At 63.4% G+C, this 230,686-nt stretch carries 201 protein-coding genes, 2 tRNA genes, 2 pseudogenes and 2 riboswitches (1 of these 207 cut by a window edge); of the genes and pseudogenes, 78 read left to right on the forward strand and 127 right to left on the reverse strand.

Annotated elements, in window-relative coordinates; translation table 11 throughout:
• Positions 1 to 349 (forward strand): hypothetical protein (locus tag PHO31112_RS27400; protein WP_217427023.1); only part of this gene is annotated, 349 nt, incomplete at its 5' end.
• A gap of 92 nt (positions 350 to 441) precedes the next feature.
• Positions 442 to 2,085, forward strand: a complete 1,644-nt coding sequence (locus PHO31112_RS11595) for a phospholipase D-like domain-containing protein (RefSeq protein WP_150620664.1) — start codon at positions 442 to 444, stop codon at positions 2,083 to 2,085.
• A gap of 33 nt (positions 2,086 to 2,118) precedes the next feature.
• On the opposite strand, the gene PHO31112_RS11600 is transcribed toward PHO31112_RS11595, so the two are convergent.
• The 3 genes from PHO31112_RS11600 to PHO31112_RS11610 all read right to left on the reverse strand — a co-directional run bounded on the left by PHO31112_RS11600 (position 2,119) and on the right by PHO31112_RS11610 (position 6,307).
• Entirely contained in the window at positions 2,119 to 4,653 is a 2,535-nt protein-coding gene (locus PHO31112_RS11600; RefSeq protein WP_150620665.1) for a TonB-dependent siderophore receptor, read from the reverse strand.
• 113 nt (positions 4,654 to 4,766) lie between these two features.
• Positions 4,767 to 5,786: a FecR domain-containing protein gene (locus tag PHO31112_RS11605; RefSeq protein ID WP_150620666.1), complete on the reverse strand. Its 1,020-nt coding sequence runs from the start codon at positions 5,784 to 5,786 to the stop codon at positions 4,767 to 4,769.
• Positions 5,783 to 6,307: a sigma-70 family RNA polymerase sigma factor gene (locus PHO31112_RS11610; RefSeq protein WP_150620667.1), complete on the reverse strand. Its 525-nt coding sequence runs from the start codon at positions 6,305 to 6,307 to the stop codon at positions 5,783 to 5,785. Before PHO31112_RS11610 ends, PHO31112_RS11605 begins: the two co-directional genes overlap by 4 nt.
• 271 nt (positions 6,308 to 6,578) lie before the next feature.
• Between PHO31112_RS11610 and paaA the strand changes: the two genes are divergently transcribed.
• The 8 genes from paaA to PHO31112_RS11650 all read left to right on the forward strand — a co-directional run bounded on the left by paaA (position 6,579) and on the right by PHO31112_RS11650 (position 13,126).
• The gene (gene paaA, locus PHO31112_RS11615) at positions 6,579 to 7,586 is read left to right on the forward strand and encodes a 1,2-phenylacetyl-CoA epoxidase subunit PaaA (protein WP_150584087.1); all 1,008 of its coding nucleotides are present in this window, start codon (positions 6,579 to 6,581) and stop codon (positions 7,584 to 7,586) included.
• Positions 7,587 to 7,627: 41 nt separating this feature from the next.
• Positions 7,628 to 7,924 (forward strand): 1,2-phenylacetyl-CoA epoxidase subunit PaaB, encoded by a 297-nt coding sequence (gene paaB, locus PHO31112_RS11620; RefSeq protein ID WP_039393802.1) that lies wholly within the window; start codon positions 7,628 to 7,630, stop codon positions 7,922 to 7,924.
• 59 nt (positions 7,925 to 7,983) lie between these two features.
• Positions 7,984 to 8,787 carry a 1,2-phenylacetyl-CoA epoxidase subunit PaaC gene (gene paaC, locus PHO31112_RS11625; RefSeq protein ID WP_150620668.1) on the forward strand — a complete coding sequence of 268 codons (804 nt, stop codon included), beginning with the start codon at positions 7,984 to 7,986 and terminating at the stop codon, positions 8,785 to 8,787.
• A 44-nt stretch (positions 8,788 to 8,831) separates the two neighbouring features.
• Positions 8,832 to 9,407, forward strand: a complete 576-nt coding sequence (gene paaD / locus PHO31112_RS11630) for a 1,2-phenylacetyl-CoA epoxidase subunit PaaD (protein WP_174995684.1) — start codon at positions 8,832 to 8,834, stop codon at positions 9,405 to 9,407.
• A gap of 85 nt (positions 9,408 to 9,492) precedes the next feature.
• Positions 9,493 to 10,581 carry a 1,2-phenylacetyl-CoA epoxidase subunit PaaE gene (paaE, locus tag PHO31112_RS11635; RefSeq protein WP_010806887.1) on the forward strand — a complete coding sequence of 363 codons (1,089 nt, stop codon included), beginning with the start codon at positions 9,493 to 9,495 and terminating at the stop codon, positions 10,579 to 10,581.
• Positions 10,582 to 10,783: 202 nt separating this feature from the next.
• On the forward strand, positions 10,784 to 11,572 hold the full coding sequence (locus tag PHO31112_RS11640) for a DUF1835 domain-containing protein (RefSeq protein WP_150620670.1): 789 nt from the start codon (positions 10,784 to 10,786) through the stop codon (positions 11,570 to 11,572).
• 9 nt (positions 11,573 to 11,581) lie between these two features.
• Positions 11,582 to 12,238, forward strand: coding sequence for a TetR/AcrR family transcriptional regulator (locus PHO31112_RS11645; RefSeq protein WP_150620671.1), 657 nt, complete (start codon positions 11,582 to 11,584; stop codon positions 12,236 to 12,238).
• A 300-nt stretch (positions 12,239 to 12,538) separates the two neighbouring features.
• Entirely contained in the window at positions 12,539 to 13,126 is a 588-nt protein-coding gene (locus PHO31112_RS11650; protein ID WP_425495186.1) for a GNAT family N-acetyltransferase, read from the forward strand.
• Positions 13,127 to 13,210: 84 nt separating this feature from the next.
• Here the strand turns inward: PHO31112_RS11650 and PHO31112_RS11655 are convergent, their stop codons facing one another.
• A complete protein-coding gene (locus tag PHO31112_RS11655) occupies positions 13,211 to 13,699 on the reverse strand; it encodes an Lrp/AsnC family transcriptional regulator (RefSeq protein ID WP_010806891.1) in 489 nt (162 codons plus the stop codon).
• 214 nt (positions 13,700 to 13,913) lie between these two features.
• Positions 13,914 to 14,123, reverse strand: a complete 210-nt coding sequence (locus tag PHO31112_RS11660; RefSeq protein WP_150620673.1) for a hypothetical protein — start codon at positions 14,121 to 14,123, stop codon at positions 13,914 to 13,916.
• A 597-nt stretch (positions 14,124 to 14,720) separates the two neighbouring features.
• Here PHO31112_RS11660 and PHO31112_RS11665 point away from each other — a divergent pair.
• On the forward strand, positions 14,721 to 18,287 hold the full coding sequence (locus PHO31112_RS11665) for an indolepyruvate ferredoxin oxidoreductase family protein (protein WP_150620674.1): 3,567 nt from the start codon (positions 14,721 to 14,723) through the stop codon (positions 18,285 to 18,287).
• A 142-nt stretch (positions 18,288 to 18,429) separates the two neighbouring features.
• Here the strand turns inward: PHO31112_RS11665 and PHO31112_RS11670 are convergent, their stop codons facing one another.
• Both PHO31112_RS11670 and PHO31112_RS11675 read right to left on the reverse strand, forming a co-directional pair.
• Complete coding sequence (locus tag PHO31112_RS11670; protein WP_150620675.1) at positions 18,430 to 20,709, reverse strand: NADP-dependent malic enzyme; 2,280 nt, start codon at positions 20,707 to 20,709, stop codon at positions 18,430 to 18,432.
• Between the two features lie 322 nt (positions 20,710 to 21,031).
• The gene (locus PHO31112_RS11675) at positions 21,032 to 22,270 is read right to left on the reverse strand and encodes an MFS transporter (protein WP_150620676.1); all 1,239 of its coding nucleotides are present in this window, start codon (positions 22,268 to 22,270) and stop codon (positions 21,032 to 21,034) included.
• A 358-nt stretch (positions 22,271 to 22,628) separates the two neighbouring features.
• Between PHO31112_RS11675 and PHO31112_RS11680 the strand changes: the two genes are divergently transcribed.
• Together PHO31112_RS11680 and crcB are read left to right on the forward strand one after the other, a co-directional pair.
• Positions 22,629 to 23,318, forward strand: a complete 690-nt coding sequence (locus tag PHO31112_RS11680; protein ID WP_010806896.1) for an orotate phosphoribosyltransferase — start codon at positions 22,629 to 22,631, stop codon at positions 23,316 to 23,318.
• A gap of 102 nt (positions 23,319 to 23,420) precedes the next feature.
• Positions 23,421 to 23,819 (forward strand): fluoride efflux transporter CrcB, encoded by a 399-nt coding sequence (crcB, locus tag PHO31112_RS11685; protein ID WP_150620677.1) that lies wholly within the window; start codon positions 23,421 to 23,423, stop codon positions 23,817 to 23,819.
• A 33-nt stretch (positions 23,820 to 23,852) separates the two neighbouring features.
• Here crcB and PHO31112_RS11690 read toward each other — a convergent pair whose 3' ends face one another.
• On the reverse strand, positions 23,853 to 24,689 hold the full coding sequence (locus PHO31112_RS11690) for a helix-turn-helix transcriptional regulator (protein WP_246178064.1): 837 nt from the start codon (positions 24,687 to 24,689) through the stop codon (positions 23,853 to 23,855).
• A gap of 254 nt (positions 24,690 to 24,943) precedes the next feature.
• On the opposite strand from PHO31112_RS11690, the gene PHO31112_RS11695 reads away from it, so the two are divergent.
• Complete coding sequence (locus tag PHO31112_RS11695; RefSeq protein WP_343042736.1) at positions 24,944 to 25,648, forward strand: class I SAM-dependent methyltransferase; 705 nt, start codon at positions 24,944 to 24,946, stop codon at positions 25,646 to 25,648.
• An 82-nt stretch (positions 25,649 to 25,730) separates the two neighbouring features.
• Here the strand turns inward: PHO31112_RS11695 and PHO31112_RS11700 are convergent, their stop codons facing one another.
• From PHO31112_RS11700 to PHO31112_RS11735, 8 genes are all read right to left on the reverse strand, one after another.
• Positions 25,731 to 27,215 carry an NAD(P)/FAD-dependent oxidoreductase gene (locus PHO31112_RS11700; RefSeq protein WP_150620678.1) on the reverse strand — a complete coding sequence of 495 codons (1,485 nt, stop codon included), beginning with the start codon at positions 27,213 to 27,215 and terminating at the stop codon, positions 25,731 to 25,733.
• 11 nt (positions 27,216 to 27,226) lie between these two features.
• The gene (locus PHO31112_RS11705; RefSeq protein WP_246178069.1) at positions 27,227 to 28,033 is read right to left on the reverse strand and encodes a fatty acid desaturase family protein; all 807 of its coding nucleotides are present in this window, start codon (positions 28,031 to 28,033) and stop codon (positions 27,227 to 27,229) included.
• A 40-nt stretch (positions 28,034 to 28,073) separates the two neighbouring features.
• Positions 28,074 to 28,643, reverse strand: coding sequence for an AfsA-related hotdog domain-containing protein (locus PHO31112_RS11710; RefSeq protein WP_150620680.1), 570 nt, complete (start codon positions 28,641 to 28,643; stop codon positions 28,074 to 28,076).
• Between the two features lie 90 nt (positions 28,644 to 28,733).
• Positions 28,734 to 30,119, reverse strand: coding sequence for a protoporphyrinogen/coproporphyrinogen oxidase (locus PHO31112_RS11715; RefSeq protein ID WP_150620681.1), 1,386 nt, complete (start codon positions 30,117 to 30,119; stop codon positions 28,734 to 28,736).
• 377 nt (positions 30,120 to 30,496) lie between these two features.
• Positions 30,497 to 31,258 carry a peptidylprolyl isomerase gene (locus tag PHO31112_RS11720; protein WP_246178072.1) on the reverse strand — a complete coding sequence of 254 codons (762 nt, stop codon included), beginning with the start codon at positions 31,256 to 31,258 and terminating at the stop codon, positions 30,497 to 30,499.
• Between the two features lie 79 nt (positions 31,259 to 31,337).
• The gene (locus tag PHO31112_RS11725) at positions 31,338 to 31,898 is read right to left on the reverse strand and encodes a DapH/DapD/GlmU-related protein (RefSeq protein ID WP_010807585.1); all 561 of its coding nucleotides are present in this window, start codon (positions 31,896 to 31,898) and stop codon (positions 31,338 to 31,340) included.
• A 279-nt stretch (positions 31,899 to 32,177) separates the two neighbouring features.
• Positions 32,178 to 33,131, reverse strand: a complete 954-nt coding sequence (gene panS / locus PHO31112_RS11730; RefSeq protein ID WP_150620866.1) for a ketopantoate/pantoate/pantothenate transporter PanS — start codon at positions 33,129 to 33,131, stop codon at positions 32,178 to 32,180.
• A 287-nt stretch (positions 33,132 to 33,418) separates the two neighbouring features.
• Positions 33,419 to 35,068 (reverse strand): DEAD/DEAH box helicase, encoded by a 1,650-nt coding sequence (locus PHO31112_RS11735; protein WP_150620683.1) that lies wholly within the window; start codon positions 35,066 to 35,068, stop codon positions 33,419 to 33,421.
• A 361-nt stretch (positions 35,069 to 35,429) separates the two neighbouring features.
• Here PHO31112_RS11735 and PHO31112_RS11740 point away from each other — a divergent pair, with 361 nt between their 5' ends.
• Positions 35,430 to 36,341 (forward strand): LysR family transcriptional regulator, encoded by a 912-nt coding sequence (locus tag PHO31112_RS11740; RefSeq protein WP_150620684.1) that lies wholly within the window; start codon positions 35,430 to 35,432, stop codon positions 36,339 to 36,341.
• Between the two features lie 42 nt (positions 36,342 to 36,383).
• Here the strand turns inward: PHO31112_RS11740 and PHO31112_RS11745 are convergent, their stop codons facing one another.
• The 3 genes from PHO31112_RS11745 to mprF all read right to left on the reverse strand — a co-directional run bounded on the left by PHO31112_RS11745 (position 36,384) and on the right by mprF (position 42,296).
• Positions 36,384 to 37,691 carry a solute carrier family 23 protein gene (locus tag PHO31112_RS11745; RefSeq protein WP_150620685.1) on the reverse strand — a complete coding sequence of 436 codons (1,308 nt, stop codon included), beginning with the start codon at positions 37,689 to 37,691 and terminating at the stop codon, positions 36,384 to 36,386.
• 163 nt (positions 37,692 to 37,854) lie between these two features.
• Complete coding sequence (locus PHO31112_RS11750) at positions 37,855 to 39,480, reverse strand: virulence factor family protein (RefSeq protein WP_217427024.1); 1,626 nt, start codon at positions 39,478 to 39,480, stop codon at positions 37,855 to 37,857.
• A gap of 131 nt (positions 39,481 to 39,611) precedes the next feature.
• Positions 39,612 to 42,296: a bifunctional lysylphosphatidylglycerol flippase/synthetase MprF gene (mprF, locus tag PHO31112_RS11755; RefSeq protein WP_150620868.1), complete on the reverse strand. Its 2,685-nt coding sequence runs from the start codon at positions 42,294 to 42,296 to the stop codon at positions 39,612 to 39,614.
• 539 nt (positions 42,297 to 42,835) lie between these two features.
• On the opposite strand from mprF, the gene PHO31112_RS11760 reads away from it, so the two are divergent.
• Positions 42,836 to 44,110 carry a serine hydrolase domain-containing protein gene (locus PHO31112_RS11760; RefSeq protein ID WP_174995685.1) on the forward strand — a complete coding sequence of 425 codons (1,275 nt, stop codon included), beginning with the start codon at positions 42,836 to 42,838 and terminating at the stop codon, positions 44,108 to 44,110.
• Here PHO31112_RS11760 and PHO31112_RS11765 read toward each other — a convergent pair.
• The gene (locus PHO31112_RS11765) at positions 44,082 to 44,411 is read right to left on the reverse strand and encodes a GIY-YIG nuclease family protein (RefSeq protein WP_150620687.1); all 330 of its coding nucleotides are present in this window, start codon (positions 44,409 to 44,411) and stop codon (positions 44,082 to 44,084) included. The genes PHO31112_RS11760 and PHO31112_RS11765 overlap by 29 nt on opposite strands.
• Positions 44,408 to 45,145 (reverse strand): AraC family transcriptional regulator, encoded by a 738-nt coding sequence (locus PHO31112_RS11770; protein ID WP_246178078.1) that lies wholly within the window; start codon positions 45,143 to 45,145, stop codon positions 44,408 to 44,410. The genes PHO31112_RS11765 and PHO31112_RS11770 overlap by 4 nt, the downstream gene beginning before the upstream one ends.
• Before the next feature lie 224 nt (positions 45,146 to 45,369).
• On the opposite strand from PHO31112_RS11770, the gene PHO31112_RS11775 reads away from it, so the two are divergent.
• On the forward strand, positions 45,370 to 46,833 hold the full coding sequence (locus tag PHO31112_RS11775) for an SLC13 family permease (RefSeq protein ID WP_150620689.1): 1,464 nt from the start codon (positions 45,370 to 45,372) through the stop codon (positions 46,831 to 46,833).
• Positions 46,834 to 46,972: 139 nt separating this feature from the next.
• Here PHO31112_RS11775 and PHO31112_RS11780 read toward each other — a convergent pair whose 3' ends face one another.
• The 10 genes from PHO31112_RS11780 to PHO31112_RS11825 form a co-directional block, all read right to left on the reverse strand.
• On the reverse strand, positions 46,973 to 47,401 hold the full coding sequence (locus PHO31112_RS11780) for a hypothetical protein (RefSeq protein WP_150620690.1): 429 nt from the start codon (positions 47,399 to 47,401) through the stop codon (positions 46,973 to 46,975).
• Positions 47,402 to 47,405: 4 nt separating this feature from the next.
• A complete protein-coding gene (locus tag PHO31112_RS11785; RefSeq protein WP_150620691.1) occupies positions 47,406 to 48,080 on the reverse strand; it encodes a hypothetical protein in 675 nt (224 codons plus the stop codon).
• Between the two features lie 59 nt (positions 48,081 to 48,139).
• A complete protein-coding gene (sctE, locus tag PHO31112_RS11790) occupies positions 48,140 to 49,648 on the reverse strand; it encodes a type III secretion system translocon subunit SseC family protein (protein WP_150620692.1) in 1,509 nt (502 codons plus the stop codon).
• Complete coding sequence (locus PHO31112_RS11795) at positions 49,645 to 50,160, reverse strand: tetratricopeptide repeat protein (RefSeq protein ID WP_150620693.1); 516 nt, start codon at positions 50,158 to 50,160, stop codon at positions 49,645 to 49,647. Before PHO31112_RS11795 ends, sctE begins: the two co-directional genes overlap by 4 nt.
• Positions 50,157 to 50,771, reverse strand: coding sequence for a hypothetical protein (locus PHO31112_RS11800; RefSeq protein ID WP_150620694.1), 615 nt, complete (start codon positions 50,769 to 50,771; stop codon positions 50,157 to 50,159). The genes PHO31112_RS11795 and PHO31112_RS11800 overlap by 4 nt, the downstream gene beginning before the upstream one ends.
• Positions 50,772 to 50,848: 77 nt before the next feature.
• Positions 50,849 to 51,373 (reverse strand): hypothetical protein, encoded by a 525-nt coding sequence (locus PHO31112_RS11805; protein ID WP_150620695.1) that lies wholly within the window; start codon positions 51,371 to 51,373, stop codon positions 50,849 to 50,851.
• A 13-nt stretch (positions 51,374 to 51,386) separates the two neighbouring features.
• Complete coding sequence (locus PHO31112_RS11810) at positions 51,387 to 51,791, reverse strand: hypothetical protein (protein WP_150620696.1); 405 nt, start codon at positions 51,789 to 51,791, stop codon at positions 51,387 to 51,389.
• 157 nt (positions 51,792 to 51,948) lie between these two features.
• The gene (locus PHO31112_RS11815) at positions 51,949 to 55,629 is read right to left on the reverse strand and encodes a hydantoinase B/oxoprolinase family protein (RefSeq protein ID WP_150620697.1); all 3,681 of its coding nucleotides are present in this window, start codon (positions 55,627 to 55,629) and stop codon (positions 51,949 to 51,951) included.
• Positions 55,630 to 55,872: 243 nt separating this feature from the next.
• On the reverse strand, positions 55,873 to 57,195 hold the full coding sequence (locus PHO31112_RS11820; protein ID WP_150620698.1) for an MFS transporter: 1,323 nt from the start codon (positions 57,193 to 57,195) through the stop codon (positions 55,873 to 55,875).
• Between the two features lie 326 nt (positions 57,196 to 57,521).
• Positions 57,522 to 58,295, reverse strand: coding sequence for a putative hydro-lyase (locus PHO31112_RS11825; protein WP_150620869.1), 774 nt, complete (start codon positions 58,293 to 58,295; stop codon positions 57,522 to 57,524).
• 264 nt (positions 58,296 to 58,559) lie between these two features.
• On the opposite strand from PHO31112_RS11825, the gene PHO31112_RS11830 reads away from it, so the two are divergent.
• Positions 58,560 to 59,492, forward strand: a complete 933-nt coding sequence (locus PHO31112_RS11830) for a LysR family transcriptional regulator (protein WP_010807606.1) — start codon at positions 58,560 to 58,562, stop codon at positions 59,490 to 59,492.
• A 9-nt stretch (positions 59,493 to 59,501) separates the two neighbouring features.
• On the opposite strand, the gene PHO31112_RS11835 is transcribed toward PHO31112_RS11830, so the two are convergent.
• From PHO31112_RS11835 to PHO31112_RS27125, 7 genes and pseudogenes are all read right to left on the reverse strand, one after another.
• The gene (locus tag PHO31112_RS11835; RefSeq protein WP_150620699.1) at positions 59,502 to 59,858 is read right to left on the reverse strand and encodes a cytochrome C oxidase subunit IV family protein; all 357 of its coding nucleotides are present in this window, start codon (positions 59,856 to 59,858) and stop codon (positions 59,502 to 59,504) included.
• 8 nt (positions 59,859 to 59,866) lie between these two features.
• A complete protein-coding gene (locus tag PHO31112_RS11840) occupies positions 59,867 to 60,559 on the reverse strand; it encodes a heme-copper oxidase subunit III family protein (RefSeq protein WP_174995686.1) in 693 nt (230 codons plus the stop codon).
• 35 nt (positions 60,560 to 60,594) lie between these two features.
• Positions 60,595 to 61,239, reverse strand: a complete 645-nt coding sequence (locus PHO31112_RS11845) for a cytochrome c oxidase subunit 3 (protein ID WP_150620701.1) — start codon at positions 61,237 to 61,239, stop codon at positions 60,595 to 60,597.
• Positions 61,236 to 63,110, reverse strand: coding sequence for a cytochrome c oxidase subunit I (gene ctaD / locus PHO31112_RS11850; RefSeq protein WP_246178081.1), 1,875 nt, complete (start codon positions 63,108 to 63,110; stop codon positions 61,236 to 61,238). Before ctaD ends, PHO31112_RS11845 begins: the two co-directional genes overlap by 4 nt.
• Before the next feature lie 407 nt (positions 63,111 to 63,517).
• Positions 63,518 to 64,642 (reverse strand): annotated as a pseudogene (locus PHO31112_RS11855) (cytochrome c oxidase subunit II); the annotation flags it as partial.
• Positions 64,643 to 64,885: 243 nt separating this feature from the next.
• Entirely contained in the window at positions 64,886 to 65,905 is a 1,020-nt protein-coding gene (locus tag PHO31112_RS11860; RefSeq protein ID WP_150620703.1) for an MraY family glycosyltransferase, read from the reverse strand.
• Positions 65,902 to 66,069, reverse strand: a complete 168-nt coding sequence (locus PHO31112_RS27125) for a hypothetical protein (RefSeq protein ID WP_174995687.1) — start codon at positions 66,067 to 66,069, stop codon at positions 65,902 to 65,904. Before PHO31112_RS27125 ends, PHO31112_RS11860 begins: the two co-directional genes overlap by 4 nt.
• A 390-nt stretch (positions 66,070 to 66,459) precedes the next feature.
• Here PHO31112_RS27125 and PHO31112_RS11865 point away from each other — a divergent pair, with 390 nt between their 5' ends.
• From PHO31112_RS11865 to PHO31112_RS11885, 5 genes are all read left to right on the forward strand, one after another.
• Positions 66,460 to 67,344, forward strand: coding sequence for a class I SAM-dependent methyltransferase (locus PHO31112_RS11865; RefSeq protein ID WP_150620704.1), 885 nt, complete (start codon positions 66,460 to 66,462; stop codon positions 67,342 to 67,344).
• Positions 67,345 to 67,426: 82 nt separating this feature from the next.
• Positions 67,427 to 67,789: a hypothetical protein gene (locus tag PHO31112_RS11870; RefSeq protein ID WP_150620705.1), complete on the forward strand. Its 363-nt coding sequence runs from the start codon at positions 67,427 to 67,429 to the stop codon at positions 67,787 to 67,789.
• Entirely contained in the window at positions 67,780 to 68,493 is a 714-nt protein-coding gene (locus PHO31112_RS11875; RefSeq protein ID WP_217427025.1) for a glycosyltransferase family 2 protein, read from the forward strand. Before PHO31112_RS11870 ends, PHO31112_RS11875 begins: the two co-directional genes overlap by 10 nt.
• Positions 68,490 to 68,831 (forward strand): DUF2304 domain-containing protein, encoded by a 342-nt coding sequence (locus PHO31112_RS11880; protein ID WP_150620706.1) that lies wholly within the window; start codon positions 68,490 to 68,492, stop codon positions 68,829 to 68,831. Before PHO31112_RS11875 ends, PHO31112_RS11880 begins: the two co-directional genes overlap by 4 nt.
• Positions 68,828 to 70,342: a hypothetical protein gene (locus PHO31112_RS11885; RefSeq protein ID WP_150620707.1), complete on the forward strand. Its 1,515-nt coding sequence runs from the start codon at positions 68,828 to 68,830 to the stop codon at positions 70,340 to 70,342. The genes PHO31112_RS11880 and PHO31112_RS11885 overlap by 4 nt, the downstream gene beginning before the upstream one ends.
• On the opposite strand, the gene PHO31112_RS11890 is transcribed toward PHO31112_RS11885, so the two are convergent.
• The 4 genes from PHO31112_RS11890 to PHO31112_RS11905 form a co-directional block, all read right to left on the reverse strand.
• Positions 70,331 to 71,569 (reverse strand): glycosyltransferase family 2 protein, encoded by a 1,239-nt coding sequence (locus tag PHO31112_RS11890; RefSeq protein ID WP_150620708.1) that lies wholly within the window; start codon positions 71,567 to 71,569, stop codon positions 70,331 to 70,333. The two genes, PHO31112_RS11885 and PHO31112_RS11890, sit on opposite strands and share 12 nt — an antisense overlap.
• Before the next feature lie 3 nt (positions 71,570 to 71,572).
• Complete coding sequence (locus PHO31112_RS11895; protein WP_150620709.1) at positions 71,573 to 72,784, reverse strand: hypothetical protein; 1,212 nt, start codon at positions 72,782 to 72,784, stop codon at positions 71,573 to 71,575.
• A gap of 86 nt (positions 72,785 to 72,870) precedes the next feature.
• Positions 72,871 to 73,719, reverse strand: a complete 849-nt coding sequence (locus tag PHO31112_RS11900; RefSeq protein ID WP_174995688.1) for a class I SAM-dependent methyltransferase — start codon at positions 73,717 to 73,719, stop codon at positions 72,871 to 72,873.
• Between the two features lie 123 nt (positions 73,720 to 73,842).
• Positions 73,843 to 75,282: a flippase gene (locus PHO31112_RS11905; RefSeq protein ID WP_150620711.1), complete on the reverse strand. Its 1,440-nt coding sequence runs from the start codon at positions 75,280 to 75,282 to the stop codon at positions 73,843 to 73,845.
• A 253-nt stretch (positions 75,283 to 75,535) separates the two neighbouring features.
• On the opposite strand from PHO31112_RS11905, the gene PHO31112_RS11910 reads away from it, so the two are divergent.
• From PHO31112_RS11910 to wecB, 5 genes are read left to right on the forward strand one after another with little or no spacing between them, the layout of a single operon-like run.
• The gene (locus PHO31112_RS11910) at positions 75,536 to 76,912 is read left to right on the forward strand and encodes a glycosyltransferase family 4 protein (RefSeq protein ID WP_150620712.1); all 1,377 of its coding nucleotides are present in this window, start codon (positions 75,536 to 75,538) and stop codon (positions 76,910 to 76,912) included.
• A 21-nt stretch (positions 76,913 to 76,933) separates the two neighbouring features.
• Complete coding sequence (locus PHO31112_RS11915; RefSeq protein WP_150620713.1) at positions 76,934 to 78,175, forward strand: glycosyltransferase family 4 protein; 1,242 nt, start codon at positions 76,934 to 76,936, stop codon at positions 78,173 to 78,175.
• A 34-nt stretch (positions 78,176 to 78,209) separates the two neighbouring features.
• Positions 78,210 to 79,064, forward strand: a complete 855-nt coding sequence (locus PHO31112_RS11920; protein WP_150620714.1) for a dTDP-4-dehydrorhamnose reductase family protein — start codon at positions 78,210 to 78,212, stop codon at positions 79,062 to 79,064.
• Positions 79,065 to 79,078: 14 nt separating this feature from the next.
• Positions 79,079 to 80,089 (forward strand): polysaccharide biosynthesis protein, encoded by a 1,011-nt coding sequence (locus PHO31112_RS11925; protein ID WP_150620715.1) that lies wholly within the window; start codon positions 79,079 to 79,081, stop codon positions 80,087 to 80,089.
• Positions 80,082 to 81,218 (forward strand): non-hydrolyzing UDP-N-acetylglucosamine 2-epimerase, encoded by a 1,137-nt coding sequence (gene wecB / locus PHO31112_RS11930; RefSeq protein WP_150620716.1) that lies wholly within the window; start codon positions 80,082 to 80,084, stop codon positions 81,216 to 81,218. Before PHO31112_RS11925 ends, wecB begins: the two co-directional genes overlap by 8 nt.
• 28 nt (positions 81,219 to 81,246) lie before the next feature.
• Here the strand turns inward: wecB and PHO31112_RS11935 are convergent, their stop codons facing one another.
• From PHO31112_RS11935 to PHO31112_RS12025, 20 genes are all read right to left on the reverse strand, one after another.
• Positions 81,247 to 82,176 carry a GumC domain-containing protein gene (locus PHO31112_RS11935; RefSeq protein WP_150620717.1) on the reverse strand — a complete coding sequence of 310 codons (930 nt, stop codon included), beginning with the start codon at positions 82,174 to 82,176 and terminating at the stop codon, positions 81,247 to 81,249.
• A 58-nt stretch (positions 82,177 to 82,234) separates the two neighbouring features.
• Positions 82,235 to 83,044, reverse strand: coding sequence for a 2OG-Fe(II) oxygenase (locus PHO31112_RS11940; protein ID WP_150620718.1), 810 nt, complete (start codon positions 83,042 to 83,044; stop codon positions 82,235 to 82,237).
• Between the two features lie 151 nt (positions 83,045 to 83,195).
• Positions 83,196 to 83,271 (reverse strand) — tRNA-Ala (locus tag PHO31112_RS11945).
• 81 nt (positions 83,272 to 83,352) lie between these two features.
• Complete coding sequence (soxB, locus tag PHO31112_RS11950; protein ID WP_150620719.1) at positions 83,353 to 85,062, reverse strand: thiosulfohydrolase SoxB; 1,710 nt, start codon at positions 85,060 to 85,062, stop codon at positions 83,353 to 83,355.
• A 64-nt stretch (positions 85,063 to 85,126) separates the two neighbouring features.
• On the reverse strand, positions 85,127 to 85,657 hold the full coding sequence (locus tag PHO31112_RS11955; protein WP_425495181.1) for a TlpA family protein disulfide reductase: 531 nt from the start codon (positions 85,655 to 85,657) through the stop codon (positions 85,127 to 85,129).
• Between the two features lie 76 nt (positions 85,658 to 85,733).
• Positions 85,734 to 86,384 (reverse strand): sulfur oxidation c-type cytochrome SoxX, encoded by a 651-nt coding sequence (soxX, locus tag PHO31112_RS11960; protein ID WP_150620720.1) that lies wholly within the window; start codon positions 86,382 to 86,384, stop codon positions 85,734 to 85,736.
• Between the two features lie 19 nt (positions 86,385 to 86,403).
• Positions 86,404 to 87,198: a sulfur oxidation c-type cytochrome SoxA gene (gene soxA, locus PHO31112_RS11965; RefSeq protein WP_370855817.1), complete on the reverse strand. Its 795-nt coding sequence runs from the start codon at positions 87,196 to 87,198 to the stop codon at positions 86,404 to 86,406.
• Between the two features lie 164 nt (positions 87,199 to 87,362).
• Entirely contained in the window at positions 87,363 to 87,674 is a 312-nt protein-coding gene (gene soxZ, locus PHO31112_RS11970; RefSeq protein WP_150620721.1) for a thiosulfate oxidation carrier complex protein SoxZ, read from the reverse strand.
• A gap of 34 nt (positions 87,675 to 87,708) precedes the next feature.
• Positions 87,709 to 88,176: a thiosulfate oxidation carrier protein SoxY gene (soxY, locus tag PHO31112_RS11975; RefSeq protein WP_010807640.1), complete on the reverse strand. Its 468-nt coding sequence runs from the start codon at positions 88,174 to 88,176 to the stop codon at positions 87,709 to 87,711.
• Between the two features lie 136 nt (positions 88,177 to 88,312).
• Positions 88,313 to 88,642 carry a c-type cytochrome gene (locus PHO31112_RS11980; RefSeq protein ID WP_150584154.1) on the reverse strand — a complete coding sequence of 110 codons (330 nt, stop codon included), beginning with the start codon at positions 88,640 to 88,642 and terminating at the stop codon, positions 88,313 to 88,315.
• Between the two features lie 83 nt (positions 88,643 to 88,725).
• On the reverse strand, positions 88,726 to 89,955 hold the full coding sequence (locus PHO31112_RS11985; protein WP_246178085.1) for a c-type cytochrome: 1,230 nt from the start codon (positions 89,953 to 89,955) through the stop codon (positions 88,726 to 88,728).
• Positions 89,939 to 91,324 (reverse strand): sulfite dehydrogenase, encoded by a 1,386-nt coding sequence (soxC, locus tag PHO31112_RS11990; protein WP_246178087.1) that lies wholly within the window; start codon positions 91,322 to 91,324, stop codon positions 89,939 to 89,941. Before soxC ends, PHO31112_RS11985 begins: the two co-directional genes overlap by 17 nt.
• Before the next feature lie 158 nt (positions 91,325 to 91,482).
• Positions 91,483 to 91,830, reverse strand: coding sequence for an ArsR/SmtB family transcription factor (locus tag PHO31112_RS11995; RefSeq protein ID WP_010807644.1), 348 nt, complete (start codon positions 91,828 to 91,830; stop codon positions 91,483 to 91,485).
• Between the two features lie 400 nt (positions 91,831 to 92,230).
• Positions 92,231 to 93,409, reverse strand: a complete 1,179-nt coding sequence (locus tag PHO31112_RS12000; RefSeq protein WP_246178089.1) for a ShlB/FhaC/HecB family hemolysin secretion/activation protein — start codon at positions 93,407 to 93,409, stop codon at positions 92,231 to 92,233.
• 30 nt (positions 93,410 to 93,439) lie between these two features.
• Positions 93,440 to 94,000 (reverse strand): POTRA domain-containing protein, encoded by a 561-nt coding sequence (locus PHO31112_RS27565; RefSeq protein ID WP_246178091.1) that lies wholly within the window; start codon positions 93,998 to 94,000, stop codon positions 93,440 to 93,442.
• A 197-nt stretch (positions 94,001 to 94,197) separates the two neighbouring features.
• A complete protein-coding gene (locus PHO31112_RS12005) occupies positions 94,198 to 95,493 on the reverse strand; it encodes an NAD(P)/FAD-dependent oxidoreductase (protein ID WP_150620723.1) in 1,296 nt (431 codons plus the stop codon).
• Between the two features lie 10 nt (positions 95,494 to 95,503).
• Positions 95,504 to 95,914: a c-type cytochrome gene (locus PHO31112_RS12010; RefSeq protein ID WP_150620724.1), complete on the reverse strand. Its 411-nt coding sequence runs from the start codon at positions 95,912 to 95,914 to the stop codon at positions 95,504 to 95,506.
• 120 nt (positions 95,915 to 96,034) lie between these two features.
• Positions 96,035 to 96,808 (reverse strand): BON domain-containing protein, encoded by a 774-nt coding sequence (locus tag PHO31112_RS12015; RefSeq protein ID WP_150620725.1) that lies wholly within the window; start codon positions 96,806 to 96,808, stop codon positions 96,035 to 96,037.
• 117 nt (positions 96,809 to 96,925) lie between these two features.
• Positions 96,926 to 97,513 carry a phosphoheptose isomerase gene (locus PHO31112_RS12020; RefSeq protein WP_150620726.1) on the reverse strand — a complete coding sequence of 196 codons (588 nt, stop codon included), beginning with the start codon at positions 97,511 to 97,513 and terminating at the stop codon, positions 96,926 to 96,928.
• 145 nt (positions 97,514 to 97,658) lie between these two features.
• Positions 97,659 to 98,156 (reverse strand): YraN family protein, encoded by a 498-nt coding sequence (locus tag PHO31112_RS12025; RefSeq protein WP_425495182.1) that lies wholly within the window; start codon positions 98,154 to 98,156, stop codon positions 97,659 to 97,661.
• Here PHO31112_RS12025 and rsmI point away from each other — a divergent pair.
• The gene (rsmI, locus tag PHO31112_RS12030; RefSeq protein ID WP_150620728.1) at positions 98,108 to 98,992 is read left to right on the forward strand and encodes a 16S rRNA (cytidine(1402)-2'-O)-methyltransferase; all 885 of its coding nucleotides are present in this window, start codon (positions 98,108 to 98,110) and stop codon (positions 98,990 to 98,992) included. The genes PHO31112_RS12025 and rsmI overlap by 49 nt on opposite strands.
• A 132-nt stretch (positions 98,993 to 99,124) precedes the next feature.
• On the opposite strand, the gene PHO31112_RS12035 is transcribed toward rsmI, so the two are convergent.
• From PHO31112_RS12035 to PHO31112_RS12050, 4 genes are all read right to left on the reverse strand, one after another.
• Positions 99,125 to 99,919, reverse strand: a complete 795-nt coding sequence (locus PHO31112_RS12035; protein ID WP_150620729.1) for an ABC transporter ATP-binding protein — start codon at positions 99,917 to 99,919, stop codon at positions 99,125 to 99,127.
• A 2-nt stretch (positions 99,920 to 99,921) separates the two neighbouring features.
• Complete coding sequence (locus PHO31112_RS12040) at positions 99,922 to 100,830, reverse strand: ABC transporter permease (protein ID WP_150620730.1); 909 nt, start codon at positions 100,828 to 100,830, stop codon at positions 99,922 to 99,924.
• Between the two features lie 229 nt (positions 100,831 to 101,059).
• Entirely contained in the window at positions 101,060 to 102,046 is a 987-nt protein-coding gene (locus tag PHO31112_RS12045) for an ABC transporter substrate-binding protein (RefSeq protein WP_150620731.1), read from the reverse strand.
• A gap of 432 nt (positions 102,047 to 102,478) precedes the next feature.
• Positions 102,479 to 103,081, reverse strand: coding sequence for a septal ring lytic transglycosylase RlpA family protein (locus PHO31112_RS12050; RefSeq protein WP_150620732.1), 603 nt, complete (start codon positions 103,079 to 103,081; stop codon positions 102,479 to 102,481).
• 260 nt (positions 103,082 to 103,341) lie between these two features.
• Between PHO31112_RS12050 and PHO31112_RS12055 the strand changes: the two genes are divergently transcribed.
• Both PHO31112_RS12055 and PHO31112_RS12060 read left to right on the forward strand, forming a co-directional pair.
• Positions 103,342 to 103,998 (forward strand): MBL fold metallo-hydrolase, encoded by a 657-nt coding sequence (locus PHO31112_RS12055; RefSeq protein WP_150620733.1) that lies wholly within the window; start codon positions 103,342 to 103,344, stop codon positions 103,996 to 103,998.
• A complete protein-coding gene (locus tag PHO31112_RS12060; protein ID WP_150620734.1) occupies positions 103,995 to 104,753 on the forward strand; it encodes a 3'-5' exonuclease family protein in 759 nt (252 codons plus the stop codon). The genes PHO31112_RS12055 and PHO31112_RS12060 overlap by 4 nt, the downstream gene beginning before the upstream one ends.
• 57 nt (positions 104,754 to 104,810) lie before the next feature.
• On the opposite strand, the gene arsC is transcribed toward PHO31112_RS12060, so the two are convergent.
• Positions 104,811 to 105,167 (reverse strand): arsenate reductase (glutaredoxin), encoded by a 357-nt coding sequence (gene arsC / locus PHO31112_RS12065; RefSeq protein ID WP_150620735.1) that lies wholly within the window; start codon positions 105,165 to 105,167, stop codon positions 104,811 to 104,813.
• Between the two features lie 337 nt (positions 105,168 to 105,504).
• Between arsC and PHO31112_RS12070 the strand changes: the two genes are divergently transcribed.
• The 5 genes from PHO31112_RS12070 (at position 105,505) to PHO31112_RS12090 (ending at position 110,427) form a co-directional block, all read left to right on the forward strand.
• Entirely contained in the window at positions 105,505 to 106,740 is a 1,236-nt protein-coding gene (locus PHO31112_RS12070; protein ID WP_150620736.1) for a dienelactone hydrolase family protein, read from the forward strand.
• A gap of 104 nt (positions 106,741 to 106,844) precedes the next feature.
• Positions 106,845 to 107,351 carry an energy transducer TonB family protein gene (locus PHO31112_RS12075; protein WP_174995689.1) on the forward strand — a complete coding sequence of 169 codons (507 nt, stop codon included), beginning with the start codon at positions 106,845 to 106,847 and terminating at the stop codon, positions 107,349 to 107,351.
• A gap of 57 nt (positions 107,352 to 107,408) precedes the next feature.
• Entirely contained in the window at positions 107,409 to 108,197 is a 789-nt protein-coding gene (gene otnI, locus PHO31112_RS12080; RefSeq protein WP_150620738.1) for a 2-oxo-tetronate isomerase, read from the forward strand.
• Between the two features lie 734 nt (positions 108,198 to 108,931).
• The gene (locus PHO31112_RS12085; protein ID WP_150620739.1) at positions 108,932 to 109,390 is read left to right on the forward strand and encodes a CoA-binding protein; all 459 of its coding nucleotides are present in this window, start codon (positions 108,932 to 108,934) and stop codon (positions 109,388 to 109,390) included.
• A gap of 98 nt (positions 109,391 to 109,488) precedes the next feature.
• Positions 109,489 to 110,427: an alpha/beta hydrolase gene (locus tag PHO31112_RS12090; RefSeq protein ID WP_150620740.1), complete on the forward strand. Its 939-nt coding sequence runs from the start codon at positions 109,489 to 109,491 to the stop codon at positions 110,425 to 110,427.
• 11 nt (positions 110,428 to 110,438) lie between these two features.
• On the opposite strand, the gene PHO31112_RS12095 is transcribed toward PHO31112_RS12090, so the two are convergent.
• On the reverse strand, positions 110,439 to 111,230 hold the full coding sequence (locus tag PHO31112_RS12095; RefSeq protein ID WP_150620873.1) for a transporter substrate-binding domain-containing protein: 792 nt from the start codon (positions 111,228 to 111,230) through the stop codon (positions 110,439 to 110,441).
• 251 nt (positions 111,231 to 111,481) lie between these two features.
• Between PHO31112_RS12095 and hemE the strand changes: the two genes are divergently transcribed.
• The 7 genes from hemE to PHO31112_RS12130 all read left to right on the forward strand — a co-directional run bounded on the left by hemE (position 111,482) and on the right by PHO31112_RS12130 (position 124,496).
• Positions 111,482 to 112,552: a uroporphyrinogen decarboxylase gene (gene hemE, locus PHO31112_RS12100; RefSeq protein ID WP_281355093.1), complete on the forward strand. Its 1,071-nt coding sequence runs from the start codon at positions 111,482 to 111,484 to the stop codon at positions 112,550 to 112,552.
• Positions 112,553 to 112,947: 395 nt separating this feature from the next.
• A complete protein-coding gene (locus PHO31112_RS12105) occupies positions 112,948 to 115,428 on the forward strand; it encodes a primosomal protein N' (RefSeq protein ID WP_150620742.1) in 2,481 nt (826 codons plus the stop codon).
• A 129-nt stretch (positions 115,429 to 115,557) separates the two neighbouring features.
• Positions 115,558 to 116,871 carry a SorA family sulfite dehydrogenase catalytic subunit gene (gene sorA / locus PHO31112_RS12110; protein WP_246178095.1) on the forward strand — a complete coding sequence of 438 codons (1,314 nt, stop codon included), beginning with the start codon at positions 115,558 to 115,560 and terminating at the stop codon, positions 116,869 to 116,871.
• A 14-nt stretch (positions 116,872 to 116,885) separates the two neighbouring features.
• Positions 116,886 to 117,227, forward strand: a complete 342-nt coding sequence (sorB, locus tag PHO31112_RS12115) for a SorB family sulfite dehydrogenase c-type cytochrome subunit (RefSeq protein ID WP_246178098.1) — start codon at positions 116,886 to 116,888, stop codon at positions 117,225 to 117,227.
• Positions 117,228 to 117,366: 139 nt separating this feature from the next.
• Entirely contained in the window at positions 117,367 to 121,290 is a 3,924-nt protein-coding gene (gene putA / locus PHO31112_RS12120; RefSeq protein ID WP_150620743.1) for a trifunctional transcriptional regulator/proline dehydrogenase/L-glutamate gamma-semialdehyde dehydrogenase, read from the forward strand.
• Positions 121,291 to 121,749: 459 nt separating this feature from the next.
• Positions 121,750 to 123,144: a sodium:solute symporter family transporter gene (locus PHO31112_RS12125; RefSeq protein ID WP_150620744.1), complete on the forward strand. Its 1,395-nt coding sequence runs from the start codon at positions 121,750 to 121,752 to the stop codon at positions 123,142 to 123,144.
• 209 nt (positions 123,145 to 123,353) lie between these two features.
• The gene (locus tag PHO31112_RS12130) at positions 123,354 to 124,496 is read left to right on the forward strand and encodes a branched-chain amino acid ABC transporter substrate-binding protein (protein WP_150620745.1); all 1,143 of its coding nucleotides are present in this window, start codon (positions 123,354 to 123,356) and stop codon (positions 124,494 to 124,496) included.
• Positions 124,497 to 124,692: 196 nt separating this feature from the next.
• Here the strand turns inward: PHO31112_RS12130 and PHO31112_RS12135 are convergent, their stop codons facing one another.
• The 8 genes from PHO31112_RS12135 to PHO31112_RS12170 all read right to left on the reverse strand — a co-directional run bounded on the left by PHO31112_RS12135 (position 124,693) and on the right by PHO31112_RS12170 (position 138,923).
• Positions 124,693 to 126,315 carry a bactofilin family protein gene (locus PHO31112_RS12135; protein WP_150620746.1) on the reverse strand — a complete coding sequence of 541 codons (1,623 nt, stop codon included), beginning with the start codon at positions 126,313 to 126,315 and terminating at the stop codon, positions 124,693 to 124,695.
• A gap of 253 nt (positions 126,316 to 126,568) precedes the next feature.
• Positions 126,569 to 128,008 (reverse strand): alanine/glycine:cation symporter family protein, encoded by a 1,440-nt coding sequence (locus PHO31112_RS12140; protein ID WP_150620747.1) that lies wholly within the window; start codon positions 128,006 to 128,008, stop codon positions 126,569 to 126,571.
• Between the two features lie 266 nt (positions 128,009 to 128,274).
• The gene (locus PHO31112_RS12145; RefSeq protein ID WP_150620748.1) at positions 128,275 to 130,215 is read right to left on the reverse strand and encodes a hypothetical protein; all 1,941 of its coding nucleotides are present in this window, start codon (positions 130,213 to 130,215) and stop codon (positions 128,275 to 128,277) included.
• A 1,048-nt stretch (positions 130,216 to 131,263) separates the two neighbouring features.
• On the reverse strand, positions 131,264 to 132,667 hold the full coding sequence (locus PHO31112_RS12150) for an L-serine ammonia-lyase (RefSeq protein ID WP_150620749.1): 1,404 nt from the start codon (positions 132,665 to 132,667) through the stop codon (positions 131,264 to 131,266).
• A gap of 139 nt (positions 132,668 to 132,806) precedes the next feature.
• Positions 132,807 to 135,743, reverse strand: coding sequence for an aminomethyl-transferring glycine dehydrogenase (gene gcvP / locus PHO31112_RS12155; RefSeq protein ID WP_150620750.1), 2,937 nt, complete (start codon positions 135,741 to 135,743; stop codon positions 132,807 to 132,809).
• A gap of 111 nt (positions 135,744 to 135,854) precedes the next feature.
• On the reverse strand, positions 135,855 to 136,238 hold the full coding sequence (gcvH, locus tag PHO31112_RS12160) for a glycine cleavage system protein GcvH (protein WP_150620751.1): 384 nt from the start codon (positions 136,236 to 136,238) through the stop codon (positions 135,855 to 135,857).
• Between the two features lie 69 nt (positions 136,239 to 136,307).
• Positions 136,308 to 137,414: a glycine cleavage system aminomethyltransferase GcvT gene (gene gcvT / locus PHO31112_RS12165; protein ID WP_150620752.1), complete on the reverse strand. Its 1,107-nt coding sequence runs from the start codon at positions 137,412 to 137,414 to the stop codon at positions 136,308 to 136,310.
• Positions 137,415 to 137,557: 143 nt separating this feature from the next.
• A riboswitch (glycine riboswitch) is annotated at positions 137,558 to 137,694 on the reverse strand.
• Positions 137,695 to 137,702: 8 nt separating this feature from the next.
• A riboswitch (glycine riboswitch) is annotated at positions 137,703 to 137,799 on the reverse strand.
• A gap of 149 nt (positions 137,800 to 137,948) precedes the next feature.
• A complete protein-coding gene (locus PHO31112_RS12170; RefSeq protein ID WP_150620753.1) occupies positions 137,949 to 138,923 on the reverse strand; it encodes a zinc ribbon domain-containing protein in 975 nt (324 codons plus the stop codon).
• Between the two features lie 271 nt (positions 138,924 to 139,194).
• Here PHO31112_RS12170 and PHO31112_RS12175 point away from each other — a divergent pair, with 271 nt between their 5' ends.
• Together PHO31112_RS12175 and PHO31112_RS12180 are read left to right on the forward strand one after the other, a co-directional pair.
• Complete coding sequence (locus PHO31112_RS12175; RefSeq protein ID WP_150620754.1) at positions 139,195 to 141,300, forward strand: UvrD-helicase domain-containing protein; 2,106 nt, start codon at positions 139,195 to 139,197, stop codon at positions 141,298 to 141,300.
• Positions 141,301 to 141,790: 490 nt separating this feature from the next.
• Positions 141,791 to 142,567, forward strand: coding sequence for a metallophosphoesterase (locus tag PHO31112_RS12180; RefSeq protein ID WP_150620755.1), 777 nt, complete (start codon positions 141,791 to 141,793; stop codon positions 142,565 to 142,567).
• A 112-nt stretch (positions 142,568 to 142,679) separates the two neighbouring features.
• Here PHO31112_RS12180 and PHO31112_RS12185 read toward each other — a convergent pair whose 3' ends face one another.
• A complete protein-coding gene (locus PHO31112_RS12185; RefSeq protein ID WP_150620756.1) occupies positions 142,680 to 143,576 on the reverse strand; it encodes a c-type cytochrome in 897 nt (298 codons plus the stop codon).
• Between the two features lie 379 nt (positions 143,577 to 143,955).
• Here PHO31112_RS12185 and PHO31112_RS12190 point away from each other — a divergent pair.
• Both PHO31112_RS12190 and PHO31112_RS12195 read left to right on the forward strand, forming a co-directional pair.
• Positions 143,956 to 144,031, forward strand: a tRNA-Arg gene (locus PHO31112_RS12190).
• A gap of 1,138 nt (positions 144,032 to 145,169) precedes the next feature.
• The gene (locus tag PHO31112_RS12195; protein WP_246178101.1) at positions 145,170 to 148,733 is read left to right on the forward strand and encodes an autotransporter outer membrane beta-barrel domain-containing protein; all 3,564 of its coding nucleotides are present in this window, start codon (positions 145,170 to 145,172) and stop codon (positions 148,731 to 148,733) included.
• Positions 148,734 to 148,776: 43 nt separating this feature from the next.
• Here the strand turns inward: PHO31112_RS12195 and PHO31112_RS12200 are convergent, their stop codons facing one another.
• Both PHO31112_RS12200 and PHO31112_RS12205 read right to left on the reverse strand, forming a co-directional pair.
• Positions 148,777 to 149,310 (reverse strand): hypothetical protein, encoded by a 534-nt coding sequence (locus PHO31112_RS12200; RefSeq protein ID WP_150620757.1) that lies wholly within the window; start codon positions 149,308 to 149,310, stop codon positions 148,777 to 148,779.
• Positions 149,310 to 150,008, reverse strand: a complete 699-nt coding sequence (locus PHO31112_RS12205; RefSeq protein ID WP_150620758.1) for a flagellar basal body L-ring protein FlgH — start codon at positions 150,006 to 150,008, stop codon at positions 149,310 to 149,312. The genes PHO31112_RS12200 and PHO31112_RS12205 overlap by 1 nt, the downstream gene beginning before the upstream one ends.
• Positions 150,009 to 150,253: 245 nt before the next feature.
• On the opposite strand from PHO31112_RS12205, the gene PHO31112_RS12210 reads away from it, so the two are divergent.
• From PHO31112_RS12210 to PHO31112_RS12225, 4 genes are all read left to right on the forward strand, one after another.
• Positions 150,254 to 151,411, forward strand: coding sequence for an ATP-binding protein (locus PHO31112_RS12210; protein WP_150620759.1), 1,158 nt, complete (start codon positions 150,254 to 150,256; stop codon positions 151,409 to 151,411).
• A 70-nt stretch (positions 151,412 to 151,481) separates the two neighbouring features.
• A complete protein-coding gene (locus PHO31112_RS12215; RefSeq protein WP_150620760.1) occupies positions 151,482 to 152,273 on the forward strand; it encodes a response regulator in 792 nt (263 codons plus the stop codon).
• A gap of 41 nt (positions 152,274 to 152,314) precedes the next feature.
• Entirely contained in the window at positions 152,315 to 152,788 is a 474-nt protein-coding gene (locus PHO31112_RS12220) for a hypothetical protein (RefSeq protein WP_150620761.1), read from the forward strand.
• 320 nt (positions 152,789 to 153,108) lie between these two features.
• Positions 153,109 to 153,711 carry a BPSL1445 family SYLF domain-containing lipoprotein gene (locus tag PHO31112_RS12225; protein ID WP_150620762.1) on the forward strand — a complete coding sequence of 201 codons (603 nt, stop codon included), beginning with the start codon at positions 153,109 to 153,111 and terminating at the stop codon, positions 153,709 to 153,711.
• Positions 153,712 to 153,890: 179 nt separating this feature from the next.
• On the opposite strand, the gene PHO31112_RS12230 is transcribed toward PHO31112_RS12225, so the two are convergent.
• The 3 genes from PHO31112_RS12230 to PHO31112_RS12240 all read right to left on the reverse strand — a co-directional run bounded on the left by PHO31112_RS12230 (position 153,891) and on the right by PHO31112_RS12240 (position 156,920).
• A complete protein-coding gene (locus tag PHO31112_RS12230; RefSeq protein WP_174995690.1) occupies positions 153,891 to 154,760 on the reverse strand; it encodes an ABC transporter permease in 870 nt (289 codons plus the stop codon).
• 91 nt (positions 154,761 to 154,851) lie between these two features.
• Complete coding sequence (locus PHO31112_RS12235) at positions 154,852 to 155,685, reverse strand: ABC transporter ATP-binding protein (protein ID WP_150620763.1); 834 nt, start codon at positions 155,683 to 155,685, stop codon at positions 154,852 to 154,854.
• A 194-nt stretch (positions 155,686 to 155,879) separates the two neighbouring features.
• Positions 155,880 to 156,920 (reverse strand): ABC transporter substrate-binding protein, encoded by a 1,041-nt coding sequence (locus tag PHO31112_RS12240; protein WP_425495183.1) that lies wholly within the window; start codon positions 156,918 to 156,920, stop codon positions 155,880 to 155,882.
• A 261-nt stretch (positions 156,921 to 157,181) separates the two neighbouring features.
• Between PHO31112_RS12240 and PHO31112_RS12245 the strand changes: the two genes are divergently transcribed.
• The 11 genes from PHO31112_RS12245 (at position 157,182) to PHO31112_RS12295 (ending at position 169,357) form a co-directional block, all read left to right on the forward strand.
• Positions 157,182 to 157,853 (forward strand): response regulator transcription factor, encoded by a 672-nt coding sequence (locus PHO31112_RS12245; protein ID WP_039366513.1) that lies wholly within the window; start codon positions 157,182 to 157,184, stop codon positions 157,851 to 157,853.
• A complete protein-coding gene (locus PHO31112_RS12250) occupies positions 157,846 to 159,240 on the forward strand; it encodes a sensor histidine kinase (protein ID WP_246178103.1) in 1,395 nt (464 codons plus the stop codon). Before PHO31112_RS12245 ends, PHO31112_RS12250 begins: the two co-directional genes overlap by 8 nt.
• A gap of 371 nt (positions 159,241 to 159,611) precedes the next feature.
• Complete coding sequence (locus tag PHO31112_RS12255) at positions 159,612 to 160,499, forward strand: sensor histidine kinase (RefSeq protein WP_150620764.1); 888 nt, start codon at positions 159,612 to 159,614, stop codon at positions 160,497 to 160,499.
• Positions 160,496 to 161,155 (forward strand): response regulator, encoded by a 660-nt coding sequence (locus PHO31112_RS12260; RefSeq protein WP_010807699.1) that lies wholly within the window; start codon positions 160,496 to 160,498, stop codon positions 161,153 to 161,155. The genes PHO31112_RS12255 and PHO31112_RS12260 overlap by 4 nt, the downstream gene beginning before the upstream one ends.
• Before the next feature lie 473 nt (positions 161,156 to 161,628).
• Positions 161,629 to 163,041, forward strand: coding sequence for a flagellin N-terminal helical domain-containing protein (locus PHO31112_RS12265; RefSeq protein ID WP_150620765.1), 1,413 nt, complete (start codon positions 161,629 to 161,631; stop codon positions 163,039 to 163,041).
• Between the two features lie 159 nt (positions 163,042 to 163,200).
• The gene (gene fliD / locus PHO31112_RS12270) at positions 163,201 to 165,306 is read left to right on the forward strand and encodes a flagellar filament capping protein FliD (protein ID WP_150620766.1); all 2,106 of its coding nucleotides are present in this window, start codon (positions 163,201 to 163,203) and stop codon (positions 165,304 to 165,306) included.
• A gap of 22 nt (positions 165,307 to 165,328) precedes the next feature.
• Positions 165,329 to 165,763 (forward strand): flagellar export chaperone FliS, encoded by a 435-nt coding sequence (fliS, locus tag PHO31112_RS12275; protein WP_010807702.1) that lies wholly within the window; start codon positions 165,329 to 165,331, stop codon positions 165,761 to 165,763.
• Positions 165,756 to 166,094, forward strand: a complete 339-nt coding sequence (locus PHO31112_RS12280) for a flagellar protein FliT (RefSeq protein WP_150620767.1) — start codon at positions 165,756 to 165,758, stop codon at positions 166,092 to 166,094. Before fliS ends, PHO31112_RS12280 begins: the two co-directional genes overlap by 8 nt.
• Before the next feature lie 24 nt (positions 166,095 to 166,118).
• The gene (fliK, locus tag PHO31112_RS12285; protein ID WP_150620768.1) at positions 166,119 to 167,540 is read left to right on the forward strand and encodes a flagellar hook-length control protein FliK; all 1,422 of its coding nucleotides are present in this window, start codon (positions 166,119 to 166,121) and stop codon (positions 167,538 to 167,540) included.
• Positions 167,537 to 167,902: an EscU/YscU/HrcU family type III secretion system export apparatus switch protein gene (locus tag PHO31112_RS12290; RefSeq protein ID WP_150620769.1), complete on the forward strand. Its 366-nt coding sequence runs from the start codon at positions 167,537 to 167,539 to the stop codon at positions 167,900 to 167,902. The genes fliK and PHO31112_RS12290 overlap by 4 nt, the downstream gene beginning before the upstream one ends.
• 309 nt (positions 167,903 to 168,211) lie before the next feature.
• On the forward strand, positions 168,212 to 169,357 hold the full coding sequence (locus tag PHO31112_RS12295) for an ATP-binding protein (protein WP_246178105.1): 1,146 nt from the start codon (positions 168,212 to 168,214) through the stop codon (positions 169,355 to 169,357).
• A gap of 149 nt (positions 169,358 to 169,506) precedes the next feature.
• Here PHO31112_RS12295 and fliE read toward each other — a convergent pair whose 3' ends face one another.
• Positions 169,507 to 169,842, reverse strand: coding sequence for a flagellar hook-basal body complex protein FliE (gene fliE / locus PHO31112_RS12300; protein WP_039366487.1), 336 nt, complete (start codon positions 169,840 to 169,842; stop codon positions 169,507 to 169,509).
• A gap of 337 nt (positions 169,843 to 170,179) precedes the next feature.
• Here fliE and fliF point away from each other — a divergent pair, with 337 nt between their 5' ends.
• The 13 genes from fliF to fliR all read left to right on the forward strand — a co-directional run bounded on the left by fliF (position 170,180) and on the right by fliR (position 181,827).
• Entirely contained in the window at positions 170,180 to 171,868 is a 1,689-nt protein-coding gene (gene fliF, locus PHO31112_RS12305) for a flagellar basal-body MS-ring/collar protein FliF (RefSeq protein WP_150620771.1), read from the forward strand.
• Entirely contained in the window at positions 171,855 to 172,853 is a 999-nt protein-coding gene (gene fliG / locus PHO31112_RS12310; protein ID WP_039366481.1) for a flagellar motor switch protein FliG, read from the forward strand. Before fliF ends, fliG begins: the two co-directional genes overlap by 14 nt.
• A gap of 19 nt (positions 172,854 to 172,872) precedes the next feature.
• The gene (gene fliH, locus PHO31112_RS12315) at positions 172,873 to 173,532 is read left to right on the forward strand and encodes a flagellar assembly protein FliH (protein ID WP_150620772.1); all 660 of its coding nucleotides are present in this window, start codon (positions 172,873 to 172,875) and stop codon (positions 173,530 to 173,532) included.
• The gene (fliI, locus tag PHO31112_RS12320) at positions 173,526 to 175,256 is read left to right on the forward strand and encodes a flagellar protein export ATPase FliI (protein ID WP_246178107.1); all 1,731 of its coding nucleotides are present in this window, start codon (positions 173,526 to 173,528) and stop codon (positions 175,254 to 175,256) included. Before fliH ends, fliI begins: the two co-directional genes overlap by 7 nt.
• Positions 175,257 to 175,268: 12 nt before the next feature.
• A complete protein-coding gene (gene fliJ, locus PHO31112_RS12325) occupies positions 175,269 to 175,721 on the forward strand; it encodes a flagellar export protein FliJ (RefSeq protein WP_150620773.1) in 453 nt (150 codons plus the stop codon).
• Positions 175,722 to 175,738: 17 nt separating this feature from the next.
• Positions 175,739 to 177,199, forward strand: coding sequence for a flagellar hook-length control protein FliK (locus tag PHO31112_RS12330; RefSeq protein WP_150620774.1), 1,461 nt, complete (start codon positions 175,739 to 175,741; stop codon positions 177,197 to 177,199).
• Between the two features lie 201 nt (positions 177,200 to 177,400).
• The gene (gene fliL / locus PHO31112_RS12335) at positions 177,401 to 177,883 is read left to right on the forward strand and encodes a flagellar basal body-associated protein FliL (RefSeq protein WP_150560214.1); all 483 of its coding nucleotides are present in this window, start codon (positions 177,401 to 177,403) and stop codon (positions 177,881 to 177,883) included.
• A gap of 7 nt (positions 177,884 to 177,890) precedes the next feature.
• Positions 177,891 to 178,889: a flagellar motor switch protein FliM gene (gene fliM, locus PHO31112_RS12340; protein ID WP_150620775.1), complete on the forward strand. Its 999-nt coding sequence runs from the start codon at positions 177,891 to 177,893 to the stop codon at positions 178,887 to 178,889.
• Complete coding sequence (gene fliN, locus PHO31112_RS12345) at positions 178,889 to 179,329, forward strand: flagellar motor switch protein FliN (protein ID WP_150620776.1); 441 nt, start codon at positions 178,889 to 178,891, stop codon at positions 179,327 to 179,329. The genes fliM and fliN overlap by 1 nt, the downstream gene beginning before the upstream one ends.
• Positions 179,326 to 179,931, forward strand: a complete 606-nt coding sequence (fliO, locus tag PHO31112_RS12350; protein WP_246178110.1) for a flagellar biosynthetic protein FliO — start codon at positions 179,326 to 179,328, stop codon at positions 179,929 to 179,931. The genes fliN and fliO overlap by 4 nt, the downstream gene beginning before the upstream one ends.
• Before the next feature lie 74 nt (positions 179,932 to 180,005).
• Complete coding sequence (gene fliP / locus PHO31112_RS12355; protein WP_150620881.1) at positions 180,006 to 180,737, forward strand: flagellar type III secretion system pore protein FliP; 732 nt, start codon at positions 180,006 to 180,008, stop codon at positions 180,735 to 180,737.
• A 16-nt stretch (positions 180,738 to 180,753) separates the two neighbouring features.
• Complete coding sequence (gene fliQ / locus PHO31112_RS12360; RefSeq protein ID WP_010807718.1) at positions 180,754 to 181,023, forward strand: flagellar biosynthesis protein FliQ; 270 nt, start codon at positions 180,754 to 180,756, stop codon at positions 181,021 to 181,023.
• A 12-nt stretch (positions 181,024 to 181,035) separates the two neighbouring features.
• Positions 181,036 to 181,827 carry a flagellar biosynthetic protein FliR gene (fliR, locus tag PHO31112_RS12365; RefSeq protein ID WP_150620777.1) on the forward strand — a complete coding sequence of 264 codons (792 nt, stop codon included), beginning with the start codon at positions 181,036 to 181,038 and terminating at the stop codon, positions 181,825 to 181,827.
• 116 nt (positions 181,828 to 181,943) lie between these two features.
• Here the strand turns inward: fliR and flgL are convergent, their stop codons facing one another.
• The 11 genes from flgL to flgB form a co-directional block, all read right to left on the reverse strand.
• A complete protein-coding gene (flgL, locus tag PHO31112_RS12370; RefSeq protein ID WP_150620778.1) occupies positions 181,944 to 183,182 on the reverse strand; it encodes a flagellar hook-associated protein FlgL in 1,239 nt (412 codons plus the stop codon).
• 13 nt (positions 183,183 to 183,195) lie between these two features.
• Complete coding sequence (flgK, locus tag PHO31112_RS12375; RefSeq protein WP_150620779.1) at positions 183,196 to 185,184, reverse strand: flagellar hook-associated protein FlgK; 1,989 nt, start codon at positions 185,182 to 185,184, stop codon at positions 183,196 to 183,198.
• A 173-nt stretch (positions 185,185 to 185,357) separates the two neighbouring features.
• Positions 185,358 to 186,245 (reverse strand): flagellar assembly peptidoglycan hydrolase FlgJ, encoded by an 888-nt coding sequence (gene flgJ, locus PHO31112_RS12380; protein WP_150620780.1) that lies wholly within the window; start codon positions 186,243 to 186,245, stop codon positions 185,358 to 185,360.
• A gap of 1 nt (position 186,246) precedes the next feature.
• Complete coding sequence (locus PHO31112_RS12385; protein WP_150620781.1) at positions 186,247 to 187,425, reverse strand: flagellar basal body P-ring protein FlgI; 1,179 nt, start codon at positions 187,423 to 187,425, stop codon at positions 186,247 to 186,249.
• Positions 187,425 to 188,147: a flagellar basal body L-ring protein FlgH gene (locus PHO31112_RS12390; protein WP_246178114.1), complete on the reverse strand. Its 723-nt coding sequence runs from the start codon at positions 188,145 to 188,147 to the stop codon at positions 187,425 to 187,427. Before PHO31112_RS12390 ends, PHO31112_RS12385 begins: the two co-directional genes overlap by 1 nt.
• A gap of 42 nt (positions 188,148 to 188,189) precedes the next feature.
• Positions 188,190 to 188,972 carry a flagellar basal-body rod protein FlgG gene (gene flgG, locus PHO31112_RS12395; RefSeq protein ID WP_010807725.1) on the reverse strand — a complete coding sequence of 261 codons (783 nt, stop codon included), beginning with the start codon at positions 188,970 to 188,972 and terminating at the stop codon, positions 188,190 to 188,192.
• 66 nt (positions 188,973 to 189,038) lie between these two features.
• A complete protein-coding gene (locus tag PHO31112_RS12400) occupies positions 189,039 to 189,782 on the reverse strand; it encodes a flagellar basal body rod protein FlgF (protein ID WP_150620783.1) in 744 nt (247 codons plus the stop codon).
• Positions 189,783 to 189,822: 40 nt separating this feature from the next.
• Entirely contained in the window at positions 189,823 to 191,079 is a 1,257-nt protein-coding gene (flgE, locus tag PHO31112_RS12405; protein ID WP_150620784.1) for a flagellar hook protein FlgE, read from the reverse strand.
• 79 nt (positions 191,080 to 191,158) lie between these two features.
• Positions 191,159 to 191,890, reverse strand: a complete 732-nt coding sequence (gene flgD / locus PHO31112_RS12410) for a flagellar hook assembly protein FlgD (RefSeq protein ID WP_150620785.1) — start codon at positions 191,888 to 191,890, stop codon at positions 191,159 to 191,161.
• A 23-nt stretch (positions 191,891 to 191,913) separates the two neighbouring features.
• A complete protein-coding gene (gene flgC / locus PHO31112_RS12415; RefSeq protein WP_010807729.1) occupies positions 191,914 to 192,318 on the reverse strand; it encodes a flagellar basal body rod protein FlgC in 405 nt (134 codons plus the stop codon).
• A gap of 5 nt (positions 192,319 to 192,323) precedes the next feature.
• Positions 192,324 to 192,764, reverse strand: a complete 441-nt coding sequence (gene flgB / locus PHO31112_RS12420; protein ID WP_150584322.1) for a flagellar basal body rod protein FlgB — start codon at positions 192,762 to 192,764, stop codon at positions 192,324 to 192,326.
• Between the two features lie 413 nt (positions 192,765 to 193,177).
• Between flgB and flgA the strand changes: the two genes are divergently transcribed.
• From flgA to PHO31112_RS27570, 3 genes are all read left to right on the forward strand, one after another.
• A complete protein-coding gene (gene flgA / locus PHO31112_RS12425) occupies positions 193,178 to 194,191 on the forward strand; it encodes a flagellar basal body P-ring formation chaperone FlgA (RefSeq protein ID WP_174995691.1) in 1,014 nt (337 codons plus the stop codon).
• Positions 194,192 to 194,317: 126 nt separating this feature from the next.
• A complete protein-coding gene (flgM, locus tag PHO31112_RS12430) occupies positions 194,318 to 194,653 on the forward strand; it encodes a flagellar biosynthesis anti-sigma factor FlgM (protein WP_150620787.1) in 336 nt (111 codons plus the stop codon).
• Positions 194,650 to 195,108 (forward strand): flagella synthesis protein FlgN, encoded by a 459-nt coding sequence (locus PHO31112_RS27570; protein WP_150620788.1) that lies wholly within the window; start codon positions 194,650 to 194,652, stop codon positions 195,106 to 195,108. Before flgM ends, PHO31112_RS27570 begins: the two co-directional genes overlap by 4 nt.
• A 19-nt stretch (positions 195,109 to 195,127) precedes the next feature.
• On the opposite strand, the pseudogene PHO31112_RS28170 reads toward PHO31112_RS27570, so the two are convergent.
• The 33 genes and pseudogenes from PHO31112_RS28170 to PHO31112_RS12605 all read right to left on the reverse strand — a co-directional run.
• Positions 195,128 to 195,368 (reverse strand): annotated as a pseudogene (locus PHO31112_RS28170) (toxin-antitoxin system HicB family antitoxin); the annotation flags it as partial.
• Between the two features lie 134 nt (positions 195,369 to 195,502).
• Positions 195,503 to 196,231, reverse strand: coding sequence for an RNA polymerase sigma factor FliA (locus PHO31112_RS12450; RefSeq protein ID WP_150620789.1), 729 nt, complete (start codon positions 196,229 to 196,231; stop codon positions 195,503 to 195,505).
• Positions 196,232 to 196,268: 37 nt separating this feature from the next.
• Positions 196,269 to 197,111, reverse strand: a complete 843-nt coding sequence (locus PHO31112_RS12455) for a MinD/ParA family ATP-binding protein (RefSeq protein ID WP_150620790.1) — start codon at positions 197,109 to 197,111, stop codon at positions 196,269 to 196,271.
• Positions 197,112 to 197,115: 4 nt separating this feature from the next.
• Entirely contained in the window at positions 197,116 to 198,378 is a 1,263-nt protein-coding gene (flhF, locus tag PHO31112_RS12460) for a flagellar biosynthesis GTPase FlhF (RefSeq protein WP_150620791.1), read from the reverse strand.
• Complete coding sequence (gene flhA / locus PHO31112_RS12465; protein WP_150620792.1) at positions 198,375 to 200,480, reverse strand: flagellar biosynthesis protein FlhA; 2,106 nt, start codon at positions 200,478 to 200,480, stop codon at positions 198,375 to 198,377. The genes flhF and flhA overlap by 4 nt, the downstream gene beginning before the upstream one ends.
• Positions 200,481 to 200,483: 3 nt before the next feature.
• Entirely contained in the window at positions 200,484 to 201,635 is a 1,152-nt protein-coding gene (gene flhB, locus PHO31112_RS12470; RefSeq protein WP_150620793.1) for a flagellar biosynthesis protein FlhB, read from the reverse strand.
• A gap of 186 nt (positions 201,636 to 201,821) precedes the next feature.
• Complete coding sequence (gene cheZ / locus PHO31112_RS12475) at positions 201,822 to 202,445, reverse strand: protein phosphatase CheZ (RefSeq protein ID WP_281355094.1); 624 nt, start codon at positions 202,443 to 202,445, stop codon at positions 201,822 to 201,824.
• Positions 202,446 to 202,498: 53 nt separating this feature from the next.
• The gene (gene cheY / locus PHO31112_RS12480; protein WP_036664138.1) at positions 202,499 to 202,897 is read right to left on the reverse strand and encodes a chemotaxis response regulator CheY; all 399 of its coding nucleotides are present in this window, start codon (positions 202,895 to 202,897) and stop codon (positions 202,499 to 202,501) included.
• Between the two features lie 134 nt (positions 202,898 to 203,031).
• Positions 203,032 to 204,111 (reverse strand): protein-glutamate methylesterase/protein-glutamine glutaminase, encoded by a 1,080-nt coding sequence (locus PHO31112_RS12485; protein ID WP_150620795.1) that lies wholly within the window; start codon positions 204,109 to 204,111, stop codon positions 203,032 to 203,034.
• Positions 204,108 to 204,782, reverse strand: coding sequence for a chemoreceptor glutamine deamidase CheD (gene cheD / locus PHO31112_RS12490; RefSeq protein WP_150620796.1), 675 nt, complete (start codon positions 204,780 to 204,782; stop codon positions 204,108 to 204,110). The genes PHO31112_RS12485 and cheD overlap by 4 nt, the downstream gene beginning before the upstream one ends.
• Position 204,783: 1 nt before the next feature.
• Positions 204,784 to 205,734, reverse strand: coding sequence for a CheR family methyltransferase (locus PHO31112_RS12495; protein ID WP_150620797.1), 951 nt, complete (start codon positions 205,732 to 205,734; stop codon positions 204,784 to 204,786).
• A 60-nt stretch (positions 205,735 to 205,794) separates the two neighbouring features.
• Positions 205,795 to 207,420 (reverse strand): methyl-accepting chemotaxis protein, encoded by a 1,626-nt coding sequence (locus tag PHO31112_RS12500; RefSeq protein ID WP_150620798.1) that lies wholly within the window; start codon positions 207,418 to 207,420, stop codon positions 205,795 to 205,797.
• A 172-nt stretch (positions 207,421 to 207,592) separates the two neighbouring features.
• On the reverse strand, positions 207,593 to 209,365 hold the full coding sequence (locus PHO31112_RS12505) for a methyl-accepting chemotaxis protein (RefSeq protein ID WP_150620799.1): 1,773 nt from the start codon (positions 209,363 to 209,365) through the stop codon (positions 207,593 to 207,595).
• 62 nt (positions 209,366 to 209,427) lie between these two features.
• Positions 209,428 to 211,797, reverse strand: coding sequence for a methyl-accepting chemotaxis protein (locus tag PHO31112_RS27910; RefSeq protein WP_150620800.1), 2,370 nt, complete (start codon positions 211,795 to 211,797; stop codon positions 209,428 to 209,430).
• A 123-nt stretch (positions 211,798 to 211,920) separates the two neighbouring features.
• On the reverse strand, positions 211,921 to 212,436 hold the full coding sequence (locus PHO31112_RS12515; protein ID WP_150620801.1) for a chemotaxis protein CheW: 516 nt from the start codon (positions 212,434 to 212,436) through the stop codon (positions 211,921 to 211,923).
• A 17-nt stretch (positions 212,437 to 212,453) separates the two neighbouring features.
• Positions 212,454 to 214,646 (reverse strand): chemotaxis protein CheA, encoded by a 2,193-nt coding sequence (gene cheA / locus PHO31112_RS12520; RefSeq protein WP_150620802.1) that lies wholly within the window; start codon positions 214,644 to 214,646, stop codon positions 212,454 to 212,456.
• A gap of 42 nt (positions 214,647 to 214,688) precedes the next feature.
• Complete coding sequence (locus tag PHO31112_RS12525; RefSeq protein ID WP_150620803.1) at positions 214,689 to 215,072, reverse strand: response regulator; 384 nt, start codon at positions 215,070 to 215,072, stop codon at positions 214,689 to 214,691.
• A 17-nt stretch (positions 215,073 to 215,089) separates the two neighbouring features.
• Positions 215,090 to 216,076 (reverse strand): flagellar motor protein MotB, encoded by a 987-nt coding sequence (motB, locus tag PHO31112_RS12530; RefSeq protein WP_150620804.1) that lies wholly within the window; start codon positions 216,074 to 216,076, stop codon positions 215,090 to 215,092.
• Positions 216,077 to 216,088: 12 nt separating this feature from the next.
• Positions 216,089 to 216,949, reverse strand: a complete 861-nt coding sequence (motA, locus tag PHO31112_RS12535; RefSeq protein WP_010807751.1) for a flagellar motor stator protein MotA — start codon at positions 216,947 to 216,949, stop codon at positions 216,089 to 216,091.
• 116 nt (positions 216,950 to 217,065) lie between these two features.
• Positions 217,066 to 217,662, reverse strand: a complete 597-nt coding sequence (gene flhC, locus PHO31112_RS12540; protein ID WP_150620805.1) for a flagellar transcriptional regulator FlhC — start codon at positions 217,660 to 217,662, stop codon at positions 217,066 to 217,068.
• 75 nt (positions 217,663 to 217,737) lie between these two features.
• Positions 217,738 to 218,055, reverse strand: a complete 318-nt coding sequence (flhD, locus tag PHO31112_RS12545) for a flagellar transcriptional regulator FlhD (protein WP_150620806.1) — start codon at positions 218,053 to 218,055, stop codon at positions 217,738 to 217,740.
• 540 nt (positions 218,056 to 218,595) lie between these two features.
• Positions 218,596 to 219,804 carry a Bcr/CflA family multidrug efflux MFS transporter gene (locus PHO31112_RS12550; protein ID WP_150620807.1) on the reverse strand — a complete coding sequence of 403 codons (1,209 nt, stop codon included), beginning with the start codon at positions 219,802 to 219,804 and terminating at the stop codon, positions 218,596 to 218,598.
• Between the two features lie 109 nt (positions 219,805 to 219,913).
• Complete coding sequence (locus tag PHO31112_RS12555) at positions 219,914 to 221,632, reverse strand: AMP-binding protein (RefSeq protein ID WP_150620808.1); 1,719 nt, start codon at positions 221,630 to 221,632, stop codon at positions 219,914 to 219,916.
• A gap of 381 nt (positions 221,633 to 222,013) precedes the next feature.
• On the reverse strand, positions 222,014 to 222,430 hold the full coding sequence (locus PHO31112_RS12560; protein WP_150620809.1) for a F0F1 ATP synthase subunit epsilon: 417 nt from the start codon (positions 222,428 to 222,430) through the stop codon (positions 222,014 to 222,016).
• Between the two features lie 147 nt (positions 222,431 to 222,577).
• On the reverse strand, positions 222,578 to 223,969 hold the full coding sequence (gene atpD, locus PHO31112_RS12565) for a F0F1 ATP synthase subunit beta (protein ID WP_010807757.1): 1,392 nt from the start codon (positions 223,967 to 223,969) through the stop codon (positions 222,578 to 222,580).
• Between the two features lie 61 nt (positions 223,970 to 224,030).
• Positions 224,031 to 224,918: a F0F1 ATP synthase subunit gamma gene (gene atpG, locus PHO31112_RS12570; RefSeq protein ID WP_010807758.1), complete on the reverse strand. Its 888-nt coding sequence runs from the start codon at positions 224,916 to 224,918 to the stop codon at positions 224,031 to 224,033.
• Between the two features lie 88 nt (positions 224,919 to 225,006).
• Entirely contained in the window at positions 225,007 to 226,548 is a 1,542-nt protein-coding gene (atpA, locus tag PHO31112_RS12575; RefSeq protein ID WP_150620810.1) for a F0F1 ATP synthase subunit alpha, read from the reverse strand.
• A gap of 50 nt (positions 226,549 to 226,598) precedes the next feature.
• A complete protein-coding gene (locus tag PHO31112_RS12580) occupies positions 226,599 to 227,129 on the reverse strand; it encodes a F0F1 ATP synthase subunit delta (RefSeq protein WP_010807760.1) in 531 nt (176 codons plus the stop codon).
• Between the two features lie 2 nt (positions 227,130 to 227,131).
• Positions 227,132 to 227,602, reverse strand: coding sequence for a F0F1 ATP synthase subunit B (locus tag PHO31112_RS12585; protein ID WP_042113619.1), 471 nt, complete (start codon positions 227,600 to 227,602; stop codon positions 227,132 to 227,134).
• Between the two features lie 125 nt (positions 227,603 to 227,727).
• Complete coding sequence (atpE, locus tag PHO31112_RS12590; RefSeq protein WP_010807762.1) at positions 227,728 to 227,994, reverse strand: F0F1 ATP synthase subunit C; 267 nt, start codon at positions 227,992 to 227,994, stop codon at positions 227,728 to 227,730.
• An 85-nt stretch (positions 227,995 to 228,079) separates the two neighbouring features.
• Positions 228,080 to 228,928 carry a F0F1 ATP synthase subunit A gene (atpB, locus tag PHO31112_RS12595; RefSeq protein ID WP_150620811.1) on the reverse strand — a complete coding sequence of 283 codons (849 nt, stop codon included), beginning with the start codon at positions 228,926 to 228,928 and terminating at the stop codon, positions 228,080 to 228,082.
• Positions 228,929 to 228,998: 70 nt separating this feature from the next.
• Positions 228,999 to 229,502, reverse strand: coding sequence for an ATP synthase subunit I (locus tag PHO31112_RS12600; protein WP_150620882.1), 504 nt, complete (start codon positions 229,500 to 229,502; stop codon positions 228,999 to 229,001).
• Positions 229,503 to 229,746: 244 nt separating this feature from the next.
• Positions 229,747 to 230,686: the 3' portion of an SLC13 family permease gene (locus PHO31112_RS12605; protein WP_150620883.1), read on the reverse strand. The gene runs 176 nt beyond the window's last position; 940 of the gene's 1,116 nt are visible here — the last part of the coding sequence; the start codon falls outside the window, past its right edge; it ends in the stop codon at positions 229,747 to 229,749.

The following is a 230,686-nucleotide window of genomic DNA, read 5'->3' on the forward strand; positions in this document are numbered from 1 at the left end:
CTGCATCAGCAGCAGAGAAGTGAGATTATGTCGCAGCTTCTCGTCGTCGTCAACAGTTTTTTTCGCTTTCTTCGCTCATCGCCCTAGCAACTCGCAAGCCCCAAAACCCCTGACCACCAGGCTTTCCAGCCCGTCGCCCCATACCGCTTCGCCGCTTTCGCGGCGTCGCCATCGTTGCGAGAGACGAGATATTAGTGAAAACCCCGAACCCTGGCAAGCCCTTTGTGAAAATAATTTGAAAAAGGCAAAAAAAGGCCCGCGTCGTGAGCGGGCCAAGATCCATGGGACAGGACACATGGAGGAGACGGGTTCACTGTATCCGGGCATCCCCGAGCGACGCAACCAATGAAATCGCATATGCTTCTTGAAAGCTCGCCTATATGGAAAGGCGGCGTCAGCGTCCATGTCGCCCCCTTCTTTACTATATATAGAGCGTTCGAAATGTCCCTTTCGCGCGTCTTCCGGTCTCCTCGCCGTTACCTCTTGTGGCGGCGCCGGCTCACGTTTCTGCCGCTCGCGCTCTTCGTCGTTGCCTGTAGTTCGGTACGCCCGCCCCCGGTGCCGTCCCAGTGGGCATCTCACACGTCGGCCGCCACCCCCGGTGCGCTCGCCAGCGCTCTGGCCCCCAGCGCCCTCGCCCACCCCGGACAGTCGGGCTTCCAACTACTGGCGACCGGTTCCGACGCCTTCACCGCCCGTCTCGCACTCGTTCAATCCGCCCAGCATAGTCTTGACGTGCAGTACTACAGCGCGGAAGAAGACGTCACCGGACGCCTGCTGCTCCAGTCACTGCTCGACGCCGCAGCCCGGGGCGTGCGCGTTCGTATGCTGGTCGACGATATGAACCGCCGCCATCTCGACCCTACCCTCGCTGTGCTCGACCAGCACCCCAACATCGAGATCCGAGTCTTCAATCCGTTCGGCACGCTCAAAACCACGCTTTTCGAGCGCGCAGGCAACCTGCTCACCCAATTCGACCAGCTCAACCGCCGCATGCACAACAAAGCCTTGATCGCCGATAACCAGTTGGCCATCGTAGGGGGGCGCAATCTCGGAGACGAATATTTCGACGCGGATCCGGATATCTCCTTTCGTGATTTCGATCTGCTATGCGCCGGACCGGTCGTCGACGCGATTTCCCGTAGTTTCGACCACTTCTGGACGAGTCCGCAGTCCTATCCGCTGAAGCAGCTGCAGTCGAAGATCGACAAACAGACGCTGGACGACACGCGCGAGGCATTGGCCCGCCACTGGCGCGACGCCGACGGCATGCCCGTCGGGCACAAGGCGCTTCACCAGCCATCGCTCGCGGACGGCCTACGAAGCGGCGAACGCCCCCTGTTCTGGGCACCCGCAGAGCTTGCCGCCGACAGTCCCGATAAGCTGGACATCCCGGCGGCAGAGAGCAAAAGCGCGCCGGGCGCCAAATTGCGGCAATTGGCGGCAAACGCGCAGCACGAAGTTCTGATCATCTCTCCGTACTTCATTCCATTGGACGGCGGCGTCCGGTTCCTCTCCGCGCTCGCGCAGCGAGGCGTCAAGGTACGCGTGCTGACGAACTCCCTCGCGGCAACAGACGTCGTCCCGGTTCACGCCGGTTACGCACGCTATCGCCCCGCCCTGCTCAAAGCGGGCATCGAACTGTACGAATTCAAGCCGATCCATTCGAACATCGGGGAGTCCACGTCACGGCGCATCACGTTAGGCGGTTCATCGCGTGCGAGTCTGCACGGTAAGGCGTACGTAATCGATCGTCGCGACGTCATCCTCGGCTCGTTCAATCTGGACCCTCGCTCGGTCCGTCAGAATACGGAGCTGGCGATGGTGATCCACAGCCCCGAATTTGCCGAACGCATGGCAGGCATCTTCGACCAGGCGACGTCGGCCCGCGTCAGCTTCCGGGTCGAACTGGTCCCCCCTGGCACGACACCGCCCACCCCCACGCCCCCCACCATACCCGCGTTGCGCTGGGTCGGCGAGGAAAACGGGCAGCCGCGTACGTTCGACGTCGAGCCCTACGCGTCTTTCTGGCGCAACTCGGTGGCAGGCGCTTTCACGTTGCTGCCGAGCGACGATCTGTTCTGAGCTGGCCGCCGCCCCGCTAACAACAAGCGTCGATCAGAACTCGAACGTTGCCGAGAGCGTGGCCGAACGCGCATCGCCAATGGCGACGAAATACTGACTCGCGCTCGACGGGTAATACGTCTTGTTGAAGACGTTCTTGACGTTGAACTGATAGTGCACCGGGTGACGGCCGATCTTCGTGTCGTAGGTGGCGAACACGTCGGCAACGAAATACGCCGGCAGCGTGAAGCTATTGGCCGAGTCGCCCGGACGCGAGCCAATGTATCGGCCAACCGCGCCCAGACGCAAATTGCCGCTACCGTCGCCCAGCACCGGGCCCCAGTCATACACCCCGGCCAGCGATGCCGTATGGCGCGCCACATTCGCCAGCGTGTTCCCAGTGTAGAGCGGGTCGTCCGTGGTCTTCGCGTCGATGAACGCGTAGCTCGCGATCACATTCCAGTGCTGTCCGATTCGGCCCGAGACATCCAGCTCGACACCGCGCGAGCGCGCCGCCCCCGACGTCCGCCAGTCGATCGCCTTGGTGACGTCGTTGAACTGCGACACGAGCACGTTGCGCTTGTCGATGTTGAAGATGGCCAACGACCCGCTCAACCCGCTCGGCATGTCGAGCTTCGCCCCGACTTCGTACGATTTGGCGTGTTCCGGCGCGACGTTCGAGTCGATCACGACGCCGGACGACAGCGGCGCGATGGTCGACGTCGGCTTGAGCGACTCCGAATAGCTGCCGTACAGCGACAGATAATCCGTCGCCTTATAGATGACGCCCGCGCGCGGCAACCACTTCGAGTCGCTAAGGTTCGTATTGACCTGGAACGGGCGCCCCTTTCCCGCCAACTGGCTGTACGTCAGCAAACGCAGCCCGCCCACGACGATCCAGCGGTCGGTCACGTGGATAGCGTCCTGAAAGAAGAGCGACGCATCGTGCAGCGTATCGGTCTGATCGCTGTCGCTCGCCGACACCGTCGTCGGGATCACTTCACAGCCGTAGACAGGACTCAGATAGCGGAACGTACACTTCGCCGCCTGACGAATCAGATCGCGACGATAAATGCGCCGGTACTCCCAATCGCCACCGAATTGCAGATCGTGCCGCATGCCCGCCAGATGCACTTTGCCGTCGAGATAGGCAATGCCATAACTGTCGGTGCTGTCCGAGCCGAGCGTGCCATCGTTGCTTCGCGAGATGGTCCCCGTCTTCGTGTTGATACCGTTCACGCGCAGTTGGCCGGCGTCATACGTCTCGGTGTTGTAGCTGTAGCCGAAGTGCGCCTTCCAGTCGGCATTGAACTGATGATCCACCGTGATCTGGGCCAGATGCGACTGCCCTGTCATCTCGTTATGCACGTCGTCCAGACGCTCGCGTGCAGAGACGGCGAGCGGCTTGTTCGTGGTCGGATCGATGACCGTGCCGCGATCGAACGGCGTGAGGAAATTGCGGTACTCGTACGAGAGCACCACTTGCGTGTCGCGTCCGTAGTAAGCGAGCGTCGGCGCGACCAGCGTCTCGCGCTGCGAGCCGAAGTTGCGCCAGTACTGTTGGTTGTTCTGGTCGACGACCAGCCGATACGCAAGACCGCTGTCGCCGATCGGCCCCGTCGTGTCGAGCGTTTCTTGCGCGCCGTTCTTGCCGTGCCCGTAGCTCGTGCCAGCCACGCTCACCGCCGTATAGGACTTGAGCAGAGGACGCTTGCTCACCACGTTGATCACGCCGCCCGGGTCCATGATTCCGTACAGCAGCGACGTCGGCCCCTTGAGCACTTCGACGGAATCAGCGTTTGCGTTGAGACCGCGCCCCTGCACGAGCGGCATGCCGTTGTGCATGATCGAACCGTCGCGGTTACCGCCGAAGCCGCGTTTGAGCAACGTGTCCTGCGTGCCCGCGAGGGTATTGCCCTGCACGATGCCGCTCACGTTGATCAACGCGTCGTCGAGCGTGCGGGCACGCTGATCGGCCAGCACCTGATGCGGCACCACATTGATGACCTGAGGAATGTCCAGTAGCGGGGCGTCGGAGCGCGAGACGTTGGCATCTGCCGGCAGACGGTACGCATCGGACCAGGCTTGTGCCTGAACCCGCGTGGTCGGCAATGTCACATCGCCCGTGCCGCCCCCGGTAGCGAGCGCAGCGGCGACCGGCGCACCCTGCGGCACCAGCGTGTAACCAGCCCCCTGCGGCGATGCGCTCAGTCCCGTGCCGGCCAGCAATTGACCGAAGGCACCCGGCACATCGAAACGGCCTTGCACACCGGGACTCCGACGCCCTTCCGTGAGGGCAGGTGCGTACGTCAGGAGAATGCCGGCTTCGCGGCCGAAACGTGTCAGCACTGTGTCGAGCGAACCCGCCGGAATGTCATAGGCGCGCGTGGCAGCACCGAAAGCACCGGCGGCGACTTTGGCGGATGCATTCGGCTGGCCTGCCGCCTGCGCGTGCGCCACATTGGCGTAGAACGTCGAAGCAAACGTCACCGCCACGGCGACGCTGACACTGTGGCGATGCAATCCGGAGGAAACGCGCGCATCGGAATGACGAGCGGCGCGCGGGAAATCGGGTGAAGCGACGGCCATGATGGGAGATCTCGTTCTGGCAATGGAGAGAAGGTTTCACTTCCCTTGTCACGCGAGACCGAAGAAACAGCTCACTGACCGGATAAAAATTTTCGGGGGATGCAGACAACGTGTCAGCCGCGCGGACCGATCGTCACCCAGTAGCGAGTGACCGACGCCACCGACACGGGCAACGCGTGCGGCAGCATGGCGAGAATCGCATCCGTATCGACCAGCGGATACGTGCCGGACACCCGCAAGGCTGCAACCGCCGGGTCGCAACGGACATATCCACGTCGATAGCGCGACAACTCGGCGAGGAACGCATCGAGACGCATATCGACTGCGACGACCATGCCGTCAGCCCACGCGCCATCGCCATCGGCGAGCGACGTCACGGACGCCACATCCTGCGACGTGAACCGCGCCTGCTCCCCGGCATGGACGATCCGCGCGCTGCCGGCATCGTGGTCAGACGCCTTGGGGGCCACGCGCACCGCGCCTTCGAACACTTGCACCCATCCGGCGTCAGTCCCCTGCCCGCCCTGACGCACCGCGAAGCGCGTGCCCATTGGTTGCAGCGTCGCCTGCGCGGTCACCACAAGCAGCGGTCTGGGTGGCGCGTGCCCGGCGTCCTTGCCGGTCGTGATCATCACTTCGCCGTTGATGAGCGAGATGCGTCGCGTATCCCCGTCCATCGACAACCGCACGGCGCTGCGCGTATTCAGGACGAGCGTCGTGCCGTCTGCCAGCCGCAGCGTGCGGCACTCGCCCACACCCGTGTGCACATCCGCTCGCAGCCGCTGGACGGCCAGCGGGTCGGTGGCCACCCAGGCCCCGGTGCCCGCGAACAACGCCCCGGCGATGCCCTTCACTGCCATTCGACGCCCGCGCGAGCGCGGCGCCCGAAGCGCTGCCTGTGCGACGGCTGCGCCGAGCGTGCCAGACACATGGCGCATGCGCTGGTCCGCCTTTTCGATATGCCGCCAGGCGCGTTCGTGGTCGGGATGCGCCTCGCGCCAGCGTACGCACGCGGCGCGCAACGTCTCGGTGGCGTCGCCGCTACCCAGCATCACCCACCATTCGACGGCTTGCTGCGCAATACCTGCGTCGACCCCACCGATCGAGGAAACGGATGCGGAAGTGCGCGTCATGCGGCGCCCATCGAGAAGAAGCATTGCGTGCCGGCGCGCACGAGATGGCGCTTGACCGTCGCGAGCGAAATGCCGAGTTCGGCGGCGATCTCCAGATGCGTCAGACCGTCGAGTTGCGCCAACAGGAAGGCGCGTTTGACGAGGGCGGGCAGCCCGTCGAGGCAGCGGTCGATTTCGAGCAGCGTCTCGAGCAAGACGGCGCGCTCTTCGGGTGACGGCGCGAGGACCTCCGGCTGTTGCGCCAGAGCGTCGAGATAGGCGCGCTCGATTTGTTCGCGACGCCAGTGGTTGTAAAGCACGCGTTGCGCAACGGTTGTCAGGAAAGCGCGCGGCGAGGCCAGCACGCGCGGCGGATCGCGCTCGAGCAGACGCACGAACGTGTCGTGCGCGAGATCGGCCGCACGGTGCGAGCAGCCGGTCTTGCGATGCAGCCAGCCGTGCAGCCAGCCATGATGGTCGGTATAGAGTCCCTGCAGCGTGGTGTCGCGCGGCAGCGTAGGCGGCGTATTGTCGGCGGGCATACGCCCCTCCTGTCCCCTGACCAGGTGCGGCCGAAAGGCTCAGACACCTAATTTGCAAATGAGAATCGTTCGCAGTATAGCAAACAAGTTCCCCGGGACGGAACGCCGCGCACGCCGTCATCGCTACGCGTGGCGCGTATACGACAACGGTATGCCCCCCTGCCACCGCCCTCGCAATCGCCTGCGCCGTATCATGGAAAACATTTATTGACCGACCGTCCGGTCGGTTTATAATGCGTCCATATCCCACATGCCGCGGAGGCCTTCCTCTATGTATACGCAAGCCATCGATCTGGCCGGCAACAGCCCCAAGGGCGTGCGCGCCCTGAGCGAGGCGGAGCAGCAGCAACAAGCCCGCTTCGACGCGCGCGTCGCTGCCGATCAGAAGATCGAGCCGCAGGACTACATGCCCGCCGAGTACCGCAAGACACTCGTGCGCCAAATCTCGCAGCACGCGCACTCTGAAGTCATCGGCATGCTGCCGGAAGGCAACTGGATCTCGCGCGCGCCCAGCCTCAAGCGCAAGGCGATTCTGCTCGCCAAGGTGCAGGACGAAGCCGGCCACGGCCTCTACCTGTATTCCGCAGCCGAAACGCTCGGCACGTCGCGCGACCAGATGATCGACGCCCTGCACGCCGGCCGCGCCAAGTACTCCAGTATCTTCAATTACCCAACGCTCACGTGGGCCGATGTCGGCGTGATCGGCTGGCTCGTCGATGGCGCCGCCATCATGAACCAGGTGCCGCTGTGCCGCTGTTCGTACGGCCCGTACGCGCGCGCCATGATTCGCGTGTGTAAGGAAGAGTCGTTCCACCAGCGTCAGGGCTTCGACGCCCTGCTCTCGATGATGAGCGGCACGCAAGCCCAACGTGACATGGTGCAAGAAGCCGTAAACCGCTGGTGGTGGCCGGTGCTCATGATGTTCGGTCCGAGCGACAAGGAGTCGATCCACAGCACCCAAACCATGCAGTGGGGCATCAAACGCATCTCGAACGACGATCTGCGCCAGAAGTTTGTCGACGCCGCCGTCGAACAGGCCAAGGTGCTCGGCGTGACCTTCCCCGATCCGGATCTGAAGTGGAACGAGAGCCGCCGCGCCCACGACTACGGCGAGATCGACTGGAGCGAATTCTGGCGCGTGGTGGGCGGTGAAGGCCCGTGCAACAAGGAACGTCTCGGCACCCGTGTGGCTGCCCACGAGAAAGGCGCCTGGGTGCGCGACGCCGCCCTGGCGCACGCCGCCAAGCAGCGCCAGCGCGCCGAAAAGCAGGCCGCCTGAGCCGCATCCGGCCAGCCCCTCACAAGACATCAGGAACGATCATGACGCAAGCAAGCAACAAGGAATGGCCCCTCTGGGAAGTGTTCGTACGCAGCAAGATGGGCCTTGAGCACAAGCACAGCGGCAGTCTGCACGCCGCCGACGCCGAGATGGCGCTGCGCATGGCGCGCGACGTCTACACGCGCCGTCAGGAAGGCGTGAGCATCTGGGTCGTGCCGTCGGTCGCCATCACGGCGTCGGCCCCGGAAGACAAGGCCGAGCTGTTCGATCCGGCCGCCGACAAGATCTACCGCCATCCGACCTTCTACCAGCTGCCGGAAGAAGTGAACCACATGTAAGCGGCGGCGCGCCCATGCAACTCCATGCCCACGGCGCGCCCCATGCGAGACCCCAGAACATGAAACCGACGCAGGAACATCTGTCCTATCTGCTGCGCCTCGCCGACAACGCGCTGATCCTCGGTCAGCGCAACGCGGAATGGTGTGGTCACGGCCCCGTGCTGGAAGAAGACATCGCGCTCACCAACCTGAGCCTCGATCTCATCGGTCAGGCGCGCATGCTCTATCAGCATGCCGCCAAGGTCGAAACCGATCTCACCGGCATCACCAAGCAGGAAGACGACTACGCCTTCTGGCGCGACGAATTCGCGTTCCGTAACTGGACGCTCGTCGAGCTGCCCCACTATGGCCCGACCGCCGGCACAACTGCCGCCGAGCGCGACTACGCCGTGACTATCGTGCGCAACTTCCTCTACTCGGCCCTGATGGTCGAAGTGTGGCAAGCCCTCGCACAGTCGGCCGACACCGAGCTTGCCGCCATCGCAGCCAAGTCGATCAAGGAAGCGCATTACCACCTGCATCACGCGCGCGACTGGCTCGTGCGCTTCGGCGACGGTACCGAGGAATCGCACCGCCGCGCGCAGGCCGCGCTCGATTATCTGGTGCCGTACATGAACGAGATCTTCAAGCACGACACGCTCGAAGACACCGTGGCCGCCGCTGGTACGGGCGTCACGATGGTCAGCCTGAAGGACGCGTGGCAATCCACGATGAACGACGCGCTCGCCGAAGCCACGCTCACCGCACCGGTCGGCGGCGCGTTCGAAAGCACCGGCAAGTTGGGTCGTCACTCCGAGCACATGAGCTATCTGCTCGGCGAGATGCAGGGGCTGGCACGCCAGCATCCCGGCGCGACCTGGTAAGCCTCGCGATGCGCTCGTTTGCCGCTCTGGACACCGATCCGACCATGAATCTTCCGCTCACACCGCCTGTCGCACCCGACGTGCTCACGCCGGCCTCGGCGGCGTCGCTGCCACTCGCATGGCAAACGCTCGAAGCGGTGCCCGATCCGGAGATTCCGGTCGTGTCGATCCGGGAACTCGGCATTCTGCGCGATGTGCGCGTCGTCGCGAACGACAGCGGCGACACGGCGTTCGAGATCGTGATTACACCGACGTACTCGGGCTGTCCGGCGATGCAGCAGATCGCCGAAGACATTGCCGCAGCCATGACGCGCGCGGGCCTCGGCCCGTGGCACGTCAAGACGGTGCTCGCACCCGCATGGACGACGGACTGGATCAGCCCCGAAGCCCGCGAGAAGCTGCGCAGCTACGGCATTGCCCCGCCCACGGGCGCGCATGCCGTAGCCGCCGATGCCCCACGCAAGATCACGTTCTACGGCCGGCCGAAGGACGGCGTGCCGTGCCCGCATTGCGGCTCGGCCGACACCGAGGTCGTATCGGCCTTCGGCTCGACCGCTTGCAAAGCGCATTACCGTTGTCGCACGTGCCGCGAGCCGTTCGACTACTTCAAGCCCTATTGATTGACCCGACTGATCCCGCTTCGCGCATAGCGATGCCGACACTCCGCCCGTCGGCACCCGCAGCCGGGCGGCAAGGAAGCCCACGATGACGACCCCGCAATTCCACTCGCTGACCATCCGCGAAATCCGGCCCGAAACCGCCGACGCCATCTCCATCGCCTTCACGGTGCCAGACGCGTTGCGCGACGCCTATCGTTTCACGCAAGGCCAGTTCCTCACGCTCAAGACCGAGATCGACGGCGAAGAAGCCCGTCGTTCCTACTCGATCTGCGTCGGGGTGCCCGAGTACGAAGCCACGGGTGAACTGCGCGTGGGCATCAAGCGCGTGCCGGGCGGCAAGTTCTCGAACTTCGCAAACGACCAGTTGAAACCGGGGCAGCAGATCGACGTCATGACGCCGGATGGCCGCTTCTTCACGCGCTTGGCGGCAAACAACGCGAAACACTACGTCGGTTTCGCCGGCGGCTCGGGCATCACGCCGATGCTCGCGCTCATCAAGACCACGCTGGCCGCCGAGCCCGACAGCCAGTTCACGCTGGTCTACGGCAACCGTTCGGTGCCCGCGATCATGTTCGCCGAAGCGCTCGAAGACCTGAAGAACACGTATCTGGGCCGTCTGCGCCTGTATCACGTGCTCTCGGACGAAGCGCAAGAAGTCGAGCTGTTCAACGGCTTGCTCGATCAGGACAAGTGCACCGCCTTCATCGAGACACTCATTCCGGCGTCGAGCATCGATGAAGCCTTCATCTGCGGCCCGGGCCCGATGATGGACGCCGCCGAAGCTGCGCTCGCCGCCGCCGGCGTCGCCAAGGAAAAGATTCACGTCGAGCGGTTCGGCGTGCCCTCGCCGCAAGCCGCAGCGAAGCCGGTCGTCATCACGGAAGATACGCCGATGGCGGAACTGGTCGTGGTGATGGACGGCAAGGAACGTCGCCTGCGCCAGCCGTATGAAGGTCAGAGCATTCTGGATACGGGGCTGGCCGCCGGTCTGTCGCTGCCCTACGCCTGCAAGGGCGGTGTGTGCTGCACGTGCCGCGCGAAAGTGCTCGAGGGCGAAGTGGCGATGGACAAGAACTACACGCTGGAAGACTACGAAGTCGAGCAGGGTTTCGTACTGACGTGTCAGGCACGTCCGCTCACGGAGCGCGTCGTGGTGAGCTACGACGAGCGTTGAGCCGGCGTCCAGCCTGCGCTGAACCGGCGCGCCGGAGCCGCCGCATCGACGGCTACGGCATGTCGAATGCGTGTTTGCCACGCCGTGCGAACGTCACGTCAACACGGCCGGAACATGCGTGAAATCCCGCCAATGCGCCGACGATTTCGGACATTACGGGGGCGTCAACCCGAGGGTGCGGGAATACCGTAAACTACCGGGCATGAATACCATCCATGTCGTTTGTGGCGATATCGCCGCGCAGCAGTTGCGTGCGGCGATGGCGCTAGCGCATCGCGCCGACCCCGTGCTTGTCCTGCGTGACGATCTGGCCATTGGCCCGTTGCGGGAGGTCGACGAGAATGAGCGGCAGCGGGCCGCCTTCTGGCAACGCGTGCTGCCGTCTGCCGGCCGCGATTACGCCAGCGAGCTGCGTGAAGAGCTGGCATCGCTGCAACGTCTGGTGGAAGGCGACAACGCCGTGGTTTGCTGGCATGGCGACAGCGCGTCGGATCAACTCACGCTGCGACGCGCGGCATTCATGCTGCGCAACACGCCCGCCCGTCTGAACGAGGTCGTGCTGCGCGGCAGCGACTTGGCAACGCCCGGCACACCGCCCGCCGCAGAACGGCGTACCAGCGTCGGCATGTACGCGCCGGAAGTGCTGGCCGAACGCTTCGCGCGCATCGCCCCGATTTCGCTGTTGCGTATTGGCCGTCTGTCGCTGGAATGGCGGGCGCTCAAACAGGTGAACACGCAGGTGCGCCGCTGGATGCACAACACCTTCGAAGGCGCGACATTTGCCGAGATCGACGACCAGATTCTGGCCCGGGCACCCGTTGCCTGGACGCCGATGGCCACGTTCATCGGCGAGATGATGCCCCGCGTCGAAGGTTTTTTTGCGACCGACAGTTTTCTATTGTGGCGCTGCCGCGAACTCGGTGCAGCAGGCCGGCTCGCGTTGCGCGGCGACACCACGGCGCCCGCCGCGTGCGATCTACGACTGGAGTAACCCCCGTTTATGGCACGTACCAAAGCGCCCGATCATGAATCGCAGCGCGAACAGATTCTCGACGTCGCCGCCGAGGCCTTCGCCCACGCGAGCTATCCGAGCACGTCGATGTCCGAGCTGGCCGCCGCATGCGGCACATCCAAGGCCCGGCTGTATCACTACTACGCGAGCAAAGACGCCATTCTGTTCGATCTGCTCGAGCGCTATACCAAGCGCCTGATGTTGATCGTCACCGAGGTCGAGGCACTTGGACAACGCCGCGGGCTGTCCGAGCGCGACACGTTCCACGAACTGATCCGCGCGTTTCTCGACGAATACGAGACGTCGCAGACGCGCCATATCGCGCTGCTCAACGACGTCAAGTTCCTCAACGACGAGCAACGGGAGATCGTGCTCAACCGTCAGCGGGACGTGGTGGCCGCGTTTGCCCGTCAACTCTCGCGCGCGTTCCCCGACCGGGTCGCCAAGCACAATCAGACGGCGCTCACGATGATGCTGTTCGGCATGATCAACTGGACCTTCACATGGCTCAAACCCGGTGGCCGCATGCGGTACCGCGATTTCGCCAACGAAGTCATCGCGGTGCTTGAACACGGACTCGTCGCGCCGCTGCCGGGCGGTCTCGAAGCCGCCATCCCGGCCGCAGCTACGCCCTCACGCACCTAAAGAAGCGAGTAATCACTAACAAAAAAGGGCGATAAATCGCCCTTTTTTGTTGCCTCGCAACAACCTCTCATCGAGGACGACATCGAGAAAAGACGCCATTCTTCAGTGACTTAGGTGTTTCCCTCCACGGCAGGCATTTATTTCATAGGGTTTTTACCTACTCGATCAGGTATAATTCTTTTGCGTCGCACAATTCAGTACACGCACTAAAGAATACCCAAGGATTACGCCATGACTGCCCCGAACCCCACGCCCGAAGTCGCCCGCGCGACGATTGCCGCCAACGAGCGGTCGAGCGTGATGATTCGTGAGCTGACGTCCGGCGACATCCACCGACTCCAGCGCCACTTTCTGGCGCTCGGCGAAGAAGATCGCCTGCTGCGCTTCGGTCAGGCCGTCACCGACGATGTGATTACTCGCTACGTCGCCAGCCTCGATTTCTCGCGTGACAGCGTATTTGGTGTCTACGACGATAATCTCGCGCTTGTGGCTGTTGCCCACGTCGCCCAACTGCCGGAAGGCAAGAACGGCCGCGTCGCAGAGTTTGGCGTCTCGGTGCTCGAATCGGCCCGTGGCCGTGGCATCGGCTCATGTCTGTTCGAGCGCGCCGCCATCCATTGCCGTAACAAGCGCGTCGACACGCTGTATATGCACTGCCTCTCGCGCAACGCCCGCATGATGCGCATTGCGAAGAAGGCCGGCATGGAGATCAACTTCGCTTACGGCGAAGCCGACGGCTATTTGAGCCTGCCGCCGGCCGACACGCAGTCGATGCTCTCGGAAATGATGCAGGATCAGGTCGCCGCCTTCGATTACGCGGTCAAGCGTCAGCTTCGCAACGCCCGCCGCCTGTTCGGTGCACTCCTGCCGAACGAGCGTGCTGCCTGACCGACACGTCAGCCGTCCCGCAAAAAAAACCCGGTCGATTGGCCGGGTTTTTTTGTCTTCGTCACAATGACGACATTTACCGAGCTACGGCAGCGGCAGCGCCGTCGTCTCCTTGAGCTGATCGAGCACGAAGCTCGTTTTGACGTCGACGACGCTCGGGTGCACGATCAGTTGCGTCTGCATGAATTGTGAGAAGTGCGCCATGTCGCGCACATGCACGCGCAACAAATAGTCCATGTCGCCGGCCATCGCGTAGCAGCCGACGACTTCCGTCCAGGTCTCGACCACGCGGCGGAAGTGCTCGATGACCGAGCCGCCCTCCCCGTCACCGGGATGCCGCTTGTCGAGCCGTACGTTGACGTAGGCGAGCAGGCCGAGGCCGAGTCGCGTTGGCTCGAGCAGCGCAACGTAGCCGCGAATGACACCGGCCTCCTCCAGACGCCGGATGCGCCGCAAGCAGGGACTTGGGGACAGCCTGACCTGCTCGGCAATTTCGAGATTGGACAGCCGGCCGTTGCTTTGCAACAGGGCGAGGATCCGGCGATCGATCTTGTCCAGTTCCAGTTTCGACATTTTTCTCCCCATTATTGGTATATATGCGCAATATTATTGCGCAGTAATTTTATTTTCAGGAAGACGTCGCCCCGGCAAGACGATTACGGAACATTACAGTCCCGTTCTGAAGCATCACAGACAAAGAAAAAGGCGCCAACCTGATCAGGCGGCGCCCCGGTGGGTCGAAGCGTGTCGCCGATGCGGCAACGCACTCAGCATGGATCGGGCCGCATTAGCGGCGCTGGAATTCTCGCGGATCGATCGTGCGCTGGTCGAGCGGGCCTTCGTAACGCTGCGGCTGTTGCGTGGTTCGCTGCTGCGTAGTGGGGGTAGGTTCGGCCGTTTTGTCGCGCGCCATTTCATCAGCGCGAGCAACGCTCACTTCCAGGGTCAGAAACGAAGCGGAAACCAACAGGAATTTCGCAATGTTTCGTTGATTCACAGTGACTCCTTCTTGCGTATCGCTATATTGCTAGGCGCACTGACTGTGCGCTAAGAACGTACCCAACGTGTCGGGTAAAGCGTTAGTGGGCATTCTGCCCGGTCTGTTCCCGCTGCCCCCGAACCGTTACACGTTGTTACCCCCATGTCAGAAGACACCGACAAACGCACGGTTGCCGACATAATCGCGACACAATGCCGCCATTTTGAGGCGAAATCCGAAAGCGGTCATGCGTCTCGATGTCGCACCCGCAGGCGATACAAGGGGGCAAAGACAGAAACGACAGACGAGGGTTTACGCCATCCATCTGACGTTTACGTAAACGTCATAATCCTCGTTATACTGCCCCCGATCGGTCATCTATGAAACGTCACCCTACCCGTCAGGCACCGCCCTGACACCGGTGCTAACATAAGTTCGACTGGCATCAGTATCACGATAAAAGGCCCCGCTCGACGGGTGATCTCACGCAAGTGAACACCTGGGTAAAGCGATATTCAGAGGCCGGCATTCACCGCTGCCGTCCTGCTTCACGAGAGCGGGAGGGGCAGGAAGTTTTGGCGATCCCAAAATCAGTGAGAGTGAGGAGCACACCCCATGAACGCCCCCGTCAACCCGAGTTTGCTGGCCGCGCTAGAATCGGTCACGCTCGACGACAAGTACACGCTCGAGCGCGGTCGCGCTTACATGAGCGGCATCCAGGCTTTGGTCCGGCTACCGATGTTGCAGCAGGCGCGCGATGCCGCCGCCGGGCTCAACACCGCAGGTTACATTTCGGGCTATCGCGGTTCACCGCTCGGTGGTCTGGATCTGTCGCTATGGAAAGCGAAACAGCACCTCGCGAGCCATAACATCGTCTTCCAGCCCGGCCTGAACGAAGACCTTGCCGCCACTGCCGTGTGGGGCTCCCAGCAGGTCAATCTGTACCCTGCCAAGTTCGACGGCGTGTTCGCCATGTGGTACGGCAAAGGCCCCGGCGTCGACCGCTCCATGGACGTGCTCAAGCACGGCAACTCGGCGGGCACGTCGAAGCATGGCGGCGTGCTGGTGCTCGCAGGCGACGACCACGCCGCCAAATCCTCCACCCTCGCGCATCAATCCGAACACGACTTCAAGGCGGCCGGCATTCCTGTGTTGTATCCGTCGAACGTTCAGGAGTATCTCGACTACGGTCTGCATGGCTGGGCAATGAGCCGCTACTCCGGCCTGTGGGTCGCGATGAAATGCGTGACGGACGTGGTCGAGTCGTCAGCCTCGGTGATGATCGATCCGCACAACGTCGACATCCATCTGCCGAACGACTTCATCATGCCGCCCGACGGCCTGAACATCCGCTGGCCCGACCCGCCGCTGGTGCAGGAAGCGCGTCTGCTCGACTACAAGTGGTATGCGGGGCTTGCCTACGTGCGCGCCAACAAGCTCGACCGCGTGATGATCGATTCGCCCCACGCGCGCTTCGGCATCATGACCGGCGGCAAGGCGTACCTCGACGTGTGTCAGGCGCTCGCCGACCTGGGGCTGGACGAAGCCACGTGCCAGCGCATCGGCATTCGGCTGTACAAAGTGGGTTGCGTGTGGCCGCTCGAAGCGCAGGGTGCGCGCGCGTTCGCGCAAGGCCTGCAAGAGATTCTAGTCGTCGAGGAAAAGCGTCAGATCCTCGAATACGCGATCAAGGAAGAGCTATACAACTGGCGCGACGACGTGCGTCCGCGCGTGTACGGCAAGTTCGACGAAAAGGACGGCGCCGGTGGCGAATGGTCCGTGCCGATGGCCAATTGGCTGCTGCCCGCGCACTACGAACTCTCGCCCGCGCTGATCGCCAAGGCGATTGCCACGCGTCTTGAGAAGTTCGAGCTGCCGAGCGACGTGCGCGAGCGCATCGCTACACGTCTGCGCGTGATCGAGGCAAAGGAGCAAGCGCTCGCCAAGCCGCGCGTCGCAGTCGAACGCAAGCCGTGGTTCTGCTCGGGCTGCCCGCACAATACGTCGACCAATGTGCCAGAAGGGTCGCGCGCCATCGCCGGCATCGGGTGTCACTACATGACCGTGTGGATGGATCGCCGCACCGACACCTTCTCGCAAATGGGCGGCGAAGGTGTGCCCTGGATCGGGCAGGCGCCGTTCTCGTGCGACGAACACATTTTCGCCAACCTCGGCGACGGTACGTACTTCCACTCGGGGCTGCTCGCCATTCGCGCGGCGATCTCGTCGAAGGTCAACATCACCTACAAGATTCTGTACAACGATGCGGTCGCCATGACCGGCGGCCAACCCGTCGACGGCACACTCTCCGTGCCGCAGATCGTGGCGCAGGTCGATGCCGAAGGCGCAGCGAAGATCGTCATCGTGACCGACGAACCCGAAAAGTACGACGGCGTGAAGCTCGTTGGCGACGCCCCCGTCTATCACCGCGACGAACTGGATCGCGTGCAACGCGAGCTGCGGCTGGTCAAGGGCACGTCGATCCTGATCTACGACCAGACTTGCGCCACCGAGAAACGCCGCCGCCGCAAACGCGGTGCGTACCCCGATCCGGCAAAGCGTGTGGTCATCAACGAAGCCGTTTGCGAAGGTTGCGGCGATTGCTCCGTGAAGTCGAACTGCCTGTCGGTGGAGCCGCTGGAAACGGAATTCGGCACGAAGCGTCAGATCAACCAGTCGACCTGCAACAAGGACTATTCGTGCCTGAACGGCTTCTGCCCGAGCTTCGTGACGGTCGAAGGCGGTCAACTGCGCAAGCCCAAGACAGCACAGGTCGACAGCAGCGGTCTGCCACCGCTGCCTGAACCGGCGGTGCCGGCGATCTCGCGTCCGTACGGCATTCTCGTGACGGGCGTGGGCGGCACCGGCGTGGTGACCATCGGCGGCCTGCTCGGCATGGCGGCGCATCTGGAAAACAAGGGCGTCACAACGCTCGATGTGACCGGCCTCGCGCAGAAGGGCGGCGCGGTGACGAGCCACGTGCAGATCGCGCTGCAACCGGAAGACATTCACGCCACACGTATCGCCATGGGCGACGCCCGCGTGGTGATCGGGTGCGACGCCATCACGACGGCGAGCGACGATACGCTCTCGCGCGTGCAGCACGGCGTGACGAACATCGTGGTCAACAGTGCACACACACCGACGGCCGAGTTCATCCGCAATCCGAACTGGCAGTTCCCCGGCGCGAGCACGGAGAACGATATCCGCGCGGCGGCCGGTGACAGCGTCGACTTCGTCGATGCGAATCACCTCTCGCTGCGTCTGCTCGGCGACACCATCTACACAAACCCGTTCGTGCTCGGGTACGCATGGCAAAAGGGATGGGTGCCGCTCTCGCACGCCGCCCTCATGCGCGCTATCGAACTGAACGGTGTGGCGATCGAGAAGAACAAGCAAGCGTTCGAGTGGGGCCGTCGCGCCGCGCACGATCTAGCGTCCGTGCGTCGGCTGGCGCAGCAGAACGAGGCGCCGGAGTCGTCTGCCGCTGGCGGCAAGCTGATCACGCTGCATACGCCGCGCGCGCTGGATATGCTGATCCAACGCCGTTACGACCAGTTGGTGGCGTATCAGGATCGCGCTTATGCAGAACGCTTCAAGCAGACCGTCGACCGTGTGCGCGCCGCCGAAACGCCGCTCACGCAAGAGGGCATGCAAATGCCGCTGACCGAAGCCGTCGCCCGGGCGCTTTACAAACTCATGGCCTACAAGGATGAGTATGAAGTGGCGCGACTGTACACCGACCCGGCATTCATGAAGAAGATCAACGAGCAGTTCGAAGGTGACTTCACGCTGCGCTTCCACCTGGCGCCGCCGTCGCTGGCCAAGCACGACGACAAGGGCCATCTCGTCAAGAAGGCCTATGGCGCGTGGATGATGAAGGCGTTCGGCGTGCTGGCGAAGTTCAAGGGACTGCGCGGCGGGGCGTTCGACATCTTCGGCCGCACGCAGGAGCGTCGCACGGAACGGGCGCTGATCGGCGAGTACGAAACGCTGGTGAGCGAACTGGTGTCGCGCCTGAACGAGAACAACCTGCCGTTGGCCGTGCAACTGGCGGAGCTGCCGCAGGAGATTCGCGGCTACGGGCACATCAAGGAGCAGAACCTCGCCGCCACGCGTATCAAGTGGACGAAGCTGCTGGCGCAGTTCCGCGATGGCAGTTCGCATCGCGCGGCCGCTTGATTCGCTGCTTGATTCGCTAAGCCGCCAGTCCAACAAAAATCCCGCCAGCGCGTGAGCGTCTGGCGGGATTTTTTATGCGCTTTCGCGCAGTCGGCGCACAGGAACGCCGGAGATCACCCCGGCGGCATGTCCGCCCCGATCATCAACGGCTGACGTTGGCCGCAGCCACGGCCGTCATGTTGATGATACGGCGCACGGTGGCGGCCGGTGTCAGGATGTGAACCGGCTTGGCGCAACCGAGCAGGAACGGGCCGACCGTCACGCCTTCGCCGCCCGTCATCTTGAGCAGGTTATACGTGATGTTCGCCGCTTCCACGTTCGGCATGACGAGCAGGTTCGCTTCGCCCGACAGACGCGACGCCGGATACGCGGCGCGACGCACCGTCTCCGACAGCGCCGCGTCGCCGTGCATTTCGCCATCGACTTCCAGCGCCGGCGCACGCGCGGCGAGCAGTTCGCAGGCGCGAGCCATGCGTTGCGCCGATGCCGACTTCACGCTGCCAAAGTTCGAGTTCGAGAGCAGCGCCACCTTCGGGGCGATGCCGAAGCGCTCGATTTCCTTCGCGGCGAGTACGGTCATCTCGGCGAGTTGCTCCGAGCTCGGCGTCTCGTTGACGTACGTGTCGCTGATGAACAGGTTGCGCTTTTCGAGCATCAACAGGTTCATGGCGGCGTAGTTCTCGACACCGGCCGCGCGGCCAATCACCTGATCGACCACATCCAGATGGCGGTGGTACGTATCGATCATGCCGCAGATCATGCCGTCGGCTTCGCCCAGACGCACGAGAATCGCACCGATCAGCGTGTTGTCCTTGCGCATGGCCGCCTTGGCGACTTCCGGCGTCACACCGTGACGCGCGCCGAGGTTGTGGTACTCCTGCCAGCAGCGTTGATAACGCGTGTCGTCTTCCGGATTCACGATCTCGAAATCGACGCCCGGCTTGAGCTTCGAGCCGATTTTCTGCAAACGCATTTCCACCACGGCCGGACGGCCGATGATGATCGGCTTGGCGATGCCTTCGGCCAGCACGAACTGGGCAGCGCGCAGCACGCGCTCGTCTTCGCCTTCGGCAAACACAATGCGGGCGGCGTCGTTGCCGAAGCGGGCACGGGCGGCGGCAAACACCGGGCGCATGATGAAGCCGGTGCGATACACGGTCGTGCCGAGTTGTTCGCGATAGGCATCCATGTCTGCGATCGGGCGCGTGGCCACGCCCGAGTCCATCGCGGCTTGCGCCACGGCGGGTGCGATCTTGATGATCAGACGCGGATCGAACGGCTTCGGAATGATGTATTCCGGACCGAATTCGAGCGACTGGCCCTCATAGGCGCGCGCGACTTCTTCACTTTGCTCTTCTTCCTGCGCCAGTTCGGCGATGGCACGCACAGTGGCGAGCTTCATTTCTTCCGTAATGGTGGTCGCACCGACGTCGAGCGCGCCGCGAAAGATGAACGGGAAGCACAGCACGTTGTTGACCTGGTTCGGGTAATCCGAACGGCCGGTCGCGACGATGCAGTCCGGACGCGCAGCCTTCGCGATTTCCGGGCGGATTTCCGGCTCCGGGTTGGCGAGCGCGAGAATCAGCGGCTTCGGGCCCATGGTCTTGACCATGTCGCCCGTGAGCACGCCGGCGGTCGAGCAACCGAGGAACACGTCGGCGCCGTTCGAAGCATCGGCGAGCGTGCGCGCTTCGGTGGCGACGGCGTAACGCGCCTTGCTCTCGTCGAGCTTGTCGCGGCCGGTGTGAATCACGCCCTTCGAGTCGAGAACCAGAATGTTCTCTTTCTTCAGGCCGAGGTTCACCAGCAGATCCAGGCAGGCGATGGCGGCAGCGCCGGCACCCGAGCAGACCAGCTTCACCCTGGCGATATCCTTGCCCACGACCTTCAGGCCGTTGAGGATAGCGGCCGAGGCAATGATGGCGGTGCCGTGCTGATCGTCGTGGAAAACAGGGATCTTCATGCGCTCGCGCAGCTTCTTCTCGATGTAGAAGCACTCGGGCGCCTTGATGTCTTCGAGGTTGATGCCGCCGAGCGTTGGCTCGAGCATGGCAATGGCCTCAACGAGCTTGTCCGGATCGTGTTCGGCGAGTTCGATGTCGAACACGTCGATGCCGGCGAACTTCTTGAACAGGCAGCCCTTGCCTTCCATCACCGGCTTGGCGGCGAGCGGACCGATGTTGCCCAGGCCGAGCACGGCGGTACCGTTGGTAATCACACCGACGAGGTTGCCGCGCGACGTGTAACGGTTGGCCGCGAGCGGATCTTCAGCAATGGCCTCGCAAGCGTAGGCCACACCGGGGGAGTAGGCCAGCGACAGGTCGATCTGGTTCGACAGCGGCTTGGTCGGCGTCACCGAGATTTTGCCCGGACGCGGATTCTCGTGGTAAGCCAGGGCGCTTTGTTTCAGTTCTTCATCCATATCTCGATACCTAATGACAGGGCGACGGCCAGGCCCCGTGCCGCATGCGGGCAGCGTCCGGGCTCAACCGTCTTTTCACGGATCACGGCGGGGAAGAGACAACCGGAGGGACTCGACGATTGTGTCGTCGACGGTTTTCTTCTCTACGCGGCAGCGCGATGACCGCCGCTTTCCCGATCCGGCATGCCGCGCTGGTGCGCGCCCGGATCGTGGGACTTACGGTGCGCCGGACGCACCGCAGGACGCAAAGTGTACACCTTGCGCCGAAAGCGTGATGCCGCACGCGGCGCCTGCCGCGGGGGTGATTGACGATTGTCGCGCCTTACTTCAGCGCCTCGCCGCGACGCTCCGGAATCAGGAAAAGCGTGGCGAGAATGTCGAGCACGTAAATACTGGCAAGCAAGACGAGCGCCATCTTGAACGAATAGGCGGCCGCCAGCGCCCCGACCGTGAGCGGTCCGAAACCGCCGACGGCGCGGCCGATGTTGAACAGCACGTTTTGCGCCGTTGCACGCGCGGCCGTCGGATACAGCTCCGAAATCAGCGCGCCGTAGCCACCGATCATGCCGTTCACGAACAGCCCCATCACCGCACCGCCGATCAGCAACGCGAACTGCGACTGTAACTGCGCGTAGACGAACACCATCACGACGGCACCGATCTGATAGCCGATGAACGTCGGGCGGCGGCCGAAGCGATCGGCCAACCGGCCGAACAGCCAGATGCCGAACGCCATGCCAAGCACCGTCACCGCCGTCCACATCGCGGATTTGGTAAGCGAGTAACCGAACGTCTTCGACAGGTACGACGGCATCCAGATCATCAGGCCGTAGTAACCGAAGTTCTGCACCGAGCACAGGATCGCCACGCCGAGGCTCGCGCGCGTGGTGGCGCAATCCTTGACCAGCAATTTAAGCGGCGCGTGCTCGCGCGGCTGCTTTTGTTGCGCGAGGAACATCTCGGGCTCGCCGAGCGTGCGACGCATGACGAACGACACGACGGCGGGCAGCAGCCCCACCGCGAACATGCCCCGCCAGCCGATGACCGGCAGCAGCAACGGCGTGAGCAACGCGGCGGCGAGCACCCCGGCCTGCCATCCCAGCCCCACGAACGACGAAGCGCGTGCACGACGCTCCGGCGCGCAGGCTTCCGCCGCGAGCGCCATGCCGATGCCGAATTCGCCTCCCAAACCGATACCGGCGATCGTCCGGTACGCCAGCAGATCCCAATACCCCTGAGCCAGCGAGCACAGGCCGGTGAACACGGCGAAGAGCAGAATTGTCCACGACAGCACGCGAACGCGGCCATAACGATCGGAGAGCATGCCGAAGACAATGCCGCCCACGACCGCACCCACGAGGGTCCATGTGACGAGCGCCCCCGACTGCGCGCTCGACAGCGCGAGGTCGGCGGCAATGGCCGGCAGGATGAAGCCGAGAATCAGCAGATCGAAGCCGTCCATGGCATAGCCGATGGCCGAGGCCCAGAGGGCACGGTTCGCGTAGGCGTTGTCTTGCGGCACGGCAGGAGCCGCAAGCGAGGGCGAGGAATCGTTTGGCATGAGCACGTCCGACGGGTCTGAATTTTCGGCGTGAGTGTATGCCTGTCATAAAGGCTCGGCAACTGTCTCTTTTTTTGGACTCATCTGTCGAAGACAATTTTTCATATGCGCCGTGCGGGCACACTACGCGTATTCCTCGGGTTGAAAATATACGCTCAGTGCATAATTGACCTCGCATCTGCTGAAACTTGTGGCATAATTCGCGTTTAAGCGCCGGTCGGTCGTCGCAAGACGTGCAGACCCGCCGCCTTAGACGGCGTTCTGCCTCAGTGCCCTACGCGCTGCGGCGCCCCGCCGACTTACCCATGACTCCTGGCTGCACGCTCCACGGCGGGCAGCTACGCTAAGGAACCGCATCATGATTGGCATCGACCGCCAGGCGATTTCCGACATCACCGCCAAGATCCTGCTCGAAGTGGGCGCGGTGCATTTCAACGCCGAGAAGCCGTACATCTTCACCTCGGGCTGGGCCAGCCCGGTCTACACCGACTGCCGCAAGCTGATCTCGTACCCGCGTGTGCGCCGTACACTGATGGACTTCGCCGAGGCCGTCATCATTCAGGACGTCGGCTGTGAGCAATTCGACACGGTGGCCGGCGGCGAGACCGCAGGCATTCCGTTCGCGGCCTGGATCGCCGACAAGCTGATGCTGCCGATGCAATACGTACGCAAGAAACCGAAGGGTTTCGGCCGTAATGCGCAGATCGAAGGCGATCTGCCGGAAGGCTCGCGCGTGCTGCTCGTGGAAGATCTGACGACCGACGGCCGCAGCAAGATCAACTTCTGCAAGGCGCTGCGCGAAGCCGGTGCGAGCGTAAATCACGTGTTCGTGATCTTCCACTACGACATCTTCCCGGAGAGCCGTCAGGTGCTCAAGGACATCGACGTCCAACTGCACTCGCTCGCGACGTGGTGGGATGTGCTGCGCGTTGCCAAGCAGCAGAACCACTTCGACACGAAGACGCTCGACGAAGTCGAGAAATTCCTGCACGCACCGGCCGAATGGTCGGGCGCGCACGGCGGCGCCACGTCGTTCCCGAAGGACTAAGTCCTGTGGCAATGCCCGTAGTCTTCGCTTGAGAGGCGAGAGCGGCCAGTCCGAAAGGGCTGGCCGCTTTTTTTCTGCATTCGCTTTGCAGAGGAGTCACCCATGTTTGCTTCGGTCTTCGCCATCAGCATCGGGGCTGCCCTCGGCGCGCTGTTGCGCTGGGCACTCAGCGTGCAGTTCAATGCGATCTTGCCGACACTCCCGCTCGGCACCCTTGCGGCCAATCTCGGCGGCGGCTATCTGATCGGGATCGCCGTCGCGCTTTTCAGTCACTTTCCATCGATTCCGATCGAGTGGCGTCTGTTGATCGTCACCGGCTTTCTCGGCGGCCTCACCACGTTCTCCACCTTCTCGGCCGAAGTCACCACATTGCTGCGTGAGGGGCAGATGGGCTGGGCATCGCTCATCGTGATCGTTCACGTCGGGGGCTCGCTCATCATGACGTTGCTCGGCATGGCCAGCGCCACACTGCTCGTGCAGTGGCTGCGCCCCGCCGTCTGACCGGCTTGGCGACATTGCCGTCGCGCCGTCGTGCTACGGCAGCAACATCACGAGCTTGACGTCGTCGTGCCCCGATAAACGGAACGTGACCTGCGCAAAATCGATGTCGCCGCGCACAGGGTGATGGAAGCCACGTCGGCCGCCTTCGCGCTCCACGACATCCTGCTGCGACCAGAGCGCGGCGAACACGCTGCTCTCGCGTTGCAGGGCGTCTGTGAGCGCGCGCACGGGAGTGTCGTCGAGATATGCGCTGCATTCGGCGCGAAACTCCGCCACGACACGTCGCGTCCGGCTCTCCCACGCCTGAATCAACGTCAGTGCGCCCGCGTCGAGGAAGATGTAGCGCAGCAGATTTTTCGCGCCGGGCCCATCGAGCCAGCCCCGGAAGATGTCTGCGGCGGCATCGTTCCAGGCGAGGACATCCCAGCACCGGTCGAGCGCATAGGCAGGCGCCGCCACGGCGGCAACTGCCGCCTGCACCTGCGCCGCAGCGTGATGCGGTAACGGCGCCGCGCCGCGCTCTGGATCGCGTTTGCCCGCCAGATCGAAGAGATACGCCCGTTCGGCACGCGAAAGCCGCAGCGCGCTGGCCACTGCGGCCAGTGCGCCTGCCGAAATCGACACCTCCCGCGCCTGTTCGATCCACGTGTACCAGGTCGACGACAATCCGCACAACTGCGCCACTTCTTCACGTCGCAGCCCTGGTGTGCGGCGTCGCCCAAGCAACGGCAGTCCGACCGCCGCCGGGGTCAACCGCTCGCGATGCGCGCGCAGAAAATCTCCCAGCGCCCGGCGCTGGCGCGCATCGTCGGCATGCGAGGACGACGCTGCTGGCAGGGTGCCGGATGTGGAAATGGGGGTAGTTTTCATACCAGGATAAATAGGTAACTTGTACCGGTATCGATGAGCCATTATCGTGAGACCCATCGATGTCGCGCAAGCCCCTGAGCCCAACATCGCCGAATCCGACACCCCTACCCCACAGACGAAGGAGACTCGCCGTGAACGAAAGCCATCCCCCCACCGACTCCGCTGCGGCGCACGACGCCCGCCGCGCGCACGACACGCATAACGCGCATAACGCCGTCGTCACCGGCCAGTTCGGTTCGCAGGCGTCCGCCTATCTGACGAGCGCCAATCACGCGCAGGGGGCCGATCTGGAGCAGCTCGCTGCGATCGTGCGCGCGCATCCGGGGGCGCAGGTGCTTGATCTGGGCTGCGGCGCAGGTCATGTGAGCTTCTTCACTGCGCCGCATGCCGCGCGTGTGGTGGCCTACGATCTGTCGGCCGATATGCTCGGCGTGGTCGCAGGCGAGGCTGCGAAGCGCGGGTTGACGAACGTCGACACCCAACTCGGCGCAGCCGAATCGCTGCCGTTCGGCAACGCCAGCTTCGATCTCGTCTTCAGCCGTTACAGTGCGCATCACTGGGCCGACGTGGGCGCGGCGCTGCGCGAGATGCGTCGCGTGCTCAAGCCGGGCGGACGTGTGGTGATCTGCGACGTTGCCTCGACCGGCCAGCCGTTGTTCGACACTTATCTGCAAGCGGTGGAGGTGCTGCGCGACACGTCGCACGTGCGCAGCTACGCGGCGAGCGAATGGATGACGATGGCAGCAAGTGCGGGATTCTCGGTGGCATCGCTCACGCCGCGCACGCTCGAACTCGACTTCAAGACCTGGACGACGCGCATGCGCACGCCCGCACCGATGCAAGTGGCGATTCGCGCGTTGCAGGCGGCGATGGCCGACGACGTACGCCGTCACTTCAGAATTCAGGACGACGGATCGTTCACGCTCGACACGCTCACGCTCGAACTGGTTGTCGGCTGAGAACTCCGGGGCCTCGGGACGTGGCACATGGAAAGCCCGGCGTGAGTGCGACACCCACGCCGGACACCCCAACCGTCACGCGTCACTTCGGCCCCGCCTTTTTGACGCCGATCACATCGGATTTTCCCGGTGACGCCGCACGCCTCGGGGCGAGAGCGGGCGCGATCTGCCGAGAGACGAATTTCAATGCGACCTGAGCCGCGACCGATGGCGCAAAAAGTGCGCCCGGTGGCTCCACCATGTGCATGACGTGCAGAAACCGGCGGTAAATCGCCGCGTCGTCCACAGCCAGTCCGAGCAGTAACTCCACGTAGCGTTGCATGAGCCGCGCGCGCCAATGCGCCGCCCCTCTCTGCCCGGTCTGACGCAAATCGACACCGGTCGAGAAAGTCCAGGCATGCCGTGCGACACGCGCCAGCACGCGTTGCAACGTCAGACTCCCCGGCGCAGCACCAGCGCTGCGAAGTACGTACAGATGCGCATCGAGCGCCACCGCACTCAGCGCGGCCACTGTCATGCCCTGCCCATACACCGGGTTAAAACAGCAGGCGGCATCGCCCAGTACCGCGAAGCCTCTGGGCCAGCGCGCCATCTCGTCGAAGTGCCGCACCCGGTTCTCCGTCTGGCGAAATCGGCGAATCGCCGATATCGGTTCGGCAGCAGCGATGGCGTCGTGAAGCGTCGGCACTCGCAGACTGCGCGCGAAAGCAACGAAGCTGTCTTCGTCACCGGGCGGATAGTTGCCGCCGACCCCCGTCAAGGTAACGATCCACCGGTTTCCCTCTATGGGGAAAATCGTGCCGCTGCGCGGACAGTCAGGCGGACGGCCGTGCACCACCAACGCCTGCCAATCTCGCCATGGAGAGTGCTTCGGCACCGCGTACAGGCGGCTCGCATATCCGACGCGGGCATCGACAACGGTCTCTCGCGGCATGTCGAAGCCAGCCGCGCGCAGCCACGACGGCGTGCGCGAATTGCGACCGCCGGCGTCGACGACGAAAGCGGCAGGCAGTGTCGTGACACCGCCGGAACAACCCACCAATACGCCGGGACGTTGTCGAATCGTGACGCCGCAAACGCGCGTCTGCCCAGGGTCGAGACTCAGGCCGGTGACTTCGCACCCTGGCAGCACACTGACCCGCCGCTCGGCCAGCACGCGTTGACGCACCGCGAACTCAAGCAGGTCGCGGCTCGTCGACCAGGTAACGAAACCCTCGCCCGCCGCAGGCATCCAACCCGCCGCCGAGAACCAGCGTACCGACCGATACCAGTCGAGCGGCACGGCGCCTGCGTCCAGCAACGTTTGGCCAAGCTCGGGAAACAGGGCCTCCAGCGTGCGCCGCCCTCGCATGAGCAATTGATGCACAAACTGACCTTGCGGCACGCCGGCCCTCGGCCCCGGTACGCCGGGCAATTCGTCGCGTTCGACGAGCCACACCTCCTCGAAGTGCCCGGTCAACACGCGTGCCGCAAGCAGCCCGGCCATCCCTCCACCAATAACAATCGCGCGCGTTGCGGCGGACGTTGTGCCGCTGGGCATCGCCCCTACCGACGTGGTTGAAGTCATGGCGCGCCTCGTTATCGGAACCAGCGATTCAATCCGCTCTGCGACGCCGGCACATCGATCTGATGCTCGATTTGCCGATGAAACGCGGGAAGCCGGCTCCAATGCAGCCCCGGACGCACGTGATGCGCGAGGTGATAGCCGTTGTTGAAGAACGCGAGATTGAGCCAGGTGTTGGCCTTCGTGTGCGACGCCTTGAACGGATCTCGCGAGTAGAGATCGATATGATCGTCGTACGTCATGTGAATGAAGTTCAGCCATACCAGCACAATCGGTGCAACGAAGAAAATGAACCCGTTGCGCGGGTTGTAAAGGAGCAACCCGATCAGCACAACGTAGCTGGCTGCCACTTGCCAGAGGCAGCGTTGACGCAGACGCTTGCAAGTGCGCCCGATGCGCAGCACGTGGTAGTTGTACGTGAAGAAATAGTGCGCGATGTAGGCGAGCCGCGACATCCGCCGGCCGCCGGCATCTATCCAGCGGGACGGGTCGCGTTCCGGTTCGGTGTAATGCAGGTGATGGCCCCGGCTGTGATGCAGCCGGAACTTCGCGGCATACATACCGGTTTGCAACCACATCACCAGTTCGAGCATCCGATTGCGCCATCCGCTCGAAAACATGCCCACATGCGATTGGTTATGCACCGCAGTGGATATCGCGATCTGGGGCAGCAACAGCAGTGCCGCCCACGCAATCGCCGTTCTCAGTTCATGCGCGAATAGGTAACCTGTTACCTGCGCCGCCGCCGTTCCCGCCACCAGTGCAAGCGGAGCGAGATCTTCCTGATAAGGCAACCCTAGCCAACGGGCGAGATGTCTCATGATGCCTCCTTGCGCCGCTCGACGTCGATCGGCGAGCGCGTCAATGGACTTCGCCGGCAGCGACATTACGGCGCAGCCGGGCGAGCAGCGCCGGTGGTGAAAAGCTCCAGCGCGCATTCATCGTGCCGACCGGACGGTCGAATTGCAGCCACTGACTTTCGCAAGTCAGGGCAGACAGGTGATCGTGCCGGTAGGTCTTGGCGACGATGACGAATCGCGCCAACACGGGAGCACGCAACTCGGCAAAGTGTTCGAATACGACGTCCAGCGAATTCAGAACAAAGGCCAGATCGTGTGAAACCTCATAGAAGCGGTGTGAGATTGCCGTCCCGACCTGTCGGTTCGCTTCGATCAGCATCAGCCCAGGTACGTGGTCGAGGGGATGTTCGAAGAAGAAGGGATGATTCGGGTCGATATGAAGCGTCGCGATAAAGCAGTCGTACCCGTCGGGCGTGGCGTCGGCGCGCATGATCGACGCCACGAATACATTGGCCGGATCGGACTTGTGGACCAGTGTGTGATCCAGTGTCCTGGGCATCGCGAGGGCTTCGGTGCCGTTGCCGTCGGGCAGGCCGGCAACACGGCTCGTCAAGGGGGGCTGAAGGTTCATGGCGACTCCGTTCAAGGGCTTTCGGGGGGGGGGGGTAAAAGCCCGTCGTCGCGAACCGCGACGCGCGGGCGGGGGGGAGTGGACGTAAAGTTACGTCGATGCGTAGCCGCTGTACCCAACACCGGGCAATCGGCTTCTGCGGTGTTCGAGAAGCGATTGGACAATGCGAGACGCCGCCTCCTGCGCTGAAAACACGCAAGCCTCAATCGACGCGCCGCGCAAATAATCGCCCGCGAATGAGAGGCCGTCGATGGTGTGCCGACGGTCCTCCAGCAATGCCCGCAACCGATAGTGGTGCGGTGCGTAGGCGCACAAGCCCGGATCGAACAAATGGGCGACGACATCCCGCCGGTCTGAGCGCTCCACCGGAATGTATTGGCGCAGGGTCGCCTCGGCGAGATCGAGCATCGCTTCGGCTCGCGAACCATCGACACCATCGGCGTGTCTGGCACGTTCGATCAGCTCGCGCGCCTTACGGCCGCTGAACGTATAGCGCACCATGTCCAACCGATCGACGCCATAGGCGCCAGCGTTGCTCAACACCTGGTCCGGACCAAATGACAGGCCCCGCACCTGGGCTGAGAATATCGGCCGGCGATACGCCGCCACCAGAACCAGCACCGGGAAGTAGCGAATCTCATCGAATGCTGCCGCGAGTCCCGCATCGTGCTCGCGAAGCAGATCGGCGCTGACGCCTGCAGGCGTCGCGAGCACCACGTGGTCGTATTCCAGGTCACGAGTGCGACCGTCGGCGTGACGCACCGACAAACCGAAGACCCGGCCGTTGCGAACCGCGATACGCTCGACGCGAGCATCGCAGCGGACCTGCACCGAAGCGATTGCCGCGTCGACGAAGGCACCCATGCCGTCCTTGAGCTGGTCGTAGGTATCGAGCCACATCCCCAAGTGGGTGCCGAAGTTGCCGAGGTGGATCTCGTCGGGCTCTGCGCCGTTCATTCGTACCGACATTGCCCGCACGACGGCGCGGCAGAATGGCGGACTCAAATGCGAACTGAGCGGCGAATCGTCGTAGCGTCTGGCCAGCCTTGCGAATGACGGGCCATCAAGAAACCGGTTGCGCGCGTCGAGCCACACCCGCAGGCAAAGTCCGCCGAGACGCAAAGCGTCTGCCGGCGGGCAGCCCCGCATGTACGCCAAGGTACTACTCAGGCGGCGCGTGCTGTCCAGCGTGACAATCCGGCCATTCCGGATACGTGACGTGTTGATGCCGAAAGGCTCGAACGCAAATGGACCGAGTTCGTGGGCAAGTGTGCGAAAACGCTCGTAGCGCCGACCGATGTTCTTGCCGCCCAGATCGATCCGGCAACCGCCGAGCGTGGCGGAACAGATCCGACCGCCCACCGTCGCTTGGCGCTCGATCAACTCAGCAGGAATGCCGGCCTTGCGCAGATAGTGCACCGTCGCAATGCCGGATATGCCGCCGCCAACGACGGCGCATGTCGCAGTGGATGTCATCGTAGAGCCCCCGCATGTTCATGGGACATGCTTCAAGTGTCGTGACAATGACACTCAAATATCACGACATCCTAAGCATAGATGAATGAAACCATCCGCTGTAATCTCATAGCGCGTTTACTCATAGTGAACTATCAAAGTCACTTGATACGCATCATATCCTTGGCATTCCGTTGGAATTTCCGAGACCGTCCGACGACTCAATTTCGGTTCGCACGCTCGCCTTCGCGCACAAACAGAAAGGGCCGGGTTCTGTGCAATACAGAACCCGGCCCTTGACGGAAAGACTTTGCAGACGAACGTTACGCGCTCAGTCCTTCACCTCATAAGTCGTGTTTCGACGCGTGTCACTCATGCATGGCATGCGAGCATCGTTGCTACTGCACGCGTGGCGTCCCTTCGTTATCGTTGGCACCGCTGATGTCTGCGGCCCCGGCAAGCAACGCCACATAGTGGCGCAATGCGCGCGCGCGAGCTTGTTCGTACAACAGCGCGGCAATACGCTCGGCCACGTGCTCAAACGGCGGCATGCGCCCTTTCACACGTCGCTCGATACGTACGACGTGGAAGCCGTAGCGGGTGTTCACGAGTCGCGGCAATACGCCTAGGCGATCACCGCAGAACAGCACCAGCTCAAACTCCGGTGCACCGCTGCCGCGGGCAAGCATGCCCAGCCTGCCGCCTGTGCGCCCTGACGGACAATCCGACATCGATTGCGCCACCGACTCGAACGAGGCCGGCTCGGCAAGCACGGTGTCCAGTGCCGATTGCGCCCGTGTTAACGTGGTGGACAGCGGCACGCCCGCCGACAGCGCAAACAGAATGTGACTCGCCTGCACTTTGTCGCCAACGCGAAACTGTCCTGCATGTTCGTGGAAATAGGCCCGGCATTCGGCTTCGGTCGGACGACGTACCTGCACATCGCGGGTGAAAAGCGCGTCGACGATCGCGTCGTCGCTCGTGTTCGCGTCATCGGTATCGGTCAGCAGCCGCAAGTCGCGCGCGCGCTGGCGCAACAACTCACGGCTGACGAGCGCGCGCTGGGCAGCCGCTTCCGGATCGGCCGCGTCTCGATGCAGATCGATCTCATCGGCGACGCGGCGTGCGTCGATGACAATCCCATTGACACTCAAGGACATGACGGACTCCCACGAAAACATTCATTGCCCCCGTTCACGCGCACGCATCGGTGCCTTTCGGCCCGCCAATCGCCTGCCGTCAGAACTCGTTCTGAATACGACGGTAGGCGCGTGCGAGCTGCACGTTCGTGCGGCTCACCGACTCGGAAAACTCACGCGCGTCGACGGTGACTTTCGGAATGGTCGCGAGATCGGTCTCGCGGCTGATGTGTGTGGTCGAGGGAATGTAGAAATTCTCGGGAATGTCGCGCCCGTCGACCACGCTGTTGTGCCGCACCACCACGCCGTCGTGCACAACGCAGTTGAACAGCACCGAATTGAAACCGATGAAGACGTTGCTGCCGATAACACAGGGCCCGTGCACGATGGAGCGATGGGCAATCGATGTGTTCTCGCCGATGGAAACGCGTGCGCCGTCTTTCGAATGGATCACGACCCCGTCCTGGATATTGGAGTTGGCGCCGATCACGATCGGCTCCATCCCGCCGTTCTCATCGACTTCATCGGCGCGCAACACCGCGTAAGGTCCAATGAAGACGTTCTCCCCGACGATGATCTGGCCGCACAGAATGGCCGTGGGATCGACGAACGAGGTCTCGTGCACCACGGGGTAATCCCCGCGCGGGTTCTTTCGCAACATGGTTCAATGACTCCGGACCGCTCGCTCGTACGCCGGGTTGCGGCAGAGCATCGCGCGTCTTGCACGACACATCGCTGCCTGAGCTGACCACGTCGGAATACGCCCAGTGGGCGAGCGGGGGAAAGGGAACACGGACGGGCGCCGTGATGCGGACTCTCTCACCACCGCGAACGGTATATCGAAGTTGTAGGCGATGAGAGACAGAAAGGCAAATACGCGCGATGACGGTGCGCGCACCCGTTGCGCGCCGCACACACCTGCGTGCGGCGCATGAGAAGCTCAGTGTTGCGCGCGCGTTGCCGGTGCCGGCGAATCGTTCGCGGTGCCGGTGGGACGGCCTCGCCAGTAGCCCGCGAGCAGCGACCCCGAGAGGTTGTGCCACACAGAGAACAGTGCGCCCGGCAGTGCGGCCAGCGGCGTGAAGTAGAGCTTGCCAAGCGTGGCGGCCAGCCCCGAGTTCTGCATGCCGACTTCGATGGCGAGCGTGCGGCAGATCGATTCGTCGAAACCCAGCAAACGTCCGCCCCAGTAACCGCCGAGCAGACCCAGTCCGTTGTGCAATATCACGCCGACCATCACCAACGGCCCGACCGTGGCGATGTTGCCCTGATTCGCACCGACCACCGCGCCGATGATGAGCACGATGGCGACCATCGAGACGAGCGGCAGGTAGCCTTCGACAGCGTGTACCGCACGACCGAGATAGCGGTTGATGAGCAGCCCCGCGCCGATCGGCAGCGCCACGATCTGGAGAATCGACAGCAGCATGCCTTCGACGTCGACCGCGATCGAAGCATCGACATACAGGCGCGTGAGCAACGGCGTGGCGAACACACCGACGAGCGTGGACATGGCGCTGATCGTGACCGACAACGCCACGTCGCCGCGCGCCAGATAGATCATGACATTCGACGCCGTACCGCTCGCCACACTGCCTACGAGCACCATACCGGCCGTCAGATCCGGCGGCATGTGCAACACGCGCGCAATGATCCAGGCCGCCAGCGGCATGACGAGATAGTGCAGCACCACGCCGGCGACAATCGGCGCGGGACGCGTGAACACACGCTTGAAATCGTCGAAGGTGAGCGTCACGCCCATCGCGAACATCACCACGGTCAGGAGCGCCGTGACGTGCGGCGTAATACCGGAGAAGCTGCCGGGCGAATAAAAGGCGAAAACGGACAGCAGCAGGGCCCACAACGGGAACAGCCGGGTGACACGGGCAATCATGAAATCCTCGAAGAACAGGTAGGCGGCGCGTGCGCTGGCGAGCCGGTGCAGCCGAGTTACGCCCGGCATCATCGCCTCTGCCACACCCGAGCCGCCGGGCGCAAAAGGTTAATATTTTACTTATTTTGCGCAACCCGCCCTTCCGGAACCCTCCGGATGACGCTGACCGGTGCGAATCGCGGGCCGCGCCGCGACCTCGAACGACGGCGAGTCGAATGCCAGACGCACAACTCAAGTTCATCGGAATGTTGAGTTGCGCGCGCACCGTCGATACCTCTTGCGAACGCTCAGTCTCGCTTGGGTTTGCCCATCAGCAGCGCGCCCCCGGCGCCGTCACGGCGCGCCGGGCGCGGACCTCGCTGCTGGGCGAAGTCACCGCGCTCGCCACCGCCGCCCTGTACACGCGGAGCGTTCGGTGCGTTGCGGCCCTCCTGACCTTGACGCGGCGTAGCGGAATTCTGTGCGGCACGCGCCGGTGCGCGTTGGGCATCGCCCTGGCGCTTGGGCGCCTGTTGGCGTTGCTGGGCACCGCCGGTGTTGCCTGCATTCATACCGGTACCGGCCTTGCCACCGCCATTCCCGCCATTCCCCCCCTGACGGCCGCCGCGCTCGCCTTCGCGACGCGGCTTCGGCTCACCACTGTTCCGTGCACCCCGGCCCCCGTCGCGCGGCTCACGGGCTTCACGCGGTGCGCGTGCCGGTTGGCGCGCGTCGTCGTCGTCGCTGCGTCCGCCACGACCGCCTGCGCCACGGCCCTGTTGCGTTTTGCGAATCGGTTGCGCCACGGCATGCGGGTCCGGCTCGAAGCCCGGAATCACTTCGCGGTCGATGGTGCGCTTGATGAGACGCTCGATCTGCGTGAGCAGTTGATGCTCGTCCACGCACACGAGCGACACGGCCTCGCCGTTCGCGCCTGCACGGCCCGTGCGGCCGATACGGTGCACGTAGTCTTCCGCCACTTCCGGCAGATCGAAGTTGACCACGTGCGGCAGTTGGTCGATGTCGATACCGCGCGCGGCGATATCGGTCGCAACCAGCACTTGCAGCGTGCCGCTCTTGAATTCGGCGAGCGCACGCGTACGCGCCCCCTGACTCTTGTTACCGTGGATGGCGAGCGCGGGAATGCCGCCCTTCGTCAACTGTTCGGCCAGACGGTTCGCACCGTGCTTGGTGCGGGTGAACACGAGCACCTGAAACCAGTTGTGCTCGCGCACGAGGTGCTCCAGCAGTTCGCGCTTGCGATCACGATCGACCGGGTGAATCTTCTGTGCGACGGTCTCGGCCGTGGTGTTGCGACGTGCCACTTCGATGAGCGCGGGCGACTTGAGCAGGCCATCTGCCAGTTGCTTGATTTCGTCGGAGAACGTGGCCGAGAACAGCAGGTTCTGGCGTTGCGCAGGCAACACGGCCAGCACCCGGCGAATATCGCGGATGAAGCCCATGTCGAGCATACGGTCGGCTTCGTCCAGCACGAGAATCTCGACGCCGGACAGGTCGACCGTCTTCTGCTGCATGTGATCGAGCAGACGGCCCGGCGTGGCGACGAGGATATCCACGCCACGCGCCAATTGCTTGACCTGCGGCACCATCGACACACCACCGAACACGGTCATGGATGTCAGGCGCAGGTACTTGCCGTATTGCGTGACGCTTTCCTCGACCTGTGCAGCCAGTTCGCGCGTGGGGGTCAGCACGAGGGCGCGCACGGATCGCTTGCCATTCGCCTGCGCGGGACGCGCACGCGAAGCGAGCATTTGCAGAATCGGCAGCGTGAAGCCTGCCGTCTTGCCGGTCCCGGTCTGGGCACCGGCGAGGAGGTCGCCGCCTTGCAGGACGGCCGGAATCGCTTGCAGTTGAATCGGAGTCGGGTGCGTATAGCCAAGGTCGGCAACCGCACGCAGGATGTCGGCCGATAGGCCGAGCGTTTCAAAAGACATATAAAGACCAATGCGCGGACTCCACGATGTGTGTCCCCGCGCGTATCGATGTTGTTTATTTTTGGTGGAATGCCCGCGTAGGGCGTGCGACGGGCATCGCGCTCATAGGGGCGATGCGCCGGATGACGCCAGCAAGACGACCCGCCGGCGATGAAATCAAGCGGCTTGGCGGGCGAGGCCGTCGCGGGTACGGCCGTGTCTTGAAAGCGCGTAGTTTACCATGTGCCCTTTCCCAAGTCAGTCGACATCGGTATTTGGGCTTCCGCAAGGCCCAATATTCGGATATTCCACCATATGTGCGAACGCCCCGGCCGAGCCGCTACACTGACGCCATTGCCCCGACGCCCTTGCCGCCTGCCCCGTGCGATTCGACCTGACCGATTTGCGTCTTTGCCTGCTGGTTGCCGACGCCGGCAGCATCACCGGCGGCGCCGAACGCGCCCATCTGACGCTGGCCTCTGCCAGCGCGCGCATACGCGGTCTCGAAGAGGCGCTGGGCGTTGCGCTGTTCATGCGGCACCGCCAGGGGGTCATTCCCACGCCTGCGGGACGTGCGCTGCTCGCTCACGCGCAACGCGTACTCGCCCAGATCGAGCAAATGCGCGGCGAATTGGGCGAATACGCGGCTGGGCTCAAAGGCAACGTACGCGTCGCCGCCAACACCGTTGCGATGTCCGAGTTCCTGCCCGATCTACTTGGTGCGTTCCTCGCCGAGCATCCGAACGTCGAAATATCACTGCGTGAGCAGACGAGTCCGGCCGTCGTGCAAGCGGTGCTCGAAGGGGCGGCCGACATTGGCATCGTTTCCGACTGGATCGAACTGACGGGACTAGAGACGGTGCCGTTCCGGCAAGACCGGCTGGTCGTCGTCACGCCGCCGGGTCATGGGCTGGCCGCACAGCAAGACGTGGCATTCATCGACGTACTGGACAGCGAGTTCGTGGGCCTGCCTGAACGGAGCGCGCTGGCCGAGCATCTGGACGGCCACGCGAAACGTGCGGGACGGCCCCTACGCTACCGCCTGCGCCTGCGCGACTTCGACAGCCTGTGCCGAGCCGTGGCCGCCGGTGCGGCGCTGGGTATCGTGCCACTGGGCGCCGCCCGGCGCTCGGCGGCAGCGCTGGGCATCGGCATCGTGCCGCTCTCGGACCCATGGGCGCTGCGCATGCTGGTGCTGTGCGTGCGAGAGCGCGACGCCCTGCCCGTCTATGCCCGCCAACTGCTCGATCGGCTGGCGGCGCCCGTCGCCACAAACGAAAACGGCACGACATAAACGTCGTGCCGTCGTGCCGCCGTGGCGCGAAAACGAAACGTATTACATCGCCGCCGGCGTCGATGCGCTGCGTCCGCGCAGCAGTGCGTACAGGATGATTGCGCCGAACGTGGCGCAACCGATGCCGCCCAGCGAGAAGTTACCGAACTTCAGCGTGAAGTCGCCCGCACCGAGCACCAGCGTGACGGCCGCGACGATCAGGTTGCGGTTATCCGAGAAGTCGACCTTGTTCTGCACCCAGATGCGCGCACCGGCCACCGTAATCAGACCGAACACCACGATCGACACGCCGCCCAGCACCGGGCCGGGAATTGTCTGGATGACCGCACCGAACTTCGGCGAGAAGCCCAGCACCAGTGCAATCACCGCCGCCACGGCGAAGACCACCGTCGAATAGATCTTCGTGACGGCCATCACGCCGATGTTCTCTGCATACGTGGTCACGCCCGTGCCGCCGACGCTGCCCGACACAATGGTCGCCAGCCCGTCGCCGAGGAACGCGCGGCCCATGTAGCGATCGAGATTCTGCCCCGTCATGGCGCTCACCGCCTTGACGTGACCGAGGTTCTCCGCCACCAGAATGATGGCGATGGGAGCGAGCAGCACCATGGCTTCCGGCTTGAACACTGGCACTGCGAAGTGCGGCAGGCCGAACCATGCGGCGTTTGCCACGATGGAGAAGTCGATGGGCTTACCGAAGCCCATGCCGTTGGCCAGTACGGCGTAGAGCACATAGGCGAGCAACAGGCCCACGAGAATCAACAGACGCTGCACCATACCGCGCGCGAACACCGCGACCAGCCCCACGCACAGCACCGTCGCGAGCGCCATCCATGTATCGAAGCTGGTAGCCGAGACGCCCTTCACGGCCACCGGCGCGAGGTTCAGGCCGATGACGGCCACCACGGCCCCCGTCACCACCGGCGGCATGAGCGCTTCGATCCAGCGGGTGCCGATGGCCATCACGATCAGGCCGATGACGGCGTAGAGCACGCCGCACGCAACGATGCCGCCGAGCGCCACCGGGATATTCAGGTTCGGACCACTACCGGCATAGCTCGTCACCGAGATGACGAGACCGATGAAGGCGAAGCTCGAACCGAGATAGCTGGGCACACGCCCGCCCACGAGCACGAAGAACAGCAACGTGCCGATGCCCGACATGAAGATCGCGAGATTCGGGTCGAAGCCCATGAGCAGCGGCGCAAGCACGGTCGAGCCGAACATGGCGACCACGTGTTGCACCCCCATCGCGATGGTCTGCGGCCAGGGCAGACGCTCATCCGGGGCGATCACGCGGCCGGTGCCCGTGTCCTGTTGCCGCCACTTCGGGAAATAACCCTCAGCCATGTCGATCTTCTCCTGTGTGCCGCGCCTCCTCGTGCGACATGTGTGGAACGAGCGGCGCGTGGGTCGATGGGAAAACTGGCGGCAGTGTACGGAGCGCCCGCACGGAAGGCAAGGCGAGAAAAAGCACACCGCCGATACGTTGGCCCGGCACGACAGCCCGCCGTCAGCGCTTGCCGACCCCCTGGAGAATGACGTCGGCCAACCCGGTGTAGTTGCCGTCGAAATGGTGACCGCCCGGCATCTTCACGACCTGAACGCGCCTGGGATCGAGCCCCGGGCAGTTGCTGTCGTTTTCGTCGGCGCCATAGACGCACATGGCTATCCCGTCGGGCAGCCGCTCCACTTCCGGACGAATCGGCAAACCGTTCTGGCTCGACATCACCCAGTTGGTCATGCGGAATTCGAAATCCGCTTTCTGGCCGAGTCCCATCAGCACGAGCAACCCGACACGCTCGCGGGCCACGGGGGGCAAACGATTGACCATGAACGGCAGCACGTCGGCGCCTTGTGAGTAGCCGATGAGGATCACGCGCTTCTTGTTCCAGCGCGTTTGATAGAAGCGCATGAGGCGATCGATGTCGAGCGCGCCGGACGCTGGCGTGCGCGCCGACCAGAAGTAGCGCAGCGAGTCGACGCCGACCACGGGAATGCCGTGCGCGGAGAGCGCGCCGGCGACGTCGCGGTCGAGCCCGGCCCAGCCGCCGTCGCCCGAGAGCAGGATGGCGAAGGTGTCGGCCACATTCGCCGCAGGCTTGCCCGTGGCAGGCACCTCGATGACCGGCAAGTCGGCCACCGCCGCGGGCGGACGCGCCGTGCCGGCCACGTGGTGCGCGTTCAGACGCCGGAATGCGTTCTTGTACTGCGTCACCCAATCGGCCAGCACAGGGATGGACGGGACGCCCGTGGCGGATGGCGTGCCGGAGGTATCGACGGCCCCCAGACTGCCCGCGAGCCCGCCGACGAGCCAGGTTGCGTTCGGCGTGCGCGCGGCGAATTCCTGCGCCACCCGATCCGAGCAGCGCGGTGCACGCGTAGCGGGGCCGCCCGTCTGACCGCCCATCGTCATCCACGGAGCGCTCATGACGGGCGCGGGCAGCAATCGCATCGGCGCGCCGCCTGCCGTGTGCATGATGCCGCGTCCGAAATGCACGCCTTCGCCCTGGCACAGCGGCCGGGACATCGGCAGCACCGGACAGAAGTCGACGGACAACGCGCCCGAAAAGGTGTCGCTTCCCGCCTGCGCGAGCATCGCATAGGCAAACGTACCGCCTACGCCATCGCCAACGAGAATCGGCGGGGTATAGCCGGGCAGCTTCACCGCCGCCTCGACCCATCGGCCAAAGTTGTCGAGATCGCCCGCCGCGTAGACGCAGGCAATGTCGTCTTTGGTGTAGTTGGCCATCAACCGCGCGGTGTCGATGCCTGCCACGAGCGCCCCGGTGTCTGCGAGCGCGCGGGCCATGCGTTCGGCACGCGGCGTCCAGCCGTCGTCGTCGGAGAAGAACAGCACCGTCGCGTTCGGCTCGCCTTGCGGACGGAAGATAGGCACAGACTCGAAGCGGCCATGCGTCATGATCTCCGGCACAGCGTTGCCCGCCCCGGCGGTAGCGCCAGCCGCCTGAGGCAACACCTGCGCAGGCACGCTCGACGCAGCGGCCGGAGGCTGTGCAACCGGCCCCGCCTTGGGGACGGGTTTGAGCCCGTTGGGGCGCGTTGCCCCCGCCACCGCCGCAGCAGCCGTCGATGCCATCGGTGTCGACACCTGGGCCAGTACGGCGACGGACGTCATCGTCATCGCGCATGCAGCGACACTGACACCGATGCGGCACACCCAGCGCGGGCCGTGAGTGCCGTGCGCGCGATTACGCGATCTCGCATGCCTTTCGTCCGCCTTACCGCGCGTCACCATCGCGTGCCCCGTCATTTGGTAATCATCCCTTTCCAGCCACCGCCCACGAGCGCCGCCACGTCGGCCAGCGTGAACATCGGCGCGATACCGCCCGGCGTCATCAGATAACGCGCTTCCCATTGCGGATCGAATTTGTCCTTGAAGCTGCGCAGCCCGCGAAAGTTGTAGAAGCGCGCGCCGTGCGCGAACATCATGCGGCCGAAGCGATGCCAGCGAGGCGCGAGCTGGTGCGTCTGCATGCCCGACATGGGCGCCATGCCCAGACCGAAACGCTGATAGCCCTGCGCTTTGAAATGCAGCATCAACTTCGCGAACAGGAAGTCCATCGTGCCCGGCGGGGCGTCGGGAACTTGTCGCATCAGGTCGATGCTCGCCTCGATGCGCTGTACGTCGGGGCACATGAGCGTGGCGAACGCCACAAGCCGCTCGTTGCGACGCACGAGCGCCACCGGCTGACGTGCGACGTAGGCATCGTCGAACGCGCCGAGCGAGAAGCCCTTCTCGCGCGTGTGCTGCCGCGCGAGCCATGCATTCGACACCCGCCGCATTTCCGCGATATGCGGTGCGACGGCCTCGGGCGGCACGATCTCCAGCGTCAGCCCGTCGCGCTCGCCGCGCGTCACCCCATGGCGCAGATTCGCGCGACGCGAGCCTTGCAGACTGAACTCCGGCAGCGAAACAAACGCCTCCTCACCGAGCTTGAAAGCGCGCAGTCCGGCATCGATATACAGCGGCAGCGCCTGCGGACGCGTCTTGTAGAACGCCGCGCGCCCACCATGCGCGTCGGCCAGTTCGATGAAGCGCCAGATCAGTTCGGGCCACTCCTTCTGATCGCCGACCGGGTCCGAGAGCGATATCCACGAGCGGCGATGCTTCGCATACATGATGAACGCGTTGCCCGATGGCGAGAACAGAAAGCTCTTGTCGCCCATGAGCGCGAGACAGGCGTCGGCGGCCGCTTGCTTGCGGATGACGGTCCGCGCGCGCGCCAGTTCTTCTTCGCTCGCCGGCACGACCACGCCGGGGGACTGACGCAGCAGTTGCCACAGCGACAGCCCCAGACCGATCACGGCCACCACCATCAACGCACGCATGGAGCGCGGCGCATCGCCGTCGAACGTGAACTGCCACCAGAGCTGATTCGCGTAGTCCACGCGGCGGTACGCCATGAACATCAACCATGTACATGCGCCCAGCACCGACAGCACCGCAATGATCCAGCCCGGCTCGAACGTCTGCGTGAAGAGCGACGAGCGCCGGTCGAACTGCTTACGCGAAACGAGCAACAGCGTGGCGAGCACGGCCAGTACGAAGCACTCCGACAGCGCGATGCCCTTCGGAATAGCCAGCACCGCCGCGACGATCGTCAGTCCGAGCGAGCCCCACCATGCCGCATCGAGCCGGTGCAGCAGACCACGCGCGAGGAACAGCATCGCCAGCCCGGCCACGCTGCCGAGCAAGTGCGACAGCTCCACAAGGAACAGTGGCACATGAGCGCGCAGGAAGTCCTCCGCATCGCGGGTGGCCGGCGTCACGCCCGAGATCAGCAGCATCACCCCGGCAACGAGCGTGAGCGCCGCCAGCAGGCCGGGGAAGAGCCGCACGGCCGCTCGCCCGATCGGCGCCGCCGGACCTTGACGCAGTTCGAACCCGGCGAGCAGGCACGCCGCGAGCATCAACGGCAACAGGTAGTAGATGCCGCGATAGAGCACCAGCGCCCCGGCCACCTGACTGACGGGGGCATGGCCGTGCGTCGCGAGAAGAATCACGGCCTCGAACACACCTACGCCGCCCGGCACATGACTGAGCACACCGAGTGCCATGGCAATCGCATAGAAGACGACGAAGGTCGGCAGATCCACCACACCCGCAGGCAGCAGGCACCACAATGCGGCAGCGGCCATGCCCAGATCGGCTGCGGAGATCAGCAACTGGCGCAATGCGAGGTCAATGGGTGGCAGCGGCACAGGCCAACGGCCGAACAGAGACACCGTGCGCCGCCGGGCGCACAGGATGAGAAAGGCGACCGCCCCGGCCAGCAGCAGCACGGCGAATGCCTGCAGCATCCACGCTGGAATCGGCACCAGCGCCGAGACGCGCGATGCGCCCCACAACATGCCAAGCGAGCCGAACACCGTCATGCCGAGTCCGAACGCCGCGGCGTTGAACGCCACGGCGTGCGCGACCTTCGATGCATCGATGCCGGCGGCCGCGTACATCCGCATCCGAACGGTGCCGCCCGTGAGCACCCCTAGGCCGACGGAGTTGCCCAACGCGTAGGCGATGAACGAGGTAAGTACGACGGTCGAACGCCTGACCGTCGCCCCGGCGAAGCGAAGCCCGGAAATGTCGTAACCGGTCAGGGCCGCATAGCTCGCCAGGGTTGCCAGCATGGCAAGCACCAGACGCGTGAGGGGCGTGCTGTGAATCGCGGCGACGATATCGTCGTAATGCACGTGGCGCAGCATGTGATGCAGCGCGTCGAAGACGAAGAGCCCGAGCAGCGCAATACCAGCGACGATCAGCCAGGGCCGTGCGGCGCTCCACGGAAAACGCCGAAGCCAGCGCAACGGGGCAGGCAGTGCGAGCCACGCGGCCTCGGCGGGTGGCAGCGGTGGAATGGGGGGCGGCCCGGGCGGGCTGCCACTCGCCCCGCCGGCGGCAGGTGTCGCAGCATGGGGTCCGCCGGTGGCCATCGGCAGCGCCACGGGGGAAGGAGCATCGGCGGGCCGGCTCGGGCGCGCACGGGAGGGTTCAGTCATCTATCGGTCGAGCCTTCGGGCCAGCACGACGCCATCTTCGGGACGCCGCCCCTACGGCCTATGGGCGAGTCGGAGCCTGTTTGTGCGATAGCTTACACCCCGATGCGTGACAGGTCTTGTCCGTGACGGCTGACAAAACGGCCGTCGTGCCCGCAGAGGCCCGTGTGGCGGGATATCCCGCCCGATCTCTTGCGATATGAGGGAATTGCGGCGGTGTGATACCGGTGACATCCAGCGCGCCGTGCCCCGCCTCAGCGGGCTGCCCCACACGATTACGCATAGCCATGAGCAATCGGCTGCGATATGTGCAACTTAATGTAAAATACCGGGTTTTTAATAGGTACTTGAACGAAGTTTTTCCTAAACTTCGATTTCGAGGATCGCCGCAATGCGGCACGTGCGCACACCGAACCATTCTGACTCCGAAGAGAGTCGCTTCGCGGTTCGAGGCATCGTGCGCGGGGGGAGTTGTCATGAACGTCGAACGGCATAGCCGTCCGGCAGGGGCACGTCTGAACACGCCGTTGGCATTGCGATGCAGTGCGCATGCCGTCGTGTGCGCCATGGACCGATGCGGTGCGTCTGTGCGCCGTGCCGCCCTGGGTGTCCTGCTGGGCGCTGCCACGCTGACGATGGCGAGCCATGCGCTCGCACAATCCGCTTCGCAGGCGAGCGCTGCGAGTGCCGGCAATGCGGTCGTCGCGCTGCCATCGTCCGGCATGGCCGCACCGATCAAACCGGTCGTCCCGATCGGTCAATCGACCCTCGCACAGGGTATCGCGCAACTCAAGGAGCGCTACAACCTGTCGCACGTGTGGTTACGCACCGAGTCGGATGCCGGGGGAGTGCTCGAAGCGGCGGCGTCGGGCGACGAGGTTCAGCAGTTGCTGCCCGTCGCCAGTCTGTCGAAATCGGTGACGGCCATCGGCATTGCCCTGCTCGTGCAACAGGGCAAGCTCTCGCTCGACGCCAAGCTCGGCGATCTGCTCGACGCTTATTCCAAACAACACGGCAAGCCCCTCGATCCGTCGCTGCGCGAGTTGACCGTGAGACGTTTGCTCGCGCATCGCGCCGGTCTGGCCACGAACGGTTTCAACGATCCCGTCAATGGCTTGTTCAGCGGGCTCGCGATCCGGCGCGTCGGCGGCAGCGCCGACTTTTTCAACTATCTCGACGCGGGCGAAGCCGGGCACTCCAGCGGCAAGTCGGATTTCGTCTACTCCAACGTCTCGTACCTGCTGCTCGGAATGGTGATCGAAGCCGTCTCCGGTGAGCAATACAAGGACTTCTGCGAAAAGAACATCTTCGCACCGCTTGGCGTGACAGAGGCCACGCTACCCGATAGCTGGCGTCTGCTGGCGCCGTTCGCCGGATGGCAGATGTCGACGGGTGCACTGCTCAAGGTGTGGCGGGTGTTCGATATTCGCCATCCGAGCCTGCTCACCGAGAAGACGTTGCGCGCACTGCTGCTCGACAAGCAGTCGGGGCCGGTGAATGCCGATCGCGACGTGTATTACACGCTCGGTGTGTTCATGCTGACGGGCGCCGGCGAGCGCAGTTACCGCATCAGTCACGACGGCATTGCCGACTTCTTCCGCACGCAGTCGACCTATTACACCGTGGTGGAGAAGACCGTACCGGGCGATAGCTGGGCGCTGGTCGTGTCGCCCATTCCCTCGCGCGGTCAGTTCGGCGCGCTCCAGCGCGACGTGCGCCGGATCATTCGTCAGGCGCGGCGGGTGCCTTGATGTCGGCGGCGACGTCGACACCACCGAAATCGCACACCAACTCGCCGGCGATCAGCGCGCGCTTTTGCGACGCCGTCAATTGCTTGATGCGATACTCGGCCCGTGAGGCCGCCGAACGGTCGGCAAACGGGAGCGAGAGGAGTACGCGCGAGGGTGCATAGGCACGCGTGAAGCGCGCCCCCTTGCCCGCGACGTGCGCCGCGTAGCGCGCGTCCACGTCGACGGTGATGCCGGTGTAGATGCGTCCGCCTGCGCACTCCAGCAGGTAGAGGAACCAGGGTTTTGGGGGGGCGGCGGTCATGACCTTACCCGTTCTTCACGCGTGAATTCGCGCGGCGACACCCCGAGCGCACGACGGAACATCGCAGAGAATGCTGCCGGATTGGCGTAGCCCAGGCGCATGGCGACGGTGGCCACCGGCACACCGCGCGCGATCCAGTCGACAGCCCGCGCCAACCGCACCTGCTGACGCCACGCGCCGAAACTCGTCCCCAGCTCAGTACTGAACAAGCGCGCGAGCGTGCGCTCCGATGCGCCCACCTCCTGCGCCCAATGCGAGAGCGAACGGTCGTCGTCGGGCCGCTCCATGAGCGCCTCGCACAACTGCCGCAAACGCCGGTCGTCCGGCAGGCGCAGATCGAGAGACGCCGATGGCGCCACGCGAAGCTCCTCCAGCAACAAGCTCATGACGAGCCCGTGACGACGATCGTCCACGGGGATGCCGCCTGCCAGCGCCGCGGCCAGATCGCGCAGCAAGGGGGAGGCGTCAAGTACCAGGCATCGGTCGGGCGGGAGTGGCGAGGCCCCTGGCCATAGGTACACCGCGTAGAACTGCGCTTCGCCAAGCACGGCAACTTCGTGCGGCATGCCGGCCGGCACCCATGCGGCACGAAACACCGGCGCGATCAGGCACGTCTCCCCTGCCGTGATACGCAAGCCGCCGCGCCGCAAGCAGATTAGCTGGCCCCACTCGTGGCTGTGCGGTTCGATCAGGGCGGCAGGCGGCGGAGAGCGGAGATGCGCGACAACCGGCATCTCGCGGCTCGGCGCCGTGCGTGGCGTCGGGGAGTAATTGGGGCGCGTAGCAGGCGCCGGCACGGGGCGTGGCATGTTCGCGATGGTATTTGTCTTGATCGGAGTGACGCTCAGAGAGTCGCTAGCATACGATATGCCCGTCGCGACGCAAGCCATCTTGCGTCGATATCCGGCATCCGGCATCGTAACGCCCCCTCTGGCCCATCATCAAAACGACAAGCGCCATGACTGACTCTGCTTCGCCCGAGACACAGCACCCGCCACCCGCCTCCGACATCCTGCGCCGCGAGCGATTGCATGCCCGCGTGCGCGCCCTTGGCGGTTACGCCGCCTATGTGTTGCTCGCACTCGCGCTATGGGCGGCCAGCCATGGGAGCACCACGCTTGGCCTGTCCCCCACGGCAGCGCAGGCGGCCGTGCTCGTCCTCTTCACTATCGGTGCGTGGGCGTTCGGCATGTTCCCCGAACCGATCACGACACTGACGTTCTTCCTGCTCGCCGTGCTACTGCATGTGGCGAAGCCCGAGGCGATCTTCGCGGGCTTTCATTCGGCGGCATGGTGGCTTGTCTTCGGCGGCGCCGTCACCGGCATCGCCGTGCGCACGACGGGACTCGGTTCGCGTCTCGCGGCGACGGTCTTCGCGCTGAAGCGTCCGACGTATCCGCGTTATGTCGCATCGGTGATGGTCGCGTGCGTGGGGTTGGCCTTCGTCATGCCGTCGACGACCGGCCGGATTCTGCTGCTCATCCCCATCGTGCTCGCGCTCGCCGAGCGCATCGGTCTTACCGAAGGACGGCGCGGACGCACCGGCCTCGTGATGACCGTCGCCGCCGCGAGCTATATGCCGCCCACGACGATCTTGCCCGCGAACATTCCGAACAGCGTGCTCATGGGCGCGGCGGACTCGTTCTATGGCGTGAAGCTGCACTACGCGCCGTATCTGCTGCTGCACTTCCCGGTACTCGGTGCGCTCAAAGCCGCGGTGCTGGTGTGGGTGATCTGCCGCCTGTTCCCGGACGACGGCCCGCTGACTAACGCGTCGACCAATGCAACGCCGCCGCTCTCGCGCGATGCGCGACGCCTGTCGGTACTGCTCGCGCTCGCCCTTGCCGGTTTCGCCACCGACGCGTGGCATGGCATCTCTCCCGCGTGGATCTCCGTGGCCGCCGCCATCCTCTGTCTGCTGCCCGCCATTCACATCGTCACGCCGAAGACCTTCACCGAACAGATGCACATCACGCCGCTCGTCTACGTCGCCGGCTTTCTCGGCGTTGGCGCCGTGGTGGCAGATACGGGACTGGGAGAAAAGGTCGCGCAGCTCTGTCTGGATGCCGTCGGCATGACCCCAGGCACGCCCGCGATCAATGCCGCGTGGCTGATTGCCATCGGTGCGGCCATCGGGCTTGTGGCGACGCTGCCCGGGCTGCCCGCCGTGCTCACGCCACTGGCAGGGCACCTTTCCGCCGCCAGTGGCCTGCCGCTCTATACCGTACTGATGCTGCAAGTTCCCGTGTTCTCTACCGTGCTGCTGCCCTATCAAAGCCCGCCGATGATGATTGCGATGCATCTGGGCGGTGTCGGTATGCGCGATGGCACGCGGCTTACCCTCGTCATGACGATCATTACCCTCGTCTTCCTCTTCCCGCTCAACTATCTCTGGTGGCGTCTGCTCGGCATGCTGCCCTGAATTTCCCTGCCAGGCCATGCGTCGGCCGGTGCGATGCGCGCCACATCGGTGCCTGCCGTGCAGGCGACGACGTTGGCCATCGCTTCGGACGCGCTCGCCGCCTGAGCCGGGCGGTCGCGCCGCGAGCGCAGCGGATGCCCTATCCCCGACTGGTTTCGCGGCAGAAGACCAGCCAACGGTCTCCGTCCTCCTCCCGCCAGAACGCCCCCTCGCGCTCGAGAATTGCACCGAGGCGCAGACGTACGGTGCGAAGGCGGGTGTCACTCACACCGGGCAGGATCATGCCGCGCACGTAGCCGACATGCGGCACCGTGCGCAGCAGCGTGCGGATCAGTTGGCAAAAGCGCCTCACGGCATGCTCCCCCGCTTTCGACTCCGGACTCAGCCGGAAATCGGTGATCGTGAGCACGATGCCCGAGGCCACTTTGTCGAGACGATGGCAAAGGGACAGCTCGCCGTTCTCGACGCGCTGTCCCACTGCGACGCGCGTGCGCTCGCAGACTTCAACGCGCGCCGAAAAACGGTGAGTCCTGAAAAATGCCGCAACGGCGCGCTCGCAGACTGTCATTGGCTTACCGGATGGTTTCGTACATCTTCGTGATCTGCTGCCCGATCATGCCGTACATCGAGCGCGACACGTCGCGGATATCGGCACTCGACGAATCGATTCGCTGACGCAACCGATCGTTGGTGCGACGCGTCTCGTCGGTGAGCGACATTTCGAATTCGCCGAGCACGTCGTTGTCGCGACCGGCGAGCGATTCGTCGTTCGACACGACATCGAACGGCGACTTCACAAACTGGCTGAAACCCTTCGTCGTCTCGCCGACTGCGGTGCCGACCGTTCTCAGCTTGCCGAGTTCACCGCCGAAACCCGCCGCCCCGGAGCCGACACCGCCTACCAGCGAGAACGTCCCCGAAACGATTCCCCCAACGGCCGAATGCAGGCCTGCGGAATAGTGCGACTGGTTGGCCTTATACTTCTCCGAGCGTGCCGTCAAACCGCGCTCGAAAACCATCGCATCATGACGCGTGCGATACGATTGATCGGTGTTGCGCTCGGCAATTCGCATGGCGAGAAACAGTGCGATGAGCGCTTGCGCGGACTGAAGCCCATCGACCTTCTCTCGGATACGCGGCAACACTTGCGAATCTTCACCACCAGGCGCGGCACGTTGCTGGGCCTCGAGGGTTGCGATGTCCGTCTGACGATGGGCCGAAGACGTCGAATTCAAAGCAGTACTCATATCGTCACTCCGTACGTAGAAGGCACGACGGATGCCGTGCCTGATGAATCAGCGCTCGCTCATGCTCTCGCGAGCGAGGCCGCGATTCGGATGCGCATCTCGCCGGTCTTCTGCACCTGCTCGCCCGTCGATACCGCAATGTCGTTCTGCTGTCCCACGAGCGTTTCCATGGACTTCGCGGTGCGCTTCTTGTCATCGCCGTTTATTTGCATGAGCATTTGCAACCACATCATGTCGACGGCAAGGTCGCGAGCTTCCAGTTGCAGTTTCGCGCGCTGTACGCCGACGATTCCCTGCCCGAGGTTATTGGCCCCGGAGAACACGCCGCGCACGGCGCTCGAGAGCGACCACGAGCCACGCGCCAGCGCGAAGTAACCTTGCAAGTTCATACTCGACGTGAACGATTGGGTCAGCGTCTTGGCGCTCACGGCCTTGCCGCGCGCGACCTGCTTCGCGGCGTTCTTCACGACCTTGTCGAAAGCGCGCGAGGCCATCTGTTCGACCATCTGCTGCGTGAACTGCTCGGCCATGCGATTGAAACCCGCTTTCGCCAGCCTGCGCGCGCCTTGTGTACCGTTTTGCAGCAACGACCGGCCGACGCGCTTGCCAACCTCGTTGCCGACCACGAATCCGACCTCCGAGACCACGCGCGTCTTGATCGCGCCGATAGCGGCTTTGTCGCCCGACTTGACCGCCTGCTCCAACGCTTCGCTCGCGCCGGCCTTGAACACGCGACTCGCCGCCTTGGTCGTCGCACGCTTGGCGAGGAACCCGCCAATCGACGTGCCGAAGCCGATGACCATGCCAAGCATCTGGAACGCCAATTGCGCATGCCCCCACTTGGCGGCTTCCTTCTCGTGGTAATCCGCGTTCTTCGGGTCGACCAGCGCCATCGTCTTGTGGAACGCTGCGCCGAGCCCGGCGATCCCCGCCCCCACATCGGCCACGCCGCCGGCAATCATCAGCGGGTTCATCGTGAGGACGCCCGTCACCACCTTGACCGCGCCAACGACAACGTCGACCGCCGCGATGAGCCAGTCGAACACCACGCCGAAGATGCCGCCCTTGCGCGCCTTGTTCGCATCTTCCGTCTTCGCGTCCATCTGCTCGCGATACTTCTTGATGTCCTCCTGACGCAGCTTCTCCTGCCGCACCCCCAGTAACTCCAGCGCGCGCTGCGTGGACTTCGCGGTGTCGCCCAATGCGTCCATCGCGAGCATCGAAGCCATCATGGCGAGCGTGGACGGATCGACATTCTCGAGGGCGGAGAGGTTCGCTTCGCCCTGCGGGTTGGACGAACGCAGGGCGTTTGCCGCGAGTCCGCTGCCTGCCGCGAAAAGATGGCCGAGCAGGCGGGCAAAGGCCCCATCGGCCTCACGCCAATCGGCGCCGGTCGACGGGTCCGGCGCGAAATCCTCGGTGCGAAGCCAGTCGCTGCGCTCACGCCGTTTGCGCGTGGCGTCGCCCGATTCGATCGCTTCGTCTGCCGAGTTGGCTGCGGACGCGTCGGTGACGCGGCTGTTCCAGGCCGGCACGTAGCCGGCCTGCGGGGATTGAATGACTGTCATATGGTTTGAGGTTCCGAAGAGACATTCAGCGCGTCGCGTCGTGCACGGGCCGAGCGCGCCAGTGCCTCGTGCTCAGGCAGTTGACCGCACACGCGCAGCGTGGCGTCGTAGGACTTGCATGCGAATTCCCGGTTGCCCGTATGCTCGTAGCTCATCCCGGCGAGATACGGCGGACGCGGGTCGGATACGCGGATGACGCCCGCCTTCGCGAAACACGGCAGCGCCTGCTCGTGCTGCCCGAGCCGCTGGTAGCAGAGCCCGAGCCCGTACCAATCGTCGAACGACCATTGGTCAAGCGTGGCGAGCACGAAGTACACGCGTTGCGCAGCCGCGATCTGTCCTTGTGCGAAACGCTGACCGGCGTGCGCACGAACGCGCGCCAGATCGTCCTCGTCAAGATCGGCCAGCATGCGCAGTGCGCCGCCGCTCTCAAAGAACTGCGAGAGGACGGCTTGCGCTTCGTCCGCATCGAGCTCCGGCGGCGTGGCTTCCGGGGACGTTGGTGTGCTCACGTGCGCATCGACCCGTTGATCTGGTTGAGTTGCGAGCCTTGCGAGCTGTAGATGGTGTTCACCAGCGTCGACGCGCCGTTGTATTCCTGGAGTTTCTTGTTGATCTTGATCTGGTCGACCGTGCGGCTGTCGGACGCCTGCTCGGTGAAACCCTCGGCAGCGGCTTTGAGCGAGCGCAGGTTGGCGGCCGAGTATTCGCCCGTGTAGGTCGTGTAGTCGCTCTCCCCGACCCGCTTTTCGCGCGACTCCCACTCCTTCATCGTCTTCTTCGTACCGTCGGCGTACACGGTGATCTCGATGTTGTACTTGTCGAAGAATCCGCGAATGCCGTCACCGACCGCCACTTTCTTCGACGTGTCCGAGCCGACGTCGTTGATCAGCGATTCGATCAGATTCGACACCTCGCGCGCCTCTTGCCCTTCCTTCTGGCGCCGCTGCATCTCCTGAATCATGTTTTGCGCTTCGCCGTTGTTCATCTCCATCATCAACATCGCGTATTGGGCGAGCGTTCCGTGAAAATCGAGCGAAATCTTGCGCCCTCCGACGTTGACGTCGCGCGTCAGACCTGACGACGGGTAAGCGAAGCTGGAGATGGGCTGGATAGTCATCATGAGGTTGGATCCTGAAGTAAGTGAAATCGAGACGGGAAGGCGACCTGAAAGCAGTACCCGGTGGCGCACGCCACCCCCTATAGGCTGTTCACGATCTTCTTCGTGACTTCGCCAAGTCGGGCGATCACCGCGTTGTAGAGCGTGAGGGTGTTGTCGTAGCTGGTAACAAAACGCTTGAGCTGGATTTGCTCGCTCGTACTCGATGCACCGTCGGTCAACGCCAGCGACTGGAGCTGCGACGCGAGGGCTTGCAGACTTGCGGCGTCGAACGGCGCGTCGGCGGCTTGTGGCGATACGAGTGCGTGCTCGACGGCGAAGTCGCGCAGCGTTTTCGGCAGCACTTCCGGCTTCGCGCCATCCGCAGCGCGCTTTGCCATCTCGCTGGCCAACGTGCCAAACCCGCTGGCGTCGCGGGCGACGTTCACGCGCGTCTGCGCAGACGCGAGCCACGTATCGGCCATCGACTGCAACGTGCTCAATCGATCATGGGCGAGGCCCATCGTCGAGAGCAGCGGGTTCTGGGAAGCGGCAGGGCTCGCACCGATGGCGGAGGCGCCGTAGGGGTGGGTGGGCGACGACGCGCCGGAGATTCGATCGATCATGCGCAACCTCGTCTCAGGCGCACACGCGACGTACGGCGGCTGGCGCACGTTTCGCGGGAGAGGTTGAGGTGTCGTCGAGTGGCACGGGCGCGTCGGCTCGCATCCGCTCGATGGTGTGCGCAAGCGCGGCGGTCATGCGGCGGATTTCGCGCTCGTCGCGTTGAAAGGCTTCGCTCTCGACAAGCGTCTCAAGACGCTTGAGCTTCTCGCGGGCGTCGGATGTGCCCGTCGCTTCGAGACGGGCGACTTCGTCGAGCACCGATTGATACTCCTGCATCTGGCGGTGCAACTTGCGCCCGGCCAACTGCATTTCGGCACACGCGCGCTCGTACTGAACGAGAAGCGGGTCTACGGCACCGGTTTCCGGATCGATGGATGCAGCAGACGTGGGGGTCGGGTGTTGCAACGAGTCAGACATAAGAGCGCCTCCGTATGTTGCGGTCAGTCGTTCAAGACATAACGCATCGTACGAAGACGCTCGATGTCCGCCTTTGCAAAGGCAGCATTCCCTTCCGGTATCACGCCTCGCTTCAGCGAATTCCCATCGCGCGGCGGATTCCCTCGTGGCGGATCACTCAGGCCACGCCGAAGCCACCTCCCCCCGGCGTTTCGACGACGAAGATATCACCCGGCTGCATCTGCGTACGTCCGATGTGTGCCAGGGCTTCGCGTGAGCCGTCCACCCGTTCGACATAGTTCGCCCCCAGCGCGCCAACGGCGCCGCCCTGTGCACCGAAAGGTGCGTGAACGCGATTGTTGGAGAGGATCGACGCCGTCATCGGCGTGAGGAAACGAATACGCCGCACCGCACCGTTACCGCCATGCCAACGCCCCGCACCGCCCGATCCGGTGCGAATACGATGGCTTTCCAGCCGTACCGGATAGCGCCACTCCAGCACTTCCGGGTCGGTCAGACGCGAATTCGTCATGTGTGTCTGCACGGCGTCGGCCCCGTGGAAACCGTCGCCCGCGCCGCTGCCGCCCGCGATGGTCTCGTAGTACTGATACGTCTCGTTGCCGAACGTGAAGTTGTTCATCGTGCCCTGACTCGACGCCACGCGGCCCAGCGCACCGTAAAGTGCGTTGGTGATGGCGGACGACGTCTCCACATTGCCCGACACCACCGCCGCCGGGTAGACGGGGTTGAGCATCGAACCCTGCGGCACGATCACCGTCAGCGGTTTCAGGCAGCCCGCATTGAGCGGAATGTCGTCGTCAACCAGCGTGCGGAAGACGTACAGCACGGCGGCCATGCACACGGCGCGTGGCGCGTTGAAGTTGTTGGGCAACTGCGCCGACGTTCCCGTGAAATCGACGGTTGCGGTGTGAGTCGCGTGGTCGACGCGAATGGCGACCTCGATCACCGCGCCGTTATCCAGCGCGTAGCGGTAATGCCCGTCGGCCAGCGCGCCGATCACACGTCGCACGGCGGCTTCGGCGTTGTCCTGCACATGCCCCATGTAGGCGAGCACGACGTCGCGCCCGAATTCGCTCACCATGCGGCGCAGTTCGTCCACGCCCTTCTGGTTCGCCGCCACCTGCGCCCGCAGATCGGCCATGTTCTGGTCGATATTGCGCGCCGGATAGCGAGCGCCGGCCAGCAGTTCGCGCGTCTCCCGATCACGCAGGTCGCCCGCCGCAACCAGTTGCCAGTTGTCGATGAGCACGCCCTCTTCTTCGACGTGTGTCGAGTCGGGCGGCATCGAGCCGGGTGTAATGCCGCCGATATCCGCATGATGGCCGCGCGAGCCGACATAGAAGAGGGGCTCGGCCGCATCCTCCTGGTTGCTGCCCTCGCCCGTCACGAACACCGGTGTAATCACCGTGACGTCAGGCAGGTGCGTGCCACCGTGATACGGATCGTTGAGCATGAATACATCGCCCTCGCGCATCGCACCGCGATTACGCTCGATCACGGTCTTGATGCTCTCGCCCATCGACCCCAGATGCACCGGCATGTGCGGCGCATTGGCGATGAGGTTGCCGTCGCGGTCGAACAGCGCGCAGGAGAAGTCCAGACGCTCTTTGATGTTCACCGAATACGCCGTGTTCTGCAGACGCAACCCCATCTGCTCGGCAATCGACATGAAGAGATTGTTGAAGATCTCGAGGCGCACGGGATCGGCTTGCGTTGCGCCTTCGCCGGCCGCGCGTTGCGTCTCGCGCGGCACCACGCGAGTGAGCACGAGATTGCCCTGAGCGCTCATCCGGGCTTGCCAGCCTGGCTCAACCACGGTCGTACCGCTCTTCTCGGCGACGATGGCAGGCCCGCCGATGGTGTCGCCGGCGAGCAGCGTGTCGCGGGCGAACAGCGCCGCTTCGTGCCACGCTCCGCCTGCATACAGCTTCACATGATCGACGACCTGCGGCGCGCCCGACGTGCGCGTTTCGAGCGGGGCGATGTCGACCGGTGCGTCCGAGTGGCCGATGGCTTCGACCGAAGCCACTTCGACAATCAGCGCCGCGCCGTCCATCAGGAACGAGTAACGCTGGCGATAGGCGGCTTCAAAAGCGGCGCGCATCTGTGCGACGTCGCCAAACGGCACGGCAATCGCCGAATCGGTACCGGCGTAGCGCACGTGCACCCGACGCACCGTCTCGATGCGCGACGGCGGCACGCCTTGCGACAACAACGCGCCCGCCGCCTCATCCGCCAACGCACCGAATGCGTCGTCAAGCGCGGCCAGTCCTTCCTCCGACAGCGGCGCTTCGATCATGCGTTCACGCATCGCCGTCTGATCCGCGAGCCCCATGCCATACGCCGAGAGCACCCCGGCGAGCGGATGCGCGAAGACCTTGGTCATGCCGAGGGCATCGGCCACGCCACAGGCGTGTTGACCGCCCGCGCCGCCGAACGTTGTCAGCACATAGCGGCTCACATCGTGGCCGCGCTGCACCGAGATTTTCTTGATGGCGTTGGCCATGCTCCCGATCGCAATCTCGAGGAAGCCTTCGGCAAGCGCTTCGGGCGTCTGACGCCGGCCCGTTGCCCGTTCGATGTCATTTGCCAGTGCCGTGAACTTCGCGACGACCACATCGCGATCCAGTGGCTCGTTGGCGTTCGGACCGAACACCTTCGGGAAGTGCGCCGGCTGAATCTTGCCGAGCATGACGTTGCAGTCGGTGACCGTGAGCGGCCCGCCGCGACGATACGCCGCCGGCCCCGGATTCGCGCCCGCAGAATCCGGCCCCACGCGCAAACGCGTGCCGTCGAACGACAACACCGACCCGCCGCCTGCCGCCACTGTGTGAATGCTCATCATCGGCGCGCGCATGCGCACACCCGCGACTTGCGTCTCGAACACGCGCTCGAATTCACCGTTGTAATGCGACACGTCGGTCGATGTGCCGCCCATGTCGAAACCGATTACGCGCTCGAAGCCTGCCGCGCTCGACGCCCGCACCATACCGACGATACCGCCCGCCGGTCCCGACAAGATGGCGTCCTTGCCCTGGAAATTATCGGCGCGCGTAAGGCCGCCGCTGCTCTGCATGAATTGCAGATTGACGCCCGGCATCTCCTGCGCGACCTGCTCGACATAGCGACGCAGAATTGGCGACAGATAGGCGTCGACGACAGTCGTGTCGCCGCGCGAGACGAGTTTCATGAGCGGCGAGACTTCGTGCGAAACGGAGACCTGCGTGAAGCCCAGCGCGCGCGCCATCGTCGCCAGCGCCTTTTCGTGCGCCGGATAGCGATACCCGTGCATCAGCACGATGGCGAGCGCGCGAACGCCCCTCGCATAGACGGCCTCAAGGGCACTACGCGCCGCATCGAGGTCCAGTTCGCGCACGACTTCCCCGTGCGCACCGACGCGCTCGTCGACTTCCACGACGTGTTCATACAGCGCTTCCGGCAATGCGATGTCCAGATCGAACAGGCGCGGCCGATTCTGATACGCGATACGCAGTGCGTCGCGAAAGCCTTGCGTCGTCACCAGCGCGAGCGGCTCGCCTTTGCGTTCGAGCAGTGCGTTGGTCGCGACGGTCGTTCCCATCTTCACCATGTCGACCTGTGCGGGCGTAATCGGCTCGCCGGGCGCCAGATCCAGCAGGTGACGAATGCCCGCGACGGCGGCGTCGCGATACTGCTCCGGGTTTTCGGAGAGCAGCTTGTGCGTGACGAGCGTGCCGTCCGGGCGGCGCGCCACGATGTCGGTGAAGGTACCGCCACGGTCAATCCAGAACTGCCAGCGCGAAGGTGTCTGATGCGCAGGTGCACGATTTTGGTCGGAGGACGTGAGAGCGTTCGTCATGGAGTTACTCGCAAAGCAATGGTCAAACGAGAATCGAAGGGGGTGACGGTGCAGAGATACCGTCGTCATTCATGTTGGCGCAGGGCGCACGTTTCCCGGTACGGGCTCGCCCGACGTCGTCGGACGGGGCCGCGTACTCGCGGTTTTCGATACCGGGGAGCGTTAGTGAAGCGTCTGATGAAACGTCATCGGGCGCGGCAGCGACGGCTGCCGCGGTAGTTCATCGGCACACACCTCGCGGTGTCATGGCGCGCGCGTCTCGAGCGATTCGAGTTCGCGGCCGCGCGTCTCGGGCAGGGTGAGCGCCGCGAGGATGAGCACGCCGTAGGCGAACGCTGCAAAGATGCCGATCGTCGCACCCAGGCCGTATTGCTTCGAGAGCATGCCGATCAGGAACGGGAAGAGCGCGCCGACGGCACGGCCGACGTTGTAGCAGAAGCCCTGTCCGGACCCGCGCACCCGCGTCGGGAACAGTTCGGTCAGGAAGGCGCCCATGCCGCTGAAGATGCCCGACGCGAAGAAGCCAAGCGGGAAACCGAGCCAGAACATTGCGCTGTCGGTCAGGGGCAGCGACGTGTACGAGAACGCGATCACCATCGACCCCACGGCGAACAGGATGAAGTTCGGCTTGCGGCCCAGCCGGTCGGTCAAATACGAACTGACCAGGTAGCCGACCCACGAGCCGAAGATGATCATCGCGAGATAGCCGCCGGTACCCATCACCGTAAGATGGCGTTCCGTCTTCAGGTACGTCGGCAGCCACGTCGTAATGGCGTAATAACCACCTTGCGCCCCCGTGGTCAGCAGCGCGGCGCGAATCGTCGTCGAGAGCAGTGCCGGGCTGAAAATGGCCGCCAGGCCCGGTGCGTCTTCCGACTTCTGTTTGGCCTTCTCGTTGCGGTACACCTCGGGCTCTTGCACATAGCGACGGATGAAGAGCACGAGCAGCGCCGGCAGCAGGCCGATCAGGAACAAGGCGCGCCAGGCCATCTCGGCGGGCAGCAGTGAGAACAGCGTCGAATAGAGAATTGCCGTCAGACCCCAACCGATGGCCCAGCCCGATTGCACGAGACCAACGGCCTTGCCGCGATCACGCGCGCGGATGACTTCGCCGATGAGCACGGCGCCTGCCGTCCATTCGCCGCCGAAGCCGAAGCCCATGAGCGCACGCGCGGCGAGCAGTTGATGGTAGTTCTGCGCAAGGCCGCAAAGCCCGGTGAAGACGGCGAACCACAGGACGGTGAGTTGCAGCGTGCGAACCCGGCCGATGCGATCCGACAGAATACCGGCCACCCAGCCGCCCAGCGCCGAAGCGAGCAGCGTAAGCGTGCCGATAAAGCCGGCGTCCGCGAGGCTGATACCCCACGTGGCGACCAGTGTCGGGATGACGAAGCTCAGCATCTGGGTGTCCATGCCGTCGAGCATGTAACCAACCTTGCAGCTCCAGAAGGCGCGTTTTTCGCGCGGCGTGGTGTCACCGTACCAACCGAACAGGCTGCCGCTAGCCTCGGGAGAGGCAGACTGGGCCGGCGCGGCGGGCGGCGCGAGAGGGGTTTTGCTTTCCATGAGAAATATGGCTCCGGTGATGTCCTGACTTGCGTGTGATGTCGACAAACCCGCACATGCGATGTGCGTTTGGGATCGGCGGCGAACCAACCCTCGCTGGCCGCCTCCCGTCTTGGCGCGATACGGGGAATACGGGGAGAGACTTCCACTCCCTATCGCGGTGATTGCCTGCTGTGCCCTTTTGCTTCGGCCTGGGTTGTGGCCTCGTGCGACTACTTGATTCCAATGTGCGGCGACGCTTTGGTGCGGGGAAGGCGCGCGATGCGCCCTCGCCTGTCGAGTGCCTCCCGACCCGTCGCCTCGGTGATCGGACTCGTCTTACCTGGTTAGAACACGGCGAGCGACGCGTTCGGGATATCCGTGACGAGCATGTAGCCGGGCTGGTGTGCGATGGCGAGCGGGAGCTTGGCTTCCATGAGCGCCGTCTGGGGCGTAACACCGCAGGCCCAATACACCGGCAACTCCCCGTCGCGAATGGTGACCGCATCGCCGAACTCGGGCTTGGCCAGATCTTCGATGCCCAGCGCCGACGGGTCGCCGATATGGATCGGCGCCCCATGCACACCGGGGAAACGGCTCGTGATCTGCACGGCGCGAATGGCGTCGGCCCCCTTCATCGGGCGCATCGACACGACCAGTTCGCCGCCGAATTTTCCAGCGCGCTGATTCGCGATCTTGGTGCGGTACATCGGCACATTGCAGCCCTCTTCCACATGACGCAGCGGGATACCCGCCTTGGCCAGCATGTCTTCGAACGAGAACGAACAACCGATGGCGAAAACGACGAAATCGCTTTGCCAGTACTCGGCGAGGTTATCCACCTGCTTGGTGAGCTTGCCCTCACGGTAGATGTTGTAGCCCGGTACGTCGGCGCGAATATCCACCTCTCGGCCCAGCGCCGGTACATGCCACTGCCCCGGCTCGCCCACGCCCAGCAACGGGCAGGCCTTCGGATTGCTCTGGCAAAAGCGCAGAAAGTCGTGCGCATACGCCATCGGCAGAATAGCCAGATTGGCCTGCGCGAAGTCGCCGCAGTAACCGGCGGTCGGCCCGCGGAATTGCGCGCTGCGAACGGCCTGACGGAATTCAAAGGGCGCGATCGTGTCGCGTTGCGAGAGGAAATCGTTCGGCATGGCTCGGTGGTTCATGGCAGCGCTGGCGTCGGAGAAGAAATGCCGTTGCGGCATCGGATGGGGAAAGCATAGAAAGAAAAAAAAGTTGTCGCTAACGAGTTTTTATACGCGCCACCGTATAGAATTTCTTAACAACTTCACGGGTTTTCCCGAAGTTCGTTGCATTTCTTTTCATCGCACCGTTGGGCGTTTTGGGCACGCTCCCGTCTTGATCCCGACACGCCGAGTGATATGAACACACGCTTTCTCGAAACCTTCGTCACGCTGGCCAAGCTGCGCAACTTTCGCGCGACGGCTGCGGCGCTGCACGCAACGCCCGCAGCGATCTCGCAACGGCTCAAAGTGCTGGAAGAGGAGTTGAAGACCGCACTCGTCGACCGCGACAGCCGTGAGTTCCGGCTCACCCCGAACGGCGAATACCTGCTGGGTTACGCGAAGGCGGTCGTGGAGGCGGCACGGCGTCTGCAAACGGCCGCGTCGGGCGAAAGCACGATGCGCGGACGGTTGCGTCTCGGCGTGATCGAGACCGTTGTCCATAGCTGGCTGCCGCACTATCTGCGGCGATTGGCGGCCGACTACCCCACATTGGAAGTCGAGTTGACGGTCGACGTCTCGGTGCAGTTGCAGCGACGCCTGATTGCCGACGAACTCGACCTCATCATTCGCGTGGAGGGCAGCGACGACAGCAGCGTGGTGTGCGACGCACTTGCCAATTACCCGGTGCACTGGATCGCGCGCACGGGTATGTTTCCGAACTCACGCAGCAGCCTGGCAAAGCAGGTGCTGCAACATCCGATCCTCACTTACGGGCGCGGCACGGCGCCGCATCGGGCGCTCGAGGACATTGTGGAGAAGCTGGCGGGCGTACACGGCGTGCCGCTCTCGGAGACACGCATCACCGGTTCGCCGTCGATTGCCGTGATCGTGCAGTTGGTACGCGACGGGTTCGGGGTCGCGGCGATTCCGCGTCTGTTCGTCGACGATCTGATTGCGAGCGGGGAAGTCGCGGAGCTGCCGTTGCAGCCGGCGCCGCCGTCCATCGTGGTGTCGATGTCGCGGCGCGCCGACGCGCCGCTCTTCGTTCATGGTGCCGCGACCGCAGCGCGCACCGCTTGCGCCGAGTACTGCCGCAAGAGCGACCGCCGGCTGGTGGAATTGCTGTAACGGGGCAGCTCAGCGGAAGTGCGCGAGGCGCGTGAAGAACGTGTAGTCCGCCTCGGCAGCCATCAGCCCCATCAACACCAGCAGTGCAAGCGGCGGAATCAGGATTGCGTAGACGAGCGCGAGACGCTCCCAGCGCATATGCATGAACACCGCCACGATGAGCGCTGCCTTGGCCACCATCAGCGCGAGTATCAGCCCCCAGCGCAGATAGCCTTGCAGGTTGGCATAGTCGACCAGATACGACAGTGTCGAGAGCACGAACAGCAGCCCCCATACCTTGAGGTAGACGCCGACCGAATGCTGTTGCCCCTTCGCTTGTTCACCGGTCACGGCCGTGTGCGCAACCGGTGTTGTAGTGGATTCCATCGCGCCTCCTACCAGAGATAAAACAGCGCAAAGATGAACACCCAGACGAGATCGACGAAGTGCCAGTAAAGGCCCGCGATCTCGACGAGTTGATAGTTATCGCGCCGTTCGAGCGTACCGTTGAGCACCTTGCGCATCACCGTGAGCAGATAGATGACGCCTGCGCTCACGTGCAGCCCGTGAAAGCCGGTAATCATGAAGAAGCATGCCCCGAACTGCGCCGCCCCCATCGAATTGCCCCAGGGCCGGATGCCTTCGTGAACGATCAGGTTGGTCCACTCGAATGCCTGCATGCCGACGAAGGCGATGCCGAGATACGCCGTGGCGAGAATGCATGCCGCCGTCTTGTCGCGGTCGCGGCGGTACGCGAAGTTCACCGCCATCGCCATGCTGCCGCTGCTGCTGATGAGCACGAACGTCATGATGGCGATGAGCAGCAACGGCACCGGATGCCCGTTCACGTTGAGCGCGAAGATCTCCGCCGGATTCGGCCACGCGGCGGTTGTCGATATGCGCACCGTCATGTAGCCGATGAGGAAACTGCTGAACACGAACGTGTCCGAGAGCAGGAAGATCCACATCATCGCCTTGCCCCACGGCACGTGGAAGGCGGCCCGGTCTCCCGACCAGTCGGTGACGACGCCGCGCCAGCCCTCAGGCGGCTGCGCAGCGCGGGGAACGGCAGACGGTGACGTATTCACGATGCAACTCCTCGTGCCGGGGCAAACGCATCACATCACGGACTCAACCCGCCGGTGCCGCACAAGCGCTGCGCGATCTCCGGTGTGAGGTTGACGATCGCGGCGAACAGCACGACCCATAGTACGAACAAGAAATGCCAATACTGCGCCGTCAGCGACAGGCGGCGGGCGCGCGTAGCGGGCGTGGCTGACGTGAGGCGGCGCGGTATCAGACATGCCCACGCCACCAGCCCGCCGATCAGGTGCAATGCGTGCAGCCCCGTCAGCAGGAAAAAGAAGCTGTTCGCAGGATTGCCGGACACCCCGTAGCGGTGCGCCACCAGATCGCGCCAGACCCACAGTTGGCCCGCAACGAACGCGAGCGCCAGCGCGCCAGCGAGGCCCCAGTCGCGCCGTGAGCGCCGCCATTCGCCGTGCCGGGCCTGCGAGGCCGACGACTGCATCACGATGCACGCGGCAGCCAGCAAGCCCGTGGTGACCCACAACGCATTGACGGGTGGCAGCGCACGCCAGTCCCCGAGACTCATGCGCATCACGTAAGCAACGAGCATCAACGCGAACAGCATGCCGATCACGCCCATGAGCCACCAGAGCGCGACCTGCGACGCGGCGCGGCGTCGCGGCGGTGCGACGGGCACACCTCCCGATGGCATCGGCGGCCAGGACGGCGCGGGTCTCATGATGTGGCTCCCTTGGGCGATTCGGGTGAACCGGGCGAACCGGGCGAACCGGGCGAATCCGGTGGCGACGGCGAGGGGATGTTGCGGCGATGCAGCGCCGCCGAATCGCCGTGCACGAGCGTGGCCGGCCGGCGAGAGTCAGGCGCAAGGTTCTGCGGCACGAAGTCGTCGATGTCGCCCGGCACGCTGTATTCGTAGGGCCAGCGATAGGCCACCGGCAGCACCGGCCCCCAGTTGCCGTGGACTGGAGGCACGTCGGGTGTCTGCCATTCGAGCGAAGCAGCGCGCCACGGATTCGCCCCCGCCGGTTTGCCGTGCCGCAGACTCCAGGCCAGATTGAACAGGAACAGGAACTGACCGGTGGCAACGATGAATGCCGCCACGGAAATGTAGGCGTTCATCACGTGCGCCGACTCGGGAATGAAGCTGTAGTTTTGAAACTCGTAGTAGCGGCGCGGCATGCCGAGCACGCCAAGGTAGTGCATCGGAAAGAAGATCGCGTAGGTGCCGAGAAACGTGATCCAGAAATGCCATTGGCCGAGACGATCGTTCAGTCGTTTGCCGGTGACGAGCGGATACCAATGATAGATGCCGCCGAAGATCACCAGCAGCGGCGAGACGCCCATCACCATGTGAAAGTGCGCGACAACGAAGTAGGTATTCGACAGCGGCATGTCCACGCTGACGTTGCCGAGGAAGAGTCCGGTGAGTCCGCCGATCACGAAGGTGCTGATGAAGCCGATGGCGAACAGCATCGGCACCGTGAGATGAATGTCGCCGCGCCACAGCGTGAGCACCCAGTTGTAGACCTTGATGGCCGTCGGGATCGCGATGATGAGCGTGGTCGTGGCGAAGAAGAACCCGAAATAGGGATTCATGCCGCTGATGAACATGTGGTGCGCCCAGACGACGACCGAGAGCACGCCGATGGCGAGAATCGCCCAGACCATCATCCGGTAGCCGAAGATGTTCTTGCGCGCGTGCACACTGATGAGATCCGAGACGATACCGAACGCGGGTAGCGCGACGATGTACACCTCCGGGTGGCCGAAGAACCAGAACAGATGCTGGAACAGCAGCGGACTGCCGCCGCGATAATCGAGCGGCTGTCCCATCGACACGAGTGCGGGCATGAAGAAGCTCGTATGCAGGGTCTTGTCGAGCAGCATCATCACGGCGGAAACAAACAGCGCGGGGAACGCCAGAAGTGCCAGCACCGTCGCCATCACGATGCCCCAGACCGTGAGCGGCATGCGCAGCAACGTCATGCCCTCCGTGCGTGCTTGCAGCACCGTCGTAACGTAATTCAGGCCCCCCATCGTCGCTGCCACGATGAAGATCGCCAGCGAGACAAGCATCAGCACGATGCCCCATTCGGTCCCCGGCGTGCCCGGCAGGATCGCTTGCGGGGGATAGAGCGTCCAGCCCGCGCCTGTCGGGCCGCCCGGCACGAAGAAGCTCACCATGAGCACGATGACCGCCAGCAGGTAGACCCAGTAACTGAGCATGTTCAGGAACGGGAAAACCATGTCGCGCGCCCCGACCATCAGCGGGATCAGGTAATTGCCGAAGCCGCCGAGGAACAGTGCCGTGAGCAGATAGATCACCATGATCATGCCGTGCATGGTGACGTACTGATAGTAGTGATTGGCGTCGATGAAGGAGAACTTGCCGGGGAAGCCCAGTTGCATGCGCATGAGGTTCGAGAGCACGAGGCCCACGAGGCCGACCGCGATGGCCGTGCACGCGTATTGCACCGCGATCACCTTGTGGTCCTGACTCCAGACATACTTCGTCCAGAAATCGTAGGAACCGCCGGGGTGCGCACCGGCATGGGCGGCGCTGTCGGAACTGTCGGGATCTCCGGTCATGAGATGTCTCCCTGTGTTGTTGTGGGTGCGGTGGCTTCTCTCGTTCTGCGCGTGTCGTCTCTGAATGCTGTCTCGTGAGTTTGTCTCGGGATGCGTCTTACGTCTTGTCGACTACGGGGCCGGCCGAATCATCGGCACACTCGGCGGTGCCTGGCCGGGCGCCGGGCTGCCGGACTGCCGGACTGCCGGGGCGGGATGGCCAGCGGCGGTGCGGTGGTGCCCGGGTCGTTCAGCAGCGGCAGGCCGGCCGTGCCCCCTCCCCCTTGCCGACGTGCGGGTTGCGACGGCGGCTGCGTGGCGGGATTCGGCGATGCGGAAGGGGTAAGCGGCGCGAACTGTGCCGGCGGACGCGGAGTCTGCAACGAGTTCTGCGCCAGTTGCATGACGGGCGCAGGGGTCGGTGGTGCGGGCTGCGCGGAGGTCGACGCCGTTGCACTCAGTGTTTTGATGTAAGCGATGAGCGCCTTTAGCTCGTCGTCGGTCAGATCGAGCTTCGGCATGATCGGTGCGAAGCCTTTGGGCACGCGCGCGGTCGGATTGCGGATGAAAGCGGCAAGGTAAGCGTCGTCGACGTGCGCCGAACTCCCGTCCTGGAAGGTTTCCGTCTTGCCGAACAGCCCATGCCATGTGGGCCCGACACCGGGCGAGCCGTCGACAGTATGGCAACTGACGCATCCCTTGGCTTGCGCGAGCAACTTCCCCTTGGCGGCGAGCGGGTCCGACGTCACTGCCCCGGCATGCTGTGCTTGCAGTACAGCAAATGTGGGCAGCTTGGCCACCCAGGCGTCGTAGGCAGGCTTATCGTCGACGACGACCACGCCGCGCATGTTCGCATGACCGACGCCGCAGAGCTGGGCGCAAAGGATGTCGAAGCGTCCGGTGCGCGTGGGGGTGAGCCACATTTGCGTGACCATGCCCGGCACCATGTTCATGCGGGTGCGAAACGGCGGGACGTAGAAATCGTGGAGTACGTCTTTGGCGCGCAGCAGCAATTTCACCGGCTCGCCGACGAGCAGATGCAGTTCGGGAGCGTCGACGATTCGGTTGTCCTGATTCGCGGGGTCTTTGGGGTTGAGACCCAGCGGGTTGTCGGCAGTGACATAGCGGGGATCGGAACTACCGAGACGGCCGTCTGGGCCGGGCAGGCGGAAACGCCATTGCCACTGCTGCCCGACGACCTCGACGACACGGGCGTTGGCAGGCGGATCGATGAGCTTGGCATAGACGAACAGCCCCGGCGCGAGCATCGCGGCAATGCCAACGGTGGTGATACCGATCAGCCAGCCTTCGAGACGGCGGTTATGGGGCTCATAAGCGGCCCGATGGCCGTCGCGATGCCGATAGCGGAAGATCGCCCAGGCGACGAAAAGATTGACGACAACGAAGGCTACGCCGGTGATGACCAGCGTAATGGTGAGGGTGTCGTCCATCTGGCGCCAGTTCGACGCCAGCGGGGTCAGCCACCACGGGCTCCAGAAGTGAAAGGCGAGCGCGGCGGCGACGATGACGATCAGGAGGTATGCGATCGCCATGGCGCGCGAATTCCAAAGTGCACGCCCGCCCGGCACTTGCCGTACGAATCGTTTTGCACGATGCCTCCCTCAAAGGGTTCCGTCCCGCACCGTCAATCGTACGTCGTGATCCGGGTCGTCCCATACGGATGCCGTCGCATCTGGCGATGGCCGCCGACTATCCTCTTCAGACTAGACGCTAGGCGCGCCAAGTCAAGCCAGCACGTCGCTGCGGCGCCGTTCGTGGCAATTCATGCGTTTCGGCTACGACGCGTCGCTCCGTCCGGCCCCGATACGAATCGCGGCATAGATCAGAGGGCCGTACGCCATCAGGATGAAGATCCATGCGACATGCGACAGTCTTTGGCATCCGTAGGCCAACGGCCCGATCCAGAGCAGATTCAGCGCCACCAGCCCTTTCGTCACGACCGAGTGTTTGCCGAATCGGCGCGAGAGCCGTTGATAGGCGTGACTGCGATGAGCTTGCAACCAACGTTCGCCGCGCTTCATGCGCCGCAACAATGTGAGCGTCGCGTCGACCACGAAGACAGATGAGAGCACCAGCCACGAGGCATAGGTCATCCACCCTTGCATGATCGTATCGAGTGCGACGCCGAAGATCACGAACGCCAGGTAGGTGCTCCCCACATCGCCCATGAAGATGCGCGCGGGCGGCCAATTCACGAAGAGGAAGCCGAGGGTGGCGGACGCCAGGGCCAAGGCCAGGAGCCATATCGGTACGTCGACGGATGACGGCGAATGCACTGCGCTAAGCACCACGGCCGCCATCAGCATGAACAACGCTTGCACTCCGGCGTAGCCGTCGAGGCCATCCATGAAGTTGAAGAGATTAAGCCACCAGACACCTGCAAGCACCGTCAAGGCGTAAAGCACATAGCCCTCGATAGTGATATCGCCTCCCAGCGGCAACGGCCTTAGCGGTGCGCAGGCGGCGACCAGCGCGATAAACACCGGGACCTGAATCGAAAACCGGAGGCGAGACGAGAACTGCCAGATGTCATCAAGCAGTCCGACAAGCGCTATCAGCACCGAGAGGTTGATGAGACTCCACCAGAAAATACCTTGTCCGGCACCGAGGTAGAGACCGATGGCGGTGCCCGCAACGACCATGCCAATGCCGCCGCCCTGAGGTGTCGGCTGGACATGCGACGACCGGTGATTCGGGATCTGAATCAGCCCCAGCCTAGCGGCATGGCAGCGTATGACGGCGGTGCTGCACCATGAAACCAGCAAGGCGAAGACAAACAAGCCTGCTGCATTCATTTGCCCGCCCTCGAATCCGTCCTGTTGCCGGTCAGCGTGCCGAGTACGCACAGGCAGCTCACCGGCACGGGCCGCAGATTGAGGCGGCGCCCGAGCGCGCAGGCGGTCGACGACACGAGCTTTAGCGTGGAACCCAGCGGTAGGCGCACGATCACGACTTCCATGGCGGTTTGCGCAGCGATCCGGCAAACGCCGGCGTGTGCCGCTGGGTGGGCAAGGTGCAGGTCCCTTCCATGTTCGTTTCCCGACACGCTGCGAGAGGATCCCGGGCTGCGTCATTCATCATGTTTACCATTGCATCAGCACCCGTTTTGCTGCCAATCCTGATGACTTCTGCACTGCACAGAAAATCGTGGCAGGCAGGTAAGGTCAAGGTCGATGGGAATGCGCACCGCCGGACGAGACGCCCGGGCATACGGCCGGGCGCGCCCGATGGGCAAGCTGAGATGGTATCATCTCGGTTCAAGAGCTTTCGCCGGAGACTTACGTTCGGCAGCCATCTACACTCGCGCATCGGGACGCCATACTCGCCGAAGCGGTAAGACACTAAACTCATGTCAAAAACCTCGACGCCCGATACGATCGAGATGCGCGCTTGCATCGCTTGCGGAAGCACGGCCCCGAAACAACACCTGTACGAAAAAGAAGGGCTGCCCATCTATCGTTGCGGCATCTGTGGCCTAGGCTCCACCGACGTTTCGAATTTCGATCCAAAAGCGTATTACGACGAGAACTATTTTAACGGAAATCTGCATGACGGCTACGCCGATTATCAGGCGTCCGAGTCGGTATTGCGCCACGATTTCAGCAAGATCGTTTCGGTATTGAAAGGCTATAACCCGCATGGCGGCACATTGCTCGAATTGGGTTGCGCCTACGGTTTCTTCTTAAACGTTGCGCGTGAACATTTCGATGTTTACGGCATTGAAATCTGCGAAGACGCCGTCCACGCCTGCAACGCGCGCGGACTCGCCAACGTCAAGCACGGCAGCGCACAACCGCAGGAACTGCAAGCCATGCCGCGCCCGGATACCGCGGTCCTGCTCGATGTGATCGAACACCTCGAAACGCCGCAAACGGTAATCGAGACAGTCGCACGACAATTGAAACCGGGGGGCACTGTGCTGTTGACGACCGGTGATTTCGCTTCCTGGCCGGCGCGCCTGTTCGGCAAAAACTGGCGCTTGATGACGCCGCCGCAGCATTTGTGGTTCTTTACACCCAAGTCGCTCGCCGCACTGGGTGCACGCTACGGCCTCGAGATCGTTACCATCGAGCACCCAGCCCGGCGAATTCCACTGTCGTTGATTCTGTTCCAGTTGTGTCGGCTCTTTCGCCTGCCCACGAAGCCGGTGAAATTCCTGAGCTCGATCGGCATTCCGCTCAATAGCTTCGACGGGCTGCGGGTGGTCTTTCGCAAAACTGCCGCTGCGGCGTAGCAAGCTTCGCCCGGACGAGCGCCGGGGTGACGATCGACCGCGACCCGCCACAGGCGGACAAGGATCATCAACGCAAGGCCAAATGAGACTTTCTCACATCATCATTCTGTTGACGTATGCCTGCGCGATGGGCGTCGGACAACTGTTGTTCAAGTACGTCGCACTTCATGGCGTGGACCCGGCGTTGCCGGCGGCACAGCGCTGGATCGGACTGGCCGCCAACCCCACGTTCGTGTTTTCCGTCGTGTTTTACGGAACCCTCACGCTGGCCTGGATCTGGATCCTCGGATTCATTCCTCTCTCCAAGGGATACCCGTTTACTGTCATGAGCCTCGCGGTTGCCGGCATCGGCAGCCACGCACTCTTCGACGAACCCTTGTCGCCACGCTTTTTCATAGCCATTGGCTTCATCGCCGCCGGACTGCTCGTACTATCATGGGAATGACCCTCTCGGCGGCCGCCCCTGTGCCCGACCGGGCAGACATCTGGATCGTGATCGCTGCCTTCAACGAAGGCACGATGATCGCTAGCGTCGTACAGTCCGTGAAGCAACGCGGGTACCCCGTGGTGGTGGTCAATGACGGCTCGCGCGATAACACTGGCGATGTCGCCCTCTCCGCCGGCGCCCACGTCGTCAGCCATCCGATCAATCTCGGCCAGGGCGCCGCGCTGCAGACCGGTATCAAGTACGCGGTGCGACAAGGCGCACAGATCGTCGTCACGTTCGATGCCGACGGGCAGCATGCCGCCGACGAAATCGAGCATATGGCCGACGCGCTGCTCAAGCATAACGTGGATATCGCGCTAGGCAGTCGCTTCATCGGACAAGCGGTCGGGATTCCGAAGTTGCGCGTGCTCACGCTCAAGGCGGCGGCCATGTTCACTTGGATCACCACCGGTGTGCGGCTGACGGACGCGCACAACGGTTTCCGGGCCATGACCCGCGACGCGGCAACCCATCTGAAGATCTACCAGAACCGCATGGCGCACGCCTCGGAAATCGTGTCGTACATCGCGAAGCACAAACTGCGCGTCACGGAAGTGCCGGTCACGATCACCTACACCGATTATTCGTTACGCAAAGGTCAGAAACTCTCGAACTCCGTGCGCATTCTCATCGACCTCTTTCTCGGAAGGATCTCGCGATGATCGCCCAATACCTTCTGACCGCCATGGTGGCCGTCATCAGCCTGCACTACGTGGCATTGCGTGGCGCTCAGCGCCACCGCATCCTTGCGTTGATAGCGGCTGCCATCGCCATCTTCCTGATCTGGGATGCAACCGCCACGACGACCATTGCGCACATGATCGGCATCGGACGTGGCCTGGATCTCGTCATCCCGTTCTTCTGCCTGTTGCTGCTGTTCCTGATCGTCGCGATGTATCGAAAGATCATCGGCCTTCAGGACGATCTGACAGCACTGTGCCGCGAGCTCGCCATCAACGACGCCAGAACTCCAACACCGAGCGAAGTCGATCCGAAATGAGCGTATCGGCAAATCTGTGGCAGTCACCCCGTGCGGGACAACCTCACCGATTCGATGCTCCCGCAACGCCGATCCGTCTTCGCGACATTCTGCTGTTCGGTCTTCCGCTGAGCGTCTCCACCCTCATCGCGCTGTTGGCATTCTGGCCCGCCCAAGTCAACTTCGATGCTGCATACCAATGGATGGAAGCGGTGCGCGGCACGGTCTACACACCGGGTCTGGTCATTCCCGTCACGCTGCTCATGCGCCTGACGAGCATGATCTGGCCGTCGCCCGCCACGCTGATTCTTTTGCAGACAGCTGCCATGTGGGTCACTGTGGGTTATGTGCTCGCCGAGATACAGGCCTTGGGCGTGAAGCGCTTGTGGGTCATCGCGTGTGCCGTTCTCATTGCAATCCTGCCTCAGAATCCGCTGATGCTGACCACGCTCGGCAAGGACAGCCTCTACGCCCTGGCCTGCCTGATGCTGTGCGCCGTGCAGTTGCGTCTTGTCCGGCGCGGCGTGGCAGATCTCTACGACATACGCACGGCCGTATGCTTTGTCGTCGCAGCGACGCTGCCCGCCATCATCAGAACCAACGGCCTCGCCTCGTCGTTCGCGGTGGTAATCGTGACCGCCGTATGGCTTGCCATGGCGAGGGGATGGCGTCGCGCCGCCGGCCTCGTTGTGGCGACGGTGCTGTTGATCGGATCAGTGGTCTGGGGGGTGTCACGCGTGCCGCAGATTGACGATGGTGCCGGCGGCAGCGTGGTCCTGGTTTTTTCCAACCACCTCATTGCCGCGGCGATCCATGACGGCACGCCTTTGACCCCTGAAGAGCGCCAGTTGGCAGAGCGCGTGATGCCGATCGCGGATTGGCGCGACAGCTACGACTGCCGGATGATGGACAAGAACCGCGGGGCCATCTTCGCGGCCTACCAAGGGCGTCCGGAGGCATTGAAAGCCATGCTCGGGACGCAAACGCGGGCCCTGGAGTCCCTGGCGCTCACCCTGATCTTGCGCAATCCGAAGGCCGCACTTGAACGTCAGTTGTGCATCTCGCGTCCGATATGGCACATGGGACCGACACCCGCGCAGAATCTCTGGGATACGACGGCGCCCGCGGGCATGGTGGGACTGGACGCCATCATCGTCGAGCCGTATGCGAGTCAGTTGCGACTCTCGCCGATACTGCCCGGCCTGAGCAAGACGCTGGAGACGCTGACGTACCTGACAACGATCCCGAAGCAGGCGTCGGGCGCGCAGTGGCTCTGGTGGAACACCGCCGCTCCCATGTGGCTGGCAGTGCTTGTCGTGTTATGGCGGTGGCGCCGGCATGGTGATCGACGCGCGGCCTACATCTATCTGCCCTTTGCGATCCACTCGGCGGTCATGTTCGTGCTGATTCCCTACCCGGCGTTCCGTTACCAATACCCGGTGTGGGCCATTCTGCCGTTCATGCTGCTGTTTCTGGCGATGCCGGTGCACAGCGCGCGGCGGCATCGCCCCGCTGACGTCTCAGTGGGCTGACGCCGCGCTCGTACGAATGACTACCTGCGCGGCGGCGGCCATTTTCGACCAGTTCTCACCTCGACGGCGCATCTGATCGGCCAGCACCGGCGGCGTGTCTTCGATGGTCGCCAGGTTGCCCACATAGAACCGGCCACCCGCCGCCGTCGGCCGCAACAACCGTTGGGCGACGTGCAGCACGCGCTTGCGCTTGATACGTCCGATATCGGCATCGATCTCGCTTTGCAGCGACGCCTTCGTCACGCCAAGAATCGACGCCGCCTCCGTGAGGGCTTGTTCGATCTCTGTCGCATACTCGCCGTGAAGTACCTTGCAAATGGCGATGAGATGCGCGAAGTTGAAGTCACGCACGCGGCTCGCATCGATCTTCGCGATGGTCTCGAGCGAGGCGTGCGCCCACACGGTTTCCACCGAAAAGAACTTCGGTACGCCAGCACTCCAGCCCTTGGCCTCGAACCCCTTCGTTTGCGCCTCGTCCGAGAGCTTGCCCTTGTGCTGATTGACAGCGCTGCGCCCGGTGTTGCTGCCGCCGGACGCGCCGGGAATCGTCAACGGATACGCCAGCTTGACGAATCGCTTCGTACTCAGCGCGAGACCGATCGCTCCCGATACGTCCGGGCTGGAGCCGTGGAAATAGTTACCGGAAACGGCCTTGATCGAGTCGAGCACACGCTTGGCGACAATGCCGTGATATATTTTCGGCAAACCATCCGTCCCCTGTGCCGCGCCGCGCAGGGCATTGCGCAGGGCATCGGACGAATCGAGGCAAGTGACGCTTCCGAATTTCCGGGCGATGTACAGGCGCGAGGCGTGGCCCATACCGAAGTGCCGCGACCGAAAATCCGGCCACGCGTAGTTTGCCACCACATCCGGTGCGATGACGTCGATATCGTTGCCGAGCGCCCACTGCGCGGCGTCGAGCGCTTCGGCAGCAATCGTGTCGTCGTCGCCGATAAGACAGATGTACTGCCCCGTCGCCGCGCCAACGGCCGCGTTGTGGTTGCCCGTCATATCCAGGCGTTCCGTCGGACGGATGTAGCGCAGACGCGGTGAATTTGCCAACGACGGATTGGCCTCTAGCTCAGCGGCAAGGCGAGCGTCGGTGCTGGTATCCGTCACCACGACTTCCAATCTGGAATCGTCGATGGCTAGCAATGAACGAATCGCATGTATCGCGTATTGCGCTCGATTATGCGTCGGGATAACAACAGAAAGCAGCGGTTGCATGACTCAGGTTCCAGCAAGTTGTTGAGGCTTCGCAGCGGTGCGCGCGACCTTCAGCGCTGACCACAAACCGATGGCCAGATACAGATTCATCGGGAAAGCCTCAAAGACGATCGTGGTCATGGAAAAGCACGCGAACACGATCAGTGCGGGTGTGGCGCGAATCCAATCCACTTGCGTCATTCGGAATCGGACAAACAGGGCGATCAATAATGCGCCGAACGTCCAGAAAGCACCGAGGTTGCCTATCCATGATGTCACGAGCGAGTCGGGCGCCACCTGCTCTGCAGGGTTCGCGCTCACCAGATTCGCCGCGTTGGTATAAACGCCGAAATTCGAAATTCCGAAAGCCGCCCCGGAAATCGTGTCCCAAAGCGTTTTCAGGCGGCTGCCGCCTGAGATTGCCACGAAGTCGGCACGCTGTGTCAGGACATTCAGGCTCGGCATCATGAGCAGAACACCCACCACCATCACCAGACCGAAGAGCTTGATGCGACGCCCGCAAAAGACATACAGCGCCATCAATGCCGCAGTCACAATACCGGTTCCCGACTGCGCCAACAGGCTGATCAATCCGCCGAGGATGACAAAATAGCAGCACTTCGCACGCGAATTGCTGTTGAAGATCGTCAGGAGCGCAGCGCTCGCGCACCCGAAGAACGATGCCGAATTCGGTACGATGAAAATGCCGGGGGTTCGCGCGGGCACGCCCGGCAGAATCTCTCCGAAGACTGCCGGCATGGTGAAGAGTTGCACCACCTGCACGGCCAGACACACGTACAGGCCTCGCAGGAGCCATTTCTCGGCGACCTCCTTGTCCAGTGCGTTGACCCAGTCCCGCATCAACAGGAACAAAAGGAACGGCGTAATCCATCGAAGTCCGATGGTCGCAATCAACGGACCATTCACAAGCACCGAAATCGCCCATTGCGCGAATACCAGGATGATGAAACCGAGCGCATAGTCCATCAAAGGCGTCCGGCCGAAGCTCCAGGCCGTCCACGCGATCGACGCCAGCAACATCATATAGATGATGTCCTTGCCGATCTTGTACACGATCGGCCCGGTATAGGTGTAAAGCGCGATACTGCCCTGCGTCATCAGGGCGGCGAGGTCATGGTAGTTCTGCAACAGCGTAGCCAATAGCACGAACGGGAAGAACCATCGTCCGCCTCGCAACGTCGCCAACGCAGATCCACCACCAAGTGACGTGATCATCTTCTATCCTCGGGAGAGCCTACATTCAACACTTGCGCTTTGCGACGTCGTCCAACGGCCCAAAACGACGCGCCGCTCAATATCACCTATTTCGTGGCGACTTTCTCGACTACCAGGCACAGTTCTTCCCCGCTGTACCGTGTGAACCACTTGTTCACCGTCGACAGCAGAAATACGGGGTACGACAGTGCATGCCTCACCAGCTTCCCAAGTCGCCCGGCGCGCCAGCAACGCGTATGGAACGACTCGTGGTACATGCCGAGGAACATCGCGTTCGATGTCGACACATAAGCCGCACGCAGTCCGGCGGTATCGGCCGCCTCGACCAGGCCGATCAGAGACTTCATGGAAAAAAGATGCAGATGTCGCGGTGTTTCCCAGCCACGCCAGTTTGCACCGAACAGACGACACAGCGTTGACTGAGTATTCGGGGTTCGCAGTACCAGCTTACCGCCGACCTTCAGGTACGCCGAGATTCGCTGAATGTCGCCGATGGGATCGATCAGGTGCTCGATGACGTGATTCAGAAAAATGAAATCGTAGGGGCCGCTGCGGCTTACCTCGTCCTCGCTGGAGAGGACGTTCAATCCGCGGGTACGGGCATTCTGACATGCCTCGGGATCGAAATCGTAACCCGTCACCTGTCCCACGCCCAACGACGTCAGTTTCGACATGAACGCTCCGCCGCCGCAACCGTAGTCGAGCACGCTGAGTGTTCCCAGACGCGCGCCGCCAAACAATGCCGCCAACGCGCGACGCCCGCTTGACTCTCCGGCCGAAGACAGCAGGGGAATCCTCGGCACCGAATCGTTCGTGGTGTGAGTCGAATACTTCTGATAAAACGTCGAGACCTCCGCCAGCGTGGGAAGCGGTTTGACGAAAATCAGACCACAGCCCCCATTGCTGCATTGCCGGTACGTCAACGCACGCTTCACGCCGTACTCATAGTCAGGACGTCCATTCAGCACAGTATGCGAAGTGGGAGTGCCGCACAACGGACAATCAACGTTACTCGTCGCAACAGTCATCTTTCGAATTCACGTAAGGCGTGACAAGTGTCAACGCGTCAGGGTTCTATTTTTCATCAATGTGCGCATTGCAATCACGCCCCACCAAATCAACAGTGCCAGTAGAACGATGCCTCTGGTGATCAAGGAAAGGTGACTGACGCTGAGCAGATAGATCGCAAGCGTTGCTGCCCCGGCAAGCGCCGCCGAACGCAGCGCAACGCTCATCAAACGGCCATCGCAGAGTACGGCGGCGGTCCACAGGAACAGCGCATCCAGCGCGATGCGTGCCACCCACGCGACGGCAGCACCCTGAATGCCGAAATAACGCAGGCCGATCCAGAGGGAACCGAAAAACAACGGCAGCTCTATGGTGTGAATCATCGCCACCACACGCGCCTTGTCGGTGGCTTGCAGCCAGGTCAACGGCGCGGAAGAAACGGAGTTTATCAGCATCCCACACGCAAACAGGATAAGAACTCCGGCCGCGTGCGCCGAAAAATCCGCGCTGATCCAGCGGCTCAGAATCAAGTCCGAGAACATGCCAATGGCCGCGCACGCTGGCGCGATCATCAGGAACAACACAAACGCCGACTGTCCGAACAAGCCTGCCTTGTCGATCGCACCGTCTCGCGTGGATTTTGCAAATGTCGGAAACATCACAGACATAAGCGCGGCAGGAAGGATAGACAGCTTCATGATCAATTCCTGAGGCGTCGCGTAGTAGGCGACAGCACCGGCCGACACCAGCGCACCGACCGCGAACCTGTCTAGGTACCCCATGAGCGGCCCGACGACGTTGCTCACCGTCATCCAGCCGCCCGATGTGATCAGCGGTTTGATCAGATGACGAGAGAACGTAAGCGAACCCGCGTTGTCCGGCAGCACACACCATGCGTAGTACGCATGCACCACACACGCTACGATGCGTCCGATGACCAGCACCCAGGCCACCCAATCGAGTCGCGGCCCGAAATGCAGGACGACAGCCAACGGACCCAGAAATGTGAACAGCCCCATGGGCAAGCGGATGAGATTGACGATACCAAATGCCTGACGTGCTTCAAGGACGCCGCGAAAGCCGGAGGTCAACACGATAAAGGGCATGGCGACGGCCATGGCACAGACCGCGAAAAAAACTTCGTCGCGAGACTGTTGATGCTCCACCAACCCGATGCCCCAGGGCGCTGCCGCGATCAACACGAGGCCGGCAAGAATGCCAAGCCCGGCCATCAGCCAGGTAGCCGTCCCAACCAGCGGTTTAACCCGGCTGTGGTCATCGTGCGCCAGCTCGATGGCAAGCTGCTGGGTTAGCGCGCGGCCGAGTCCGAGATCGAAGAGGCCGAAATAGCTGACGACTGCCCAAATCAAGGTGAGCAAACCGAATCGTTCGGTGCCGAGATGGGAGATAAGCGGGGGAATGGAGACAACCGCAACGATCAGCGGGGCACCGAGCCCAAACAGATTGTAGAGAGTATTTCTAATCAGCACGAAAGCTCATCCCAATACCTCGACCCACCTTAGCGCACTGGTGCATCAATGCACAGGGGCGACTCACGGAAGCTGGCGGAAAAAAGGGGCCATTTTACACCACGCCCTTGGCATACACGCCAAAAGTTGGAAGGCGTACCAGCCCGCGAAAAGGCGACCGCATTTGCGCCAGATCCATACTGCGGCAATATAGCGCGGCTCCCCGAGAACACCCCCGGCGCCATCTGATTCAAACTGATCGAGGCATCGAGTGATGTATACTTTTAAAATTGGATTCTTGCCGAATTCTAAAGGTGACGGGCTTTGCAACCGCATGGCGCGGCCGGCCGAGAAATATAATCACTCGATGACGTTGGGTGGCGATCGGGATTCGATTCCGACTATTCGGAACTCGCCCCGACGTTCGTTCATACTCGATCGCCTTGGTAAACCACGAGCAGCAAATACTCCGCAAGATGCGCCGAATTCGCGAATGAAGGCTCTTATTTTCAGCGACTTTTTTTGCCCGAGCCGACAGGCTGGCGGGTCCGCGACTGCGCTCGATTACATCGTTCGCCGGCTGGATTCCAGCATGGCCATCGAAGTCATCACACGCTCAACCGAACCCGACGGGACAACGCTCGACGTACATGCCGATAGCTGGCAACCGTATGGCAATGCGTTGATTCGCTATTGCAGCCGCACCTCCGCACTGCTTCGGTTGCTTCCGGATGCCATTCGCAGCAAATCACCCGACCTGCTGTTCTTCAACAGCCTCTTCTCGCCCTCATACACCATTCTTCCGCTGATCATCGCCCGCATACTGGGCTATCGCGGCGGCATCGTCCTGGCCCCGCGCGGCGAACTCTTCGAGAGCGCCCTTGCTCTCGGCGCGCTGAAAAAACGCCTTGCGATTCGTCTCATGCGCGTGTTGCACCTGCATCGCGGCGTGATCTGGCAGGTGACGAGCGAATTCGAGGAGAACGAAGTCAAACGTAATTTTCCGAGCGCGCGCGTCACGCGATGCAACGAACTTCTGCCGCCCGGTGTGGAAGTCGCGCGTCGCCCGATCGCAAAAGAAGCCGGAAGTCTGCGACTTGTGTTCGTTTCAAGACTGGCAAGAAACAAGAACCTCCTCTACGCCATTCAATTGCTTGAGCGCGTCAAAGACAAGAACGTGACGCTGGATATCTATGGCCCGATCGACGATCCCACTTATTGGGAGGAGTGTCAGGTCGCCATTGCAAAGCTGGACGATCCGGGCCGGGTCCGCTACAAGGGCATCGCAGAGCGCGGCCAGGTCGTCGACATCTTCGCCGGATACCACGCGTTTCTCTTCCCGACGCTCGGCGAAAACTACGGATACGTCATTCTCGAGGCGCTTTTGGCATGCCGCCCTGTGTTCCTCGGCACGGAGACACCCTGGCGCAACTTGGACGAAGCGGGCGCCGGTGCGGTGATCGACCTCGGGCAACCCGACGTTTTCGCGAAAAAGATCGAGTCGCTTCGGGACATGACTCAGGAAGCGTTCGACGAGACCTGCTCGAAGGTCGAGATCTATACGAAAGCCTACCTGCTCGCCGACGAAAGCCTGACGCAACGCCAGATCGCCGTGTTTTCACAGGCCGCCTCGGCCTCACCCGAAGCCTGACCGCGGCACGAGATTCTCACCATGCACGTTCTCGTTGTATCGCATTACTTTCACCCGGAAGGTTTTCCGATCAACCACATCAGTGAATTGCTCGCCGGGCAAGTCGAATCGGTGACCGTGCTTACGGGGCAACCGAACTACCCCGAAGGCCGGGTGTTCAAGGGGTATCGCGCCTGGGGGTTCGGGCGGGAGCGGACGCCGCAAGGCGTCGAGGTTCTGAGACTGCCCGTGGTCCCGCGAGGCTCCGGCCGCGCTCTCCGGCTAGCGGCGAACTACCTCTCGTTCATGGCATCGCTGGCGGTCTTCGGTCCGTTCCGTCTTTGGGGACGGCCGATCGACGTTGTTTTTGTTTATGCGCCTTCGCCGCTGCTTAAGGCGCTGCCGGCCATTCTGCTCAAACGCATAAAGAAAGCCCCGATGGTCGTATGGGTGCAGGATCTCTGGCCCGAAAGCCTGTCGGCAACGGGGTTCGTCAAGCGCCCCTTCCTGCTGCGCATGGTGGAGCACGCGGTTCGATACATCTACCGGCACTCGGACGTGATTCTCGTACAATCGGATGAATTCGTCGGAAGTGTGGCCGGTTATGCGCCGCCCGGCAAGGACATCCGAGTCCATTACAACTCGGTCCCTCCGCAGATGATTCCGGCAGATGCCTCGACCGAGCCGCCTCCTACGGACGCCTTGGCGCCGGGGCGGTTCAACGTTGTCTTCGCCGGCAACCTTGGCAAGGCACAGGCGCTCGATACCATTCTGGATGCGGCGGCCCTGCTCAGATCGCGGGACGACATCCGATTTGTACTGGTCGGCTCCGGTTCGGAGTCAGCCCACGTCACGGCCCGAATCGCCAGCGAAAAACTGGACAATGTTGTGATGGCAGGACGCTTCGCCCCCGAGCAGATGTCAGGGGTGTTTTCCCATGCGTCGGCGTTGCTGGCCACGCTCCGACGCGATCCGATCATGGGTCTGACCATCCCGAGCAAACTTCCGGTCTACCTTGCGACGGGTAAGCCGGTAATCGCAGCGATGGACGGCGCGGGTGCCCGGGTTGTCACTGAAGCGCAGGCTGGACTCGCGTGCCCTGCGGAAGATCCGCAGGCGCTGGCGCAGGCAGTGAGCACGCTGGCGGATTCGAGTGTTGCGCAACGGCAGATGATGGGAGAGAGGGGAAAGAGGTATTATGCCGACCGCTTCGAGGCAAATCGATTGGTGCGCGACCTCGTGAAGCACCTGCGTTCGGCAATTGCCGGCGAAAAGCAGGCATAAAGTTGATAGAAACGCGTATTTCTTGGGAGTAACAATGAAAATTCTCGTTCTGGGCGCATCCGGGATGCTCGGGAATGCGGTCTTTCGCACGCTGTCTGCAACGAGCGGCCTCTCGGTCGTCGGCACCTTACGCAGCGACAATGCTCGCCGTCATTTTGCCCCCGAACTTCAAGCAGGTCTGGTCAGCGGTGTGGACGTAGAACGTGAGGATGGCCTGATTCGCGTCTTTACCGAAGCGCAGCCCGACGTCGTCGTCAATTGTGTCGGACTCATCAAGCAGCTGGGTAACGCCAAGGATCCGATCGCCGCGATCCCCATCAACGCCATGCTGCCGCACCGCCTCTCCCTGTTGTGCGATCTGGTCAAGGCGCGACTCATTCACGTCAGTACCGACTGTGTTTTCACCGGCGACAAGGGGCTGTATCTCGAATCGGACACCCCCGATGCCACCGACGTCTACGGCCGCACCAAGTTGCTCGGCGAAGTCGATGCTCCGCACGCCGTGACCCTGCGCACGTCGATCATCGGCCATGAGCTCAACAGCCACTTTGCGCTGGTCGACTGGTTCCTCGCACAAACAGGATCCGTCAGGGGATTCCGTCGCGCCGTATTTTCCGGCCTGCCGACCGTCGAACTCGCCGAAGTCATTCGCGATCATGTACTGCCGAACCTGAGCCTGACCGGGCTCTATCATGTCTCCGTCGACCCGATCAACAAGTATGATCTGCTGACATTGATCGCCGACGTCTACGGTAAAGACATCTCGATCACACCCAGCGATGACCTGGTCATCGATCGCTCGCTTAACAGCGACCGGTTCCGTGCCGCCACCGGCTTTAGTCCCAAGCCGTGGCGCACTCTCATTGAAAAAATGCATCTGTTCGGATAATCCTGAGATCCCCTATGTTCAACGATAAAGTATTGATGATCACGGGCGGTACCGGCTCGTTCGGTAACGCGGTTCTGAAGCGTTTTCTCAGCACGGATGTCGCCGAAATCCGCATCTTCAGTCGGGATGAGAAGAAACAGGAAGACATGCGCATCGCCTTGAGCCATCCGAAGCTCAAGTTCTACATCGGCGATGTTCGCGAATACTCGAGCGTGCACGACGCTATGAAGGGTGTCGACTACGTCTTCCACGCCGCCGCGCTCAAGCAAGTGCCGTCGTGCGAATTCTATCCGATGGAAGCCGTTCGCACCAACGTCCTCGGCGCCGAGAATGTCTTGAATGCGGCATCGGCGAACAAGGTATCGCGCGTCGTCATGCTGAGCACTGACAAGGCCGTGTATCCCATCAATGCCATGGGTCTGTCCAAGGCCATGATGGAGAAACTGACGGTCGCCAAGTCGCGCATTCAGCGCCCTGGCGACACCGTCTTCTGCGCCACGCGCTACGGCAACGTGATGGCCTCGCGCGGCTCCGTGATTCCGCTGTTCACGAGCCAGATCAAAGAAGGCAAGGACCTGACTCTGACCGATCCGACGATGACCCGCTTCCTGATGTCGCTGGAAGACTCCGTCGATCTCGTGCTGCACGCGTTCGAACACGGCCACCAAGGCGACATCTTCATTCAGAAAGCACCGGCCTCGACCGTGGAAGTGCTCGCACAGGCGCTCATCGAACTCTTCCAGAGCAAGAGCCAGATGCGCATCATCGGTACCCGCCACGGTGAGAAGCTCTATGAGTCGCTGGTGTCGCGCGAAGAAATGGCGCGCACGGAAGACATGGGACGCTACTACCGCGTGCCGGCAGATGGCCGCGATCTGAACTACGCCAAGTATTTCGTGCAAGGCGAAACGAAGATCACGCTCGCCGAGGATTACACGTCGCACAACACGACGCGCCTGAACGTCGAAGAGGTCAAGAAACTGCTGCTCACCCTGGATTTCATTCAGGAGCAGCTTCGTGCCTAAGATCATGACCATTCTGGGCACCCGCCCGGAACTCATCAAGATGAGTCGCGTCATCGCCGAGTTCGAGCGTTACACGACGCACGTTCTGGTGCATACGGGTCAGAACTTCGATTACGAACTCAATCAGATCTTTTTCGACGATCTGGGCATCCGTAAGCCGGACCATTTCCTTAATACTGCCGGCGCGACACCGGCAGAAACCATCGCACGCGTCATCGAGTCTGCGGACAGGGTGATCGAGCTTGAGAAGCCCGACGCCATCATGTTGTACGGCGACACCAATTCGGGCCTCGCAGTCATTCCCGCGAAACGCCGCAAGGTCCCTGTGTTCCATATGGAAGCCGGCAATCGCTGCTTCGATCAGCGCGTGCCCGAAGAACTCAACCGGAAAGTGCTGGACCATCTGTCGGACATCAACATGGTTCTCACCGAACGGGCGCGCGCTTACTTGCTCGACGAAGGCATTCGTCCGGAAACCATCTTCCGGACGGGTTCGCACATGTACGAGGTTCTCGAACATTACGCGGATGCCATTGAAAAATCCGACGTCTTGGCGCGGCAGGCACTGACGTCCCGGCAATATTTCATCGTCAGTGCGCATCGTGAAGAGAACGTCGATTCGCCTGAAGCGCTCAACGACCTGCTCGATACGCTGATCGCGCTGCACGAGCAGTACGGCTATCCGGTACTGGTCTCGACTCATCCGCGCACGCGCATCCGTCTGGAACAGTTGGGACGTGAATTGCCGACGAACGGCGTGACATTCGCCAAGCCCTTCGGGTTCATCGACTACATCAAGCTGCAACGCGAGGCATTCTGTGTGCTCTCGGACAGCGGCACGATTACCGAGGAAGCGTCGTTGCTGAATCTGCCGGCCATCATGATCCGAAACGCCCACGAACGTCCGGAAGGCATGGATGTGGGAACGTTGATTATGAGCGGTTTGCGCACGGAAGGCGTGCTGAACGCGGTGCGTGTCGTCACTGACGGGTTCTCTTCCGACAAGCGTCGGACGTTGCCGGTGAGCGACTACAATAATCCGAACGTCTCGACTCAGGTTCTGCGCATCGTCCTGAGCTACATCGATTACATCAATCGGACTGTCTGGCACAAGCCGGGCGTCGCGTAAACTCGACCCCCGACAAGCGAATCAATGGTCAGCGGGCGACGGATTTGCGTTGCGCGCTGGCCCGCATATCCAGTCCTACAGCACAAAGCAAGCCCAGCAGCACGCCCAGAATCAGCCCTCCCGCGACGAACTTGATACGGCCAGCGGACACCTTCGTGACTAGCGGAGCGCCGTCGTCAATCGCTTGGCTTGCATAGGTCTCGGTCGAACGCAGGCTCCGCTGCAACTTCTCCGACCTCTTGCGCGCATCATCAATCTGCGCATCCGTCCGATCAATCATGTCCTTAAGAATCAGGACCTCGGCCAACTGCGGCTTTAGGGTGCCGTCGGCCACGCCCTTCATATAGACGGACCACGAGTCACGCTGCTTGACGGCACGCTCCAGCGCCTGGTCGGCGGATGCTGCATCGCTACGCAAACGCTCTTCGGCGTCGGAAATCTTGTCGTTTTGCGCCTTGAGCATGACATCACGTGCCGCCGTGGCGTAACGCACCGCGTCTTCCGATGTTGGTCCCCGGACCGAAATCGCGACGAGATCGGTGCCGCGCGGCGCCGCTCTGAGCGACGCGCGCAACATATCGTCGCGCACCGGAGTGCCAGCGGTCCTGACCACGCGCTGCGCAAAACCCGCCGTGCCGACACGCTCCACCGCATTCGGAAGCGGCTCGATCAACTCGTTGCCAACGCGGCCGATCATGACGATCGACGTGCCTTCCCAGGCCTGCGGCGCGATGCGGCTTACGCCAAACCCCGCAATCCCGCCAACGACAGCGACGACGGAAATGAGTACGACATGCCTGCCGATGAACCTCAATACATCGGTCAGCGCAACATCGCCATCCGAGCGGTTGTCCAAATTTGATTCGACCTGCATAGAGAATTCTTCCGTTCTCGTTGATCCGTACAATGTACCGTATCGGCTTCCGGCACACTGGCACACCGGCACACCGGCACGCACGGATGGATAGGCAGACTGTGGCATACCCGGCCATCGGGTCGGGCATGCGGTGCTTGTATTACTTGCGAGCTTCGTCTTTCCCGCGACCAAAGCCGAGCAACTTGGAAACCGTGTTGCGCAGCGCGTTGTCGACGGCGCCGATGGCACGCTTAGCGTGCTCTTCCGGCCGGCCCGTAAACGAGGTGACGTGGAAATAGTCGGAATTATCGGGAGAGATTTCCGAGAAGAAGTAGTTCGACACGCAGCAACGCGGTCCAGGCACCGTCACCGGACTGACCGAATGCCAAGAGTCCTTGTTCGTCTCCATCACGACGAGACGATTGAACTTGGACACCAGCGTCTTGGGGACCTTGCAATCTGCATCCCAGAGTTCGAAGTTACCGCCATTCGACATCTCCCAATCCGGGGTGACGTAGTAAAGCAGGTTCAGGCGGCGATAGCGATCACGACTGGCATCGTGACTGTTGTCGATATGAGGATTCAGGAAGTCGCCCTCGAACATCATCGACAGACCGCCAGCATACAGGCTCGGATCAGGTTCGATGCGATCGAACTGGACAATGTCTGCAACCAGCTTGACCGTCTCAGGGTCCTGGAAGGCAAACGTGATGGCACCCAAAATCGGATCGTATTGCTCGATCTTGGCAGACGTTCGCTTCTTTTCCCTGAAGGACTCACGGCTGTAAAAGCCGTCGGCACTCTTGGGAAACGCGTCGTAAATGGCGTGCGCGATGTTTTCCGGAAGGAGGCCGTCGATGACGAAGTGACGCGTAGGCGTATCTTCGGGGTTCTGCCACTGGGCTTCGATATTAGCCCGCTCCGAAGTCAGCTTCCCTGTGATCAAACCGACAATTTCGTCTTTCGTCATAGCGTGCAAAGGTCCAAGAAATCGATGGGGGGATTGTACCGCGACGCTCACCGCGACAACGCTCACTCGGATGACGAAAAAACAGGAAGGGCGAATCGGTACCGCATCTGCAGCAGATGCCTTGCAGAAACGTCCATCTCGAAGGCCGTAGTGGTGGAGCGGAGGAGGATCGAACTCCCGACCTTCGCATTGCGAACGCGACGCTCTCCCAGCTGAGCTACCGCCCCACACGAAGCTACGATTATAGCGGTTTTTCCCGAACCCGCGAGCAGCCGACAAATTTGCTCGGGATTTCGGAACTTCTCCCCTCAGGTAGCCCCAAGATTCCCCTTCATCCCCTTAATGGACGGGACTTTCGGGGCCTTCGCGACCACCGTTTTCTGCGCGCGCAGATACCGCGCCACCACGTCCCATACCGGCTCGCCCTGCGCCCCCTCGGCCACCGGCGCCCAGCCGGCCACCTTGTACGTCTTGCCCGCCTCGATCAGCTTGCCGTTCAGACGCATGTCCGTAATGCGCTGCCCCATCGGCGCCATCGGATCGATCGTGTAGTCCATGCCGCCCACGCGCACCATATCCCCCCCCTGCTGGTAGTACGGATCGGGATTGAACAGGTTATCGGCCACGTCCTCGAGCACCGTCTTGATCGTCTCGCCGGTCATCGGCGTAAGCGTCGTATACGGATAGGTGACAGCCGTCTGGTCGAGCAGTTGCTCCATCGTGATCGTCGCGCCCGGCAGCAGTGACGTTCCCCAACGGAAGCCCGGCGAAAAGCCGATTTCGGCGTCCTTCTCGGCCATCACGGCGTCGAGCAGCAACTGGTCGAACGTCCCGTTGAAGTTGCCCCGGCGGTACAGCACGCCCTCCGTCACCGCCAGCGGCTCCGCCAGCTTCGCGGCGAACGGCGCGCGCACGCGCTCGATGAGCGCCTGCATCTGCGCATCTGCCGGCAACAGGTTGGCAAAGACCGGCAGCAACTTGTAACGGAAGTCCACCGGCTTGCCGCCCTTCACATCGAAGTCGAGCACCGCCAGAAACTTCCCGTTCGAACCGGCATTGGTGACGAGTGTCTTACCGCCAGCGTTGTCCACGACAACGGGCTTCGGCACGCCATCGTGCGTGTGACCGCCCATGATCGCGTCGATGCCGCGCACGCGCGACGCCAACTTCAGGTCCACGTCCATGCCGTTGTGCGACAGCACGACCACGACCTGCGCGCCCTTACCGCGCACCTCGTTGACCATCGACTGCAAGCGCTCTTCCTGAATCCCGAAGGTCCAATCCGGCACAAAGTAGCGCGGGTTCGCAATCGGCGTGTACGGAAACGCTTGTCCGATGATCGCCACAGGCACGCCGTTCATTGTCTTGATCGTGTACGGCGCGAAGACCGGATCGCCGAAATCGTTCGTCTGCACGTTCTGCGCGACGAAGTCGATCTTGCCCTTGAGTTGCTCCTCGACGACGGACTTCACGCGATCCGCCCCGTACGTGAATTCCCAGTGCGCCGTCATGACATCGACACCCAACGCGAGCGTGGCGTCGACCATGTCCTGACCCTTCGTCCACATGGCCGTGCCGGAGCCTTGCCACGTGTCGCCGCCGTCGAGCAACAGTGCGCCAGGGCGCGACGCCTTCATGCGCTTGACCAGTGTAGCCAGATGCGCAAACCCGCCGACCTTGCCATACGTGCGCGTCGCCGCCGCGAAGTCGAGATACGTGAACGCATACGCCTCAGGCGTGCCGGGACGCAGACCATACGCCTTCAGGAATGCCTCGCCCACCAGATGCGGCGGCTTGTTCGCCTGCTCGCCAATCCCCAGATTGACGCTCGGCTCGCGGAAATAAATCGGCAACAACTGCGCGTGGCAGTCGGTAAAGTGCAGCAGATGCACATTGCCGAATTTCGGCAGATCGTAGAACGCCGCAGCCGCCTTGGCCGCCACCGTTTCGTGACGCGACAGCGCCATCCCACCGGCCGCCGCCACCGCCAACACCTGCATGAACTCGCGTCGATTCATTTCGTCTCCGTGGCACGCGCACGACGTGGCGCGCCTGCATTGTCATTCTTCGAATTCGGTTCGCTTACTTGCCCGCGTAATCCGCAAGCGCCGCCACATCTTCGCCAAACATCTCGCCCACTTCCTTGCGCAGCACCTTGCCGTTGCGGCCGATGACATACAGCTCCGGCAGTCCGCGACGCTTGCCCAGCGCCGCCTGCCACGCCTCGTTCTCCATGCCTGCGGGGAACGTATAGCCATGCGTCTTCAGATAGTCGGCGGCTTCCTGCGGTTTCTTGTCGATGGAGAGGGTGATGATCTGGATCGGCTTGCCGCGCGTGGCTTCGTAGAGCTTCTGCAGATGCGGGTTCTGCTGCGCGCAGAACGGGCACCACGACGCCCAGTACTCGACGATGACCGTGCGGCCCTTGAACGCGCTGGCGGGCAACGTCTTGCCATCGAGCAACGCGAGCGACGGCAGCACGACGGTATCGCCAACCTCCAACGCCTGTGCGGGCCACGCTGTGGCCATCAACCCCGCGCCCAGCACGGCGGCCAACACCCGCCGTCGCGCACGCGTGCCGACGTGAAAAATAGAAAAACTCAGGGATTTCATGCTTGCGACACTCCGGAAGCAGGCGGCGACCATCGATCAGACGGATCTCCGGTCGCCTGCCGGAACGGCGGTGGTGTTACTGATTCACAGGCGAAGCCGGGTCGAGCAACAGCGCCATGACGTCCTTCAACTGCTGCTCCGTCAGAATGCCCGCCGCGCCGAAACGCGGCATGTTCGAGCAAGCCATATAGCTGTGCGAGTCGTAGACCTTCGCCCACGTGTACTTGACCACCTCGGGCGAATCGCCGCGCAGCTTGCCGTAGTTGTACAGCGAAGGGCCGATGTTGCCGAACGAGATCTCGCTCTTGGTCAACTGGTGGCACGCGTAGCAATTGCCGCCGTTGACGGTGTCTGCCTTGTCGGTGAACTGCATGCCGCGGCCGTTCTGCGCCACCTTCTCGCCTTCCTTCCAGTCGCCGAGATACTTGCCGTCGGCCGGCGCCTTGACGTTCGCCAGTTCGACCTTTTGCAGACGCTCCGCAATCTTCGCGGGCATCGGCTTGACCGCGTACTGCGTGCACAGCTTCTGCAATTCACTCTGATCGATGCGATCGAGCTGAGCAATGCCCGAGGGGCGGAACGAGTCGCGCAACACCTGCACGACAGCGGCATCGGTCGAGCCGGTGACGAGCTTCACGCCCTCGCCCTGTGCGAACGCCATGCCGACGACGAGTGCCCCGGCCGCTGCCAGCGCAACGCTCGTCGCGCGCAATGCGAATGATTTCATGGGTGTGCCTCGTGATCGGTCAGCGCTTCAGGCCGGGGGCGTCCATCTTGCCGCCGTTGGCCATCACACCGAGGAACGTAATCAGATCGACGGACGCCTGCGAACCGAAATTCAGCTCGGGCAAACGCTGTTGACGGAAGCAGTCGTACATCCGCCACTGCATCGTGCGCAGCGCACCCTGCGAGACACGATAGCCCGGCCAGGTCGCAAACGCCTGACGCGCCGCTGCGGGCTTGGTCAGGTTCGGCAGATCCTGAAGGCGAATGCGCTTGTCGTCGGCCCCATGGCACGACGCGCACGAGAAGTCGTACGGACCGGCACGGTAATAGAAGATCTTCTGGCCACGCGCGTACGCTTCCTTCTCTTCCTTGCGCGACTGCGGCACATGGATGAGTGCACCTCGCGACTGACCGGCCACATAGGCGGTGAGCGACTCGAGATCGGTCGGGTCCTGGCCTTCCTTGGAGAACGGCTGCTTGATGACGTCTGCCCGCTTGAAGCCCTGCAGATTCACCATGCACTCGACGATGCGCGACTCGGCGTCGAGCACGCGTTTCGTATCGGGGAAGTAGCGCGGCAGTTGCGCGTAGGCGTCTTTCACGACCCCGGCGCCGAGGCCCAGGTCGCACTGCGCGAGCGAGACGTTGTTCGGGCCGCGCGGCGTTTTCCAGAGTTCCTCGCCGCGCATTTCGATCAGTTCTGCGGGGTTGCCGTCGGCGAGCATCTCGCGATATTGCGCGATGGCGTCGGCCGTCGAGCTGTCGGCAGCGAATACGGCGGCGACGGGGGCGCTAGCACCCGCAATGGCGAGCATGCCGCCGAGCACAGTCCGACGCAGCCATGCTGCGTGACGTGGGGTGCTCACCCGTGCGCTATGTTGCGCCTCAAGCATCTGACTCTCCTCTGTGTGGGGTTGTTCGGCGCGTCGTGGGGAGGCTCCCCGTCAGCGCCACCGCGCACTTCCCGGCATTCGCTCCGTCAGGCGATGGTCGCCTCGTCGGTACGCGAGTCGCCCTTGTTGTCGGTCCACGTCACCGTGACCTTATCGCCCTTCTTGCCGCCTTTGAACTTGAACGACATGAACGGATCTTTCGACACCGCCGGCCCCCATTCAGCCGTCAGCACCGTCTTGCCGTTGCAGGTGACCGCGACCGTCTGGATGAAGTGCGCAGGGACGATGTTACCGGAAGCGTCTTTGCGTTGACCGGTTTCCATGATGTGGCTCATCAGCACCTTGACCTCGACGACACCGCCGGCCTCGGTTGCGCGAATGCGCATCGGATTACCCATGTTGTGGCTCCTCTAGAGTTCTACGATGCGCCGCTTAACCGCCGCAACCGCCCAACGTGACCTTGATTTCCTTCTCGGCCACGAGGTACTTGTTATCCGCCTTGACGAGTGCGTAGACCTTCGAGGTCTGCCCCATCTTCACACGCGTGGTGACCGACGGCTCGGTGCCGTCCGGAATGTCGAACGACGCGGCGAGCGTATTTGGATTCTTCTCAATCAGAATCGCGATCATTTGCGTATGCGGTGCCTTGCTCGTCACCGCCACCGGCACGACCGCACCGTTCTCGGCAATGTCGGGAGCGGTCAGCACGACCAGGTCGCTGGGGCTCGCGCTCGTGCCGCCAAGCGCCTTGACCGTATCGGCCACGCTCCGGGTCGCAAACGCCGCCTTGTTCCATTCCACCTGTGCCGCGCGGGCCTCTTCGGGCTTGATCAGCCCGGCGGCCACCGCCAGTCCCATTACCGCGGAAAACCGCAGCATGTCGCGTCGCTGTTGGTTCATCTCTGTGTATTTCCTTCTCTGAAGGCCGCCGATGCGAAATGTGCTGAAGACACCTGTCGCACCGGCCGCCGTTCGCTCGCCCGATCTGCCACCCGATCATGCATGGCGGCCGGCCGGCGAGCCCCCTGCCCCGGTATTACTTCGCCGGGGCGCCGGCCAGAACCCACTCAACGAGGATCTTGGCATCGGCATCCGACATGCTCGGGTGCGCTGGCATCGGAATCGGACCCCAGACGCCCGAACCGCCGCCCTTCACCTTCTTCACCAGCTTGGCCACAGCGTCCTTGTCGCCCTTGTACTTGGCAGCGACATCCTGATAAGACGGGCCCACGAGCTTCTTGTCGACGGCGTGGCAACCCATACAGGCGTTGGCACCCGCGAGCTTGGTCGCCGCTGCGACATCGACACCGGCGTGCGCCAGCGAGGTGCCGGCCAGCATGGCCGCAGCGATCAGCATCTTCTTCATCGTATCTCCTTCGATTTGTGTAGGGGACGGGGGTCCTGCGGTGGCCTGACAACCCTGGCGCATCCGTCGGACACCCTGCCCGCTCAATGTGCACCACGGAGAATCCAGTCGACCATCGTGCGGACGTCGGTCTCGGCGACCTGTGCCTGAGGCGGCATTGGCATGCTGCCCCAGTTACCGGCACCTCCGGCACGTATCTTCGCCACCAGTTTTTCAGTCGCATCCGACTGCCCATGGTACTTGGCGGCGACCTCCGAGAAGGCGGGCCCGATCTTCTTGTCGGTCACGCCGTGACAGGCCAGACAACCATTCTTGTCCGCAAGCGTTGCTACCGATGACGTCGCAGCGGCGGTTTGGGCCGGCGCGTCCGGACTCGTCATGCCAAGCGTGACGAGCGCCGCGGTCTTGCGCACCGACGCGTTTTGCGCGGCAGTGCCCGACAGCGGCGGCAGCTTCGTATCGACACCGCGCACCGGTCCGACGACACGGTTTTGCGCAGCCAGATCCCCATGTGCGTCGCGGGCGTACGCAGGGAGTGCGGACGTCACGATACCAGCCTCGGGACAATCCTGCATACAGGCCTTGTTATGGGTATCCGGTTTGTCGCCCACGCGCCACATGCCGTGCGAGCGTGTCATGCCGTTGCGGTTGGGCATGCGTTTCTGCACGTCGGCGATGTTCTTGTCGGACAGCACGAAGTCCGCCGGCACGATCTCGCCGAGATTCAGGATGTAGGCCGTGACCGCGTACACCTCGTCCGGCGTGAGCGAGCGCGGCGCATTCCACGGCATGGCGCGACGGATGTAATCCCAGATCGTCGAGACCGTGTCGACTTTCATAAGCGTGGTGCGCACCGGCTGGTTGTTCGCGCGCAGCGACGCCACGTGCCCCGTCTTGATGTCGTCGGCCGTGGTGCCCCCCACGAGCGGGTTGAACACCTCGTTGCTCTCGCCGAACGTGCCGTGACACGACGCGCAGCGCGCATCGAAGAGCTTCTGGCCATCGGCCACCGACCCCTGCCCCCTGGGCAACCCCTTGAAGTCGGGACGCACGTCGATGTCCCACGCACCCAGTTCGGCGGGGGTGGCGTCGCGTCCAATGCCGGCGGGGGCCTTGATCTTGACGGGTGCCGCTTGTGCCGCTTGTGCCGTCTGCGAGGCGCTGACCGGGGCCGCCTTCGCCGGTGCCGAAAGCCACGCCACGACGGTCAGTGTGGCGAGCGCCAGCGCACTTGCCCAAAGTACGGCGATGATCGCCACTTGTATGCGCCGCAGCATGTGACGAGGCAACTTGCGTTCAATCGACGTGAACATTGATCACCTCCCCGCTTGCCGCCACTTGCCACGTCTGGATCGCGTTGTTGTGATAGATCGACTTGGTGCCGCGCACGTCGCGTAACTGCCGGTAACGCGGCTGCACGAAGCCCGTCTCGTCCACCGCGCGGCTTTGCAGCAACGCAGGCGAACCGTCCCACTGCCAGTCGAAGTTGAAGCGCGTGAGGCACTTCGGCAACACGGGCGACTCGAGCCGCGCCGCGCGCCACGACTTGCCGCCGTCGGTCGACACGTCGACCCGTTTGATCCGGCCCCGGCCCGACCATGCGAGGCCCGTCACGTTGAAATAGCCGCGATCGAGCAGCGCCTGCCCCCCCGAAGGTGACGTGATGACCGACTTGCACTCCTGAATCGAGGTGTACTGGCGATGCTGACCATCCGGCATCAGGTCGACGTAGTGGCTCGTTTCATCCTTGGTATTCCACGGCGCGTCGCCCACTTTGATGCGGCGCAGCCATTTGACCCACGACACGCCCTGCACGCCGGGCACGACCAATCGCAGCGGGTAGCCATTCTCGGGGCGCAGCATTTCGCCGTTCATCCCCCAAGCGACGAGCACGTCCGAGAGCGCCGCCTCCATCGAGATCGTACGGGTCATGCCGGAGCCGTCGCCCCCCTCGGCGAGCACGAACTGGCCGCGCTTGGTGTCGGCGCCCACGTCGTCGAGCAGCACGGACAGCGGCACCCCCGTGAATTCGCAGCACGACAGCATGCCGTGCGTGTACTGGACGGTCGGCACCGCCGCGTTGCCCCACTCCATGCCGGTATTCGCCCCGCATTCGATGAAGTGCATGCGCGACACTGAAGGCAGTCGCATGATGTCGTCCATCGTGTACACCTTCGACTCACGCACGAGGCCGTGCACCATCAGGCGGTGTTGCGTCGGATCGATCTCCTGCCAGCCCTGGTGGTGACGCTCGAAGTGCAGGCCGCTTGGCGTGATGATGCCGAACAGACCCTGCAATGGCGTGAAGGCGACCGAGGCCTGCGCCGTCTGGGTGAGCCCCGGCGACTGACGGCGTTGCAGGTTCGCTTCGTATTTCGACGGCATGCCGTACGGACGTGCCGCGACCGGCTGGCCCAGCGATGTGGCCCACGGACGCGGCTCGAGAATCATCGGGTCGCCGAGGGCGCCGGCGGTGCCGATTGTGGCCGGCGCGTCGGTGGCGAGGGCAGTGCCCCCCGCCAGCGCGGCACCGGCCGCCAGAAAACTGCGCTGCAGGAAACTGCGTCGTGTCGGGTTCCATCCACCGCGAACGACGTCGGCGGCAAGCTCGCCATCGACGAAATTCTCCGGAGCACGGCGCAAACGGCCGGCTCGCGATGCGCTATCGCTGGTCTTGCTCACCCCTGTCTCCTCGCGTTTTGTGGCGGCCGCCGGCATCGCGAGGATACGGGCGGTTTACCGCTTTTGTTCGAGCCTACGGACGCGGTCTCGTTGCCGCGCTGTCTTACGGGTCATGCAATGCTGCGGTGCTACGGTTTCACCACGGCCGGCAGCGTGTGTCAGTTCCCGCGTGGCATGAAGCCATCGACGGCACGCTCCGGCAGGGCCTCCTCCTCGATGCGGCCGGCGACCTGCACGCACACGGCGCGACAGATCTCGACCACCCCGGTATCTGCAATCGTGTAATACACCTGGTTTCCGTCGCGACGACGCGACAGCACGCCCGCCTGATACATCGCCCCGAGATGCCGCGACACGTTCGTCTGTGACGAACCCACCTGCGTCACCACTTCGTTCACCGAGCGTTCGCCACCGCAAAGCGCGTGCAAAATGCGCAGCCGGGTCGGCTCGGAGAGCAGGCTGAAGTAGTGCGACACCTTTTCGAATACGCGATCGAGTTCTTCCATGACGGTCAGTCCGGCCAAACATAAGGTTCGTGTGAAGGCACAGAAAATGTCGTATATGCCCACATACGCATATACGGATAATCAAAATATCGGACGACAGAAGCAAGCTGCACTGCAACATGTCGGACCCCAATGCAACTCGCTGGACAGCACACGTTTCTCGTTCGCCGACCGTGTTTCCATGTATACCGCCGGATATAGCGCACCACACCTCATGCGGTTGCGCGAGGTGCAACGCCACCCTCGCTGGCAGGCGCAGCGACACGGGGGATCTCTTAGCCGATCGCGGCATAAGGGAAAAACCCGATAAGAAAAGTGACAAGGGGCGGCAGTTCGAAGCGACGCATTCAGCGTACCTCGTCCCTTGAAGCGAGCGATGCCGCGAGAAACCCGTCCCGCCTCACTCGAATTGATACGACCAGTTCGCGTTGAATCGCAGCGGCCGTTTCGGCGAGTTGGTCGGGGCGTCGGCCACCGGTTTGGCCAATGACAGATCGAGCGAGTAGTACTTGCTGTCGGAGATCCGGACGCCCAACCCGACGGAGGCGAGTTGGTTGTGGAACAACTGACCGGCGTTCACATAGACGCGCGCGGTATCGAGCATCAGATATGGCTGGATCGTCTTGAGAAAACGGAAATCGGTGCGGAACATCCTGTTCAGCTCGATGGACGCCCCCCAGCCTTTGTCTCCGGCAATTTCGCCCGCCGGATACCCGAGACCGAAGCGCTGGCCACCGAACGTTGCCTGCTCGGACGTTGGCAGCGTGTTGCTGCTGTACTGTGCGCCCGCCGAGACGATGACGCCGAAGTCCCACGGCAGCACCACACCTTGTTTGCCATCGAGCGTGAAGCGCCAGAAGGCCAGATCGTAGGGGCCGAGTATTTGCGGCAAGCCCGCCGGCTGTGTCGTGTAGGACTGGCTCGCGCCCATCCCGTTGAACCCCTTGAACACGCCCAGCGCAGCGCTACGCGTTTGCTTGTCGGTAACTTCGTTGTATGCGAGTTGCACTTGCCCGGCGCGTACGTTCGTCTGCGAATTGATGTTGTTCGGCGAATTCGGCACTTCGTAGCGATCGCGTGCGTTCACGCCGTACATGCCACCGCTGACGGTCAGGCTGCGTTGATTGTTCAGCAGGATCGGGTACGACACGCTCACCGCGACACGTTTGGTATCGAGGTGTCGCGTGAGTCCGGCGAGCGCCTGGTCGTCGGGCTGGCCACGATAGTGCGACGCATCGACACGCGCCTGCAAGCCGTCCGAACCCAACGGCTGGATATACGACGCGGCATAGAACTCTTCGTCGTTGTGACCCTTCGGGGCGATGGCGGTGAGCTGAATCTGTTCGCCGAGCGGTGTGAGCGCGTTGCTCGACACCGTGAATACGCCGCGAACGCCGGGGTTGTTATACGAGAGCGACGTGCCCAGCGTCACGGGCTGACGCGATACATCCAGCGAGAGTTCGGTCGCGCCGTCGGTCTGCGTGGGCGGCTGCACGTCGGCCTTGATCTTCATGCCGGGCACGAGTGTGAGCAGGTTCAGATAACGCTCGAACGTGGCCCGCTTGAGCGGACGCTCCACCTCGATATGCGCAGCGATATCGCGAAGACGTTACTCCGACGGCCCCGGTTTGCCGGTAATTTTCGTGCTCGAGATATAACCCTCGACCACGATCACGCGCGCGAAGCCTTCGTTGAAATCCTGCGCCGGAACGAACGCGAAGGACAGCAGATAGCCCGCGTCCTGATACATCTTCGTGACCTGATTGGCCTTCTCGACCAGATCGCCAACGGTCACATCCTTGCCCGCCATGGGCGCGAACAACCCGGCCACCGATTCGAACGGCAGCGACTTGACACCTTCGATGCCGAAACGCTGCGGCGTGATCTTGCGGGCGAGCAACGACTTGAGGGCGTCTTCCTGCGTCGGCGGCTGAATTTGGAAGGTGGCGGCCGGTGCCTTGGGCGCCTCGATCTTCGGAAGACTTTGCAGCGGATCGCCGCGCACGGGGCTGCCATCGGACCAGGCTTGTTGCGTGCTCAGCAGGCTGATGGCTGACAGCGATACGGCAGCGAATCGAACGACGACTTTGCGGTTGCGAACAGACGACGTGTCCGCGCCCCCACGCGTAACGCGTGACGCTAGACGGGACTCTCCCTGGCGATGCGCCATCCCTATGCCCCCAAACGCTTATTTTTTCGTGCGCCAGTGTGACCGAGAGGCGTGAGGCCCCGTCAACGGGGCGATTCGGGGAAATTCGGCACCGACACAACAGCCGGATCATGCGCGTCGGCAGTACGTACGTTGCGTCACTTAGAGACAATCCTCCAAACGAATTTCGACGCCAGCGAATGCCGCTGGAATCCGCATCAGGCCAGCGTATCCGCCCAGATGCCCTGTGCCCATGCGAGTCCCAGTGCGAATTCGTCTCGCGTGGCGCGTGGCGACGCGCCGCCCGTGCCCGGCACCGGCAGCATGGTGTGCTGCGCCGCGTCGTAGCGATGAACACTTGCCACATGCATCGCTTCGGTAGCCGATACGAACGTGTAGCAGGTATTGCTGTACAGCGGTTCGGGGTTGACCAGGCGGCCGGACAGCGTCGCCACGATGGCCGCGGCGCAAACCTTGCCGTGCTGGTTGGCCATGTGACCGGACTTCGGCATTTGCGGCGCGATCTGAATGGCGTCGCCCAGAATATGAACGTCGGGTTGCGCCTTCGAGGCGAACGTCAGGAAATCGACGTCGCACCAGTGCCCGTTGGCCGTTGCCAGTCCGCTCTCTACGGCAATATCGCCTGCGCGCATCGGCGGGATCACGTTCAGCACGTCGGCCCGGATCTCCTCGCCCAGCTCGAAGCGCGCCATCTGCTTCGCGCCGTCAATGGCCACGTCGGTGCAATTGAACTGCGGGTGATACTCGACGATCCCCGCAAATTGGGTGCGCCAGACCTCGTGAAACTGCTCCGCTTCGGCGAGCACCTGATCGTTGGCGTCGAAGATGAGGACCTTCGCGCGAGGCTTGTACCGCTTGAGCCACGCGGCCGCCTGACACGCGCGCTCGTAGGGGGCGGGCGGGCAACGAAACGGCGCTTCGGGAATGGTGACGGCGAACACGCCCCCGTCGGGCATCGCTTGCAGACGGGCGTGCAGCGCGGCGCTTTCCCGGGCATCGGTCCACGCGACCGGCAGGGCGTCGCGGATCGCCGGATCGGAGAGCCCGGCAATGGCGTCCCGGCGCAGCGACACGCCGGGGGCAACGATCACCTTGTCATAGGGAAGACGGCCGCCGCCGGCCAGTTGCACCCATTTGTTCGCCGCGTCGATGGCGCTGGCTCGCGTGCGTCGCCAGACGATGCCGTGTCGCGCAACGAGCCTGTCGTAGGAGACCGTCAGGTCGCTCACACGCAGATTCCCGCCGACCACGAGATTCGATAACGGTGAAGAGACGAACGCCGGATTCGGTTCGACGAGCGTGACGTCGATGGTATTGCCCGAGAGCAAGCGCAGTGCCTTCGCGGCCGTGGCACCGCCGAACCCGCCACCGATGACGACCACACGGGCACGTCCCTTGACCGGCGTCGGCCAGAGCGGTGCGGCCAACGCAGGGGCGGCGCCAGCCCATGCGGTTGCCGAACCCAAACCAAGAAGAAAATCGCGGCGGCGCATCGTGTCCGCCTTATCGGGATTGACGTGCGGACGCAGACGCCGCATCGGCCGCGGGCTGCGCCGCGAAGTACGCCGCGATACGCTGCAACTCGTCGTCGCGATAGCCTTTGAGAAGCTGCGGCATCAACGTGGCGGGACGCCGTGCATCACGCATGGCTTGCAACACCGTCATGAGTTCCGCCACCGGGCGGCCCTCCAGCGTCGGCAGCGCCGCCTTGCCTGCGCTCACCGGCGCCGACACGTTGTGACAACTCATGCACGCCATCGCCCAGTCGCGGGCCTGCCAGTCGGGTGGCGATGCCTGCGAGGATGTCGGCGCAACATACACGGGAGACGCCGCACGCACGCCGGAGGCGGGTGCGGCAAACGCCGCGCCCGTGGCGGCGAGCCATGCGGTGGACGTCAGAACGAACGCCGCCACTATCGTCCGTCTCGCCATCGAGTGACGGAGGCGATAGCGGCGGTTCACTGCTGAGCAGAGGACGGCACGCATGCGCACGGAGGGTGTCCGGGGCGTGGGAGGGGCTTGGAGGGGCGTGCGTCAGTTACCGGTCTTGGTCGACGGGCCGGGCTTGATGGGGCCGTCGCTGATCGGCGCGGGCGAGGACAGCGGTTTGGCCGTCACCGTATCGTTGCCAATCGGCGTGGTCGTGACCGTGGCGGCGTTCGCATCGTCTGCCTGCGCCGGCGCCGGGTTCTTCGCCGCCTCGGTCGACAGGCGTTGCGCTTCTTCCGGCTTCACGTATTCGTAGAGCTTGATGACCTTTTGCACACCGTCGATGCGGCTCGCCACATTGGCGCCGATACGGCCTTCCTCTTCAGAGACGAGGCCCATCAGATAGACGTCGCCACGCTCGGTGACCACCTTGAAGACGTTGGCCGAAATCTCCTTCGTATTGATCAGGTTGGCCTTCACTTTGCTGGTGATCCAGGCGTCGTTCGAGCGCGAGCCGAGGGAACTCTTCGGTGCGATGGCGATTTCGTCGACGATGCCGCGCACGTTGTTGATCTGCTTGACGATGTCCATCGCGCGCTGCTTGGTCTTCTCATCAGGCACTTCGCCGGTCAGCAAGACACGGCGATTGAAGACGGTCACGTTCACATGCACGGCGTCGTCGGTCAGGGTATTGGCGATGTTGGCTTCGGCCTTGACCTGAATTTCGCGGTCTTCCGTTTGCGCGCCGACGGAACGACGGTCGGTGGCGACCAGTGCGCCGGTCGCTGCGCCGCCGAGGAGGATGGGGACGCAGCCGCCCAGGGTTGCAACAATCAACGCTGCCGCAGCAAGCGGCTTAATCACGCGTTGGAAATTCATCGGGCTTTCTCCTTATTGGATAGTCGAACGGGGCGGCCCCCGCCGCACTCAGCCGGCACCGTCCGCCCCCGCGACCGGTGCCCGTCATGATCTTGACGCCTTACGATGACAATAGGTTCACGCTTCGCCGAAAAGCTTCGCGTCGACCAGGTCGCAGAGACAGTGAATCGTCAGCAGGTGAACTTCCTGAATTCGCGCGGTGCGCTCGGCCGGCACGCAGATGTGCACGTCCAGTTCACCCAGTGCGGCATTGACCTTGCCGCCGCCCTTGCCGGTCAGCGCGATCACATGCATGCCACGCTCGTGCGCAGCGTCGATGGCGGCCAGCACGTTGCTGGAATTGCCCGACGTCGTAATGGCCAGCAGCACGTCGCCCTCCTGGCCAAGTGCGCGCACCTGCTTCGAGAAGATCGCGTCGAAATTGTAGTCGTTGCCGACGGCCGTGAGGATCGACGAGTCCGTCGTCAGCGCGATGGCCGGCAGTTCGGGACGCTCACGCTCGAAGCGGCCGACGAGTTCGGCCGCGAAGTGCTGGCAGTCGGCAGCCGAGCCGCCGTTGCCGCAGGCGAGGATCTTGTTGCTGTTGGACAGCGCTTCGAACATGACGTCCGCTGCGGCGGCGATGTATTCCGGCAGCGCGTCGCGCGCCGCCAGCTTGGTCTCGACGCTATCCGTAAAGTGTTGCTGAATTCGTTCGATCGACATGGTCGTTTGCCAGGGTGTCGCAAAAGCTGCCGGCCTCGCCTCGGAGTCCCATGGGCACTCACCTGCGTCGGCCGGCGTTCACAGGCCGTCAGTCTTGAAAACGGCACTTCCGCAAGTGTAACAGGGCCGGGGGGCGCGGGTTTCGTCAGAAATCGTCGGTGCGAAAGGCATCGGGCAGCCAGCGCGCCACCGGCGGATGGCCGTCGAACGCCACGACATCGAAGCGGCAACGCCCCGCGGGACGCCGCAACAGATAGTGACGTGCGGCCAGCGCGAGACGACGTCGCTTGGTTCGTGTGATGCTCTCGGCGGCCCCGCCAAAGTCGCTACGCGAACGCGCACGTACCTCGACGAATACCAGCACGCCGGCGCGATCCCGCATAATGAGGTCGATTTCGCCGCCGCGACACCGATAGTTGCGTGCGACTAGCCGCCAGCCGCGCCGCTCCAGCAGCGTCTGCGCGCGGCCCTCGAACGATTCTCCAAGCTGATTCGACATGGTTGTTCCGATGTTTGACGTGACCGGCGATGCCGATGTTACCCACGCCCGCCCGCCCCGCGAGGCGGTCCTTTCGTTGGCGGGAGCCCGACGCCATGGATGAGCGCCTGATGTCGCTGGCCGAGGGCCAGCATTACCCGGCAAGCACGCTTTACGTCGTGGCGACCCCGTTGGGCAATACCGCCGACATCACGGTGCGAGCGCTTCACATCCTCGGCATGGTCGACGCCATCGCCTGTGAAGATACGCGTAACAGCGCGCAGTTGCTGCAACGATACGGCATCGACAAGCCGTTGATTGCGGCCCATCAGCACAACGAGAATGAAGCGGCGACGCGGCTCGTCGAGCGCCTGCGCGGTGGTGAACGCATCGCTTACGTTTCGGATGCCGGCACCCCCGGCATCTCGGACCCCGGCGCGCGGCTGGTCGACGCAGTGCGGGCCGCAGGCCTCTCGGTGGTGCCGGTGCCGGGCGCAAGCGCGGTGATCACACTGCTCTCGGTGGCCGGGGCTTGGGTAGAGACATTCACCTTCGTGGGATTCCTGCCCGCGAAGGCGCAGCAACGGGCTCAAGCGATTGCCGCGCTTGCGGGATCGACGTCGGCGCAGGTCTTTTACGAGGCGCCGCATCGAATCGTGGAGACGGTGGCCGCGCTGGCCGATGGCTTGAGCGGCGCGCGACGCCTGCTGATCGGACGCGAACTGACCAAGCGCTTCGAGGACATTCACGAGTGCGCACTGAGCGAGGGCGTGGCGTGGCTGAAAGCGGATGCAAACCGTCAGCGCGGCGAATTCGTGCTGGCGGTCTCCGGTGCGACGGCGAGTGCGAGCGAGGACGGCGTGGACGCCGAAGCGCAGCGCATCCTCGCCCTGCTGGTCGCGGAACTGCCAACGAAGAGCGCCGCCAAGCTCGCGGCAGCGATCACCGGCGCGCCCAAGAACGCGCTTTACGAGCGCGCGCTGGCCCTGAAGAACGGTTGATTCGCTGGACGCGGGAAACGGTGTTAGGAGGCGTCAGGAATCGGACGTTTCCGACAACGGTTTCTCCGTTTGCCCAAGTGCCGTGAAACAAGAAAGCCCGCCGAAGCGGGCTTTTCCATCACATGGCGACGATCAGCTCAGCAGCAGCGCATCGTCGTCGAGTTGTTCGCCGCGCGTGCGTTCGAACATCTGCAACAGGTCGGGCACATCCAGCCCCTTGCGCTCGTCACCCGACACGTCCAGCACGACCTTGCCCTGATGCAGCATCACGGTGCGGTCGCCGTAATCGAGCGCCTGACGCATGCTGTGCGTGACCATCATCGCCGTCAGCTTGCTCTCCTGCACGATGCGCGCCGTCAGCTCCAGCACGAACGAGGCCGTCTTCGGGTCCAGCGCCGCCGTATGCTCGTCGAGCAGCAGAATTCGCGACGGCTGCAACGACGCCATCAACAGACTCACCGCCTGACGCTGGCCCCCCGAGAGCAGCCCGATGCGGTCCGAGAGCCGGTTTTCCAGCCCTAGATTGAGCAGGCTCAGCTTCTCGCGGAATCGCTCGCGCAACTCCCGATTCAACGCAAAGCGGAAACTCCGACGCTCGCCGCGCTTGACCGCCAGCGCCATGTTTTCCTCGATGGTCAACGCCTCGCACGTCCCCGCCATCGGGTCCTGAAACACGCGCGCCACCTGACTCGCACGCTGCCATGCCGTCTTTTTCGTAACGTTGTTTCCGTCGATGGAAATCGTGCCCGAATCCACCGACAGGTCACCGCTGATCGCGTTCAGGAAGGTGGATTTGCCCGCCCCGTTCGAACCGATCACCGTGACGAACTGGCCCGTCGGGATCTCCAGCGACATGCCGCGCAGCGCGCGGTTCTCGATGGGCGTGCCCGCGTTGAAAGTGATCTTGAGGTCTTTTGCGCTCAACATGATCAGGCACCTCCGTTCTTGCGGGCAAACAGCTTCCGGCGCGTCGCAGGCAGCACCAGCGCCACCGCCACGAGCAAGGCCGTCACCAAGTTGAGGTCCTGCGCCTTCAGACCGATGAAGTCGCTATTGAGCGCCAGCGCGATGAAGAAGCGGTACAGCACCGCTCCCACGACCACCGCCAGCGTTGTGAGAATGAGGCGTCGTGCCGGCAAGATCGTCTCGCCGATAATCACCGCCGCCAGACCGATCACGATGGTACCGATCCCCATCGAAATGTCCGCGCCGCCCTGCGACTGCGCGAACAACGCGCCCGCGAGCGCCACCAGCGCGTTCGACAGCGCCATGCCCGCCAGAATCTCGTGACCGGTGTTCACACCCTGTGCGCGGGCCATGCGCGGATTCGCGCCCGTCGAGCGCATGGCGAGGCCCTGCTGCGATGAGAAGAAGTAATCGAGACCGAGCTTCACCACGACCACCACAGCCAGCAGAAGCAGCGGACGCAACACGTAGTCCGGCAGCCAGTTCGGGGCATTCTCCGGCAGAATCATCGTGAAGACCGTCGGCGAGGTGATCAGCGGCACGTTCGGTGCGCCCATCACACGCAGGTTCACCGAGTACAGCGCGATCATCATCAGGATACTGGCGAGCAGATCCATGATCTTCAGACGCACATTGAGCCAGCCCGTGATGAAGCCCGCCAACGCCCCGGCAGCCATCGCCGCGACGGTTGCCGCGAACGGATTGGTGCCACCGGCGATGAGTATCGCCGCGACCGCGCCGCCCAGCGCGAAGCTGCCGTCAACGGTCAGATCGGGAAAATTGAGGATGCGGAAGGAAATCAGCACCCCGAGCGCCACGAGGCTGAAGATCAGGCCGATCTCCAGTGCGCCCATCATAGAAAAAAGGGACATTTTTGTAATTCCACTGCGCAAGACAGCCCATGCCGGGTCTCGGCATCAGCGCTCGCACGGCCGACATAGGCCAGTTCGAGTCATAGCCGGTCGTTATGCGACCGCGTCCGGGGGGAGCCGTCCCACCCATTCGATAGGAAAAGAGCGGCGAGGACAGATCGTGTCCGGACGCCGCCCTGTCGCTCGCCGGTGCATCAGGCACCCGCCTGCTGCACCGGCGCCACGCGCGTTACTGCTTGATAACCGTCTTGGCTTCCTTCACCAGATCGTCCGACAGGGTCACGCCTTGCTTGGCGGCCGCTGCCGTATTCACGAACAGTTCCAGATTCGAGCTGGTCTGCGAAGCGATCGCCCCCGGCTTTTCACCCTTCAGGATACGGCCGACCACCTTGCCGGTCTGACGGCCGAGGTCGTAGTAGTTGATGCCCAGTGCCGCAATGGCGCCGCGCTTCACACTGTCGGTATCCGACGCGACGAGCGGGATCTTGCGGTCGTTGGCCACCTTCACCAGCGATTCGTAAGCCGACACGACGTTGTTGTCCGTGTTCGTGTAGATCACGTCGACCTTGCCGGCCAGGCTGCTGGCCGCCGAACTGATGTCGACGGTGCGCGGTGCGGCAGCTTCGACCAGCGTCATGCCGGCGGCGGGCAACAGCTTCTTCAGTTCGTTGACGACCACGACCGAGTTCGCTTCGCCCGGGTTGTACACCATGCCCACACGCTTGGCGTTCGGCACGACCCGCTTGATCAGGGCAACCTGCTTGTCCAGCGGCAGCTTGTCCGACACACCGGTCACGTTGGTGCCCGACGGCTCCCAGCTCTTGACCAGTTGTGCGGCCACCGGATCGGTCACACCCGAGAACACCAGCGGCACGGACTTGGTGGCTGCCGCGACGGCCTGTGCCGTCGGCGTGGCGATACCAATGATCGCGTCCGGCTTGTCACCCACGAACTTGCGGGCGATCTGTGCCGCCGTACCGACGTTGCCCTGGGCGCTCTGATATTCCCACTTGAGGTTCTTACCCACCTCGTAGCCTTCCGCCTTGAGTTCGTCGCGTGCACCATCACGGATGGCGTCGAGCGCCGGGTGCTCCACGATGGCAAGTACGGCCACCGACTTCGTCGTTTGCGCGAATGCCGCGCCGGTCGTCCCCAACAACGTCGCGGCCACGGCGCACAGCAGGGTGCGCTTGGCGAGTTTGTCCATTGTCGACATCAAAACTCCTCCAGGAATACTTTTGATAGGTGCGCCGTGCCCGGGTCTCCGCGAGCCTCGTTCGGATGCACACAAAGCGTGCACCTGCGCGTGGGGCACAGTCTACCCACATCCCCCGCAGCGAACAACGGTTGCCGACGCAACTTCCCCATCACTGCGCAGAACATCGGATTGCGCCCAAGTGCCGGCAGATTGATGCGGCAATCGGAAAAAAATAGACGATTCGGTCGCCCACAATCGGATGCGCGCACATTCATGCGAGGCGTTCAACCAATGAGATACCCCCGAAAACGAAACAATGCGCCGAATTTCGATAAAAACGGGCGCTTTTGCACAGTAAATAGGCAAACAACGTCCCATTTTTTACGTGGGTTGCCAGGTGAATCCGGGGGGTATTCGGAGATGGGGACGCAAGCCGCGTCCCGATGCGCGTCAGGGTGCGTTGTTCGTGCCGTCCAGACCGAGGGCGGCGACTTCGCTGCGGGAGAGCCGGCGGATTTCGACCTTGGCGTGCCCGGCGTGAATGAAGTCGAGTTGCTTGGCCGCGCCAAAGGACAGATCGATGATGCGACGGCGGGTGTAGGGGCCGCGATCGTTGACTTTGACGACGACGGTCCTGTTATTGGCAACGTTGCGCACCAGCGCGAAGCTCCCCAGCGGCAGGGTCGGATGTGCGGCCGTCGGCTCGTTCATGTCGAAGGCTTCGCCGGTCGCCGTGCGTCGGCCATGAAACTTCTTGCCGTACCACGACGCCATGCCGGTCTGATAGAACGTGCCGGCATCGGCGCGCAGACGGGCTTCGCCGTCGCGTTCCGGCGCATCGGGGTCGCCGGGATTGAGACCTTCGTTGCGGTACGCCCGGCCCGGCCAATGCAGATCGAAGCTTGAGCCAACCGGTGCGTTGGCTTCACGCGCACGGGCACGATCGCCTGTCGCCGAAGGGGCGGCAGCCGTTTGGCTGGGGAGTTCGAGCGGCGTTGTGCAGGCTGTCAACGTCAGGGCGAGGGCGCAACCAACCGCGAACCGTGTGAGCATGTCGCGTGTTCGCATAGGCCGCAAGTCTAACACGCCGCCAAACTCAACCCATCAGCGAGCGTTCACTTACGTGCTGAGACTTGTTTACAAAGCATTACTCCACTCGAGGGTTCACGCCGCCCGGTCACATTTGGAAAATCCCGCCCCTCCCCTGTGACAAGGGCCGGGCGCACGGGCGGCGCGTCGGTCTTCGGCGGCGCATCGGGCGGCCGCACCCCGGCCCGAACTACAATAGGCGAAAATCGCATCCCCGATAACTCATGAACGTCACCCTGATTCCTGTCACGCCTTTCCAGCAAAACTGCTCCCTGCTCGTCTGCGATGCGACGAAGCGCGCCGCCGTGGTCGACCCCGGCGGCGATATCGACCGAATCGCGGGCGAGATCGAACGCCAAGGGGTGACGCTCGAGAAGATCTTTCTGACGCACGGCCATCTGGACCATTGCGGGGGCGCGGGCGCACTGGCCGCGAGGTACGACGTGCCGATCGAAGGCCCGCATCCGGACGATGCCTTCTGGATCGACCAGCTCGAGGCGCAAAGCGCGCGATTCGGGTTTCCCAAGCCGGCGCCGTTCACGCCCGACCGCTGGCTGGATGACGGCGACACCGTCCGGTTCGGCGAGGTCACTCTCGACGTGCTCCATTGCCCAGGGCACACGCCGGGTCACGTGGTGTTCTTCTCGGCGGACGAGCGTCTGGCCTGCGTCGGCGACGTGCTGTTCGCCGGCTCCATCGGGCGCACCGACTTCCCCCGCGGCAACCATGCCGATCTGATCGCCTCGATCCGCAACAAACTCTGGCCGCTCGGCAACGACGTGACGTTCATTCCGGGGCACGGCCCCGTCTCCACGTTCGGCCAGGAACGTCAGGCCAACCCGTACGTCGCCGACGCCGTGCTCGCCCGGAGCGCCGTATGAGTGAGGCCATGTCCCGCACGCCGTCGCGCATCATTCCCGTCGACGAGGAGATTTTCGTCAGTACCGATGTCGAGGCCGATGGCCCGATTCCCGGCCCGCATTCGATGCTCAGCTTCGCCTCGGCGGCCTACACGGCGGACAAGGAGCTAATCGGCACCTTCAGCGCCAACCTCGAATGTCTGCCGGACGCGAAGGGGCATCCGCTGACGATGAAATGGTGGAAGACCGAGCCCGAGGCATGGGCCGCTTGCCGCGTCGATCCGGAAGACCCGGCCAAGGCGCTCAAGGCGTATGTGAAATGGGTGGAAAAGTTGCCGGGCAAACCGGTGTTTGTCGCTTACCCGGCGGGGTTCGATTTCACGTTCATGTTCTGGTACATGATGCGTTTCGTCGGACGTTGCCCATTCTCGTGGTCAGCGCTCGATATCAAGACGCTCGCGTTCGCGATGACCGGCATGCCCTACCGCAAGTGCATCAAGCCGCGTCTGCCACAGGTCTGGCTCGACCCGCTGCCGCACACTCACGTGGCCCTCGACGACGCACTCGAACAAGGCGCCCTCTTCTGCAACATGCTCGCAGAGCTGCGCGACCAGCAGAAGACGTTGTCCGAACTCCCGGGCTGGCGTGGCGCCGGGCTCACGGCCAACGCCAACGCCCCGGTGTTCGGTTCTGCCGCCGCGGCAGCCTTGGCCGAAGCGGCAGACGCCGAGTCACCGGACACCGGCCCCGGCAAAGACAGCACGGCCCACGGCTGAACCCGCGCCAGCAAGCGCGACGTACAACGCGTCGCGCGCGCTTGCGATGCCTGCCGCTTATAGAACGTTGTTCGCCAACTCAGGCGGACGCGCAATCACCGCCTTGTCGCCGTTGACCACGATAGGACGCTGCAACAGCTTCGGATGCTTCGCCACAGCGGCGAGCAATGCGTCATCGGTCAGCACCGAGTCGGCCAGCCCCAGTTCCGCATACTCGGTTTCGTTGCTGCGGATCATCTCGCGCACGGGCACGCCCAGCAGCTTGTGCAGACGCTTGAGTTCGGCAAGCGTCGGCGGCGTCTTCAAGTACTCGATGATTTGCAGATCGCTGCCGCCCACGGCAGGAGAGCCCTCCACGAGGGCCAGCGCTTCGCGCGACTTCGAGCAGCGCGGGTTGTGATACACGGTAATCATGGTCACTCCATTGCGTACAAAATGCGTCCGGCGCAATATCGTTGTTCACGCCTCGAACGTGCGCTCCGAGTATGCATGGTATCGTCGTATGCCGCTACCCACGGACCTCTGCGGTAGCACCGGCTGCATCTCCCCAGCGTCACCCCGGTTTCACCCCATTAACCTCACGCATCGTCCGACGTACGCGCCGCGGGGCGCTACCTGCCGGGCTCCGCGTGCGGCTTTCTACGTGCACCGCTCTACGTGTTAACCGCGCTGCGCGCGCCGCATGGGTCGCCTAAGATTGGCAGAGAGCGCACTGGGTGTCGCACGATCCATTTCTTCAGGAGAAAGTGACATGGCAGGACGCTTCATCAGCATCAAGTCGCGCGACGGCAAAACCTTCCAGGCCTATCTGGCACTCCCCCAAGGGGCGAGCAAAGGTCCGGGATTGGTGCTGTGTCAGGAGATTTTCGGTGTGAACGCTTACATACGCGAGCTTGCCGACCGATATGCCGAAGAGGGCTACGTCGTGCTGGCGCCCGATCTGTTCTGGCGTATCGAGCCGGGCATCGAGCTGGGCTATTCGCCCGGCGATTGGCAGCGGGCGTTTGCCCTGTTCCAGCGTTTCGATATCGATCTGGGGATGGAAGATGTCGGCGCGAGTGTCGACGCGTTGCGCGCCTTGCCCGAGTGCGCCGGCGGTGTCGGTGTCGTCGGCTACTGCCTCGGAGGCAAGCTGGCCGCCCTGTCCGTCACGCGCACGAGCGCGGACGTGGCCGTCGGCTACTACGGCGTGGGGCTCGAGCAGCACGTCGACGAACTCGCCGGTGAGCACCCGCCGCTCGTGCTGCACATTGCCGAACTTGACAAATATGCCCCTGCCGACGTGCGCGAAACGCTTGCCACGCGGCTGGGCGGGCATGCCAACATCACGCTCTACACCTATCCCGACGCGGACCACGCCTTCGCGCGCCCCGGCGATCACTTCGATCGCGCGGCCACGCAACTGGCGCATCAGCGCACCATCGGCGCCTTGCGTCATGCCGTCGGTCCGCACTACGACTTCGCGTCGCTCTGGGAGACGCATTGCGCTTATGAATTCGCAATCCGCGAAATCGATCCCCTGATGAAGACCATGGTCGCCGAGCCGTACGTCAATCACATTCCGACGATGACAGGCGGCGTGGGCCATCAGCAGTTGGCGCACTTTTACCGGAACCACTTCGTCAACAGCAATCCGCCCGACACCCGGCTGATACCAATTTCGCGCACGATCGGCGCGACGCAGCTCGTCGACGAATTGCTGTTCTGCTTTACGCATACGACGCCGGTCGACTGGATGCTGCCGGGGGTGGAACCCACCGGGCGCCGCGTCGAGATTCCGTTGGTCGCTATCGTGCGATTCCGCGGCGGCAAGCTCGAGCACGAGCATATCTATTGGGATCAGGCGAGCGTGCTGGTGCAGATCGGCCTGCTCGACGCAACGGGACTGCCGGTGGCGGGCGTCGAGACGGCGCGCAAGTTGCAGGACGAGAATCTGCCGTCCAATACTCTGATGCCGAACTGGTCGTTCGGCACGCAGGCGCACTGAGCGCGAAAATATTCTATCCGTCACGCGGCGTCCGTTGCCGCGTGACGGGCGCAAGGATGTGGATCACAAGAACAGAGTGTCGCGAACGTTGCGGGAGACCGCTCATGAGTATGCAACTTTCCCGGTGCCAGCGGGCACCTTACGCCGCCACACGGCTCACTGTCATCGCCTGTGTTCTGGCGGTTGCCGGTTGCGCCAATCCGGATTTCGAGCCCAAAAAGCCGCTCACGCTCAATCTGACGCCAGGTCAGGCGCCAGCCTCGTCGCTGGATCTGTACAAGATCGCGGCGGCGCAGCGGGTAAGCGAAGTCAACGCGCGGGAGATCACGCCGGGTAATCCGCAGCCGATGTTGCGCTCGGTGGTGTCGCTCGAGTATTGGGTAGACCGCAGCGGGAACATCACGAGCGTGGCGCTCTACCGCAGCAACGGCGATCTCGAAGCGGAGCGCATTGCCATGGCGAGCCTGCGACGGGCCAGCCCGTTACCGGCGCCCAGCCGGGCGCTGGTCGACAGCAGCGGACGCGTACGCGCGGTCGAGACCTGGCTCTTCAACAATGACGGTCGCTTTCAGTTGCGCAGCGTGGCGGCGCCTCAGATCGACGGGCAATGATATTGTGACGGCCATTGGCCCACCCTGCCCGGCCCGCTTTAGGCGACGGAGATGCTCATGCCGCGATTTGCCGCGAATCTGACCCTGCTGTATCAGGAAGTACCGTTTCTGGAGCGCTTTCGCGAAGCGGCGAGCGATGGGTTCCGAAGCGTGGAATGCCTGTTCCCATACGACCACCCCGCGCAAGCCATCCGCGCGCGTCTGGACGAGGCGGGGCTCACGCAGGTGCTATTCAATACGCCCGCCGGCGACTGGGCGAGCGGCGAGCGCGGGCTCGCCGCGCTGCCGGGACGCGAGGCGCAATTTCGCGACGGCCTCGAACTCGCGCTCGACTACGCCGACGCGCTGGGTTGCCGTCAGTTGCATGTGATGGCCGGGTGTCCGGACGCCTTAGCATCGCCCGAGCACTGCCGCGCCGTGTATCTTGACAACCTCGCCTATGCCGCCGGGCAGGCCGCCGCGCACGGTGTCACGATCCTGATCGAACCGATCAATCCGCGCGACTTCCCCCGTTACTTCCTCACCCGTCAGGATCAGGCGCAGGCCATTCTCCAGGAAGTGGGGGCGAGCAATCTGAAGGTGCAGTTCGATGCGTATCACTGCCAGATCGTCGAAGGTGACCTGGCGATGAAGCTGCGTCAGCACATTGTCAACATTGCGCACGTGCAGGTGGCGGGCGTGCCTGCGCGTCACGAGCCGGACACCGGGGAAGTCAACTATCCGTTCCTGTTCCGTCTGCTCGACGAACTGGGCTACTCGGGATGGATCGGGTGCGAATATCGGCCGCAAGGCGCCACGCGCGACGGACTTGGCTGGCTCAAACCATGGCTCAGAGCCACTCGGTAAGCGGGCTCGGCGCCGTTGCTTCCCATCGCCGGCAATCCCGACGCGCGACCGGCATTGCAGGCATCGACAATTTACGCAGGCGTGAATCGCCTTCCGAAAATGAATCGGATAGCGAAGCAATGCAGGGGAATGTCAGCGAAAGGTCGAGGAAAGATGTAGGTCGCCGCGGGCAAAAAAAATGGCGGGACACTTAGGCCCGCCAAAACCACACGCTACGGGGTTAGCGCGAGGAGACCAGATTCGGAGCACTGCATCGAATTTCGTTGCATATTGCGCCGGGGGACGCCTTCTGCCGATACAGTCGCGCTGCTGTGTTACCGGGGGATAAGCACATCAGCGTTGAGATGCATTGTGGTGGAATCGTATGGCGCGAGGGGTAACAAAGTGTTTCAGGATGTAACACCTCGAGCGTTACATCCTCTTTGCAAGCCATTACTGCGCCTTACTCGGCAAGGACTTCGCAAGTGACATCGAAAGTGTGACTTAGTTCGCCATCCTGAATAACTCGTCGAATGAAGTATCGACGATGCATGACATGAGGAGCGCCGATTCACCAGCATACGTAGGCAAGCGCATTTCACGGCCGATTCCTCAATGTGCTAACTTCATCCTTTGTGCGTGGCAACAAAGTGGGCATCCGCGATACACGGCGTGCCATCTTCGCGAACCGGCAACGCACCGAGAGCAAGGATTTCGTCCAACGACAGCACCGGCCCGAACGAGGCCACACCCGCATGGAAACCATTGAACGTCTGGGGCAGATACTGGCGCGCGATCGCGTAATCGGCGTCGTAGGCCTGTCGCCGCGGCCTGACCGGCCAAGCTACACCACGTCTCGCTACATGCAGCAGCAGGGATACCGGATCGTGCCGGTCAACCCGCAGGCAGCAGACTCCGGCGAGAAGATTCTGGGCGAAACCGTCTACGCGAGCCTGACCGACGCCGCCGAGGCTCTGCGCGCCGAAGGCGTTCGGATTCAGATGGTCGACTGCTTCCGCCGCAGCGGCGACATTCCCCCCATCGCGGAAGAGGCGGTGGCCATCGGCGCGAACAGTTTATGGATGCAGTTGGGCATCGAGAACGACGAGGCGGCCGCTGTCGCCCTGGCGGCGGGGCTCGACATCGTGATGGACCGCTGCGTCAAGGTCGAACACCAACGCTGGCAGATGCGGGGAGATCACGCCTCCCGATAAGCGAGCCGCCGCTGAGTCGGTCGCACGCATCAGCCGTTTCCGAAAATGAGTCGAACCCCTTTGTCCTTCAAACGCCTTCACGCCAATCGCCTGCTGACATGACCATCGACGCCGATCTACTCGCCTACTACGACCAAATGGCGCGCAAGTACCCCGCTTCCACCGACGCCGGCACGCCCAGCGCGCAAGAGGCGCGGGCCCAGTTCGCCACCGTTGCTGTCGAAGCTTTGCGCCCCTTGCCGGCCGGGTTGCGTAGCGAGACCTTCGAGATTCCGCTGCCAGGCCGCAATCTGCGAGCCCGGCTGTATCGTCCGATCGGCCGGGAAGTGCCGCTTGTCGTGTACTTCCACGGCGGCGGCTGGGTGGTCGGCGATGTTGACACGCATGGGACGCTGGCCGCATTCCTCGCGCAGGACGGCGACGTGGCGGTGTTGAGCGTCGACTACCGTTTGGCGCCCGAGCATCCGTTCCCGGCGCCGGTCGACGATGCCCGCGAAGCGCTCGCGTGGGCAGCGGCGCAACGTGCACAGTTCGGTGTGAGCGCCGACCGTCTGGCGGTAGCCGGCGACAGCGCCGGGGGCCATCTCGCGGCGCAGGCCGCCGCATGGCTCAACGATCAGCATCCGGGCATCGTGGATGCGCAATTGCTGATTTACCCAGTGGTGCAGTACCGGTTCGACACCCCGAGTTACGAGCGTCTGGCGAACGGCGTTGGCCTGACGCGGGATGAAATGCGCTGGTATTGGCGCGAATTCCTGGGTGGCGTGGAACCGTCGGCTGACGATGTGCGCGTCAATCTGACGGTGCAAGCCCCGCGTCATCCGTTGCCGAACGCGTTGGTAATTGCGGCCGAATACGACCCATTGCATGACGAAGCCGTGTCGTACGCGCAGTTCGTGGCGCGATCGGGCGGCCGGGCGGAAATCATCGAAGCGCCCGGCCTGACACATAGCTTCGCGAGGTTACAGCCGTTCGTCCCGCAAGCGAGACTGGTCATGCACGACGCGGCGCAGCGTCTGCGCGACTGGCTGGGTTGAAGCCTGCGCGGTTACTTGAGCCACTTGTCCACGACGGCCTGATACTCCCCAGTCTTCTGCGAGAGGTTGAGCCACTGGTCGACGTATTGCTTGAGGATGTCGTCGCCGCGCGGAATCAGATAGGCCTTCTCGCCGAACTGAAGCGGCTTGTCGGGGTTCACCGGGCAGAGTGACGGGATGAGCTTGTGCTGCAACAGGGTTTCGGACGTGTCCGTGACCATCACGTCGGCACGGCCATCGGCGATCTGCTGGAAGATCGTGACGTTATCGGGATGGATCGTGAGCGTGGCCTTGGGCAGGTACTGACGGGCGAAGCGTTCGTTCGTACCGCCGGGATTGGCGATGGCGCGCGTGCTGGGCTGATTCAGATCCGCGAGCGTCTGGTACTTCGCAACGTCGGCGCAGCGCACGATCGGCGATTTGCCGTCGACCATCACCACGCGGCTGTAATAGGCCCGTGCCGCACGGTCGAGCGTGACCGAGATGCCGCCCACCGCGATGTCGCACTTGCCGGCGGTGAAGTCGTCCATCAGCCCTTTCCACGTCGTGGGGACAATTACCGGCTTCACGCCGAGCGATTTCGCCAGCGAAGCGACCAGATCCACGTCGATACCCTCGAACTGACCGTCCGGACGACGGTACGTGTAAGGCTTGTAGTCGCCCGTCGCGCAGGCGCGCAGCGTGCCCGACTTCACGATGTCGTCGAGCCGGGAGTGCGCGGCGGGGGCGGCCGATTGAGCGATAGCGGCGGACGCGGCGAGCGCGGCCCCCGCCATGAGGGCCGCGCGGGCGGCCGTCATCATGACTGTCATGCTTGTCTCCTGAATATTGACGTTATGAGGCACGAATTTCGCGAGCTGTCTCACGCAGCTCGTGGGGCTTAATACTAATGACTCGCTCGCCCAACGCCAACTCGTTCGCCACAAACGCCCACGCACCGTGCCGCGACGCCGCCAGCACCTTATATGCGGCATAACAGCCCGCAAAGCGACCTGCCCCTGGATACCCGAGTAAAATGGCCGCTTGCCCAAATCACCCAACCCACCGCTGCGACGTGTCCCAAGCTCTGCAAAACGATACTTTCCTGCGCACCCTGCTGCGCCAGCCGACCGAGTACACGCCGATCTGGCTGATGCGCCAGGCGGGCCGGTACCTGCCCGAATACAACGCCACCCGCGCCAAGGCCGGTAGCTTCCTGGCGCTTGCCAAGAACCCTGCCTACGCCACCGAGGTCACACTTCAGCCGCTCGAGCGCTTTCCGCTGGACGCCGCCATCCTGTTTTCGGACATCCTTACCATTCCTGATGCGATGGGCCTCGGCCTGTCGTTCGAAGCTGGCGAAGGGCCTCGCTTTGCGCATCCGCTGCGCACCGAAGACGACGTGCGCCGCTTGCAGGCGCCGGACCTCGACAGCCTGCGCTACGTCTTCGACGCCGTGACCGAAATCCGCCGCGCCCTGAACGGACGCGTGCCCCTGATCGGTTTCTCGGGCAGCCCGTGGACACTCGCGTGCTACATGGTCGAAGGCGCGGGGTCAGCCGACTTCCGTACCGTCAAGACGATGATGTACGAGCGGCCCGACCTGATGACGCACATCCTCGAGACCAACGCCCGCGCCGTCGCCGCTTATCTCAATGCGCAGATCGAAGCGGGCGCGCAGGCCATCATGGTGTTCGACACCTGGGGCGGCGCGCTGGCCGACGGCCTCTACCAGCAGTTCTCGCTCGCCTACATGCAAAAGGCGCTCGCCGGCGTACATCGCGAATGGAACGGCGCACGAGTTCCGCATATCGTCTTTACCAAGGGTGGCGGACAGTGGCTAGAGGCCATTGCCGACACCGGCCCGGACGCAATCGGGCTCGACTGGACCGTCGATCTCGCCGCCGCGCGCCGCCGCGTGGGCGAGCGTTGTGCACTGCAAGGCAACTTCGATCCGACCGCACTCTTCGCATCGCCCAACGCCATTCGCACGGAAGTACGCCGCCTGCTCGACGCGTATGGCAATGCACCAGGCCATGTCTTCAATCTGGGCCACGGGATTTCGCAGTTCACCCAGCCCGAACACGTCGCGGCACTCGTCGACGAAGTGCACAGCTACAGCCGGAAGCTGCGCCAGACGGCGTAATCGGTCACGTTCACAAGCGGTGGTGCGGGTTCCCGGTGCATTTCGCCCGGCAAACCCGACCGCCATTTCAAGTTGGGAATGTCAAGGGAAACCCTGTTGAATAACCCCTCCAATTTGCGGAGTTGTCCCGAAGACTTATGCACAAATTCTCGCTGCGCCGCCGCAAGTGAGAGTCGACGGAAGCGCACCGTCGATGTTATTCATAAGCTATTGATCGAAAAGCCCTTTTAATTCTTACGAAGTCAGTACATTGTACGGCGTGAGGGCCACGCAGCATGGCTGACGAGCGATAATCCCCACAGTTCTCAACATAGTTATCCACAAGCGTTTTGCGCCCACCGGAAAGCCGACTCAAATCCGGGGTTTAGCGAGATTTCTCAGGATTCACTTTAAGTTTGACCCACGTCAACGACCTGTCCGAACCGCCTCCTGCATCGACCGACGATGCACTGTCTCCGGGCGCCCAATTGCGCACCGGCACGCCGGTTATCGCCCGCGTGGCGCTGGATACGCCCCTTCTGACGCTCTTCGACTACCGGCTCGATCAGGCCGCGAGCCTCGGTCAGTTGGTGCAGGTGCCGTTCGGACGACGAGAGGTCGTAGGCGTTGTCTGGGAATTGACGCAGCGCAGCGAAGTGGACCCGGCAAAGCTGCGTGACGTGACGTCCGTCTGGCACGAATTGCCCCCGCTCGGCGACGACTGGCGCGACCTGATGCAGTTTGCGGCTCGCTACTATCAGCGTGGCGTCGGCGAGGTGGCACTGCCCGCCGTACCGGGTCACCTGCGCACGCCCATGCGTTGGCCACGGCTCCTCGCCCAGCGCGGCGTACAGCGTTACCGGATTGCCGACGGCGCGCTGACGACGCTCATGGACAACGTGCCCGCCCGGCTGCGCGCGCAACGCCGGCTGGCCGAGGGTCTCGCGCAAGCCGGCACGCTCGATGCCGACGAGGCCAAGGCACTTTGCTCGAAAGCCGCCGACGTGCTCAAACAATGGGCCGCCGCCGGATGGGTCGTCGTTGAAACCGTACCGTTCCATGAGGCGATACGTGATGTCGCCGATATGGACGATACACACGAGGCCAACGACACGGATGAGGATTCGATCGCAGGCCAAACCGATGCAGGCGCCGACATCGATCCCATCGCCAAAGACACCCCCGGCGCCGCCAAAACACTCACCGCCGGACAGGCCGATGCTGTGGCGGCCGTTCACGATGCCCTTGAAGCGGCAGGCGCCCAACGCCTCGATCACCCGCCCCTGAAGGGCGACGGCGAAGCGGGCGACGCCCCCGCCTGCGCGCCGTTCCTGCTCTACGGTGTGACCGGCAGCGGCAAGACGGAAGTCTATTTGCGCACCGTCGCCGAGGCGCTTCGCCAGCCCGACGCGCAAGTGCTCGTCCTCGTGCCTGAAATCAATCTGACGCCGCAGCTCGAAGGTGTCTTCCGCAAGCGATTCCCGGACGAGACACTCGTCACCCTGCACAGCGCACTGGCCGAAGGCGAACGCGCACGGCACTGGTTGGCGGCGCATCGCGGCGAAGCTCGCGTCGTGCTCGGCACCCGGCTCGCGGTGATGGCGTCGCTGCCGCATTTGCGTCTGATTGTCGTCGACGAAGAGCACGACCCCTCGTACAAGCAACAGGAAGGGCTGCGCTATTCGGCGCGCGACCTCGCCATCTGGCGCGCGAACCGGCTGCGCATTCCCGTCGTGCTCGGCTCCGCCACGCCGTCGCTCGATAGCTGGCGACGGGCCGAACAGGGCCGCTACGTGCGCCTCGCGATGCCCGAGCGCGCCACGCCCGACGCCGTGCTGCCGCGTGTCTCGCTCATCGACATGGAGATCGAGCGCAAGCGCCAGCGCGCGGTGCACGAAGGGTTGTCGCAACCCCTGCTCGCGGCCATTCGCGCACGGTTCGAAGCGGGCGAGCAAAGTCTGCTGTTCCTGAACCGTCGCGGCTACGCCCCGGTGCTCAACTGCGACGCTTGCGGCTGGATCAGCGACTGCCGCCGATGCAGCGCGCACATGGTGCTGCACAAGCCCGAACGGCGGCTGCGTTGCCATCACTGTGGCGCCGAGTCGCGCATTCCGCATGCGTGCCCCGACTGCGGCAATCAGGATCTCGCGCCGCTGGGGCGTGGTACCCAGCGCATCGAAGAAGCGCTGGCCGAGCATTTCCCCGACGCGCGTCTCTCGCGCATCGACGCCGACAGCACGCGCCGCAAAGGCAGCGCTCAGGCGCTGTTCGCACAGGTGCACGCGGGGGAAATCGACATCCTGATCGGCACGCAAATGGTCGCCAAGGGCCACGACTTCCGTAACGTCACGCTCGTGGGCGTGGTCAACGCCGACAGCGCCCTGTTCTCGCACGATTTCCGGGCGGCCGAACGTCTCTTCGCACAACTGATGCAGGTGGCGGGCCGCGCGGGCCGCGCGGCCCGTGCCGATGGCCCCGGCGACGTGCTGATCCAGACGCGCTACGCGTCGCACCCGTTGTTCGCCTCGCTCATGCGCCACGACTACGCGGGCTTCGCGGCGCAGCAGCTGGAAGAACGCCGTGTCGCCCTGCTGCCGCCGTACACGCATCAGGCACTGCTGCGCGCCGAGGCACGGCGCCTCGACGACGCGATGACGTTCCTGAAGCAAGCCCGCGAAATTGCCGCCGCGCCCGCGCTCAACGACCCGCGCATTTCCCTGTGGGACCCGGTGCCGATGACCATGGTCCGCATCGCGGGCACCGACCGCGCCCAGCTCGTGGTCGAGAGTCCGCATCGCGGTGCACTACAACGCTTCCTCACGCATTGGATGGGCGAGTTGCGCGCGCTCAAGGCCCCCGTGCGCTGGCATCTCGAAGTCGATCCGCTCGAAATATAAATCGGTATATAACGTTCCGGAAATTTGACAACATCGCCGGAATCTCCGACGATGCGGGCATCAGTCGAACGCCGTACGTCGCACGATTCACGTCATCCGCAAGATAAGAAGTCCTATAGGAGACATCCGATGAAGTCGCACGACCGGAGCGCCGCCCCCACGGCGCCAGACCTTGCCACACCGTCCCTCCCGCTGTCCGAATCTCCGCTGGCCGAAGCCTCGCGCCGCCGCTTCCTGCGACGTGCCGGTGCGCTGGGCGTCGGGACCAGTCTTGCCGGACGCGCACTCGACGTACTCGCTGCCACGGCCGCACCGCAGACGGTCACGTTGCCGTTTGCAAATGGCGAGCGCGAACTTGTTGCGTATCCGCAGAAGCGGCCGCTGATCCGATTGACGGCACGGCCGCCGCAACTGGAGACGCCCTTCGAAGTCTTCAACGACGGGCTGATTACCCCGAACGATGCGTTCTTCGTGCGCTATCACCTCGCGGGCATTCCGACCGACATCGATCCGGCCAAGCACCGCATTCGCGTGAGCGGCAGCGTCGCCAAGCCGCTCGACATCTCGCTCGCGTCGCTCAAGAAGGACTTTGGCGCGCCGGTGGAAATCGTGGCGGTGCATCAGTGTTCGGGCAATAGCCGCGGCTTCTTCGAACCGCGCGTCGGCGGCGGGCAACTCGCCAACGGCGCGATGGGCAACGCACGCTGGCGCGGCATTCCGCTCAAGCGGATTCTCGAGCGCGCGGGCGTTTCGGCCAGTGCGAGGCAAGTCACGTTCGAAGGTCTCGACCGGCCGATCGTGCCGGCGACGCCCGAGTTCGTCAAAGCGCTCGACCTCGATCACGCGATGGATGGCGAAGTGATGGTCGCATTCGCCATGAACGGCCAGGATCTGCCGATGCTCAACGGCTTTCCGGTGCGGCTGGTCGTGCCGGGCTACTACGGCACATACTGGGTGAAGCATCTGGCGGACATCAACGTCATCGACAAAGTGTTCGACGGCTTCTGGATGGCCACGGCGTACCGCATTCCCGACAACGACTGCCATTGCGTCGCGCCCGGCAAAGCCCCCGAAAAGACGAAGCCGATCGGACGCTTCACCGTGCGCTCGTTCGTCACCAGCCACACCGACGGCCAGCGCGTGACGGCGGGCCGGGCAACCCGTGTGCGCGGCATCGCGTTCGACGGCGGCGAAGGCATTCGCGACGTGCAGTTCTCGGCCGACGGCGGCCAGACCTGGCAGGCCGCGCAGCTTGGCACCGAGTTGTCGAAATATTCGTTCCGCGAGTGGACGGCGTCTTTCACACCGTCGCAGCCCGGCGAGTACGCATTGAAGGTCAGGGCAACGAATCGCGCAGGGGTCTCGCAACCGCTGCAATCACTGTGGAATCCGGCCGGCTATCTGCGCAACGGGGTGGAAACCCTGCGCGTGATCGCGGCATGAGACGGGGGACGATCATGAACGTTTCGAAGTTCGCGAGCGGCACAGCCGCACGGCTCGCACTGTTCACGCTGACCGGCGCACTCGCCGTCGCCCCTGCCCATGCGCTCGAGATCAAGCTGCCGCAGGAGACATCGCAACTGAAGGCCTCCACCCTCGCCGGCCATCAGGCGGCCAGCGCATGGTGCGTGATGTGCCACTCCGTCGACTACGTCAACAGCCAGCCGCCGATGCCCGCCGCCTTCTGGCATGCGGAAGTCACGAAGATGGTGAAAGTCTACGGTGCGCCAATTCCCGAAGATCAGGTCAAACTGATCTCCGAGTATCTGGGAATTGCGTACGGCAACGATTCGAAGTGACACTCGCCGGGCGTGCCCGGCACGGCACAAGGTGCAACCCAAATATTGACTCTGGTTGCACCTCTTTTGAAACCCGGTTACGATGCCGCAATTCACCCGCTATGGGTGTCACGTTTCCGCGTCATCAGGTAACCCTTCCATGGCTAACACCACTCTTGGCGTCAAGGTCGACGACGTCCTGCGCACCCGGCTGAAGACGGCCGCCCAGCAAATCGAGCGCACGCCGCACTGGCTCATCAAACAGGCCATCTTCGCCTATCTGGAGCGCATCGAGAGCGGCGCGCTGCCGCCCGAACTGAGCGGCGCAACCCAGTCCGGCACCGAGGTGATCGACGGCCATGCGGGGGACGACACGGTGCCGCATCCGTTCCTCGAATTCGCGCAGAACGTGCAACCGCAATCGGTGTTGCGCGCGGCGATTACGGCGGCCTATCGCCGTCCCGAGCCGGAATGCGTGCCCGTGCTCGTCGGTCAGGCCAAGCTGCCCCCGGCGACCGCCACGTCGGCATCGGACCTCGCCCGCAAGCTCGTTGTGGCCCTGCGCGGCAAGAGCACCGGTGGCGGTGTGGAAGGCCTGATTCACGAGTTCTCGCTGTCCAGCCAGGAAGGTGTGGCGCTCATGTGCCTCGCCGAAGCCCTGCTGCGCATTCCCGACAAGGCCACGCGCGACGCCCTGATCCGCGACAAGATCAGCAAGGGCGACTGGCACGCTCACATGGGCAACTCGCCGTCGATGTTCGTGAACGCCGCCACCTGGGGCCTGATGATCACCGGCAAGCTCGTGACCACCACCAGCGAAGCCGGCCTCACCAAGGCGCTCACGCGCCTGATCGGCCGTGGCGGCGAGCCGCTCATCCGCAAGGGTGTGGACATGGCCATGCGTCTGATGGGCGAGCAGTTCGTGACGGGCGAGACCATCTCCGAAGCCCTCGCCAACAGCCGCAAGTACGAAGCGCAGGGCTTCCGCTACTCGTACGACATGCTCGGCGAAGCGGCGACGACGGAAGAAGACGCCCAGCGTTACTACGCGAGCTACGAGCAAGCCATTCACGCCATCGGCAAGGCCTCGGCCGGCCGCGGCATCTACGAAGGCCCGGGCATCTCGATCAAGCTCTCGGCCCTGCATCCGCGCTACTCGCGCAGCCAGCACGAACGCACGGTCGCGGAATTGCTGCCGCGCGTGCAGGCGCTCGCCAAGCTGGCCCGCTCGTATGACATCGGCCTGAATATCGACGCCGAAGAAGCCGACCGCCTCGAAATCTCGCTCGACCTGCTCGAAGCGCTGTGCTTCTCCCCGGAGTTGGCCGGCTGGAATGGCATTGGTTTCGTGGTGCAGGCGTATCAGAAGCGCTGCCCGTTCGTGATCGACTTCATCATCGATCTGGCGCGCCGCAGCCGTCACCGCATCATGGTGCGTCTGGTCAAGGGCGCTTACTGGGATACGGAAATCAAGCGTGCACAGGTCGACGGCCTCGAAGGCTATCCGGTCTACACGCGCAAGATCTACACCGACGTGTCGTACCTCGCCTGTGCGAAGAAGCTGCTCGCCGTGCCGGATGCGATCTACCCGCAGTTCGCCACGCACAACGCCTACACGCTCTCGGCGATCTACCACCTCGCGGGCAACAACTACTACCCCGGCCAGTACGAATTCCAGTGCCTGCACGGCATGGGCGAGCCGCTCTACGAAGAAGTCGTCGGCCCCATCGCTTCGGGAAAGCTCGCGCGTCCGTGCCGTGTGTATGCCCCGGTCGGCACGCACGAAACGCTGCTCGCCTACCTCGTGCGCCGCTTGCTCGAGAACGGCGCGAACACGTCGTTCGTGAACCGTATCGCGGACGAAACCATCAGCGTCGACGAACTGATCGCCGATCCGATTTCGGAAGCCGAGAAGGTGCAACCCTTCGGCGCGCCGCACGCCAAGATTCCGCTGCCGCGTGATCTGTACGGCGCCTCGCGTGCCAACTCGTCGGGCTTCGATCTGTCGAACGAGCACCGTCTCGCCTCGCTGTCCTCGGCCCTGCTGGCCAGCGCGGGCACGCAGTGGCGCGCCGCCCCGCTGCTCGCCGATGGCGAGCGCACCACGGGCACGCCGCGTGCCGTGCGCAACCCGGCCGATCTGCGCGATATCGTCGGTCAGGTCGTCGAAGCCACTTCGGCAGACGTGGATGCCGCGCTCACGCACGCCGTGGCCGCCGCTCCGATCTGGCAAGCCACACCGGTCGAAGAGCGCGCCGACTGCCTGATGCGCTCGGCCGATCTGCTCGAAGCCCACATGCCCACGCTCATGGGGCTGTGTGTGCGCGAAGCGGGCAAATCGTTGCCCAACGCCGTGGCCGAAGTGCGCGAAGCCGTCGACTTCCTGCGCTACTACGCCGCGCAGATCCGTCAGGGCTTCTCCAACGACACGCACCGCCCGCTGGGTCCGGTGCTGTGCATCAGCCCGTGGAACTTCCCGCTCGCCATCTTCGTGGGGCAGGTCGCCGCCGCCCTCGCCGCCGGCAACCCTGTCATCGCCAAACCGGCCGAACAGACACCGCTCATCGCCGCCGAAGCCGTACGCCTCATGCAGGCTGCCGGCGTGCCGGCCGGTGCGCTGCAACTGCTGCCAGGCACGGGCGAGACCGTGGGCGCAGCGCTGGTGGCCGACGCCCGCACCAAGGCCGTCATGTTCACCGGCTCGACCGAAGTCGCCCGCATCATCGCGCGCACGCTGGCCGAGCGCCTCGACGCCAACGGCCGTCCGATTCCGCTGATCGCCGAGACCGGCGGTCAAAACGCCATGATCGTCGACTCGTCGGCGCTGCCCGAACAGGTCGTGTACGACGTACTCGCGTCGGCCTTCGATTCGGCCGGCCAACGCTGCTCGGCACTGCGCGTGCTGTGCTTGCAGGACGACATCGCCGACAAGACGCTGCACATGCTCAAGGGCGCGATGCGAGAACTGGCCATCGGCAACCCGGATCGTCTGGCCATCGATGTCGGCCCAGTGATCGATGCCGAAGCCCAGAACGGCATCAACCGTCACATCGAACAGATGCGCGGCAAGGGCTTCCCGGTCGAACAACTTCCGCTGCCGGACGCTGCCCGCCACGGCACGTTCGTGCCGCCGACACTCATCGAACTGACCGATCTGAAGGCGCTGCAACGCGAAGTCTTCGGCCCGGTGCTTCACGTGATCCGCTTCAAGCGTGCGCAACTCGACAAGTTGCTCGATCAGATCAACGGCACCGGCTACGGCCTGACGTTCGGCGTGCATACGCGTATCGATGAAACCATCGCTTACGTGACCGAGCGCGCCCATGTCGGCAACGTCTACGTGAACCGTAACGTGATCGGCGCCGTGGTCGGAGTGCAACCGTTCGGCGGCGAAGGGCTGTCTGGGACGGGTCCGAAAGCGGGCGGTCCGATGTATCTGCCGCGCCTGCTCGCGACGCGTCCGGCCGCGCTGGCCCCGGAACTGGGTCGCAACGAAGCCGCGCTCTCGCCGCTGGTGAGCTACCGCGACTGGCTGCACGCCAACGGCAACACGGCAGGCAACGCCGCCGCGATCGATCGCGTCGACCGTTATCTGGCGACGTCGGCCCTCGACGCAACCGCCGTGCTTCCCGGACCGACCGGCGAGCGCAACACGTACGGTCTGGAGCCGCGCGGCCCGGTGCTGTGCGTGGCCGCCACGCCGCTTGGCGCGCGCACGCAACTGGCTGCCGTGCTGGCGACGGGCAACAACGCCGTCTTCGCGAATAGCGCCGCCGCCCGTGAGCTGGTGAGCGCCCTGCCCACCACGCTGGGGGGCCGCGCGTCGGTGCTGGCGGCCAGTGCGGACGCCGCCGCCGAGCCGTCGCTCGCCGCCGTGCTGTTCGAAGGCGACAGCGACGAGCTGCGCGCCCTGAATCGCCGCATCGCTACCCGCAACGGTCCGATTCTGTCGATGCAGGGTCTCGCGCCCGAGGCGCTGGCCGCCGGTGACGATTACGCGCTGGAGCGTCTGCTGTGCGAGCGCTCGGTGTCCGTCAATACGGCCGCCGCAGGGGGTAACGCCAACCTCATGACCATCGGCTGATCCATCGGTCGATTCGGCACCGCAGGCTTGAGACAAGCCGTCAGGCCTTGCGACGAATCTCGTTGGATTCGTCCTAAATCTGACGGCAGGCTTCGACGGCCGGACGCGCCGTCGTCAAACTCACACGCTCACTCGCGGCCGCCAATGTCCTGTGTTTCGGGACACTGGCGGCCGCGAATCGTTAACGGCGGGGCCGCCGCCCGCACCTCACAACGTCTTTTGCGCCCCGCCGCATATCCCGTAGTTCCGCGCATTGCGCGCATTCGCGGTATCTTCGCGCCCGCCCCCGACATCACTCGTGTCTCACCGCCATCGCGCGGTTTGCACCCGGTTTGCCCCGTTAATCCGTGCCGGCGACACGTATCGCCGGCCACAGCGTTCGTCGTCCCGCGTTGCCGCCTCTTTCGTCATGCCGGGAGATGTGCCGACGCGCGCGAGCCCGACGCTCAAGGAGGCTACATGTCCCTTTGGAATCCCACTGCGGTGTCCTTCACCGTCTATCTGCTTTTAATGTTGGTGATCGGGTGGCTCGGCTACCGCTCCACCAACAATCTCTCCGACTACATCCTCGGCGGACGCCGCCTTGGCAGCTTCGTCACGGCGCTCTCTGCCGGCGCCTCCGACATGAGCGGCTGGCTGCTGCTCGGCCTGCCCGGCGCCATTTACGTGGGCGGACTGTCCGGGGTCTGGATCGCCATCGGCCTCGCGATCGGCGCGTGGGCCAACTGGCGTCTCGTGGCGGCACGCCTGCGGGTGCACACGGAAGTCTGCGGCAACGCGCTGACCCTGCCCGAATACCTCACGCAGCGCTTCGGCGACCGCAGCCATGTGCTGCGCATCGTCACAGCGCTCGTGATCCTGATTTTCTTCACGATCTATTGCGCGTCGGGGGTGGTGGCCGGTGCTCGTCTGTTCGAGACGATGTTCGGGCTCGAGTACCGCACGGCGCTGTGGATCGGTGCCGTGACGGCGGTACATCCGGCACACACCGACTGGTTCGGCGATCTCGCGCCCATCGGCGTGATCTCGATGCTCGCCTGGGGCCTCGGCTACTTCGGCCAGCCACACATCCTCGTGCGCTTCATGGCGGCGCGCTCGGCCGCCGCGATTCCGCAGGCGCGCCGCATCTGCATGACGTGGATGGTGCTGTGCCTGATCGGCGCGGTCGCGGTGGGCTTCTTCGGGCTGGCGTTCTATAGTGCACGACCGGATCTCGGCGCCAGCGTGACAGCAAACCCGGAGACGATTTTCATGGCGTTGACGACGCGACTCTTCGCGCCGTGGCTTGCGGGCATTCTGCTGGCGGCGATTCTGGCCGCCGTGATGAGTACGTTGTCGTGCCAGTTACTGGTATGCGCCAGTGCGTTGACGGAAGACCTCTACAAGACCTTCGCGCCCGGGCCGGTCAGCCAGCGCCGCCTCGTATGGATCGGCCGAGCGATGGTGCTGGCCGTGGCGGTGGTCGCCGTGCTGCTCGCGCTCGATCCGCAAAGCCGTGTGCTCGGTATGGTGAGCTACGCATGGGCGGGCTTCGGCGCCGCCTTCGGTCCGCTGGTGCTGGCCACGCTGTTGTGGCCCCGCGTCACCCGTAACGGGGCGCTCGCGGGCATTGTCACCGGCGCGGCCACCGTGCTGATCTGGAAGCAATTCGGCTGGTGGGATCTGTACGAGATCCTGCCGGGTTTTGTGCTGGGGAGTCTGGCGCTCATCGTCGTGAGCCGTCTCGACCGCGCCCCCAGCGCGGACGTGCTCGCCCGCTACGCCGCCGCCGAAACCGCCCTGTGTGCCATCAGGCAAGGCGCGGCGGACGGCACGGGTAGCACCGGCACCCCGGCGGCGCAACCTTCGCCATAAGCCGGTAGCACCATCTATCGGAATATGTCCCTCTTGACCGGCGCGCGCAGCCATCCAATACTGCCGCGTCGGACGCATTCTGCGTTTGATTGCGATTGATGCCGTCCTGGGCCTGACCGGCCTTGTCTCGACGGCGTTCAAAGAAAGGCGTACCGCGGCGATCCCGCAGGTGCGCCACTCAACGACATACACATGCAAGGAGAGGGTTGATGCAATCGAAGCTTACGCTCAGCGCGGTCACGCTCGCGGGTCTGCTCGCGTTCGGCACCGCCGGTGCACAACAGGCGCAGGAAGTGAAGCTGGGCTTTGCCGCACCGCTCACGGGCGCCCAGGCCCACTACGGCAAGGACATGCAGAACGGCATCCAGCTCGCCGTCGACGAATACAACGCCACGAAGCCGATCATCGACGGCAAGCCGGTGAAGTTCGTGTTGCAGGCCGAAGACGATCAGGCTGACCCGCGTCAGGGTTCGCTGGTCGCGCAGAAGCTGGTCGACACAGGCGTCAAGGGCATGCTCGGCCACTTCAATTCCGGCACGACGATTCCGGCATCGCGCATCTACGCGCAGGCCGGTATCCCCGAAATCGCCATGGCGACGGCCCCGGAATACACCAAGCAGGGTTTCAAGACGACGTTCCGCATGATGACCTCGGACATCCAGCAGGGTTCGGTCGTCGGTAACTTCGCCGTCAAGAAGCTGGGCTTCAAGAACATCGCGATCGTCGACGATCGCACCGCTTACGGCCAGGGTCTGGCCGACGAGTTCGAGAAGGCCGCCAAGGCCGCTGGCGGCAAGATCGTTCGCCGCGAGTTCGCCAACGACAAGGCCGTGGACTTCCGTGCCATTCTGACCAACCTGAAGCGCGCCAGCCCGGACGTGATCTTCTACGGCGGCGCCGACGCGCAAGCCGGCCCGCTCGCCAAGCAAATGCGCGAACTTGGCATGAAGAGCACACTGATGGCCGGCGAAATGGTCAAGTCGGATGCCTTCCTGAAGATCGCCGGCGACGCCGCCAACGGCTCGGTCGTCTCGCTGGCCGGTCTGCCGCTCGACAAGATGCCGGGCGGTGCCGCGTACGAGTCGCGCTACAAGACCAAATTCGGCAGCGCCCCGGAGACGTACTCGCCGTATGCCTATGACGGCGCAATGGCAATGATGTCGGCCATGAAGAAGGCCAACTCGACCGATCCGGCGAAGTATCTGCCGGTGCTCGCCAAGACGAGCATGCCCGGTGTGACCACGCGTGAGCTGGCTTACGACAGCGTGGGCGATCTGAAGTACGGTTCGATCACCGTCTACAAGGTAGTCGACGGCAAGTGGACCGTGCTGGAGACGGTCGGCGGCAAGTAAGCCGATAACGCTTCGATAGCAGCACCATCGACAAGGGCCGGTGAGGATGACTCACCGGCCCTTGTGTTTTTTGGCATTTCACCGCGACTGAAAAGAAGCCGCTCAGCGAGTGGCGAGTGGCGAGTGGCGAGTGGCGAGCGGCGTCGGGTGAAGGCGCAGGTGGGCAAGGCGATGCAGAGGCGTTGGCTATATGGGCTCAATATTGCGACTCGCAATTGTTCGTCCTGGCATTGCAAATCGTAAACCCGCCCGCGAGCGCGTCCTCCCTCGATCTGAATCCGCACATCAGTTCACCGTAGGTATTTCCAAAGTAGACATAAGGGGTACCGCCGGAAGTGGTTGAGCGGCCCCTTTCGTCAACGTTATACACGCCGGCGTTATCCCAGTATCCGAACGCGCTTGAGTCACACCACCCTTTCGCGACGATGGTGCAGAACTCGGCGTTAGCGACCTTTCCGAAGTATCCGCTCCAACGCCAAGTACCCCTCGCGGGCATCTTATATCCATTGCAGCCAGCGTACGTTTGCGTCCATTTCGCCATCACGATGGGCCGGTCGACGACTCGCTCCACCTCCTTCTCCACGACGTTGGTGATGGTTTTGGTTATCGTCGCGAGTTGCCATGACCAGCCGTAGTAGGTGTTTTGGCACGACAACATTTTTCCGTTGGCGTCGCGACCTATTTCCCCCGCCCGGCAACTGCCATTCAGCGCATTGACGCCGTCCAGTTGAATGACGCCCGACTCGGATCTCAGCCGGGTTGCCTCAACCCGGTTCGCGCCTTCGATATTGTTGCGCTCCATGCTCAGCGCGCCGCTTATCGTGGCCCCTTTTTTTGCCGCCAACCTGCCTCTAATGGTCGCGTCGCCACCCACGGTCGCGTCTTGCACGTCCAGTTCAGCCATCGTCAGCTTGCCCTTGCCTTCGATATTTCGCGCGCCAACGATGTCCTGTCGGCTCGCGTCCGTTCCTTCGCTCAAATGCAGCGGACCCTTGATGGTCGCCTTACCCTTGATCTCCAACTCCTTCATCTCGAGCTTTCCTACACCAACGATGTTCTTGATGCCCTTGATGCTCTGGTTGGAGTTGTTGCTCTGAAAATCCAGATCGCCTGTGATGTTGCGCGATCCGTCACGCCTGACATTGACGTCCAGGCTGTGTGTCAGGAAGCCGCCGCGCATGGCGACCAATCCAGGTTTGGCCAACGGATTCGGCACGGCATCCGGAATCGGCCGCATGTTCTCGTCGACGAATCGAAATTCCTGCGGCCGGTCAATCGTCGACGTGCCACCAAAGACACCGACCGTCTTCGCGGCAATCGCAGCGAAACCGTAGTCGGGCGAGGACGAATAGGCGCGCTTTGCCGGCTCAGTGAGATAGGTGAGCGAATTGATCTGGCAATTTGGCGGGGTGTCGCCATCGCATTTCCGATACACCCGGATCTCGTAGTTGCCCAGGCCGTGCGGCGGTTTGGTTCCTGCGCCGGAAAGATCAAGCACCTTAATGAGCGATAGCGCGTCCAGGTTTCCAATGTACGAGTAACCGAACGACGAAGTCGGTGGCGTGTGGGTGAACGTGTGCCCTTTGACGGTAAAGGCTCGACTGGGTGTCGATAGTGTCGCTTCGATATCCTTGTAGTACTTCGCGACGAACGTGTCTGCCGCGTTACCAATGATCTTGAGTCCGTGCCCGACGCGCTCTGCCCGCTCGATGCGCATCTGCCGCATCTGGTTGACCCCCCAGAACGTAATCAGCATGCCGACCACAGCAATCGCTACCGCGGCGGAGACGAGAAAGATACCGGATTGGTTTCTTCGCATTGACGCGCTCTCATTTGAATTGTCCGGCAAGCGCTCGGCATCACATGCCGGCGATTGCGGGATCGTTGGAATATGGCATTGTCAGTGAGGCGACTCACGCGAGGATTGGGAAATATCCGTTAACCTCCCAGTGGTGACGACGAATCCAGAAGCGAAACCCCAAAATGAAAAGCCGCATGACTTTCGCCACGCGGCTTTTTTCATAATTCGACGGTCGACGGAACATCAAATGCCCAAATTAGATGGACCGCTATCAACGTTCATCACCCCGCTCGGCACACCAGACATCTTTTGACAGGCGCTCTCGCATCGCCGGGGGCAGCACGTCACGCATGAAGACTGGCTCGACGATACCCGCCTTGCGCTGCGCCTGATAGTCGCGCCACGCGATCAACGCATACTTCATCAGCATGCCGATGGCGACCAGATTGATGAACGCCATCAAAGCCGTGCCGACGTCCGCAAAGCTCCATACCAACGGCAGGCTGGCGACGGAGCCGAGCATCACCGCGAGCAGCACCAGCGCACGAAAGATATTGAGCAGCCACGGACGTTGTGTCAGGTAGTCCATGTTCACTTCGGCATATGCGTAGTTACCCAGCACGCTCGAGTACGCGAGGAAGAACACGGTGACCCCTGTGAAGACGACCGCCCAGTTACCCACGTGAGCCGCCAGCGAGCGTTGTGTGAGCACGGCGCCTTCGGGCGCGGCGCCTGGCATGAACTCCCCGGAGAGCAGAATCATGAATGCCGTCGCCGAGCACACCACGATCGTGTCGAAGAACACGCCGAGCATTTGCATCAACCCTTGCTGCACCGGATGCCGGGTCGTCGCCACCGCCGCCGCGTTGGGCGCGCTGCCCATACCCGCCTCATTAGAGAAGAGACCGCGCTTGACCCCCATCAACACCGCCTGACTCACCGCATAGCCGGCAATACCGCCGGCGGCAGGCTCAAGCCCGAAGGCGTGCCGCAGTATCATCGACATCATGCCGGGGATCTGATCGATATTGACGATGCAGATGTACACGGCGAGCCCAAGATAGGCGATCGCCATCACCGGCACAATCCATTGCGCTAAGCGCGCAACACGTCGCACGCCGCCGTAGATGATCGGCGCCGTCATCAACACCAGGGTGATGCCGATCCATGTGCGCTCCCAGCCGAACGACGCTTCCAGCGCTTCGGCAATCGAGTGCGACTGCACGGAGTTGAGCGCGAAACCGAAGGTGAATAGCAGCGCCAGCGCGAAGAGGATGCCGAATTTTCGAGAGCCTAGCCCCATCTCGATGTAATACGCCGGGCCGCCGCGGAAGGTGTTGTCGTGGTGCGGAATCTTGAAGATTTGCGCCAGCGTCGATTCGACGAACGCAGACGCCATGCCGAGCAGCGCCGTCATCCACATCCAGAAAATGGCGCCAGGACCGCCGATGGTCAGTGCGACGGCCACCCCGGCGATGTTGCCGGTGCCGACGCGGCTCGCCAATCCCGTAGCAAACGCCTGAAACGGCGAGATGCCCGAGGTAGTCCCGAAGGAGCGCAGCAGGCTGATACTGTGCCAAAGGGCACGAATCTGAATCCCGCCGAACCGGACAGTAAAGTACAACCCCGCCCCCAACAAGGTGACCACAAGGGGGTATCCCGACAACACCCCACCGACGACATCGACCAACGGCTTGAGCCAACTCTCCATGTCACGTGTCTCCTATCGCAACGACTCGTAGGCCCACGGAATAACAGAGGGCAAGCGATGAAGAATCTCAAGATTTGACCCGGTGCGATAGAAAGCGACGGGACTTTCCGTCAATTCCTATACGCAATCGCTCGACAAGAAAAAAGCCGCCCGGCAAACGCCGCGCGGCTCAAAGACAAGGCAAGGAGACATCGAGAGGTAGATTACCGATCATACGTGACGGTCATGTGACGATCACAGGCAGGACAATCGTAGGTTGAATCGACTCAGGATGTCGTCACGGCTTTCCAGCAAAGCGCCCGGCCATCGCGCTTTTTCACGCGCAACACCCATTCCGAAAATCCTTTTTCACCTGGCTCATAGAGCGTTAGTTCGCTGCCCGCCCACGCATTACCATACGAATGGTCCTTTATGCACCGCTCCCAATCGCCCAAGGAATAGTGATGCCCGGCATCGCCGGCAAGGTACTTGAAACGGTCAAATTTGAAGTCTCTAAATTCGACTCTGGCACGAGGCGGGGGCAAAGTCGGGCCCGGACCCCGGAGCAACAACGCCGCGAGTGTGCTTTTGAATTCAGGGTTGTCCTCGTTGTATACGTTCGCGCTGACGCGCCAATAGGCTCTACTATTCTCCCGATAAATGCTTCCGTCCGAGAAACCTTTTGTAAAACAGATCAGCGACCGATCTGACCCTCCACCGGAAACCTTAAACCCTCGCCAGTACCTCTCCAGTTTCGCATTGTCTCCAGGAGGCCCCTCCATAGGATCCAACGTACATGCATCTGCCGCGCTGACAATGAAATGGCTGATCTTTTTTTTCTCATCCGCCGGACGAACGTTTTGCGCGTTACGTCCGTTCAGCGCGAATTTGTACATCTTCCAGCCGTTGCCTCGAAGGACCTCTTTGATGATGTCATCAGGCACCTCATTTACGGTCCTGGGGGTACTCGCAAGCATCCATTTCCAATGGCTCGGATTTTTCGGGTCCCGTTGACACGACATTATTCTGCCGCCGGAATCCCGTCCAAGTCCCCAGACGTCACACCGGCTCCCGGCAGGGACTTCTTTCTTCAGTTCCACGACGCCGGATGTGGATTTAAGGCCCCTCGACTCGACTTCGGCCGCAGTGACCTTTCCCACGCTCTCGATGTTGTTGTTTTGCATGCGCAGCACCCCCTCGATAGTGGCGCCGCGTTCGGCCGTCAACGCACCGGCCGTCAACGCGTCGATGCTGGCGCTCCCCGTTATTTGCGCGCTGCTCGCATGAATGCCATTCATGGTGAGCTTGCCGTTGCCGTCGATATTCCCTGCGCCAACGATGTCCTGATTGCGCTTGCCCCCTGCGGCGTCAGCGCCCGCGTCCAGATTCAGCGTGCCTTTGATCGTCGCGGCCCCCACTTCCAACTCATTCATACTGAGCTTGCCGGTGCCGACAATATTGTTTAAGCCTACGATGCTGGATCGCTTCTTCATACCAGCGTTATCGACATGCTCGAAATTCATGTCATTTAGCGGGCCTCGCCTCCCGTCGCGGCTCACGTTGACGTTCAGGGCACTGGTATCAAAGCGACCGCGCACAGCGATCAGGCCCGGACTTCGCAGCGGGTTGTCAATTGGCCTGACATGCCCCTCTCCATCGACAAATCGGAATTCATTGGGGTTGTCTGCGGTTGAGAGACCGCCCAGCGACCCAATCTTGCGCACCGCAATTGCTGCAGCCGCGAAATCCGGTGCGGACGAGTCAGTGCGCTTCATCGGTTCCGAAAGATAAATCAGTGACTCAAGATTACACAATCGTCGCGATTGGTCGCATACCCGAGATACCCGAATCACGTACTCTCCAACCCCATGCGGCGGCCGACTCCCCATACCGCCAAGATTAAGTGCGGCCAGTAATCTGGTAGCCGTCAGATCTTCAATATAGGGGTCTGTCCCTGAATGGGTCGCCGCCGTAAATCGATCATTCTGAGAACCAAGAACAATTTCGCTTTTTACCCCGTTAAGCAGATCGTCGATTTCGCGGTAATTTAACGTGATAAAGCTCTGTGCCGCCTCGCCGATGGCTTTCATGGCCTCACCAACCTGCTCCGCCCGCTCGACCCGCGCCTGCCGCGCCTGATTCGCACTCCAAAACGTAAGCACCATGCCCAAAACGGCAACGGCGACCGTTGCCGAGACCAGAAAGAACCCTGTTTGTTTTCTGCGCATTGTCATGCTCCCATCGAATTGGCCCGTCAGGCCGAGCGTTCTCGATTGCTGGACTGCTGTAAGCGGCCATTATCCGGGAGCGCTTTCTCGTCATGATTGGGAAATGGCCGATTAGTCGCGCAAGCAAACAGGAAACCGAAAGGAAATTACAAAAGCACAAATCTATGGGCTCTCTCCGTTTTTGCAACACCCCTTTTTGACGTCATGTTTCGCATGCCTAAATATATACGGCGTCGGCTTCCGTGACCACCGGCCAGGCGTGGAACGTGGCGAAAATCGGCCTGTTGCTTGCTGCTTGCCGCCTTGCAAAACACAGCTTTACCTATGCCGTCTGCTGCTGCGCAGACTACACTTCGTCAAAACCGGCATCGCGCACGTCCCGGGCGGACTCGAATCGACACGTTGCCCGGAAGTAATCACGGCCGTTGTAATACGGAATGAACATGCCGTCGCTCCGAATTTCCGACCTGTCACTCACGCTGACGTGACCGTATTCCATTCCGTCGCGAGTTCGGGAAAAACTCTCTACGTTGCACTTTCGGGCCCCTTTTATCAAGTCTCCTGAGTCCGCAAATAGGCTGGCATATCGACCGATGGCCCAGACTCGTCTGCCGATCGCATGCGTAAGGACTTGATTAGTCCCGTAACCACTTAGCCCCGACATCAGATCCTCGAGACGAGACGAAACGCCGCAGACTATCGCGTTCGAAACGGAGTATGTATCGACACCCCGATAACCCCGCCCGAACTGAGCAGTGCCGTTGACCGAGTACTTCCAGATTGCCCAACCCTCGCCGCGATTGATGCCGACGAGCACCATGTCAGTAATAGTGTCCTTGGCAATTTCTCCGATCGGGGCCGGAGGCAACTCGTCTTTGTTTAACGTAGAAAGCCGACATTCTCAGCGAGGGTGCGGCATGCCAGTTTGGGATTTGCCCGGGAAACGCGGATGGCGCGGGCGTATACAGAAACGCCGTCACAAAAAAGAAAAGCTGCGCGGCTTTCACCGCGCAGCTTGCATATCGAAAGCAATCAAATCATCGAATGTTCAGCACTCCACGATATTCACCGCCAACCCCCCTCGCGCCGTTTCCTTGTACTTCGTCTTCATGTCGGCGCCGGTCTCGCGCATCGTCTTGATCACGGAGTCGAGCGATACGTAGTGCGCACCGTCACCCCGTAGCGCCATGCGCGCCGCATTCACTGCCTTCACCGACGCCATCGCATTGCGCTCGATGCACGGAATCTGCACCAGCCCGCCGACCGGGTCGCAGGTCAGGCCAAGATTGTGCTCCATGCCAATCTCGGCGGCGTTCTCAACCTGCTCGACCGTGCCGCCCAATACCGCAGCGAGCGCGCCAGCAGCCATGGAGCACGCCACGCCGACTTCGCCCTGGCAGCCCACTTCCGCGCCGGAGATCGAGGCGTTGAGCTTGTACAGAATGCCGATCGCGCCGGCGGTCAGCAGAAAGTCGATCACGCCCTGCTCGTTCGCACCGTGCACGAAACGGTCGTAGTAGTGCATCACCGACGGGATGATGCCGGCCGCGCCGTTCGTCGGGGCCGTCACCACGCGTCCGCCTGCGGCGTTCTCTTCGTTGACGGCAATGGCGTAGAGGTTCACCCAGTCCATCACCGACAGCGGATCGGACAACGTACGCTCGGCGCGTTGCGTTAGCTGACGATACAACTCCGGCGCGCGACGCCGCACATGCAGCGGCCCCGGCAGTTCGCCGTCGGCTTCGTCGTTACCGATACCGCAACCGCGCGTCACGCACGACTGCATCACCTGCCAGATGTTGAGCAAGCCGCGGCGAATATCCTCTTCTGCGGTTTCGCCGTGATGCCAGACCTTCTCGTTCTCCCACATCAACTGCGCGATGCTCTTGCCACTCGCGCGGCACATCTCCAGCAGTTCCTTGCCCGTGCGGAACGGGTACGGCAGTTGATCGTGCGCAGCCAGCACCTGCGTGTTCGACGCCCCGGCCGTCACGACGAAACCACCGCCGACCGACAGGTATCGCCCTTCGCGCAGTTTGTTGCCCTCGCCGTCGAACGCATGGAATTTCATGCCATTCGGATGTTCGGCCATCGCCTCGCGACGGTAGAACACAATGTGCTCTTTCTCGATGAACGGCACGTCGTGCTTGCCGAGAATCGACAGCACCTTCGCGCGGCGCAACGTCGCCAGACGCTCCGCAATCGTCGATGGATCGACGGTGTCGGGGGCTTCCCCCATGAAACCGAGCAGCACGCCCTTGTCGGTGCCGTGACCCTTGCCCGTCGCGCCGAGCGAGCCGTATAGCTCGGCACGCAACGACGCTACCTGCGGCAGCAAGCCGTCACGCTCCAATCCCTGCACAAACATCAGCGCCGCGCGCATTGGCCCCACGGTATGCGAACTCGACGGTCCGATACCGATCTTGAACAAATCGAAAACTGAAACGGCCATGGGGCTTCCCTGAGGTTCTGAAACGTATTGGTGACACAACGAATGCCGTCAGGATGACGCATTCGAGTTACATCCATTGAGACAAAAAAGGGCTGGCAATGTTTCTGCCAGCCCCCGTTTGTCCGGATTCTGCGACGATTTATTCGTAGTCGCTCATCGGCACACAGGCGCAGAACAGGTTCCGGTCGCCGTAGACGTTATCCGCACGCCCCACCGGCGGCCAATACTTGCGCTCACGCAGCGTCTTGACCGGGTACGCCGCCTGACTGCGGGCATAGGCGTGCGGCCATTCGTCCGCCGTCACGACATCGGCCGTGTGCGGAGCATGCTTGAGCGGGTTGTCCTCGCGATCGGCACGGCCCTCTTCCACGGCACGGATTTCCTCACGAATCGTGACCATCGCCTCGATGAAGCGATCGAGTTCGTGCTTCGATTCCGACTCGGTCGGCTCGACCATCAGCGTGCCCGGCACCGGGAAGCTCATGGTCGGCGCGTGGAAGCCGAAGTCCATCAGACGCTTCGCAACGTCGTCGACGGTAATGCCGCTGGCGTCCTTGAGCGGACGCAGATCCAGAATGCACTCGTGCGCGACCAGTCCGCCCGGCCCCGTGTACAGCACCGGATAGTGCGGCGCGAGCTTCTTCGCGAGGTAATTCGCGTTGAGGATGGCCGTTTCGGTCGCCGCCGTCAGACCCCGCGCGCCCATCATGGCAACGTACATCCACGAGATCGGCAGAATCGACGCCGAACCGTACGGGGCGGCCGACACGGCGCCGATACCGTCGCCCTTGTCGGTCGCGCGCGCGTAGCCTGTCGAGCGCTGATTCGGCAGGAACTGCGCCAGATGCGCGCCCACCGCCACCGGGCCTACGCCGGGGCCGCCACCGCCGTGCGGAATGCAAAACGTCTTGTGCAGGTTCAGGTGCGAGACGTCGCCGCCGAATTCGCCCGGTGCGCACAGGCCCACCATCGCGTTCATGTTCGCGCCGTCGACATACACCTGACCGCCGTTCGCATGCACGATCTCACAAATCTGACGCGCGCCCGCTTCGAACACGCCGTGCGTGGACGGGTACGTCATCATGATCGCGGCCAGACGGTCACGATGCTGCTCGGCCTTGGCTTGCAGATCGGCCAGATCGACGTTGCCATTGGCGTCGCAGGCGACCACCACAACCTGCAAGCCGGCCATATGGGCCGACGCCGGGTTTGTACCGTGAGCGGACGCGGGAATCAGGCAGATGTCGCGATGCGCTTCGCCGCGCGATGCGTGATACGCCTGAATGACGAGCAGGCCCGCGTACTCGCCTTGCGAGCCGGCGTTCGGTTGCAGCGAAACGGCGGCGTAGCCGGTAGCCGCCACCAGCATCTGCTCGAGCTGATCGATCATCGTCCGATAGCCGACCGTTTGTTCTGCCGGCGCGAACGGGTGAATCTGAGCGAATTCGGGCCACGTCACCGGGAGCATTTCCGAGGTGGCGTTGAGCTTCATCGTGCACGAGCCCAGCGGGATCATCGTGCGATCGAGCGCGAGGTCCTTGTCGGACAGACTGCGCAGATAGCGCAGCATCTCATGCTCGGAATGATAACGATTAAACACCGGGTGCGTCAGGTACTGGCTTTGACGTGCGAGCGCCGCCGGATACCCGTTGGATACCGTGGTCTCGATGGCGTCGAAGTCCAGCGAGATAGCGCTCTTGCCAAGGCCCTCTGCCACCACTTCCCACAGCGCGATCACGTCGTCGCGCGTGCTGGTCTCGTCGAGCGAAATGCCCACGGTGTCGGCGTCTTCGCGACGCAGGTTGAAGCGGCGCGCAGCGGCCACCGTGTGAACGGCGTCGGCACGACCGGCCACCGGCACCGTCAGCGTGTCGAAGAATGTGGCGTTGCGCGGCGCGGCACCAAGGGCGGTGAGGCCGGCGGCCAGCACAGCCGCCAGACGATGCACGCGCTCGGCGATGACACGCAGCCCCTGCGGACCGTGATACACGGCGTACATGCTGGCCATGATGGCGAGCAGCGCCTGCGCGGTACAGATGTTCGACGTCGCCTTTTCGCGGCGGATGTGTTGCTCTCGCGTTTGCAGCGCCAGACGCAGCGCAGGCTTGCCCTGCGAGTCGACCGACACACCGACCAGACGCCCGGGCATCGAACGCTTGAGTTCGTCGCGCGTCGCCAGATAGGCAGCGTGCGGACCGCCGAAGCCCATCGGCACGCCAAAGCGCTGGCTGTTACCGATGGCCACGTCCGCGCCCCACTCGCCCGGCGGCGTGAGCAGCGTGAGCGACAGCAGATCGGCCGCGGCAATCAGCATGCCGCCCTTGGCGTGAATGGCGTCGGCCAGCGCGCGGTGATCGCGCACGTCGCCGTCCACGCCAGGGTATTGAACCAGCACACCGAACGCATCGACTTCGGTCGCGGCGGCCACGGGGCCGACCTGGACTTCGATGCCCAGTGGCTTGGCGCGCGTTTGCACCACTTCGATAGTCTGCGGCAGCACGTCGTCGGCCACGAAGAACGTATTCGACTTCGACTTGCCCGTGCGCTTGACGAGCGTCATCGCTTCGGCGGCGGCAGTCGCTTCGTCGAGCATCGACGCGTTGGCGATCGCCAGCCCCGTCATGTCGATAATCATCTGCTGGTAGTTGAGCAGCGCTTCGAGGCGGCCTTGCGAAATTTCCGGCTGATACGGCGTGTAAGCCGTGTACCAGGCCGGGTTCTCGAGCACGTTGCGCAGAATCACGCCCGGCGTGAACGTATTGGCGTAGCCCTGACCGATGAACGACTTGAAGACCTGATTCTGATCCGCCAGCGCGCGCAGTTGCGCCAGCGCCTGCGATTCGGTTTTCGGCGCAGCGAACTGGCCGAGCGACGTGGCAAATTGGCTGCCGTCGCGGCGAATCGATGCGGGGACGACGGCGTCGATCAGTGCAGCACGCGATGCATAGCCCAGTTCGGTGAGCATCGCCTGTTGTTCGGGGGTGTCCGGGCCGATGTGGCGCGCGGAGAAGTTGTCGCGCTGCTCAAGCTCGGTGAGCGAGCGGCGCGGAGCTTGCAGGTCAGTCAAAGCATTCATGGGTCAAATCTCTCGTTCGATCACGGCAAGTGACGGCAGGGTATTGCAAACGCAAAGCCAACGCAGACGGTGCCGGGCGACCCGAAGGTCGCGCGGCACCTTCCGCTGGCGTCAGGCGCCGATTTTCTTGGCGTACTGCTCGGCGTTGAGCAGCTTGTCCAATTCGGCTACGTTCGACGGCTTCAGGCGGAACAGCCAGTTGCCGTAAGCGTCGGCATTGACCAGATCCGGCGAGCCCGACACTTCCACATTGGTCTCGATGATCTCGCCGCCGACCGGCGAGTGAACGTCAGCCGCCGCCTTGACCGATTCGATCACGGACGATGCCTCGTCGGCAGCCACCGTGCGGCCGGTATCCGGCAGTTCGACGAACACGATGTCGCCCAGGGATTCCTGCGCGAAATCGGTGATGCCCACGGTCACAGTGCCGTCGGCTTCGAGGCGAGCCCATTCGTCGGACTCGGTGTACTTCAGGTTGTCGGGGATATTCGCCATGTTGACGCTCCGGAATTCAGTGTTTGGGGTATTCGGTTATCGGTGTTTCGTGTCGCCGCACCGTGGCACTTACGCCACCACGGCCTTGCCGTGACGCACGAACGGTAATTTGACCACACGTGCGGGCAATTGCTTGTCGCGAATTTGCACATGGACGGTGGCGCCATCAGGCACCCCCTTCGGCAGACGGGCAAACGCAATAGATTGCTGCAGGCTCGGGCTGAATGTGCCGCTGGTGATTTCGCCGTTGCCCGCCTCGGTGATTACGGCCTGATGCGCACGCAGCACACCGCCGCGGCCGTCGAGCACGAGGCCCGCGAAGCGCCACGTCTGGCCGCGCGAGAGCAGCGAATCCTTGCCGACGAACGTACGTGCGCTCTCCTTCTCGACCGTCCAGCCGAGGCCTGCGTCGAGCGGCGACACGTCGTCGTCCATGTCCTGACCGTACAGGTTCATGCCGGCTTCCAGACGCAGCGTGTCGCGCGCGCCCAGCCCGGCCGGGCGCACGCCCGCCGCGGCCAGCGCAGTCCACAGCGCCACCACGTGATCGGCGCTCACGATGACTTCGAAGCCGTCTTCACCGGTGTAGCCGGTGCGCGCGATCATCAGCTCACCGAATGCGGTGTTCTTTGCGAACGCGGCATTGAACGGCTTGAGCGCTTCGCTCGCGGCCTGACTGCCCGGCACGGCTTGCCAGACCTTGGCGCGCGCGTTCGGGCCCTGCACGGCGACGATCGACAGATCGCGGCGCGGGGTAATCGTCAGGTTGTAGTCGCCATGGGCGTTGAGCTGGCCGAGCCAGGCAAGGTCCTTGTCGGCCGTTCCGGCGTTCACCACGACACGGAACCAGTCTTCGGCGATGAAATAGATGATGAGGTCGTCGATCACGCCGCCGCTCGGGTTGAGCATGCAGCTGTAGAGCGCCTTGCCCGGTGTTTGCAGTTTGTCGACGTTGTTGGCGACGGCGAAGCGCAGGAATTCGCGGCAGCTCGGGCCGTGCAGATCGACCACGCACATGTGCGAGACGTCGAACATGCCGGCATCGGTGCGCACGGCGTTGTGCTCTTCGATCTGGGAGCCGTAGTTCACAGGCATGTCCCAGCCGCCGAAGTCGACCATGCGGGCGCCTGCGGCGCGGTGCGTATCGTTGAGCGGAGTACGTTTGAGTTCGGTCATCGGAGCGTCAGGGCCTCAGGGCTCAAGGTTCATGGATTTCGGAAAACGTCCTCCGAAAACGCAAAAGGGGTCATCTCGACGACCGGCACTTTCCGCGTCCGGCGCACGCTTGTGCACGTGCCCGGCGCAATGCCAGTTGGCGAGATGACCCCTCTGTCCTTGGTACCTGAGAGATTGCCCGGTGCGTGCGGCGCGCTGTGCGCAATGCCGCTCTTACCGGCCCCTTCGGTGGGTTGTTCGCGTGGCATGCACGCCGCAACCGCTCTCCAGAGATCGAAGGCGAAGCCTTCGGCGCGGACGGTCCTTGATGCCTGAGAGTTTGTGGGTATTACCCCTTCGGCGGCGCCGGCATGTGCTTCCCGGCGCGCTCTCCCGACCACGCTCGCGCACTTTACGGGGAAAGCCGAGGGCTGTCAATTTGATGCAGGCTGCCTGAGCGTGAATCGGCGCTGGGCGGTGCCGGGCGGCCGTTTCACGCCAGCCGGCAAGTCTCGGGGCGACGCCATTTTTTGTCACATGAAGCGCGTTCGCGGCTCAATGCGTCTCGCCCGGATTCGCCCCCGCCGGACAACCGTCCTTCCCCCAGCGTCCATTGCATACGGCCCAGATGCAGCGCTGCTTCGGAATGACCTCGTACCAGCGATAGCGATCGCATTTTGCGAGTGCCGACGCAATGGTGGCGGCCGCCGATGCTGTCGATGCCGGGGCGGCCGGCCCCCCCTGACGCTGCGCTTCAGCAGCCAGCGGGCCGATGTCGCCGTTATCGTAATGCGCAGGCAGATCGGCATTGGCCGTCGGCCGTGGCGCGGTATTGCCGGTGACACCGGTGTTGCGACGGCTGAGCAATTGCATCATATCGTCCGGCGCGTTGTCGCGGGCCGCGGCCGGAGGCATCGCCGTGGCCGCAGCGGTCAGGGCCGCAGTGGCGGCGGAAGCCGTGAGCGCCGCCGGCTGACTTGCCGAGGCGACGTCGACCGTTGCGCCGGACGCCGCAGCATCGGCAGCCGCCAGCGCCTGCGCACGCGCCAATGCGGCGGAGGCCTCGCTCCCGGCGCTGCCGGAGGCGGCGACCGCCGTATCGCCCGACGCGACGGCAGGCGGTGCGTTGTTGGGGGTACCGAAGGGGGTGACGGCTAGCCCGCCGGGGGGTTTGGGCACTGGGTCGACATACGGGGCGCGCAGATTCCACCAGATGCCGAGCAATGCAACGGCGGCGAAAACCGCCGTACCGAGAACCAGCGCGCCATTGATCCAACTGGGCGATTCGCCGCGCTCGCGTTTGACGCGGCGCGTGGGTGCTGCGCCCGCGGCGAACACCGCTTGCGCTGTTTCGTCACGCGTATCGGACACGGGTCCCCTCAGGCTATCGAGCGCACCACTGCCCCCGCCGGCCCCCGTCGCCAGACGGTCGTCCCGAAAACCGGGTTCGGCATCCGCGAGTTTCGCGCCGCAGTTCTCACAGTACGGCGCACGCGGCGCATTGTTCGTCCCACAGGTTGGACATTGCACGGCGACTCCACCACGATGGCAACGTTTTTCATTATAGGCACCCCGTCTACGCCGACGCCAGACTGCGGCGTGCCCCCCCTGCGGCGAGGCGGCGCGCCAGCCCCACAGTGAGCATACGCGAAGCCACTGCGATGTCACGGCTGCGCACACCCCACGTGATAGACTTGCCCACCCCTTGGCGCATGCCAACTTCGATGCTCGTACCGGCGCGCGCCCACTGTGGCTCACGCGTACCAGACGGTCACCGCACTCACCCCCATCGCGTCACACCATGTCGTCTTTTCCGCTCAATCCCGCCCAGAACGAAGCCACGCACTATTTCGACGGCCCATGCCTCGTGCTGGCCGGCGCGGGTAGCGGCAAGACGCGCGTCATCACGCAGAAGATCGCGTGGCTGATCGAGGTGAAGGGGTTCGAGCCGAAGCACATCGCCGCTGTGACCTTCACGAACAAGGCCGCCGCCGAAATGCGCGAGCGCGTGGCCAAGCAGCTCGAAGGCAAGACGCTCAGCACCCCCGGCAAGGAAGGCCGCAAGGTGCCCGTCAATCAGCTCACGATCTGTACGTTCCACTCGCTCGGCGTGCAGATTCTACGGCGCGAGGCGGAGAGTGTGGGCCTGAAGCCGCAGTTCTCGATTCTCGACGCAGACGACTGCTTCGGGCTGATTCAGGAACAACTCGGCACGACCGACAAGGCGATGATTCGCGGCGTGCAAACGGCCATCTCGCTCTGGAAGAACGGACTGGTCACGCCCGAAACGGCGCTGGCCGCCGCCGAGACCGCCGACGAACACCAGGCCGCGCTCGTCTATCGCAATTACATGGCGACCTTGCAGGCCTATCAGGCCGTCGATTTCGACGACCTCATCCGCCTGCCCGCCGAACTCTTCGCCCGCGACGAGGAAGTGCGCGAGCGCTGGCAGAACAAGCTGCGCTATCTGCTGATCGACGAGTACCAGGACACCAATACCTGTCAGTACCTGCTGCTCAAGCTGCTCGCGGGGCCGCGTGCGGCGTTCACGGCCGTGGGCGACGACGACCAGGCCATCTACGGCTGGCGTGGCGCCACGCTGGAGAACCTCAAGCAGTTGCAGGTGGACTTCCCGACGCTCAAGGTCATCAAGCTAGAGCAGAACTACCGTTCGACGTCGCGCATTCTGACGGCGGCGAACAACGTCATCGCGAAGAATCCGAAAATCTTCGAGAAGAAACTGTGGAGCGAGCACGGCCTGGGCGACCCGATCACCGTCACGGCGATGAACGACGAAGAGCATGAGGCCGAATCGGTGGTGTTTCGTCTGTCGGCGCACAAGTTCGAGCGTCGCGCGGAGTTTCGCGACTACGCCATCCTCTATCGCGGCAACCATCAGGCGCGCATCTTCGAGCAGGTGCTGCGGCGCGAACGCATTCCCTACGTGCTCTCCGGCGGCCAGTCATTCTTCGACAAGGCGGAAATCAAGGATCTGTGCGCCTATCTGCGGTTGCTGGCGAACCCCGACGACGATCCTGCTTTCATCCGCGCCGTGACCACGCCGCGCCGTGGCGTGGGCAGCACCACGCTCGAAGTGCTCGGCGGCTTTGCGGGACAGGCGAAGGTCTCGCTGTTCGAAGCCGTCTACATGGGTGCCGTCGAAGCGCGGCTGCAACCCCGTCAGCTCGAACCGCTGCGGGCATTCTGCGATTTCATTCAGCGCATCGCGGCGCGTGCGTCGCGCGACCCGGCCAACGAGGTCATCGACGATCTGATGGAAGGCATTCACTACGAGGCGTATCTGTACGACACGTTCGACGAGCGTCAGGCGCAGTCGCGCTGGACGACCGTGCTTGAATTCCTCGAATGGATGAAGCGCAAAGGCACGCGCAATGAAGACACGCAGACGACGGGCTTCGACACGGCAGACGGTCTCGACGACGACGGCAAGAGCCTGATGGAACTCACCCAGACCATCGCCCTGATGTCGATGCTCGAAGGCCGCGACGGCGACGATCCCGACGCGGTGCGTCTGTCCACGCTGCACGCGTCGAAAGGGCTGGAGTATCCGCACGTGTTTCTCGTCGGCATGGAAGAAGGCATCCTGCCCCACATTCGCGAGGATGAGGAAGTCACTGCCGAGAAGATCGAGGAAGAACGCCGGTTGATGTACGTGGGCATCACGCGCGCGCAGCGCACGCTGCAATTGTCGTGGTGCAAGAAACGCAAGCGCGCGCGCGAAACCTTCTCATGCGAAGTGTCGCGTTTCGTGCCGGAGATGCAACTCGACGAAGCGCCGCCCCCGCCGCCGGAAGACGCCCCCATGTCGCCGAAGGACCGGCTCGCCAGCCTCAAGGCCATGCTCGCAGGCGGCGCGAACAAGACGCCGTCGTCGTCGGGCGCCTGAGGGTGCCTGAGGCCGCCGGAGGTTCGTCCCGCACAAACGAATAGCCCCCGCGTACGGGGGCTGGCTTGAGGAACGGCGACATCCGACCGGGGCTGTCTGCGGCGGTAGAGCGCACCGTGAGATCAATGCTTGCTGCTATTTGCCGCTACTTGAAGACGTCTGCTCACAGGCGGCTGCCGGGCTCCAGGCCACGAACACACCTGCCAGAACGGTCAAACAAAGCAGAACAGCAACCAACAGTATGCGCATAGGCTCGCCTCCACTCGTCAGGTGAGGTTTCACTATAGAGGCGCATCCCTTCGATGACAAAGACATCTTGACCATCGGCGCGAGGCGGGCGATAGTCGGTAAAAAACGGGCGAAACGATACGTGAATTGCGTTGATTTCGGCCCAATGCCCACACTTCCGGTCGCGCTTGCGATGCGTCTGGCACACACGGCGTCAGCGGGTGTGCGGCTCCGATCCTCAAGCCTTTGTGGAGCGTGGTGCGTGAGACTGCATATTCTGTCCGACCTGCATTTGTCCGTGGCGCCGTTGGCAATTCCCAACGTCGAGGCGGACGTCACGATTCTCGCTGGCGATATCAGCCGGCCGGCACAAGCCGTCGAGTGGGCCAAGCAATTACCGCGCCCCGTCATCTACGTCCCCGGCAATCACGAGTTCTATGGTGCGACGCTCGCGGGCGCACTGGCCGAACTGCGACGCCTCACCGCCGGCACCAACGTGCATCTGCTCGAGCGGGGCTCGGTCGCGATGGGCGGCGTGCGCTTCGTCGGCACCACGCTATGGACGGACTTCGCGTTGTATGACGCCGAAGGCAAGCACGACGCCGTCGTCGAGGAGTCGCAGAAATTCGTGCGCGACTTCACGCGCATTCGCATCGGCGACCCGGCCGCGCCGTGGTCGGATCTGCCGTTTTTCTCACCCGACGACTGCGCCGCACTATGCCGCGAGAACGTCGCGTGGCTCTCGCGCACACTCGCCACACCGCACGATGGCCCGACGGTCGTGGTCACGCATCATGCCCCGACACCGCAAAGCATCCATCCGCGCTTCGCGGGTTCGCTCGTCAATCCGGCCTTCATTTCGGATTTAACTTCATTCGTCGACCAGTCCGACGCGGCGTTGTGGGTTCACGGCCATACGCACGATTCGTTCGACTATCGGGTGGGCCACACCCGGGTGCTGTGCAATCCGCGCGGCTATTGCTTCGAGGGGCGCGTTGAGAACGCCACATTCGATCCGCAGATGGTCGTGCGAGTGTGATCCGCCGAAGGGCGGACTCGCAACGCCGGAAACGAAAATCCCCGCCGAAGCGGGGATTTTTTATGGCGCCGACGCCTGCAAGGCAGGCAGCTCATGCGGCTTACACGGCGGCTTACTTGGCCGCGTTCACCATGTAGTCGACAGCCGCCTTGACGTCGTCGTCCGACGCGGTGGCAGCGCCGCCCTTCGGCGGCATGGCGTTCAACCCCTTGATGGCGGCATTGTGCAGCGTGTCGATGCCTGTGGCAATACGCGGCGCCCATGCGGCCTTATCGCCGAACTTCGGGGCGTTCGCCACGCCGCTCGCGTGGCAGGCCATGCAGACGGTGTCGTAGAGCTTCTTGCCCGCATCGAGATTGCCGCCCGCGCTGGCGGTAGCCGGCGCGGCGGTCTTAAGCGACGCCATCGCGGCGGCGGCAGCGGCGGCAGAGCCCGCGTCGGCGCCCGAGGCGGCGGCAGGTGCGCTCGAGGCCGGTGCCGCAGCAGCGCCCGATGCGGGCTGGGCCGGTTCGGCCGGTTCCTGCAACTTGCCACCCGACGCGTTGGCCATATAGACGATGGCACGGCCGATTTCGTAGTCCGTCACGTCGTCGGGGCTGGTGCCGCCACGGGCGGGCATCGCGCCCTTGCCGGCGAGCGCGATCTTGAGCATTCCGTCGTAGCCCTGGGCGATACGCGGGGCCCAGTCGGCAGAGCCGACTTTGGGCGCCCCGGCAGTACCGGCCGCGTGGCAGGCGGCGCAAACGGCCTTATAAAGTTGTTCGCCGGTCTGGTAGACGCGCGGCGCGTTGGCATCCTTGACTTCGACCTTGGCCACGGGCGCGATGCGCTCGGCAATGGCACTTTCGGTCATGGCGGAACTGCCGGCGCCGGTCAGGGCGTTGTTGCCCACGTAATTGACCAGCAAGACGATGATGACGATCGGTACGAGAAAGCCAGCAATGACCGCGGCGATGAGCTGCTTGGGTGTTTTGATCAGGGACTCATGCTCGTTATGTGCTTCACTCATGCGGGATCTCTCAATAGTTTTTGTGGAAACCGAGTGCATCACACCGGATAGCTGGCACCATCCAGTCAAAATAACGAACCATTGTAGCAACAAACCCTCGGCCAATGACACGCTAAGGCAGTGCGCAGACGCCGCAAAAGTCCCGTATTTTCCCTAACTTACGCGAAAGCCAAAGGCATGTTCCGCATGCTTCGTGCGCAAACTGCGGGGGCGTTGCAGTCACAGCAAATCCGCGCGAGCGGAGCGCTCGGCAGTGAATTGCCGCATTGCGGGGCATGCGTATGCACGGGGCATGGACGGCGCGCGGCAAAACCGCTATGCTTCTACCTCTTTGCCTGCCGGTCGCGCGTTCGCGCCTTCTTCACCGGTGGTCAGCATAGCGCCCGTAGCTCAGGGGATAGAGTATCGGCCTCCGAAGCCGAGGGTCACTGGTTCGATTCCAGTCGGGCGCGCCAATTAAATCATGTAGTTATAGAGATTTTTCGAGAATCGCCGCGAATGCCGGGCAGGATGCGTGTGGATTCAACCGGCCTGCGCCGCACGAACTGGGCCGGGATCGAGGAGATTTTCCGTCGGGCGTTTTGAACGTATTTGACGTTTTAGTCGTTTTGACCGTTCCGACTCGAGACGTTGACCGGCAAGCCAGCGACGGCGCATTGCCGGTGAGATGACAGCAGGGGTTGCGAGAGCGGTTCGCCTCGCAACCCTTTTTGCTTCGCGTCGTGATGCGGACTAATTAACGCGTTGTCATTCCAACCGGCGGCTGAACACGCTGAATCGTGTTCACCGTCACACCCGCGATAGTGGCAATGCCGTTGGCCGTATCCGAGCCGACATTCTCTGCGACCAAATCGATCCCATTGATCGCAGTGCGCTGCGGAGTCCTCAACCGTATAGGTCTTTCCCGACACGTCCACTCGGGCTTTGATGTGATCGCTAGCAGACTGACAAGCGCGACGTTAGAGAAATTACGAACCTTCATACTATTAATTACCCAGGTTTATTAAATTTGTATCACTTAGTAATAACCGGAAGCCATCGCCGCCGCGCCGCCCGCGAGATAAGCGTTCGGCAATTGTCAGAACACCGGAATCGCCCCCCATCGCGCCGCAATCCCTAGCCCGTCCGTCTCCAAGGCATGGGTTGGCGGAACCCCGGCAGGCCCGGGATATGATCCCTGCTGGAATCCCTGGCCCACCCAGCGACGGCGCTCAGTAGCTTGTCCAGGGCCGCCCTGATGTGCCCCAAGCGGGACGACTTTCTGAACGTGATAGCGAAGCACCTCACTTTGTATTACATTCGGTGTCCGATGCGCCCTTAGATGGCGCACGTTCCAGCGCTCGGAAATCGAAACAAGCGTGACCTCCCTGAGCGCTGGCGTCCCATATAACTGCCGTACTGCGGGGGAAAGGCCGTATCTTCTCGGTCGCCGGTCGCCATGCACGGTGCGATACGAGAAGGATATTCGTGGTCCAACGCAAACGCAGGCTCACAGCCCACCCGGCGAAACCCGCCACTCCGACGTCTCTGACGTCTTCTACGCTCGATTTCGTCACTGCGCCGGCCCGAGGCTCGGCTCGCAGACCAACGGGCGTGCGACTCATTCGAACGGCTGGCAGCACGGCCATTGCGCTGGCCCTCGCGGGTACTGCGGCGCCTGTCTGGGCAGCGACCTGCTCCACCAGCGACACCAGCGGCTGCGGCGCATCGGGCGGCGCCGGTGTTCCGGGACGAAGCGGCGGCGGCGGTGCCGGTAATGGTCAAGGCGGTGGATCCAGTCACCTTGACATCAACGTCGTGACCGTCCAGGACACGGGAAGCTGGGGAACCCTGGGTACCGGCGGCGCGGGCGCAACCGGAGACACGGCCGGTGCGTCACCTAACAACCCCGCGCTATCCTTCTCCGCCAATGGGGTGGTCGTCGCCTCACCGGTAACCGGCGACGCCGGCAATACCGGACCGGGCGGACTCAACTTCGGAAGCGGTGGGAACGGTGGCAATACGGGGATTTATTTTCTCAGCACCATCGACGTCTTGGGTGCGGCGACGATCACGGGCGGCGCAGGGGGCAACGGCGGAAATACCACCAACACGGTGTCAGGTAACGCCGGTGGTGGTGGTGGCGGCGGCAGCGGGCTGACGTCGGCCGGAGCCGGGGCGGTGATCAACAACAGCGCGACGATTATCGGCGGCGCCGGTGGTCTCGGGGGTTCCGGCGGCTACAGCGGCGGCGGCGGCGCTGGCGGCGACGGACTGCTCGTGCTCGGCGGCAGCGCCACCATCACCAACAGTGGCATGATCACGGGCGGCGCAGGAGGCGCTGCAGGGGCTGGCACTACGCAGTCCGCTGCAAGCGGTGCCGGGGGCACCGGCGTCAATCTTTCTGGAACGCGCAATAGCCTCGGCAATGTCGGGACAATCTCGGGCGGTACGGGTAACGGGGGCGGCGTCGGCGTCGTGACGCGGGGCATGGATTCGATCACGAACTCGGGTCTCATCATGGGCGCGCTGAACGGCGGAACCCGAGCCGCGGCCATCGAGTTCGGCGGCACAAACAACTCGCTGAATCTGCTGACAGGCTCCTCGATCCTCGGGAACCTGCTTTTCGATGCAGGGGCGACTGCCACCATCGCAGCGCGGAACACGGGCCTTGCACTGAACAACGACGTCGTCCTGAGCGACGCGGCGTCGGGTGTCACCTTCTCCACGGCGTCAACCGGCATGACGATGTCGGGCATCATTTCCGGTGCTGGCACCCTGAATGTCATCGGCGCAAACACGCTAACGATGACGGGTGCCAATACCTTTACGGGAACAACGACGATCAGTGGCGGCACACTCGCACTGTCGGGGAGCGGCAGCATTAGCGAGTCGTCCGGCATCGTGCTGAACACTGTGCTGGACATTTCCGCCGTTACGGCAGGCGCGTCGATCAAGGCGCTTACCGGCACGGGCACGTTGTGGCTCGGCGCACAGACACTGTCACTCACCAATGCGGCCGGCACGTTCGACGGCGTCATTAACGGTTCGGGCGCGGTACGTCTGGCCGCCGGCACGCAGACACTCACAGGTGTCAGCACCTATACCGGCGCGACCGTGATCGACAACGGTGCAACGCTGAAGTTAAGCGGTAGCGGCAGCGTCGCCGCATCGGGTGGCGTCACCAATAACGGCACGCTCGACATCTCGGCAACGTCGGGCGGTACGTCCCTGACGAGTCTCGTCGGCAACGGGGCGGTCGCCCTGGGGCCGCGCACGCTGACGCTCACGAATGCATCGGGTGTTTTCACGGGCACCATCGACGGCAGTGGCGGCCTGACACTGAACGGGGGCACACAGTCGCTTTCTGCGGCAAACACCTACACGGGCGCGACCACCATCAACGGCGGCACGCTCGCCCTGACGGGGGGCGGCAGCTTGTCTTCGGCAACGAGCCTTTCGCTCATGGGTAACGGCGCGACGCTCGATTTTTCCTCCGCAGGGGCGCAGACGCTTGCCGGGCTGAATGGCGTGGCCGGCACGCGTGTGCTCGTTGGCGCGAACACGCTGACAGTCAACTCGGCAACCGACAGTACCTATGCCGGCCAGCTCGTGGGTAGCGGCGCCTTCGTCAAGCAGGGCGCCGGCATGCTCGTACTCAATGGGGCAAGCACTGGGTTCACGGGCACGACGACCGTCAGCGGGGGCACGCTCGAAGTGGGCGACGCCAATCACGACAGCGCAGCGATCGGCGGCAACGTGGCCGTCGGTACGCAAGGGATACTGCGCGGACACGGCACCGTTCTCGGCAATGTCTCGAACAGCGGGGTCGTGGCGCCTGGCGGGTCCATCGGCACGTTACGTGTCAATGGGAACTACACACAGGCATCGAACGCGACGCTTGCCATCGAGGTCAGCCCTACGGCGGCGTCACTGCTAACGGTATCGGGCCGCGCGACGTTGAACGGCGCGCTGGCGATCACGTACGATCCCGGTACGTATTCGGCCACGCGCTACACCGTGATAAGCGCGGCGAACGGTGTGAGCGGGCGCTTTTCGTCGGTCACGGGCACGTTGGCGACGGGCGCGAACCTCGGCGGCCTGCAATCGTCCGTGGCCTATGGCGCGAACGATGTCACCTTGTTGCTGACCGATCCGGCCTCACCCAATTCGGGGACATCGGGGACGTCGGCCCCCTCCACGCCGGTGGTCATCGCGCCTAAGAATACGAGCATGTATACGGCGCTCGGCACGGCCGCGCTGATGAACGCACAGTCGGTCACGTCGGCCGTGCTCGACCGCGCAACGCGACGCGCCGTCGACACAGGGCTTGCCACCGGAGACACGGCGCAGGCGCCGGGCCTCTCGTCAGTCTGGGCAACCGCCACGGGTCTGCACGGCCGGGTGTCGGGCACCAGCACGCAAACCGGCTTCCAGGAAAACCAATACGGGTTCCTCGCCGGTGCGCAAAAGCGTGTGGAGCGCAATACGTTCGGGCTGGCAGGCGGCTATTCCCATGCCGATCTCTCGGAAGAGAACACCGCAAACGCCAGCACTCGCGACACGCTGCGTCTGGCCGCCTATGCGAGCCGTGAGATGGGGCCCCTCGACGTCGCGGCCACTGTCGGCTACGGTATCCATTTCCTGTCGCAGAAGCGTCCGTTCGCGAACATAGGCACGGCCGAAGGCGATCATATCGGGCAGGAATTCACGGCGGCGACACAGGCGAGCGCGCCCTTGGCGTTCGGCGGTGTTGTCATGACACCCCGGGTGGGCCTGCGTTTTGCCTATTTTCACGCGAACGGCTTCGACGAAAGCGGTGCAGGGGGCCAGAATCTGCGCGTCGGCACAGACAATACCCGGAGCCTGCAACCGTTTGTCGGCGTGACCTTCGACAAGGCATTCGGCGATGCGCAACGCCCCATGAACGTCCAGTTCCGCGTGGCGTACGCTCACGAACTGCTCGATGCCGGCCGCGCTATCACGGTAGCGTCACAGGACGGGACGATCTTCGTCGCACCGGGCGCGAATCTGCCACGCGGCTTCCTGACGCTCGGCGCGAGCTTAAGCGTGACGCTGGCCAAGCGATGGGACGTCTCCCTCGATTACGACGCGCTCATCAATACGGCGCGTGCGTCGGCACAGGCGGGAAGTCTCAAGGTGAGTTACCGGTTCTGACGGGCGCGTGAACGCGTCTTCACAAAACCCGCAAAAGGTTCGCTCAAAACACCACCAACCGGTCGACCAGTTGTGCCATGCGCGAGTTCGACGCCGACCACGATTCGATCGTCGACGATCTACCGTCGAAATACACCGTATTCATGACCGACCCGTTCTGGCTGAGCGTCAGCGTCGCGTAGGCAAGGTATTCGCTTGGCGCACTGCCCCACAGCGAATTCCGCCACGCGCGCCGCACCGTGTAATTGAGGACGACACACCCCGCCGGCCACGTGCCAGGGCTATAGATCGTGCTCACGATCCCATAGGCGCGCAGCCGTCCTTGAATCGCCGGCAACAAATCGGAGATGCCGTCCGGCGCCAGCTCGATGCACAAGCTGCGCGAGAGCAGTTCCGGTGCGGCGGGCTCGGTGGGAGGAACGATGGACGGCAACTGGTCCGACAGCATCACACCAGTGGTCACCACACTGGATGCCACCTGCGCGGCGATCACCGGCACCGGCGTCGCGAAGAGGCACCCGCCCAAGGTCGCGCTGGCCGCCGCCGCCAGGGCCAGCACCGTCGCAAGGCGCCTCATCAGAATGGCGACACGCCGAGCAGAATGCCCTGCAACCAGCCGCCGTTACTGCCATCGGCGATTTGCCCCCCCTCCACTCGCGCCACCTTGGCCTGGCCGACCTTGCTCGAGGCCACGACATTGCCCGGTGAGATGTCGAACTTGTTGACCACGCCGGTGAAACGGAACGTCTCCATGTTCCGCCCCTGCATGACCTGCTTTTCCCCTCCGACCACGTAAGCCCCGTTGGGCAGCACCTCCACGATCGCGACCGCAATGGTGCCCGTCAGCGCCGTGGTCGAGCTGTTCGTGCCATTGCCCTTGAAGCTGCTGGCCGACTGTCCGATGTTGAACCAGCGCTCGAGCACCGAATCCGCCCCATCGGGCCTGGCGCTCTTGGCGGTGACGCTCGCGTTACGCGAGACGTCGCTCTGCGATTTGTTGGTGCCCGACGAATTCTCTGACACCGCGATCGTGAGCAGATCGCCCACGCGATGCGCCACCGGCGTCTCGAACCAGTTCGTCGCGGTCGTCGGCTGATAGATGGACCCTGCCGTTTGCACGTTGGCCACGCGCGGCATGGGCATCACGGCCATCGGCATCGGCACCGTCGCCGGGCTCGAACAGGCGCTCAACATGGGGCTCACGGCCGCCAGCAGCGCAACCGTCCCCATCAGTGCGCGCGCCGCAGCGCGCTGTAGCATCGACAGCTTCGACATGACGAGGCGCCCCCGCGCCGATCCCGGATACCGTGTCCGGCCTGGTTCGAAAAGTGTGAACGGTTTGCTGATTGGGAAGACGGCCCGGCGGCCAGCTTCGTGACGGATAGTAAGCAGCGGGTGTGCAGCGACTAAGCACGAATAGAGGATAATTTGTGGAGGCACGACGCCTGCCGCCCCGAAGCTGAGAAAATGGCGCGCCAACGTCGGCAGGGCCTCACACCGGCCCGCCTCGTCAGGCCCCGATGTCTTCTCTGGCCGCCACCATTAGCCCAGTTATCCAGCGCATGAACCCCGGCATCACTCGCAAGCTGTTCCTCGCGATCTTCGCGACAGGACTGGTCACCATGACGGCCACCGCGGTCGTCGTGCGTGCTGCCGTGGCTGGCCACAGTTGGCTGCGCGGCGACAACCTGATGTACCTGACGCTGCTGGGCGTGGCGCTGCTGGGCGCGGTCGCCCTGCGCCTGGCCCAGCGCTTGCTGGTGCCCGTCACCCCGCTGCTGGACGCGACCCATCGCATGGCGATGGGCGATTACAGTGTCCGTGCGCCAACGGCCGGCGCCGACGAACTTGCGCGTCTCGCCGTCGACCTGAACCGGCTGGCCGACACCCTCTCGCACAACGACCGCCTGCGTCGTGACCTGCTCGCCGACATCTCTCACGAGTTGCGCACGCCGCTCTCGGTGTTGCGTGGCGAAATCGAAGCGATGGAAGACGGCGTACGCCCGCTTACGCAAGACGCGCTCTCCTCGCTACGCGTGGAAATCTCGCTGCTCTCCAAGCTGATCGACGATCTCTACGAGTTGTCGCTCTCGGATGTGGGCGCGCTGACCTACGCGTTTGCGCCCGTCGACATCACCGAGCGCGTCGCCACCTCCGTGGCCGCATTCGGCGACTGGTTCGACGCCAAGGGCATCTCGCTGAATGTTCATCTTCCGGAGAACGCACTGTTCATCGACGGCGATCTGCACCGTCTCACGCAACTGCTCGGCAATCTGTTCGAGAACTCGCTGCGTTATACCGACGGTGGCGGTGCGGTGCGCGTGTATCTGTCGTCGACGGACACGCAACTGCGTCTCGAGATCGAAGACTCCGCACCCGGCGTGCCGGACGACGCCCTGCCGCGCCTGTTCGAGCGCCTGTTCCGGGTGGAGGCGTCGCGCAGCCGACGCAGCGGCGGTGCCGGTCTGGGGCTGGCGCTGTGCAAACACATCGTGGAAGCGCACGGCGGCCAGATCGTCGCGCGGCATTCCCCGCTGGGAGGGCTCGCGTTGACGATCACACTGCCCTATCCCCGCAGTGCATCCACCGGCATGAGCGGCCTGTGCACCGGTTCCGGCTCGCCCTGCGGCGCAAGCGGGTCCGGTTTCGCCGCCCAGGCCATCGCAACCTTGTGTTGAGCCCGCCCCCCATGCCCCCGAATTCGCGGACCGTTGCGCCTCATTCCCCCCTTCGATACCGACCGACGCGATGACACTCTCCGACACCGCCCCGATTCTGATTGTCGAAGACGAGCCCAAGCTTGCCGCGTTACTCGCGGAGTATCTGCGTGTGGCGAGCATGCCGTGCCGCATCCTTTCCGACGGACGCGACGTGCTCCCGGCCGTGCGCGCGACCGAACCGCGTCTGGTGCTGCTCGATCTGATGCTCCCGGGCATGGACGGCCTCGAAGTCTGCCGCGCCGTGCGCGAGATCTCCGAAGTCCCGATCGTGATGCTGACGGCCCGCGCAGCGGAAACCGACCGGCTGCTCGGCCTTGAACTCGGTGCCGACGACTACATCTGCAAGCCCTTCAGCCCGCGCGAGGTGGTCGCGCGCGTGAAGGCGATCCTGCGGCGGGTTCGCGGTGCGGCCGGCGCCAGCGCCAATGGCGACACTGCGGCCATCGACTCGCAACAGCGGGCACTCGTCATCGACGCGGTGCGTCATCACGCACGACTCGACGGGCATGAACTGCCCCTGACCCCGGTCGAATTGCGGCTGCTTGCCACGCTCGCCAGCCATCCCGACAAGACATTCCCGCGCGCGCATCTGCTCGACCGGATGTACGACGATCACCGTGTAGTCGCCGACCGCACGGTCGATAGCCATATCAAGAACCTGCGCCGCAAGTTGCAGGCGATCCGGCCCGACGAAGAAATCGTGCGTTCGATCTATGGCGTGGGCTACCGGCTGGAGTTGCGCACCGACCGCCCCGGCGCGCTTGCGGCCCGGCATGGCGTCGCGACTATCGACAATCCGGCCGGGGCAATGCCAAAATAGCGAGACCCGCGCCACGACTGGGCCCATTGAGGAGATCGACGATGCCACGCCGCACCGCCACGCTGCCCCCGATGCTCGCTTCATTCGCATCACACGCTCTCACCCCCAGCCTCACATCCCCGGTGCTTAGCACTGCCGAGCTTGGACGAACGCGCACCGCGATCAAACGCGCTCTGCAAACGGCCACTGCTGTCGCACTGTTCAGTGCAGGCGGCTTGGCGTTCGCGCAGACACCGGTGTGCTTCGATAACGTCGGTCGCGCCCTTCCTCCCGAGCAATGTTCGAAAGCGGCACGCGACCAGGCGGCCGAACAAGCCGCTGCATCCGGTGCCGGGTCACCCTCCCTGCGCGACGAATGCCGCGCCCTCGCCGACAAGATCGCGAATACGCCGGACAAGCCGGTTTACACGCGTGACCGGCGAGTCGACTCCCCCGCAGGCGATCGCGTCGACATTCCTACGCGCACAAACCCGCGCAAAGCCCTCAAGGAAGAATACGTGCGCAAGTGCACGTAGGCGGATACCTACAACTTAACAAAAGTTAAGCGCACGTTAGCGGAACTTGTCGCGCCATTTTCTTGACAATATCTACGGAGACCGCATAATCGACGCCATGCCGACACACTGCGCGGCATGTTCGCAGCGTCGCGAAACGGGTCACGAGCGCCACACTCCGTTCGATAAACGCATCCATTGGATGCCAAACCATCGATCTCATCATCCGCTTCGATGCCGAAGCGTTGCGCCCCGCGCGGGCGTTTCATCGGCCTGACGTTTTATCCACATCCATGCCGCCGTGCTTTGTGTACGGCACACGCACTATCTGGAGGGAGAAAATGCAAAAACGCGAATTCCTGATGAAAACTTCCGTCGCCGTTGCCGCCGCCGCGTTCGCGCTCGCCGGCTGTACCACGACCTCGCCGTCGCAGGCCGAGAAGAGCGACAACGCGGCCGGCGCCAATACCAACAAGCGGCGTGAAATCGATGCCTCGGTGAACGGGGCGCTCGACAAGATGTATGCGTCCGTGAAGGGCTCCCGCGAATTGGTGAACAAGGCACGCGGCGTGCTCGTGTTCCCATCGGTGCTGCAAGCCGGTTTCATCGTAGGCGGCGAATATGGTGAAGGCGCACTGCGTGTGGGCGGCGCCACGAGGGGCTACTACAACACCGTGACGGCATCGTTCGGTCTGCAAATCGGTGCGCAATCGAAGGCCATCATCTTCCTGTTCATGACGCAGGACGCCCTCGACAAATTCCAGCGCACCGACGGCTGGACGGCCGGTGCCGACGCCTCGGTCGCACTGGTCAAAATCGGCGCGAACGGTGCGGTCGATCTGAACACCGCGACCTCGCCGGTGGAAGTGATCGTGATGACCAACGCCGGCCTCATGGCCAACCTGAACATCGAAGGTACGAAGGTCACGAAGCTCAACATCTGATCGATTCAAAACGACGGGATACCTTGCGTGCCCCCTCAAACGAGAACGGCGCCACCCGTGATGGGTGGCGCCGTTTCCTTTTGCACCGGAGACTATCGCCGGACACTCGCGACACCGCGACACCGCGACACCGCGACGCCATGACACCATGACACCATGACGCCGCGATATCGTTGCGCTCACTCGTTGGTGAACGCCGCCGGACGCCATTTCAGCAAGCGCTTCTCGAGCGACGTCAGCAGATAATCCGCCCCCAGCGCCACTACCGCCAGCACGATCATCGCCGCGAACACACCACTCGCGTTAAACGCACCTTGCGCGGTCGAGATCAGCAAACCGATGCCCTGCTTCGAGCCGAGGAACTCGCCGACCACCGCCCCCACGAGAGCGAAGCCGAAGCTCACATGCAAGCTGGCGAGAATCCACGACAGCGCCGACGGAATCACCACCGACATCGTCACCTGACGGCGCGACGCGCCCAGAATCTGCGCATTCGCGATCATGTAGCGGTCGGCCTCGCGCACCCCCTGGAAGGCATTCGCGAACACGACGAAGAAAACCATCACCACCGCGAGCGCCACCTTCGACGCCATGCCCAGACCGAACGCGATCACGAAGATCGAGCCGAGCACCACGCGCGGAATCGAGTTGGCAATCTGGATGTAGAGACTGAAAACATCCGAGAGCAGCTTGTTGCGGCCGAGCACGATGCCGCAGATCACACCGGCCACACCGCCGATGAGAAAGCCCAGCACGGTCTCTTCGAGCGTGACGAGCACCTGCGTCCAGAGCGGCCCTTGCGACGTGCCTTCGACACACCAGTCATAGATCTGCTGAACGATCAGACTCGGTTGCGAAAAGAAGAAAGGATCGATCCAGCCCAGACGCGCGGACAACTCCCAGCCGCCAAGTCCGATCACCAGAATCGCCACGCGCAGGAAAACCACCAGCGCGCGACGTTGTTTGATGCGGCGCTGCGCCGCGGCTTCCTCACGTGCGAGATCGGCGTCGCCGAACCCTGCCAGTACGGCCTGTTCACTCATGTTCATGCCCTCCTCCTGACGGCAAAGGCGCGCGTCGCCGTTCACGGCAACGCAGCCCGCAAAATCACTGACGCAGCCCCGGCGGGGCCGCACTTACTTAACCGATCTTCACTTCTTCTCGCAGATCCGCCCAGATTTCGCGCGAGATGTCGATGAAGCGCTGCTCGTAGCGAATTTCGGACATCACGCGCGGACGCGGCAGATCGATCGTGTAGACATTCTTCAACGTAGCCGGACGCGCCGTGAGTACGAACACGCGATCCGCCAGCGCAATCGCTTCCTCCAGATCGTGCGTGACGAACACCACCGAGCCCGACGTCGACGACCACAGTTGCAGCAGCTCGTCCTGCATAAGCGTGCGCGTTTGCATGTCGAGGGCCGAGAACGGTTCGTCCATCAACAAAATCTCGGGGTTGTTGATGAACGTCTGAGCCAGCGCCACGCGTTTGCGCATGCCGCCGGAGAGTTGATGCGGGTAATGGCTGCCGAACTTGTCGAGACCCACGCGCTTGATCCATTCGTCGGCCAGGGCATAAGCGGTCTCTTTCGACTGACCGCGAAACAACGGGCCGGCGGCCACGTTATCGCGCACGCTGCGCCACGGGAAGACCGCGTCGTTCTGAAAGACAAAGCCGATGCGCGGATCGATGCCGTTCACGGGCTGGCCCATCACACGCACGCTGCCTGCGGTCGGACGTAGCAGGCCGGTAATCATTGACAGCGTGGTCGACTTGCCGCAGCCGGTCGGGCCGACGATGGCGACAAACTCGCCGCGCGCAACCGACATGCTGAAGTTGCGCAGCGCAACCGTGGCTTTGCCGTCCGGCGAGATGAAGCGGCACGACACGTTGTCGAACTCGATGGCGGGCGTGTCGCGCGAGACAGGGCTCGCAGCGCGTGCCGGCGCGGTGGGGGTAATGGTCTGGGTCATGTGCCCGGCTCCTCGATGACTTCGTCGAAGGTCCGACGGTATCGTTGCGGTTTCTCAGGGGTGAGCCGGCCCGCACACCGGACGGTCGTCGATGATCGTCGGGTGCGGGCGGCTCGGTTGGCTGCGCGTCGAAGGGACCGCGCGCCGGTATTACGGGGTCAAAGGCCGGCGAACGGGTCGCGCCGGATCGGGCATTACTTCACCTGATCGACGAACTCGTTGGTGTACGTCTTCGACAGATCGATGTGCTTGCCCTTGACGTTCGGATTGAACGCGGAGAGCACCTTGAGCACGGTCTCGGGACCGCCCTTCGGCATGCGGCCGTCAGGCGAGTACATCGGCAGCGAGTTCTGCAGCGCCTGCACGTACAGCGCCTTGTTGTTGCCGTAGTAGTCCTTCGGCATCTTCTCGGCGATCTCGGCGGCCGAGTGCGTGTTGATGAACTTGAGCGTCTTCACGAACGCGCGGGCGAGCTTGGCCGCTTCCGGCTTGTGCTTGTCGAGCCACACGCGTTGCACATACAGGCTCGATGCCGGGTAAGCGCCGCCCAGTGCAGCCACCGTGCCTTCCATCGTGCGCATGTCGACCAGCACGGCGGCGTCGCCGGTCTTGAGCAACTGCGATGCGGTCGGCTCGGTGGTCATGCCGGCGTCGATCCGGTTCTGCTTGATCGCTGCGATGAACGTGTTGTCGGCACCGACCGGCAGCACCGAATACTGCGCCGACGTCAGGCCGTGCTTGGCCGCGAGATATTGTGTGAGAAAGTTCGTCGACGAGCCCAGACCGGTCACGCCCAGGGTCTTGCCCTTCACGTCGGCCATGCTCTTGATGGTGTCTTTGCTCTTCGCGTTGACCAGCTCAACCTCGCCGGGCACCTGACCGAAGATCACGATGGCCTGAATTTCCTTGCCCTTGCTCTGCAGATCGATCGAGTGATCGTAGAAGCCGACCACGGCCTGCACGGCACCCGCGAGCAATTCGTTTTCGGCGTCGACACCGGCGGGCTGCGAGAGCAACTCGACATTCAAGCCTTCTTCCTTGAAGTAGCCGAGCTGCTCGGCAAGCTTGGCCGGCAGATAGACCATCTTGGTGATGCCACCGACCATGATCGTGATCTTGCCGCTATCGGCGGCGAAACCCGGCATCGCGGCCAGCGCCAGCGACGCACCGAGTACGGCGGCCAGAACAGGTTTCAGGAAGGCTTTCGGCGCACGCACGCCCAGACTTGCTCGCATTATGGTGTCTCCATCGTTTTTAGGGATAATGGCCTGAGCCTTCCATTGCGGCGCCGGCCGGCCTCGCGTGATTGACCGCGGAGCCCAGGCAGGGGTCTTCTCAATCGACACCTCTGCCTTGTTGCCGATTGTAGAGAACCGAATCTTTCATCCAGCTTTCGCCCGATGCAGGTTTTCATGGGCATCCGATGGGTGTTTACCCGCTGTTGGCGCGCGCAGGTTCCACGGGCACACTCGCCGTCGCATTCCGCTTTTGCCGTTATGAAACTGCTGCTGATCGAAGACAACGACACGCTGGCCCACTGGCTCGCCCGCATGCTGCGCGACGACAATTTCACTGTCGACGCAGCGCGCGACGGCGACGCCGCCGACCGTCTGCTGCAAACAGAGACGTATGACGTGGTGCTGCTCGATCTCATGCTGCCCAAGCTCGGTGGCAAGCACGTGCTGCGACGCTTGCGCGAGCGGCGCAACAACGTGCCGGTCATCATTCTCACGGCCAGCGGTTCGGTCGACGAAAAGGTCGACTGTCTCGGCGCAGGCGCCGACGACTATCTGGTGAAACCGTTCGAAGTGCGCGAATTGATCGCGCGCGTGAAAGCGCTTGCGCGCCGGCATTCGCCCGAACAGGGCGCCGATCTCGTGTGCGCCGACCTGAGCTATCAGACGGGCACGCGGCAATTCACGATAGCGGGCGTGCCGCTCGCGTTGCCGTCGCGCGAACATGCCGTGCTCGAAATCCTCATGCGAAAGCAGGGCAAGACGGTCGCCAAAAGCGCTTTGGTCGACGGGGTATTCGGTCTGGACGACGAACCGAGTGCCGACGCCATCGAAATCTATATCCACCGGTTGCGCAAGAAGCTCGAGACCAGCCGGGCCGCCATCATGACCTTGCGGGGTCTGGGGTATTTGCTGCGCGAGAAAGATGCTTAGTCTGCGCGTCCGGCTGCTGATGTGGCTGATGCTGCCGCTCTCGCTCTACATCGGGGCGAGCGCCTGGCAGGCCTACCGCAGCGCGCGCGATACCGCCGAACTCGTGCAGGACCGTGCGCTGCTCACGTCGGCACAAGTGATCGCGGGCGAGCTGACCTGGGTCGACGGCGCGCTACGCGCGAGCGTGCCGCCGTCTGCGCTCGAATTGTTTGCGTCTCCTGCGCGCGACCGGGTGTTCTATCAGGTCATCACGCAAGACGGCCGGCTCCTTGCCGGCCCGCCGGACTTCCCGCATCCCCCGCTCTTCCCGCAAACGGTACCCGCATACTCGAATCTCGAGGTGAACGGCGAGCCGCTACGGGCCATCAGCTTCGTTCGCACGATGTACGACTCGGGCAAGCCGCACAAGGTCGCCGTGGTGGTGGCCGAGACAATGCGCGCGCACGACGAGATGCTCGCGCAATTATGGGAGCCGTCGCTGCACCGGCAAATCGCCATGGCCGCCCTCGCAGCCGTACTGGTGCTCATCGGGCTGACGGTCGAGCTGCACCCCCTCATCCGTCTCAAGGACGAAGTTGCCGGGCGCTCGCCGCAGGAACTGGTGCCGATTCGCGCCGGGCAGCTGCAAACCGAACTGCGGCCCATCGTCGACGCGATCAATTTGTGTATACAGCGCCTCTCGGCGCAAGCGCAGCAGCAGCGGCGCTTCGTGGCCGACGCCGCCCATCAGCTGCGCACACCACTCACGCTGCTCGACACACAATTGCAGTTCGCGGCCCAGCTTGACGACCGCGCGGCGCTCGCGGACGTGCTCGCCGCCATGCAGACGAGCAGCCGCGGCCTGGCCGACCTCACCAACAAGCTGTTGCTGCTCTCGCAGGCAGAGGCGGCCGACACCCCGGCGTTCTCGCGCTCGCGGGTGGATCTGGTCGCGGCCGCCGCCGGGGTGCTCGAAGAACTCGTCGCCCTTGCGCAACGGCGCAACATCGATCTCGGGCTGGAGACGTCGGAGACCCACGTGTGGGTTGCGGGCAACGGCGAGCTGTTTCACGCAATGGTCATGAATCTTGTCGACAATGCGATCCGCTATATCCACGAAGGTGGACGCGTCACCGTCGCTATCGACCGCCCGGACGGCTCGGCACGCTTGCGTGTGATCGACGATGGACCGGGGATTCACGCCGAGGCGCGTCAGCGCGTGTTCGAACGCTTCTACCGCAATGCACCACCGGGCCAGCCCGGCACGGGCCTGGGGCTGGCCATCGTCAAGGAAATCGTGGCGGCCAGCCACGGCACCGTGACGCTGGCGCCGGGCGGCGACGGCCGTGGCCTGATGGTGACCGTCACGCTCCCCCTAGATTCGGAGACCGAAAGCAACGCCCCATAGGGAACGTTGTTCAGGTCACGTCACCGACGAAGCGCTTGGCAAGCCCGCGCCTTCGCCTGAAAGAAAATCACAACCGTATGAAGTCGCGATAAAAATTAAGGCGTTACAATCATTTAGATTGGAAATTTCGTTTGAAATGCATGCTCGACTGGATGCGCTAGGACAAACCCTGATATATTCGGAGTCTTTGCAGAATCCTCCTCAAGCAAGCGCGAACTTCTTAATCCAAATCAAATAGTTACGCTTTGCCGTCAGTCCATGCAGGTGCCCACCGCGTGTAATTGTGACGAAATGTAAAGTTTGTTAAATTGAATGAGGTCTCGCCGCGAGCGTTGCGGCGCGGGACTTTTTCTCTCAGGGATTTTGCCTTCATGCCGTATCTCGTCGATCCTGCCGCACAGGCTGCGAGACGTCGCGTGTCGCTTGACGACACGTTGCACGCGCGCACCGCGACGCCGGTATCGGATCAGCCTGCCGCTCGCGACATTATTTTGCCGGCGGAGCCCGCCCCGCGCACCGCGCGGGCGCCGGCACGTCCGCTGGCGCAAACCGTGGCCCGCAAGATAGACGCCGCCCGTGAAGCCGAGCGCACGCGTCTGGCGCAGGAAATCCACGACGGCCTTGGCGCGCAGCTCACGGCACTGCAATTGGTCGTAGCGCGTCTAGCGACGCGCACTCCGGTCGATGCTGCCGAATGGCAATCCCTTTGCACCCAGATTCAGAACGCCGCCACCGCTGCACAAGACGCGGCAGACGAACTCGTCGGCCGCAACCGCCCGCCCGCGCTCGACGCGGGTCTCGTCCCGGCGCTGCGCACTTGGTTGCGCGGCTTCGGCGAGCAAAGCGGCCTCACGTGCATCTGGCGCTGCGACGATGTGACGCGCAATCGCGTCGCGAACCTTTCTCCCGATGCGGTGCTTGCCTTGTACCGTATCGCGCAGGAAGCGCTGACTAACGTTGCCCGCCATGCACGCGCCTCGCGCGTTGTCGTCGCGCTCGACGGCGGCCATCGCTCTCTCAAACTCACGATTTCAGACGACGGTTGCGGCTTGGGCCGCGGCGCGCGTCGCAAGCAGGGACATTTCGGATTGGTGGGCATGCGCGAGCGCTGTACCGCACTCGGCGGCACGCTGCGTATCGGTAGTGCGCAGGGATCGGGGACGCTCGTGAGTGCACGGCTCCCCTGGCATCAAATCCTGCCTGCCCCGGCCAGCCTCCATGGCCCGGAATCGCTTGCTCTTCACGGATACGCATCATGACGCTTAGAGTGCTCATCGTCGACGACCACGCTATCGTGCGTCAGGGCGTCCGGCAGCTGCTCTCCGATAGCGGGAGCATCGCCGTCATCGGCGAAGCCGACTGCGGCGCAGAAGCGCTGGAGATGACAGATGCCGCGCAGTGGGACATCGTCCTGCTCGACATTTCGCTGCCCGACACAAACGGTCTCGAGATTCTCAAGACCTTGCGGCGCAAACATCCGCGTTTGCCCATCATGATCTTCAGCATGTACGGAGAGGGCCAGTTCGCGCTGCGCGCCCTCAAGGCCGGCGCGGCCGGTTATTTAAGCAAACGCTCGAACGCGCAACAGTTGGTCTCGGCCGTGCGCCAGGTCGCGGCGGGCCGCAAGTACGTGAGCCCGATGGTCGCCGAGACGCTCGCCGATTATCTCGGCCCGGACGCCGACCAGCCGCCGCACGAGCGCCTGTCCGACCGCGAGTACCAGACGCTTTGCATGATCGGCTCGGGCAAGCGCCTGACCGACATCGCCAACGCGCTGTCGCTCTCGGTCAAGACCGTAAGCGTGTACCGCACCCGCCTGCTCGAGAAGATGCGCCTGAACAACAACGCCGAACTCACCTATTACGTCATGCAGCACGGCCTGGTCAGCGCGGAGATGGGCCCCGTCTGCGCATAGCGCCTTCGACACCACACTTTCTGCTAATTAGTACTCACTTCATGGCCCGCCGTCGCGGGCCATGCGTTTTTCAGGCGCCGTCAGCTATCGGCACGAAGTTTTTTGGGGGCGTCGGAAAAAAATTTTTTCGCCGCGGCCAGGGCGTGTCACAGGTTGAGAATTGCCCCCCGTGCCTGCTAGATGACGCGACATGCCGCCACCTCTCCAAGCCTTACAGGACATGAATAGGCGGCAGATTGCCCCTTTCCTTGACGAATCGATCGTGGAGGAAATTTGTAGACTCGCTTATTAGCGTTTTTCCGACATCGACGGGGCCTGTCGATGGGGGGTGAGAGAGCATTTTGTGAAATCACCCTAAATTTTCCCAATGGCCGTCCGATATCCCCTACAACGGCGGCTTTCGGCGATTGGCTGGTGAGCCAAAGTTACGGCGCTTAAGCCGGAGCCAAAAATTTTGGGAAAGGAGTGGCTAAATGTCATCTGTCATCAATACCAATATCTTCTCGCTGGTTGCACAACGTAACCTGAGCACCTCGCAATCGGGTCTGCAAACCTCGATCACCCGTCTTTCGTCGGGTCTGCGTATTAACAGCGCGGCAGACGATGCCGCTGGCCTGGCGATCACGGACCGTATGTCGGCCCAGATCAACGGCACGCAGCAAGCTCAGCGCAACGCCAACGACGGTATCTCGCTGGTGCAAACCGCTGCGGGCGCCCTGTCGGCAATCACCGACAACCTGCAACGCATCCGTACCCTGGCCGTGCAGTCGACCAACTCGACGAACTCGGCTTCGGACCGCGCCGCACTGGACCAGGAAGTCCAACAGCGTCTGGCTGAAGTGAACCGTCTGGCAACCCAGACGTCGTTCAACGGCCTGAACGTGCTCGACGGCTCGATGGGCACGGCGAACTTCCAAGTGGGTGCCAACGCAGGCCAGACCATCTCGGTCAACCTGCAACAAAGCATGACCATCGCCAGCATCGGTTCGGTCGCACAAACGTCGTCGGCCGCCAACCCGCTGAGCTTCACGGTTGCCGCACTGACCGTTCAACTGGGCGCAGGCGCTGCCGTCAACGTCAAGGCCGGCACGTACAACAGCTCGGCAGACCTGGCAACGGCAATCAACACCGCCGCACAAACCGCCGGTTTCACGGGCAACGTCGCATCGGTCAACTCGGCCGGTGAAATCGCGATCACCAACACCGATTCGGCACAAACGCTGACGGTCGCCGGTGCCGATGCCACCACGCTGGGCATGGCCGTCGCCGGTGCCGCCGCCGGTTCGACGACCACGTCGACCGCCGTCGCCGCCACGTTCTCGCAAACGCTGGCAGCAGGTGACCTCGTCCTGACCGTCAACGGTAAGGCCACGAACATCACCGGCAAGATGAACAGCGCCACCGACCTGGCCAACGCGATCAACTCGTCGAACAGCGGCGTGAACGCGTACGTCGACACCACGGGCAAGATGCACCTGAGCTCGGGTCAGGCGTTCCAGATCAGCGGCGGCACGCCGGCAACGCTGACCAAGCTGGGCTTGCCGACGACGGCCACGACCTACGCCACGAGCGGTAGCCTGGCACAAGCCGACGTCAAGACGATCAACAGCGCCACGCTGATGCTGTCGCAGATCGACTCGGCCATCGGCACCGTCGACACGCTGCAATCGACCCTGGGCGCTATTCAAAACCGCTTCCAGTCGACGATTTCGAGCCTGTCGACCACGACGCAAAACCTGACCTCGGCGCGTTCGGGCGTGCAAGACACCGACTACGCTGCAGAAACGGCCAACCTGACCAAGTCGCAGATCCTGCAACAAGCCGGTATCTCGATGCTGGCCCAGGCAAACCAACTGCCGCAACAAGTGCTGAAGCTTCTCCAGTAAAGCGCCTGTTTGGCAAGGTGTAACGCCCGGCGGCAACTCGGCCGGGCCGCCGGCGGCGCCACCTTTGCGGGGGGCGTCGCCGCAAGCATTACAACGGCAGCACTTTTTTGCGCCGGCGTTTTGCGAGTTGAGCAACTAATTTTAGAGAGCGAGCAATTTATGGCGACCACAGGCAGCAGTACTACGGGCTCAATTTCGTCACCGGGCATCGGCTCGGGGCTGAACGTGAACGATCTCGTCACCAGTCTGATGCAGCCGGCGACGAAAAAGCTCAACTTGCTCAAGTCGCAAGAGGCCAGCTATCAGACCAAGGTCTCGGCACTCGGCAGCCTGCAATCGGCGCTGAGTTCGTTCCAGTCCTCGCTCTCGAACCTGTCGTCGGCATCGTCGTTCCTTCAGATGACCGCCACGGCGGGCGATGCGACATTGCTGACCACGTCGGCAGACACCACGGCGAAAGCCGGCAGCTATACCATCAACACGACGCAGTTGGCGCAGGCGCAGAGCCTGTCGACGAACGGCGTGTCGGACCCCGCCGCCTCGATCGGCAGCGGCACGTCGACCAAGCTGACGTTCAGCTTCGGCACGATTTCGGGCGGCACGCTTGCCAACGGCACGTACACCGGCGCCAGCTTCTCGCCGAACGCGCAGCAAGCGCCGTTCAGCGTCACGATCACGAACACGAACAACTCGCTTCAAGGCATTCGCGACGCCATTAACGCCGCCAACGGCGGTGTGACGGCCACGATCGTCAATGACGGCAGCGCCACGCCGAACCGCCTGGTCCTGACCTCGACGCAAACGGGTCAGACCATGAGCATGAAGGTCGACGTGGCCGCGGGGGGTGACGCCACGCTCACGAACATGCTGGCATACGATCCCGCCGGCACCCAGAACCTGACGCAGACGGCGGCGGGCCAGAACGCCAACCTGACCATCAACGGCCTGGCCGTGTCGAGCCCGACCAACACGGTGAAGAGCGCGGTGCAGGGTCTGTCGATGAGCCTGCTCAAGACCGGCACGACCACCGTCAGCGTGAGCAATAACAGCGACGGTGTCACCAAGGCCGTCAACGATTTCGTCAGCGCCTACAACACGCTGCATTCGGCCATCGGCAAGCTGACCTATTTCGACAAGGCGAGCGCCACGCCGGGCAGCACCTCGAACAACAACGGCCCGCTGATCGGCGACACGACCACGCAGATGATCACCACGCAGATCCAGCAGATCCTGAACGGCAAGTTGCCGGGGGTCTCGGGGTCGGTGCTGACTTCGCTTGCCGATATCGGTGTGACGTTCCAGGCTGGCGACGGCACCGGCAGCGCCACGGATACCTCGGGCCAACTCGCGGTCGATACGACCAAGCTGCAAAAGGCCATCACCTCGGGCGGCTTCGCCCAGCTCGCCTCTTTGCTGGCCACCAACGGCACGTCCACCGACAGCCTGATCAGCTACCAGAATTCGACCAGCAATACGCAACCTGGCCAGTACGACGTGGTCATCACCCGCCTTGCGACCCAGGGCACGCTCACGTCGAACGCCACGCTTGCCGCGAACACGGTCATCGACGGCACAAACAATACGTTGACGGTGCAAGTCGACGGCAAGAGCACCTCCATCACCATCCCGAACGGCATTTACACGCCCGACAAGATGGCCGCCGCCTTGCAGGCCGCGATCAACGGGAACTCGCAGTTCGCGGCAAACGGCTCGACGGTGACCGTCAAGCAGACCGCCGGGGTGTTGTCGATCACATCGAACCGTTATGGCTCCGCCTCAAACGTGCGCGTCACGTCGGGCAACGCCATGACCGCGCTGTTCGGCACCGGCGTTTCGCCCAGCACCGATGGCGTGGACGTCGGCGGCTCGATCGGCGGTGTGATCGCCACGGGCAGCGGTCAGTATCTGACCGGCGCGGCGGGTTCTCCGACCGATGGCCTCAAGATCCAGGTCACCGGCACCAACCTCGGCAATCGCGGCACCATCAAGTTTTCGCAAGGCTATGCGTCGCTGCTGTCGAACCAGGTCACCAATTTCCTGAGCGCCAAGGGGGCCATCAGCACGGCCCAGTCGAACCTGAACGCCAGCATCAAGCAAGTGCAGCAGCAGGAAAGCGACTGGCAGGACCAGATGACGCAGATGCAGAACCGCTATCTGGCGCAGTTCACCGCGCTCGACGCGACCATGTCGAAGCTGTCGAGCACCAGCGACTACCTCAAGCAGGTGCTGGGCGGTTCGTCTTCGTCGTCTTCGTCGTCGAAGTAGGCCCGGCTCCCGGAGATCGCTCATGTACGGTCAAAACGCCGCCAACGCCTATCGCAAGGTCGGGCTCGAAACGGGTGTCATCGCCGCGAGCCCGCATCAGCTCATCACGATGCTGTTCGACGGCGCCAAGGCAGCCCTGACGAAGGCCCGCGTCCATTTTGAAGATGGCCGCATCGCGGAGCGCGGACAGGCGCTCTCGAAGGCCATCGGCATCATCGGCGGACTGCGCGACGGCCTGAACATGGATGTGGGCGGAGAACTGTCCCGTAATCTGGGCGATCTGTACGACTATATGGGGCGCCGCCTGCTCGAGGCCAATCTCGAGAACGACGTCGCCAAAGTACGAGAAGTCGACACCCTGCTCGACACGATTGCATCGGCCTGGCGAGAGATCGCCCCGGCAGCCGGCACGGGTGCCCCCGCCGCACAGGCGGGCACCGGGGTGCGTTATGAATGAAGTAACGACCTTGCTGAACTGCTACGAGACTATCGCGGGTCTCACGGAGCGCATGCTCGGTGTGGCGCGCGACGGCGATTGGGACGCACTCATCGACCTCGAAACGCAGTACCGTACCCAGGTCGATGCGATCAAGCAACTTGACGCGGCCCTGCCGCTCACCGACGATGAGCGTACGCGCAAGCACGCCATCATCCGGCGCATTCTGGCCGACGATGCGGCGATTCGCGACCTCGCGGTGCCGCATCTGGCGCATCTCGACGCAATGATCAACAACACGCGCCGTCAACGTGCCCTGCACGAAGTCTATGGCCTGAACCTAGGCACCTGAGGCGTCCGCTTTTCGGAGTAAGGCATGGCCGGTTTGGACTCGGTGCTGGCCACAACGCTCGCACGGCGACTCGATTCACTGCTCGGTCTTGGGCCGGGAGTGTCATCTTCCAGCGCCCCCAGTGCCGTCGCCGGCACGCAACCGACGGGCGACGCGACGTCCGCCCTCGGCGACCTCGCCACACGCACCTCCCCCACCGCCATCGCTCTCGGCAATACGCCTGCGCAGAGCGCCCAGCGACTGCCTACCCCCGTGCAGCAGGCAACGCTTTCCGCCGCTGCACGCACCATCGATACGATCCTGCGGCTCGCGCCGGATTCGCCCGGCCCCGTGCAGGCGAGTGCCCCGGTGTGGCCCGCCGCTCCCGGCACCGGCGCCCCGGCCCTCGCACCGCTTCTGGCCGCCGCGCTAAAGGATGCGCTGTCGACAAGCGGACTTTTCTACGAATCGCATCTGGCGCAATGGGCGTCCGGCAGCCGCTCGTTCGAGCAGTTGCAGGCTGAACCTCAATTGCGCTGGCCGGCATCGGCCAATCTGGCCGCGCAGTTGCGCGCGGCGGGTGCCGACGCCACGCTGCCGGGCCCCGGTCCGTTAACGCGCTTATTGGGCCCCGCAGCGGCAGAGGCTGCACTGACGGCTGCGTGGCCGGTGCCGGGTCCTTCCGCGTCGCCGACAGCGAGCCCCGCTGCCGCGCAGACAGGACTTCCCGGCCAGACCACCACTGGCAATGCGGCCGATGGCGGTCTGCACGCCGCCGCCAATTTGCCCAATACCGCGAACGCGCTGGCGCATGCCGCGAGCGTGGCGCACACCACGAGCAGCGTGCTGCCGAGCGGGCGCGAGAGCGATGCGCTGCTCGCTGCGTCTGCCGACGACAACACCCCCAGTGCCACACCGCACGGCCCGGCCGGCGCTATCGCCGCCGTTGCGAATGCCCCCGCTGAGAGTGTGGCGCTGGTGCGCCAGCAGCTCGACATGCTGGTCAATCCGCAGTTTCAGTGGAATGGCGCGGCATGGCCGGGCGCCCCGATGGAATGGCAGGTCGAAGAGCGCGCCGGGCAGCCTGCACCGGGTGAGGTCTCGGCCGCATCCACATGGCATACGCATCTGCGTTTGACGCTGCCGTCGCTGGGCACGGTCGACGTCAATCTCGGCTTGTCGGGACAACAATTACAGGCGCGTCTGCTGACGGACTCCGCGGCATCGGCGGATTTACTGTCGCACGAAGGCGAGGAGCTGCGTCAACGACTGGCTGCGGTCGGTCTCGTCGCGAGCCAATTGTCGTTCGGTGCGATGAGCGGCGAGCGCGATGCGGAATCGGCGGGTATCGATGCGCCGCCGGTGAGCATCGCCGCGGCAGCGGCCGTGGCGGGCGGAACGGCTGGCGCGCCGGCCTCGTCTGCCCCGTCATCTGGAGAGAGTTCACCGCCGGGAGGTGAAGCATGACGTTGCCACCGGAACGCCGGGCCGCAGTCGCGCTGGCCTACGGCGCGAAAGACACGGCGCCGCGCGTGGTGGCGAAGGGCTACGGCCTGCTCGCCGAGACCATCGTGCGCACGGCACGTGAGCACGGCCTGTATGTCCACGAGTCGCCTGAGCTGGTGAGCCTGCTCACGCAGGTCGACCTCGATCAACGCATTCCCGCACAGCTCTATCAAGCGGTCGCGGAGTTGCTGGCATGGCTCTACAAGCTCGAAGCGGGCCGAGGTGGAAAACCGCCGGCGCTGCCGCCGGGCATCGTTCCCCCCGAGGGTCAGGCAAGCCCCGGCGCTGCCGTTCCGCCCGCCTCCAGCGAACCGTCCGCCTGACAACGCAGGCGCTAGGTCGCACTGCGATTGATCAACTCGCGTACGGCGTGACGTTTCCGATTTCCGGTCAACGCCGTTGACGGCTTGATCGCGCCAAACCCCTGCCAGCAAAGGCTCACACGTCGCCCTTGATGTGCATCGACGTGTCCGCGTCGGCTCGAATCAACGGATCTCACTAGCATTTCCCCATGCGTGGCACGGTGTCGCTGCCGCGCACGAGCCTTTTTCCGAAATCGTTTTCTCTCCCTTATCAATATGGACGGCATCCTTAGCCCCTTTAATCCCGGCGCTGGCGCAGCACCGCCAATCTTGTCAGGACGTGACGCAATCCGTGAAGATGTTCGTATTTGCGTCGAGCGTCTTCGTATTGGACGTCATTCCAACGGTCAGTTGCTGATCGGCCTGCGCGGTGTTGGCAAGACGGTGTTGCTTGAGCGTCTGCTTTTCGATGCCGAGCAGCAGGGTGCGATCACCGTGCATCTCGAAGCGCCAGAGGTGAAATCGTTACCTGCGTCGCTCGCACTCTCGCTGCGCGTCGCGCTCTTGCGCATGAGCCGAACGCAATCGGCAAAGGACGCTGTCGTTCGCGGCTTGCGAGCACTTGCAGGATTTGTCGGCGGCCTGAAGGTCACGTACGGCGATATCGAAGTCGGTCTGGACTACCCACCCGAGCCCGGTCTGGCGGATTGCGGCGATCTCGAGCTGGACCTCTGCGCGTTGCTTGTGGAATCCGGACGCGCGGCGCAGGCAGCGCAAACGGTACTCGCCATTTTCATCGATGAACTTCAGGGCATGCCGCAACGGCAGTTGTCGTCATTGCTTTACGCGCTTCATCGATGTACGCAATATCGGCTGCCTGTGATCCTCATCGGCGCGGGATTGCCGCCTTTGATCAAGAAGATCGGCGACGCCAAGTCCTACGCCGAGCGGATGTTCGAGATCCACGATATCGGTCCGCTCTCGGACGCCGACGCACGCAGCGCGATCGCCTCCCCGGCAAAGGGGGCGGGCGTAACAATCGCCTCGGACGCATTGGACGAGATCGTCGAACAAACCGGTGCCTACCCGTATTTCCTTCAGCAATGGGGGAAACTTGCGTGGCGAGCGGCAAGTGAAAGTCCGATCACTTCCGAGCACGTCAGACGGGTATCAAGTTCTGCGGTCGACGCGTTAGACAGGCACTTTTACCGCTTCCGCCTCCATCGGTTGACCCTCCTGGAGCGGCGGTATCTCCGCGTCATGGCGGAATTGGGTGAAGGGCCTCACGATCCGCAGACGGTGGCGGCCGAGTTCGGCGAACCCCTCGAAGCGCTCGAATCCATCCACGGCGACCTCATCACCAAAGGCATGCTGTACAACACCTTGCTTGGCGACGCCGCCTTCACCGTGCCGCGCTTTCATGAGTTTCTGAAACGTGCCATGCCGGAGGTGCCGATGCACGCCGATGCGGCGTGACGGAAAAGCCGGCGCATTCACCGCTCGACGGGACGACCGTCCTTTCTGTCCGGTGACAACAAAAAAGCCCCGTCACTGGACGGGGCTTCTTCAGGTATCGGGACCGACCCGACCCGCTACCGCGTAAAGCGGCAGCCGGTCGAACGACCTCACACCTGCATATTCATCACGGTTGTGTAAGCAGAAACGAGCTTGTTGCGAACTTGCAGGCTCATCTGAAAGCCGATGTTGGCTTTTTGAAGATCGACCATGACGTCATTGAGCGCCACGCCCGGCTCGCCCATTTCGAAAGCGCGCGCCTGGGACTCGGCGCCGTTCTGCGCCGACGACACGCGCTTGAGCGACGCTTCCAGCTCAGACGCGAACCCGCCTGTCGCCGAAGCGGCACCCGCGCCGGCGTTGGACGTACCCATGATCGAGCCCGCCGCCTGCGACGCCACGCCGCCCAGCTTCTGCAATACCGATTCGATCCCCGGAATGGCCATGTTGCTTGTCCTCAATGAGCGCCGGCTGCGCGCGAGATCGCGCTGCTTCGACCAGTTTGCCTTTTATCAGTCACGTCGGAGATTACCACCCTATGGCAAGCCGCCAATACCTTAATTAGCGGCAAAACACCCGCCTAATCCACGGAACGATTCCATATTCGCCAACGAATAATCAGGACCATCGGCATCGTGCGCACCGGGAACCGGACCTTTCCAATCCTTAGCGCCCTTGGAACGTGAACGCGATGCCACGCGTACCCGGAGAATTCTGTCGCATGTTAGTGAGCACTTCCACCGCGATGAACGTCGTATCAACGCCACTGGCGTGGAGCCGCGCATGAACGCCGCCACCCAGACGGCGGACGTTGCCGCCAAGCCGCCCCTGCTGGCGCAGTTGCGCTCGCGCGAGCGCCTGCCGTTGCTCATCGGCGGCGCGGCGCTTATCGCCTTGCTGATTGCGGTATTCCTGTGGAGCCGTGCCCCTGACTACAAGGTGCTTTACAGCAACCTGAGCGATCGCGACGGCGGGGCCATCATCACCTCGCTGCAACAGATGAACGTGCCGTACAAGTTCGCCGAAGGCGGCGGCGCCATTTTGGTGCCCACCGAACAGGTGCACGACGTACGGCTGCGTCTGGCCTCGCAAGGCCTGCCCAAGGGCGGTCTGGTCGGTTTCGAACTGATGGACAACCAGAAGTTCGGTATCAGCCAGTTCGCCGAACAGGTCAATTACCAGCGTGCGCTCGAAGGCGAACTCGCCCGTTCGGTCGAATCGTTGTCGGCCGTGCAGGCCGCACGCGTGCATCTGGCCATCCCCAAACCATCGGTCTTCGTGCGCGAGCAGCAAAAGCCGAGCGCTTCGGTGCTCGTTACGCTGTATCCAGGCCGCGTGCTGGACGACGCCCAGGTCAGCGCCATCGTTCACATGGTCGCCTCAAGCGTGCCGGAACTGCCGGTCAAGAACGTGACGGTGCTCGACCAGAACGGCAACCTGCTCTCTGCGCAAAGCGGTAACGCACTGGGCCTGGACGCCAGCCAGCTCAAATACGTTCGCGAACTCGAGCAATCGTACGCCCGCCGCGTCGAGGCGATCCTGAACCCGATCGTCGGCCCGGGCAACGTGCACGCACAGGTGACGGCGGACATCGACTTCAATCAAGTCGAGCAAACCTCCGAGAACTACAAGCCGAACTCGGGCGAGCAGGCTGTGCGCAGTCAGCAAAACAGCGAAGCCTCTCAGATCGGCATCACGCCGCCGGGCGGTGTGCCGGGTGCGCTGTCGAACCAGCCGCCGGGCCAGGCCACGGCGCCGATCACCCAGCAACAGCCGCAGTTTGCGCAACAGACCGCCGCCAATCCGGCAAGTGCCGCCAGCGCCCCGCAGGGCCCTCGCAGCGATCGTAAGGACGCCACGTTCAACTACGAGGTCGACCGCACGATTCGTCATGTGCAGCAGGCCACGGGCGGGCTGAAGCGCCTGTCGGCGGCCATCGTCGTGAACTATCGCCCCGGCACCGACGCGAAGGGTAAGGCGGCCATGGTGGCGCTCACGCAGGCACAGCTCGACCAGATCCAGAATCTGGCGAAGGAAGCCATTGGCTTCTCGGGCCAGCGCGGCGACACGCTCAACATCGTCAACAGCCCGTTCACGGTCGAGGCAGACCCGGAAGCCAACCTGCCGTGGTGGCGGCAGCGTCAGAACATCGAACTGGCCAAGCAAGTCGGCAAGTGGGCGCTGATCGGGCTGATCGGCATCTATCTCTGGTTCGGCGTGATACGTCCGGCCATCCGCAAGCACCTGACCCCGCCGCCACCGGCCGAGCCCACGCTCGCCGGTGCGGCAGGCGGCGCCGCGGGTGCCGAAGGTGCCGAGGGCGAGGGCGCCGACGGCGAGCCCGGTAAACAGGGCGAACTCAGCGCCTACGAGCGCAACTTGCAGTACGCGCGTCAGGTCGCGCGACAGGATCCGAAGATCGTGGCAACGGTAGTCAAATCATGGGTGGGTGGTGGCGATGAGCGCGGCTGAGGGACTCCAACGCAGCGCCATCCTCCTGATGTCGCTGGGCGAAGACGAAGCGGCGGAGGTCTTCAAGTACCTCGCGCCGCGTGAGGTGCAAAAGCTCGGCGCGGCCATGGCCTCGCTGCGGCAAGTCACGCGCGACCAGATCGCCGACGTGCTGCAGGATTTCGTGCTCGAAGCCGAACAGCACTCCGCGCTCTCGCTCGACTCGTCCGAGTACATCCGCTCGGTGCTCAACAAGGCGCTGGGCAACGACAAGGCGGCGGGCCTGATCGAGCGCATTCTGCAAGGTGGCGACACCAGCGGTATCGAAGGCCTGAAGTGGATGGATTCCACGGCGGTGGCCGAGCTGATCCGCCATGAGCATCCGCAGATCATCGCCACGATCCTCGTTCACCTCGACCGCGATCAGGCGTCGGAAGTGCTGGCGCTCTTCACCGAACGTCTGCGTAACGATGTCGTGTTGCGTATTGCCACGCTCGACGGCATTCAGCCGGCGGCGTTGCGCGAACTCAACGACGTGCTCACCAAGCTGCTCTCGGGCAGCGAGAACATCAAGCGCAGCCCGATGGGCGGCGTGCGCACGGCGGCGGAAATCCTCAACTATCTGGGCGGTGTGCACGAAGAGTCGGTCATCGAAGCCGTGCGCAATTACGACTCGGACCTCGCGGCGAAGATCGTCGAAGAGATGTTCGTGTTCGAGAACCTGCTCGATGTGGAAGACCGCAGCATTCAGGTGCTGCTCAAGGAAATCGAGTCCGAGTCGCTCATCATCGCGCTCAAGGGCGCACCGGTCGAACTGCGCGAGAAGTTCTTCAAGAACATGTCGGCGCGTGCGGCCGAACTACTGCGCGAAGACCTGGAATCGCGCGGTCCGGTGCGTGTCTCGGAAGTCGAGGCCGAACAGAAGAAGGTGCTGCAAGTGGTGCGGCGCCTGGCCGATCAGGGCGCCATCATGATCGGCGGCCGCGGCGACGACGCTTACGTGTAACCGGACGGGGCCCGCGCGTATGTCGACCATCATTCCGAAAGAACGCCTCTCTGCCTGGCAACGCTGGGAGATGGCGTCGTTCGACCCGCCGCCGCCCCCGCCACCGCCGCAACCGAAGGCGCCCAGCCCGCTCGAAGATCCCGCGCTAGTGGAACAGATTGCCGCCTGGCGCGAAGCCGCGCGTGCCGAAGGCCACGCGCAAGGGTATGCCGCCGGTCAGGCCGAGGGCTACGCCGCCGGACAGGCAGCGGGCCAGCACGAAGTCGACGCGCGCGCCGCGCAACTCGCCGATATCGCGCACGGCTTCGGCACTGCCGTGAACGCCATCGACCGCGAAGTGTCCGAGCCGCTGCTCGGGCTGGCGCTCGACATCGCACGTCAGGCCCTGCGTCAGACACTCACCATCCATCCGGAAACGCTGCTGCCCATCGTGCGCGAGCTGCTTTCCAACGATCCGCTCACCGGTTCGCCGCGTCTGCTCCTCAACCCGGAAGACGTCGCACTGGTCGAAGCCCACGTGGGTGCGGAACTGCGCGCCGCCGGCTGGTCGGTGCGCGCCGACTCCACCATCGAACGCGGCGGCTGCAAGGCCGAGGCCGCGAGCGGCGAAGTCGACGCCACCGTCGCCACCCGCTGGCAACGCGTGATGGCCGCGCTGGGCAAGGATCTGCCATGGTGAACGCCGAACTCACCCCGCTCGCCGCCCATGCGCCGGTGCTGCCAGGCACCGAGAACACGCATGACGAAGCAACGTCGGACGCATCGCACTCGCCCTCCCCGGCGAACGACGGCACGACGCCTTCGGTGCGCCTGTGGGATGAGATCGACACGACCCAACACACCGTGCAGGCCGGTGCGCTGCAACCCGACGATCACGACGAAGCGCCCGAACCACCTCAGGCCGAGCTAGGCGCGACCGCCGAATCCGGCACTATCGACACCGCCAGAGGCACCGTTGCGGCCTCCTCCGCGCCAAAGGCGGCCGTGCATGTCCTGGACGCTCGCGAGATCGCACGCGACGCGCATTTGCGCCGCTGGCAGAACACGCTGCGCGAACGCATCGCCCACGTGCACGCCGTCGAGCCGACCCGCCGATGCGGCCGCCTCACCCGTGCTGCGGGTCTCGTACTCGAAGCCGTCGGTCTGCGCCTGCCGGTCGGGGCGGGCTGCCTGATCGAACTGCCTGTGCACGACCCCTCGCGCGAGCCGGCCACAGCCGAAGCGGAGGTCGTCGGTTTCGGCGGCGATCGCCTGTTCCTCATGCCGCAGACGGAAGTCGCCGGCTTGCTCCCCGGCGCACGCGTGTTCCCGATGGAGCCGGCCGCCGACGGTCCGCTTGCGAATCAGCGCCACAACGGCAAACGTCTACCGGTCGGTGAAGCGCTGCTCGGCCGCGTGGTCGATGCCGCCGGCCGCCCGCTCGACGACTTTGGCCCGCTCGGCCTGACCGATAGCGCCTCGCTCGCGTCGGCGCCGATCAACCCGCTGGGCCGCGCGCCCATCGAATCGGTGCTCGACGTTGGCGTGCGCGCGATCAACTCGCTGCTCACCGTCGGACGCGGCCAGCGCATGGGCCTCTTTGCCGGCTCGGGCGTCGGCAAGAGCGTACTGCTCGGCATGATGGCTCGCTTTACGCAGGCCGAAGTCATCGTCGTCGGTCTGATCGGCGAGCGTGGCCGCGAAGTGAAAGACTTCATCGAGAACATTCTCGGACCGGACGGTCTGGCGCGCTCCGTTGTCGTGGCGGCGCCCGCCGACGTCTCGCCGCTGCTGCGTCTGCAAGGCGCGGCGTACGCCACCACGCTGGCCGAGTACTTCCGCGATCAGGGCAAAGATGTACTGCTCATCATGGACTCGCTCACCCGTTACGCCATGGCACAACGCGAAATCGCGCTGGCCATCGGTGAGCCACCGGCCACGAAAGGTTATCCGCCTTCGGTGTTTGCGAAGCTGCCGGCGCTGGTCGAGCGCGCCGGTAACGGCCCCGACGGCGGCGGCTCGATCACGGCGTTCTATACCGTGCTCACCGAAGGCGACGATCAGCAGGACCCAATTGCCGACTCGGCCCGCGCCATTCTCGACGGCCACATCGTGCTCTCGCGCCAACTGGCGGAGTCGGGACATTACCCGGCCATCGACATCGAACAATCGATCAGCCGTGCGATGGCCGCCCTCATCGACGACAGCCAGTTCGACAAGGTCAGGCGCTTCAAACAAATGCTCTCGCGCTACCAGCGCAATCGCGACCTCATCAATGTGGGCGCGTACGCGCCGGGCAGCGACCCGATGCTCGATCAGGCGATCGAGCTATACCCCCGTCTCGAGAGCTTCCTGCAACAGGGAATGCGTGAGCGGGCCAGTTACCCGGAAGCCGTGCACCAGTTGCAAGGTCTGTTCCATTAAGCGGAGGCGGCCATGAACTCCACCCTGCCCCTCAAGTTGCTCATCGAACTCGCCCAAAAGGACGTGGACGAGGCCGCACGGCTGCTCGGCGAACGCCAGAGGCAACGCGCCGAAGTCGAGCGTCAGCTCGACTCGCTGCGCGAGTATCGTCACGAGTACCGCACGCGAATGCAGACGGCGACGATTCAGGGCATGGCGGGCTGCGACTGGCGCAACTTCCAGCAATTCATCGATACGCTCGACACCGCCATCGGCCAGCAAGCCATGCTGCTCGAACAGGCGGAGGAGCGTCTCGCGGCCGCGCGCCGCGAATGGCAGGCGCAGCAGCGCCGCCTGAACTCCTTCGGCACGCTCGCCTCGCGCGAAGCCGCCCGCACGGCCGTGCGGGTCGCGCGTCGCGAGCAGAAGGAAAACGACGAGTACGCCGCGCGCAGCCTGCGCCGCCGTGCCGAATCCCCGATTTGAAGGAAAAGGAAACCGACATGTCGATTCTGAGCTTCCTCACCGATTCCGCGGCTGCCGCCCAACAAGCCTTGAAGGCCAACCGCGCCGGTTCGTCGAACACCGACGACAGCGGTGTGCTGCCCTTCTCCGCCGTGCTCTCGCAGCAGACCCGCCAGAACGCCCAGCCCGCCGGCAGCGCAAACAACGGCACGCCGCAGGCGAGCCAGAGCAATACGTCCGGCAACGCGCCGGGCAACAACGGCAGCACGAAGGCGGCCGACAACGCCGCGAACAACAGTGCATCGGCCGGCCAGACAGGCCAGGCGGGGCAGACGAACGCTTCGAAAAGCCCCTCGAAAACGACGGCCGCCGCTAACGACAAGGGCGACAAGAGCGATAAGAGCAATGGCGCCGACGACGAGGTGCACGCCAGCGCAGCGCCCGGCGATCCGGCGGCCGCCCTTGCCGTGGCGCTGGCCGCCATGAACAACGCGCCGCTCCAGCCGCAAGCACCGGTGCCGGCAAGCCCGACCGACACCAGCGCAACGGACGGCAAGCCCGGCACCGGCACGGCCATCGCCGCCGCCGTGAACGGTGCATTGCAAGCCGCCGGTGCTGCCCAACTGACGGGCCAGCCGCCGGCCGGCGCTACCGCAGCCGACGCGAAGACCGCGCCCACGACCGCCACCGCGAGCGCACCGGCCAACGGCACGGTCACGCCGGCAACGTCGAACGCCGGCAAGACCGGCGGGATCTCGCTCGACGCGCTGGCCAAGAACGCCACGACCGCCCCGGCAACCGCCGCCGCACAATCGGCGGCCACCGACGCCAAGGCAGCCGTGCCCCCGGCGGGTGCAGACGCCCAAGCCGCGCAGCGCATGGCCGACGCAATGGCATTGGCCCAGGGCAATCGCGACGCCGCCGCACAAGCCACCACCGCCGCCACGCAGGCGGCTGCCCAAGTCATGCAGACGGCCACGCCGGCCGTCGACGCCCAGCCGCAATTGCAGGTGCAGGCCAATCTGCCGGCAGCGCTCGCACTGAACGCCCGCGTCGGCACGCAGGACTGGAACAACCAGCTTTCGCAGCAAGTGGTGTGGCTGTCGTCCGCGCATGCACAGACTGCGCAACTGAGCCTGAACCCGCCCGATCTCGGCCCGCTGCATGTCGTGTTGAACGTGGCGAACGACTCTGCGCAAGCGATGTTCGTCTCGCAGCACGCGGCGGTGCGCGACGCCGTGCAGGCCGCCCTGCCGCAACTGCGTGAAAGCCTCGCGAACAATGGCATCGCGCTGGGCAACGCGACCGTCAGCAGCGATAACTCGCAGCAGCAGGCGTTCGCACAGCAAGGCGCAAACGGGAATGGCAGCGGTAACGGACAAGGCAATGGCAACGGACGCGGCACGCCGGGCTTCGGTCAGGCCGACGACGCGGCGCTCGCCACGACCGTGAGCGTGCCGGTGCGGGCGAGCAACGGCCTCGTCGACACGTTTGCCTGATCTCCCGAACCGGACAGCAACACTTGGATGGCGGTGAAGCCGCGCGCAAACCAGCGCAACCGGGCACCGCACTACCCTAAAGCAAGCGGGTTTTTCTGCCGTTAAGACAAAGACGCGAGTTAGACGCGATTGTCCCTTCTTTTCGGCCGATCACCCCTTGGCGGGTTAGCCGACAATCATTACCCAATAGCAGGCGAATACATGGCAAATCCCGCACCGACGCAAGCCGCGGCCCCCTCCGGAGGTGGCGTGCGCAAATGGATTCTGTTGATCGTTGCGGTAGCGCTTATGGCTGCCGCAGGGGCGGCAACGGCTGTGTATTTGCTCACCGGACGTAGCGAAGCGGCAAAAGCACCGCCGCCCCCGCCGCCGCCCGTCTTCGTTGGCATGGACCCGTTCACGGTGAACCTGTCGGGCGAAGACGGCGAGCGATACCTGCATATCGGCCTCTCGCTCAAGGTGGCGGACGCCGAAACGCAAGCTCGCATCACGCAGCACATGCCCGAAGTGCGCAGCCGCGTGTTGCTGTTGTTGTCGTCCAAGCAGCCTCAGGATCTGGCCACGATCGACGGCAAGCGCCGTCTGGCGAGCGAGATTCGCACGCTGGTCGCGCAGCCGTTTGCGGCCAACATGCCGCAGCAGGCCGTGGGCGAAGTGCTGTTCACCGCGTTTGTAATTCAGTGAGTGATTCATGGCGCATGAGGAGTTCCTGTCGCAGGAAGAAGTCGATGCCCTTCTGAAGGGTGTCACCGGCGAGCAGGATGACCGGTCCGAGTCGGAAGTCTATTCCGGCATCAGGCCATACAACATCGCGACGCAAGAGCGTATCGTGCGCGGGCGCATGCCCACGCTCGAGATCATCAACGACCGCTTCTCGCGACTGTTCCGCATTGCGCTGTTCAACTTCATGCGCCGCAGCGCCGAAATTTCGGTCAGTCCGGTGCGTGTTCAGAAGTACAGCGAGTTCATTCGCAACCTGCCCGTCCCGACCAACCTCAATCTGGTTCACATCAAGCCACTGCGCGGCACGGCGCTGTTCGTGTTCGATCCGAACCTCGTGTTTCTGGTGGTGGATAACCTGTTCGGCGGCGACGGCCGGTTCCACACCCGCGTTGAAGGGCGCGATTTCACGCAGACCGAGCAACGCATCATCGGGCGCCTGCTCGATCTGGTGTTCGAGAACTACGGTGCGTCGTGGAAGCCGGTATATCCGGTCGAATTCGAATATGTGCGTGCCGAAATGCATACGCAGTTCGCCAACGTCGCCACGCCCAACGAGGTGGTGGTCACGACCACATTCGATATCGAGTTCGGTTCGGTCGGCGGCGAATTTCACATCTGCATGCCGTACTCGATGATCGAGCCGATGCGCGATCAGCTCTCGAGTCCGTTGCAAGGCGAAACGCTCGAGGTCGACAAGCGCTGGGTGCGTCTGCTCTCGCAACAGGTGCAGGCGGCCGATGTCGAAATCGTGACCAACCTCGCCCAGATCGACATGACGCTCTCGCAGTTGCTCAACATGCGCGTAGGCGACGTGATTCCGCTCGACGTGCCCGAGGTGCTGGAGGCCAAGGTCGACGGCGTGCCCGTGATGGAATGCAATTACGGCGTCTTCAATGGTCAATACGCGCTGCGCGTGAACCAGATGATCAACCATTCGCACAGCGATTACACGAAGGACAACGAGTGATGAGCGATACCCCTCAAACGCCTGGTGAGGACGCCCAGGCCATGGCGGACGAGTGGGCCAGCGCCATGGCGGAGCAGACGTCTGCCGAGCCGGAGCCCGCTAGCGCGCCGCAACCGGCCGCCGCCCCTGTGTTTCAGCCGCTTGCCGCCACCGCGGGGAATCCCCCGACGGCCACGCACAACGACATCGACCTGATTCTCGACATCCCGGTGCAAATGACCGTAGAACTGGGCCGCACGAAGATCGCCATCAAGAACCTGCTGCAACTGGCGCAAGGTTCCGTCGTGGAACTCGACGGCATGGCCGGCGAGCCGATGGACGTGCTGGTCAATGGCTGCCTCATCGCCCAAGGCGAAGTGGTGGTCGTGAACGACAAGTTCGGCATCCGCCTGACTGATATCATCACGCCATCCGAACGCATCCGTAAGCTCAATCGATGATGGCAAGAAAAGTCCACGGCAAGCCCGTGCGGCGTGCCGTGGCAAGCGCCACGACCTCTCGCACCACCTGCACCGCCTCCCGCCCCTCCCGCGTGGCGCACGCCGCGCAGGCGACGGCGCGAGCCTTCGGCGCTCTGGCTCGCCGCCGCAGCGTCGGCGGCCTTCTCGGCCTCGCCTTCCTGACGATCTCCAGCGCGCACGCCCAGAGCCCTGCCTCGCAGGCGGCGGCCGTGCCGAGTCTGGGCGGTGCTGGCATCGTGCAGACGGGGCTGGGCCTCGTGCTCGTGCTGGCCCTGCTGTTCGGGCTCGCGTGGCTCGCGAAGCGCTTCGGCCTGCAACGCCCGCTGGGGGGCGGCAATGTGCGCATCGTCGGTAGCGCCGCCGTCGGTCAGCGTGAACGTGTGGTGGTCGTGGAAGTCGCCGGCGACTGGATCGTGCTGGGTGTCGCCCCCGGTCAGGTTCGCAGCCTGCATGTGATCGACGCCGATCGCGTCGCCGACATGCCTGCCGCGCCTACCGTTGCCCAACCGGGCGCGCAAGCCAGCCGCGCGGCGCAGGCTTTTGCGCAAAAATTGCGCGAATCGATGAAAAAGGATTCCTGATGTTGCGTGGCTTGCTGTGCGCCGGAACGTCTCGGGGCCCGGTGGGTCCGACGCTGGGTCTGGCGCAGGGACTGATGTTCGGGCTGGTGCTCGCCTGCCTCACCTTGCCGGGCACGGCACTCGCGCAGGCCACGCTGCCCGCGCTGACCACGACACCGGCTCCCGGCGGCGGACAGACCTATTCGCTGTCCGTGCAGACGATGCTGCTGCTCACATCGCTGGGCTTCCTGCCCGCGATGCTGCTGATGATGACGGCCTTCACGCGCATCATCATCGTGCTCTCGCTGCTACGCCATGCCATTGGCGTGCAGACCTCGCCGCCGAACCAGATCCTGATCGGGCTTGCCCTGTTCCTGACGTTCTTCGTCATGTCGCCGGTCTTCGACCAGGCGTACACCAACGCCTATCAGCCGTTTTCCGCCAACAAGATCAGCTTCGAACAAGCCATCGACACCGGGGCCAAGCCATTCCACGCGTTCATGCTCAAGCAGACCCGCGAAGCCGATCTGGCGCTCTTCGCCAAGCTGGCCAAGACACCGCCGATGAACGGCCCGGAAGACGTGCCGATGCGCATTCTCGTGCCTGCCTTCGCCACGAGCGAGCTGAAGACGGCATTCCAGATCGGCTTCACGATCTTCATCCCGTTCCTGATTATCGATCTGGTGGTCGCGAGCGTGCTGATGTCGATGGGGATGATGATGGTCTCACCCTCGACCGTGTCGCTGCCGTTCAAGCTGATGCTGTTCGTGGTGGTCGACGGCTGGCAATTGCTGCTGGGCTCGCTGGCCCAGAGCTTCACCATGTAGCGACGAGGAACGCGAAATGACTCCGGAAACCGTCATGGCGCTGGCCCATCAGGCCATGCAGGTCACACTGTTGCTCGCCGCACCGCTGCTGCTCGTCGCCCTCGTCTCCGGTCTGCTCGTCAGCCTGTTTCAGGCCGCCACGCAGATCAACGAAATGACGCTGTCGTTCATCCCCAAGCTGCTCGCGGTATTCGTCACGCTCGTGATCGCGGGTCCGTGGATGCTTAACCTGATGGTCGACTACATGCGCCAGTTGCTCACCGGTATTCCCGGCCTCGTCGGGTAAGCCGCGCCGGCTTTGATCAGCTTCACTTACGAACAGCTCCTGGGCGTCATCGCGACGTTCCTGTTTCCGTTCGTGCGCCTGCTCGCGCTGTCCATGAGCGCGCCCCTGTTCGGCGATGCCTCCGTGCCCGGCACGGTCAAGATCGGCCTGGCGGGCATCGTCGCGCTGGCGCTCGCTCCGGTACTCGGCCCCATGCCTGCCGTCTCGCCGTTCTCGTGGGAAGGTCTGTGGATTCTCGTGCAACAGGTGATGATCGGCGCGGCGCTGGGCTGGTGCATGCAGATCGTGTTCTCGGCCATCAGCATGGCGGGCGACTTCGTCGGGTTGCAGATGGGTCTGTCGTTTGCCACGCTGCTCACGCCGAACAGCGACGGCAGCACGGCCGTGCTCGGCATGCTGCTCAATCTCGTGGCCATGCTCTTGTTCCTCTCCACCAACGGCCATCTGGTGATGTTCGCCACGCTGGTACAGAGCTTCACCGTGCTGCCGGTGTCGAGTGCACCGATCTCCGTGGCCGGCTGGCATTACCTCGCCATGCTCGGCGGCCAGCTCTTCACGCTCGCGCTCATGCTGTCGTTGCCACTCGTCGCGGCGTTGCTGATCTGTAACCTTGCGCTGGGCATCCTGAACCGCGCCGCCCCGCAGCTCAACATCTTCGCCGTGGGCTTTCCGCTCACGCTGGGCGTCGGCCTCGTGGTGCTAGAACTGATGATGCCGCGCCTCGCACCGGTCATGGATCACTTCATCGCAACCGGCATCGACATGATGATCCGCGCCACGGCCGCCTTCGTGCCCAAGGCCTGAGACCGGCGCTCGCGGCATGGTGCACGTCCCGAAACGACTGCGGGCCACCCGGCGTCATGCCGCGTGGCCCGCAGTCTTTCCTGGCTTCTCGCGCGGGCGTACCCGCGCACCGTGCCTCAGAGCAGCGCGAACAGCGAGAGCTTCTGCGTTTGCAGGAAACTCTGTTGCGACGCCTGCAATGCGGTCTGCAACTGTTGAAACTTGGTCGCCGCCGAGTTCCAGTCCACGTCGAGCAGATCGCCCAACTGCGACTGGTAGTTCAGCGAGTTGCTGTCGCCGATGTTGTTGAGCGATGTCAGTTCGTTCATTCGGGAGCCCGTGGTGGTGCGAATGGTCGTGACGTTATCGTAGGTGTTGCTGAACTGCTGACCGAACGTCGTCAACGCGTTGCTCAGGTTTGCCTGACCCGTGCCGTTGGTGCCGTTGGTCGGTGTCTTGAGCGTGCTGATCAGGGCCTGCAGATTGTCAAACAGGTTCGTGCTGGCCTTGTTCGCCGGCTGTACGGTGTAGGTGTCGCCGGTGGCCGGCGCCCCCGAGAAGGTCACCGACTTGCCGCCGAACTTGATCGGCTGGCCGGCGGTGTATGCCCCGGTCACATCGGGCACCGTCGCGTCCGTCTGGTCCTTGACCGTGTAGTTGGTCGTGGGCGGCGTAGTGGTGTTGTCGATCGCGAAGCTGATCTGGTACTGATGGTTCGCGCCCGCGTTGGTCACGTCGGTCGTCGAGACGGTGGAATATGTCGCGGTGCCCTGATTGGCCGCGGTGCCGCTGATCAACGTACTGGCGGTACTCGCCTGAATGCCTTCGAAGATGGTCGAGCCGGGATCGTTGATCGCGATCTGACGGTTCGGACTCACCTGCACGTAGCGCACGCCCATGTCGCCCCCATACGATGCTCCGGTGGGCGACGCCACGTAGGCGGCCGAATTGCCCATGTAGCCCGAGAACAGATATTGCCCGTTGGCATCGGTCGTGTTCGCGAGCGAGAGCAATTGCTGGAAGCTCGATTGCAGATCGGTCGCAATGGTCGCACGGTCGGTGTCGTTGAGCGTGGCGTTGCCCGCCGCCGCGACCTGAGACATCACGTGCTGCAGCGAGTTGATGATGCTGCCGAAGGTCGAATCTTCGAGTTGAAGCTGGGTCGTCGCCGCAGCACGGTTCGCGCCGTACTGAGTGTTCATGCTGTTGTCTTGCGACACGGCGACCGCCTGGGCGGCAGCGATCGGGTCGTCGCTCGGCGTCGTCACGCGCTTGCCGGACGAGAGCTGGGCTTGCGTGTTGAGCAGATCAGAGGTGTTCTGGCTCATCGAGCGCAGCCCCTGATCGTAAATCATGTTGGTGCTGATACGCATCATCTTGCCCCTGCGCTTAGTGGACGATCTGAAGGATGGTGTCGAACAGCGTTGACGCCGTCTGAATCACCTTCGAGTTGGCCTGATAAAGCTGCTGATACTTGATCAGATTGGCCGCCTCTTCGTCGAGGTTCACGCCCGAATTAGACTGCTGCGCCGTCTGCGCCTGTTGCAGCAAAGTGGCTTGCGCGGCGCTGGTGGACTTGTAGGTATTCGTGGTCGAACCCACGAACGAGACCAGATTGGCGTAGGCCGTCGCGTAGCTTTGCGCGCCGCCTACCTTCGTCTTGTCGTTCTGCAAGGCCGAGAGCGCCAGGCCGTTGCGGTTGTCGGTCACGGCCCCCGAGTTGTTCGGAGCGATGGTGAACTTGTCGCCGTCGCTCGGCGTGCCGCTGAGATTGACCGTCATGCCGTTCATGGCGATCTTGGCACCCGTGGCGGCGTTGTACGGGACGGTGGCGCCGGCCGCGTAGGGGGTCGTCACACCGCCCACCGTGACGGTCATGGCTGACGGCGCAACCAGCGTCAGCGCGCCGGTCGCGGGGTCCTTGCTGAACGTGAAGGTCACCGGCGCCGCAAGCACGTTCGACAGATAGGTCGCGTCCACGCTGCCCTGGTCCACCTTCAGCGAGCCACCGTTGCCGCTGGCCGTCGAGGCGATGATCGGTGCGGCCAGCGCAATCTTGCCCGGATCGGTGATCGCCACGCCGATGTTCTGTGCCGCGTTGCGCGTGGGCTGGATCGTGAAGCTGTCGCCCGCCACCATGCTGCCCGTCGTGACCGAAAAGCCATCGCCGAAGGCTACGCCGCCGCCGTCCACGAAGTTCAGTGGCGTGGACGGCAGTGCCGGCGCACCGGCGGTCCACTTCGCGCCGTCGGACTGGCGCGTCAGCGTATAGGTCGTGCCGTCGAAGCCCACGGTGTAGTCGCTCGTCGTTACCTTGGAAGCATCGGTGATCGTGGCGTTGAGGGTGGCGGCGTTCGAGTTGCCCGTGCTGGCAATGACCGTCGGGTTGGGCACCGTGAAGAAGTTGCCGCCCATCTTGCCGTAAAGGTCCAGACCGAGCTGGTTTTGCGCGTTGAACGTGCCGGCCAGCGACAAGGCGATCTGGCCAAGCGAGTTCTGGGCCTGCGTGAGCGCGCCGCTACGGAACGACAACAGGCCGGCCAGCGAGCCGCCGGTGATCGACGATTCCGGAATCGGGATCTTCGTCCCGTTGGGGCTCACATACGCGATGGTCACTTGCGACGGATCGCTCGTCGTAGGCACCGTGGTGAGCTGGTAGGCGGAGTTGCCCGTCACCAGCGACTGGCCATTGCCGATGAAAACGTTGTACGCGCCGCTACTGTCCTTGACGACGTTCGTCTGCACGATCGCGTTCAGGTTCGCCACGGCCAGGTCGCGCTGGTCGAGCAGGTCGTTCGGCGTCGCGTTGATGCCGTTGGCCTGCGCCTGCGCAATCGCATCGTTGAGCGAGGCGATCTGCTTGGCGTAGGTGTTGATCTGTTCCGTCGACTGGGTGAGCGTGCCGTTGACGCTGGCGCGCAGCGAGGACAACGTGCCCGAGAGCGACTGAAACATGCTCGTGAGCGTTTGCGCCGACGAGATCACCGTCGCCCGGGTGGCCGAGTTGTTCGGCGCCGTCACGATCGTCTGCAGGTTCGTGAAGAACGTGGACATCGAGGCCGACAGGCCGGTCGTCGAGCTGCCCAGCGCGTTGTTGATCTGCGAGATCTGCTGGTAGTAGGTGTTGAGCTGGCTGTACTGGGTCTGCGCCTGATTGACCTGATTCGACAGAAATTGATCGTACACACGCGACACGTCGGTCACGAGCACGCCCTGGCCGAGGTAGCCCATGCCGGTGAACTGGCTGTTCTGCTGCGCGTAGTTGACGATCTGGCGGTTGTAACCGGTCGTCCCCGAATTGGAGATGTTGTTGCCGGTGGTGTTCAGGGCGAACTGGGAGGCGTTCAGCCCACTCATGCCAATATTGATTAGGCTCATGATCTCGCGGCTTGAATTGGAGGCGCGCCCTGCGGCCCAAGGCCCGCTTGCGCACCGTTACCGATGTGTTTACGGCAGCCCGGCGGCAATATTGAGGCCACCGAGCCAGATGATTTCGTCCCGTTTCCGTACTCACGGCCAGCCAACGACCGGCCGCTCCTGCCGCCCGGTGCTCAGGCGAAGTGCTTCATGATCTTCATGAGCTTGCTGGCGTACTGCGGATCGGTCGCGTAGCCCGCGCGCTGGAGATTGGTGGCAAAACTCGCCGCGTCGTTGGCGCTCGCTACGACCGACGCGTAGCGCGGGTTGTTCGAGATCAGATTCGCGTAGTCGTTGAACGCCTCGTCGTACGAGCGATAGGCGCGGAACTTCGCCATCACCTTGCGCGGCTGGCCGTTCACGTATTCGGTCGTGGCGACCTCGACGGTCGGCCCCGTCCAGTTCTTGCCCGCCTTGATGCCGAACACGTTAAAACTCGTGCTGCCGTCGCTGCGACGGATCTCCCGCTTGCCCCAGCCGGACTCGAGCGCCGCCTGACTCAGCATGAAGCGCGCCGGGATACCGCTCTGCGCACTGGCGTTCTGTGCGGCCGTGGCCATGCGGTCGACGAACTCGCCCGCGGCCGCCGGTGCGCCGTCGGCCACGCCGATGGCATCGGCCGAGTTGTAGGCACGCCCCTGAAGCGACTGCTGACGCCCCACCGCCGCAGGCGGCAGCGTCGTGCCAGTCGTGGCGAGTTGCTTGAGCATCAGATCGGCCAACCCGATGCCCTTGTGCGACGTGAGCTGCTGGGCAAGCTGGTCGTCGAGCATGCCATTGAACATCTTTTCCTGATCGCTGCCGAGCAGGCCGCCGGACATGGTGGCCTCGCGCATGCTCTTGAGCATCATCTGCGTGAAGACGGCCTCGAACTGCTTGGCGGCCTGTTGCGTGGCCTGCGGCGTCTGCTGGTGCGCGGCGGCGCGCAAGGCTGTGAGGCCCTGCATGTCGTACGTGGCGCGCTGCGTCAGGTCGGGCAGGTTCTTGCCCGCCGCGCCGGTAAGGCGGTTGCCGTCGGCCATATCAGATGATCTCCAGATCGGCGCGCAGGGCGCCCGAGGCCTTCATGGCCTGCAGAATCGACATCAGATCTGCCGGGCTCGCGCCAAGCGAGTTCAGCGCCTTGACGACGTCGGCGAGGTTGGCGCCCGCCTTGACCATCTTGAGCGCGTTGTTCTCCTGTTGGACGGAGATTTGCGAATTTGGGGCCACCACCGTCTGTCCGCCCGAGAATGGCGCCGGCTGGCTCACGTTGTTCTGCGTATCGATGACCACCGACAGGTTGCCGTGGGCCACCGCGCATTGCTGGATCGTCACGTTCTGGTTCATCACGACCGAACCGGTCCGCGCATTGATGACGACGCGCGCGGCCGTGTTGTCGGGGCGCACCTCCAGACTCTCGAGCTGCGCCAGAAACTGCACACGGGCGGCCGGATCGGTCGGCGTGCGCAGCAGAATCACTCGGCCATCGAGCGCCTGTGCCGTACTGAAGCCGAAGCGGCGGTTCACGGCGTCGACCACGCGTTGCGCGGTCGAGAAGTCGGTGACGTTCAGCTCCATTTGCAAGGTGCCCGGCTGACCGCCCATGGCGCTCGGCACGGCGCGCTCGACGATGGCGCCGCTCGGGATGCGGCCCGACGCCAACTGGTTGACGGTCACGCTCGAGCCGTTGGCCGACGCGCCGGCGCCCCCCACGAGCAAATTGCCCTGCGCGAGCGCGTAGACCTGTCCGTCCGGCCCTTTGAGCGGCGTCATGAGCAGCGTGCCGCCGCGCAGGCTCTTGGCGTTACCCATCGACGACACCACCACGTCGATGGCCTGCCCCGGGCGCGTGAAGGCCGGCAGCGTGGCCGTCACCATCACGGCGGCCACGTTCTTCAACTGCATGTTGGTGCCGGGCGCGACGGTAATCCCCAACTGCGAGAGCATGTTGGTCATGCTCTGCACGGTGAACGGCGTCTGCGTGGTCTGGTCGCCCGAGTTATCGAGACCGGCCACGAGACCGTAGCCGATCAACTGGTTGTCGCGCACGCCCTGAATCGAAGCCAGCTCCTTGAGCCGCTCGGCGTGTGCCGCGCCCGGCACCAGCAACGCCGCACCGGCCGCGCCCGCCACGGCAAGCGTGGCGACGAAGCGGCGGAATGCCTGGCGGAGGTGACGGAGTTGGGGCGCGCGGCGCGACAGGGACGACATGATCGACATCAGAAGGGCGAAACGTTAAGGAAGAAGCGCTGCAGCCAGCCCATGGTTTCGGCTTCATTGATGTAGCCCTTGCCACGGTATTCGATGCGCGCATCGGCCACCTGCGTCGAAGGCACGGTGTTCGCGCCCGAAATCGTCTGCGGGCTGACGATGCCCGAAAACTTGATGTACTCCGTGCCCTGATTGATGGCGATCTGCTTCTCGCCCGCCACGGCCAGGTTACCGTTGGACAGCACTTCCATCACGGTCACGGTGATCTGACCCGAGAACACATTGTTGGCGTTGGCCGCGCCCTTGGCGTCGAACTTGTTGCCGCCGCTTGCGTTCAGCGACTGGTTGTTGAACACGCCACCGACCACGCCCGGCATCTGGTTGAGCGAGAGCGTTTCGCTGCCTGCGCGGTTGGCGTTGGCGGCCGAGTTCTTGCTTGCCGCCGTGTTTTCGTTGATGACGATCGTGAGGATGTCGCCAACGTTACGCGGACGGCGGTCTTCGAACAGCGGACGATTCGAATACAGCGGACGGTAGATCGAGCCTTCCGGGTCGGCCGCCATCGGCGGGGGCGGCGGGCGCGTGGTCGTCGGCCCGTTCACCACCGGCTCCTGCGGCACATAAGCGCAGCCAGCCAGACCGCTCAGCGTGGCGGCGGCCACGAGCGCGAGGTACCGCGCGTGGCCGGCGCTGCGTTGCGTTGCCGTCGTGGCGGTCGTTCGAGCGGACATATCGACGTTCATTCCTGAGCACTTTCAGCGGCGAACCGCTGTTTACATCTGGGTCAGACGTTGCAGCATCTGGTCGGATGCCGTGACCGCCTTCGAGTTGATTTCGTAGGCGCGCTGCGCGGAAATCATGTTCACCAGTTCTTCCACCACGTTCACGTTCGACGTTTCGACGTAGTTCTGGTTGAGCACGCCCGCGCCGTTGGTGCCCGGCTGCGCCACGTTCGGCGCGCCCGAGGCGGCCGTCTCGGCGTACAGGTTCTCGCCCATGCTTTGCAGACCGGCGTTGTTGATGAACGTGGCGAGCTGGAACGTCCCGATCTGCACGTTGGCCGTGCTGCCCGGCTGCGTGACCGAGACCGTGCCGTCGCGCGCAATGGTCAGCGACAGCGCGTTGGCCGGAATCGTGATGGCCGGCTGGATCGGGAAACCCGAGGCCGTCACGAGCTGGCCGTTGTTGTCGACCTGGAACGAGCCGTCGCGCGTATAAGCGGTCGTGCCGTCCGGCATGAGCACCTGAAAGAAGCCGTCGCCGTTGATGGCCACGTCCTTGGCGTTGCTCGTCGAGGTCAGGTTGCCCTGCGTGAAGATGCGCTCGGTCGCGGCCGGGCGCACACCGGTGCCCAGTTGCAGGCCCGAAGGCAGCAACGTCTGCTGCGACGATTGCGCACCAGGCTGGCGGATCGTCTGATACAGCAAGTCCTCGAACACCGCGCGGCCCTTCTTGAAACCGTTCGTGCTGGTGTTAGCGAGGTTGTTGGAAATCACGTCCATGTTCGTCTGCTGGGCGTTCATGCCGGTGGCAGCGATGTAGAGCGAACGGATCATTGGGTCATTCTCCCCGTGTACGTTGGCGGTGCGGGGTCATTCACGACCCCGGCGCACCCCCGCGCGTTAGCTGAAGTTCAGCAACTGGTTGGCGGTTTGTTCGTTGGTATCGGCCGTCGAGAGCACCTTCATCTGCATCTCGAAGGCCCGCGATTGGGAAATCATGTTCACCAGACCACTGACCGGATTGACGTTGCTGTTCTCGATCGAGCCCGAGACCACCACGACATTCGGATCGACCTGCGCCGGTGCGTTGTTTGCCGTGCGGAACAGCCCGTCGTCGCCGCGCACCAGATTGCCTTCCGGCGGATTCACCAGCTTCAACTGCCCCATGACGGCGATGGAGTTGGGCGGATCGCCCGGCCCCAGCGCCGAGAGCGTGCCGTCGGCGCCGATGCTCACGGCCGCGCCCGGCGGCACGGCGGCCGGCCCGGCGTCGGTCATCACTGGCAGCCCGTGCAACGTGAGCTGACCGTTGGCCGTCATCTCGAGGTTGCCGCCGCGGGTGTAGGCTTCGCGGCCCTGCGCATCGCGCACGGCGAGCCAGCCCTGCCCCTGAATGGCGACGTCGAGCGCACGGCCGGTCTGCTGCATGGCGCCCGGCGTGAAGTCGGTGCCCGGCGTGGACGTGGTCACGAACGTGCGAGTGCCCGTCGTGCCGTCTGCGGCGCGCACGGGGGTCTGGCGAAACGCCGCGAGCTGGGCGCGAAAGCCCGGCGTCGAGACGTTCGCCAGGTTGTTGGCGGTGGTCGATTGCTGCTCCATCGCCTGCTTCGCGCCCGTCATGGCGATATAGATCAGACGATCCATCGACGCCCCTCCTCCAAGTTACGCATTTGCGCCGTCCGCCTTACAGGTTCACCATCGTCTGCATCAACTGGTCTTCCGTCTTGATCGTCTGCGCGTTGGCCTGATAGTTGCGCTGCGCAGTGATCATGTGGACCAGCTCCGCCGTCAGGTCGACGTTCGACGCTTCGACCGCGCCGGCCTGCAGCTTGCCGAGGTTCGTGCCGCCCGGCACGCCGACGATCGGAATGCCCGAATCGGCCGACTCTGCCCACAGGTTGTTGCCCAGCGGAATCAGGCCCTGCACGTTGTTGAAGTTGGCGAGCGCAACCTGACCGAGCGTCATCGACTTCGTGTTCGAGTACGTGCCGACGATCGTGCCGTCTGCATTGAACGTGAAGCCCGTCAGCCGGCCCGACGTGTAGCCGTCTTGCGTGAGCGTGTTCGGCGTGTAGGTATTGCCGTACTGTGTCGTGCCCGTCAGGTTGAGCGTCAGGGTCGCGGGCGACGCGCCGTTGCCGTAGGTGATGACCGGCAGCGTGATCGGGCCGGTCACGGCCGCGCCGGTCGAGTCCGTCTGCGCGACGAGGCTGCCGGCCGTGTTGAACGTCATCGTGCCGATCGGGCCAGCGCCGATTTGCGTCGTGCCGTCGACCGAGCCGTACACGGTCCACGTGGCGTTGTTGGTCACCGGATCGACGCTCGTCTTCTTGAAGTACACGTTGACGTCGTGCGAATTGCCCAGCGAGTCATAGACCTTGAGCGACGTGGCGTTCGTGTACGAGTTCGGATCGGTGATCGAGAACGGCGTGGCGTTGATCGGGCTGCGCGAGTCGAGGTTGAACTGGCCCGTGATCTTCGTGGTGGCGGTCGGCGCCAGGTCGCCCGTCGGGATCCGCAAATCGACCGGCGAGACGCTGTTGACGATGCCGTTCGGGCCGGCAAGGTAACCGGTCAGGTGATCGCCGTTGGCGTTGACGATGTAGCCGTTCTTGTCGAGCGAGAACTGACCGTTACGCGAGTAAGCGATGGTGCCGTTGTTCGACACGCGGAAGAAGCCGTTGCCCGAGATCGCTAGGTCGAGCTGACGGTTCGTGACCGTGATGTCGCCCTGCGTGAACTGCTGCGCGACCGTCGACACACGCGTGCCGATACCGACGGTGTTGTTGCCCGCGCCGAACAGCGAGTTCGCGTAGATGTCGGCGAACTGCGCCTGCCCCTGCTTGAAACCGACGGTGGCCGCATTGGCAACGTTGTTGCCGATGACGTCCAGGTCCTTGGAAGCGGCGTTCAGGCCGCTCAATCCGGTCGAAAATGCCATGGTGATACTCCTGAAATTCGGTTATCGACGATGTCTGTCGCGATGAAAACGGTTTGGGGCTTACGTCGGATGAGAGCGGTTACAGGATTTCGCGCACGTCGGAGAGCTTGATGTTCGAGCCCGTGCCGACGTTGAGCAGCGGCGCACCCGTCGTGCTGGCCACCACGCTCTGAACCTGTGCATAGGAGAGCAGCGTCGGCGTCACGGCCTTGCCGTTGGCCGAGGCGCTCACCGTCAACGTGTAATTGCCGTCGGCCACCGTGGCGCCGGCGTCGTCCTTGGCATCCCATGTGAGCGCCTGCACGCCGGCGTCGAGCGCGCCGGCGTTGACCGTGCGCACCACCTTGCCGGTGCTGTCCTTGATCTGGATCGTGACGGTGTCGGCGTCGCCCGGCAGTTCGAAGCCGAACGGGGTGGCCGTCTTCTTGACCGTGCCGTCCGTTGCCGTGGTGCTGCCCACGCCGATGTTGTTGCCGGGAACCAGCACGCCTTTGCCGACCAGCGCGGCGGCTTGCAGGCTCTGCGTCGAGTTGAGCTGCGACGTCACCGACGACAGCGTGGTGTTCAACTGCGTGATGCCCGAGACCGTGCTGATCTGCGCGAGCTGCGAGGTCACCTGCGAGTTGTCCATCGGGTTGAGCGGATCCTGGTTGTTCATCTGTGCGACGAGCAACTTCAGGAAGCTGTTCTGCAGATCGTTTGCGCTGCCTGCGGAGGACTTCGAGCTGGAGCTGTTGCTCGCGGTGCCGTTGATCGAATCCAGGAACGACTGCGAGAAATTGGCAGCGTTCGACGTGTTGATACTTGCCATTGTTCTGGTCTCCGCGCGGCCTCTTACTGGCCGACCGTGAGGGTTTTGAGCATCAACGTCTTGGCGGTGTTGAGCGCCTCGACGTTGGCCTGATAGGAACGGGAGGCGGAGATCATGTTGACCATCTCCTCCACCGGATTCACGTTGGGCATGGTCACGTAGCCCTGGGCATTGGCTGCCGGATTCTTCGGGTCGTACACCGTCTTGAGTGGCGACGGGTCGTTGACCACGCCGGCCACCTTCACGCCGCCCACGTCGGTGCCCGTCACCGGGTTGACCTGAAACACAACCTGCTTGGCGCGGTACGGCTGACCGTCCGGGCCGGTCACCGACTCGGCGTTGGCCAGATTGCTGGCCGTGACGTTCATGCGCTGCGACTGGGCCGTCATGGCCGAGCCGGCGACATCGAAGATGCTCATGAGTGGCATGGCACTTACCCTTGACTCGTGATGGCTGCCAGCATCGTCTTGATCTGGCTGGACATGACCGTGAGGCCCGTTTGGTAATGCACGGCGTTATCGGCGAAGTTCACGCGCTCGGCATCGAGTTCGACGGTGTTGCCGTCGACGCTTTGTTGATACGGCACGCGATAGAGCAGCTCGGGGCCGCCCATCGGCGGCGCGGCGCTCACGCCACGGCCGGCGATATGACGCGAGGACGTGCGCGAGAGCGACACGCTCGACTCGGTGGCGAGCTGCTGCTGTGCGCCGCGCTCGACCGCCTGGCTCAACGCATTGTTGAAATCGACGTCGCGCGCCTTGTATCCCGGCGTGTCCGCGTTGGCGATGTTCGACGAGATCACCTCCTGACGGTAGGCGCGCATGGCCAGCGCCTGCTGGGAAAATCGCAATGCCGCGTCCAGTTTGTCCATGATCTCGTCTCGCCCGATGCGTGCCCTGATGCTGGGTGCTGCACAAGAAACCTGCCCGTGATGCGCTCGTGGCATCGGGTCCGCTCAGAGGTCTCTGGCGGGCCCCGCGCGTTGCGCAGTCGGGATGTCCTGCCTGGGCCCGGAAGAAGTACGGACCTTTTGGCATGCTTTGAATCGTATGCGTCCCCCCCTGGATTCAATCGGAGGAATAGGAAGGAGATTGACCGCCATTTCGAGCCATGCCCCGCACGGGGACATCTCTAGAATGGCTTCCTGACGGCACCGGGCGGGGTTCGCCCCCCCAGGCACAGGAACGCTGCCTGGTGCCGTCGGCTTCACGGACTGGCGTGTACCGAGGCAGGTTGAGCGCCGAGCACCCATGGCGACATCGGGTGACGGCTGCAAGGAGAGTCACGATGGCAGGCAAATACGGCAGCGGTCTTGCCAGCGCCCCCCGCACGCATCATGCGCAGCGGCAGGGTCTGCGCGCGTCCGTGCGTTCCGGGCTGCTGGCTGCCGTGCTCGGTCTGACGAGCCTGACCACGCCGGGCTTCGCACACGCCGCCCCCGCCGCCGGCATCGCCACCGATACCGCAGCGCAGCACCTCGGCAACACGCTGGGCCCCGGCGCCATCGTCATCCCCGGCAACAACACCGCCGCAGGCGGCGTCGCATCGAACGTGCCGAACATGGTTCGCCCCGTCACGACCGCGAGCGCTAACCCTGTTGGGGCGAGTGCGGGCGTTGCCAGCGCGAGCGCGCAAGCGCCCCAGGCGGCCGCCCCCCAGAATTCCCAGTTCCAGAACACCGAAGCCATTCGTCAGACGGCCGAACGGTTTCTGCGCGAGCAGACGACAGGGCTGCCGGGACGCGTGGCCATCACGCTCGGCGACGCCGTCTCCGATCGCATGCCCGCCTGCCCCGTGCTCGAACCGTTCCTGCCACCCGGCGCGCGCCTGTGGGGCTCAACGACGGTGGGTGTGCGCTGCTCGGGCGAGCGGCCATGGACGTTGTATCTGCAAGCCCGCGTGAGCATCAACGCGACGTACTTCGTCGCGGCGCGCCAGATCAATCCGGGCGAGACCATCGGACCGAACGATCTGTCGCCGCGCCAGGGCGATCTCACGCTGCTGCCGCGCACGGTGGCGACCGATGCCGGTCAGATCGTCGGCACCGTGGCCGTGAATCGCATTACGTCGGGCCTGCCGATCCGCGCCGATCTGCTGCGCAGTGCGATTGCCGTCCAGCAGGGACAGACCGTCCGCGTGGTCTCGCGTGGCTCGGGATTTGAAGTCAGTACGGAAGGACAGGTGCTGTCGCGTGCCAGCGCCGGCGACCCCGTTCAGGTGCGCACCCGCGCCGGTCAGGTCGTCAGCGGCACGGTCAAGACAGGCAAAGGCGGCAACGTCGAGGTTGAAGTTGCACTTTGAGTAAGCACTCACTGTGATTGAGTATTCGTTGAAAGCACCCGGGCACTTGAACTGGTAACAGGATGTTACTTGCCTAAAGTTGTGGCGGATAATGCCGTTACACAGGCAAGTTTCTGGGGAAAGCACATGAAAATCGAACCACCCGCCAAACCGCTGACTGGCGTCGGCGCGAGCAAGGCGACGACCGATCGGGCGAGCACCGGCGCTGTGAACGCTGACGGCTCGGCCGCGTCTGTTGCAGCTGGCAGCGATGCGAGCGTGAGCACGAGCGCCCTGTCGTCGGAAATGCGCGCCTTACAGTCTGCGCTGGCACAGACAGGCTCGGCCGATGTCGACGTGACCAAGGTGCTCGCGATCAAAGACGCGATTGCCAAGGGCCAGCTCACTATTGATCCCTCCAAGATTGCGGACGGTCTCATTGCGACCGCGCGCGATCTGCTCTCGACACAATCGAAGTCATGACCCCCGATGCCCTGCTGAACGCCCTGTCTGCCGAGACGACCGCCATTGGTGCGTTTTCGGCGTTGCTTGGCGAAGAGCAGCAGGCATTGGTCAGCGGCACGCTCGACGCGCTGCCGGAGCTGACCGAGCGCAAGGCGCGCGCGGTGGCGGAACTCGCGATACTCGGTCGCGAGCGCGACGCTCAACTGGAAGTCCTGGGTTATTCGCCTGACGAGGCAGGTGCCGCGGCCGCTTCCGCCGACGACGCCCGCATCGATACCGCCTGGAAGGCGCTGCTCGCCGCCGCGTTGGACGCCAAGCGCGCCAACGAAACGAACGGTATGCTCATCCACACGCGTCTGACCTACACGCAGCAAGCCCTGAACGTGCTGTACGGCCCGGAGAAGAATGCGCCGCTGTATGGACCGGACGGCCGCACCACACCGCGCTCGAGCGGTGGAAGTGTGACGGCCTGACAGGGTAGTTTGTCGAGCGTTTAAGGCTCGCAAGCCGGTTCAGGCTCCCCCCAATTCCGCAGCTTCGATCACCCGCGCACGATGCAGCGTAGGGGGAATACGTACGCGAAATTCCCCGCTGTAGCGATGCTCGGCGAGCCGTTCCGCCACTTTTTTGCCGCCTGCCAGCAAGTCGCCCCCTCGGTCACGACCTTCCTAATACCATCCAATGCATCTTCCGGCGACCGGGTGAGGCGATAGGTGTAGTGATTAGTGTTCATGCTCCCTGCCTTCGAATTTGCGGATGGCATTCAACATCTGGCGCACCTGATAAACCAAGCCGCCGTTGTCCGAAAATTCTGGCCGCGCGCCGCGCCTGGACGCGCAAGCGTTCGAGCGTTCGTTATCTGCCCCCTCAATTCGCCGACGTCCACGCCTTCTCACGCAGCGTCGCGCGCAAGCGCGAGATCGCCTGGCTGTGCAACTGGCAGACGCGAGACTCGCTCACCTCGAGCACCGCGCCGATTTCGCGAAGGTTCAGCCCTTGCTCGTAGTACAGGCTCATCAGCAACTTCTCACGCTCCGGCAAGCGGTCGATGGCGTCGACGACGCCGCCGCGCAATCCCTCGTCGAGCAGCATCGTGAGCGGGTCGGCGCCCGGGTCCGAACAGATCCGGTCGATGAACGGCTCTTCGTCCGCCGCTTCGAAATCTTCGTAATAGATCAACTGGCAGCCGTGTACGTCCTGCAGCATTTGCTGGTACTCGGACAGCCCGATGGCCATCTCGCTGGCAATTTCGCTCTCCGACGGCCCCCGGCCCAGCCGTTGCTCCAGCCGCTGCACCGCCTGCTCGATCTGACGCGCCGTCTTGCGAATGCCGCGCGACGCCCAGTCCAACTCTCGCAACTCGTCGAGCATTGCCCCGCGAATGCGCTGGCTCGCGTACGTTTCGAACTGTGCGCCCTGCGTCTCCTGATACCGGTTCGACGCATCGAGCAGCCCCAGCATGCCGGCCTGAATCAGATCTTCCAGCTCCACGCTCGCTGGCAGCTTCGCCATCAATTGCAGCGCCAGACGGCGCACCAATGGTGCGTATTGGGTCAGCGTGTCGTTCGTGTCGACCTTCCCGCGCGCGGTATACATGTTTCCCTCCGCTTTCTCTCGACGCGTGCCGTGACGCTCAGACCGTGTGGGCGCTAAGCGCCCCCACATCATGCACCAGCTCGCTGCCACGATCGGCACCGAGCGCCGCCGGGCCCGTCTCCCGCATAGCCAACGGCCAATGCATCACCTGTGCCGCCAACTGACGATACGCCACCGCCGCCGGCGCCATGGGGAACGCATCGACCACCGTACGCATGAGATGCCGCGCCCGCATGACCTGCCGATCCACCGGCACATGGCCCGCCAGTTCCAGCGACACCGCCAGATAGTGGCTCGCCGTCGTTGCCAGATTGCGGCACACCACACGTGCCTCTATATCTTCCGCCCGATTCACCAGCACCCGAAATTGCGCCCGCGCATAGTCGAAATGCGCCTGCTTGATCCAGGAATATGCCCCCGTGATCGATGCGGGCTCGCGCCCGAGCACCACCATCACCTCATGCGCCTGTGCAGCCAGCGGGCTGAGCACCGCCCCGGCACGCGTGCAGTCGATGACCACGATGTCGGGCTCGCCCATCGTGAGCAGCGGCAACGCGCCCGACGGGTCGATACGTTCGGGATGACGGTGCGCCACCGGCACCAGAACCACGTTGTCGCGCGTGTGGACACGAATCGCGTCAGACGACACGCGCCCGGCAAGCACGTCGTGGATGTCGCCGCGCAGCGTCAGGCCAAGGGCTGGCGCCGCATGCCCGCTCTCGTCGGCCAGCACGACATCCTGACCGTAATGGGCCAGCGCGCTGGCCAGATTCAGAGCAACACTCGTCTGACCCGCTTCAGGCGCACTCCCCACCACCGCAACGATACGCGTAGTATGGCGCGCCACCAGGCGGCGCAGTCCCTCGGCTTGATCGATCACGAGTTTAACCAAAGCAGGCCTCGCCTGAAGGTTGAGAGGACGCGAAGAGCCCACTGTAGTTGGGATCGACCCCGCGCACCACTGCCGGCAGGTCTTCCTCGGCCGGCACGAACGGCGAGCCCGTCACCGGCGCGGAGAGCGCCGTATCGATCAGGAACTCCCGGTCGGCAACGTGCAGATTTTCCGGCACGCGCTGCCCCGTCGAAACGTAATGCACCGGCAAACGGTGACGAATCACCGTATCGAGCACCGAACCAAGATTAGTCGTCTCGTCGAGTTTCGTGAGAATACACCCGGCGAGATCGCCCCCGCCTTCCGCACTGGCGCTGCGATAGGCGTGCACCACTTCGTTGAGCGTGTCGCCATGACTCGTCGCGTTGAGCAACAGCAGACGCTGCACCGGGGTCTCCGCGCCGCATAGCATCGCGACCTGTTCGGGTACCGTGCGGTCGCGCTGGCTCATGCCCACCGTGTCGATCAGCACCATGTGCTTGTTGCGCAACTCGGTCAGCGCCAGACGCAAATCCGTGGCGTCCTTCACCGCATGCACCGTCACGCCGAGAATCTTGCCGTAGATGCGCAACTGCTCGTGTCCGCCGATACGATAGCTGTCGGTCGTGAGCAACGCGAGCTTCTCTGCGCCATGGCGCATCACGCAGCGCGCCGCGAGCTTGGCCGTCGTCGTGGTCTTGCCCACGCCGGTCGGGCCCATCAGCGCATACACACCGCCCCGGTCCATCAGGTCGTCTTCGTTCGGCATGATGGGCAGGTTGCGCTTGAGCGCTTGCTTCACCCAGTCGATGCCGTTCTCGCGATCGCTCCCCTCCGGCAGATGTTCGAGCAGCGCGCGGCCCAGTTGCGCCGAGAACCCGGCAGCGAGCAGCGTGCGCAGAATCTCGCCCTGCGCCGGCGAGCGGCGTTGCTTGTCGTTCCAGACCAGCCCCGCCACCTGCTCTTCGAGCAAGCCTCGCATACTCTGGAGTTCGCCCATCATGGTCTGGGCGAATGCGTTCGCCGCAGCGGCGTCGTGTGCGTTCGCGACGGGTGTCGCAAAGATCGGCGCGTGTGCCGCCGGTCGGGGACGCGGCCGGTGCGTCGGCATGTCGCCGCCCGCGAGCGCGTCGAGATCTTCTTCCGCCAGCGCAACAATTTCCACGCCGTTGGCGACCGAGCGGTTGGACAACACGACCGCATCGGGTCCGATTTCCTCGCGAATCTGGCGCAGTGCGTCGCGGCACGTGCCCGCAAAGAATTTCCGAATCTTCACGCTTGACCTCCGATGAGTGCCGTCATTTTCACGTTCCGTGTGTCAGGCACTTCCGCATACGACAGAACCTTGAGCTGCGGCAGGCTGCGGCGCAAGAAGCGCGAGAGCAGCGAGCGCAGCGGATGTTGAACCAGCAATACCGACGGCAGGCCCTGACGCTCCTGACGCGCCACCGCTGCCTGGGTTTCGCGCAGCAACGTGTCCGCGAGGCCCGGTTCGAGACCGGTGCCTCCGCCTGCGGACAATGCCTGCGTGAGAATTCGTTCGAGATTGGCGTCGAGCCCGACCACTTCGAGATCGCCGCTGCCCGGGAACACGCTTTGCGTGATCGCCCGGCCCAGCGACAGGCGCACCAGCGCCGTGAGGTCGTAGGGGTCCTGCACGCGCGCGCCATGCTCGGCAATGGTATCGATGATCGTGCGCATGTCGCGAATCGGCACCTGCTCCTCGAGCAGGTTCTGCAACACCTTCTGCAACGTGGTGAGCGTGACGGTCTTCGGCACCAGATCTTCGATGAGCTTGGGCGCGTCCTTGCCGATGCGCTCGATGAGCTGCTGCACTTCCTGGCGCCCCAGCAACTCGTGAGAGTGGGCGTTGATCAAGTGGTTCAGGTGTGTAGCCACCACGGTACCGGCATCAACCACCGTGTACCCATAGGCCTGCGCCTGATCTCGCTGACCGACGTCGATCCAGATGGCGGGCAGGCCGAACGCCGGGTCGCGCGTCGGCGTGCCTTGCAGCGGCGCCGTGACCTGCCCCGGATCGATGGCGAGCAATTGGCCCGGATACGCTTCGCCCTCGCCGATGGTCACGCCCTTGAGCGTGATGCGGTATTGATTCGGGCGCAGTTCCAGATTGTCGCGAATGTGAACGACCGGCGCGAGGAAACCGATTTCCTGCGCGAATTTCTTGCGGATGCCCTTGATACGCTTGAGCAACTCGCCGTCCTGATTGCGGTCGACGAGCGGAATGAGGCGATAGCCGACTTCCAGTCCCAGCGGATCGACGAGCGCCACGTCGTCCCACGAGGCTTCGGCCACTTCGGCCGGCGCGGTGGCAGCCACCGGTGTGGGACGCGCCGCCTGTTGCTTGGCCGCCTCGGCCTTGCGAAACTGCCAGCGCGCGAGGGCGCCGAGCCCGATCGCCAGCAACAGGAAGGCGAAGTGCGGCATGCCGGGGATCAACCCCATCAGGCCGAGAATCGCGGCCGTGATGCCGAGCACACGCGGATTGCTGAACAGTTGCGAGACGACCTGCTGGCCGACGTCTTCGTCGGTCGCCACACGAGAGACAACCACACCGGCGGCCGTCGAGATCACCAGCGCCGGGATCTGGGCGACGAGCCCGTCGCCGATGGTCAGCAACGTGTAGTTCTTGGCGGCGAGGCCGATGTCCAGTCCGTGCTGAACCACGCCGACGATCAGGCCGCCGACGATGTTGATGACCATGATGAGCAGACCGGCCACCGCGTCGCCGCGCACGAACTTCGATGCGCCGTCCATCGAGCCGTAGAAGTCGGCCTCCTGCGCGATCACCGAGCGGCGCTTGCGCGCTTCCTCTTCGCCGATCAGGCCGGCGTTCAGATCGGCGTCGATGGCCATCTGCTTACCGGGCATCGCATCGAGCGTGAAGCGCGCGCCAACTTCGGCGATACGCCCTGCCCCCTTCGTAATCACCATGAAGTTGATGACCACGAGGATGATGAACACCACGATACCGACGGCGTAATTGCCGCCCACCAGGAAGTGGCCGAACGCTTCGATCACCTTGCCCGCAGCGTCCGGGCCCGTGTGGCCTTCGAGCAGCACCACGCGGGTAGACGCCACGTTCAGCGACAGCCGCAGCAGCGTAGAGAACAACAGCACGCTCGGAAACGCCGCGAAGTCGAGCGGCTTTTGCGTGTACATGCTCACCAGCAGCACCATCACCGCCAGGGCGATGTTGAAGGTGAACAGCAGATCCAGGATGAACGGTGGCAGCGGGAGGATCATCATGCCCAAAATCATGATGATCAGCACCGGCGCGGCGAGCGACTTCAGACTGCCGCCGAGGAGCACTTGCGACGAGCGCAGCCACTGGTTCGCGCGAGGGTTGAGGTTCATTCGTTACACTCGTTTCGGCCCGGCGCGCCGCGGCGCGTCGAGTTCGGCCGGCACCGACAGGTCGGACGGAACGCTTGGCTCCATGCCCCCTTCGGTACGCCAGCGGCGAAGCTGGAAGACCCACGCGAGCACTTCGGCCACGGCCGTGTACAGCGTGGCCGGGATTTCGTGGCCGATCTCCACGTGCGCATGCAGCGCACGCGCGAGCGGCGGGGCTTCGAGAATCGGGATGTTGTGCTCCGCACCCAACTCACGGATGCGCTGCGCCACCAGATCGGTGCCCTTGGCCAGCACGCGCGGCGCGCGCATGTTGTCCTTGTATTCGAGGGCGACGGCAAAGTGCGTCGGGTTGGTCACGATCACGTCGGCCTTGGGCACGTCCTGCATCATGCGGCGGCGCGCGGTCTGACGCTGCAACTGACGGATGTGCGCCTTAAGGTGCGGATCGCCTTCCGATTCCTTGTTTTCCTGACGCACTTCCTCTTTGGTCATGCGCAGCTTCTTGTAGTGCTGCCAGAGCTGGAAGGGAATGTCGATGGCCGCCACCAGCAGCAGCGACGCCACGATGAACGCGCAGCACACCACGATCAACTCGCCCACGTGGGGCAGCGCCGCCCGCGGCGACTGGGTCATCAGTCCCATCACGGCGTCTTTATCGCGCGCAATCGCCCAGTAGGCCACCGCCCCGACCAGAAGTGTCTTCGCCACCGCCTTGACCAGTTCGACCAGGCCTTGCGTGGAAAACATTCGGCCAAGCCCCTTGAGCGGGTTCAGCCGGCCAAAGTTGGGGGCCAGCGACTTGGTCGTGAAGAGCCAGCCGCCCAGCGCCATCGGGGCAGCGATCGCCGCGAGCACCAGCAAGCCGAGCAGCGGCGCGATGGCGACGAGGGCGTCGGCGCCCGAGTGGGCGGCGTTGGAAAGCATGCGGTGGGTGTCGAGCGCGGTGCCTGGCTCGAACGCCATGCCGTGACGCATGAGCTGTGCGAAACCCTGCGAGATCCGGTCGGCCGTCATCCACAGGCCGGCCACCCCGGCCGCCAGCAAGGCGAACGTGGAAAGCTCGCGAGAACGCGCAACCTGCCCCTCCTCGCGCGCCTTTTCAAGACGCCGGGGGGACGCAGGTTCCGACTTTTCGAGATCGCTTTCCTCAGCCATGCCCTATCCACTGCGGGCGGACGAACCCACCCTATCGCGACTGATTATGGCCGTAACCGTCAAGTCACAAAGGGGGGAATAGAGGCGGGATTGGGCGGTATTTCGTGACAGCGGCCGAACGAGGCCGGCGCCGGGGCCGAAAACCCACGCCCGCCAAGCCGGTCAGCCGGCTGGCGAGGCGCTCACTCAGAAGCCGAGGCTGGCGAGCAGGTCGTCGACCTGGCCCTGATCGGCCACGATGTCGGTGCGACCTTCCTTCTTGATCTGCGGCCCGTTGAGCAGCGAATCTTCAGCCTCCTTGCGCTTCTCCGGAGGCATGTTGTCGAGCAGCGTCTGGAGCAGATGCTTCTCGATCTCCTGCACGACCTCCATGATCTTCTTGATGACCTGGCCGGTCAGATCCTGGAAATCCTGCGCCATCATGATTTCCATCAGATGGTTGTTGGTCGCGCGGGTGTCTTCGGGCACGCGGCGCAGATAGGTGCGTGTCTCGAGGACGAGCTTGCGTGCGTCTTCGAGTTCGAGCGGCTCGTCGAACCACTTGGCCCAGCGCTCGTCGAGCGCGTTGGCGTCCGCTTCGAGGCGATCCTGAAGAGGCTTGGCCAGTTCGATGGCCGTGAGCGCCCGCACCGCCGCCTGCTCGGTCATGGTGGCGACGTAGTTCAGGCGGTCGCGCGCATCGGGAATTGCCTCGGCAGCCTGCTCGAGTTGCTTGTCCAGCCCCAGTTCACGCAGGTTGTCGCGCAGCATGCGCGTCAACTGTCCGATGCGCATGAGCATGCGCTCGGCGGGGTCCGCCTCGCCGGTCACGTGAGCGCCATTGGGCTCACCCGGCCATTCAGTGCTCGCCTCGTGGGTCACGCTCAGGCCCCCGTCTTGTCCATTTTCTCGAAGATCTTGCCCAGCTTTTCATCCAGGGTCGCCGCCGTGAACGGCTTGACCACATACCCGCTCGCCCCTGCCTGGGCGGCAGCGATGATGTTTTCCTTCTTCGCTTCGGCCGTCACCATCAGCACCGGCAGCTTCGAGAGGTTCGGATCGGCACGGATCTGCTGGAGCATCGTCAGGCCGTCCATGTTCGGCATGTTCCAGTCCGAGACCACGAATTCGAAGTTGCCGCCGCGCAGTTTGGCCAGCGCCGCAGCACCGTCTTCCGCTTCGTCGACATTGGAGAAACCCAGTTCCTTGAGCAGGTTTCGCACAATCCGGCGCATCGTCGGAAAATCGTCGACGACCAGGAATTTCATGTTCTTGTCTATCATCATTACTCCAATTCGGCCGGCGCCCCTCGGGGGCCGGCGATATTCATGGGCAAATTCCGCCGCCACTCAGTGCCCTGAGTGTGCCCGCAAATCCATACGGATCATACGGCGAAAAAACGCCAAAAAGCGCCCTACTATACTCGTTGGGTGCGTTCGCCAAATTTCGCGACCTGATGCAGCACTTTGCGGGCCATTTCGTGCAACGGCACCACCTCTTCTGCGCCACCCATCGCAATGGCCTCGCGCGGCATGCCGAACACGATACAGCTCGCTTCGTCCTGCGCGAAGGTATATGCACCGGCCTGGCGCATTTCCACGAGACCGGCCGCGCCGTCGCGGCCCATACCCGTGAGAATGACCCCGATCGCGTTGCGCCCGGCATGCACGGCCGCGGAGCGAAACAATACATCGACCGACGGCCGATGTCGATTCACCGGCGGTGCCGGGTCGAGCAAGGCCACATAGTTCGCGCCGCTGCGCGAGAGCTGCAAGTGAGTATCGCCGCCCGGCGCGATGTACGCGTGGCCCGGCAACACACGCTCGCCATGCTCGGCTTCCTTCACCGTGATGCGGCACAGGCCGTTCAGGCGCTGCGCGAACGACTTGGTGAAACCGGCCGGCATATGCTGGGTAATCAGAATCGCCGGGGCATCCGGCGGCATCGGCACCAGCACCTCTCGAATCGCTTCGGTGCCGCCCGTCGACGCGCCGATGATAATCAGCTTCTCCGTCGACACCAGCGGGTTGCGCAACATCGGCGCCGCTTCGATCGGTACGGGCGCCGCGCTCTTGGGCGGGGCGCTACGCACCCGGGCACGGGCGGCCGCACGAATCTTGTCGGCGATCATCTCGCCGTATTCGAGCATGCCGTCGCGAATTCCCAGGCGCGGCTTGGTCACGAAGTCCACCGCGCCGAGTTCGAGCGCACGCAGCGTGACTTCCGAGCCGCGCTCGGTCAGCGACGACACCATGAGCACCGGCATCGGACGCAGGCGCATGAGCTTCTCAAGGAAGTCCAGCCCGTCCATGCGCGGCATTTCGACGTCGAGCGTGAGCACGTCCGGGTTGTACTGCTTGATTAGGTCGCGCGCCACGAGCGGATCGGGTGCGGTCGCCACAACGGTCATGTCCGGTTGCGCATTGATGATCTCGGTCATCAGACTGCGTACGAGTGCGGAATCGTCCACGCACAGGACTTTGATTGGTTCGCTCAAGCCTCCTCCATTTGTCGGTTGTCAGGCCCCGGCCGAGGCTTGGCATTTCTGGCCGGTGGCGCAAAGAGTTCTACGGAGCCCCGTACTTCGCGTGTGCGCAAACGCTGCGCATACGCCTGTTCCCGCTGGACGATGGCCGGATCTCCCCGGTCGCCCAGCTTCTTGACCATCACCCGCCCGGTGCGCGGTAAAAAGCACACCTTGCGCGGATGCGGTCCGAGCAAATCCTGCGCCGTGACGCGAATCTGCTCCATCTCGAGATAGCGCAACACGAAGTTCGCATTGCGATCGCCGATGTTCAGTGTGGTCATGCCCGCCAGCACCGCGCCGCCACCGAAGACTTTCGCTTCGAGACGTTCGCGCTTTGCGCCGAGCTTGATCAGCTCGTTGATGAGCATTTCCATGGCGTATGCGCCGTAACGCATGGACGCCGAGAGTATACGGTCGCGCTCGCTTTCGCCATCGTCCGGCAGCATGAAATGGTTCATGCCGCCGATACCCGTGACGCTGTCGCGCACGCATGCAGCCACACACGAACCAAGCACCGTCACGAGCATGATGTCCTCGGTCGTGACGTAATACTCCGACGGCAGCAATTTCACCGCCTGCGTGTTGAACGCATTGTCGAAGTAATGGTTGGTCGCGAGCGCTTCGGCCAGTGGTTGCGCCATGTCAGGCTCCCCGGGCACTCGTGCCGGCCAGTTCGTAGACCGTCTGCCCACGCAGTCGGAACGCCCGGCTCACATAGGTAAAGTTCTCGGAGTGCCCGGCGAAGAGCAACCCGTCCGGCTTTAGCAAGGGCACGAAGCGCTCGAGAATCCGCGCCTGCGTTTCCTTGTCGAAATAGATCATCACGTTACGGCAGAAGATGACGTCGAACGGACCGCCGATCTGCCACGACGGCGCCAGCAAGTTCAGCGGTTCGAACGTCACGAGTTGCTGCAACTCCGGACGCACCTTGATCTTGCCCGCGTTCGCGCCCGTGCCGCGCAGAAAGTGGCGGCGCAATTGCTCTTGCGAGAGTTTGCCGGTCTGCTCGCCGTTATAGACGGCGGCCGACGCGCGCGTCAGCACCTGTGTATCTACATCCGTGGCCAGCACGCTCGCATTCGGGCGCGAGCCCAGCGTGTCGACGAGCGTCATCGCAATCGAGTACGGCTCTTCGCCGGTCGACGCCGCGCAGCACCAGACCGAAATCGGCTTGGGGCGCTGGCGCACAAAGTCGGCGAGCAACGGGAAGTGATGCGATTCACGGAAGAACGACGTGAGATTGGTCGTCAACGCGTTGGTGAACGACTCCCACTCGCCGTCGCCGGTATCGGCCTCGAGCATGTCGAGGTATTCGGTGAAACTCGTCATGCCGAGCGCGCGCAAACGCCGCGCGATGCGGCTGTACACCATCTCGCGCTTGTGTTCGGCCAGCGCGATCCCGGCACGCTGATAGATCAGGTTGCGGATGCGGCTGAAATCGGCCAGCGAGAAGGCAAAGTCGCGCTCGCCCGAGAGGGCGGCACCGCTTGCGCGCGCAAAATCCGCGCTGCGCGAGCTGCCAGCGTCGTGCGCGCCGGTATTGCCAGCGGCACCGCGGCGCGACAGCAGCGAGGTATTGCGCGAATCAGTCATGGTTTCTCACTTTGCTACAGCGTCAATCGTCGGACGTCATGCTCATTGTTGTGCTCACATTCATGCCACGCGAGCCAACGGCCGCGGCGTCGGTTCCCGGCGCGTTGCGCTCATGGCACGCTCGCTCGCGCCGCCCGTTGCGTTCGTCTGGAACACCGACACGGCATCGCGCAGTTCGTCCGCCTGCGACTCCAGTGCGCCGGCGGCGGCGGCCGCTTCTTCCACGAGCGCCGCATTCTGCTGCGTCACTTCGTCCATCTGCGTGATCGCGCGGTTGACCTGTTCGATGCCGCTCGACTGTTCGGCCGAGGCCGCCGAGATCTCGCCCATGATGTCGGTCACGCGTTTGACCGCCTGCACGATCTCGCCCATCGTCTGACGTTGTTGCGTCACGAGCGCCGTACCGTCGTGCACGCGGCGCGCCGAGTCTTCGATCAGCGTCTTGATTTCCTTCGCCGCCGCCGCGCTGCGCTGCGCCAGCGTGCGCACTTCGCCCGCCACCACGGCAAAGCCGCGCCCCTGCTCGCCCGCACGGGCCGCTTCCACGGCGGCGTTCAACGCGAGGATATTGGTCTGGAAGGCAATGCCATCGATCACCCCGATGATGTCGACAATCTTGTTCGAACTGGCCGAGATGCCGTCCATCGTTTCGCCGACCTGCCCGGAGACTTCACCGCCACGCGTAGCGATGTCCGAGGCGTTCACGGCAAGCTGACTGGCCTGACGCGCGTTGTCCGCGTTCTGCTTGACCGTGGCCGTGAGCTGTTCCATCGACGAGGCCGTCTCTTCGAGCGACGCGGCCTGTTGCTCGGTACGCGCCGACAGATCGGTGTTGCCGGCCGCGATCTGATGCGCGGCCGTCGTGATCGACTCGGTGCCCTGGCGAATCTGTCCGATGGTCTCGGCGAGCGTCTGCTGCATGTGCTGCATCGCGTAGACCAGGCTGCCGGTGTCGCCCGGCGCGACGTCGACAGGATCGTAAAGATTGCCGCCGGCGATGCGGTGCGCGATTTCGGCCGCGTAATCGGGTTCGCCACCGAGACTGCGTTGCACGTTGCGAATGATCGCCATCATTGCAGCAGTCACGATGAGGCCGACGGCAAGCATCGCAATGCTCAGACGCCACAGCGTGGCATAGAACGCTTCATCGATGTCCTGCACGTACACGCCGCTCATCACGGCCCAGTCCCAGGGCGCAAAGTACTTCACGAACGAGAGCTTTGCGAGAAATTTGTCGCTACCGGGCATGCGGCCGTAGTAATCGACGAAACCCGAGCCCTTGCTCTTGGCGACTTGCGCCATCTCGACGAAAAGCAGTTTGCCGCTCGAATCCTTGTAATTGGAGACGTCCTTGTTGACCAAATCGACGAGTGTCGGGTGCATGAGCACGGTCGGCGTGGTATTGAAGATGACCAGATACCCGTTGTCGCCATAACGCATCATCTTGAGGCGGGCCATGGCCTGCTGCTTCGCCTCGTCGACGCCGATCTTGCCCGCCGCAGCCTGCGCCGCGTAGTCGCGCACGATCCCATCGGCACTGGAGACGATGTGCTCCAGCGCTGAGCGTCGCTCCGATATCACCGTGCCGCGCTCGTGCCAGGCAGCCCAGCCGCCGAGAATCAAAAGCCCCAGCCACATCAGCGCAAGCGCTGACCAGAGTTTTGCCTTGAGACTCAACTGCATCATGATGTGACCCTCCACCCGCCGCACGTCGCGGCGTAATGCGCGCGACGGCGTCTCGTCTTACCGATTATTGCCACTTGCCGACACGCATCTCGTCGATTCCGGCCCATCCTGCGCCGGGACAAACGCGTGCACCGTTCCTATAGGTTGTTACCTGGTTGCCTTTGACGCCCGCTCAGAAGGTTTCCCAGTCGCCGCTCGCGTCGTCCGTGCCGGTACGGGCCGCTGGCGCGGCTGCGGCCGGTGCCGGTTTGCGCTGCGGTGCCGATGCGGCCTTCGCCTTCGCCGTCGGCGCCGGCGACGGTGTCGCAGCGGCGGACGCCGCCACCTTCTTCGCTGCCGGACGCACGGCGCCCGGCATCGCCGCCAGCGTCGGCGCCGCGTGATTTGCCGCGGCCTGACCGGCGTCCAGGCGGAACACCGAGACGACCGACTTCAGACGATTGGCCTGCTCTTCCAGCGAGCCGGCGGCGGCCGCCGCTTCTTCCACGAGCGCCGCATTCTGCTGCGTCACTTCGTCCATCTGCGTGATCGCGCGGTTGACCTGTTCGATACCGCTCGACTGTTCGGCCGAGGCCGCCGAGATCTCGCCCATGATGTCGGTCACGCGTTTGACCGCCTGCACGATCTCGCCCATCGTTTGGCCCTGCTGCGCCACGAGCGCCGTGCCGTCTTGCACGCGGCGGGCCGAATCTTCGATCAGTGCCTTGATTTCCTTCGCTGCTGCCGCACTGCGTTGCGCCAGCGTGCGTACTTCGCCCGCCACCACGGCAAAGCCGCGACCTTGCTCACCGGCACGCGCGGCTTCCACGGCGGCGTTCAACGCGAGAATGTTGGTCTGGAAGGCGATGCCGTCGATCACGCTGATGATGTCGACGATCTTGTTCGAGCTGGCCGAGATGCCATCCATCGTTTCACCGACCTGCCCGGAGACTTCACCGCCACGCGTGGCGATTTCCGAGGCGTTCACGGCAAGCTGACTGGCCTGACGCGCGTTGTCCGCGTTCTGGCGCACAGTGGCGGTGAGTTCTTCCATCGACGAGGCCGTTTCTTCGAGCGACGCGGCCTGCTGTTCCGTGCGGGCCGACAGATCGGTGTTGCCGGCAGCGATCTGCTGTGCCGCAGAGGTGATCGACTCGGTGCCCGAGCGAACTTCCGCGACGGTGCGCACGAGGCTGTCCTGCATGTGTCTCACGCCCTTGAACAGACGTCCGGTTTCCGTGTCGTTCGACACGTCGACGCGTTGCGTGAGGTCACCGCCGGCAATCTTCTCGAAGTGCTTGATAGCGTCGTTGATCGGGCCCACGATAGCGCGCGTGAGCGTGACCTGCGTCACGATGCCGACGAGCAGGCCCACGGCGAGGCCCAGGCCGACCATCCACATCACCATCGTGTAGCGGCTCTGCGCGTCGAGGTAACGATCTTCGGCGTTCTTGACCTGCAAATCGGCCAGTGTGGTCATCGCCTTCGTGTAGTCGGCGAACAAGCGCGGCACGTCGATCACCGTCTTAGCGTGGAAGTCGGGAATGTCGCCGGATTCGATGGCCTTGAGTGCGGGCAGGATGCCGTCGTTGACCACTTTGCCGCGAGCGGAGATCACAGCGTCGGCGATGCTCTTCTCGCCGTCGCTCATCGGCAGCGCGGCGTAGGCGGCCCAGGCGCTGTCAGCCTTCTTGAGGTTGTTGCGAACGTTTTCGATCGCCGTCTTGATCTCGGTCGGATCGGCAATGAATTCGATGCGCGAGAGAGTCACACGTGCGCCCAATGTCGCGACCGTCGTCTGTGCGAGCGAGCGTGCCGACGCCATGTCGTTCGAGTAAATCTCCTGCAGCGATGCATTGCTTTGTCGCAGCGAGACGAGCCCCACAGCGGCGCCGACAACCAGCAACACCATGAAGAGTCCTAGCGCCAGCGTCAGCCGAGCCCGGATGGTGACATTCTTAAACATAACGACCTCTACCCCGTGAAGACCGGCCAGCGGCCGGCATACCCATCTGAATCATCGAAACGTCAAAACTCTTCCCAATCTCCCGGATCACTCGACTTCGCCGCCGCCGCTCCTGCCGATCCGCCTGCCGGCACCTTGCCCCGCCGTGCTGCGATTTGCAGCACCTGTGCGTCTTCTTGTGCGGTAGTGGCCGCAGGCGCGGGCGGCTGCGCACGGCGCGTCACTGCACGCGTCGCGCCCCCGCCGGCACTGGCGCGTGCCGGAGCGGCGCTGGCTGTCGATGCTGCGACCGTTGCTGGCGCGGCCACCGCGGCCACCGTTGTGGCTGAAACCGCCGGTGCCGCCGCACTCGCCTGCCGCGCGATAGACGCGGTGCGTAGCATCGTGGCGCTGGGCGCTGCGGCGAGCTTGACGCTGTCGCCGACACGGAAGACGGCAACCGCGTCGCGCAAGCGATGCGCCTGGTCTTCGAGCGAGCCGGCGGCAGCCGCCGCTTCTTCCACGAGTGCCGCGTTCTGTTGCGTGACTTCGTCCATCTGCGTCACGGCACGGTTGACCTGTTCGATGCCGCTCGACTGTTCGGCCGAGGCCGCCGAGATCTCGCCCATGATGTCGGTCACGCGTTTGACCGCCTGCACGATCTCGTCCATCGTCTGACCGGCCTTCGCCACGAGCGCCGAGCCATTTTCCACGCGCCCGACCGAGTCTTCGATCAGCACCTTGATTTCCTTCGCCGCTGCCGCACTGCGTTGCGCCAGCGTGCGCACTTCGCCCGCCACCACGGCGAAGCCACGCCCCTGCTCGCCCGCACGGGCCGCTTCCACGGCAGCGTTCAACGCGAGAATGTTGGTCTGGAAGGCAATGCCTTCGATCACGCTGATGATGTCGACGATCTTGTGCGAACTCGTCGAGATGCCGTCCATGGTGTCGACGACGTTGCCCACCACCTGACCGCCGCGCGCGGCAATCTCCGAGGCGTTCACCGCCATCGCGCTCGCCTGCCGGGCGTTGTCGGCGTTCTGCTTGACCGTGGCCGTGAGCTGCTCCATCGACGAGGCCGTCTGCTCCAGCGAGGCGGCTTGTTGCTCCGTGCGGGCCGACAGATCAGTGTTGCCCGCAGCGATTTCGCGCGAGGCCACATTAATCGAGTCGATGCCTTCACGCACGTCCGAAACGATGGACAGCAGACTGTTCTTCATGATCGTGAGGCTGAAGAGCAACTGCCCGATTTCGTCGTGGCCCGAGCCTTCGGCGTTGCCCGTCAAGTCGCCCGCCGCGATCTGCTTGGACATCGAGAGCGCGACGCGCAGCGGATGGTTGATCGCGCGGCGCAGAATGCTGCCGAGAACGAACAGGATGACAATGCCGCCGAGCACCGCCACCACCGTGGCACCGCGCACGAGGGTGTGTTCCTTCTGCGCTTGCTCGTACAGATCGGTCGCCTGCGTGAGTTCGAGACGCGTGAGCACGTTCAGCTCGTCGCGCATCGGGCCGTAGGCCGGCTTCACCTTCTCGATATACGTCTGTTGGGCGCCCTCGGCCGAGCCGGCCCCCAGCATCGCGACCGTTTGTTGAAGGCCGTCGGTCGTGAAGCGCTGGCGAATCACGTTGAAACGCTCCGCCTGCGCCTGCGTCGCCGGATCGACCGACTTCATGTACTCCGCCCACTGACGGTTGATCTCGTCGAGACTGCCCGCGATTTCGTCACCCGCACGCTTCATGGCGTCGAGGTTCGGGCTGCCTACGGCTTCCGCCACGAGCAGCACATCGCGGTCCAGCTTCTGGCCGATCACACCCAGCGTGCTCACCGGCACCATACCGTTCTGATACACCCGCAACAGCTTCTGATTGCTGCTCGACACGCCCCACATGCCCAAAGCGCCGATCACGACGAGCATGATCGCGCCGAGCACGATCATGCCGGTCAGACGCGCACGCAGCGTATCGAGACGCACCTTGCGCACCAGTGCCGCAATACCGCCGCGCTCGACCTTACCGCCGCGAATGCGCAGATTGCCGGCCTGCCCATTGCGAAAGCGCGCGTAGAGGGTTTCAGCCTGCGCCGTCGCCCCCGCCGCCGGGCGTACGCGCACCGACGTGTAACCCACCACCGTGCCGTTTTCCTGCGTCGGCGTCACGGTCGCCAGCACCCAGTAGTAGTCGCCGTTCTTACGGCGGTTCTTCACCAGCCCGACCCACGTGTCGCCGCGCTGAATGGTCTCCCACAGATCGCCGAATGCCTCCGGCGGCATGTCCGGATGGCGCACGATGTTGTGCGGCGCTCCCAGCAGTTCATCGCGCGAATAGCCGCTCACCTCCACGAAGGCGGGATTGGCGTACGTGATCCGCCCCTTGAGATCCGTTCGCGAGATCAGGTACTGATGCTCGCCGATGACGAATTCGTTTTGGGTGACGGGCTGGTTATTGCGCACGTGCTCGGTCTCCGTGGACTGGGGTGAGTGGGTTATGGTTTGTGGTGTGATGCTGCGGGTGTCTCGGCCCGTCGTTCACGTCCGCGCTATGTGTATCTTGCTTTGCGCGTCTGCTGCCGGTGCTCAGCTCGCCAGACGCTCGATGAGCGCCATATCGTCGCTGGTCATCAGCTTCTCGATGTCCATCAGGATCAGCATGCGGCCTTCGACCGTGCCCAGACCCGTGATGTACTCGGTCGCCAGTTGCGCACCGAACTCGGGCGCCGGCTTGATTTCACCGCGTGCGAGCGTAAGCACGTCAGACACGCCGTCGACCACCATACCGACCACGCGGCCCGCCACGTTCAGAATGATCACGACCGTCTGCGTGTCGTACTCGACGCGGCCCAGACGGAACTTGATGCGCATGTCCACGATCGGCACGATGATGCCGCGCAGATTGATCACGCCCTTGATGAAATCCGGCGCATTGGCGATGCGCGTGACCGCGTCGTAACCGCGAATCTCCTGCACCTTCAGAATGTCGATGCCGTATTCCTCTTCACCGAGCGTGAAGACCAGAAATTCCTGACCGTCGCCATCGGTCTGCATGGCGCCGCCCTGGCGCGACACGGCCTGCTCTTGCGAAAGGTTGTCCATCTAACGCGTCTCCGACTTCAGTTGAAGATGGTGGCTACCGCCGAGCGCTGGCCGCGCTGAAGCGCCGCCACGTCGACGATCAAAGCCACACTGCCGTCACCCATGATGGTGGCGGCGGAAATACCGTGAATACGGCGGTAATTGGTTTCGAGGTTCTTCACCACGACCTGCTGCTGACCGACCAGTTCGTCCACCAGCAACGCGAAGCGGCGGCCTTCGGCCTGAAGGATCACGATGATGCCCTGCGTGGGGTCGAGGCGCGCTTCCGGCACGTCGAACGCGCGATACAGCTCGACGAGCGGCAGGTACTCGCCGCGCACCAGCACGACCTGACCTTCGCCGGTCACGGCGCGAATGTCGTCGCGACGCGGTTGCAGCGACTCCATCACGAAGTTCAGCGGGAGGATGAAGATCTCGGGACCGACCTTGACGGACATGCCGTCGAGAATCGCGAGCGTGAGCGGCAGCACGATGCGGATCGTGGTGCCCTTGCCGCGCGAGGACAGAATCTCCACATGGCCGCCCATCTGCTGGATGTTTCGCTTGACGACGTCCATGCCCACGCCGCGGCCCGACACGTCGGTCACCGCTTCCGCCGTGGAGAAGCCTGGCGCAAAAATCAGTTGCCAGACTTCCTCGTCCGTCATCGAATCGGACACGTTCATGCCCTGCTGCTGTGCCTTGGCGAGAATCTTCTCACGACGCAGGCCCGCGCCGTCGTCGCTCACTTCGATCACGATATTGCCGCCCTGATGCGCGGCAGACAGCACCAGTTGGCCGACCGGGTCCTTGCCCGAGGCCAGACGCGCCTCCGACGTTTCGATACCGTGGTCCAGACTGTTGCGCACAAGGTGCGTGAGCGGATCGATGATGCGCTCGATCAGGCTCTTGTCGAGTTCGGTCGCCTGACCGAACGTGACGAGTTCGATTTGCTTGCCCAGCTTGCCAGCGAGATCGCGCACGAGGCGCGGGAAACGCGAGAACACGTAATCCATCGGCATCATGCGGATGGACATCACGGCCTCTTGCAGATCGCGCGCGTTGCGCTCGAGCTGGCCCATGCCGTTGAACAAACGGTCGTGAAGCATCGGGTCGAGGCTGCTCGCCGTTTGCGCGAGCATCGCCTGCGTGATCACCAGTTCGCCCACGAGGTTGATGAGCTGGTCGACCTTTTCAACGCCCACGCGAATCGAGCTGTTCTCATGTCCGGCAGCCGCACCGGCCGGCGCGGCTGCCGCGCGCTTTTCCGGCGGGTGATGGGCGCCATTACCACCCGAGCCCGCCTGGGCCACCGGGGCGGTGGGCACGACGATTTGCTCGGGCGCAGGCGGTGCAACGGGTGCCGGCGCAGCGGGCACTTCGATCGGCGCCGAGGCAGCCGGTGCCTGCGCAAAGACTTCCGCCGTCTGAACCGGCGCCGCCACAGGGGCTTGCGCCGGCGCATCAGGTGCCGCAGGTGCGGCCGCCACGGCAGAGGCATCCTGCACGTCGATCTGCGACGGCTCGATCACGAAGCAGCACACGGCGAGAATGTCGTCCGCACCACAAGTGGTGTCGAGCCACAGGTGCAATGCGTCGTCGGTCGACTGACGCCCCGCCACCTGACCGAGGTTGCCCAGCTCTTCCGCGAGCAACGCCTGATCTTTTTCGCCCACGCCGGTGAGCGTGACTTTCAGACGCGTCTGACCCGGCGGCACGGCGCTCGTGGGTGCGCCGCTCGCGTCGGCTGCCGCAGCGCCGGCATCTCCTGATGCCGGTGCTGCAGGCGCGCTCGCCGGTGCCGCCGCAACGGGCGAAACCGGTGCGGCAGTGGCCGGGGCCCCGCCTTCTTCAGCGGCGAGTTGCTGGAGAATTGCGCAGATGCGCGTCATCGCCTCAACATCGGGTTCACTGGAGGCGCGGTAGGCATTCAACTGTTGATGCAACACGTCTTTGGTTTCCAGGAAGGTATCGACCATCTCGGTGCGCAACTGCAATTCGCCGCGACGCGCGCGGTCCAGCAGATTTTCCAGCAGGTGAGTGGTCTCGGTGAGCGCGGTGAAGCCGAACGTAGCGGCGCCGCCCTTAATCGAATGTGCCGCACGGAAAATCGCGTTGAGCTGCTCGTTGTCCGGCGCATTGATATCGAGCGCGAGCAGGAGGTGCTCCATCTCTGCGAGCAACTCTTCCGCTTCATCGAAAAAGGTCTGGTAGAACTGGGTGATATCCACCGATTTCCTCGTCCTAACTTGGTTGTGCCATCGACGTCATCGTCATGCGCCTTCGCCGACGAGCGAGCCCACTACGTCGACCAATGCCTCGGGGTCGACCGGCTTGATCAGCCAGCCGCTGGCGCCCGCTTCGCGGGCTGCCGTCTTGTATGCACCATCGACTTCCGTCGTCAGTACCAGAATAGGCGTCTGGGCAAACGTGTCGAGTTCGCGCAGTGCGCGAATGAGCGACAGGCCATCCATGCCGGGCATGTGCTGGTCTGTCAGCACCAGATCGAAGGTCGTGTTCGACGCCAGCGCCAGCGCTTCCTGCCCGTCGCGGGCGGTCGTCACGGCGTAGCCGGCTTCGTCGAGCGTTGCCGCCAGAATCTGACGCATCGACGCGGAATCGTCGACGGCGAGAATCGTGTTGCGAAGGGCGTGCATGCGTCTCCTCTTGTCGGTTATCGCGCTGCGGTGCCCGGCGCCGCAGGCGGCGTGGGCACCCCCGGCACGGCAGGCAAGGTACCATTGATGGCGGCGTTCACCGCCTCGCTTCCTGCGCCACGCGCGTTCACGGCATCGATTGTCGGCTGGTCGCCCTCGTGCTTGAACGACTGCTCTGCGCGACGGTTGAGCACGATGATGCTGATACGGCGATTGATCGGGTTGTACGCGTCGTCACGATCAAGCGGCACCGTCGACGCCAGGCCCACCACACGCAACACCTTCTCGCTGTCGAGGCCGCCCGCAATCAGCTCGCGGCGCGAGGCGTTCGCACGATCGGCGGATAGCTCCCAGTTGCTGTAGCTCTTGTCGCCCTGCGCGTAGGCCGTGGCGTCGGTATGACCCGAGAGGCTGATGCGATTGGGCACGTCGTTGAGCGACTTGCCGATCTCGCGCAGGATGTCGCGCATGTACGGCTGCACCTGCGCGCTCGCGTTGGCGAACATCGGCCGGTTCTGGTCATCGACGATCTGGATGCGCAGACCTTCGGTCGTCACATCGATAAGCAATTGTTTGCGGAACTGTTTGAGCGTCGGGTTATTTTCGATGGCCTTCTCGATGCGAGCCTTGAGTTCGCGCAAACGCTGCGCATCGGCACGCTCGGCCAGTTCGGCGGTTGTCGCCTGACGCGACTTGACCTGATCGCCACGCGACTTCTGACCGTCGGTGCGCGTCGTATCGGCGCCGCCGCCGGGAATCACGCCGCTGTTGTCCGCCGCGTTGCGCCCGCCGGTGAGCGCGACTTTGAGCGGCGTGCGGAAATACTCGGCGATGCCCGTCAGCTCCTTACTGCTCACGGAGCTGAGCAGCCACATCAGCAGGAAGAACGCCATCATGGCCGTCATGAAGTCGGCGTAGGCAATCTTCCACGCGCCGCCATGATGGCCGTGCCCGCCGGCTTTGCGGCGTTTGACGATGATGGGCCGCTCTTCTTTCTCGCTCATTGCTGCCGCCCGTCAACGTGACTTGACCTGTCGCACGTGCTCTTCAAGCTCGGCGAACGACGGACGTACTGTGGAATAGAGCACCTTGCGGCCGAATTCGACCGAGAGCGCCGGCGCGTAACCGTTCAGGCTGGCGAGCAGCGTAACCTTGATGCACTCGTAGAGCTTGACCGACTCGTTGATGCGGTGCTCGATGAGTTGTGCCAGCGGCGAAATGAAGCCGTAAGCCAGCAAAATGCCGAGGAACGTACCCACGAGCGCCTGGGCGATCAGCGCACCCAGCACGGCAGGCGGCTGGTCGGCCGACGCCATCGTGTGCACCACCCCCATCACCGCAGCCACGATACCGAAGGCCGGCATGGCGTCGCCCGTCTTTTGCAGACAGTGCGCCGGGACTTCGCCCTCATGACGGTACGTTTCGATTTCGTGATCCATCAGATTCTCGATCTCGAACGCGTTCATGTTGCCGCTGACCATCAGGCGCAGATAGTCGGTGAGAAATTCCATGATGCGCGGCTCGCCGAGAATGCGCGGGTACTGCGAGAACACCGGGCTCGCTGCCGGGTCTTCCACGTCCCCTTCGATGGCGAGCATGCCGTCCTTGCGCGCCTTCGCGAGTAGCACGTACAGGAGCGCCATCAGCTCCATGTACAGGTCTTTGGTGTATTTCGAGCCCTTGAACAGCATCGGCAGCGCTTTCATCGTCGCCTTGATCGCCTTGCTGTTGTTGCCCACCACGAACGAGCCGACGCCCGCGCCACCGATGATCAGCAGCTCGGTCGGCTGAAACAGCGCGCCCAAGTGACCCCCGCCAATGACGAAGCCGCCAAAGACCGAAGCCAGAACGATGATGTAACCAATGACGACAAGCACTGCCGGATACCTCTCGCAAAAATACGTCTACGGAAAAATGTCCTTCCTGTTCAGAGGGCTTAACGGCAGACACGCAGGGAAACTGTAGGGGGTGTGACCTCGTGAAGTGGGCTTGGTCAGGCGGCCAGCGGAGAAATATCCGTGTCAGGTGCGGACGATGCCACGGCCGGCGCCAGATCGGCGGCATGCGCGTGTTTCGCTTTCCGGGTCTTACCGGCACGCGATGGCGGTTGGCACAGCCCGCAAACGTACTGGCCATGCGGTTCGTGCGCGTGCGTGACGAAATGACCGCCGCAGCGCGTGCACGGCGTCATCTGCAACATCTTGCTGTCGAAGAAGCGAACGAGCGTCCACGCCCGTGTAAACCCGAGCACGGCTTCCCATCCATGCAATCCCACATGCTCGAGGTACAGGCGATACGCCTTGACGATAGCTTCGATGCCCTGACATCCGCCGTACTGAACCAGATGACGGTAGATGTTGTGGAAAAGTGACGAATGGATGTTCGGCAGCCACGTCACGAACCAGTCGGTCGAGAACGGCAGCATGCCCTTGGGCGGCGAGGCCCCTTTAAGTTCTTTGTAGAGCTTGATGAGACGGTCACGGCTCAGGCTCGTTTCGGCTTCCAGCAACTGGAGGCGGGCGCCGAGTTCGATCAGTTCTATGGCCAGTTGAATCTCTCGGGCCTCGAGAACGACGCTTTTGGTACGCATTTACAGGCTTCCTGGCAAGTCACGCGAAGCGCCGCCCCTCGGGACGGCGCAGCGAGCGTCGCGTATGTCGTACGCTCAGCCGATCTGCGCTACGGGTTGCCCCGCCAGCAGAATCGATGCGTGTGACTGCTGCATACCCACGTCTTTTGCACCGTGTGTAAGGCTGGAAAGAATCACGTGGTCGTCGAATCGAAATCGGCACAGAAGCTGGTTCGACCCCGCAAACTTGACGAGTTGAGCCAGTGTGAGACTGCCGAGCACGTCGGCAAGCTGGTCGCTGATACCCAGGCGAAACATCGCCGCGGCGCGATCCTCACGGATCAGGCGCTGAGCCAGGACAAGGTAGGAGAGATTCAACTCACGAATCTCGTTCAGTGTTTCGCTGTTTCGCATGCGGCCCCCCGGCGCAATGGATGAATCTTGCGGTACTACTGTCTATTCCCCCGCATTGTGGAGAAGGGCGAACGATAAAGAAATCGGAGAAAAACTACGTGGGATGGTGAGAAAAGCGGAAGTTTTTTGTAGGAGTTTTTCCTACATCAGGGGCGCGAGCGGCCCCAACGATGCGCTCGGGGAAAGCGACCGGTGTAACGGACGGCAGTTTCATGAAAGTGTCACGAAGCTGCGCTTTACTGCTTGACTGTATTTCGGCGGGGTTTCGCCGAACTTTAGTAATCCTTGCAAAAAAAATACCGGGGGGGAGGACTTTGCAAGGAGGTGCTGAATCGTACTTTGCCAATGGTGCGGACACGGGAACAGAGCAATTACAAACTGTTACAGATGCACTGTCGCGCGCCGGATTTCAGTGTTTGAAAGAAAGCCCGGCGGTCAGTTCCCGAGAAATTACCGGCTGGCAGCGTCTTCCCTGTGTTGCGAATTTCAGACACCCGGCAATGTCGCAGGTTCCGGCTTCTGCACATCGAAGCGGTCGCCTCACACCGTCCCGGTGGCCGGGGGTGCCGCCTTCGCTCGGCGAATGAGCACTGTGTGGAAACACCACGACAGAACACCACACAAGGCAATGACGGCCGCCATCGGCACCGCCGAGCGCGCGTGCATCAGCCCGACGGCCGCGCCGGCGCTCGCCGCTGCGAGGAACTGCAAGGCCCCCAGGAGGGCCGATGCGGCGCCCGCGCGTTGATGCTGACGGTTCAAGGCTTCGGCCACGGCGTTCGGCTGAGAGAAGCCCAGACTCGTGACATAAGCGAAGAGCAGCACCATCAGTCCGATCAGCCCGCCCAGTTGCAACGCCGCCACTCCGAGCATCAACAATCCGAGAATCGCAACGAGATTGTTGGTACGGTGCAACACGTCGGCCGGACGGCGTTTGCGCAGCAAATGCGCGTTGATCTGCGAGCCGGCGATGATGCCGCAGGCGTTCAGCCCGAACAGCCAGCCGTAATTCGCCGGGTCGACACCGTACAGATTGATGAACACGAAGGGTGAGCCCGTGATGTAGGCGAACATGCCGGCTTGCGCGACGCCGCCCGCCAGTGCATTGCCCATGAACTCGCGGTCGCGCACGAGCGCGCCGTAGTTGTGCCAGGCCGTCATGAGCCAGTTGCGGGCCTGCTTTGCGGCCGCGCGCGTCTCCGGCAGCCAGTAGACGGACATCGCGAAGCACATCGCACCGAACGCCGTCAGCCCCCAGAAGATCCAGCGCCAACCGACAAACATCAGCACTTGCCCGCCGATGAGCGGCGCGAGGATGGGTGCAGCCCCCATGATGAGCGTCATGCGCGACAGCACGCGCGCCACCGTGCTCGTGTCGAACAGATCGCGCGCCATGGCACGTGCGATCACGAAGCACGCGCAGCCGCCCACGGCCTGAATGAAACGGCAGACGATCAGCGTCTCGATATTGCTCGCCAGCGCGCAGCCAGCCGACGCGAGCGTGTAGAGCGCGAGACCGGCGTACAGCGGACGCTTGCGGCCATAGCGGTCGGCCAGCGGCCCATGCAGCAACTGACCAAGCCCCAGGCCGATGAAAAACGATGCCAGCGAGAATTGCGCGGCCGCATCCGTGGTGTTCAGTTCGCGCGCGATGCTCGGCAGCGCAGGCAAATACATATCGATCGACAGCGAGCCGATGGCCGACAGAATGCCAAGAATGAAAACGGTGCGAAATGTGTGGGCAGGCATGGCGCAGACCAAGGGTAATCCCGAATAATACGGCATTGGTCTCGGTTCCGCTTAAAAAATAAGCAGAGGCTCGCCACCCGGACGAGCCTGGCCCTGCGCCTCGTCTCGCTCAAGCCGTCTTCGCTTCGGACAAACCGAGTGTTTCAACCATCTGTTCGCGCATGATGAATTTCTGTACCTTGCCCGTGACCGTCATCGGCATCTCGTCGACGAAGCGGATGTAGCGCGGAATCTTGTAATGCGCGATCTGGTCCTTGCAGAAGGCGCGGATATCGTCCTCCGTCGCGCTCTGCCCCGGCTTGAGAATGATCCATGCACAGACTTCCTCGCCGTACTTCGCATCCGGCACACCGAACACCTGCACGGCCTGCACCTTGGGGTGACGGAACAGGAATTCCTCGATCTCGCGGGGGTAGATGTTCTCTCCGCCACGAATGAGCATGTCCTTGACCCGGCCGACGATATTGCAGTAACCGTCTTCGTCGAGTGTGGCGAGATCGCCCGTGTGCATCCAGCCATCGCGGATCGCTTCACGCGTGCGAGGCTCGTCGTCCCAATAGCCCTGCATCACCGAGTAGCCCTTCGTGCAAAGCTCGCCTTTCTCGCCCACCGGCACGATCTCTCCGGCGGCATCCACGAGCTTCACTTCGAGGTGCGGCTGCACACGCCCCACGGTTGCCACGCGCTTTTCCAGCGGGTCGGTCGTCGTGGTCTGAAACGACACCGGGCTCGTCTCCGTCATGCCGTAAGCGATGGTCACTTCGCTCATGTGCATTTCGCCGATGACGCGTTTCATCGTTTCGATGGGGCACGGCGAGCCCGCCATGATCCCCGTACGCAGAGAATCGAAGTGGTAGTAGCCGAACGCCGGATGATCGAGTTGAGCGATGAACATCGTCGGCACGCCATGCAGCGCCGTACAGCGCTCTTCCGACACGGCGGCCATCGTGGCCCTCGGATCGAACGCCTCGCCCGGAAACACCATCGTCGCGCCCGTCGACACGCAGGCAAGTACCGCCAGCACCATGCCGAAGCAGTGATAGAACGGCACGGGAATGCACAGACTGTCGTGCTCGGAGAAGCGCATCGCCATGGCGATGTAGCGGCCGTTGTTGACGATGTTGTGGTGCGTGAGCGTGGCGCCCTTCGGGTTGCCCGTCGTGCCGCTCGTGAACTGGATATTGATGGCGTCGAAACAATCGAGCGAATCGGAAATCGCACGCAGTTTGACGAGATCGACATCCGCGCCGAGCGCCACCACGTCGCCGTAATTCATCATGCCGGGCGTGGTGTCCATGCCCATGCGGATGACCGTTCGCAATGTCGGCAGCTTTTCCGACTTCAGTTGGCCGGGGGTGCACGTTGCCAGCTCCGGCGCGAGCACGTTGAGCATGTCGAGGTAGCGCGACGTCTTGAAAGACTCCGCGGCCACAAGTGCCTTACAACCCACTTTGTTGATCGCGTATTCCAGTTCAGCGAGCCGATACGCTGGATTGATGTTCACGAGAATCAGGCCGATACGTGCGGTCGCGAACTGCGTGACCAGCCATTCGACGCGGTTCGGCGACCAGATACCTACGCGATCGCCCTTCTTCAGCCCCAACGACATCAGTCCGGTGGCAAAGGTATCGACGTGTGCGATGAATTCGCGCCACGTCCAGTCCACGCCCTGCTCCCGAAACACCACGGCCTGGCGCTCCGGAAACTTCGCCGCCGTCTGGGCAAGCAAACCAAACACCGTCAACGTCGAAAGCGGCACGGCAGTATCGCCTTTCACGTACGACAGTCCATTACGAGGTACAACGCCCGCACCTTCCCGGCTTTCCATGCTTGTGTCTCCTGAAGCAATGCTGAAGTGGCGAAATGCTGTCGCGTGGCGCTAGCGAGTGAATGGCTCGCTTATCGTTGCATCGAACGATGGCGGGCTTCTCTTCATAACAATAGTGCGTCACGCTGGCTTGACGTTTACGTTAACGTAATTCGAGTGACGGAACGAGTGGGGATGGCCCTGAGTCTGGCGGCGTCTTGAGCATCGACGGCTATCGGTGATCGAATTCACCAGGCAAAACAAAAGCCCCACGCACATGCATGGGGCTTCCTGCCGCTATGCGGCAACGTACGTCGGGTGACGCACGCCGCTGCGTGACGGCGGGCATTGCGGGCTACGCGGCGACAATGGTGAAAACGCCGTCGCAACCGCCCTGCCGATTTACTTCACCTTGCGGAACTTCTGGATCGCAGCGAGTTGGGCGATGGCTTCGGCCAATTCGGCCTGGGCAGTCGCATACTCGATGTTCGAATCCTTGTTCGTCAGCGCTTCTTCCGCGCGGCGCTTGGCTTCGGCAGCCTTCGCCTCGTCCAGATCCTTGCCGCGAATGGCGGTGTCGGCGAGCACGGTGACCGTACCCGGTTGCACTTCGAGAATGCCGCCGGCCACGAAGACGAAGTCCTCGTTACCTGCTTCGTCCTCGATACGCACCGCGCCCGGCTTGATACGCGTGATCAGCGGCGTGTGGCCGGGCAAAATGCCCAACTCGCCGGCTTCGCCGGGCAGCGCCACAAAGCGCGCCTTACCCGAGAAGATCTGCTCTTCCGCGCTGACGACGTCTACGTGAATGGTTGCCATAATCGCTCCCGTTGAGTGTGATGAAGCGGCAGGCGCGCTAGTCCGGACGTTGCCGCCCTCGCTTCGCTACCCCGCCCCGCAACAGTCACCTGCCGGCGTGCGGTGGGGTCTCTTGCGACACCCCGCCGTCGCCCGGCACTCAACCGTTTACTGCATCTTCTTGGCTTTTTCGAACGCTTCGTCGATCGTGCCAACCATGTAGAACGCCTGTTCCGGCAGGTGGTCACACTCGCCGTCGACGATCATCTTGAAGCCGCGGATCGTTTCCTTGAGGGGAACGTACTTGCCCGGCGAGCCCGTGAACACTTCGGCCACGTGGAACGGCTGCGACAGGAAACGCTGGATCTTACGCGCACGGGCCACGGCGAGCTTGTCGTCCGGCGACAGTTCGTCCATACCCAGAATCGCGATGATGTCGCGCAGTTCCTTGTAACGCTGCAGCGTCGATTGCACGCGACGGGTCACCGTGTAGTGCTCTTCGCCAATCACGTTCGGGTCGATCTGACGCGAGGTCGAGTCGAGCGGATCGACGGCCGGGTAGATACCCAGCGAGGCGATGTCACGCGACAGAACGACGGTGGCGTCCAAGTGACCGAAGGTGGTTGCCGGCGACGGGTCGGTCAAGTCATCGGCAGGCACGTACACGGCTTGCACCGACGTAATCGAGCCAGTCTTGGTCGACGTAATACGCTCTTGCAGCTTACCCATTTCTTCAGCCAGCGTCGGCTGATAGCCCACGGCCGACGGCATACGGCCGAGCAGTGCCGACACTTCGGTACCGGCCAGCGTGAAACGGTAGATGTTGTCCACGAAGAACAGCACGTCGCGACCTTCGTCACGAAAGTGCTCTGCCATCGTCAGACCGGTCAGCGCCACGCGCAGACGGTTGCCCGGCGGCTCGTTCATCTGGCCGTACACCAGCGCGACCTTGTCCAGAACGTTCGAGTCCTTCATTTCATGGTAGAAGTCGTTCCCTTCACGGGTACGCTCGCCCACGCCGGCAAACACCGAATAACCGCCGTGTTCCTTGGCGATGTTATTGATGAGTTCCATCATGTTCACGGTCTTGCCCACACCGGCGCCACCGAACAGACCCACCTTGCCGCCCTTGGCGAACGGGCAGATCAGATCGATAACCTTGATGCCGGTTTCGAGCAGTTCCGTCGACGGCGACAGCTCGTCGAATGCCGGGGCCTTCTGGTGAATCGAACGGGTGTGATCCTGTGCGATCGGACCGGCTTCGTCGATCGGACGGCCAAGCACGTCCATGATGCGACCCAGCGTCGGCTTGCCGACCGGCACCGTGATCGGCAGACCGGTGTTTTGCACCGTCATACCGCGGCGCAGGCCTTCGGAGGAACCCAGACAGATGGTACGCACCACGCCGTCGCCCAGCTGTTGCTGGACTTCGAGCGTCAGTTCCGAACCTTCCATGGTGAGCGCATCGTAGATCTTCGGCATGCTTTCGCGCGGGAATTCCACGTCGATAACGGCGCCGATGCACTGTACGATTTTGCCTTCAATCAAAGCAGTACTCATCGCTTTTCCTTTAGATACTCAAATTCATTTCGCCTGACGGCGCATCGGCCCGTGCCACCGCTTACACTGCGGCGGCGCCACCCACGATTTCGGACAGTTCCTTCGTAATCGCTGCTTGACGGCCCTTGTTGTAGACCATCTGCAATTCACCGATCACGGTCTTCGCGTTGTCCGACGCGGCCTTCATGGCCACCATACGGGCGGACTGTTCCGACGCCATGTTCTCAGCGACTGCCTGATACACGACAGCTTCGACGTAACGCACCAGCAGGGCATCGACGACCGTCTTCGCATCCGGTTCGTAGATGTAGTCCCACGAATGCCGTGCCGGCACTGCGCTCGCGTCTTCCGACGCGCCCTCGAGCTTCTCGGGCAGCGGCAGCAGTTGTTCGACCACAGCTTCCTGCTTCATCGTATTGACGAAGCGGTTGTACGCCAGGTACACGGCGTCGAGCTTGCCTTCGGCGTACGCGTCGAGTTGCAGCTTCACGGCACCGATCAGCTTGTCCAGATGCGGGGTGTCGCCCAGTTGCACGACATGCGAAACCACCTTCGCGCCGATACGGTTCAGGAAACCGAAGCCCTTGCCGCCGATGGCGGTGGCTTCGATCTTCAGCCCTTGCGCTTCGATAGCCTTCATCTTGTTCACCACGGCACGCAGCACGTTGGTGTTCAAGCCGCCGCACAGGCCCTTGTCCGTCGTCACCACGATGATGCCGGCGGCTTTCGCGTCGGCATGCTTCACCATGAACGGGTGGTGGTATTCCGGATTCGCCTGGCCCATGTGCGCGGCGATCTGGCGCACCTTGTCAGCGTACGGCCGGGCATGACGCATGCGTTCCTGCGCCTTGCGCATCTTCGACGCGGCCACCATTTCCATGGCCTTGGTGATCTTGCGCGTGTTTTGCACGCTCTTGATCTTGCCGCGAATTTCCTTCATTCCAGCCATTGCTTACTCCTTGTCTCGGCGCGACGTCCGCTCTTGCCTGAACATCGCGCCTTCCCGGGTCCGTTGAATAGTTACCGATTCAACCGGATTAGTAAGCGCCGGTCTTCTTGACGTCCTTGATCGCAGCGTGCAGGGCGGCTTCGTCGTCCTTCGAGAGATCTTTGGTCTCTTCGATACGGCCGATGAGCGCGCCGTGGCTGGTCTTCAGAACGTCGCGCAGACCCTTTTCGAACGGCAGCACCTTAGCGATTTCGAGATCATCCAGATAGCCGTTGTTGGCGGCGAACAGCGACACGGCCAGTTCCCACACTTGCAGCGGCTGGTATTGCGGCTGCTTGAGCAGTTCCGTCACGCGGCGGCCGCGCTCGAGCTGCTTGCGGGTGGCTTCGTCCAGGTCCGAGGCGAACTGCGCGAACGCAGCCAGCTCACGATACTGTGCGAGGTCGGTACGAATACCGCCCGACAGCTTCTTGATGACCTTCGTCTGTGCGGCACCGCCAACGCGCGACACCGAGATACCGGCGTTGATTGCCGGACGGATACCTGCGTTGAACAAGTCGGTTTCCAGGAAGATCTGGCCGTCGGTAATCGAGATCACGTTCGTCGGAACGAAGGCGGTCACGTCGCCGGCTTGCGTTTCAATAATCGGCAGTGCCGTCAGCGAACCGCTTTGACCCTTCACGGCACCGTTGGTGAACTTCTCGACGTACTCTTCCGAGACGCGAGCTGCGCGCTCGAGCAGACGCGAGTGCAGATAGAACACGTCACCCGGGTAAGCTTCACGGCCCGGCGGGCGGCGCAGCAGCAGCGAGATCTGACGGTAGGCCCAGGCTTGCTTGGTCAAATCGTCATAAATGATCAGCGCGTCTTCGCCGCGGTCGCGGAAGTATTCGCCCATCGTGCAACCGGCGTACGGTGCGATGAACTGCATGGCGGCCGAATCCGAGGCGGTGGCGGTCACGATGATCGTGTATTCCATCGCGCCGTGCTCTTCGAGCTTGCGCACCACGTTCATGATCGACGAGGCCTTCTGACCGATCGCGACGTAGACGCAGGTCACGCCCTTGCCCTTTTGCGAGATGATCGTGTCGATGGCCACGGCGGTCTTACCCGTCTGACGGTCACCAATGATCAGTTCGCGCTGGCCGCGGCCGATCGGCACCATGGCGTCGATAGCCTTCGTACCGGTTTGCAGCGGCTGCGACACCGACTTACGCCAAATCACGCCCGGGGCGATCTTTTCGATGGCGTCGGTTTGCTTGGCATTGATCGGACCCTTGCCGTCGATCGGCAGACCCAATGCGTCGACGACGCGGCCCTTCAGTTCCGGGCCAACCGGCACTTCCAGAATGCGGCCCGTGCACTTGACGGTATTGCCTTCCGAGATGTGCTCGTATTCGCCCAGAATCACGGCGCCGACGGAGTCGCGCTCGAGGTTCAGTGCCAGACCGAACGTATTGCCCGGGAATTCCAGCATTTCGCCCTGCATCACGTCCGACAGGCCATGGATGCGGCAGATACCGTCGGTCACCGAAATCACGGTGCCTTCATTACGGACTTCGGCGCCGCTCTCGAGACCTTGAATCCGGCTCTTGATCAGTTCGCTGATTTCAGAGGGATTGAGTTGCATATGTGCTCCTGATATTCAATTCTTGCCGTCGCAGGCGTATCGCGCCGGGCTCAGGCCGTCAGCGACGTCCGCATAGCCGCCAGGCGGGCGCGCACCGAAGTGTCCAGCACCTCGTCGCCAACCACCACACGCACGCCACCGATCAGCGACGGGTCTACCGTCACGCTCGGGTTGAGCTTGCAGCCGAACTTGTGCTCGAGGCCCTTGACCAGCGAGGTCAGTTGCTCACCTTCGAGCGGGAAGGCGCTTTCGATCGTGGCATCCGCCGAACCGGCGGCAGCGTTCTTCAACGCTTCGAATTGCACGGCGATTTCCGGCACAGCGGCCAGACGGCCGTTTTCGACCACAGCGGCGACGAAGTTGCGCACTTCGGCGTCGGTCGATTTCACGGCTGCGGTCAGCACGTCGACGACTTGCGCCGGCGTGACTTTCGGATCGTCGGCCAGATTGGCCACTTCGGGCAGCGCTGCCACTTGCGCCAGTTCGCGCACCAGCTCCGACCAGCGATTCAGGTCGCCGGACTTCGCCACGCGGAACAACGCCTCGGCATACGGACGAGCGATGGTTGCGAGTTCGGCCATGATCAGAGCTCTGCCTTGAGTTGGTTCAGCAGGTCGGCGTGGGCCTTGGCGTCAACTTCACGCTTCAGGATCTGCTCGGCGCCCTTGACAGCCAGACCGGCAACTTCTTCGCGCAGCGATTCACGGACCTTGACGGCCTGGTTCTCGGCTTCGGCTTTGGCGTTGGCGATGATACGGGCGGCTTCGGCTTGCGCCTGGGCCTTGATCTCGTCGGCCACTGCCAGTGCGCGCTTCTCGGCGTCGGCAATACGCTTCGCGCCTTCGTCGCGGGCTTCCGCGAGGGCTTGCGTGGAGCGCTTGTTGGCGGCATCGAGTTCAGCCTTGCCCTTATCGGCAGCAGCCAGACCGTCAGCGATTTTCTTCGCGCGTTCGTCGATAGCCTTGATCAGCGGCGGCCACACGAACTTCATCGTGAACCATGCCAGGATCAGAAACACGACGGTTTGCGCGAACAGAGTTGCGTTTATGTTCACGGTGTTTCCTTTCGGTGATGCGAATCGATTGGCAAAACAGCGCGCCCCATTGTGCCTGCTGGCTTGGGCGCGCCGTTCATGTCCAGTTGGCCGCGCGGATCAGTGCGCGACCGGCCGAAAGAAACTTAAGCGAGCTTCGACAGCAGCGGGTTCGCGAACGCGAACAGCATGGCAACGCCCACGCCGATCAGGAATGCAGCGTCGATCAGGCCGGCCAGCAGGAACATCTTCGTTTGCAGCGGGTTCATCAGCTCGGGCTGACGGGCGCACGCTTCGATGTACTTACCGCCCATCAGCGCGATACCCAGACAGGCGCCGATAGCACCCAGACCGATGATGATGCCGATACCGATGGCGGTCAGACCCTGGATGTTGGCGATGAAAGCTTGCATGATTACTCCTTTTGGTTAGAGACTTGAAACTTTGAATTTGAAAAACTGAAAAACCGGGAAACCCTTAACGACTCGCAACGACCGATCAGTGATGGTCATGCGCCTGACCGATATACACGAGCGTAAGCATCATCATGATGAACGCCTGGAGCAACACGATCAGGATGTGGAAAATCGCCCATGCGGTGCCGGCAATGACGTGACCGACAAAACCCAGCACCGACGCATCTGCGCCAAAGCTCCAGATACCGCCCAGCAGAGCGATCAGCAGGAACACCAGTTCGCCGGCGTACATATTGCCGAACAGTCGCATACCGAGCGACACGGTCTTGGCACAGAATTCGATGAGGTTGAGCAGCAGGTTCGGAATCCACAGCAGGAAGTGGTTACCGAACGGTGCGGTGAACAGCTCGTGCATGAAACCGCCCGCGCCCTTGATCTTGAAGCTGTAGAACAGCATCAGGATGAGCACGCCAACGGCAATACCGAGCGTGCCGTTCAGATCGGCCGTCGGCACAATGCGATGGTACGTGATGATCGAACCCAGGCCCACCCACCCGATCACCTTCGAGGGCAGATCGACGGGCAGCAAGTCCAGCGAGTTCATGAGCGCGACCCAGACAAACACGGTCAACGCGAGAGGAGCGATGAAGGCACGATTGCCGTGCACGATGCTCTTCGATTGGTCTTCCACCATCTCGACGAGCATTTCCACCGCAGCCTGGAAGCGGCCCGGCACGCCCGACGTGGCTTTGCGGGCGGCCATCCACAGCACGAAGCAGCCCAGAACGCCCATCGCGATCGACCAGAACATGGTGTCCCAGTTGATGATCGAAAAATCGACAATGCTAGTCTGCGTCGAACTCGCGAGATTTTGCAGGTGGTGCGAAATGTACTCCGACGGGTTCGGAGCGTGGCCGGCTTCTACTGACATAGCGATCAAACACCCAATTATGAAAATCCGCACACGGTAGCGCGTCGACACGTGAGCGGCATTCCCACCGCTACTTCAGTACCATCGCCAGCCAATAGGCTTTCAACGTCAGTACGAAGGTGACGAGGAACGCGACCCAGTGAATTCCTGGGTAGCCGAACGCTACCGCCACCAACAACGCAATCGTCGTGACTACCTTGACCGCTTCTCCCATCACCAGCGAACCGATGGAGAGGCGATCACCTGACATCCTTAGCCGCAACGCAAACAACGCGCCCGGTATCCAACCGATCATTCCGCCCAGCCAGGCGGACACCGCCGCATCTTGTGGCGATGCCGAGAGAAACCACCAGGCCAATGTCGCTACCAGCGACAGTAGTACCTGGGCTCCCACCACCCTGAATGGAGTCACACGGGATGCGCGTCCCACATCGGGACCGAACAGGCGCTCGGCCTGCGCACGCGTGAGCGGAACGATTGTCTCTTGCTCCTGCTCGTCGTCCCAATTCTCTGATGTTGCGCGTGCCGGCGCTTGCGGTTTCGGTTCCAAGTTCGACCGTTTATCTTCGGTCATCTCGTTGCCTCCCCGCCCGACTCGTGCAAAACGAATGGGCTCTTCAAGCAGATAAATCCGCGAGATTTTACGGGACATTACGAACGCCAGTCAATCGAAACGCGCAACAAATTCGCCGAAATTGTGCAGTGCATGCTTCGATTTGGCGCCAACTTTCATGGAGCACCATTTTGCTCATGGTGCAACGCGGCATTCCCGGCGAACGCTGCGCAATCGCTGCACCTTCGCGGGGTTTGGTGCGTGATCATACCCATTTCAGGGCGATGGAACCAAGGAAAAACGCCACCAAAAAGAACGGGAGGGAAAGCCAATGAAAGTGCCACCAGATTTTTCCCGATTTCGCCATGCGCAATGCGATCAGGTTGGCCAACGAACCGATCGCCAGGCCGAAGCCGCCGACAGCCACGCCATGCGCGAGCGCCGGCCAGTTGTGACTGTACTCGGCGAGCAGAATCGCCGCAGGCACGTTGCTGATGACTTGCGACAGCACCGCAGCGCCCGCATAGGCCATTACCGTCCCGGAGAAATCCACGTGCCCCAAAGTGGCGCGCACTTCGGGCAGCCCGGCCACACCCCGTAGCACGACGAACATCAGCACGAAAATCGCAAGCAGCAGCCAGTCGATGCCGAACACCGCATTGCGGCGTGCCACCAGCAGCACCGCTGCCACGCCTGCACAGGCCCAGGCGGCATACCCGTGGTCCGCGAGTACGACGAAGGCGACGAACAGCGTCAAGGCGACCCACAGCAGCGTCCAGCGCACGTCGTGCCTCGGGCCACGCTGCTGAAAATGCAGCGCGCGAGAATCGAACGCGGCCGCGCACATCGCCAGCAGCACGGCCATGAGAGCGAGCGTGAGCGGCGTCATCATGACAACGTACGCACCGAAGCTCATGCCGCTTTGTTGCCACAGAAAGAGGTTTTGCGGATTGCCGAACGGTGTGAGACTCGAACCGGCGTTGACCGCCAGCGCGAGGAAGATGATCAGGCGCTCGATCCTCACGGGGGCAATCCGGGCGAGCGATCGTGCGAGCGGCACGACGGCAAAGAGTGCAACGTCGTTGGTGAGCAGCGTGGACAGGGCGGCGGCAAACGTCACCATCAGCAACGCGAGACGCCGCTCCGTCCGAAACGCCCGCAGCAGTCGCTGCGCCAGCCAATCGAGAAAACCGCTCTGGTCGATG

The organism is Pandoraea horticolens (genome assembly GCF_902459555.1).
GTDB classification, from domain to species: domain Bacteria; phylum Pseudomonadota; class Gammaproteobacteria; order Burkholderiales; family Burkholderiaceae; genus Pandoraea; species Pandoraea horticolens.

Bases quoted from the DNA above. Each gene is read 5' to 3' on its own strand.
- PHO31112_RS11595 (WP_150620664.1), top strand. From the start codon at position 442: ATGTCCCTTTCGCGCGTCTTCCGGTCTCCTCGCCGTTACCTCTTGTGG.
- PHO31112_RS11600 (WP_150620665.1), bottom strand. From the start codon at position 4,653: ATGGCCGTCGCTTCACCCGATTTCCCGCGCGCCGCTCGTCATTCCGAT.
- PHO31112_RS11605 (WP_150620666.1), bottom strand. From the start codon at position 5,786: ATGACGCGCACTTCCGCATCCGTTTCCTCGATCGGTGGGGTCGACGCA.
- PHO31112_RS11610 (WP_150620667.1), bottom strand. From the start codon at position 6,307: ATGCCCGCCGACAATACGCCGCCTACGCTGCCGCGCGACACCACGCTG.
- paaA (WP_150584087.1), top strand. From the start codon at position 6,579: ATGTATACGCAAGCCATCGATCTGGCCGGCAACAGCCCCAAGGGCGTG.
- paaB (WP_039393802.1), top strand. From the start codon at position 7,628: ATGACGCAAGCAAGCAACAAGGAATGGCCCCTCTGGGAAGTGTTCGTA.
- paaC (WP_150620668.1), top strand. From the start codon at position 7,984: ATGAAACCGACGCAGGAACATCTGTCCTATCTGCTGCGCCTCGCCGAC.
- paaD (WP_174995684.1), top strand. From the start codon at position 8,832: ATGAATCTTCCGCTCACACCGCCTGTCGCACCCGACGTGCTCACGCCG.
- paaE (WP_010806887.1), top strand. From the start codon at position 9,493: ATGACGACCCCGCAATTCCACTCGCTGACCATCCGCGAAATCCGGCCC.
- PHO31112_RS11640 (WP_150620670.1), top strand. From the start codon at position 10,784: ATGAATACCATCCATGTCGTTTGTGGCGATATCGCCGCGCAGCAGTTG.
- PHO31112_RS11645 (WP_150620671.1), top strand. From the start codon at position 11,582: ATGGCACGTACCAAAGCGCCCGATCATGAATCGCAGCGCGAACAGATT.
- PHO31112_RS11650 (WP_425495186.1), top strand. From the start codon at position 12,539: ATGATTCGTGAGCTGACGTCCGGCGACATCCACCGACTCCAGCGCCAC.
- PHO31112_RS11655 (WP_010806891.1), bottom strand. From the start codon at position 13,699: ATGTCGAAACTGGAACTGGACAAGATCGATCGCCGGATCCTCGCCCTG.
- PHO31112_RS11665 (WP_150620674.1), top strand. From the start codon at position 14,721: ATGAACGCCCCCGTCAACCCGAGTTTGCTGGCCGCGCTAGAATCGGTC.
- PHO31112_RS11670 (WP_150620675.1), bottom strand. From the start codon at position 20,709: ATGGATGAAGAACTGAAACAAAGCGCCCTGGCTTACCACGAGAATCCG.
- PHO31112_RS11675 (WP_150620676.1), bottom strand. From the start codon at position 22,270: ATGCCAAACGATTCCTCGCCCTCGCTTGCGGCTCCTGCCGTGCCGCAA.
- PHO31112_RS11680 (WP_010806896.1), top strand. From the start codon at position 22,629: ATGATTGGCATCGACCGCCAGGCGATTTCCGACATCACCGCCAAGATC.
- crcB (WP_150620677.1), top strand. From the start codon at position 23,421: ATGTTTGCTTCGGTCTTCGCCATCAGCATCGGGGCTGCCCTCGGCGCG.
- PHO31112_RS11690 (WP_246178064.1), bottom strand. From the start codon at position 24,689: ATGAAAACTACCCCCATTTCCACATCCGGCACCCTGCCAGCAGCGTCG.
- PHO31112_RS11700 (WP_150620678.1), bottom strand. From the start codon at position 27,215: ATGACTTCAACCACGTCGGTAGGGGCGATGCCCAGCGGCACAACGTCC.
- PHO31112_RS11705 (WP_246178069.1), bottom strand. From the start codon at position 28,033: ATGAGACATCTCGCCCGTTGGCTAGGGTTGCCTTATCAGGAAGATCTC.
- PHO31112_RS11710 (WP_150620680.1), bottom strand. From the start codon at position 28,643: ATGAACCTTCAGCCCCCCTTGACGAGCCGTGTTGCCGGCCTGCCCGAC.
- PHO31112_RS11715 (WP_150620681.1), bottom strand. From the start codon at position 30,119: ATGACATCCACTGCGACATGCGCCGTCGTTGGCGGCGGCATATCCGGC.
- PHO31112_RS11720 (WP_246178072.1), bottom strand. From the start codon at position 31,258: ATGTCCTTGAGTGTCAATGGGATTGTCATCGACGCACGCCGCGTCGCC.
- PHO31112_RS11725 (WP_010807585.1), bottom strand. From the start codon at position 31,898: ATGTTGCGAAAGAACCCGCGCGGGGATTACCCCGTGGTGCACGAGACC.
- panS (WP_150620866.1), bottom strand. From the start codon at position 33,131: ATGATTGCCCGTGTCACCCGGCTGTTCCCGTTGTGGGCCCTGCTGCTG.
- PHO31112_RS11735 (WP_150620683.1), bottom strand. From the start codon at position 35,068: ATGTCTTTTGAAACGCTCGGCCTATCGGCCGACATCCTGCGTGCGGTT.
- PHO31112_RS11745 (WP_150620685.1), bottom strand. From the start codon at position 37,691: ATGGCTGAGGGTTATTTCCCGAAGTGGCGGCAACAGGACACGGGCACC.
- PHO31112_RS11750 (WP_217427024.1), bottom strand. From the start codon at position 39,480: ATGACGTCCGTCGCCGTACTGGCCCAGGTGTCGACACCGATGGCATCG.
- mprF (WP_150620868.1), bottom strand. From the start codon at position 42,296: ATGGCCACCGGCGGACCCCATGCTGCGACACCTGCCGCCGGCGGGGCG.
- PHO31112_RS11760 (WP_174995685.1), top strand. From the start codon at position 42,836: ATGAACGTCGAACGGCATAGCCGTCCGGCAGGGGCACGTCTGAACACG.
- PHO31112_RS11765 (WP_150620687.1), bottom strand. From the start codon at position 44,411: ATGACCGCCGCCCCCCCAAAACCCTGGTTCCTCTACCTGCTGGAGTGC.
- PHO31112_RS11770 (WP_246178078.1), bottom strand. From the start codon at position 45,145: ATGCCGGTTGTCGCGCATCTCCGCTCTCCGCCGCCTGCCGCCCTGATC.
- PHO31112_RS11775 (WP_150620689.1), top strand. From the start codon at position 45,370: ATGACTGACTCTGCTTCGCCCGAGACACAGCACCCGCCACCCGCCTCC.
- PHO31112_RS11780 (WP_150620690.1), bottom strand. From the start codon at position 47,401: ATGACAGTCTGCGAGCGCGCCGTTGCGGCATTTTTCAGGACTCACCGT.
- PHO31112_RS11785 (WP_150620691.1), bottom strand. From the start codon at position 48,080: ATGAGTACTGCTTTGAATTCGACGTCTTCGGCCCATCGTCAGACGGAC.
- sctE (WP_150620692.1), bottom strand. From the start codon at position 49,648: ATGACAGTCATTCAATCCCCGCAGGCCGGCTACGTGCCGGCCTGGAAC.
- PHO31112_RS11800 (WP_150620694.1), bottom strand. From the start codon at position 50,771: ATGATGACTATCCAGCCCATCTCCAGCTTCGCTTACCCGTCGTCAGGT.
- PHO31112_RS11805 (WP_150620695.1), bottom strand. From the start codon at position 51,373: ATGATCGATCGAATCTCCGGCGCGTCGTCGCCCACCCACCCCTACGGC.
- PHO31112_RS11810 (WP_150620696.1), bottom strand. From the start codon at position 51,791: ATGTCTGACTCGTTGCAACACCCGACCCCCACGTCTGCTGCATCCATC.
- PHO31112_RS11815 (WP_150620697.1), bottom strand. From the start codon at position 55,629: ATGACGAACGCTCTCACGTCCTCCGACCAAAATCGTGCACCTGCGCAT.
- PHO31112_RS11820 (WP_150620698.1), bottom strand. From the start codon at position 57,195: ATGGAAAGCAAAACCCCTCTCGCGCCGCCCGCCGCGCCGGCCCAGTCT.
- PHO31112_RS11830 (WP_010807606.1), top strand. From the start codon at position 58,560: ATGAACACACGCTTTCTCGAAACCTTCGTCACGCTGGCCAAGCTGCGC.
- PHO31112_RS11835 (WP_150620699.1), bottom strand. From the start codon at position 59,858: ATGGAATCCACTACAACACCGGTTGCGCACACGGCCGTGACCGGTGAA.
- PHO31112_RS11845 (WP_150620701.1), bottom strand. From the start codon at position 61,239: ATGAGACCCGCGCCGTCCTGGCCGCCGATGCCATCGGGAGGTGTGCCC.
- ctaD (WP_246178081.1), bottom strand. From the start codon at position 63,110: ATGACCGGAGATCCCGACAGTTCCGACAGCGCCGCCCATGCCGGTGCG.
- PHO31112_RS11860 (WP_150620703.1), bottom strand. From the start codon at position 65,905: ATGAATGCAGCAGGCTTGTTTGTCTTCGCCTTGCTGGTTTCATGGTGC.
- PHO31112_RS27125 (WP_174995687.1), bottom strand. From the start codon at position 66,069: ATGGAAGTCGTGATCGTGCGCCTACCGCTGGGTTCCACGCTAAAGCTC.
- PHO31112_RS11865 (WP_150620704.1), top strand. From the start codon at position 66,460: ATGTCAAAAACCTCGACGCCCGATACGATCGAGATGCGCGCTTGCATC.
- PHO31112_RS11870 (WP_150620705.1), top strand. From the start codon at position 67,427: ATGAGACTTTCTCACATCATCATTCTGTTGACGTATGCCTGCGCGATG.
- PHO31112_RS11875 (WP_217427025.1), top strand. From the start codon at position 67,780: ATGGGAATGACCCTCTCGGCGGCCGCCCCTGTGCCCGACCGGGCAGAC.
- PHO31112_RS11880 (WP_150620706.1), top strand. From the start codon at position 68,490: ATGATCGCCCAATACCTTCTGACCGCCATGGTGGCCGTCATCAGCCTG.
- PHO31112_RS11885 (WP_150620707.1), top strand. From the start codon at position 68,828: ATGAGCGTATCGGCAAATCTGTGGCAGTCACCCCGTGCGGGACAACCT.
- PHO31112_RS11890 (WP_150620708.1), bottom strand. From the start codon at position 71,569: ATGCAACCGCTGCTTTCTGTTGTTATCCCGACGCATAATCGAGCGCAA.
- PHO31112_RS11895 (WP_150620709.1), bottom strand. From the start codon at position 72,784: ATGATCACGTCACTTGGTGGTGGATCTGCGTTGGCGACGTTGCGAGGC.
- PHO31112_RS11910 (WP_150620712.1), top strand. From the start codon at position 75,536: ATGTATACTTTTAAAATTGGATTCTTGCCGAATTCTAAAGGTGACGGG.
- PHO31112_RS11915 (WP_150620713.1), top strand. From the start codon at position 76,934: ATGCACGTTCTCGTTGTATCGCATTACTTTCACCCGGAAGGTTTTCCG.
- PHO31112_RS11920 (WP_150620714.1), top strand. From the start codon at position 78,210: ATGAAAATTCTCGTTCTGGGCGCATCCGGGATGCTCGGGAATGCGGTC.
- PHO31112_RS11925 (WP_150620715.1), top strand. From the start codon at position 79,079: ATGTTCAACGATAAAGTATTGATGATCACGGGCGGTACCGGCTCGTTC.
- PHO31112_RS11940 (WP_150620718.1), bottom strand. From the start codon at position 83,044: ATGACGAAAGACGAAATTGTCGGTTTGATCACAGGGAAGCTGACTTCG.
- soxB (WP_150620719.1), bottom strand. From the start codon at position 85,062: ATGAATCGACGCGAGTTCATGCAGGTGTTGGCGGTGGCGGCGGCCGGT.
- PHO31112_RS11955 (WP_425495181.1), bottom strand. From the start codon at position 85,657: ATGAAATCCCTGAGTTTTTCTATTTTTCACGTCGGCACGCGTGCGCGA.
- soxX (WP_150620720.1), bottom strand. From the start codon at position 86,384: ATGAAATCATTCGCATTGCGCGCGACGAGCGTTGCGCTGGCAGCGGCC.
- soxA (WP_370855817.1), bottom strand. From the start codon at position 87,198: ATGCTCGCCATTGCGGGTGCTAGCGCCCCCGTCGCCGCCGTATTCGCT.
- soxZ (WP_150620721.1), bottom strand. From the start codon at position 87,674: ATGGGTAATCCGATGCGCATTCGCGCAACCGAGGCCGGCGGTGTCGTC.
- soxY (WP_010807640.1), bottom strand. From the start codon at position 88,176: ATGAACCAACAGCGACGCGACATGCTGCGGTTTTCCGCGGTAATGGGA.
- PHO31112_RS11980 (WP_150584154.1), bottom strand. From the start codon at position 88,642: ATGAAGAAGATGCTGATCGCTGCGGCCATGCTGGCCGGCACCTCGCTG.
- PHO31112_RS11985 (WP_246178085.1), bottom strand. From the start codon at position 89,955: ATGTTCACGTCGATTGAACGCAAGTTGCCTCGTCACATGCTGCGGCGC.
- PHO31112_RS11995 (WP_010807644.1), bottom strand. From the start codon at position 91,830: ATGGAAGAACTCGATCGCGTATTCGAAAAGGTGTCGCACTACTTCAGC.
- PHO31112_RS27565 (WP_246178091.1), bottom strand. From the start codon at position 94,000: ATGGCGCATCGCCAGGGAGAGTCCCGTCTAGCGTCACGCGTTACGCGT.
- PHO31112_RS12005 (WP_150620723.1), bottom strand. From the start codon at position 95,493: ATGCGCCGCCGCGATTTTCTTCTTGGTTTGGGTTCGGCAACCGCATGG.
- PHO31112_RS12015 (WP_150620725.1), bottom strand. From the start codon at position 96,808: ATGAATTTCCAACGCGTGATTAAGCCGCTTGCTGCGGCAGCGTTGATT.
- PHO31112_RS12020 (WP_150620726.1), bottom strand. From the start codon at position 97,513: ATGTCGATCGAACGAATTCAGCAACACTTTACGGATAGCGTCGAGACC.
- rsmI (WP_150620728.1), top strand. From the start codon at position 98,108: ATGGATGAGCGCCTGATGTCGCTGGCCGAGGGCCAGCATTACCCGGCA.
- PHO31112_RS12035 (WP_150620729.1), bottom strand. From the start codon at position 99,919: ATGTTGAGCGCAAAAGACCTCAAGATCACTTTCAACGCGGGCACGCCC.
- PHO31112_RS12040 (WP_150620730.1), bottom strand. From the start codon at position 100,830: ATGTCCCTTTTTTCTATGATGGGCGCACTGGAGATCGGCCTGATCTTC.
- PHO31112_RS12045 (WP_150620731.1), bottom strand. From the start codon at position 102,046: ATGTCGACAATGGACAAACTCGCCAAGCGCACCCTGCTGTGCGCCGTG.
- PHO31112_RS12050 (WP_150620732.1), bottom strand. From the start codon at position 103,081: ATGCTCACACGGTTCGCGGTTGGTTGCGCCCTCGCCCTGACGTTGACA.
- PHO31112_RS12055 (WP_150620733.1), top strand. From the start codon at position 103,342: ATGAACGTCACCCTGATTCCTGTCACGCCTTTCCAGCAAAACTGCTCC.
- PHO31112_RS12060 (WP_150620734.1), top strand. From the start codon at position 103,995: ATGAGTGAGGCCATGTCCCGCACGCCGTCGCGCATCATTCCCGTCGAC.
- arsC (WP_150620735.1), bottom strand. From the start codon at position 105,167: ATGATTACCGTGTATCACAACCCGCGCTGCTCGAAGTCGCGCGAAGCG.
- PHO31112_RS12070 (WP_150620736.1), top strand. From the start codon at position 105,505: ATGGCAGGACGCTTCATCAGCATCAAGTCGCGCGACGGCAAAACCTTC.
- PHO31112_RS12075 (WP_174995689.1), top strand. From the start codon at position 106,845: ATGAGTATGCAACTTTCCCGGTGCCAGCGGGCACCTTACGCCGCCACA.
- otnI (WP_150620738.1), top strand. From the start codon at position 107,409: ATGCCGCGATTTGCCGCGAATCTGACCCTGCTGTATCAGGAAGTACCG.
- PHO31112_RS12085 (WP_150620739.1), top strand. From the start codon at position 108,932: ATGGAAACCATTGAACGTCTGGGGCAGATACTGGCGCGCGATCGCGTA.
- PHO31112_RS12090 (WP_150620740.1), top strand. From the start codon at position 109,489: ATGACCATCGACGCCGATCTACTCGCCTACTACGACCAAATGGCGCGC.
- PHO31112_RS12095 (WP_150620873.1), bottom strand. From the start codon at position 111,230: ATGATGACGGCCGCCCGCGCGGCCCTCATGGCGGGGGCCGCGCTCGCC.
- sorA (WP_246178095.1), top strand. From the start codon at position 115,558: ATGAAGTCGCACGACCGGAGCGCCGCCCCCACGGCGCCAGACCTTGCC.
- sorB (WP_246178098.1), top strand. From the start codon at position 116,886: ATGAACGTTTCGAAGTTCGCGAGCGGCACAGCCGCACGGCTCGCACTG.
- putA (WP_150620743.1), top strand. From the start codon at position 117,367: ATGGCTAACACCACTCTTGGCGTCAAGGTCGACGACGTCCTGCGCACC.
- PHO31112_RS12125 (WP_150620744.1), top strand. From the start codon at position 121,750: ATGTCCCTTTGGAATCCCACTGCGGTGTCCTTCACCGTCTATCTGCTT.
- PHO31112_RS12130 (WP_150620745.1), top strand. From the start codon at position 123,354: ATGCAATCGAAGCTTACGCTCAGCGCGGTCACGCTCGCGGGTCTGCTC.
- PHO31112_RS12135 (WP_150620746.1), bottom strand. From the start codon at position 126,315: ATGCGAAGAAACCAATCCGGTATCTTTCTCGTCTCCGCCGCGGTAGCG.
- PHO31112_RS12140 (WP_150620747.1), bottom strand. From the start codon at position 128,008: ATGGAGAGTTGGCTCAAGCCGTTGGTCGATGTCGTCGGTGGGGTGTTG.
- PHO31112_RS12145 (WP_150620748.1), bottom strand. From the start codon at position 130,215: ATGCGCAGAAAACAAACAGGGTTCTTTCTGGTCTCGGCAACGGTCGCC.
- PHO31112_RS12150 (WP_150620749.1), bottom strand. From the start codon at position 132,667: ATGGCCGTTTCAGTTTTCGATTTGTTCAAGATCGGTATCGGACCGTCG.
- gcvP (WP_150620750.1), bottom strand. From the start codon at position 135,743: ATGAATGCTTTGACTGACCTGCAAGCTCCGCGCCGCTCGCTCACCGAG.
- gcvH (WP_150620751.1), bottom strand. From the start codon at position 136,238: ATGGCGAATATCCCCGACAACCTGAAGTACACCGAGTCCGACGAATGG.
- gcvT (WP_150620752.1), bottom strand. From the start codon at position 137,414: ATGACCGAACTCAAACGTACTCCGCTCAACGATACGCACCGCGCCGCA.
- PHO31112_RS12175 (WP_150620754.1), top strand. From the start codon at position 139,195: ATGTCGTCTTTTCCGCTCAATCCCGCCCAGAACGAAGCCACGCACTAT.
- PHO31112_RS12185 (WP_150620756.1), bottom strand. From the start codon at position 143,576: ATGAGTGAAGCACATAACGAGCATGAGTCCCTGATCAAAACACCCAAG.
- PHO31112_RS12200 (WP_150620757.1), bottom strand. From the start codon at position 149,310: ATGAGGCGCCTTGCGACGGTGCTGGCCCTGGCGGCGGCGGCCAGCGCG.
- PHO31112_RS12205 (WP_150620758.1), bottom strand. From the start codon at position 150,008: ATGTCGAAGCTGTCGATGCTACAGCGCGCTGCGGCGCGCGCACTGATG.
- PHO31112_RS12210 (WP_150620759.1), top strand. From the start codon at position 150,254: ATGTCTTCTCTGGCCGCCACCATTAGCCCAGTTATCCAGCGCATGAAC.
- PHO31112_RS12215 (WP_150620760.1), top strand. From the start codon at position 151,482: ATGACACTCTCCGACACCGCCCCGATTCTGATTGTCGAAGACGAGCCC.
- PHO31112_RS12220 (WP_150620761.1), top strand. From the start codon at position 152,315: ATGCCACGCCGCACCGCCACGCTGCCCCCGATGCTCGCTTCATTCGCA.
- PHO31112_RS12225 (WP_150620762.1), top strand. From the start codon at position 153,109: ATGCAAAAACGCGAATTCCTGATGAAAACTTCCGTCGCCGTTGCCGCC.
- PHO31112_RS12230 (WP_174995690.1), bottom strand. From the start codon at position 154,760: ATGAACATGAGTGAACAGGCCGTACTGGCAGGGTTCGGCGACGCCGAT.
- PHO31112_RS12235 (WP_150620763.1), bottom strand. From the start codon at position 155,685: ATGACCCAGACCATTACCCCCACCGCGCCGGCACGCGCTGCGAGCCCT.
- PHO31112_RS12240 (WP_425495183.1), bottom strand. From the start codon at position 156,920: ATGCGAGCAAGTCTGGGCGTGCGTGCGCCGAAAGCCTTCCTGAAACCT.
- PHO31112_RS12245 (WP_039366513.1), top strand. From the start codon at position 157,182: ATGAAACTGCTGCTGATCGAAGACAACGACACGCTGGCCCACTGGCTC.
- PHO31112_RS12250 (WP_246178103.1), top strand. From the start codon at position 157,846: ATGCTTAGTCTGCGCGTCCGGCTGCTGATGTGGCTGATGCTGCCGCTC.
- PHO31112_RS12255 (WP_150620764.1), top strand. From the start codon at position 159,612: ATGCCGTATCTCGTCGATCCTGCCGCACAGGCTGCGAGACGTCGCGTG.
- PHO31112_RS12260 (WP_010807699.1), top strand. From the start codon at position 160,496: ATGACGCTTAGAGTGCTCATCGTCGACGACCACGCTATCGTGCGTCAG.
- PHO31112_RS12265 (WP_150620765.1), top strand. From the start codon at position 161,629: ATGTCATCTGTCATCAATACCAATATCTTCTCGCTGGTTGCACAACGT.
- fliD (WP_150620766.1), top strand. From the start codon at position 163,201: ATGGCGACCACAGGCAGCAGTACTACGGGCTCAATTTCGTCACCGGGC.
- fliS (WP_010807702.1), top strand. From the start codon at position 165,329: ATGTACGGTCAAAACGCCGCCAACGCCTATCGCAAGGTCGGGCTCGAA.
- PHO31112_RS12280 (WP_150620767.1), top strand. From the start codon at position 165,756: ATGAATGAAGTAACGACCTTGCTGAACTGCTACGAGACTATCGCGGGT.
- fliK (WP_150620768.1), top strand. From the start codon at position 166,119: ATGGCCGGTTTGGACTCGGTGCTGGCCACAACGCTCGCACGGCGACTC.
- PHO31112_RS12290 (WP_150620769.1), top strand. From the start codon at position 167,537: ATGACGTTGCCACCGGAACGCCGGGCCGCAGTCGCGCTGGCCTACGGC.
- fliE (WP_039366487.1), bottom strand. From the start codon at position 169,842: ATGGCCATTCCGGGGATCGAATCGGTATTGCAGAAGCTGGGCGGCGTG.
- fliF (WP_150620771.1), top strand. From the start codon at position 170,180: ATGAACGCCGCCACCCAGACGGCGGACGTTGCCGCCAAGCCGCCCCTG.
- fliG (WP_039366481.1), top strand. From the start codon at position 171,855: ATGAGCGCGGCTGAGGGACTCCAACGCAGCGCCATCCTCCTGATGTCG.
- fliH (WP_150620772.1), top strand. From the start codon at position 172,873: ATGTCGACCATCATTCCGAAAGAACGCCTCTCTGCCTGGCAACGCTGG.
- fliI (WP_246178107.1), top strand. From the start codon at position 173,526: ATGGTGAACGCCGAACTCACCCCGCTCGCCGCCCATGCGCCGGTGCTG.
- fliJ (WP_150620773.1), top strand. From the start codon at position 175,269: ATGAACTCCACCCTGCCCCTCAAGTTGCTCATCGAACTCGCCCAAAAG.
- PHO31112_RS12330 (WP_150620774.1), top strand. From the start codon at position 175,739: ATGTCGATTCTGAGCTTCCTCACCGATTCCGCGGCTGCCGCCCAACAA.
- fliL (WP_150560214.1), top strand. From the start codon at position 177,401: ATGGCAAATCCCGCACCGACGCAAGCCGCGGCCCCCTCCGGAGGTGGC.
- fliM (WP_150620775.1), top strand. From the start codon at position 177,891: ATGGCGCATGAGGAGTTCCTGTCGCAGGAAGAAGTCGATGCCCTTCTG.
- fliN (WP_150620776.1), top strand. From the start codon at position 178,889: ATGAGCGATACCCCTCAAACGCCTGGTGAGGACGCCCAGGCCATGGCG.
- fliO (WP_246178110.1), top strand. From the start codon at position 179,326: ATGATGGCAAGAAAAGTCCACGGCAAGCCCGTGCGGCGTGCCGTGGCA.
- fliP (WP_150620881.1), top strand. From the start codon at position 180,006: ATGTTCGGGCTGGTGCTCGCCTGCCTCACCTTGCCGGGCACGGCACTC.
- fliQ (WP_010807718.1), top strand. From the start codon at position 180,754: ATGACTCCGGAAACCGTCATGGCGCTGGCCCATCAGGCCATGCAGGTC.
- flgL (WP_150620778.1), bottom strand. From the start codon at position 183,182: ATGATGCGTATCAGCACCAACATGATTTACGATCAGGGGCTGCGCTCG.
- flgK (WP_150620779.1), bottom strand. From the start codon at position 185,184: ATGAGCCTAATCAATATTGGCATGAGTGGGCTGAACGCCTCCCAGTTC.
- flgJ (WP_150620780.1), bottom strand. From the start codon at position 186,245: ATGGCCGACGGCAACCGCCTTACCGGCGCGGCGGGCAAGAACCTGCCC.
- PHO31112_RS12385 (WP_150620781.1), bottom strand. From the start codon at position 187,425: ATGTCGATCATGTCGTCCCTGTCGCGCCGCGCGCCCCAACTCCGTCAC.
- PHO31112_RS12390 (WP_246178114.1), bottom strand. From the start codon at position 188,147: ATGTCCGCTCGAACGACCGCCACGACGGCAACGCAACGCAGCGCCGGC.
- flgG (WP_010807725.1), bottom strand. From the start codon at position 188,972: ATGATCCGTTCGCTCTACATCGCTGCCACCGGCATGAACGCCCAGCAG.
- PHO31112_RS12400 (WP_150620783.1), bottom strand. From the start codon at position 189,782: ATGGATCGTCTGATCTATATCGCCATGACGGGCGCGAAGCAGGCGATG.
- flgE (WP_150620784.1), bottom strand. From the start codon at position 191,079: ATGGCATTTTCGACCGGATTGAGCGGCCTGAACGCCGCTTCCAAGGAC.
- flgD (WP_150620785.1), bottom strand. From the start codon at position 191,890: ATGGCAAGTATCAACACGTCGAACGCTGCCAATTTCTCGCAGTCGTTC.
- flgC (WP_010807729.1), bottom strand. From the start codon at position 192,318: ATGCCACTCATGAGCATCTTCGATGTCGCCGGCTCGGCCATGACGGCC.
- flgA (WP_174995691.1), top strand. From the start codon at position 193,178: ATGGCAGGCAAATACGGCAGCGGTCTTGCCAGCGCCCCCCGCACGCAT.
- flgM (WP_150620787.1), top strand. From the start codon at position 194,318: ATGAAAATCGAACCACCCGCCAAACCGCTGACTGGCGTCGGCGCGAGC.
- PHO31112_RS27570 (WP_150620788.1), top strand. From the start codon at position 194,650: ATGACCCCCGATGCCCTGCTGAACGCCCTGTCTGCCGAGACGACCGCC.
- PHO31112_RS12450 (WP_150620789.1), bottom strand. From the start codon at position 196,231: ATGTATACCGCGCGCGGGAAGGTCGACACGAACGACACGCTGACCCAA.
- flhA (WP_150620792.1), bottom strand. From the start codon at position 200,480: ATGAACCTCAACCCTCGCGCGAACCAGTGGCTGCGCTCGTCGCAAGTG.
- flhB (WP_150620793.1), bottom strand. From the start codon at position 201,635: ATGGCTGAGGAAAGCGATCTCGAAAAGTCGGAACCTGCGTCCCCCCGG.
- cheY (WP_036664138.1), bottom strand. From the start codon at position 202,897: ATGATAGACAAGAACATGAAATTCCTGGTCGTCGACGATTTTCCGACG.
- cheD (WP_150620796.1), bottom strand. From the start codon at position 204,782: ATGGCGCAACCACTGGCCGAAGCGCTCGCGACCAACCATTACTTCGAC.
- PHO31112_RS12495 (WP_150620797.1), bottom strand. From the start codon at position 205,734: ATGACTGATTCGCGCAATACCTCGCTGCTGTCGCGCCGCGGTGCCGCT.
- PHO31112_RS12500 (WP_150620798.1), bottom strand. From the start codon at position 207,420: ATGATGCAGTTGAGTCTCAAGGCAAAACTCTGGTCAGCGCTTGCGCTG.
- PHO31112_RS12505 (WP_150620799.1), bottom strand. From the start codon at position 209,365: ATGTTTAAGAATGTCACCATCCGGGCTCGGCTGACGCTGGCGCTAGGA.
- PHO31112_RS12515 (WP_150620801.1), bottom strand. From the start codon at position 212,436: ATGGACAACCTTTCGCAAGAGCAGGCCGTGTCGCGCCAGGGCGGCGCC.
- PHO31112_RS12525 (WP_150620803.1), bottom strand. From the start codon at position 215,072: ATGCACGCCCTTCGCAACACGATTCTCGCCGTCGACGATTCCGCGTCG.
- motB (WP_150620804.1), bottom strand. From the start codon at position 216,076: ATGAGCGAGAAAGAAGAGCGGCCCATCATCGTCAAACGCCGCAAAGCC.
- flhC (WP_150620805.1), bottom strand. From the start codon at position 217,662: ATGCGTACCAAAAGCGTCGTTCTCGAGGCCCGAGAGATTCAACTGGCC.
- flhD (WP_150620806.1), bottom strand. From the start codon at position 218,055: ATGCGAAACAGCGAAACACTGAACGAGATTCGTGAGTTGAATCTCTCC.
- PHO31112_RS12550 (WP_150620807.1), bottom strand. From the start codon at position 219,804: ATGCCTGCCCACACATTTCGCACCGTTTTCATTCTTGGCATTCTGTCG.
- PHO31112_RS12555 (WP_150620808.1), bottom strand. From the start codon at position 221,632: ATGGAAAGCCGGGAAGGTGCGGGCGTTGTACCTCGTAATGGACTGTCG.
- PHO31112_RS12560 (WP_150620809.1), bottom strand. From the start codon at position 222,430: ATGGCAACCATTCACGTAGACGTCGTCAGCGCGGAAGAGCAGATCTTC.
- atpD (WP_010807757.1), bottom strand. From the start codon at position 223,969: ATGAGTACTGCTTTGATTGAAGGCAAAATCGTACAGTGCATCGGCGCC.
- atpG (WP_010807758.1), bottom strand. From the start codon at position 224,918: ATGGCTGGAATGAAGGAAATTCGCGGCAAGATCAAGAGCGTGCAAAAC.
- atpA (WP_150620810.1), bottom strand. From the start codon at position 226,548: ATGCAACTCAATCCCTCTGAAATCAGCGAACTGATCAAGAGCCGGATT.
- PHO31112_RS12580 (WP_010807760.1), bottom strand. From the start codon at position 227,129: ATGGCCGAACTCGCAACCATCGCTCGTCCGTATGCCGAGGCGTTGTTC.
- atpE (WP_010807762.1), bottom strand. From the start codon at position 227,994: ATGCAAGCTTTCATCGCCAACATCCAGGGTCTGACCGCCATCGGTATC.
- atpB (WP_150620811.1), bottom strand. From the start codon at position 228,928: ATGTCAGTAGAAGCCGGCCACGCTCCGAACCCGTCGGAGTACATTTCG.
- PHO31112_RS12600 (WP_150620882.1), bottom strand. From the start codon at position 229,502: ATGACCGAAGATAAACGGTCGAACTTGGAACCGAAACCGCAAGCGCCG.